General features: G+C 61.2%; 205 protein-coding genes, 12 tRNA genes, 3 rRNA genes and 5 pseudogenes (1 of these 225 only partly in view). 109 read left to right on the top strand and 116 right to left on the bottom strand.

What is annotated here, in order from left to right; all coding sequences use genetic code 11:
* Positions 1–1,046 carry the 3' portion of a serine/threonine transporter SstT gene (gene sstT / locus BLR69_RS01115; protein WP_071495108.1) on the top strand. The gene continues 175 nt to the left of window position 1, outside the view, so 1,046 of the gene's 1,221 nt are visible here — the last part of the coding sequence; the start codon falls outside the window, past its left edge; it ends in the stop codon at positions 1,044–1,046.
* A 63-nt stretch (positions 1,047–1,109) separates the two neighbouring features.
* Here the strand turns inward: sstT and BLR69_RS01110 are convergent, their stop codons facing one another.
* Positions 1,110–1,619, bottom strand: coding sequence for a DUF1993 domain-containing protein (locus tag BLR69_RS01110; protein ID WP_071495109.1), 510 nt, complete (start codon positions 1,617–1,619; stop codon positions 1,110–1,112).
* A gap of 116 nt (positions 1,620–1,735) precedes the next feature.
* Between BLR69_RS01110 and BLR69_RS01105 the strand changes: the two genes are divergently transcribed.
* Positions 1,736–2,389, top strand: a complete 654-nt coding sequence (locus BLR69_RS01105) for a YceH family protein (protein ID WP_071495110.1) — start codon at positions 1,736–1,738, stop codon at positions 2,387–2,389.
* Between the two features lie 118 nt (positions 2,390–2,507).
* Here BLR69_RS01105 and BLR69_RS01100 read toward each other — a convergent pair whose 3' ends face one another.
* The gene (locus BLR69_RS01100; protein ID WP_071495111.1) at positions 2,508–3,326 is read right to left on the bottom strand and encodes a shikimate 5-dehydrogenase; all 819 of its coding nucleotides are present in this window, start codon (positions 3,324–3,326) and stop codon (positions 2,508–2,510) included.
* A 156-nt stretch (positions 3,327–3,482) separates the two neighbouring features.
* On the opposite strand from BLR69_RS01100, the gene BLR69_RS01095 reads away from it, so the two are divergent.
* The 3 genes from BLR69_RS01095 (at position 3,483) to BLR69_RS01085 (ending at position 4,551) form a co-directional block, all read left to right on the top strand.
* Positions 3,483–3,857, top strand: a complete 375-nt coding sequence (locus tag BLR69_RS01095) for a hypothetical protein (RefSeq protein ID WP_016980060.1) — start codon at positions 3,483–3,485, stop codon at positions 3,855–3,857.
* A gap of 225 nt (positions 3,858–4,082) precedes the next feature.
* On the top strand, positions 4,083–4,277 hold the full coding sequence (locus tag BLR69_RS01090) for a hypothetical protein (protein WP_010211349.1): 195 nt from the start codon (positions 4,083–4,085) through the stop codon (positions 4,275–4,277).
* Between the two features lie 91 nt (positions 4,278–4,368).
* A complete protein-coding gene (locus BLR69_RS01085; RefSeq protein ID WP_071495112.1) occupies positions 4,369–4,551 on the top strand; it encodes a hypothetical protein in 183 nt (60 codons plus the stop codon).
* A 3-nt stretch (positions 4,552–4,554) separates the two neighbouring features.
* Here the strand turns inward: BLR69_RS01085 and BLR69_RS01080 are convergent, their stop codons facing one another.
* A complete protein-coding gene (locus BLR69_RS01080) occupies positions 4,555–5,622 on the bottom strand; it encodes an AI-2E family transporter (RefSeq protein ID WP_071495113.1) in 1,068 nt (355 codons plus the stop codon).
* A 103-nt stretch (positions 5,623–5,725) separates the two neighbouring features.
* Positions 5,726–6,931 carry a cytochrome c biogenesis protein DipZ gene (locus tag BLR69_RS01075; protein ID WP_071495114.1) on the bottom strand — a complete coding sequence of 402 codons (1,206 nt, stop codon included), beginning with the start codon at positions 6,929–6,931 and terminating at the stop codon, positions 5,726–5,728.
* Positions 6,932–7,132: 201 nt separating this feature from the next.
* Here BLR69_RS01075 and trhP point away from each other — a divergent pair, with 201 nt between their 5' ends.
* Together trhP and flgE are read left to right on the top strand one after the other, a co-directional pair.
* Complete coding sequence (trhP, locus tag BLR69_RS01070; protein ID WP_071495115.1) at positions 7,133–8,446, top strand: prephenate-dependent tRNA uridine(34) hydroxylase TrhP; 1,314 nt, start codon at positions 7,133–7,135, stop codon at positions 8,444–8,446.
* A 129-nt stretch (positions 8,447–8,575) separates the two neighbouring features.
* On the top strand, positions 8,576–9,886 hold the full coding sequence (gene flgE, locus BLR69_RS01065) for a flagellar hook protein FlgE (RefSeq protein WP_071495116.1): 1,311 nt from the start codon (positions 8,576–8,578) through the stop codon (positions 9,884–9,886).
* A gap of 7 nt (positions 9,887–9,893) precedes the next feature.
* Here flgE and BLR69_RS01060 read toward each other — a convergent pair whose 3' ends face one another.
* From BLR69_RS01060 to BLR69_RS01040, 6 genes and pseudogenes are all read right to left on the bottom strand, one after another.
* Entirely contained in the window at positions 9,894–11,096 is a 1,203-nt protein-coding gene (locus tag BLR69_RS01060; protein WP_134434937.1) for a pyridoxal phosphate-dependent aminotransferase, read from the bottom strand.
* Entirely contained in the window at positions 11,093–11,752 is a 660-nt protein-coding gene (locus BLR69_RS01055) for an RraA family protein (protein WP_071495118.1), read from the bottom strand. The genes BLR69_RS01060 and BLR69_RS01055 overlap by 4 nt, the downstream gene beginning before the upstream one ends.
* Positions 11,749–12,417 (bottom strand): RraA family protein, encoded by a 669-nt coding sequence (locus BLR69_RS01050; protein WP_071495119.1) that lies wholly within the window; start codon positions 12,415–12,417, stop codon positions 11,749–11,751. Before BLR69_RS01050 ends, BLR69_RS01055 begins: the two co-directional genes overlap by 4 nt.
* A 102-nt stretch (positions 12,418–12,519) precedes the next feature.
* The gene (locus BLR69_RS31430) at positions 12,520–13,275 is read right to left on the bottom strand and encodes a methyl-accepting chemotaxis protein (RefSeq protein ID WP_371322051.1); all 756 of its coding nucleotides are present in this window, start codon (positions 13,273–13,275) and stop codon (positions 12,520–12,522) included.
* Between the two features lie 102 nt (positions 13,276–13,377).
* Positions 13,378–14,199: pseudogene (locus BLR69_RS31425) on the bottom strand (cache domain-containing protein); the annotation flags it as partial.
* A gap of 241 nt (positions 14,200–14,440) precedes the next feature.
* Entirely contained in the window at positions 14,441–15,760 is a 1,320-nt protein-coding gene (locus BLR69_RS01040) for a Na+/H+ antiporter family protein (RefSeq protein WP_166794310.1), read from the bottom strand.
* 239 nt (positions 15,761–15,999) lie between these two features.
* Between BLR69_RS01040 and BLR69_RS31625 the strand changes: the two genes are divergently transcribed.
* Positions 16,000–18,147 (top strand): methyl-accepting chemotaxis protein, encoded by a 2,148-nt coding sequence (locus BLR69_RS31625; RefSeq protein ID WP_071495122.1) that lies wholly within the window; start codon positions 16,000–16,002, stop codon positions 18,145–18,147.
* Positions 18,148–18,198: 51 nt separating this feature from the next.
* Here the strand turns inward: BLR69_RS31625 and BLR69_RS01030 are convergent, their stop codons facing one another.
* The 4 genes from BLR69_RS01030 to BLR69_RS01015 are packed head-to-tail and all read right to left on the bottom strand — an operon-like array spanning position 18,199 to position 20,838.
* The gene (locus BLR69_RS01030) at positions 18,199–19,560 is read right to left on the bottom strand and encodes a sensor histidine kinase (RefSeq protein ID WP_071495123.1); all 1,362 of its coding nucleotides are present in this window, start codon (positions 19,558–19,560) and stop codon (positions 18,199–18,201) included.
* On the bottom strand, positions 19,557–20,225 hold the full coding sequence (locus BLR69_RS01025; protein ID WP_071495124.1) for a response regulator transcription factor: 669 nt from the start codon (positions 20,223–20,225) through the stop codon (positions 19,557–19,559). The genes BLR69_RS01030 and BLR69_RS01025 overlap by 4 nt, the downstream gene beginning before the upstream one ends.
* Entirely contained in the window at positions 20,225–20,536 is a 312-nt protein-coding gene (locus tag BLR69_RS01020) for a PepSY domain-containing protein (protein WP_071489688.1), read from the bottom strand. The genes BLR69_RS01025 and BLR69_RS01020 overlap by 1 nt, the downstream gene beginning before the upstream one ends.
* Positions 20,536–20,838: a PepSY domain-containing protein gene (locus tag BLR69_RS01015; protein WP_071495125.1), complete on the bottom strand. Its 303-nt coding sequence runs from the start codon at positions 20,836–20,838 to the stop codon at positions 20,536–20,538. Before BLR69_RS01015 ends, BLR69_RS01020 begins: the two co-directional genes overlap by 1 nt.
* Before the next feature lie 158 nt (positions 20,839–20,996).
* Between BLR69_RS01015 and BLR69_RS01010 the strand changes: the two genes are divergently transcribed.
* From BLR69_RS01010 to codA, 9 genes are all read left to right on the top strand, one after another.
* The gene (locus tag BLR69_RS01010) at positions 20,997–22,076 is read left to right on the top strand and encodes a patatin-like phospholipase domain-containing protein (RefSeq protein ID WP_071495126.1); all 1,080 of its coding nucleotides are present in this window, start codon (positions 20,997–20,999) and stop codon (positions 22,074–22,076) included.
* 589 nt (positions 22,077–22,665) lie between these two features.
* Positions 22,666–23,022, top strand: coding sequence for a 6-carboxytetrahydropterin synthase QueD (gene queD, locus BLR69_RS01005; protein WP_003190259.1), 357 nt, complete (start codon positions 22,666–22,668; stop codon positions 23,020–23,022).
* A 128-nt stretch (positions 23,023–23,150) separates the two neighbouring features.
* Positions 23,151–23,525, top strand: a complete 375-nt coding sequence (locus BLR69_RS01000) for a hypothetical protein (protein ID WP_071495127.1) — start codon at positions 23,151–23,153, stop codon at positions 23,523–23,525.
* On the top strand, positions 23,522–23,719 hold the full coding sequence (locus BLR69_RS00995; RefSeq protein ID WP_071495128.1) for a helix-turn-helix transcriptional regulator: 198 nt from the start codon (positions 23,522–23,524) through the stop codon (positions 23,717–23,719). The genes BLR69_RS01000 and BLR69_RS00995 overlap by 4 nt, the downstream gene beginning before the upstream one ends.
* A 26-nt stretch (positions 23,720–23,745) precedes the next feature.
* Positions 23,746–24,192: a GNAT family N-acetyltransferase gene (locus BLR69_RS00990; RefSeq protein WP_071495129.1), complete on the top strand. Its 447-nt coding sequence runs from the start codon at positions 23,746–23,748 to the stop codon at positions 24,190–24,192.
* A 3-nt stretch (positions 24,193–24,195) separates the two neighbouring features.
* Positions 24,196–24,819 carry an NUDIX hydrolase gene (locus BLR69_RS00985; protein WP_071489690.1) on the top strand — a complete coding sequence of 208 codons (624 nt, stop codon included), beginning with the start codon at positions 24,196–24,198 and terminating at the stop codon, positions 24,817–24,819.
* Positions 24,820–25,010: 191 nt separating this feature from the next.
* The gene (codB, locus tag BLR69_RS00980) at positions 25,011–26,279 is read left to right on the top strand and encodes a cytosine permease (RefSeq protein ID WP_071495130.1); all 1,269 of its coding nucleotides are present in this window, start codon (positions 25,011–25,013) and stop codon (positions 26,277–26,279) included.
* The gene (locus BLR69_RS00975; RefSeq protein ID WP_071495131.1) at positions 26,276–27,481 is read left to right on the top strand and encodes a PucR family transcriptional regulator; all 1,206 of its coding nucleotides are present in this window, start codon (positions 26,276–26,278) and stop codon (positions 27,479–27,481) included. Before codB ends, BLR69_RS00975 begins: the two co-directional genes overlap by 4 nt.
* A gap of 27 nt (positions 27,482–27,508) precedes the next feature.
* The gene (gene codA / locus BLR69_RS00970; protein WP_071495132.1) at positions 27,509–28,744 is read left to right on the top strand and encodes a cytosine deaminase; all 1,236 of its coding nucleotides are present in this window, start codon (positions 27,509–27,511) and stop codon (positions 28,742–28,744) included.
* 8 nt (positions 28,745–28,752) lie between these two features.
* Here codA and BLR69_RS00965 read toward each other — a convergent pair whose 3' ends face one another.
* From BLR69_RS00965 to BLR69_RS00945, 5 genes are all read right to left on the bottom strand, one after another.
* Positions 28,753–30,903 carry a lipase family protein gene (locus BLR69_RS00965; protein ID WP_071495133.1) on the bottom strand — a complete coding sequence of 717 codons (2,151 nt, stop codon included), beginning with the start codon at positions 30,901–30,903 and terminating at the stop codon, positions 28,753–28,755.
* Between the two features lie 14 nt (positions 30,904–30,917).
* A complete protein-coding gene (locus tag BLR69_RS00960; RefSeq protein ID WP_071495134.1) occupies positions 30,918–31,682 on the bottom strand; it encodes a hypothetical protein in 765 nt (254 codons plus the stop codon).
* A complete protein-coding gene (locus BLR69_RS00955) occupies positions 31,675–32,511 on the bottom strand; it encodes a DUF4123 domain-containing protein (protein ID WP_071495135.1) in 837 nt (278 codons plus the stop codon). The genes BLR69_RS00960 and BLR69_RS00955 overlap by 8 nt, the downstream gene beginning before the upstream one ends.
* Positions 32,511–34,526, bottom strand: coding sequence for a type VI secretion system Vgr family protein (locus BLR69_RS00950; RefSeq protein WP_071495136.1), 2,016 nt, complete (start codon positions 34,524–34,526; stop codon positions 32,511–32,513). The genes BLR69_RS00955 and BLR69_RS00950 overlap by 1 nt, the downstream gene beginning before the upstream one ends.
* Before the next feature lie 306 nt (positions 34,527–34,832).
* The gene (locus BLR69_RS00945; protein WP_071495137.1) at positions 34,833–35,819 is read right to left on the bottom strand and encodes a diaminopimelate epimerase; all 987 of its coding nucleotides are present in this window, start codon (positions 35,817–35,819) and stop codon (positions 34,833–34,835) included.
* A 181-nt stretch (positions 35,820–36,000) separates the two neighbouring features.
* Here BLR69_RS00945 and BLR69_RS00940 point away from each other — a divergent pair, with 181 nt between their 5' ends.
* Positions 36,001–36,663 (top strand): carboxymuconolactone decarboxylase family protein, encoded by a 663-nt coding sequence (locus BLR69_RS00940; protein WP_071495138.1) that lies wholly within the window; start codon positions 36,001–36,003, stop codon positions 36,661–36,663.
* Between the two features lie 268 nt (positions 36,664–36,931).
* Positions 36,932–38,083, top strand: a complete 1,152-nt coding sequence (locus tag BLR69_RS00935) for an MFS transporter (RefSeq protein WP_071495139.1) — start codon at positions 36,932–36,934, stop codon at positions 38,081–38,083.
* A gap of 2 nt (positions 38,084–38,085) precedes the next feature.
* On the opposite strand, the gene BLR69_RS00930 is transcribed toward BLR69_RS00935, so the two are convergent.
* The 7 genes from BLR69_RS00930 to BLR69_RS00900 all read right to left on the bottom strand — a co-directional run bounded on the left by BLR69_RS00930 (position 38,086) and on the right by BLR69_RS00900 (position 44,784).
* Positions 38,086–38,649, bottom strand: coding sequence for a type III secretion effector protein (locus tag BLR69_RS00930; protein WP_232000941.1), 564 nt, complete (start codon positions 38,647–38,649; stop codon positions 38,086–38,088).
* Positions 38,646–38,993: a hypothetical protein gene (locus BLR69_RS00925; RefSeq protein WP_071495140.1), complete on the bottom strand. Its 348-nt coding sequence runs from the start codon at positions 38,991–38,993 to the stop codon at positions 38,646–38,648. The genes BLR69_RS00930 and BLR69_RS00925 overlap by 4 nt, the downstream gene beginning before the upstream one ends.
* A gap of 177 nt (positions 38,994–39,170) precedes the next feature.
* Positions 39,171–39,338, bottom strand: a complete 168-nt coding sequence (locus tag BLR69_RS30860; RefSeq protein WP_166794308.1) for a hypothetical protein — start codon at positions 39,336–39,338, stop codon at positions 39,171–39,173.
* A 333-nt stretch (positions 39,339–39,671) separates the two neighbouring features.
* The gene (locus BLR69_RS30650) at positions 39,672–40,601 is read right to left on the bottom strand and encodes a type III secretion effector protein (RefSeq protein ID WP_134434938.1); all 930 of its coding nucleotides are present in this window, start codon (positions 40,599–40,601) and stop codon (positions 39,672–39,674) included.
* A gap of 199 nt (positions 40,602–40,800) precedes the next feature.
* Positions 40,801–43,206: a TonB-dependent siderophore receptor gene (locus BLR69_RS00910; RefSeq protein ID WP_071495143.1), complete on the bottom strand. Its 2,406-nt coding sequence runs from the start codon at positions 43,204–43,206 to the stop codon at positions 40,801–40,803.
* Between the two features lie 97 nt (positions 43,207–43,303).
* Positions 43,304–44,257, bottom strand: coding sequence for a FecR family protein (locus tag BLR69_RS00905; protein ID WP_071495144.1), 954 nt, complete (start codon positions 44,255–44,257; stop codon positions 43,304–43,306).
* Positions 44,258–44,283: 26 nt separating this feature from the next.
* Complete coding sequence (locus tag BLR69_RS00900; protein WP_071495145.1) at positions 44,284–44,784, bottom strand: sigma-70 family RNA polymerase sigma factor; 501 nt, start codon at positions 44,782–44,784, stop codon at positions 44,284–44,286.
* A 221-nt stretch (positions 44,785–45,005) separates the two neighbouring features.
* Between BLR69_RS00900 and BLR69_RS00895 the strand changes: the two genes are divergently transcribed.
* Positions 45,006–45,986, top strand: coding sequence for a ketopantoate reductase family protein (locus BLR69_RS00895; protein WP_071495146.1), 981 nt, complete (start codon positions 45,006–45,008; stop codon positions 45,984–45,986).
* 110 nt (positions 45,987–46,096) lie between these two features.
* Here BLR69_RS00895 and BLR69_RS00890 read toward each other — a convergent pair whose 3' ends face one another.
* From BLR69_RS00890 to BLR69_RS00850, 9 genes are all read right to left on the bottom strand, one after another.
* Positions 46,097–46,741 carry a CGNR zinc finger domain-containing protein gene (locus BLR69_RS00890; protein ID WP_071495147.1) on the bottom strand — a complete coding sequence of 215 codons (645 nt, stop codon included), beginning with the start codon at positions 46,739–46,741 and terminating at the stop codon, positions 46,097–46,099.
* A 107-nt stretch (positions 46,742–46,848) separates the two neighbouring features.
* Positions 46,849–47,454, bottom strand: a complete 606-nt coding sequence (gene cysC, locus BLR69_RS00885; protein WP_071495148.1) for an adenylyl-sulfate kinase — start codon at positions 47,452–47,454, stop codon at positions 46,849–46,851.
* Entirely contained in the window at positions 47,451–48,680 is a 1,230-nt protein-coding gene (locus tag BLR69_RS00880; RefSeq protein WP_071495149.1) for an MFS transporter, read from the bottom strand. Before BLR69_RS00880 ends, cysC begins: the two co-directional genes overlap by 4 nt.
* A gap of 9 nt (positions 48,681–48,689) precedes the next feature.
* Positions 48,690–49,460: a class I SAM-dependent methyltransferase gene (locus tag BLR69_RS00875; protein ID WP_071495150.1), complete on the bottom strand. Its 771-nt coding sequence runs from the start codon at positions 49,458–49,460 to the stop codon at positions 48,690–48,692.
* A gap of 7 nt (positions 49,461–49,467) precedes the next feature.
* Complete coding sequence (locus BLR69_RS00870; RefSeq protein WP_071495151.1) at positions 49,468–50,604, bottom strand: Rossmann-fold NAD(P)-binding domain-containing protein; 1,137 nt, start codon at positions 50,602–50,604, stop codon at positions 49,468–49,470.
* A complete protein-coding gene (locus BLR69_RS00865) occupies positions 50,601–51,326 on the bottom strand; it encodes an SDR family oxidoreductase (RefSeq protein ID WP_071495152.1) in 726 nt (241 codons plus the stop codon). The genes BLR69_RS00870 and BLR69_RS00865 overlap by 4 nt, the downstream gene beginning before the upstream one ends.
* A gap of 10 nt (positions 51,327–51,336) precedes the next feature.
* On the bottom strand, positions 51,337–52,065 hold the full coding sequence (locus BLR69_RS00860; protein WP_071495153.1) for a sulfotransferase-like domain-containing protein: 729 nt from the start codon (positions 52,063–52,065) through the stop codon (positions 51,337–51,339).
* Positions 52,062–53,285: a transaldolase family protein gene (locus BLR69_RS00855; RefSeq protein WP_071495154.1), complete on the bottom strand. Its 1,224-nt coding sequence runs from the start codon at positions 53,283–53,285 to the stop codon at positions 52,062–52,064. The genes BLR69_RS00860 and BLR69_RS00855 overlap by 4 nt, the downstream gene beginning before the upstream one ends.
* 25 nt (positions 53,286–53,310) lie before the next feature.
* Positions 53,311–54,015, bottom strand: coding sequence for an HAD family hydrolase (locus BLR69_RS00850; protein ID WP_071495155.1), 705 nt, complete (start codon positions 54,013–54,015; stop codon positions 53,311–53,313).
* A 253-nt stretch (positions 54,016–54,268) separates the two neighbouring features.
* Between BLR69_RS00850 and BLR69_RS00845 the strand changes: the two genes are divergently transcribed.
* The 5 genes from BLR69_RS00845 (at position 54,269) to BLR69_RS00825 (ending at position 58,961) form a co-directional block, all read left to right on the top strand.
* On the top strand, positions 54,269–55,069 hold the full coding sequence (locus tag BLR69_RS00845) for a glucose 1-dehydrogenase (protein ID WP_071495156.1): 801 nt from the start codon (positions 54,269–54,271) through the stop codon (positions 55,067–55,069).
* On the top strand, positions 55,062–56,888 hold the full coding sequence (locus tag BLR69_RS00840) for a glycoside hydrolase family 15 protein (protein WP_071495157.1): 1,827 nt from the start codon (positions 55,062–55,064) through the stop codon (positions 56,886–56,888). Before BLR69_RS00845 ends, BLR69_RS00840 begins: the two co-directional genes overlap by 8 nt.
* Before the next feature lie 49 nt (positions 56,889–56,937).
* The gene (locus BLR69_RS00835) at positions 56,938–57,411 is read left to right on the top strand and encodes a cysteine hydrolase family protein (RefSeq protein WP_071495158.1); all 474 of its coding nucleotides are present in this window, start codon (positions 56,938–56,940) and stop codon (positions 57,409–57,411) included.
* A complete protein-coding gene (locus BLR69_RS00830) occupies positions 57,408–57,968 on the top strand; it encodes a GNAT family N-acetyltransferase (protein WP_071495159.1) in 561 nt (186 codons plus the stop codon). Before BLR69_RS00835 ends, BLR69_RS00830 begins: the two co-directional genes overlap by 4 nt.
* Positions 57,969–58,046: 78 nt before the next feature.
* Positions 58,047–58,961, top strand: a complete 915-nt coding sequence (locus tag BLR69_RS00825) for an alpha/beta fold hydrolase (RefSeq protein ID WP_071495160.1) — start codon at positions 58,047–58,049, stop codon at positions 58,959–58,961.
* Here BLR69_RS00825 and BLR69_RS00820 read toward each other — a convergent pair.
* Positions 58,895–59,899 (bottom strand): GlxA family transcriptional regulator, encoded by a 1,005-nt coding sequence (locus BLR69_RS00820; protein WP_071495161.1) that lies wholly within the window; start codon positions 59,897–59,899, stop codon positions 58,895–58,897. The two genes, BLR69_RS00825 and BLR69_RS00820, sit on opposite strands and share 67 nt — an antisense overlap.
* A gap of 90 nt (positions 59,900–59,989) precedes the next feature.
* Between BLR69_RS00820 and inhA the strand changes: the two genes are divergently transcribed.
* Positions 59,990–60,670: an isonitrile hydratase gene (inhA, locus tag BLR69_RS00815; protein ID WP_071495162.1), complete on the top strand. Its 681-nt coding sequence runs from the start codon at positions 59,990–59,992 to the stop codon at positions 60,668–60,670.
* A gap of 168 nt (positions 60,671–60,838) precedes the next feature.
* Here inhA and BLR69_RS00810 read toward each other — a convergent pair whose 3' ends face one another.
* Positions 60,839–61,468: a LysE family translocator gene (locus BLR69_RS00810; protein WP_071495163.1), complete on the bottom strand. Its 630-nt coding sequence runs from the start codon at positions 61,466–61,468 to the stop codon at positions 60,839–60,841.
* A 160-nt stretch (positions 61,469–61,628) separates the two neighbouring features.
* On the opposite strand from BLR69_RS00810, the gene BLR69_RS00805 reads away from it, so the two are divergent.
* The 15 genes from BLR69_RS00805 to BLR69_RS00735 all read left to right on the top strand — a co-directional run bounded on the left by BLR69_RS00805 (position 61,629) and on the right by BLR69_RS00735 (position 81,491).
* Entirely contained in the window at positions 61,629–62,144 is a 516-nt protein-coding gene (locus BLR69_RS00805; protein ID WP_071495164.1) for a sigma-70 family RNA polymerase sigma factor, read from the top strand.
* Positions 62,131–63,081: a FecR domain-containing protein gene (locus BLR69_RS00800; RefSeq protein WP_071495165.1), complete on the top strand. Its 951-nt coding sequence runs from the start codon at positions 62,131–62,133 to the stop codon at positions 63,079–63,081. Before BLR69_RS00805 ends, BLR69_RS00800 begins: the two co-directional genes overlap by 14 nt.
* 106 nt (positions 63,082–63,187) lie before the next feature.
* Positions 63,188–65,671, top strand: a complete 2,484-nt coding sequence (locus tag BLR69_RS00795; protein WP_071495166.1) for a TonB-dependent siderophore receptor — start codon at positions 63,188–63,190, stop codon at positions 65,669–65,671.
* Positions 65,672–66,102: 431 nt separating this feature from the next.
* Entirely contained in the window at positions 66,103–67,542 is a 1,440-nt protein-coding gene (locus BLR69_RS00790) for an undecaprenyl-phosphate glucose phosphotransferase (protein ID WP_071495167.1), read from the top strand.
* Positions 67,542–69,002, top strand: a complete 1,461-nt coding sequence (locus BLR69_RS00785; protein WP_071495168.1) for a mannose-1-phosphate guanylyltransferase/mannose-6-phosphate isomerase — start codon at positions 67,542–67,544, stop codon at positions 69,000–69,002. Before BLR69_RS00790 ends, BLR69_RS00785 begins: the two co-directional genes overlap by 1 nt.
* Before the next feature lies 1 nt (position 69,003).
* Complete coding sequence (locus BLR69_RS00780) at positions 69,004–69,915, top strand: glycosyltransferase family 2 protein (protein ID WP_071495169.1); 912 nt, start codon at positions 69,004–69,006, stop codon at positions 69,913–69,915.
* Between the two features lie 29 nt (positions 69,916–69,944).
* Positions 69,945–70,721 carry a polysaccharide biosynthesis/export family protein gene (locus BLR69_RS00775; protein WP_058426843.1) on the top strand — a complete coding sequence of 259 codons (777 nt, stop codon included), beginning with the start codon at positions 69,945–69,947 and terminating at the stop codon, positions 70,719–70,721.
* Positions 70,722–70,736: 15 nt separating this feature from the next.
* Positions 70,737–72,728 carry a GumC family protein gene (locus BLR69_RS00770; RefSeq protein WP_071495170.1) on the top strand — a complete coding sequence of 664 codons (1,992 nt, stop codon included), beginning with the start codon at positions 70,737–70,739 and terminating at the stop codon, positions 72,726–72,728.
* Positions 72,728–73,918, top strand: a complete 1,191-nt coding sequence (locus tag BLR69_RS00765) for a glycosyltransferase (protein ID WP_071495171.1) — start codon at positions 72,728–72,730, stop codon at positions 73,916–73,918. The genes BLR69_RS00770 and BLR69_RS00765 overlap by 1 nt, the downstream gene beginning before the upstream one ends.
* Positions 73,908–75,236, top strand: a complete 1,329-nt coding sequence (locus BLR69_RS00760) for a GH39 family glycosyl hydrolase (RefSeq protein WP_071495172.1) — start codon at positions 73,908–73,910, stop codon at positions 75,234–75,236. Before BLR69_RS00765 ends, BLR69_RS00760 begins: the two co-directional genes overlap by 11 nt.
* A gap of 8 nt (positions 75,237–75,244) precedes the next feature.
* Positions 75,245–76,462, top strand: a complete 1,218-nt coding sequence (locus BLR69_RS00755) for a glycosyltransferase family 4 protein (protein ID WP_071495173.1) — start codon at positions 75,245–75,247, stop codon at positions 76,460–76,462.
* Positions 76,453–77,556: a glycosyltransferase family 4 protein gene (locus tag BLR69_RS00750; RefSeq protein WP_071495174.1), complete on the top strand. Its 1,104-nt coding sequence runs from the start codon at positions 76,453–76,455 to the stop codon at positions 77,554–77,556. Before BLR69_RS00755 ends, BLR69_RS00750 begins: the two co-directional genes overlap by 10 nt.
* Positions 77,557–77,558: 2 nt before the next feature.
* Positions 77,559–78,986 (top strand): O-antigen ligase family protein, encoded by a 1,428-nt coding sequence (locus tag BLR69_RS00745; protein ID WP_071495200.1) that lies wholly within the window; start codon positions 77,559–77,561, stop codon positions 78,984–78,986.
* Positions 78,986–80,395, top strand: coding sequence for a lipid II flippase MurJ (locus BLR69_RS00740; RefSeq protein ID WP_071495175.1), 1,410 nt, complete (start codon positions 78,986–78,988; stop codon positions 80,393–80,395). The genes BLR69_RS00745 and BLR69_RS00740 overlap by 1 nt, the downstream gene beginning before the upstream one ends.
* 61 nt (positions 80,396–80,456) lie before the next feature.
* Positions 80,457–81,491 carry an acyltransferase family protein gene (locus BLR69_RS00735; protein ID WP_071495176.1) on the top strand — a complete coding sequence of 345 codons (1,035 nt, stop codon included), beginning with the start codon at positions 80,457–80,459 and terminating at the stop codon, positions 81,489–81,491.
* A 21-nt stretch (positions 81,492–81,512) separates the two neighbouring features.
* On the opposite strand, the gene BLR69_RS00730 is transcribed toward BLR69_RS00735, so the two are convergent.
* From BLR69_RS00730 to BLR69_RS00700, 7 genes are all read right to left on the bottom strand, one after another.
* Complete coding sequence (locus BLR69_RS00730; protein ID WP_071495201.1) at positions 81,513–83,876, bottom strand: TonB-dependent siderophore receptor; 2,364 nt, start codon at positions 83,874–83,876, stop codon at positions 81,513–81,515.
* A gap of 142 nt (positions 83,877–84,018) precedes the next feature.
* Entirely contained in the window at positions 84,019–84,978 is a 960-nt protein-coding gene (locus BLR69_RS00725) for a FecR domain-containing protein (RefSeq protein ID WP_071495177.1), read from the bottom strand.
* A complete protein-coding gene (locus BLR69_RS00720; RefSeq protein WP_071495178.1) occupies positions 84,975–85,490 on the bottom strand; it encodes a sigma-70 family RNA polymerase sigma factor in 516 nt (171 codons plus the stop codon). Before BLR69_RS00720 ends, BLR69_RS00725 begins: the two co-directional genes overlap by 4 nt.
* A gap of 112 nt (positions 85,491–85,602) precedes the next feature.
* Positions 85,603–86,193: a DUF4174 domain-containing protein gene (locus BLR69_RS00715; protein ID WP_071495179.1), complete on the bottom strand. Its 591-nt coding sequence runs from the start codon at positions 86,191–86,193 to the stop codon at positions 85,603–85,605.
* Positions 86,194–86,357: 164 nt separating this feature from the next.
* The gene (locus BLR69_RS00710) at positions 86,358–86,990 is read right to left on the bottom strand and encodes a glutathione S-transferase N-terminal domain-containing protein (protein ID WP_071495180.1); all 633 of its coding nucleotides are present in this window, start codon (positions 86,988–86,990) and stop codon (positions 86,358–86,360) included.
* Positions 86,991–87,002: 12 nt separating this feature from the next.
* Entirely contained in the window at positions 87,003–87,581 is a 579-nt protein-coding gene (locus tag BLR69_RS00705) for a GNAT family N-acetyltransferase (RefSeq protein ID WP_058426854.1), read from the bottom strand.
* Between the two features lie 70 nt (positions 87,582–87,651).
* Complete coding sequence (locus tag BLR69_RS00700) at positions 87,652–90,009, bottom strand: DNA polymerase II (RefSeq protein ID WP_071495181.1); 2,358 nt, start codon at positions 90,007–90,009, stop codon at positions 87,652–87,654.
* Between the two features lie 198 nt (positions 90,010–90,207).
* Here BLR69_RS00700 and BLR69_RS00695 point away from each other — a divergent pair, with 198 nt between their 5' ends.
* Together BLR69_RS00695 and BLR69_RS00690 are read left to right on the top strand one after the other, a co-directional pair.
* The gene (locus tag BLR69_RS00695; protein ID WP_071495182.1) at positions 90,208–92,418 is read left to right on the top strand and encodes a TonB-dependent receptor; all 2,211 of its coding nucleotides are present in this window, start codon (positions 90,208–90,210) and stop codon (positions 92,416–92,418) included.
* Positions 92,419–92,505: 87 nt separating this feature from the next.
* Positions 92,506–93,093 carry a hypothetical protein gene (locus BLR69_RS00690; RefSeq protein WP_071495183.1) on the top strand — a complete coding sequence of 196 codons (588 nt, stop codon included), beginning with the start codon at positions 92,506–92,508 and terminating at the stop codon, positions 93,091–93,093.
* A 45-nt stretch (positions 93,094–93,138) separates the two neighbouring features.
* Here the strand turns inward: BLR69_RS00690 and BLR69_RS00685 are convergent, their stop codons facing one another.
* Positions 93,139–93,606, bottom strand: coding sequence for an SRPBCC family protein (locus tag BLR69_RS00685; RefSeq protein WP_071495184.1), 468 nt, complete (start codon positions 93,604–93,606; stop codon positions 93,139–93,141).
* Between the two features lie 97 nt (positions 93,607–93,703).
* On the opposite strand from BLR69_RS00685, the gene BLR69_RS00680 reads away from it, so the two are divergent.
* Positions 93,704–94,105 carry a GFA family protein gene (locus BLR69_RS00680; protein ID WP_071495185.1) on the top strand — a complete coding sequence of 134 codons (402 nt, stop codon included), beginning with the start codon at positions 93,704–93,706 and terminating at the stop codon, positions 94,103–94,105.
* Between the two features lies 1 nt (position 94,106).
* Here BLR69_RS00680 and mrdA read toward each other — a convergent pair whose 3' ends face one another.
* The 6 genes from mrdA to BLR69_RS00650 all read right to left on the bottom strand — a co-directional run bounded on the left by mrdA (position 94,107) and on the right by BLR69_RS00650 (position 101,508).
* Positions 94,107–95,999, bottom strand: coding sequence for a penicillin-binding protein 2 (mrdA, locus tag BLR69_RS00675; RefSeq protein ID WP_071495186.1), 1,893 nt, complete (start codon positions 95,997–95,999; stop codon positions 94,107–94,109).
* 216 nt (positions 96,000–96,215) lie between these two features.
* Positions 96,216–96,331 (bottom strand): 5S ribosomal RNA (rrf, locus tag BLR69_RS00670).
* Between the two features lie 155 nt (positions 96,332–96,486).
* Positions 96,487–99,378 (bottom strand): 23S ribosomal RNA (locus tag BLR69_RS00665).
* Positions 99,379–99,627: 249 nt separating this feature from the next.
* A tRNA-Ala gene (locus tag BLR69_RS00660) sits at positions 99,628–99,703 on the bottom strand.
* A 30-nt stretch (positions 99,704–99,733) separates the two neighbouring features.
* Positions 99,734–99,810 (bottom strand) — tRNA-Ile (locus BLR69_RS00655).
* Between the two features lie 161 nt (positions 99,811–99,971).
* Positions 99,972–101,508 (bottom strand): 16S ribosomal RNA (locus tag BLR69_RS00650).
* Together the 16S, 23S and 5S rRNA genes with 2 tRNA genes alongside form the textbook arrangement of a ribosomal RNA operon.
* A gap of 697 nt (positions 101,509–102,205) precedes the next feature.
* On the opposite strand from BLR69_RS00650, the gene rhtA reads away from it, so the two are divergent.
* The 4 genes from rhtA to BLR69_RS00625 all read left to right on the top strand — a co-directional run bounded on the left by rhtA (position 102,206) and on the right by BLR69_RS00625 (position 105,007).
* Positions 102,206–103,093, top strand: coding sequence for a threonine/homoserine exporter RhtA (gene rhtA, locus BLR69_RS00640; RefSeq protein ID WP_071496133.1), 888 nt, complete (start codon positions 102,206–102,208; stop codon positions 103,091–103,093).
* A gap of 164 nt (positions 103,094–103,257) precedes the next feature.
* Positions 103,258–103,539: a hypothetical protein gene (locus tag BLR69_RS00635; RefSeq protein ID WP_058426920.1), complete on the top strand. Its 282-nt coding sequence runs from the start codon at positions 103,258–103,260 to the stop codon at positions 103,537–103,539.
* Between the two features lie 109 nt (positions 103,540–103,648).
* Positions 103,649–104,380 carry an SDR family oxidoreductase gene (locus tag BLR69_RS00630; RefSeq protein ID WP_071496134.1) on the top strand — a complete coding sequence of 244 codons (732 nt, stop codon included), beginning with the start codon at positions 103,649–103,651 and terminating at the stop codon, positions 104,378–104,380.
* A gap of 36 nt (positions 104,381–104,416) precedes the next feature.
* Entirely contained in the window at positions 104,417–105,007 is a 591-nt protein-coding gene (locus BLR69_RS00625) for a 2-hydroxychromene-2-carboxylate isomerase (protein WP_071496135.1), read from the top strand.
* Here BLR69_RS00625 and BLR69_RS00620 read toward each other — a convergent pair.
* Complete coding sequence (locus BLR69_RS00620; protein ID WP_071496136.1) at positions 105,004–105,999, bottom strand: zinc-dependent alcohol dehydrogenase family protein; 996 nt, start codon at positions 105,997–105,999, stop codon at positions 105,004–105,006. The genes BLR69_RS00625 and BLR69_RS00620 overlap by 4 nt on opposite strands.
* Positions 106,000–106,105: 106 nt before the next feature.
* On the opposite strand from BLR69_RS00620, the gene BLR69_RS00615 reads away from it, so the two are divergent.
* Complete coding sequence (locus BLR69_RS00615; protein WP_071496137.1) at positions 106,106–107,014, top strand: LysR family transcriptional regulator; 909 nt, start codon at positions 106,106–106,108, stop codon at positions 107,012–107,014.
* Here the strand turns inward: BLR69_RS00615 and BLR69_RS00610 are convergent.
* The 3 genes from BLR69_RS00610 to BLR69_RS00600 all read right to left on the bottom strand — a co-directional run bounded on the left by BLR69_RS00610 (position 107,007) and on the right by BLR69_RS00600 (position 110,528).
* Positions 107,007–108,815, bottom strand: a complete 1,809-nt coding sequence (locus BLR69_RS00610; protein ID WP_071496138.1) for an aminopeptidase P family protein — start codon at positions 108,813–108,815, stop codon at positions 107,007–107,009. The genes BLR69_RS00615 and BLR69_RS00610 overlap by 8 nt on opposite strands.
* 49 nt (positions 108,816–108,864) lie before the next feature.
* Complete coding sequence (locus BLR69_RS00605) at positions 108,865–110,025, bottom strand: cysteine desulfurase family protein (RefSeq protein ID WP_071496139.1); 1,161 nt, start codon at positions 110,023–110,025, stop codon at positions 108,865–108,867.
* A gap of 233 nt (positions 110,026–110,258) precedes the next feature.
* Complete coding sequence (locus BLR69_RS00600) at positions 110,259–110,528, bottom strand: hypothetical protein (RefSeq protein ID WP_071496140.1); 270 nt, start codon at positions 110,526–110,528, stop codon at positions 110,259–110,261.
* 400 nt (positions 110,529–110,928) lie between these two features.
* On the opposite strand from BLR69_RS00600, the gene msuE reads away from it, so the two are divergent.
* From msuE to BLR69_RS00580, 4 genes are all read left to right on the top strand, one after another.
* Positions 110,929–111,492: an FMN reductase gene (msuE, locus tag BLR69_RS00595; RefSeq protein WP_058426944.1), complete on the top strand. Its 564-nt coding sequence runs from the start codon at positions 110,929–110,931 to the stop codon at positions 111,490–111,492.
* Positions 111,493–111,501: 9 nt separating this feature from the next.
* Positions 111,502–112,641: an FMNH2-dependent alkanesulfonate monooxygenase gene (gene ssuD, locus BLR69_RS00590; RefSeq protein ID WP_058426926.1), complete on the top strand. Its 1,140-nt coding sequence runs from the start codon at positions 111,502–111,504 to the stop codon at positions 112,639–112,641.
* A gap of 127 nt (positions 112,642–112,768) precedes the next feature.
* Positions 112,769–113,956, top strand: coding sequence for an acyl-CoA dehydrogenase family protein (locus BLR69_RS00585; protein ID WP_071496141.1), 1,188 nt, complete (start codon positions 112,769–112,771; stop codon positions 113,954–113,956).
* Between the two features lie 11 nt (positions 113,957–113,967).
* On the top strand, positions 113,968–115,071 hold the full coding sequence (locus BLR69_RS00580; protein WP_058426928.1) for a sigma-54 interaction domain-containing protein: 1,104 nt from the start codon (positions 113,968–113,970) through the stop codon (positions 115,069–115,071).
* Here the strand turns inward: BLR69_RS00580 and BLR69_RS00575 are convergent.
* The gene (locus BLR69_RS00575) at positions 115,060–115,425 is read right to left on the bottom strand and encodes an antibiotic biosynthesis monooxygenase (RefSeq protein ID WP_071496142.1); all 366 of its coding nucleotides are present in this window, start codon (positions 115,423–115,425) and stop codon (positions 115,060–115,062) included. The two genes, BLR69_RS00580 and BLR69_RS00575, sit on opposite strands and share 12 nt — an antisense overlap.
* 99 nt (positions 115,426–115,524) lie before the next feature.
* On the opposite strand from BLR69_RS00575, the gene soxR reads away from it, so the two are divergent.
* The 5 genes from soxR (at position 115,525) to BLR69_RS00545 (ending at position 120,007) form a co-directional block, all read left to right on the top strand.
* Entirely contained in the window at positions 115,525–115,974 is a 450-nt protein-coding gene (soxR, locus tag BLR69_RS00570) for a redox-sensitive transcriptional activator SoxR (RefSeq protein WP_071496143.1), read from the top strand.
* Positions 115,975–116,073: 99 nt separating this feature from the next.
* Positions 116,074–116,535 carry a VOC family protein gene (locus tag BLR69_RS00565; RefSeq protein WP_071496144.1) on the top strand — a complete coding sequence of 154 codons (462 nt, stop codon included), beginning with the start codon at positions 116,074–116,076 and terminating at the stop codon, positions 116,533–116,535.
* Positions 116,536–116,733: 198 nt separating this feature from the next.
* The gene (locus tag BLR69_RS00555) at positions 116,734–117,609 is read left to right on the top strand and encodes an alpha/beta fold hydrolase (RefSeq protein ID WP_071496146.1); all 876 of its coding nucleotides are present in this window, start codon (positions 116,734–116,736) and stop codon (positions 117,607–117,609) included.
* 100 nt (positions 117,610–117,709) lie between these two features.
* Positions 117,710–119,014 carry a dicarboxylate/amino acid:cation symporter gene (locus tag BLR69_RS00550; protein ID WP_071496147.1) on the top strand — a complete coding sequence of 435 codons (1,305 nt, stop codon included), beginning with the start codon at positions 117,710–117,712 and terminating at the stop codon, positions 119,012–119,014.
* Between the two features lie 78 nt (positions 119,015–119,092).
* Positions 119,093–120,007, top strand: coding sequence for a LysR substrate-binding domain-containing protein (locus tag BLR69_RS00545; protein WP_197681375.1), 915 nt, complete (start codon positions 119,093–119,095; stop codon positions 120,005–120,007).
* A 156-nt stretch (positions 120,008–120,163) separates the two neighbouring features.
* Here the strand turns inward: BLR69_RS00545 and leuD are convergent, their stop codons facing one another.
* Positions 120,164–120,778, bottom strand: a complete 615-nt coding sequence (gene leuD, locus BLR69_RS00540; protein ID WP_071496149.1) for a 3-isopropylmalate dehydratase small subunit — start codon at positions 120,776–120,778, stop codon at positions 120,164–120,166.
* Positions 120,775–122,193 carry a 3-isopropylmalate dehydratase large subunit gene (gene leuC, locus BLR69_RS00535; RefSeq protein ID WP_071496150.1) on the bottom strand — a complete coding sequence of 473 codons (1,419 nt, stop codon included), beginning with the start codon at positions 122,191–122,193 and terminating at the stop codon, positions 120,775–120,777. Before leuC ends, leuD begins: the two co-directional genes overlap by 4 nt.
* A gap of 288 nt (positions 122,194–122,481) precedes the next feature.
* On the opposite strand from leuC, the gene BLR69_RS00530 reads away from it, so the two are divergent.
* The 8 genes from BLR69_RS00530 to BLR69_RS00495 are packed head-to-tail and all read left to right on the top strand — an operon-like array spanning position 122,482 to position 128,638.
* Complete coding sequence (locus BLR69_RS00530; protein ID WP_071496151.1) at positions 122,482–123,684, top strand: PepSY-associated TM helix domain-containing protein; 1,203 nt, start codon at positions 122,482–122,484, stop codon at positions 123,682–123,684.
* Positions 123,681–124,217, top strand: coding sequence for a thiamine pyrophosphate-binding protein (locus BLR69_RS00525; protein WP_071496152.1), 537 nt, complete (start codon positions 123,681–123,683; stop codon positions 124,215–124,217). The genes BLR69_RS00530 and BLR69_RS00525 overlap by 4 nt, the downstream gene beginning before the upstream one ends.
* The gene (locus tag BLR69_RS00520) at positions 124,214–124,543 is read left to right on the top strand and encodes a hypothetical protein (protein ID WP_071492272.1); all 330 of its coding nucleotides are present in this window, start codon (positions 124,214–124,216) and stop codon (positions 124,541–124,543) included. The genes BLR69_RS00525 and BLR69_RS00520 overlap by 4 nt, the downstream gene beginning before the upstream one ends.
* Positions 124,540–125,100: a DUF6162 family protein gene (locus tag BLR69_RS00515; RefSeq protein ID WP_071496153.1), complete on the top strand. Its 561-nt coding sequence runs from the start codon at positions 124,540–124,542 to the stop codon at positions 125,098–125,100. The genes BLR69_RS00520 and BLR69_RS00515 overlap by 4 nt, the downstream gene beginning before the upstream one ends.
* Before the next feature lie 19 nt (positions 125,101–125,119).
* The gene (locus BLR69_RS00510) at positions 125,120–126,040 is read left to right on the top strand and encodes a metal ABC transporter substrate-binding protein (RefSeq protein WP_071496154.1); all 921 of its coding nucleotides are present in this window, start codon (positions 125,120–125,122) and stop codon (positions 126,038–126,040) included.
* Positions 126,037–126,783, top strand: a complete 747-nt coding sequence (locus BLR69_RS00505; protein ID WP_071496155.1) for a metal ABC transporter ATP-binding protein — start codon at positions 126,037–126,039, stop codon at positions 126,781–126,783. The genes BLR69_RS00510 and BLR69_RS00505 overlap by 4 nt, the downstream gene beginning before the upstream one ends.
* The gene (locus BLR69_RS00500; protein WP_034103083.1) at positions 126,780–127,679 is read left to right on the top strand and encodes a metal ABC transporter permease; all 900 of its coding nucleotides are present in this window, start codon (positions 126,780–126,782) and stop codon (positions 127,677–127,679) included. The genes BLR69_RS00505 and BLR69_RS00500 overlap by 4 nt, the downstream gene beginning before the upstream one ends.
* Positions 127,679–128,638 carry a metal ABC transporter substrate-binding protein gene (locus tag BLR69_RS00495; protein WP_071496156.1) on the top strand — a complete coding sequence of 320 codons (960 nt, stop codon included), beginning with the start codon at positions 127,679–127,681 and terminating at the stop codon, positions 128,636–128,638. The genes BLR69_RS00500 and BLR69_RS00495 overlap by 1 nt, the downstream gene beginning before the upstream one ends.
* On the opposite strand, the gene BLR69_RS00490 is transcribed toward BLR69_RS00495, so the two are convergent.
* Positions 128,619–129,344, bottom strand: coding sequence for a UTRA domain-containing protein (locus BLR69_RS00490; protein WP_071496157.1), 726 nt, complete (start codon positions 129,342–129,344; stop codon positions 128,619–128,621). The genes BLR69_RS00495 and BLR69_RS00490 overlap by 20 nt on opposite strands.
* Before the next feature lie 347 nt (positions 129,345–129,691).
* Here BLR69_RS00490 and BLR69_RS00485 point away from each other — a divergent pair, with 347 nt between their 5' ends.
* The 6 genes from BLR69_RS00485 (at position 129,692) to BLR69_RS00460 (ending at position 135,051) form a co-directional block, all read left to right on the top strand.
* A complete protein-coding gene (locus BLR69_RS00485) occupies positions 129,692–130,768 on the top strand; it encodes an ABC transporter substrate-binding protein (protein WP_071496158.1) in 1,077 nt (358 codons plus the stop codon).
* 185 nt (positions 130,769–130,953) lie between these two features.
* Entirely contained in the window at positions 130,954–131,760 is an 807-nt protein-coding gene (locus tag BLR69_RS00480; RefSeq protein WP_071496159.1) for an alkaline phosphatase family protein, read from the top strand.
* Positions 131,757–132,593: an ABC transporter permease gene (locus tag BLR69_RS00475; RefSeq protein ID WP_071496160.1), complete on the top strand. Its 837-nt coding sequence runs from the start codon at positions 131,757–131,759 to the stop codon at positions 132,591–132,593. Before BLR69_RS00480 ends, BLR69_RS00475 begins: the two co-directional genes overlap by 4 nt.
* The gene (locus BLR69_RS00470; protein WP_071496161.1) at positions 132,580–133,380 is read left to right on the top strand and encodes an ABC transporter permease; all 801 of its coding nucleotides are present in this window, start codon (positions 132,580–132,582) and stop codon (positions 133,378–133,380) included. The genes BLR69_RS00475 and BLR69_RS00470 overlap by 14 nt, the downstream gene beginning before the upstream one ends.
* Positions 133,377–134,366 (top strand): ABC transporter ATP-binding protein, encoded by a 990-nt coding sequence (locus BLR69_RS00465; RefSeq protein WP_071496162.1) that lies wholly within the window; start codon positions 133,377–133,379, stop codon positions 134,364–134,366. The genes BLR69_RS00470 and BLR69_RS00465 overlap by 4 nt, the downstream gene beginning before the upstream one ends.
* A gap of 31 nt (positions 134,367–134,397) precedes the next feature.
* Positions 134,398–135,051, top strand: a complete 654-nt coding sequence (locus BLR69_RS00460; protein ID WP_071496163.1) for an HAD family hydrolase — start codon at positions 134,398–134,400, stop codon at positions 135,049–135,051.
* 55 nt (positions 135,052–135,106) lie between these two features.
* On the opposite strand, the gene BLR69_RS00455 is transcribed toward BLR69_RS00460, so the two are convergent.
* Positions 135,107–136,069 carry a zinc-binding dehydrogenase gene (locus BLR69_RS00455; protein WP_071496164.1) on the bottom strand — a complete coding sequence of 321 codons (963 nt, stop codon included), beginning with the start codon at positions 136,067–136,069 and terminating at the stop codon, positions 135,107–135,109.
* 138 nt (positions 136,070–136,207) lie between these two features.
* On the opposite strand from BLR69_RS00455, the gene BLR69_RS00450 reads away from it, so the two are divergent.
* Together BLR69_RS00450 and BLR69_RS00445 are read left to right on the top strand one after the other, a co-directional pair.
* Positions 136,208–138,289 carry a carboxy terminal-processing peptidase gene (locus BLR69_RS00450; RefSeq protein ID WP_172832123.1) on the top strand — a complete coding sequence of 694 codons (2,082 nt, stop codon included), beginning with the start codon at positions 136,208–136,210 and terminating at the stop codon, positions 138,287–138,289.
* A gap of 118 nt (positions 138,290–138,407) precedes the next feature.
* The gene (locus BLR69_RS00445; protein WP_071496321.1) at positions 138,408–140,177 is read left to right on the top strand and encodes a bifunctional diguanylate cyclase/phosphodiesterase; all 1,770 of its coding nucleotides are present in this window, start codon (positions 138,408–138,410) and stop codon (positions 140,175–140,177) included.
* Here the strand turns inward: BLR69_RS00445 and BLR69_RS00440 are convergent.
* The 4 genes from BLR69_RS00440 to BLR69_RS00425 all read right to left on the bottom strand — a co-directional run bounded on the left by BLR69_RS00440 (position 140,174) and on the right by BLR69_RS00425 (position 142,574).
* Entirely contained in the window at positions 140,174–140,545 is a 372-nt protein-coding gene (locus BLR69_RS00440) for a hypothetical protein (RefSeq protein WP_005786715.1), read from the bottom strand. The genes BLR69_RS00445 and BLR69_RS00440 overlap by 4 nt on opposite strands.
* Positions 140,542–140,883 (bottom strand): helix-turn-helix domain-containing protein, encoded by a 342-nt coding sequence (locus BLR69_RS00435; protein ID WP_071496166.1) that lies wholly within the window; start codon positions 140,881–140,883, stop codon positions 140,542–140,544. Before BLR69_RS00435 ends, BLR69_RS00440 begins: the two co-directional genes overlap by 4 nt.
* Positions 140,884–140,975: 92 nt before the next feature.
* Positions 140,976–141,434 carry a YkvA family protein gene (locus BLR69_RS00430; RefSeq protein WP_071496167.1) on the bottom strand — a complete coding sequence of 153 codons (459 nt, stop codon included), beginning with the start codon at positions 141,432–141,434 and terminating at the stop codon, positions 140,976–140,978.
* Between the two features lie 408 nt (positions 141,435–141,842).
* Complete coding sequence (locus BLR69_RS00425) at positions 141,843–142,574, bottom strand: FKBP-type peptidyl-prolyl cis-trans isomerase (RefSeq protein ID WP_071496168.1); 732 nt, start codon at positions 142,572–142,574, stop codon at positions 141,843–141,845.
* Between the two features lie 247 nt (positions 142,575–142,821).
* Here BLR69_RS00425 and BLR69_RS00420 point away from each other — a divergent pair, with 247 nt between their 5' ends.
* The 3 genes from BLR69_RS00420 to BLR69_RS31290 all read left to right on the top strand — a co-directional run bounded on the left by BLR69_RS00420 (position 142,822) and on the right by BLR69_RS31290 (position 146,026).
* Entirely contained in the window at positions 142,822–144,630 is a 1,809-nt protein-coding gene (locus BLR69_RS00420) for a di-heme-cytochrome C peroxidase (protein ID WP_071496169.1), read from the top strand.
* Positions 144,627–145,793 (top strand): catalase family protein, encoded by a 1,167-nt coding sequence (locus BLR69_RS00415; RefSeq protein ID WP_071496170.1) that lies wholly within the window; start codon positions 144,627–144,629, stop codon positions 145,791–145,793. The genes BLR69_RS00420 and BLR69_RS00415 overlap by 4 nt, the downstream gene beginning before the upstream one ends.
* 110 nt (positions 145,794–145,903) lie before the next feature.
* Entirely contained in the window at positions 145,904–146,026 is a 123-nt protein-coding gene (locus BLR69_RS31290; protein WP_255337134.1) for a hypothetical protein, read from the top strand.
* 12 nt (positions 146,027–146,038) lie between these two features.
* Here the strand turns inward: BLR69_RS31290 and BLR69_RS00410 are convergent, their stop codons facing one another.
* From BLR69_RS00410 to BLR69_RS00390, 5 genes are all read right to left on the bottom strand, one after another.
* Positions 146,039–146,965: a LysR substrate-binding domain-containing protein gene (locus BLR69_RS00410; RefSeq protein WP_071496171.1), complete on the bottom strand. Its 927-nt coding sequence runs from the start codon at positions 146,963–146,965 to the stop codon at positions 146,039–146,041.
* 83 nt (positions 146,966–147,048) lie between these two features.
* Positions 147,049–149,055: a CocE/NonD family hydrolase gene (locus BLR69_RS00405; protein WP_071496172.1), complete on the bottom strand. Its 2,007-nt coding sequence runs from the start codon at positions 149,053–149,055 to the stop codon at positions 147,049–147,051.
* Positions 149,056–149,082: 27 nt separating this feature from the next.
* Complete coding sequence (locus BLR69_RS00400) at positions 149,083–150,666, bottom strand: BCCT family transporter (protein ID WP_071496173.1); 1,584 nt, start codon at positions 150,664–150,666, stop codon at positions 149,083–149,085.
* A gap of 304 nt (positions 150,667–150,970) precedes the next feature.
* Positions 150,971–151,047: transfer RNA gene (locus tag BLR69_RS00395), tRNA-Asp, on the bottom strand.
* A gap of 19 nt (positions 151,048–151,066) precedes the next feature.
* Positions 151,067–151,142, bottom strand: a tRNA-Val gene (locus tag BLR69_RS00390).
* 201 nt (positions 151,143–151,343) lie between these two features.
* Here BLR69_RS00390 and BLR69_RS00385 point away from each other — a divergent pair.
* The 3 genes from BLR69_RS00385 to BLR69_RS00375 all read left to right on the top strand — a co-directional run bounded on the left by BLR69_RS00385 (position 151,344) and on the right by BLR69_RS00375 (position 155,363).
* Positions 151,344–151,862, top strand: coding sequence for a sigma-70 family RNA polymerase sigma factor (locus BLR69_RS00385; protein WP_071496174.1), 519 nt, complete (start codon positions 151,344–151,346; stop codon positions 151,860–151,862).
* 6 nt (positions 151,863–151,868) lie between these two features.
* Positions 151,869–152,852 carry a FecR family protein gene (locus BLR69_RS00380; RefSeq protein ID WP_071496175.1) on the top strand — a complete coding sequence of 328 codons (984 nt, stop codon included), beginning with the start codon at positions 151,869–151,871 and terminating at the stop codon, positions 152,850–152,852.
* A 78-nt stretch (positions 152,853–152,930) separates the two neighbouring features.
* Positions 152,931–155,363 (top strand): TonB-dependent siderophore receptor, encoded by a 2,433-nt coding sequence (locus BLR69_RS00375; protein WP_071496176.1) that lies wholly within the window; start codon positions 152,931–152,933, stop codon positions 155,361–155,363.
* Positions 155,364–155,506: 143 nt separating this feature from the next.
* Here the strand turns inward: BLR69_RS00375 and BLR69_RS00370 are convergent.
* Together BLR69_RS00370 and BLR69_RS00365 are read right to left on the bottom strand one after the other, a co-directional pair.
* A tRNA-Asp gene (locus BLR69_RS00370) sits at positions 155,507–155,583 on the bottom strand.
* A 19-nt stretch (positions 155,584–155,602) separates the two neighbouring features.
* A tRNA-Val gene (locus BLR69_RS00365) sits at positions 155,603–155,678 on the bottom strand.
* A 159-nt stretch (positions 155,679–155,837) separates the two neighbouring features.
* Between BLR69_RS00365 and rdgC the strand changes: the two genes are divergently transcribed.
* From rdgC to sugE, 3 genes are all read left to right on the top strand, one after another.
* Positions 155,838–156,758, top strand: a complete 921-nt coding sequence (rdgC, locus tag BLR69_RS00360; protein WP_034103031.1) for a recombination-associated protein RdgC — start codon at positions 155,838–155,840, stop codon at positions 156,756–156,758.
* A gap of 137 nt (positions 156,759–156,895) precedes the next feature.
* On the top strand, positions 156,896–157,861 hold the full coding sequence (locus tag BLR69_RS00355; RefSeq protein WP_071496177.1) for a bile acid:sodium symporter family protein: 966 nt from the start codon (positions 156,896–156,898) through the stop codon (positions 157,859–157,861).
* A 105-nt stretch (positions 157,862–157,966) separates the two neighbouring features.
* A complete protein-coding gene (gene sugE, locus BLR69_RS00350) occupies positions 157,967–158,281 on the top strand; it encodes a quaternary ammonium compound efflux SMR transporter SugE (RefSeq protein WP_071496178.1) in 315 nt (104 codons plus the stop codon).
* Positions 158,282–158,390: 109 nt separating this feature from the next.
* On the opposite strand, the gene BLR69_RS00345 is transcribed toward sugE, so the two are convergent.
* The 4 genes from BLR69_RS00345 to BLR69_RS00330 form a co-directional block, all read right to left on the bottom strand.
* Positions 158,391–160,259, bottom strand: a complete 1,869-nt coding sequence (locus tag BLR69_RS00345; RefSeq protein ID WP_071496179.1) for an MFS transporter — start codon at positions 160,257–160,259, stop codon at positions 158,391–158,393.
* Between the two features lie 57 nt (positions 160,260–160,316).
* Entirely contained in the window at positions 160,317–161,465 is a 1,149-nt protein-coding gene (locus BLR69_RS00340; protein ID WP_071496180.1) for a TDT family transporter, read from the bottom strand.
* A 107-nt stretch (positions 161,466–161,572) separates the two neighbouring features.
* On the bottom strand, positions 161,573–161,884 hold the full coding sequence (locus tag BLR69_RS00335; protein ID WP_071496181.1) for a cupin domain-containing protein: 312 nt from the start codon (positions 161,882–161,884) through the stop codon (positions 161,573–161,575).
* Positions 161,885–161,928: 44 nt separating this feature from the next.
* A complete protein-coding gene (locus BLR69_RS00330; RefSeq protein WP_071496182.1) occupies positions 161,929–163,122 on the bottom strand; it encodes an MFS transporter in 1,194 nt (397 codons plus the stop codon).
* Positions 163,123–163,213: 91 nt separating this feature from the next.
* Between BLR69_RS00330 and BLR69_RS00325 the strand changes: the two genes are divergently transcribed.
* Positions 163,214–163,753: a TetR/AcrR family transcriptional regulator gene (locus BLR69_RS00325; RefSeq protein WP_071496183.1), complete on the top strand. Its 540-nt coding sequence runs from the start codon at positions 163,214–163,216 to the stop codon at positions 163,751–163,753.
* A gap of 162 nt (positions 163,754–163,915) precedes the next feature.
* Here the strand turns inward: BLR69_RS00325 and BLR69_RS00320 are convergent, their stop codons facing one another.
* The 4 genes from BLR69_RS00320 to BLR69_RS00305 form a co-directional block, all read right to left on the bottom strand.
* Positions 163,916–164,695 carry an ABC transporter permease gene (locus BLR69_RS00320; RefSeq protein WP_025858807.1) on the bottom strand — a complete coding sequence of 260 codons (780 nt, stop codon included), beginning with the start codon at positions 164,693–164,695 and terminating at the stop codon, positions 163,916–163,918.
* Positions 164,692–165,624: an ABC transporter ATP-binding protein gene (locus BLR69_RS00315; protein WP_071496184.1), complete on the bottom strand. Its 933-nt coding sequence runs from the start codon at positions 165,622–165,624 to the stop codon at positions 164,692–164,694. The genes BLR69_RS00320 and BLR69_RS00315 overlap by 4 nt, the downstream gene beginning before the upstream one ends.
* Positions 165,625–165,758: 134 nt before the next feature.
* A complete protein-coding gene (locus BLR69_RS00310; protein WP_071496322.1) occupies positions 165,759–166,376 on the bottom strand; it encodes a glutathione S-transferase family protein in 618 nt (205 codons plus the stop codon).
* Positions 166,377–166,433: 57 nt separating this feature from the next.
* Positions 166,434–167,093, bottom strand: coding sequence for a transglutaminase-like domain-containing protein (locus BLR69_RS00305; RefSeq protein ID WP_071496185.1), 660 nt, complete (start codon positions 167,091–167,093; stop codon positions 166,434–166,436).
* A 158-nt stretch (positions 167,094–167,251) separates the two neighbouring features.
* On the opposite strand from BLR69_RS00305, the gene BLR69_RS00300 reads away from it, so the two are divergent.
* Positions 167,252–169,699 (top strand): acyl-CoA dehydrogenase, encoded by a 2,448-nt coding sequence (locus BLR69_RS00300; protein WP_071496186.1) that lies wholly within the window; start codon positions 167,252–167,254, stop codon positions 169,697–169,699.
* A gap of 75 nt (positions 169,700–169,774) precedes the next feature.
* Positions 169,775–170,182: a PA2817 family protein gene (locus BLR69_RS00295; RefSeq protein WP_025858812.1), complete on the top strand. Its 408-nt coding sequence runs from the start codon at positions 169,775–169,777 to the stop codon at positions 170,180–170,182.
* On the opposite strand, the gene BLR69_RS00290 is transcribed toward BLR69_RS00295, so the two are convergent.
* Complete coding sequence (locus BLR69_RS00290; RefSeq protein WP_071496323.1) at positions 170,183–171,127, bottom strand: LysR family transcriptional regulator; 945 nt, start codon at positions 171,125–171,127, stop codon at positions 170,183–170,185.
* Positions 171,128–171,216: 89 nt separating this feature from the next.
* Here BLR69_RS00290 and BLR69_RS00285 point away from each other — a divergent pair, with 89 nt between their 5' ends.
* Positions 171,217–171,843, top strand: coding sequence for an alanyl-tRNA editing protein (locus tag BLR69_RS00285; RefSeq protein WP_071496187.1), 627 nt, complete (start codon positions 171,217–171,219; stop codon positions 171,841–171,843).
* A gap of 238 nt (positions 171,844–172,081) precedes the next feature.
* On the opposite strand, the gene BLR69_RS00280 is transcribed toward BLR69_RS00285, so the two are convergent.
* A complete protein-coding gene (locus BLR69_RS00280) occupies positions 172,082–173,656 on the bottom strand; it encodes an alkaline phosphatase D family protein (protein ID WP_071496188.1) in 1,575 nt (524 codons plus the stop codon).
* Positions 173,653–174,207, bottom strand: a complete 555-nt coding sequence (locus BLR69_RS00275; protein WP_071496189.1) for a GNAT family N-acetyltransferase — start codon at positions 174,205–174,207, stop codon at positions 173,653–173,655. Before BLR69_RS00275 ends, BLR69_RS00280 begins: the two co-directional genes overlap by 4 nt.
* A 190-nt stretch (positions 174,208–174,397) precedes the next feature.
* Here BLR69_RS00275 and BLR69_RS00270 point away from each other — a divergent pair, with 190 nt between their 5' ends.
* The 7 genes from BLR69_RS00270 to BLR69_RS00240 all read left to right on the top strand — a co-directional run bounded on the left by BLR69_RS00270 (position 174,398) and on the right by BLR69_RS00240 (position 182,370).
* Entirely contained in the window at positions 174,398–174,805 is a 408-nt protein-coding gene (locus BLR69_RS00270) for an ExbD/TolR family protein (RefSeq protein ID WP_005786670.1), read from the top strand.
* Positions 174,806–174,807: 2 nt separating this feature from the next.
* Positions 174,808–175,536 carry an energy transducer TonB family protein gene (locus BLR69_RS00265; protein ID WP_071496190.1) on the top strand — a complete coding sequence of 243 codons (729 nt, stop codon included), beginning with the start codon at positions 174,808–174,810 and terminating at the stop codon, positions 175,534–175,536.
* Between the two features lie 24 nt (positions 175,537–175,560).
* The gene (locus BLR69_RS00260; RefSeq protein WP_071496191.1) at positions 175,561–177,843 is read left to right on the top strand and encodes a TonB-dependent receptor; all 2,283 of its coding nucleotides are present in this window, start codon (positions 175,561–175,563) and stop codon (positions 177,841–177,843) included.
* Positions 177,844–177,860: 17 nt separating this feature from the next.
* Positions 177,861–178,508 carry a MotA/TolQ/ExbB proton channel family protein gene (locus BLR69_RS00255; RefSeq protein WP_071496192.1) on the top strand — a complete coding sequence of 216 codons (648 nt, stop codon included), beginning with the start codon at positions 177,861–177,863 and terminating at the stop codon, positions 178,506–178,508.
* Positions 178,509–178,662: 154 nt separating this feature from the next.
* A complete protein-coding gene (locus BLR69_RS00250; RefSeq protein ID WP_071496193.1) occupies positions 178,663–179,880 on the top strand; it encodes a phospholipase D-like domain-containing protein in 1,218 nt (405 codons plus the stop codon).
* A gap of 113 nt (positions 179,881–179,993) precedes the next feature.
* The gene (locus BLR69_RS00245; RefSeq protein ID WP_071496194.1) at positions 179,994–180,461 is read left to right on the top strand and encodes a hypothetical protein; all 468 of its coding nucleotides are present in this window, start codon (positions 179,994–179,996) and stop codon (positions 180,459–180,461) included.
* 169 nt (positions 180,462–180,630) lie between these two features.
* Entirely contained in the window at positions 180,631–182,370 is a 1,740-nt protein-coding gene (locus BLR69_RS00240) for a dipeptidase (RefSeq protein ID WP_071496195.1), read from the top strand.
* A 31-nt stretch (positions 182,371–182,401) separates the two neighbouring features.
* Here BLR69_RS00240 and BLR69_RS00235 read toward each other — a convergent pair whose 3' ends face one another.
* Positions 182,402–184,063: a M24 family metallopeptidase gene (locus BLR69_RS00235; protein WP_071496196.1), complete on the bottom strand. Its 1,662-nt coding sequence runs from the start codon at positions 184,061–184,063 to the stop codon at positions 182,402–182,404.
* Positions 184,064–184,141: 78 nt separating this feature from the next.
* On the opposite strand from BLR69_RS00235, the gene pdxR reads away from it, so the two are divergent.
* Entirely contained in the window at positions 184,142–185,647 is a 1,506-nt protein-coding gene (gene pdxR, locus BLR69_RS00230) for a MocR-like pyridoxine biosynthesis transcription factor PdxR (RefSeq protein ID WP_071496197.1), read from the top strand.
* An 11-nt stretch (positions 185,648–185,658) separates the two neighbouring features.
* Here the strand turns inward: pdxR and BLR69_RS00225 are convergent, their stop codons facing one another.
* Positions 185,659–185,910 carry a hypothetical protein gene (locus BLR69_RS00225; RefSeq protein WP_071496198.1) on the bottom strand — a complete coding sequence of 84 codons (252 nt, stop codon included), beginning with the start codon at positions 185,908–185,910 and terminating at the stop codon, positions 185,659–185,661.
* Positions 185,911–185,969: 59 nt separating this feature from the next.
* On the bottom strand, positions 185,970–187,073 hold the full coding sequence (locus tag BLR69_RS00220; RefSeq protein WP_071496199.1) for a polyamine ABC transporter substrate-binding protein: 1,104 nt from the start codon (positions 187,071–187,073) through the stop codon (positions 185,970–185,972).
* A gap of 139 nt (positions 187,074–187,212) precedes the next feature.
* Here BLR69_RS00220 and BLR69_RS00215 point away from each other — a divergent pair, with 139 nt between their 5' ends.
* Positions 187,213–188,004, top strand: a complete 792-nt coding sequence (locus BLR69_RS00215; protein WP_071496200.1) for a response regulator transcription factor — start codon at positions 187,213–187,215, stop codon at positions 188,002–188,004.
* Between the two features lie 89 nt (positions 188,005–188,093).
* On the opposite strand, the gene BLR69_RS00210 is transcribed toward BLR69_RS00215, so the two are convergent.
* The 6 genes from BLR69_RS00210 to BLR69_RS00185 form a co-directional block, all read right to left on the bottom strand.
* Positions 188,094–188,169 (bottom strand) — tRNA-Gly (locus BLR69_RS00210).
* A 3-nt stretch (positions 188,170–188,172) separates the two neighbouring features.
* Positions 188,173–188,248: transfer RNA gene (locus BLR69_RS00205), tRNA-Glu, on the bottom strand.
* Between the two features lie 103 nt (positions 188,249–188,351).
* Positions 188,352–188,427 (bottom strand) — tRNA-Gly (locus BLR69_RS00200).
* A gap of 4 nt (positions 188,428–188,431) precedes the next feature.
* A tRNA-Glu gene (locus BLR69_RS00195) sits at positions 188,432–188,507 on the bottom strand.
* Positions 188,508–188,611: 104 nt separating this feature from the next.
* Positions 188,612–188,687 (bottom strand) — tRNA-Gly (locus tag BLR69_RS00190).
* 3 nt (positions 188,688–188,690) lie between these two features.
* Positions 188,691–188,766 (bottom strand) — tRNA-Glu (locus BLR69_RS00185).
* A gap of 360 nt (positions 188,767–189,126) precedes the next feature.
* Between BLR69_RS00185 and BLR69_RS00180 the strand changes: the two genes are divergently transcribed.
* Entirely contained in the window at positions 189,127–189,897 is a 771-nt protein-coding gene (locus tag BLR69_RS00180; protein ID WP_071489554.1) for a hypothetical protein, read from the top strand.
* 268 nt (positions 189,898–190,165) lie between these two features.
* Positions 190,166–190,978 carry an alpha/beta fold hydrolase gene (locus BLR69_RS00175; protein WP_071496201.1) on the top strand — a complete coding sequence of 271 codons (813 nt, stop codon included), beginning with the start codon at positions 190,166–190,168 and terminating at the stop codon, positions 190,976–190,978.
* A 36-nt stretch (positions 190,979–191,014) separates the two neighbouring features.
* Here the strand turns inward: BLR69_RS00175 and BLR69_RS31410 are convergent, their stop codons facing one another.
* The 4 genes and pseudogenes from BLR69_RS31410 to BLR69_RS00160 form a co-directional block, all read right to left on the bottom strand.
* The gene (locus BLR69_RS31410; protein WP_371858633.1) at positions 191,015–191,857 is read right to left on the bottom strand and encodes a methyl-accepting chemotaxis protein; all 843 of its coding nucleotides are present in this window, start codon (positions 191,855–191,857) and stop codon (positions 191,015–191,017) included.
* Positions 191,858–191,872: 15 nt separating this feature from the next.
* Positions 191,873–192,073 (bottom strand): annotated as a pseudogene (locus tag BLR69_RS31405) (HAMP domain-containing protein); the annotation flags it as partial.
* 1,023 nt (positions 192,074–193,096) lie between these two features.
* Entirely contained in the window at positions 193,097–194,509 is a 1,413-nt protein-coding gene (locus tag BLR69_RS00165; RefSeq protein WP_071496203.1) for an aminotransferase-like domain-containing protein, read from the bottom strand.
* A 203-nt stretch (positions 194,510–194,712) separates the two neighbouring features.
* Positions 194,713–195,474, bottom strand: a complete 762-nt coding sequence (locus BLR69_RS00160; protein ID WP_071496204.1) for an SDR family oxidoreductase — start codon at positions 195,472–195,474, stop codon at positions 194,713–194,715.
* A gap of 227 nt (positions 195,475–195,701) precedes the next feature.
* Between BLR69_RS00160 and BLR69_RS00155 the strand changes: the two genes are divergently transcribed.
* On the top strand, positions 195,702–196,709 hold the full coding sequence (locus BLR69_RS00155; RefSeq protein ID WP_071496205.1) for an NADP-dependent oxidoreductase: 1,008 nt from the start codon (positions 195,702–195,704) through the stop codon (positions 196,707–196,709).
* 132 nt (positions 196,710–196,841) lie between these two features.
* On the opposite strand, the gene pyrF is transcribed toward BLR69_RS00155, so the two are convergent.
* Positions 196,842–197,540, bottom strand: a complete 699-nt coding sequence (pyrF, locus tag BLR69_RS00150; RefSeq protein WP_010211681.1) for an orotidine-5'-phosphate decarboxylase — start codon at positions 197,538–197,540, stop codon at positions 196,842–196,844.
* 259 nt (positions 197,541–197,799) lie between these two features.
* Between pyrF and BLR69_RS00145 the strand changes: the two genes are divergently transcribed.
* Both BLR69_RS00145 and BLR69_RS00140 read left to right on the top strand, forming a co-directional pair.
* Positions 197,800–198,564 carry a response regulator gene (locus BLR69_RS00145; protein ID WP_058427191.1) on the top strand — a complete coding sequence of 255 codons (765 nt, stop codon included), beginning with the start codon at positions 197,800–197,802 and terminating at the stop codon, positions 198,562–198,564.
* Positions 198,564–199,598 (top strand): sensor histidine kinase, encoded by a 1,035-nt coding sequence (locus BLR69_RS00140; RefSeq protein ID WP_071496206.1) that lies wholly within the window; start codon positions 198,564–198,566, stop codon positions 199,596–199,598. The genes BLR69_RS00145 and BLR69_RS00140 overlap by 1 nt, the downstream gene beginning before the upstream one ends.
* On the opposite strand, the gene BLR69_RS00135 is transcribed toward BLR69_RS00140, so the two are convergent.
* The 9 genes from BLR69_RS00135 to BLR69_RS00095 form a co-directional block, all read right to left on the bottom strand.
* The gene (locus BLR69_RS00135) at positions 199,595–200,656 is read right to left on the bottom strand and encodes an AI-2E family transporter (protein WP_071496207.1); all 1,062 of its coding nucleotides are present in this window, start codon (positions 200,654–200,656) and stop codon (positions 199,595–199,597) included. The two genes, BLR69_RS00140 and BLR69_RS00135, sit on opposite strands and share 4 nt — an antisense overlap.
* A gap of 72 nt (positions 200,657–200,728) precedes the next feature.
* Positions 200,729–201,547 carry a DUF4892 domain-containing protein gene (locus BLR69_RS00130; protein ID WP_071496208.1) on the bottom strand — a complete coding sequence of 273 codons (819 nt, stop codon included), beginning with the start codon at positions 201,545–201,547 and terminating at the stop codon, positions 200,729–200,731.
* A gap of 102 nt (positions 201,548–201,649) precedes the next feature.
* Complete coding sequence (locus tag BLR69_RS00125; RefSeq protein WP_071496209.1) at positions 201,650–202,504, bottom strand: alpha/beta hydrolase; 855 nt, start codon at positions 202,502–202,504, stop codon at positions 201,650–201,652.
* A complete protein-coding gene (locus BLR69_RS00120; protein WP_071496210.1) occupies positions 202,501–203,304 on the bottom strand; it encodes an alpha/beta fold hydrolase in 804 nt (267 codons plus the stop codon). The genes BLR69_RS00125 and BLR69_RS00120 overlap by 4 nt, the downstream gene beginning before the upstream one ends.
* Positions 203,305–203,401: 97 nt before the next feature.
* A complete protein-coding gene (locus BLR69_RS00115) occupies positions 203,402–203,845 on the bottom strand; it encodes a hotdog fold thioesterase (RefSeq protein WP_071496211.1) in 444 nt (147 codons plus the stop codon).
* Between the two features lie 30 nt (positions 203,846–203,875).
* The gene (locus BLR69_RS00110) at positions 203,876–205,525 is read right to left on the bottom strand and encodes an AMP-binding protein (protein ID WP_071496212.1); all 1,650 of its coding nucleotides are present in this window, start codon (positions 205,523–205,525) and stop codon (positions 203,876–203,878) included.
* 85 nt (positions 205,526–205,610) lie between these two features.
* On the bottom strand, positions 205,611–206,060 hold the full coding sequence (sixA, locus tag BLR69_RS00105; protein WP_071496213.1) for a phosphohistidine phosphatase SixA: 450 nt from the start codon (positions 206,058–206,060) through the stop codon (positions 205,611–205,613).
* On the bottom strand, positions 206,057–206,404 hold the full coding sequence (locus tag BLR69_RS00100) for a DUF4389 domain-containing protein (protein WP_071496214.1): 348 nt from the start codon (positions 206,402–206,404) through the stop codon (positions 206,057–206,059). Before BLR69_RS00100 ends, sixA begins: the two co-directional genes overlap by 4 nt.
* 10 nt (positions 206,405–206,414) lie before the next feature.
* Positions 206,415–207,440, bottom strand: coding sequence for an NAD(P)H-dependent glycerol-3-phosphate dehydrogenase (locus BLR69_RS00095; protein WP_071496215.1), 1,026 nt, complete (start codon positions 207,438–207,440; stop codon positions 206,415–206,417).
* Positions 207,441–207,635: 195 nt separating this feature from the next.
* On the opposite strand from BLR69_RS00095, the gene BLR69_RS00090 reads away from it, so the two are divergent.
* The 5 genes from BLR69_RS00090 (at position 207,636) to fabB (ending at position 214,582) form a co-directional block, all read left to right on the top strand.
* Positions 207,636–209,756 carry a TonB-dependent receptor plug domain-containing protein gene (locus tag BLR69_RS00090; RefSeq protein WP_331716262.1) on the top strand — a complete coding sequence of 707 codons (2,121 nt, stop codon included), beginning with the start codon at positions 207,636–207,638 and terminating at the stop codon, positions 209,754–209,756.
* Position 209,757: 1 nt separating this feature from the next.
* Complete coding sequence (locus BLR69_RS00085; protein WP_071496217.1) at positions 209,758–210,687, top strand: ABC transporter substrate-binding protein; 930 nt, start codon at positions 209,758–209,760, stop codon at positions 210,685–210,687.
* On the top strand, positions 210,684–212,585 hold the full coding sequence (locus tag BLR69_RS00080) for an ATP-binding protein (RefSeq protein ID WP_071496218.1): 1,902 nt from the start codon (positions 210,684–210,686) through the stop codon (positions 212,583–212,585). Before BLR69_RS00085 ends, BLR69_RS00080 begins: the two co-directional genes overlap by 4 nt.
* 249 nt (positions 212,586–212,834) lie before the next feature.
* A complete protein-coding gene (gene fabA / locus BLR69_RS00075; protein WP_025858548.1) occupies positions 212,835–213,350 on the top strand; it encodes a 3-hydroxyacyl-[acyl-carrier-protein] dehydratase FabA in 516 nt (171 codons plus the stop codon).
* Positions 213,351–213,361: 11 nt separating this feature from the next.
* Positions 213,362–214,582, top strand: coding sequence for a beta-ketoacyl-ACP synthase I (fabB, locus tag BLR69_RS00070; protein WP_017134470.1), 1,221 nt, complete (start codon positions 213,362–213,364; stop codon positions 214,580–214,582).
* A 179-nt stretch (positions 214,583–214,761) separates the two neighbouring features.
* On the opposite strand, the gene BLR69_RS31400 is transcribed toward fabB, so the two are convergent.
* The 3 genes and pseudogenes from BLR69_RS31400 to BLR69_RS00060 all read right to left on the bottom strand — a co-directional run bounded on the left by BLR69_RS31400 (position 214,762) and on the right by BLR69_RS00060 (position 217,506).
* Positions 214,762–215,625, bottom strand: coding sequence for a methyl-accepting chemotaxis protein (locus BLR69_RS31400; RefSeq protein ID WP_371858632.1), 864 nt, complete (start codon positions 215,623–215,625; stop codon positions 214,762–214,764).
* Positions 215,617–216,387 (bottom strand): annotated as a pseudogene (locus BLR69_RS31395) (MCP four helix bundle domain-containing protein); the annotation flags it as partial. The gene BLR69_RS31400 and the pseudogene BLR69_RS31395, both read right to left, overlap by 9 nt.
* Positions 216,388–216,483: 96 nt before the next feature.
* Positions 216,484–217,506 (bottom strand): amidohydrolase family protein, encoded by a 1,023-nt coding sequence (locus BLR69_RS00060; RefSeq protein ID WP_071496220.1) that lies wholly within the window; start codon positions 217,504–217,506, stop codon positions 216,484–216,486.
* Positions 217,507–217,646: 140 nt separating this feature from the next.
* Here BLR69_RS00060 and BLR69_RS00055 point away from each other — a divergent pair, with 140 nt between their 5' ends.
* Positions 217,647–218,063, top strand: a complete 417-nt coding sequence (locus BLR69_RS00055; RefSeq protein WP_058427880.1) for an OsmC family protein — start codon at positions 217,647–217,649, stop codon at positions 218,061–218,063.
* 64 nt (positions 218,064–218,127) lie between these two features.
* Complete coding sequence (locus BLR69_RS00050) at positions 218,128–218,994, top strand: pirin family protein (RefSeq protein WP_071496221.1); 867 nt, start codon at positions 218,128–218,130, stop codon at positions 218,992–218,994.
* Positions 218,995–219,091: 97 nt separating this feature from the next.
* Here BLR69_RS00050 and BLR69_RS00045 read toward each other — a convergent pair whose 3' ends face one another.
* The 4 genes from BLR69_RS00045 to BLR69_RS00030 all read right to left on the bottom strand — a co-directional run bounded on the left by BLR69_RS00045 (position 219,092) and on the right by BLR69_RS00030 (position 222,934).
* Positions 219,092–219,814: a dienelactone hydrolase family protein gene (locus BLR69_RS00045; RefSeq protein ID WP_071496222.1), complete on the bottom strand. Its 723-nt coding sequence runs from the start codon at positions 219,812–219,814 to the stop codon at positions 219,092–219,094.
* 200 nt (positions 219,815–220,014) lie between these two features.
* Positions 220,015–221,919, bottom strand: coding sequence for a molecular chaperone HtpG (gene htpG, locus BLR69_RS00040; RefSeq protein ID WP_071496324.1), 1,905 nt, complete (start codon positions 221,917–221,919; stop codon positions 220,015–220,017).
* An 89-nt stretch (positions 221,920–222,008) separates the two neighbouring features.
* A complete protein-coding gene (locus tag BLR69_RS00035; protein ID WP_071496223.1) occupies positions 222,009–222,461 on the bottom strand; it encodes a PaaI family thioesterase in 453 nt (150 codons plus the stop codon).
* The gene (locus BLR69_RS00030) at positions 222,458–222,934 is read right to left on the bottom strand and encodes a PaaI family thioesterase (RefSeq protein ID WP_071496224.1); all 477 of its coding nucleotides are present in this window, start codon (positions 222,932–222,934) and stop codon (positions 222,458–222,460) included. Before BLR69_RS00030 ends, BLR69_RS00035 begins: the two co-directional genes overlap by 4 nt.
* A gap of 156 nt (positions 222,935–223,090) precedes the next feature.
* On the opposite strand from BLR69_RS00030, the gene BLR69_RS00025 reads away from it, so the two are divergent.
* Positions 223,091–223,333 (top strand): hypothetical protein, encoded by a 243-nt coding sequence (locus BLR69_RS00025; RefSeq protein WP_058427885.1) that lies wholly within the window; start codon positions 223,091–223,093, stop codon positions 223,331–223,333.
* A 92-nt stretch (positions 223,334–223,425) separates the two neighbouring features.
* Here BLR69_RS00025 and BLR69_RS00020 read toward each other — a convergent pair whose 3' ends face one another.
* From BLR69_RS00020 to sucC, 4 genes and pseudogenes are all read right to left on the bottom strand, one after another.
* Complete coding sequence (locus BLR69_RS00020; protein WP_071496225.1) at positions 223,426–224,163, bottom strand: DUF599 domain-containing protein; 738 nt, start codon at positions 224,161–224,163, stop codon at positions 223,426–223,428.
* 142 nt (positions 224,164–224,305) lie between these two features.
* Positions 224,306–225,619, bottom strand: a complete 1,314-nt coding sequence (brnQ, locus tag BLR69_RS00015) for a branched-chain amino acid transport system II carrier protein (RefSeq protein ID WP_071496226.1) — start codon at positions 225,617–225,619, stop codon at positions 224,306–224,308.
* A 418-nt stretch (positions 225,620–226,037) separates the two neighbouring features.
* Positions 226,038–226,920: pseudogene (sucD, locus tag BLR69_RS00010) on the bottom strand (succinate--CoA ligase subunit alpha).
* Positions 226,920–228,085: pseudogene (gene sucC, locus BLR69_RS00005) on the bottom strand (ADP-forming succinate--CoA ligase subunit beta). Before sucC ends, sucD begins: the two co-directional pseudogenes overlap by 1 nt.
* Positions 228,086–228,354: the final 269 nt, after the last annotated feature.

Genomic DNA, 228,354 nt, shown 5'->3' with positions numbered 1-228,354 from the left:
TGGTGTTTGTGCTGGTGATGGCATCCATTGCCAACCATAAACATGGCCAGGAAACCCATATCAAGCCGATCCTGTTCCTGTATTTGCTGGGCACCTTTGCCGCCGCGGTGGTGGCAGTGGTTGCCAGCATGTGGTTCCCCTCTTCGCTGGTGCTGGCGACCCATGACGCAGCGGTGACCGCGCCCGGCGGCATCGGCGAAGTGTTGCAGAGCCTGTTGCTGAGCGTGGTGGATAACCCGGTCAGCGCGCTGATGAATGCCAACTTCATTGGCATCCTGGCGTGGGCCATCGGCATGGGCATTGCCATTCGCCACGCCGCGCCGACCACGCGGGTGGTGCTGGAAGACCTGTCCAACGGCGTGACCCTGATCGTGCGCGTGGTGATCCGCTTTGCGCCACTGGGCATTTTCGGCCTGGTCGCCTCCACACTGGCCACCTCCGGTTTCGGCGCCCTGCTCGGCTACGCCCACCTGCTGGTGGTGCTGATCGGCTGCATGCTGTTCGTGGCGCTGGTGATCAACCCGGCCATCGTGTTCTGGAAACTGCGCCGCAATCCGTACCCGCTGGTGCTGATGTGCCTGCGCGAGAGCGGCATCACCGCGTTCTTCACCCGCAGTTCAGCAGCGAATATCCCGGTAAACCTGGCGTTAAGTAAACGCCTGGGCCTGCATGAAGACACCTACTCGGTGTCGATCCCGCTCGGCGCCACCATCAACATGGCCGGCGCGGCGATCACCATCACCGTACTGACCCTGGCCGCCGTGCATACCCTGGGCATCGCCGTCGACCTGCCCACTGCGGTGCTGCTCAGTGTGGTTGCGGCCATCTGTGCGTGCGGTGCTTCCGGCGTGGCAGGCGGTTCGTTGTTGCTGATTCCGCTGGCGTGCAGCCTGTTCGGCATCCCCAGCGAGATTGCCATGCAGGTGGTGGCCGTCGGTTTCATCATCGGTGTGCTGCAGGATTCGGCGGAAACCGCACTGAATTCGTCCACCGATGTGTTGTTCACCGCCGCCGCTTGCCTGGGCAAGGAAGAACAGCCGGCTTAACCGTCGCGCATAAAAAAACCGGGGCGGTTCTTGCAGGAACCGTCCCGGTTTTTTTATGCGTGCTTAGAAAGCGCCCATGTAATCGCGCTTGCCCACTTCCACGCCGTTGTGGCGCAGCAGCGCGTAGGCGGTGGTGACGTGGAAGAAGAACTGCGGCAGGCCGTAGGTCAGCAGGTAGGACTGGCCGCTGAAGCGCTTCTCTTTCGGCGTGCCAGGGCGAGTGACGATCTCGATGCCTTCCTTGCCGTCGATCTGCTCAGGGGTGATGGTGTCGACAAAGGCCAGGACCTTGGCGATCAGCGCTTGCAGGTCGGCGAAGGTCACTTCGCTGTCTTCGTACTTAGGCACTTCGATCTCGGCCAGGCGCGCGGAAACACCCTTGGCGAAGTCGACGGCGATCTGCACCTGGCGCACCAGTTGGAACATGTCCGGGAACAGACGCGTTTGCAGCAAGGCGTTCGGCTCGATGTTCTTGGCGGTGGCGTGGGCTTCGGCCTTGGTCAACACACCGCTCAGGGCGGTGAGCATTTGCTTGAAGACCGGGATGGAGGCGGCGTACAGGGAAATAGTCATGGCAGTCTCATGGTTATGGCACGGTTTGAACCAGCGGCGATTATAGACATGCCGGGCGCTTGTCTTTTATTTTTTCCGGCTTAGGCTAAGGACCTCCACTGCATAGGGAACGCGCGATGACCGCCGAGCACGACACCGACACCCCTGAGCCGCGCCTGAACAGCACGGAAATCCGCATCCTGGGCTGCCTCATCGAAAAACAGGCGACCAACCCGGAAACCTACCCCCTGACCCTAAACGCCCTGGTGCTGGCCTGCAACCAGAAGACCAGCCGCGAGCCGGTGATGAACCTGAGTCCGGGCCAGGTCGGCCAGAGCCTGCGCGTGCTCGAAGGCCAGGGTTTCACGCGCCTGGTGATGGGCAGCCGTGCCGACCGCTGGGAACACCGTGTGGACAAGGCGCTGGAACTGGTGCCGGCCCAGGTGATCCTGACCGGGCTGCTGTTTCTACGCGGGCCGCAGACCGTCAATGAACTGCTGACGCGCAGCGGGCGCATGCACGACTTTGAAGACGCCGAGCAGGTCGTGCATCAGCTGGAACGCCTGATTGCTCGGGGGCTGGCCTTGCTGGTGCCGCGCCAGGCGGGGCAGCGCGAAGATCGTTATACCCATGCATTGGGCGATCCGCAGGATATCGAGGCGATCATCGCGGCGCGGGGCAATCCGGTGGAGCGCGGCGGTGTCAGTGGCGTGTCTGTCGAACGCATCGAAGAACTCGAAGCGCGGATTGCACTGTTGGAAGAACGGCTGACCAAATTGGAACCGCTGTAACGCGGAAAAAATGTGGGAGGGGGCTTGCCCCCGATGACGGTGTGCCAGTCAATAATTTCATTGTTGAGCTACCGCTATCGGGGGCAAGCCCCCTCCCACATATGATATTCAGGGTTCTTCAGGTTCGGGCGAACGCCACGGCTTTGGCGAACTGCTCCGGCGTCGGTCGCACCCCGGTATAGAGCACAAACTGCTCCAACGCCTGGATCGCAATCACTTCAAGCCCGGTAATCACGCGTTTACCTTGGGCACGTCCACGCACGATCAATGGGGTTTCGGCGGGGATCGCCACCACGTCGAACACCGTCTCGGCAGAATCCACTGCATCGGCGTCGAATGCCAATGCATCCGCCTCGGGCCCGCCCGTCATGCCGATGGGCGTCACGTTGATCAGCATCTGCGGGCGCAGGTCGCCCAGTTCCGCCAGCCATTCGTAACCCAGGTTCTGCGCCAGCGCCCGGCCCGCAGTCTCGTTGCGCGCGACGATCACGCCATTGGCGTAGCCACCATCGCGCAAGGCACTGGCCACGGCCTTGGCCATGCCGCCGCTGCCACGCAAGGCGAAGGTCGAGTCCTGTGGCACCGCATGCTTCTTGAGTAACTGCTCAATGGCGATGTAGTCGGTGTTGTAGGCCTTGAGGTGCCCATCGGTGTTGACGATGGTGTTCAGGGAGTCGATGGCTTGAACCGAATCGTCGAGCTCATCCACCAAGGCAATGGCGGCTTCCTTGAACGGCATGGAAACCCCGCAACCGCGTACGCCCAACGCCCGGATACCACTAATCGCGCCGGGCAAATCCCGGCTGCTGAAGGCTTTATAGTAGAAGTTCAGGCCCAACTGTTCGTACAGATGGTTATGAAAACGCAGGCCGAAATTCCCGGGGCGCGCCGACAGCGACATGCACAATTGGGTGTCCTTGTTGGGGTGCATCTGCATGGGTAACTCCTTTGAGTAAGCAAATCGGTACAGACCTTACACAACCTTTACCTAGCGGCCGTGCTGTTTTTCAGAAATACGTTGTCTTAAAAGTATCCCCGCGACATTACTTGAGTCTATTGATTGCAGACCACAAGCGCTGGGGCTAACCGAGGAATGACCATGATTCGTACAATCCCCAAGATCGCCTTGCTGGTTGGCGCACTCGCGATGGCAGGCCAAGCCTCCGCCCACGGTGGTGGTTGGGGTGGCCCGGCCGTATTGGGTGCTTTAGTCGGCGCCGCTGTCGTGGGCTCCGTGGTTGCCAGCCAGCCGCGTGAGGTCTATGTGCAGCAGCCGGTGTATGTGCAACCGCAACCGGTCTATGCCGCTCCGCCGCCGGTTTATTACGCACCGCCACCGCCGGTGTATGTGCAGCAACAGGTTTACTACCGCCCGGCGCCGGTCTATTACGGCCCACCGCGTGGCTATTACGGTCCGCCCCGCGGGTACTACGGCCCTCCTCACGGTTACTACGGCCGCGGTTGGTAACCGGATCGTTCGAAACAGGCCTCGCAGGATTGCGGGGCCTTTTTTTGCCTGGAAAGTCCGGATTCAGGGCGTCAAGGTCGCTCTGGGGACAATGCCCGGCGCGTAATCGCACATTATCAACACCAATGTCTACTTGCCCGAACAGGCCTCGCGCTGTCATGTTTGTGTCACGAAACACTCCCACTATCGAGATTGTCCACCCAATAACAACAAGGACGACTGACCATGCCCACGCAAAACCCGCACCGCACCGCCGGCCTCTGTACGTCCAGCAAGGTCTACAGTGCCCTCACGGAACTCAAGCACCTGGAAGGCCACCGCAGCGCCAAATTCCTCGCGTTGCTCGCGGAAAACCTGGTACGCAAGGGGCTGCTCAGTGAGCAGGAAGTGGTGAACATGCTCGATCAGGTCGTGGACTGACGCCTCGCGTCGATGTCGACTATCGAGACAGTTGATTTTTCCTACGCCAGCCTGCCCCGTAAAGTGCCCCCAACAGCGATTGGAGGTCTTTATGCCCACTGTACAAATCATGTCCGTCATCGGCAGCGCCGTCCCCGCCCCGCTTCGAAAGTCGGGTCTGCTCGCCTGCTGGTACCTGGTACGCGATGGTGAAGCCATCAGCGGCCCACTGACCTCCCTGTCAGATGCCGAAAAACAACTGCAACACGCCTCGACGTTCAAGCTCCACGCCTGATAGTCACGGTAATGGCAGTTTGACTCGCGGCTTGCTCTCCACAAACAGCGCCCAGCTGGACATGAACAGCGCCGCCACCAGCGGCCCGATGACAAAGCCGTTCAGGCCAAACACCGACAGGCCGCCCAGGGTCGAGATCAGGATCAGGTAGTCCGGCATCTTGGTGTCCTTGCCCACCAGGATCGGGCGCAGCACGTTGTCCACCAAGCCAATCACAAACACGCCAAACAGCCCCAGCACCACGCCCTGCCAGATCGCACCGCTCAGCAGGAAGTACACGGCCACCGGGCCCCACACAATTCCGGCGCCCACGGCCGGCAGCAACGACAGAAACGCCATCAGCACCGCCCAGAGCAGCGCGCTGGGAATGTCCAGGAACCAGAAGATCAGCCCGCCCAGCGCCCCCTGGGTCACCGCTACCAGCACGTTGCCCTTGACTGTGGCGCGCACCACCCGGTTGAACTTGAGCTGCAATCGCCGCTTCTGCGGCTCCGCCAGCGGCACCGCCGTGCGCACCTTGCGTACCAGCTCCGGGCCGTCACGCAGCAGGAAGAACAGCAAGTACAGCATGATGAAAAAGCTCACCAGGAAATCAAACGTGCCCTGGCCGAAGCTGAACGCCTGGGTCGCAAAGAATTGGCTGCCCTGCATCGCGCTCTTGACGATTTTCTCGCGCAGGCCCTCCAGGTTGCCCATGCCGAAGCGGTCCAGCAGGTGCTGGAAGTAAGGCGGCAACACGTTCTTGAACTGCTCGATATACCCGGCCACGTCCAGCTTGCCGCTCTCGATGTTCTTGTAGAGCGTCGCGCCCTCTTGCACCAGCAAGGCACTGGTGATGATCACCGGCAGGATCGCGATGACCAGGCAGGCGCTCAAAGTCGCCAGGGAAGTGAAGTTGCGGTTCCAGCCAAAGCGCTGCTGCAGGCGGCGCTGCATCGGGGCAAAGATGATGCCGAGGATTACCGCCCAGAACACCGCGCCGTAGAACGGCAGCAATATCCAGATAAACGCGATGGTCACCAGGCCCAGCAGCAACAGCAGGGTCTTGAATTGCAGGTTGGTTTGATTCATGTCCGGTCCATGTCAGAAAAGCACAGGGCCGGTATCGGCCCTGTTGCTTAGTCCGCAGCGATTCCTGGGAGTGCCGTTGGTTATCGAACAAGCGTAGACCCTATCACTGGGTGGCCTTGGCCTCATTCAACAGCGTCTGGATCATCTGCTCCTGGGCCTCGTACCGGCCTTCACCAAAATGCGTGTAGCGCACCTGCCCCTTGGCGTCGATCAGGTAATGGGCGGGCCAGTACTGGTTATCGAAGCTGCGCCAGATCGCGTAGTTGTTATCGATCGCCACCGGGTAGGTGATACCCAACTTGCGCACCTGGTCCTTGACGTTGCCGATGATGCGCTCGTAGCCGTATTCCGGGGTGTGCACGCCGATCACTACCAGGCCGTCCTTCTCGTACTGCTTGGCCCATTGCTTCACATACGGCAGGGTGTGCTGGCAATTGATGCAGTCATAGGTCCAGAAATCCACCAGCACCACCTTGCCTTTCAAGAATTCGCGGGTCAGTTCAGGTGAATTGAGCCACTCGACCGCGCCGCCCAGCGACGGCATGGCGCCCTGTGCACTGTCCTGCGGATCGGCCTTGACCTTGCTCACCAGGTAATCCAACACCTTCGGCACGTTTTCCAACAGCCCCTTTTCCAGGCTGCTGACGCCTTCGGACGAAGTGCCGGCGAGCAGGATCTTGTCAGCACCGGTAGAAATCACCACTGCCGCTGCCAGTACCGCCACCCCTGCCCCACGGCGCAGCCAACCGGTCAGCGCAATGGAGGCCTTGAGGCGATTGACCAGGCCGCGCCCGGCAACGATCAGGGCGCCCAGGGACAAGGCGCTGCCCAGGCCGTAGGCCACCAGTAACAGGCTGGTCTGTGCATTGGCGCCTTGCAGCATCGCGCCGGTCAGGATCACCCCCAGGATCGGCCCCGCGCATGGCGCCCACAGCAGGCCCGTGGCAACACCGATCATGAGCGACTTGAGCGGACCCGACAGCGCACGACTGTCAGGGTCGATACGGTTGCCCAACAATACGAAGGGCCGTGCCAACCAGCCACCGACCCGCGCCGAGATCAGCGACAGTGCAAACAACCCCATCACGATCAGCGCCACATGACGGCCGGTGTTATTGGCCTGTATCACCCATTCGCTGCTGACCACCGCCAGGCTGGAAATCAGCGCGAAGGTCAGCACCATGCCGCCGAGGGTCAACAGGATCGAACGGCGACTGCGGTCGACACCGGCGAACAGAAACGGCACCACCGGCAGGATACAAGGGCTGAGGACGGTCAGGATGCCGCCCAGGAATGCGACGAAGAGCATGGTGATCACCTTATTGATACGAGGCGCCCATTAAGACCGGGCGAGGTATCGCGCCTGTGTCGGAAAACCGCGCGGATAAATCGATACGTATCCACAGCCCCCGCCGATACACAGCGATACAAAAATGCGCAAAGCACGACTTGGATCAATGAACCGCCCTCGCCGCTCGGCTACCTTCGCGACCTTTTGCGACCCGTGCCCATGCCTTCCATCCTCGCCCCCGAACTGCTCGCCCCTGCCGGCACCCTGAAAAACATGCGCTACGCCTTCGCCTATGGCGCCGATGCGGTGTACGCCGGCCAACCGCGCTACAGCCTGCGGGTACGCAACAACGAGTTCGACCACGCCAACCTGGCCCTCGGCATCCAGGAAGCCCATGCCCTGGGCAAGCGTTTCTACGTGGTGGTGAACATTGCGCCGCACAACGCCAAGTTGAAGACCTTCCTCAAGGACCTGGCCCCGGTGATCGCCATGGGTCCGGATGCGCTGATCATGTCCGACCCCGGGCTGATCATGCTGGTACGCCGGCACTTCCCGCAGATGCCGATCCACTTGTCGGTGCAGGCCAATACGGTGAACTGGGCCAGCGTCGAGTTCTGGCAGCAGCAAGGGATCTGCCGGGTGATCCTGTCGCGGGAATTGTCCCTGGAAGAAATCGACGAAATCCGCCAACAGGTGCCGGCCATGGAGCTGGAGGTGTTTGTGCACGGAGCCCTGTGCATGGCCTATTCCGGGCGCTGCCTGCTCTCGGGCTACCTGAACAAGCGCGATGCCAACCAGGGCACCTGCACCAATGCGTGTCGCTGGAAATACCAGGCCGCCCCGGCGGTGGAAAACGCCACGGGGGATATCGTCCCGCACTGCGAGCCGACCCTGGGCATTGGCGCGCCGACCGACCAGGTGTTTCTGTTGCAGGAAGCCAACCGCCCCGATGAACAGATGCCGGCCTTCGAAGACGAGCACGGCACCTACATCATGAACGCCAAGGACCTGCGCGCCGTGCAGCACGTGGAGCGCCTGACCCACATGGGCGTGCACTCGCTGAAGATCGAAGGCCGCACCAAGTCGCACTTCTACTGCGCACGCACCACCCAGGTGTATCGCCAGGCCATCGACGATGCGGTGGCCGGCCGCGCCTTCGACCGCCGCCTGATGACAGACCTCGAATCCCTGGCCCAACGCGGCTACACCGAAGGGTTCCTGCGCCGGCATGTGCACGATGAGTACCAGAACTACCAGCACGGCAGCTCGGTGTCGGAGCGCCAGCAGTTCGTCGGCGAACTGACCGGCGAGCGCCGGGGCGAGCTGGCCGAGGTCAAGGTGAAGAATCGCTTCGCCGTGGGCAATCACCTGGAATTGATGACTCCCGCCGGCAACTTCCACTTCGACCTGGCCACCTTGCACAACGCCAAGGGCGACGCCATCGAGGTCGCGCCGGGGGATGGGCACACGGTGTACCTGCCACTTCCGGCCGAAACGGACCTGCGTTTCGGCCTATTGATGCGCGATCTCTGAGGGAGCGCCGGGTAAATAAATCCCGGCCTCCATGCTTTCTCCACACAGCCTCCCCCGAACGTCCATGCGCGGTGCGCACACTCAGCCCTTCCCCAGCCTCGACCAGAAACGGCACCAGAAGGAGTTGATATGTCTTTCAATATTGGCCTTAGCGGTCTCCACGCCGCCAATAAGCAGATGGACGTCACGGGCAACAACATCGCCAACGTCGCGACCAGCGGTTTCAAGGCATCCCGTGCGGAATTCGCGGACATCTACGCCGCCACCCGACTGGGCACCGGCCAGAACAGCATCGGCAACGGTGTGAACCTGGCGGCGGTGTCCCAACGGTTTACCCAGGGCGACGTCAACACCACCGGCGGTACGTTGGACATGGGTATCCAGGGCGGCGGTTTCTTCGTCCAGAAAAGAAGCGACGGTTCGCTGGAGTACACCCGCAGCGGCGCCTTCCGGGCCTACAAGGACGGCTACATCACCAACAACACCGGCACCTCGCGCCTGCAAGGCTACGGGGCAGACGCCAACGGCAAGATCGCCAAGGGCGGCCTGGTCGACCTGCAATTGAACCTGGCCAGCCTGCCGCCCAAGGCGTCGACCAAAGTCGATTCGACCAGCAACCTGAATGCGTCGATGCCCGTGATCGACCAGGTGGCCAAGCCGTTCAACCCGAACGACACCAGCACCTTCAGCACCCAGTACAGCACCACCCTGTATGACTCCCAGGGCAACGCCCACCCGATGGTGCAATACCTGGTGAAAACCGACGGCAACAAGTGGAACGCCTACACCCTGATCGACGGGCGCAACCCCAACGGTTCAGCGCCAACCGGTACACCGTCCACGCCACCGGTGCCGTCCGCATTGACCTTTGACGGCGCGGGCAAGCTCACCAGCGTCGTAACCGCAGGCGTATCCGACAAGACCCTGACCCTCACCGGCTGGGTCCCTGGCACTGTGACCAACGGCGTGTGGAAGGCCAACGGTGCGGATGCCAACCCAACCGGCATCGCCGTCAACCTGGCCAACATCACCCAGTACAACTCGGCCAGCTACCGTAACCCACCGGTCACCGATGGCTATGCCACCGGCCAGATCACCGGCCTGAAAATCGACGGCAACGGCGTGCTGTTCGCCACCTTCAGCAACCAGCAGAGCAAGGCCGTCGGCCAGGTTTCCCTGGCCAGCTTCAACAACGAACAAGGCCTGCAACCGGCCGGCGGCACCGCCTGGACGGAGACGTTCGCCTCCGGCCAGCCGGGTTATGACGCCCCCCAAGCCGGCACCCTCGGCGCGATCAAGGCCAATGCCCTGGAGAACTCCAACGTCAACCTGACCAACGAACTGGTCGACTTGATCAAGGCCCAGAGCAACTACCAGGCGAACGCGAAAACCATCTCGACCGAAAGCACGATCATGAAGACCTTGATCCAGATGACCTAGTGCGCGGCTAACGCGTGGCCGCGCAGAACCGGTGGATCGCCGCACACGCCTGGCGCAGCGATTCCTCGTCCAGCGCATAGGCGATGCGCAGGTACGGCGCCAGGCCGAACGCGCTGCCGTGCACCACGGCCACATTGGCTTCGTCGAGCAGGGCGTGGGCCACGTCTTCGTCAGTCTCAAGCAGTGTGCCGGCGGCCGTCGTGCGTCCGAGCAAACCGGCACAGGAGGCAAAGGCGTAGAACGCGCCGCTCGGAGTGGTGCATGCCAACCCAGGCGCAGCGTTGAGCAAGGACACGACCAGGTCACGGCGCTTTTCGAACACAGCACGCGATTGCTGGATAAAGTCCTGCGGGCCATTCAAGGCGGCGATGGCGGCGTGCTGGGAAATCGCGCTGGCGCCTGAGGTCTGCTGGCCCTGGAGTTTTTCCATGGCCTCCAGCAACCAGCGCGGGCCGGTGGCGAAACCGATGCGCCAGCCGGTCATGGCGTAGGCCTTGGATACGCCGTTCATGGTCAGCACGCGGGGCGCCAGTCGCGGTTCGACCTGGGCCAAGGTATGGAAAACCTGGCCGTCGAACAACAGGTGTTCGTAGATATCATCCGCCAGCACCAGCACCCGGGGATGGCTCAGCAGCACCTGCGCCAGGGCCTGCAATTCCTGCCGGCTATACACGGCGCCGGTGGGGTTGGATGGCGAGTTGAGGATCAGCCAGCGGGTGTTGGCGTTGATCGCCAACTCCAACGCTGCCGGCGTCAGCTTGAACCCGTCCTCGGCGCCGCATGCCAAGAACTGCGCGGTGCCACCGCACAGTTCGACCATTTCCGGGTAGCTGACCCAGTACGGCGCGGGCACGATCACTTGATCGCCTTCATTGAGGGTGGCGGCCAGTGCGTTGTAGATCACATGTTTGCCGCCATTGCTGACGAGAGTGTCCTGCCAGGTCACGTCCAGGCCGTTTTCACGACAGAACTTCGCCGCCACCGCTTCACGCAGGGCCCGCACACCGGCCACCTGGGTGTAGCGCGTATGGCCATTGCGGATCGCCGCGATGCCGGCCTGGCGGATGTGCTCCGGGGTGTCGAAATCCGGCTCCCCGGCGCACAATGAGATAATGCTTACCCCCTCGGCCCGGCGCGCGGCAACGCGGTCGATGATGCGGTAGGTGGCGGACGGTTGCGCCTGGGCCAGGCGCTGGTTCAACCGATTCACAATGGTTTCCTCTGCAGCGTGTGATACCCCAGGGACTCACGGGCTTGCTTGAGTGTCTTGCCGGCCTCGATCTGTGCGCGGATCTGCGCCTCCACGGCTTCAATCTGCCGCGCTGCCTGTGCCACTTCGGCGGCTCGGGCGCGGGGTACCACCAGTACGCCATTGGCGTCGGCGACCACAATGTCCCTGGCACACACGCGGGTTTGGCTGATGGCCACCGGCTGGTTCACCGACAGCACTTCGACGCGATCCTTGCCGGTGCGCATGTAGCGGCCCCGGGTGAACAGCGGGTAGCCATCGCCCAGGGCCTTGCTGACGTCGCGGCACACGCCGTCGATCACTGTGGCGGCGATCCCACGGGCCCCGGCGTACTGGGTCATGATGTCGCCCCACACGGTGCAATCGCAGCGCCCGGCATTGGCGATCACCACCACGTCGCCTGGCTGCACGTCTTCAATAAAGTCGCCCACCGAACCCGGCGGACTGTTCGCCGGTACGTATTGCACGGTAAACGCCGGGCCGACCACGGTGCCGCGATAGTTATCCAGCGGGGCGATGCCCAGGCATTGGCCGGGGATGCCCAGCTTGTCCATGGCGTCCGACACGCCCGGCGTATCCAACCCTTCGAACAGGGCCACCAACTGTTGGTCGTTCATCGGGCAGGCTCCACGCGGATGGCTTCGAATTGGCGGTCGTGCATGACATCGGCGACAGAGCGGCCACTGCGCACGGCGTCGATCATGCCGGCTTCACGGGCGGCGATGCGCTCGCCCAGGTCGAGCACCTGCTCGATCACCGCAGCGGGAATGAAGACCGTGCCGCAGCGGTCGGCGATCACGAAGTCGTCTTGCGCTACGTCGACACCGCCTACGCGGATCGTCACGCCGGCCTCGACCTGCACCACGCGGTTACGCGCACTGACCATGGTCACGCCACGACCGAAGACCGGGTAGCCAATGGTAGCGCTGCCGTCGATGTCGCGGCTGAAACCGTCGATCACCGAGCCACGGATGTGCTTGGCGACGGCGGCGTTGGCGATGATGTCGCCCCAGCAGGACACGCCATCGATGCCGCCGGCAATCACCAGCACGCGGTCATGGGTGTTGATTGCGTCGATCACCGGGGAAATCAGGTGCACCGTCGGCGCGGCGCCGGTCTTCGGCGCCAGCTGGACCGTACTGGCTTGGCCCACCACTTTCGGGCAGTCCCACAACGGCCGGATGCCCACCACCGCGCCAGGCAGTTGCAGGAAATCCAGTGCGTCGGAAACCGTGTTGGTATCGAGTTCAGCCAGGCGCTGAAGCGGGTCGACCAGTGACATGAGATGAGCCCCTGTTGTGAATGGGGCTCAAGTCTCACCGAGGGGCTGTGATCGGTATATTCGTATTAACGTTAGGCAAACATACGCCCAGGCTATGGCTGATCAGATCCTGAACTGACCGACCAACTGCCCCAGGCGCTGGCCCAGATCGGCCAGGCTGCGGGAGGTCTGGGCGCCCAGTTGGGTCTCGTCGGCCACGCTGTCCACCGCCACGGCAATCTGATGCACGCTGCGGTTGATCTCTTCGGCCACGGCGGTCTGCTCTTCGGCGGCGCTGGCGATCTGGGCGTTCATCGAATTGATGGTGCCGATCAACTGCGCCATGGTGTCCAGGGACGCCCCGGCTTGGTTGGCCTGGGCCGAGGTACCGTCGCCGGCATCGCTGGAACGGCGCATCGCGTCCACGGCGGCTTCGGTGCCTTTTTGCAGGCGGTCGATCATGCCCTGGATTTCCTGGGTGCTGGTCTGGGTGCGGCTGGCCAGGGCGCGCACTTCGTCGGCGACCACCGCAAACCCACGGCCGGCCTCCCCGGCCCGCGCGGCTTCAATTGCGGCGTTGAGCGCGAGCAGGTTGGTCTGTTCGGCGATGGAGCGGATCACGCTGAGCACGCTGACGATGGAGGCCACGTCCTGCTGCAGGCTGTCGAGGGACACGCCGCTGCTGCGGATGTCGTTCACCAGCGCATGGATCTGCGCGATGCTGCCGTCCACCACGCGCTTGGCGGCCTGGCCTTCAGCGTCGGTCTGCTGGGCGGCGACCGAGGCGCCCTGGGCACTGCGCGCCACTTCCTGGGCGGCGGAGGACATCTGGTTGATCGCTGTGGCGACCTGGTCGGTCTCGTGGCGCTGGCGCTCCATGGCCAGCTCGGAGCGCTGGGCCTGCTCGGAGACCTGGCTGACCAGGCCGGTGAGTTGGCCTGTCATCTCGGTGATCTGGCGCACCAGGCCATGGATCTTGTCGACAAACCGGTTGAACGCGCCCGCGAGATCGCCCAACTCGTCCTGGCTGGTGATGGCCAGGCGGCGGGTCAAGTCGCCCTCGCCGGCCGCGATGTCGTCGAGGTTGGCTTTCATCAGGTGCAACGGACGCAAAATGGTATTGGCCAGCAGCATACCGACGGCGGCAATCACCAACAGCACCACCACGGCCACGCCGAGGATGCTCAGCAACACGCCCTCCATACGTTTCTCGACCTTGGCCTCGACCACCGCCACCTGGGCTTCGATGCCGTCCAGGTTCACCGAGGTACCGATGACCATGTCCCATTTGGGCAGGTATTCGGTGTAGCCCATCTTGGGCACCAGTTCGGTCTGGCCCGGCTGGGTCGAGCTGTATTGCAGGTAATGGGTGCCGTCCTTGCCGACCTTGACCAGGTCACGATTGACGTACACGCCGTTGGGGTCGCGGTTGTCCTTGAAGCTCTTGCCCACGCCGTCGGGGCTGTTGCCCTTGAACAGGCGGATGGTCTCGGAGTCGTAGCCGAAGAAGTAGCCGTCCTTGCCGTAGCTGGTGTTGGACAGCAGCTTGACCACCTCGGCGCGCGCCGCGGTATCACCGGGGGCCGCCGCGTCGTAGAGCGGCTTGATGGTGGTCATGGCCACTTCGACGTAGCTTTGCAGGGTGGCCTTGGCGTCGTTGAGCAGGCGCTGGCGGGTTTCTTCCACTTCGTTGCGCGCCTGGCCCTGCAGGATCCACACGGTGGTCAGGCTGATGACCACGGCAAACAGCAATACCGGCACTACGGCGAGGGACAGGACTTTGGCCTTGAGGCTCAGACGCATGGCTTTTCTCTCTTATTAGTGGCGACTAGAGAGGTTAACGGCCGCGTAGGAGGTTTCTGTAGTGAGCGGGCTTGCCCCGCGCTGGGTGGCGCAGCCGCCCCAAATCCAGGCACCTCGTTTTTTCTGATACATCACGGTGACTGGATTAGGGCGGCTTCGCCGCCCAACGCGGGGCAAGCCCGCTCACCACAACGGCCCATTTACCACAGCAAGCCCGCTCACCACAGCAAGCGCGCTGCGCTCAGAGGGTCATCGCGGCCAGCCAGCCGAATGCCAGCAGCGGAAGGTTGTAGTGCAGGAAGGTCGGCACCACGGTGTCCCAGATATGGTGGTGCTGGCCGTCGATGTTCAAGCCGGAAGTCGGCCCCAGGGTCGAGTCCGAGGCCGGCGAACCGGCGTCACCCAAGGCACCGGCCGTGCCGACGATGCACACGATGGCCATGGGGCTGAACCCCAGTTGCACGCACAGCGGCACAAAGATCGCCGCGAGGATCGGCACGGTGGAAAACGACGAGCCGATGCCCATGGTCACCAGCAGTCCCACCAACAACATCAGCAACGCCCCTACCCCACGGCTATGGCCGATGAAGGCCGCCGAGGTTTCCACCAGCGAGCGCACATCACCGGTGGCCTTGAGCACTTCGGCAAAGCCCGAGGCGGCGATCATGATGAAGCCGATCATCGCCATCATCTTCATGCCTTCGGTGAACAGGTCGTCGGTGTCGCGCCAGCGCACGATGCCCGAGACCGAGAAGATCAGGAACCCGGCCAGCGCGCCGATGATCATCGAGTCCAGCCACAGCTGAATGATGAACGCCGAGGCAATCGCCAGGCCGGCCACCAGCAGGGTCAGTGGGTTGTACTGCACCGCCACCTGCTCGACCTGCTCGATTTTCTCCAGGTCGTACACGCGCTTCTTGCGGTAGCTGATGAACACCGCAACCAGCAGGCCGACGACCATGCCCAGCGCCGGCAGGCTCATGGCGTGGGTGACGTTGACCTGGCTGATGTCCACGCCGCTCTTGGCCACGTTGGCCAGCAGGATCTGGTTGAGGAAGATATTGCCGAAACCCACCGGCAGGAACATGTACGGCGTGATCAAGCCGAAGGTCATCACACAGGCGATCACGCGTCGGTCCAGTTGCAGCTTGGTCAGCACGTACAGCAATGGCGGCACCAGCAATGGAATGAACGCGATGTGGATCGGCAAGATGTTCTGCGAGGCAATCGCCACCACCCAGAGCAGGCCGATCAGCAGCCATTTCACATGATTGCCACCGCTGGCTTGCTGGCGGTCCACCAGCAGCAGGGCCTTGTCGGCCAACGCGTGGGCCAGGCCGGACTTGGCAATCGCCACGGCGAAAGCGCCGAGCAAGGCGTAGGACAACGCCACCGTCGCCCCGCCGCCCAAGCCGCCATTGAAGGCCTTGAGCGTGGCTTCGATCCCCAGGCCACCGGTCAGGCCGCCCACCAGGGCGCCGACGATGATGGCGATGACCACATGCACGCGGGACAGGCTGAGCACCAGCATGGTGCCGACCGCGGCAATGACTGCGTTAATCATGGTTACCTCAAGCAAAAAACATAAACAACAGACATGCCCGCGCCCGGGCGGCCATTGGGTGGCAACCGGCGTGCAGGCTTGGAGGAGGTCTTATTAGAGGGCGCGCACTTTGCAGCAGGCGGGCGCGCATGTCAAAAACCGGCGCCGCTTTCAGGTTTAAATCGATCGTTTGAATAAAGAAAAACCTGAACCCGCCGATACAGGTTCTCTCTGTGTTTTCAGGTAAGGATGTACCGATGTCGCTCAGGCAGCTCTCCATTCAATGGAAAATCACCCTGCTCGCTGGCTTGTGCCTGCTGGGAATCGTGACCCTGCTGGTGGGTTTGTCGTTGTATCGCATGGAGCAGAGCTCGCAGCAGGTCAAGGCCTCCAGCATGCAGATGCTGGATGAAGCCGCCCAGGCGCGCATCGAAGCCCAGGGTGAGGTGCAGGCGCTCGGCATCCGTCGCCAGTTCATGGACGCCTATCAGTACGGCCATGGCTTTTCGCGCCAGGTGCTGTTCCTGCGCGAGCAGGCCGAGAAGCGCTTTCTCGACGCCTTCGACACCCGCGAAGACCTGACCCGCCAGGTCAGGGCCGCGTTGCAGGCCAACCCGGATTTGCTCGGTCTATCCCTGGTGTTCGAAGCCAATGCGCTGGACGGCAAGGATGAGCTGTTCGCCGGCCAGGCGGAGTTGGGCAGTAACGACAAGGGGCGTTTCGCCCTCTACTGGTCGCAACCGACGCCTGGCCAGTTGACCTCCATGTCGCTGCCGGAAAGCGACATGTCCGACACCAGCATCGGCCCCAGCGGCGAAAAGGCCAACGCCTGGTTCACCTGCCCACGCACCACCCTCAAGCCGTGCGTGATCGAACCGTACTTTTACAAGATCAACGGACAAAACGTGCTGATGACCAGCATTGTCTTTCCGTTGATGGCCAACGGCAAAGTCATCGCCTCGCTGTCGGTGGACATCAACCTCAACAGCCTGCAGGCCGTGAGCCAGCAGGCCAGCCACAAGCTGTATGACGGCCAGACCCAGGTCAGCATCCTTAGCCCGACCGGTTTGCTCGCCGGCTACAGCCCCGACGCGAGCAAGCTCAGCCAGCGCCTGGACCAGGTCGACACCGCCAGCGGCGCGCAGTTGATCCGCGCCTTGGCCGGCAGTGCGCAGATCCGCAGCCTGCGCACCGACCACCAGCTCAAGGTGCTCGCGCCGTTCGCGCCGATTCCGGACGGCAAGCCGTGGGGTGTGCTGCTGGATGTGCCGGAGCACGTCCTGGTGGCCCCCGCCGAAGCGCTGAAAACCCAACTGGATGCCGACAATGCCAAGGGTACCCTGCTGGAACTGGGCCTGGGCCTGATGGCCGCCGTGGTCGGCTTGATCCTGGTGTGGTTGATGGCACGCAGCGTAACGCGGCCGATCCTCGGCGTGGCGCACATGCTCGAAGACATCGCCAGCGGCGAAGGCGACCTGACCCGGCGCCTGGCCTACGACAAACAGGACGAGCTGGGCCAACTGGCCGGCTGGTTCAACCGTTTCCTCGACAAGCTGCAACCGATCATCGCCGAGGTCAAACGCTCGGTGCAGGACGCCCGTGGCACTGCCGACCAGTCCGCCGCCATTGCCACTGAAACCAGCGCCGGCATGGAGCAGCAGTACCGCCAGGTCGACCAGGTGGCCACCGCCTCCCACGAAATGAGCGCCACCGCCCAGGACGTGGCTCGCAGTGCGGCGCAAGCAGCCCAGGCCGCACGCGATGCCGACCGGGCCACCCGCGACGGCCTCACGGTGATCGACCGTACCACCACCAACATTGGGGAACTGGCGGCGGACATGAGCACGGCCATGACCCAAGTCGAAGGCCTGGCCGCCAACAGTGAGAAGATCGGCTCGGTGCTGGAGGTGATCCGTGGCATCGCCGAGCAGACCAACCTGCTGGCACTCAACGCCGCCATCGAAGCGGCCCGCGCCGGTGAAGCCGGGCGTGGCTTTGCGGTGGTGGCCGATGAAGTGCGCAACCTGGCGCGCCGTACCCAGGAGTCGGTGGAAGAAACCCGCCTGGTGATCGAGCAGTTGCAGAGCGGCACCGAAGAAGTGGTCGGCTCCATGGGCAACAGCTATCGCCAGGCCCAGGGCAGCGTCGAACAGGTGGGACAGGCGGTGACCGCCCTGCGCCAGATCGGCGATGCGGTGACGGTGATCAGCGACATGAACCTGCAGATCGCCAGCGCCGCCGAAGAGCAAAGCGCGGTGGCCGAGGAGATCAACAGCAACGTGGCGACCATTCGCGATGTGACCGAGTCACTGTCCGAGCAAGCGAATGAATCGGCGCGGGTAAGCCAGGCATTGAACAGCCTGGCGAATCAGCAGCAGGGGTTGATGGATCAGTTCCGCGTCTGAAAATGCAAGGCGATCCAATGTGGGAGGGGGCTTGCCCCCGATTGCGGTGTATCAGCCAATCTGTTTTTTGACTGGAATACCGCCATCAGGGGCAAGCCCCCTCCCACAGGGCAGTTCGATCAGCACTTTCAGGCCGCCCAGCTCAGACGCCTGCAACTGCAACGTCCCGCCCCACACCTCGACAATATCCCGCACGATCCCCAGCCCCAGGCCATGGCCATCGATCTGCTCATCCAGCCGTGCGCCACGGCTGAAGACCTGGGCGCGCTGGCTTTCAGGAATGCCGGGACCGTCATCCTCCACCGCCAGCAGGTAATGGTGCGCGGTCTCGGTGACGCTCAGGCGCACGTCGGCATCCGCCCATTTGCAGGCGTTATCCAACAGGTTGCCGAGCAGTTCCAATAGATCTTCGCGGTCCCAGGGCAGTTGCAGGCCCGGCGCGGCGCGGTAGCTCAGGTCCAGGTGCTCGCCGTGGATCATGGTCAGGGTGGCGAGCAGGCCGGGCAGTTCTTTATCACAGTCGAACAGCGCGCCGGGCAAGGTTTCCCCGGCCAGGCGGGCGCGATTGAGTTCGCGGTTGAGGCGTTGCTGTACCTGCTCCAACTGATCACGCAGCAGTTTGCTCAGTTCGGGATGTTGCTTGAGCGTCTCGCTCGATGCCGCGCTCAAGAGCACCGCCAAGGGCGTCTTGAGCGCGTGGCCGAGGTTGCCCAGGGCATTGCGCGAACGCTTGAGGCTGTCCTCGGTGTGAGCCAGCAGGTGGTTGATCTGCGCCACCAGCGGCTCCAGTTCCAGGGGCACCTGGGTATCAAGTTGCGAGCGTTGCCCCTGTTGCAACTGGGCGATCTGGTTGCGCGCGGTTTCTAGCGGGCGCAAGGCACGGCGCACAGTCACCCGTTGCAGGATCAGCACCAGCAGCAGCGCTGCCAGCCCCAGCACCAGGCCGATCTGGCGCATCAGCCGGAAGCTTTCGCGCACCGGCGTGTAGTCCTGGGCCACGCTGATGGAAATCGATTGGCCAAACCGCTTGTAGTCCGCACGCAGCACCAGCAGTTGCTGGCCTTCCGGGCCGAGTTGCAGGTTGCCCTTCAGCCCCGCCTCGGGCAGGCGCGGCAGTTCCTGGTCCCACAATGAGCGGGAACGCCAGTGGACGTCGGCAAAATCGATGCGGAAGTAATGCCCGGAAAACGGCCGTTGATACGCTGGCGACAGGCGTTGCTCATCCAGCTGCACGCCGTTCGGCCCACGCACCAGGGCCACCAGCAGGTTTTCGGCGTCGTTGCGCAAACCGGCTTCCAGGTAGCGTTGCAAGCCGGCCTCGAACAACCACAGGCTGGTCTGGGCCAACACCACGCCGACGATCACCATCACGCTGATCAGCCCCAGGCTCAGGCGCCGCTGGATCGACCTCATGCAGGGCTGGCGCCAAACCGGTAACCCTGGCCGCGCCGGGTCTCGATCACGCTGCGGCCCAACTTGCGGCGCAGATGGTTGACGTGCACTTCCAGCACATTGGAGTCGCGTTCAGTCTCGCCGTCGTAGAGGTGCTCGGCCAAGTGGCTTTTCGACAGGATCTGTTCGGGGTGCAGCATGAAATAGCGCAACAGGCGAAATTCGGCGGCGGTCAGTTGGATCTCATCGCCGTCACGCAGCACGCATTGGCGCCCTTCGTCCAGGTGCAGGCCGGCCGCTTGCAACGTCGGTTGGTTGGCCCGGCCGTGGGAGCGGCGCAACAACGCCTGGATGCGCAAGTGCAGCTCTTCGGGGTGAAAGGGTTTAGCCAGGTAATCGTCGGCGCCAGCCTTGAGCCCTTCGATGCGCTCGGCCCAGGAATCGCGGGCGGTGAGGATCAGTACCGGAACGGCCAACGCAGCCGCTCGCCATTGCGCCAGCACCTCAAGCCCGGGCAGACCAGGGAGGCCGAGGTCGAGGATGATCAGGTCGTAGGGCTCGCTGCGGCCCTGATACACGGCATCGCGCCCATCGGCCAGCCAATCGACGGCATAGCCCTGGCGCTGCAGGCCAGCCACCAGTTCATCGGCCAAGGGTACGTTGTCTTCCACCAGCAGCAGGCGCATCAGTCTTCCTCGTCTTTGATCAACACACCGGTGCGCGCGTCCAGCTTGATCTCGCGCACCACGCCTTCGGTGGTAACCAGTTCCACTTCATAGGCATATTGGCCGTGCTTCTTCTCCAGCTCGGCCTCCAGCAGGCGCGAGCCGGGGTAACGCGCCATGGCCTGCTGCAACAGTTGCTCCAGCGGCAGGATCACCCCCTGCTGGCGCAGCGCCAAGGCTTCATCCTGATTGAGGTCGCGGGCCGCCAGGCTGGAGCAGAATGCCAAGAGCACCAGCGCCACTCGACTGCCGACGCGTAAATTTACCTTCATTACGTATCCTGATGATTCTTGAGGACCTGCCCGGTGAGCGCGTCCAATTCAACGTCCCATTCGATGCCGTGGGCATCTTCCAACTCGACTTCATACACGTACTTGCCGTAGGCCTCGTCCAGGTCGGTGTCCAACAATGTCGAACCGGGATGCAGGGCCAGGGCCGTGGCTTGCAGTTGATCGAAAGCGACAATAGTAACAGTGGCCGGCACTTTCAGTGGTTTGTCGGGGTCCACGGCTCGGGCCTGGGTCGCCGTGAGGGCGATGATACCGGCGGCGGCCAGCGCGGTAAGGCGCTTCATGATCAGTCTCCGTTACAGGATGTTTTCCTACGCCGACCACCGTACGCCCTGCAACTTAACTGAAACTGAATTGCCACCATGGCAATTCCGACCAAGGCCTTTGCCCTACATTCCATGAGATTTTCTATAATGCCCCGCTCGCTCGGACAGAGACCGGTATGACAGCCATCCACATCAAGTTTCCCGCCCTGACCCTCAAGGCCGGCAAACGCGCCTTTGCGCGCATTCGTGAACAAGGCCTCACGCCTGCCGAGGTGGGCATCCTGCCCGGCGCAGCCGGCGGCCCGAAGGCACTCGGCATCCAGGGCCTGGACCTGGCGCTGTTCGGCGACTGGCTGCCTCGTGCGCCACGGGAACGCGCACTGATCGGTGCCTCCATCGGCTCCTGGCGGTTCGCCAGCGCGTGCCTGCCCGACCCGGTGCAAGGCCTGCTGGACCTCGGCCGCCTGTACAACGAACAGCGCTTTGCCAAAGGCGTGACCATGGCCGAAGTCAGCCAGAGCTGCCAACGCATGCTCGACGACTTGCTCGCCGGCCGCGATGCACGGGTGCTGGACAACCCGGATTACCGCCTCAACATCATGGTGGTCAAGAGCCACGGCCTGCTGGCCGACGACCATCGCGGACGGCTCGGGCTGGGCCTGTCCTCGGTGATTGCCGATAACCTGCGCAGCCGCGCGCGGCTGTCGCGGCACTTCGAACGGCTGATCATCCACGACCCGCGCCAGGCGCCACCGGTGCATGCGCTGAAGGACTTCCCCTCGCGCTTCCTGCCCCTGGAGCTGGGCAACCTGCGCCAGGCCCTGCTGGCGTCGGGGTCGATCCCCATGGTGATGCAAGGCGTGCGCGACCTGCCGGGCGCCGGCGCCGGCACCTACCGCGACGGCGGCCTGCTGGACTACCACCTCGACCTGCCCTACCACGGCGATGACATCGTGCTGTACCCGCACTTCACCGACCGGGTCATCCCCGGCTGGTTCGACAAAGGCCTGCCGTGGCGACGCAGCAACCAGCAAGGCTTGCAGGATGTATTGCTGCTGGCCCCCTCCAGGGACTACCTGGCCCGCCTGCCCCACGGCAAATTGCCAGACCGCAGCGACTTCAAGCGCTTCATGGGCGACGACGCGGGCCGCAACAAGTACTGGCAGACCGCGATGAGTGAAAGCCGAAGGCTGGGCGATGAGTTTCTGGAGCTGGCGGATAACGGCAGATTGGGCGAGAGACTACAGGTCCTGTAGACGCGGCCCTCCCACGCTAACCACGATGCGAAGCGAGCCGCTCTTGATCTTGCTTTTGATCTTAGGCGCCCCGTCAAACACGCTGGCCGGAATTCGGCAGGGATTTGGGGGGTAAACCGGCAGGGATGCCGGTTTAGCCGCCCCGCGCCATGGAGGGCGCGTGGCGGCGGCCCCCCAAATCACTGTCGAATTACGGGCACACCGAGCCTAGGCGAGGTGCCGAGTGTTGGGGCAAGAGCGTTTTGCTTACTTTTGACTGGGCCGGCATTCCGGCTTTTCAAAAGTGAGCCGCCGTAAGGGCGGAACCAATAGCAGCCGTTACTTAAACAACGGATATGTACTCGGTCTGATCCAACATCCTGGTAGGCTGTCAGGCCGCCTTCGCGGGCAAGCCCCCTCCCACATTTGAATCGCGGAGTAACAGTCAGATAGCTGTCGGCTGTCAGGCCGCTGACGGGAGCAAGCGCCCTCGCCATATGCAATCCATATTTCGCCAACAAGCCAACGTCGACAGAGGGACGGTATGCGCGGCGAGGGATCAAGCTGTTAAACTCGCCGCCTGCCAGACACCGACCGAGCTGAAAACACTGTGGAAATCTTCAAGGAATTTACATTCGAATCCGCCCACCGCCTGCCCCACGTACCGGAAGGCCACAAATGCGGGCGCCTGCATGGGCATTCGTTCAAGGTGGCGATCCACCTCAGCGGCGACCTGGATCCCCATACCGGCTGGATTCGCGACTTCTCGGAGATCAAGGCGATTTTCAAGCCACTCTACGAACGCCTCGACCACAACTACCTCAATGACATCCCCGGCCTGGAAAACCCCACCAGCGAAGTACTGGCCAAGTGGATCTGGAATGAGCTGAAACCCCTGCTGCCTGAGCTCAGTGCGATTCGTATCCACGAGACCTGCACCAGCGGTTGCATCTATCGCGGCGAGTAAGCCGGTGCGATGAATAAAACCACCCTCGCGGTGGTTTTTTTGTGCCTGCCCTTCATCTATGTAAAGCACCCTTGACACCGCAACAGCCTGTGCCTAATGTAAAGCACCCTTTACTCACGGAGATGGTTATGTCGGTCAAACGCTTCCTGGTGGAATTCGCGGTGACAATGCTGGCGTATTTTGTGTGCGTCGTGGTTTCCAGCACCTACGTGTCGTCCATGCCCGACGGCGCCGCCAAAATTGCCCTGGTTTTGCTGCCCGTCATTCCGATGATCGCGATGGCGATTACGATCATCCGTCGGCTGAACGCCATGGATGAAATGGGTCGCAAGATTCAGTTGGACGCACTGGCCGTGGCCTTCGTGTGCACGGCGCTGACGACCTTCAGCTACGGCTTCCTTGAAACTGCTGGCTTTCCGCGTCTGTCGGCCTTTATGGTGTGGCCGATCATGGGCGGCGTCTGGTGTGTAGCCACGATCATCGGCACAAGGCGCTACCAATGAATAACCTGATGCGCCAGTTGCGTTCGGAACTGGGATGGTCCCAGGCCGACCTCGCCGAGCGCCTGGGTGTGTCGCGCCAGACCGTCAACGCCATCGAGACCGGCCGCTACGATCCGAGCTTGCCCTTGGCGTTCAAGATCGCCAAGGTGTTCGGGCGGCCTATAGAAGGCATCTTCGAAGCGCCAGCAGAGTGATCGATTTTCCAGAGGAGTTCGCTGCAATGATGCGCCCCGCTACCAGTCATGATGTTGCTGCCATCGAGGCCATCGTCCAGGCAGCCTACTCGCCGTATATCGCGCGGATCGGCCGCAAGCCCGGGCCGATGCTGGAGGACTATCCCCAGTTGGTGCAAGCCGGTGGCGTGCATGTGCTGGAGAATGCCGGCCAGGTTCAGGGGTTCATTATCCTGCTGCCTACCGACGGCGCGATATTGCTGGACAACCTGGCCGTCGCCCCGGAGGCCCAGGGCCTGGGTTTCGGACGATTGCTGATGGACTTCGCCGAACAACAGGCGCTCGACGCAGGCTTCGCCGCCATCCGCCTGTACACCAACGAAGCCATGACCGAGAACATCACGCTGTACACCCGGCGTGGCTATGTCGAGACCCACCGCGCCGAAGCACACGGCCTGCGTCGGGTGTACATGACCAAGCATTTGCAGGAGTAACCCATGGAAAACACCTGGCTTGCCCAGGCCAAACGCTTGCAGGCATTGGCCTCCACGGGCCTGCACTTCTGCACCGATGATTTCGAGCGTGAACGCCTGGAGGAAATTGCCGAGATTGCCCACAGCATGCTTGCGCAACTGGGCAATGTGCCCCTGGAACGTATCACCGGGTTGGTCAGCGACTTTGCTCAGCGGTACTCGACGCCGATGATCGACGTGCGCGGCGCGGTCATCGAAGGTGACCGGATTCTGCTGGTGCGTGAGTTGACCGATGGCTGCTGGGCGTTGCCGGGCGGTTATGCCGACATCGGTTTGTCGGCGGCGGAAAACATCGTCAAGGAAATTCGCGAGGAAGCCGGGCTGACGGTGACGGCGCGGGCGTTGTACAGCGTCACGCACAAGGCCAAGGGCTTGTATCGGCCGGACGTGCGGGACTTCTACAAGCTGTACTTCCTGTGCGAGCCAGTGGATCAGTCGGCACCGATGGCAGGCTTCGAGACCACCGAAGTGGGGTTTTTCCGCCTGGATGAGCTGCCACCGCTGTCCCGCGGGCGCACCATCGAAAGTGATCTGGAGGCGGCCTTTGCCTTCCATCGCGGCGAGACCACCCACACGCTGTTCGACTGATCCAATTTGTATCACTGTTGCACCGCTTTCGTGCCCGATTGGGCACGGCGACCACTCCTTGCGGCATTCCCCCCCTGTTTGGCTATAAATACTGTGCACGGTGCACAGCGCCCATCGTGCGCTCGCCACTGCTGCCGGCTTGGCACGCACGGTGCAATAGGCCTGCGTCACTCATTCAGGGAGCAAGGCACATGACGCAGCAAGAACCGGGCAACGATTACCCCCTTAGCGAAGTCCCGATGCATGCACGCAAAGGCCTGGCGTCGACCGCCATGGTGCTGTTGGGCTTTACGTTTTTTACCGCGACCATGTTTGCCGGCGGCAAGCTGGGGGTGGCGTTCAGTTTCACCGACATGCTCGGCGTCGTGGCCCTGGGTAACCTGCTGTTGGGTATCTACGCCGCAGGCCTGGGTTACATCGCCTTCAAGAGCGGGCTGAACTCGGTGTTGATGGGGCGTTTTTGCTTTGGCGAAGTGGGCAGCAAGCTCAGTGATTTAATCCTCGGCTTCACCCAGATCGGCTGGTACGCCTGGGGCACAGCCACCGCCGCAGTGGTGCTGGGCAAGTATTTCGAACTCAGCCAGGGCAGCGTGCTGGCGTTGATGGTGGTATTTGGCCTGGTGTTCTGTGCCACGGCGTACATTGGTTATCGCGGGCTGGAGATTCTGTCCTACATCGCGGTTCCGGCCATGGGCATCCTGCTGTTTCTGTCGATGTGGGTGGCCACGGTGAAAGTCGGCGGCCTGGATGGGCTGCTCGCGGTGGTGCCCACCGGTGAGTTGGACTTGTCCACGGCAATCACCCTGGTGTTCGGCACCTTTGTCAGCGGCGCGACCCAGGCCACCAACTGGACACGCTTTTCGCGCTCGGCCAGGGTGGCGGTGCTGGCTAGCCTGATCGGTTTTTTTGTCGGCAATGGCTTGATGGTGCTGATCGGCGCCTACGGCGCCATCGTCTATCAACAACCGGACGTGGTCGAAGTGTTGCTGCTGCAAGGTTTTGCCATGGCGGCGATGGCCATGTTGCTGCTCAATATCTGGAGCACCCAGGACAACACCATCTACAACTTCGCCGTGGCCGGCTGCAACCTGCTGCGCACCCAACGCCGCAAGACCGTGACCCTGGCCGGTGCGGTGATCGGCACCCTGCTGGCGTTGCTGGGTATGTACGACATGCTGGTGCCATACCTGATTCTGCTGGGCACGGTGATCCCGCCGATTGGCGGGGTGATCATGGCGGACTTCTTCTACCGCTATCGCGGCCACTATCCACGCCTGGCCGATACACGCCTGCCAGCATTCAACTGGCCAGGGCTGCTGGCCTATGCGGTGGGCACCGTGCTGGCGTTCAACTCGCCGTGGGTCGCGCCGTTGGTGGGTATCGTTGCTGCGTCGTTGACCTACATCGCGCTCACCGCCGTGCTACGCGTGCGGTCACCCTTGGCTGACGCCCAGGCATGAGCCTGACCATCGCCGATGTGCTGGCCCTGCCGGGCCTGGAATCCATGTGCCTGCGCGCCGGCGCGGCCGGCCTGGAGAACGCCGTACGCTGGCCCTACGTGGCGGAAAACAGCGGGATTGCCGAGTGGGTGTTGGGCGGCGAACTGGTATTCGTCACCGGGATCAATCACCCGCGCGACGCAAACAACTTGATGCAACTGCTGGAGGAAGCCTGCGAGCGTCAGGTGGCAGGGTTGGTGATCCTCACGGGGCCGGCGTATATCCAGGCGATTCCCCAACGCTTGCTGGAGGCCGCCGAAGCCGCCGGCATGCCGCTGATCGAACAGCCCTACTCGCTGAAAATGGTGCTGGTGACCCAGGCCATTGGCTCGGCGCTGATCCAGTCCGAGCAGTTGGGTCGCTCGCGGCACGATGTGCTGGAGCGTTTGCTGACTGGCGATTACCAGTCCCTGGACCTGCTGCTGCACCGTGGCGGACAGTTGGGCCTGTCGTTGGCCGGGCATTGGCAGGTGGTGCAACTGCAGTTGGAAGGCAGTGAGTTGCTGTTTGCCCAAGGCAACGCGGCGTCGGTCGAGGCGCAACTGGCCCGGCAACATGACGCTATCAACCGGCGCTTGCGTCAGGTGTCGGCGGGGTTGCCGGTACTTGGACGGGCCGGCCAATGGACGCTGCTGCTGCCGGCCCCGGATGCTGTCGCCGCCTTGGCCAACCGCCAGCAACTGGTCAACTGGCTCAACCCGCTGAACCTGCGCCTGGCGCCGCTCAAATTGTTTATCGGCCTCAGCGCCGCCGCGCACCCACCGGCGCGCCTGGCCCAGGCGCAGGATGAAGCACGCCAGGCACTGGCGGCCGCGCGGCGTTTCAGCGAGCGCGCCGGGCTGTGCGTGTACGACGAATTGGGCGTACTCAAGCTGCTCAGTGGCGTGCGTGATCGCGCCCTGCTCGATCAATTCCTCAATGAACGCCTCGGCCCCTTGCTGCGCCACGACGCGCAGCATGGCCCCAACCTGATGCCGAGCCTGGAAGCCTGGTTTCACGAGAATGGTAACCTGGTGGCCGCCGCCCAGCGGCTGGCCGTGCACCGCAACACCCTGACGCACCGCGTCCAGCGCATCGAAGCCCTGTGCGGGCTGACGCTGGATAATTCATATGATCGCCTGGACATCGGCATTGCGCTGATGATCTGGCGACTGTCCGCCTGATTGTTTTTAGCCAAGAGGAACTTGCCCATGCACATCATCAACGCCCGCCTGCGCAACCGTGAAGGCCTGCATGATCTGCACCTGGAACATGGCCGGATCGCCAGTATCACCGCGCAATCAACAGTACCGGCCTTGGGCACGGGAGACCTGGATGCCGCCGGCAACCTGGTAATCCCGCCCTTCGTCGAACCGCATATCCACCTCGACGCTACGCTGACCGCTGGCGAACCGCGCTGGAACATGAGCGGCACCCTGTTCGAAGGCATCGAGTGCTGGGGCGAGCGCAAGGCCACCATCACCCAGGAAGACACCAAGACCCGTGCCAAGAAGACGATACAGGCCCTGGCTGCCCACGGTATCCAGCATGTGCGCACCCACGTTGACGTCACCGACCCGGACCTCACCGCGCTCAAGGCCATGCTGGAAGTCCGCGAGGAAAGCGCGTACCTGATCGACCTGCAGATCGTCGCGTTCCCCCAGGAAGGCATCGAGTCGTACCGCAACGGCCGCGAACTGATGGAAGAAGCCATCCGCCTGGGCGCCGATGTGATCGGCGGCATCCCCCACTTTGAATACACCCGCGACCAGGGCGTGAGTTCGGTGAAGTTCCTGATGGACCTGGCCGAACGTACCGGCTGCCTGGTGGACGTGCACTGCGACGAAACCGACGACCCGCACTCGCGCTTCCTCGAAGTGCTGGCCGAAGAAGCCCGCAGCCGCGACATGGGCGCCCGCGTCACCGCCAGCCACACCACCGCCATGGGCTCCTACGACAATGCCTACTGCGCCAAGCTGTTTCGCCTGTTAGGGCATTCCGGTATCAGCTTTGTCTCCTGCCCCACCGAGAGCATTCACCTGCAAGGTCGCTTTGACAGTTTCCCGAAACGCCGTGGTGTCACTCGGGTCAATGAGCTGCTCGAAGCCGGCATGAATGTATGCTTCGGTCAGGACTCCATCGTCGATCCCTGGTACCCCTTGGGCAACGGCAACATCCTGCGGGTGCTCGAAGCCGGTTTGCACATCTGCCACATGCTCGGCTACCGCAACCTGCAAAGCGCCCTCGACCTGGTCACCGACAACAGCGCCAAGGCCATGGCCCTGGGTGACCGATACGGCCTGGAACCGGGACGCCCGGCCAACCTGTTGATCCTCTCGGCGGACAGTGACTACGAGGTCATCCGCAGCCAGGGCCTGCCGCTGTACTCGATCCGTAACGGCAAGGTGTTGATGACGCGCCGGCCAGCCCAGGTGGAGTTTGCGTAGAAGCTCGGTCAGACGATCGAGTCGATGTCCAGCGTATGCACCCTCCCCCTGTCGTTATCCAGAGCGGGAGGGATACGGGCGACCTGCGACAACTCGCGATTTTCACGGTGGCTGAACCAGCGCTTGAGGCTCGATGCCAAGTGGGCGCCGTGGGCGTGACTGCCATAGACATCACGGGCTTCCAGACGGCGCCAACGCAGGGTTGCAAGGCGCTCGCGACTGGTGTGCAAACGGTCGATTTCGGCGTTCAAGGCTTCGTTGTGCTCATAACCCCGGTCGTTGGCGGCCCTTAGACGGGCCAGTTCCCGACGCTTATTGCGCAACTGCTGGCGCATGGCCTCGAGCGCGTGGTCGAGCAGTTCGAACTCCCTCGGCGTTACCAAGGGCCCGTTGCTTTCCTGGGTTTGTTGCCAGCGCCGGAGTGTTGCCCAGGCGGCCGGGATGTAGCTGGCGGTCATAAAGTGCTGGCTGGCCTGGAACAGCTGTTTGAGCAGGTTGTCACGTTCAGGCATGTCACCGTGGAGTTGCAGCGCCCGGTTGCAACCGGCCTCCTGGATGGACTCGCAGCCGGGTTGCCACAACACTGAAGAATGGGTGCCATCCGGGAGTGTGATCGGCATGAAATGGTGTTGTTCACCATGGTGCTCGTAGGGATTGCCACCGAAACGTACCAGGCCGGCAGCGAACAGCAATCCACCCGGCGCGGGAGCGCTGAACAGCGTGACGGCGCCTGGGACCCAGAGCTTGGCGGTGGTGTTCATCCATGGGGCCGGGACGCTGGGGACAGGGTCGTTGTGGTTGACGATACGGTGGTGGACCAGGGTGGAGGCGCCCGCGGTGAACTCGGAATCGGCGGCGCGGGGGGCGCCGTAGGTGTAGAGGAGGATGTTGTAGTTGCCCTCCGGCGACCGACGCAGGCCTTCTGCCAAGAGCAAGGCAATTGCACCGCCCAGGCTGTGGCCGCAGATGATTATTCGTTGGTTGGTGTGAAATTGTCTGAGGTAACTGAGTATGAAGTTGCGCATTGCCTGATAGGCTTGATAGAAACCTTCGTGCGCCTTGCCAACGCCCTCCAAAAAAGCCACTTGATGAGCATTAGCGTCCCGTAGCCCGTCAGCAGCGCTGGCTGTTCCGCGCACCGCAATCAGAATCACCTCTTCGTGATGAGTGATGAACGCCTGGGTATCAGTGCCAAATTTTTCGTCGTCGAAAAAATGCAACCGCGCAGGATGTTCTTGTTCTTCTGCCCGCTCAGGATGGTTCTGAGGGTACAACTCAGGATCGAAGGGCAGGATCTCGAATCGCCGGGAGTAAGGGACGTCTTCATAGACGGGATAGAAGCGTTGCTGCTGCTCGGCATCAACCCGCCATGCCTCGTGGAAACCCGAGAGTTTTTCAGCGAATAGATGGCCGACACTCGGATCGAAAGGAAATCGAACCTCCTCAGTCGGTGCTTGAGCGGGTTCTTGCCCGAAATTGCAGTAGCTCAAGGTTGCCATCAATGCCAATTGATAGAGGTTCAAGGCACAAAAGCTGTCTTCGCTGGAAAACAACGGGCGCAAGGCTCGCAGCGGCCGAACCTCCAGCGCGGTATGGTGGTTGGGAAACAACACGATCCCCACCAGCATCGATTGGGGCGGCCCAAATCCTAGGTCGGCCAGCATTTTCAATGCGTGTCGTCGAGGTTGATGAGTGCGCTGGGCAATCGGAGGCAAGTGGGCGACATGGCGAACCAGATCACGGACTTCAACCTGATAAAAACGGTCAGCTTTCAACTGGGCGGGGTTGCTTTCAGTCCGCAGACCATCCGAGGCAGAAAATCGGGTTTGCTCAGCACGAATCTGAAGCTCGGTGATTGGAAGTTTATAAGTCTGGCGCGACATCAGCCTCTGATACAACAGTTCTGTTCCTGAATACGGATCGTCAAAAACGAGGATTACAGGACCGCAGTAAATATTGGCTAACTTGGCAAAGCCCTCTCCATTCAGCCTGCCCTTGTACTGTTGCCCTGCACTGTCATGGACTGTGTAAGGCAATCCACCGTACGCCGTCCCAAAGCCGAGTTCATCGACCAGACAAAAACTCACCCAATGCCCTCGCCATGAGCAAGCCGGCTTGCTGTCACTGAAAAAAGCCTGCTTCCGTGCATTCATCTTCATGAACTTCTCCTTGCTTACTTGCAGGATGGGTAGACATCACAAATGCGACCGTCCGGCATTTTTATTGGTTTGAAGTCAGTGGTATTGCCGTTGCAAAACGCATCCAGATCTTCAAAATTTTTGCCTCTACAACGCTTCCATCCACCGGGAACAACGACCCAGTTGTTATCAAAATAGGGTTCTTCCTCATCGGTCATCGTCAGCACCATCCTGAGCGTTTTCCCTGGTAGCTGATCCCGTTGCACAGGTCTGGATAACGGGACTGCTGCGCCTGATGAACTGCATTTAAGAACCTTGACGATCACGTGCTGCGGCCCCGCAGTACGGAACAACCACCGACATTGCTTATGTAGCTCCTGAACACCCGTTACTGGCATGCCTCGTATATCAGCGTCCGAGGGGTCGCGAATGGAAATAGCGGCAAAACTCCCACCCACGTCCGTATCACGTTTGCCCCACTTCGCATAAAACTCAAACTCCAGGCTTCTCAGTACCGAAGGGCAGTTCTCGATTTTTTCACTCAGCGGCAGCTCATAGCTCACCCTGCTCGCCGCAGCTTTGAAATCCGTAAAAAAGACTTTCCGCTCCGGTCGCTTACCGCGACGTCGCGGCAACGTGCAGGTCTCACCGGTAGCGGGCAGATAATTCGCGGCAGTTTTAAGTTCAAATTCCGCCGGCAAATCCACCTCCAACGTAAATCGATCCACTGGTTTCCCCCCACACCCGGTCAGTCCGAGTACCCCCAGCACCATCAACACCCCCCACCTTCGCCTACTCATGCTTTCCCCCCATCAATCGCCACTGTTCCACTACCCGCTCAAAGTGCTGCCCAGGCGCTTCCCCGACCCTCGGCTGCCACTGCAAAACACTGTTCCGAGTTGCCTCCTCCAGCCTTCGCACCACCAGAAACTCCAGCTGTTCCGGCCCCTGCCACTGCCAGGCACGCGCCTGCTCCAGTACCTGTGCCAGCCAGATTCGCGGGTCCTGGAATTCCACCAGTGTCGCCAGGTCTTCACTGTGCTCAGTCAACAGGTAACGCAGGATATTGGCGTGCAGGATCGCCGCTGCGTTTGGGTTGGGCGTATCCAGCCAGGGCGCGGGATCCGGCACCGGATACTCGCCGGGAGCCCGGCTGTCAGCCGTGTGCCAGTGGTTTTCGTGCCAATAGCACACGCTGATCAATGGCCCGAGAAATACCGGCCAGCGATCCTGGCCCAGATGAGCCAAGGCACGCGCCAGGGTACGGTTGTCGTGGAAGCGGTACAGCGATTGCTCGCCTTCAGGGCCCACCAGCAGCCTGTCACGCCAGTGTCGGGTCACTGCCGTCAGGTCTTCGCTGGGCAAACTGCCCAGCCAGCCCCAGTTCGTCTCGGGTTGTTGCAAGAGGTCAAGCAAGACGGGTTCGCTCAGTTGGTCCAGCAGTACGATCACCGGGCCTTCGGCAGCCAACTCCGCCACGGCGGTCTGGGCATAGACGCTGCGGTACGCCGGCAAGTCGCGAACCTCCAGCAGCGGCGTGCGCGCGTCGTTCTGCCCTTCAAGGATCAAACACAGGCACCGCCCCCTCTGTTGCTGCTGGTCCATCCACTGGCCTGGCATGCCTGGCATCAAGCGGCCCTCCCTGACAGGTCACAATGACCTTCGCGGCAGCGCTCGCACACTGGGCAGTAATCCGCCCCCAATTGCCTGGCCAAGTTCATGAGGCTGCCTTGCACCACGGAGATCCTGGGCGTATCGACCGCTGCCGATGCATTCGCCGCCAGGGTGACGGGCGGTGCCCCGCCCAGGGTAATGGGGCGACTGCTGAAGATGCCGCCGGCCTGGATGACCAGATGCTCGCCACCCGCCTTGAGGCTCAGTTGCGCCCCGGCGTCGATCACCAGGCTGGCACCGGACTTGAGATGAAACTGCTGCCCGGCCTCCAGGATCAGGGTTTGCCCCACATGGGTCCGGCTGTCGTGTTGTACATCGAGGTAGTCGTTCGCCTTGAGCTCGATCTTGCGATCGCCGGTGATATGACGATGTTCTTCGCTTTCCAGATGAGCAGTGCTCAATCCGCGAATGACCTCTCGTCGCTCCCCCGCCACTTCCAACCGACTGTCATGGCCGACCTGCTGCTCCAGGTCCCGTTGCGCACGAAGATAAATGAGTTCCTTGCCACGACGATCCTCCAGGTACAACTCGTTGGCGCCCTCGCCCCCTAGCGTACTGCGGGTGCGCAAGACACTGCGGGTCTTGTGCTGCGGCAACGGGTAGGCCGGCAGGTGCGACGCATTGGGCAGACAACCGTTGATCAACGGCTGGTCCGGGTCGCCTTCAAGGAAGGTCACCAGCACTTCCATGCCCACGCGCGGGATCATCGTTGCACCGAACCCGTCACCGGCCCATCCGGACGCAACCCGAACCCAGCAACTGCTTTTATCATCCGCCTTGTCCAGGCGGTCCCAGTGGAAGCGCACCTTCACCCGGCCATAGGCGTCACAATGCACGTCTTCACCCGGCGGCCCGGTCACGGTTGCGGTCTGGCTGCCATTGATGGTCGGCTTGGGATGTTTGAGGGGCGGTCGATGCACCGCTTGCCAAGGCGTCGCGGTGAAGCGATTACGATACCCCTCGAATGCATCGGTGGTGGGCGTCACCTCCTCCAGCACCTGCGGTTGATGACCTTCATGGCGCACCGAGGTGATCAGCCACAAATCATTGCAGGACGGATCGGGGTGATCGCGTAATTCAAGGAAATGCCCACTGCGCAGCGCCGGTTGATCACTGCGGCCCGATGCTCTAAGACGGTCGCGCTGGTGACGCTCCAACCCCCGCCGCGCTAACCGCTTGCCCCGGGCATGGCCGGTGAATCCTGCTGGGTAGTGATAGTCCTCGAGAGGGTGTGCCGGAACCGAGCCGGCGCAGTCCTGCAGCTGCAATGAAGGATGTTCGAAGTCATGATCGCGGCGCACCGTCTTCTGGGTGCGAGTGGCCAGGCGTACATCAAAACGCTGGACCACCTGCGTAGCGGCTTGCGGCCCGCCAGTTGGGCAATAGCGTTGCCGGGGCAAACGGCGAAACACCGTCTGGTCATCACCGAACACCAGCAGATGAGCATCCGCGCTGTGGCGAAAATGATAATGGATGCCCTCCTCTTCACACAGCCGCTGGATGAAGTGCAGGTCGCTCTCCGCATACTGCACACAGAACGTGCGTGGCGGATACACCACGGGACCAAGCTCGAATGCATAGGCGTCCGCCAGGATCCCATGCCGCTCAAGCACCGCCGCGACAATCTGCGGCACGCTGCGTTGCTGGAAGATCCGCTGGTCGCGCCGGTGTGCAAGGTAGGCCAGGCGGGGGGCCAGGGTCAGGTGGTAGAGCGTGATGCGTCGGCCAGGGTCGTCCCGACCAATTGCGTAAACCTGGCCATGCAGCCCTTCGCCCATTCCGAAATCCAGGTAGGCGGGTTGATGGAGCAACCTCTCAAGGTCAAGGGAAGGATTTTCACTCACCACCTGCACCTGGATGAAAAAGGGCTGGTCAAGGCGTTCGCGGCCGTTGAATGCCAGCACCTGAAAGTCGGTATCCATGCAGGGAAGAATCAGTTTGAAACGTGACGAAACAAACGCGTTAACCATCCGTTGTTACCCGCCGTAAATGAATGAGCACGCAGGAATGCCTTGCCTCGTTAAGTGTGCAAACAAGCTGCCGAGAAAAAGCCCCTGAACGCCTCAAAGCTTAGCGATTACGGGCCAAAATCGGCTGTTTTAAAATAAAAAAGAAGATTCGTACAACGAAGTTGGAAGTGTCTTTTACAAAACACTAAAACGAGTCAATGTGCCACTTCTTAACAATAAGAAATGCCCTACATCAAACTTCTTAATAACAACTAACTGACAAAGAAACAGCCGACACTGAATCACAGCGTCAGCCGTTAAAAAACCTCAGGCCTGCAGCCGTGCGGTCCCGAATAGACTGACGCCGAGCAGCATTTCGCCCTGGGAGTGCAAGCGTACCGGCGCAACGCCACCCGGCATCACCACTGCGACTTCACCGCTCTCGACCCAGCCCGCACGCCATGCCGCGCAGGCGACGGCGCTGGCACTGGTGCCGGAAGACGCGGTCGGCCCCTCACCGCGTTCGAACACCCGCGCTATGACCTGGTTGCCAGGCTGGCGCGCCGCCCATTGCAAGTTGACCCCCGCCTTACAAGGCAGGCCACCGCCCGCAGGGGGCGCGAAGGCGATCGCCTTCAAGGGCTGGAACAGGTTTGGCAGCAGCATCTGAGCGTTATCCGGCAACGCCGAGAGCCGTAGGACCAGCGTCACACAATGGGGGTTGCCCACCCGCACGAATTGACTGGCAGCCCACTGTGGGCTGATCGCCGCCAGCTCGGTGACATGGCTCAGTTCAGTCCCCTCCAGAAACACCTGACCACCCCCCTGCGCGCCCACCGCCTCAGGCCCGAAGGCAGGCACCCCCAGCTCAAGCCAGAACCCTGCAACATCGTCACGAACGGCGGGTTCCACCCGAGTGGCGACTGGCGATGGCGCATCCGATTTGTCGTGATGGACCCGCAGCTCACAAGCCTCGGTCATCAGGCCCTGGTCGGTGAGGGCCTGGGCAAAAATCGTCAAGCCATTACCGCTGCGCTCGGCCAGGGAACCGTCGGTGTTTACGATCAGCAGATCGAACGGCGGCGCGTCCTGGAACGGCCCCACCAGCAAGCCATCACAACGATGGGACTTGCCATTGGCCGGACGTGGTGCCGAGCCCCAACTGCATTCGGAGGCGATGGCCGATTCTGCCCAGGCAGCACGAGTGCGCGCGGCACGCTCAGCGCTCTGCGGTACATCAATGCCCTTGCTGCTTAATGAGGCCGGGCTGACCACGCCATAGATATTGCCGCGAGCGTCGTAGAACAGGGTCATGAGGTCATCCACCGGAGCATGCGTTGATCACAGAGAGAAGCGGCTCGATTGTGTGGGATCCCAGCGTTGCACACCAGCCACAAGGCCTACACTACCAATTCCCCTGGATGGACGTTTTCATCAGGCCGAAGTCCGTGCGCAGTCGAGCAAACGCCGTCCTCTCTTGTCGGAGGATACAAGCATGAAGACCATCGCCCCACAAAGCCCTGTTGAAACGCTGTACCAAGAAGGCCGCAAGACATTCATCGAATTGGTACCCAATGGCGGCGCACGCCTGGATGCACTGTTCTGCACCGCACCGGCCCTCGGCGAGTTGGCGGTAGGCGTGGTGTACGGATACCTGCATGGCCGTTCCGGCCTTGACCATCGCCTGCAAGAGGCCGCGATCTTTGCCGCCATTGTGGCGGCGGGCATGGTCGGGCCGCCCTTGAGCGTGCACTTCAACACCAGCCTCGCCGAAGGCCTGGCGCCAGGTGAGTTGACCGAGCTGCTACTGCTTGTATCTGCCTTCACCGGGTTTCCCCGTGCGGTGGCGACGGCCGAGCAACTCAACCAGTTGTTCGCCAGCGCCGGCCTGCCCTCCCCCCCACCACCGACGCCTCGCGCCGTGGTCATGGCATTTTGCGACAGCGTCCGTCGGGACCAGCCCTCTTTTCCGGTGAGCGCCCAGGTTCGCAAACTCCTGCGCAAACCCCACCGGCTGTCGCTGCAGGCCACAGCAGCGGATCGAGTGGTGATCGAGAGTTACAAGGGCACAGAAACCAACCCCCGAGGGATGCTGCTGGTACGGGTGGCAAACACCCAAGTCGTTGAGGTCACCGCCTATAGTCCGATGCCTGACTGACGCGTTTTCAGAAGCAGCCTGGAAGGTGGTAATCCACCGCGAGAACCCTGGGGTTCAAACGCTCTCGCTGGGATTACGCACCTTCCAGACCGCCTCCTACAAACTTGGTACTGCTTATGTGGCCGCAAGTCGCCCTGGCGTTCCACGTTGTAAAAATAAAATTCAGGGCAGCCGGAATCCCAAGGGAACCCGGCTCGCACGCCAAGGCCTGATGTGCAAGGATGTCGCGCCGGACATCGTTCGTTGAACGCAAAACCAAGGATTTTTCATGACTGCCATCCCCACCTCAGCGCCCGTGGTTCCCGGGCGGCTGGAGCAAATGTCGACCCGTATCGCTTTCTTCATTGCCGGCTTCGGCATCGCGGCCTGGGCGCCGCTGGTGCCGTATGCCAAGGCTCGCGCCGGACTGAGCGAAGGCACTCTGGGCCTGTTGCTGCTGTGCCTGGGTGTCGGTTCGATCATCGCCATGCCCGCAGCGGGTGCATTGGCCTCACGTTTCGGCTGCCGACGCGTATTGAGCGCCGGGACGATCATGATCTGCCTGGCATTGCCGATGCTGGCGACGGTGAGTTCGATTCCGCTGCTGATGGCTGGGTTGTTCCTGTTTGGTGCCGGGCTGGGCACGGTGGATTCCACAGTCAACTTGCAGGCGGTGATCGTTGAGCGCGCCAGCGGAAAAACCATGATGTCGGGCTTTCATGGGCTGTTCAGCCTGGGCGGGATCGTCGGTGCGGCGGGTGTCTCGGGTTTGCTGGGACTGGGCCTGTCGCCATTGCAGGCGACCCTGGTGGTGATCGTCATTACGCTGGCGGCGCTGCTCAAGGCTGCGCCGCACCTGCTGCCCTATGGCAGTGAAAGTTCCGGCCCGGCGTTTGCCGTGCCCCACGGTGTGGTGCTGTTTATCGGCTGCCTGTGCTTTATCGTTTTTCTGGCCGAAGGCGCGGTGCTCGACTGGAGCGCCGTGTTTCTCAGTGCCGAACGCGGCCTGGACGAAGCCTATGCAGGCCTGGGTTATGCAGCATTCGCCTTGACCATGACTGCAGGACGCCTGACCGGCGATGCCATTGTGCGGCGCCTGGGCGCCACGCGCGTTATCGTGATAGGCGGCGCATTGGCCACCGCAGGCATGTTGCTGGCCACCTTGTTTCCGGCATGGGAAACCGCACTGCTGGGCTATGCGCTGGTCGGTGCCGGCTGTTCGAATATTGTGCCGGTGCTGTACACCGCCGTCGGCAAGCAAAAGGTCATGCCGGAACACATCGCGGTGCCGGCCATTACCACCTTGGGTTACGCCGGTATTCTTGCCGGCCCCGCCGTGATCGGCTTTATCGCCCATGGCAGCAGCCTGAGTACCGCCTTTTTGCTGATCGCCCTACTGCTGGCCGCGGTGGCCATCAGTGGCAAAATCCTCAAGGTCTAACGTCAGCGTGCTTTGCGCTCCTTGTACCGCTCCCGCCAGAGATCAAGGCTCTTGTTACTGAGATAGCCTGCATGATGAGGCGGGCCGAACAGTCGCGGGCTGTTGACACGTTCCAGTGAGAGCAGCAGCCCCGGGCGCTCGATAATGTTCTTCGCGGTATAGACACAGAGTTCGCTGTACCTGGGCTTGGGCATGCCGGTAGAAGATTCCAGCATGGGGACACCGTCATGATCAACGTCGTAGGGGTCCTGCATGACCTTCATGAGCGTTTCAATCGCGAGGTACTGATACGGTTCAAAAAGGAACGTGCGGTCCTTGGTCGGGTCCCTCAGTTGCTCGAACAGGTTCTTCAAGGCCTGTACTACGCAGTCATTGTCTTGGGCATGGAACGGGTCCTGGCTGAACTCACTGGGCGAGCTGTTACCCGGTAAAGCAGCGGCTGCCATGAGACTGTCTCGCGTGATGTAACCGTCGCGGTTCATGATCGCGTCAATCAGTGATGGACGCTTGAGCAGTTCGCGGACGACGTTGATGACCCTGTTCAGCTCCTCGCTTTGCCCCATCATTCAGCGGCCACCCGGCACAACGCAGAGTACGTCAATCGCCCCTCTTTCAGAAACAGGTGCAGCAAACCGAAGCCTTTTTCCAACGCTTGCGCCAGTTGCCTGTCGGTCCAGGTTGCGTCGGGTTCGCTGACCTGTGCGCGTGCGGTGGGCGCATTCTGCAGCGCCCGGTGACTGAGCCCGAGTTGCGCTGTGCGGAACAGCCTTGGCCTGTGCGCCCCATCCGGCTGCGCAGCACAAACCGTATTCCAGGTGTAAGGCTGGGCGGCCGGTTGTGACAGGGTTGATCGCTCACTTGCGACATTCGGGGCCGGCCGGCAGAGTCTTGATACACCCTCGATACTCATGCGTTTTCTCCAACTTTTTCAGATCCTCACCGGTTTGGTGAGCGCGACCGTGATCACCGAAATCATTGAAGGGACTCCAGGCAGACGGGCACCTGATGTGTGGCCGAATACATACGGCAGTTCCGTCAGATCGGTAACTACCAATGACAGCATGTAAAAAGATGCTGACACCGGGCATCAATTGCCCCTCTGTCTGCGCAACCAGGCCTTCAAGCCATCGAAGACCCCGACGCTTCCTGGCCCCTTGGCATCATCCACCGAGTGCAGTCCAGACTCGGGCAAGCCGCGGAAAAAGTCATCGGCGACCGGCGCCTGGAACTTGCCCTGACCATCGAAGGCCTTCATACGGCGGGTCTCGGCAGCGTGTGAATACGGCGTGCCCAGAGGATCCTCTGAAGCGATGCCTCTACCTGCTGCGGGGAGGTCCGGCTCATGGCCAGAGCCAGTAAACCCCTGGCAGCCCACGGGCGGGCGGTTGAAGGAGGTTGAAGTCATTGGTTAGCTCTCACGTGTTAGCTGAAGAGTGACCGTTTTTAACAAAGCCGTTGGATAGGAGGTCAGTGGCATTGAGCGCAAACAGTTCACGCACGATGGATGACCGCGCCGCAACCGTTGTGGCGGCGCATGAACGCTAATTAGCGAAACGTCAGTAACCTCGCCACAGGACTGGTTTAGAAGTCATTTTTTGAACAGCTTTGCCACCAAATCGCGGTGATGGAAAAGGAGTTCCTTCGCCAGTTGGGTCTGATGGTCCTTCTCAGAATCACCCGTCAGCGGTCTGTTTGCCCACCACAGGAGGACTTCGATCGGTGGATTCCGGCCCCAATGCTCACGCACTTCTTGGCGCAACTGCTTGTCGCTGTAGTAGGTGAAGTAGTCTTCCCTTTTGGCAAGCATGTCCAGCCTTTGTGGGCTGGCCAAAGGCTCCCGTGCGCCTGTGACTGGGTTTCGGAAGATGGCATCCATCAGGTTCGGATCTTTCAAGACTTGCCTGGCCAGGCGAGTTTCCTGGTTCCTTTTTTTGTTCTCTTCTTTGTTCGGTCCGTATTCAGGGAGCAATGGCCGATTCGCCTTCGCTTTAATGCTGTCAACGCTCATGTAACCCAGGTACCTGGGGTCCTCGAAGGCTGGAAATTTGTCACGCATTAGCCGCAACAACTGTTCACGGCTCATCAGGCTATAGTCAGCATCAGATTCGCACGGTCGTGTCGGACATGGCTTGCCAACAGTAGGATTCGGTCGTGGCGGCGGGTTGCTCCAGCCAGGATTCGGCCTTGGCGGCGGATTACTGCAGCCTGGATGCATCGGTGGTCGGTGACCAGCAAACCAACTGGCCATCAATTCTCTGAACCTATGCAGCAAACTGAACGGCATGAACGCGCTGTGCTGACCCGGAAAGTGACGCTCCATGGCTGGCTGAGCGTTACCAAACACAGGCCCGGACTTGTGCTCATTGGAGTGAAAACTGACGCTGGCAGCGCCATGGTCATTGAAAGCAGGCGCTTTAGGCGCCGGGCCAGCGGGTTTGGCCTGAGGCTTGGCGTCTGCCGGCGCCCGGTTGGACGTCGTTGAAGCAGATGTGGATACATCGAGGGTCGGTACCGACATGAGTTTCTCCAATACAGTGAGCGTGACCTTCAGGCTGCCGCTTCAACGTAGCGTCGAGACCCATCAGGTATGTCCATGTGTGGAGTTTGCGTCGGAATCAGTTCCGCGACAGACAGCCAAATGCGCTGTGCACACGTAGGAAACAGGCAAAAAAAATCGCAGCCCTAAATGGAGCTGCGACTTTTCCTTTCAGAATGAATCAGAACCCGACACTGGCCTGTACGAAGAACGTACGTGGTTCGCCCAGGTACAACCCGGCGTTGTTGTCACTGGAACGGGTGTAGTGCTGTTGGTCGAAGACGTTCTTCACGCCCACACCCAACTTCAGGTTGGACAACTGCTCGCCAAAGTCATAACCACTGCGCACGTTGACCGAGACGTAGCCCGGAATATCACCGTACTGGCCGTCAGCCGTGCCCTGGGTGACATAGGTGCTGGTCGTACCGGGTGCACGCTGGCCGGACTGGGCGTACACATCCAGGTTGTGGGTCCAGCGGTTGACGTCGTAGCGCAGGCCCAAGGTGGCCACCTCACGGGAGTACAGCGGCAAGTCACGGCCCTTGAACGGTACGTCACCTTCGGAGGTAGCCTTGGTGTAGGTGAAGCCGGCATTGGCGGTCAGGCCATCCAGGCGCGGGTCCAGGTTCGACAGGTCATAGTGCGCCGAGGCTTCGATACCGGTGTGCTTGGTGGCGCCGAGGTTGGTCCAGCCTACATCGTTGCTGACGTATTGCAGTTCATCCGAGAAGTCGATGTAGAAGAACGTCAGCTCACCGCCCCAGACATTGTCGTTGTAGCGTGTGCCGACCTCGTAGGTCTTGGCCTTTTCCGGGTTCAGGCCGTTGGCGGTCTGGTCGCCGGTGCCGCCCTGGCCCAGTTGGAAGTACTGCAGGCTGCCAAACGAAGTCTCGTAGTTGGCGAACAGTTTCCAGGCGTCGGAGACGTGGTACATCACGCTCAATGCCGGCAGCGGTTCGTTGTTGTGGACTTCGCGGCGTTTTTCCTGGGTTCGGGTGCCGTTCAACGCGATCACCGGGCGGTCGTGCCATTCGGTGCGAATATCTTCGAAACGGATCCCCGGAGTCACCGTCCACTTGCCGATATCGATCTTGTTATCGATGTAGAACGCGTTGGCCTCGGTGCCCCCGGTGCGATCCTGATAGACATGGCCGTCGCTCTGCCCGCCCGGCGTCGGTACATTGTTGACCAGATTCAGGCTGGTCGCCTGCTCGTGCATGCCTTCCTTGAGGTAGCGATAACCCAGGCTGACTTCCTGGGTGCTCGGGCCTACATCGAACACATGGGAGACGCGTGGCTCGATGCCGAAGGTGTAGTAGGTGCGCGGGTAGGAACCGAGGGTCTTCAGGTCGCGGTTGGCGATGTTGCTGCCGCGGAAGCTGTCGGAGTAATAGGTCAGCACTTCGGCCTGGGTACGGTCGTCGATCTGGCGGATGTATTTGAAGGATACGTCCTTGCGGCGGCCGCTGAAGTTGTCCCAGTCGCGTACCGATTGGTACGGGTTGGCATCGAACTGCTTCTGCGTCAGGCCGCCGGGCATGTCGGCGCTGGCGTCGTAGTAGTGGAAGTTCAGCGAGAAGTCGTCTTGATCGGTCGGCGCCCAGTGGGTCTTGAAGATCACGTCGTCGATGTCGTTGGAGTTGTTGCTGTTGCGGTAACCGTTGCCATTGACCCCGGAATACAGCAAGGCGGCGCCGATGCCGTTGTCGGCGGTGCCGCCGATAAATGCATTGTCGACGTGCTTCCAGCCACCATGGGCAGAGGTTTGCAGGGTGGTGCCGACTTCACCGGAGAATTTCTCGGGGATGGCGCGGGTCACGAAGTTGATTACGCCGCCGACGTTTTGTGGCCCGTAACGCACGGAGCCGGCACCGCGTACCACGTCGATGCTGTCCAGGTTACCCGCGGAAATCGGCGCCATCGACAGTTGTGGCTGACCGTACGGCGCAAACGCTGCCGGTACACCGTCGATCAACACGGTGGAGCGTGGCGACAGGCGCGACGTCAGACCACGTACGCCAACGTTGAGGGAAATATCGCTGCCGCCGGTGCCGTTGGATTCCTGCACCTGCACACCCGGCACACGGCGCAGTACGTCACCGACGTTCATCGCACCCTGCTCCACCATGGCTTCGCGGCGGATCACGGTGCGCGCGCCGGGGTGGTTCTGCACCACTTCGGCATTGGCGTCGCCGAGCCAGTCGCCCACCACCTTGATATCGGTGGCGCCCAGTTCCAGTGGCGAGCCGGCTTCACCGGTGCCGCTGTTCAATGGGCGCAGAGTCACGGAGCCGGCATCGATCTGGTAGTCCAGGCCGCTGCCTTGCAGCAACTGGCGCAGGGCTTGTTCGGGGGAGAGGTTGCCGTCGACCGCCGGCGCTTGCTTGCCTGCAACCAGCTCAGGGCTGAAGAACACTTGCAGGGACGTCTGCTGGCCCAACTGGCTCAGCGCCGCACCCAGGGGCTGGGCCTTGATATGGATAGCCTCGGCGGCGTAGGCCGCAGGCAGCGCGGCACTGACCGCAAGCGCCAGGGCCAGCGGCGCCCAGCGGGAGATTTTATTGTTGTTCACGGCGAGTTTTTTCACGTCGAACCTAGTCCTGTGATCGCAAGAGTGTGCGGCTGTTAATGCAAACCAGTTGCAGTTGCAGGAGAAGACGAAGAACTCGAAAAAAACCTGAATGTCAGCGTGAAATAATTTCCTGGCTGCCGTCCGGCAAGGTGCGCAGCGCCACCGGCAGAATGTGCGGCAAGGCCTTGAGCAAGGCGTCGGTGTCATTGGCCTTGAACACGCTGGTCAGGCGCAGGTTGCCCACCGCCGGTGTGCTGACCCGCAGCGGTTGCTCGCGATAACGCGAGACTTCCCGGGCTACTTCGCCCAACGAAGCATTGTTGAAGACCAGCTTACCGGTACGCCAGGCGGTCAATTCTTCGGTATTCACCGCGTAGGCCGCGGCCACCCGCCCATGATTGTCGACATGGCTGCCCAGGCCCGCCGTCAGCGTCAGCTCCTTGTCCGGCGAGCGGCCTTGTACCTTTACGGTGCCGGCTTCGACCATGACGCGGGTCTGGTCGTCATCGCGGCGCACATCGAATCGCGTGCCGGTCACGGTCACTCGCCCTGCGCCGGCCACCACGACAAAAGGCCTGCTGGTGTCATGTTCGACGCTGAACATCGCTTCGCCCTGCTTGATCTCGACGCCACGCCGACCTTTTTCGTAACGCACCGTGACGATGCTGCGGCTGTTGAGGTCCATCACCGAACCGTCGGGCAAGGCCACCTGGCGATGTTCACCCAGGCGTGTGCTGAACTCGGCGCTGTAGGGCTTCGGATAATCCAGCCCACTGAACAGGCCCAACCCCAGCGCAACGGCGATCACGCTCGCAGCTACCGCATAACGCAGGACGGCACGGCGTTTTGGACGCTCCACGGGAGCTTCGCACAGCGCCTGCAGGCGGGCTTTGGGCAGTAAGTCAGCGGCGCTCCACACGCCCTGCAATACATCGAATTCGTACTGGTGATCGGGATGTTCAGTGCGCCATGCGTCGAAACGCTGGCGTTCGGCAGCACTCAACTGGGCGTCTTGCAGGCGCACAAACCATTGCGCGGCTTCGTCTCGGGCACGGTTATCCATCATGGATGATCCTGTTTCAGAGCGGGCGATCATGGCGCCATCGCGTCCAGGCGGTCGCGCAGATGCCGCAGGGTGCGGATCATATACTTTTCCACCATGTTTTTAGACAGCCCCAGGCGGTCGGCAATTTCCTGTTGGGTGAGGCCCTCGATTTTCTGCCAGATGAAAATCCTGCGGCAATTGAGCGGCAGTTCGGCCAAGGCCCGCTCGATAGAGTCCGCCAACTGGATCGCGTGCATGAAATGCTCCGGGTCGCCCGTGTGCGGCGAGCGCTGATCAAAGGCTTCCAGGGTCATGGCCTCGCGACGGTCTTCGCGTCGAAAGGCGTCAACGGCAATATTGCGCGCCGTTTGATGCAGATAGGCCCGGGGTTGCTCAACCTCGGAGGATTTTGCCTCAAGCACCCGCACAAAGGTGTCATGGGCCAGGTCTTCGGCCTGCTGGCGGTTTCTCAGGCGGCGCGTCCAGGTCCCGATCAACTCTTCGTAGTGTTCGAAAAAGCCTGTTCTGCGGGGCGGCTGAGGGATCATCGCGGGAGCACTGGGGAGGCGGGACGTGAATAGTAATGCTTCCTATTAAGTGGAGCAATTGCTACCTGTCCTCCCCAAGGCGGAACATGAAAATAAGACACCACGGGTGATTCGGTGTGGTCAACCGGCCTGAAACTATGCAGGATTATGTGTGTTCGTTTGGCCGGCTCAAGACTGCTTTTCCCAACCCTGTTATGCCACTTCTCTTTTGAGGTATGTCCATGCGCATCACTGTTATCGGTGCTGGAGCCATCGGTGGTTTCCTAGCGTGCAAACTGTTTGCCGCCGGCCATGAGGTGAACGTGATCGCTCGCGGTGCATCGCTCGCAGCCATTGGCGAACAGGGGCTCATGCTGCACACGGGGGATGAACTTTTAACTGCCCGCGTGTGCGCAACCTGCATACCCGAAGAACTGGGTATCCAAGACCTGGTTATTTTTGCGGTCAAGGCGCCTGCGCTGCCGACGGCGGTGGCAAGTGCCAAGGCGTTGATCGGCCCGCAGACCGTGGTCATCTCCGCGCTCAACGGTTTGCCCTGGTGGTTCTTCCTGAAGTCGACACAGGCACTTTCGGGCCTGCGCCTGGAAACGGTCGACCCGCACGGCGTGATAGAGCAGGCCATCCCCATTGATACCGTGGTCGGCTGCGTCGTATTCCCGTCCTGTACCGTGCTCAGTCCGGGCGTGATCAAGCATATGTCCGGAAGCCGAATCGTGTTTGGCGAACCGGCTGGCGGCGACAGCGAGCGCGTTGAAACCCTCACCAAGGTGTTTCGTGAGGCCGGTTTCGATGCACACGCTCACGCCAATGTGCGCGAAGAAATATGGCTGAAACTCTTGGGAAACGCGTGCTTCAACCCCGTCAGCCTGCTGGTCGGCCGTGCGACCGACGAGATGATTGATGACCCCTTTCTCCATACCGTGTTCATCAACATGATGGACGAGTTGCTCGACCTGGGAAGACAACTGGGTCTTGCCCCCGAGATAGATCCCAAGCAAAGGATCGCAATCACGCGCAAGCTCGGAAAGGTGAAAACGTCCATGCTGCAAGACGTGGAAGGGCGTAAACCTGTCGAGCTCGAGGCCATCCTGGGTTCCGTTGTAGCGGCGGCTGATCGAGTAGGAGCACCCATTCCGTGTACGCGGACCACCTATGCCTTGGCGCGTATGCAGGCAATGACCCTGGGGCTTTTGCCCGGCTGAAGGGCTGGCACGCCGCTCAACGAAACACCGCTCGCAGCGTCAGACCGGGTCCATCCAGTTTTGCTGCGCTAGCACTGAGTTTTTTCGCGAGCAAGCTCGCTCCTACAGGTCTAAGGTGGGCTCGCCACCTGTTTGAGCCGGCTGAGTTTCTCCCGGCTGCCGCACACGCTCATCTGGCACCACTTGCGCTGTTTGTTCTTGGAGATATCGAGGAACACCCAGTCGCAGTCAGTAGCGCTGCAACTGCGCAATGTGTGCAGATCACCGGAGACCAGCAATTGGGTGGCCTCGATGGCCAACCGCCCCAGCACCATGGCCGTGAGCTCCTGCGCCGTGGTGCAGGCCATCCACGCCCAGGCAGGCTTGCCCTCGACAGAACGCAGCATCCGTCGTGCAGCGCCTTGCTGGAAGGTCTCGTTGATCTGCTGCAAGGCGTCGTCGGGCGCGGCAGCTTGCAAGGACAACGGGTAGAACACTGCGTACAGGCATTCCCTGAACGCAATGATCGCGTCGAGGTTGGGTTGATAGGCAATCGATGACTCAAACACCATCGGCTTGTAGTCATCGAACTCCTGGGCCGAAATCAACGACGCATGCAGCGCCCATTCAAAGAAGAACTGAAAACTGGTCAGCCGTTCTTCAATGACCTTGAGCGACGTGCCGGGGCGCCGCCCATTGGTGGTATTGATAAAGTCCAGGACCCGGGCCCCACCAATCAGACGGATCGATTTTGCAGTGCCCGTAAAATGTGTCATGCCCACTCCTGAAAAAACGCGTTCTCCCTGCGATGACGCAGATTACCTTGTTTTTTCAAGTTGCAGACATTGTCCTCCCGGCGCAAAGCCGACGCAAAGACAGACGGCTAACCGCGACTGTCGTTGTGCCCCACCCAATCAAGAATCGCCTCGACCGACTGCTGCACTGACAGCGCCTGGGTATTCAAATGCACTTCCGGAAACACCGGCACGTCGTACTGGGAATCGATCCCGGTAAAGTGCTTGATCAACCCCGCGCGGGCTTTTTTATACAGGCCCTTCGGGTCACGTTGTTCGGCGATTTCCAACGGCGCATCCACATGCACTTCGACAAAAAACTCATTGCCGATGATCGAACGGGCGTAATGCCGACTGGCCGACGAGGGTGAAATCAGCGCCACGATCACCATCAGCCCCGCCTCCATCATCAAGCGGGCCACTTCGGCGACCCGCCGGATATTTTCATCGCGGTCGCTGTCGGTAAAACCCAGGTCCCGGCACAGCCCACCACGCACTGAGTCGCCGTCAATGATGGCGGTCATCCGTCCTTGCTCCTGCAGCGCACTATCGAGCGCATCGGCGATAGTCGATTTGCCGGACGCCGAGATCCCCGTCATCCAGATGACCGCAGGCATGTGCGCGTTTCCGGTGCGCCGATGGCTGTACGCAAACGCGTGCAGGTTCTGGCTTGGACTGTCTGGAAAATAACTCATGGCCGCTCGCCCTCCTTCGCCGCAACCGGCGGTTTACCCAACATGAACACCATCACGCACTGCACGAACAGCAGCAGCGCAACCACCCAGTAGACCGTCGAAAACGACCCGGTAAGGTCTTTGGAAAAGCCACCCAGGAAGTTGCCGCACACCCCGCCCAAGCCGATCAGCACATTGGCGATGCCAAAGGCCTGGGTCAGCCGGCTGACCGGCACGATCTGCCCGATGTAACTGGGGACCAGCCCGAAAATGGGGTAGAACGCCAGCGCAAACAGGAACGCAGCGAGGTAGAACAGCGGGAGGCTGTTGAAACTGAACACCAGGGTGGCGGCCAGTCCTGCGCTGAGGAAACACATCGCCAGCGACGCCCGCACCCCGACCTTGTCGGCAATCCACCCCACCAGAAAGCCCGAGGCCATGCCCACCGCACCGATGGTGGTCCAGATAAACCCGGCGTCTTGTACCGAAACGCCCAATTCATCGCGCAGAAATGGCGCCAGGTACGTCTGGAACGGCAGCAATGCCATGCCATTGAGAAACGCGATGGCCCAGGTCAGGTACAGCGAGCGGCTGAGCCAGGGTTGCTGGCTGTCCGACGCACTGGCGCGCTCACCGGCGAACCCGGTGTCCTGGCTTGCCGACAGGTTGCGCAACAGAAACCAGGCCACCACGCACAGGGCCACCGAGATCAGGCCGGCGGTGAGCCAGATCGAGCGCCAGCCACCATTCAAGGTCAGGAACGACACCAGCAAGCCATTGATGAACACGCCATAGCTGGTACCACTGGAGATCAGCCCCATGACCCGCGAGCGATTGCCCGGGCTGAAGCCCTTGGTGACGATTTCCGCCAGCGGGATATACACCGAGGCGGAGCAGCCACCGAGCAGGATCAACAAGGCACCCGACAACCAGATGCTGTCGCTGACGCTCAGGCCCAGCAGCGCCAGGGACGTCATCACGGTGGACACCAGGCTGATTTTCCAGCCTTCGAAGAAACGGCTGATGTAACTGGTCACCGATGAAAACAGTAGGAAGCCAATCTGCGCGCCGCCGGTGATCAGGCCCACCGTGGTGTAGTCAAAGCCGATATCGCGGCGCATGTCCACCACCAGGTTGGCGAACAGGTAAACCCCGAAACCATAGGTGCTGGCCACAAAGCCGGTGAGGACCACCGCCAGCACGACACTGTCCAGTGGGCGGGCATTGCTCTGTACGAGTGTGCTCATCAAGCCTCCCTATTCGGCGCGCGCAGTGTGGATGACGAAATCACAGGCCATCATGTCGTAGTCACGCTCGAAATCACCGTAGCTTTGATGGTCGGTAAACCCGGACTTGAGCACTTCCCCCTTCAATTCCCCCGGCAACAGTGGGTAAACCTGCAGCCGGTACTGCTGCGCGTCATCGAAGGAATAGATGAACTCACACAGGTGCTCATCGACCTGACCCAAGCTCACCGAAGCGTTTGTACCGCAGTAATAGTAATGACCGCTGGCTTTGAATTTACCGGCACGGATGGCGAAGAAGTTGCGCTGGTCCACAATCAGCAACCCGCCCGGCTTGAGCAAGGCCCTGAATTTCGCCAGCACCCTCAATCGATCATGGGCTTCAAACACATGGCACAGCGAACTGCCCAGGCACACCACGGCGTCGAATTGCCCGAGCTCCTGCGAGTCCAGTGAATGCCAGTCGCGGTAATGGGACTGGATATCCAGGCCATGTTTACGAAAGTTCGCCCGCGCCTTGGTCAACATGGTGCTGCTGCCATCGGTGGCGACCACATCAAAGCCCGCCTGCTTGAGCTGGACGGCATGAAAACCACTGCCCGTCGAGACGTCGATCACCGACTGCACGCCGTGGCTTCGCAACAGGTTTTCAAAGAACCCGCCCTCCCCCGCCTTGCGTTTCTCCCAATCGATCAACTCATCCCACCGTTCGACAAATGCCGTCGAGTACTGCGTGGAGTAACTGGCCACGTCGTTGTGCTTGTTTCTGGTCATCTGATTCATGACGCACCTACCAGGTTGAATTCTTGAAGGACAGGTACTTGCTCGCCAACTCATGGGCAAACTCGGCGGACTGTTCGATGGACATGCTGTGCTTGGAGTACCCCAGCATCGACTGCATGACGGCCATGCACTGCGGGTTGTAGGTGACGGAACCATCACAATGGATTTCGTCGATGCCGTCCTGGCTCTGGCAGATGCTGTTGATGCGCACCGCCTCATCCTGCGGGCAGGCCTCGGAGAACTGCACCTGGATCCGCCCCTCGTGCAGTTGCACGGGATAACCGCCCGGAAGCCCAAGTGGGCCAGGCGCATGCACCCACACCGGCGTGGCTGAAAACAGCCCTTCGATCACCGTGACGGCGGAGCACGCCGTGAGGAACTGCCCGTCCACCCCACCCAGGCGACGGAACTCGGATTTCACCGTAGAAAAAATCGCCTCGGCCGGCAGGCGGGGCGCCTGTGGGCGGTCGCGCACTTCATACAACAGGCGGTAGCTGGCATGCGGTGGCAGACCACAGCGCGGCACGTAGTGGCTGAAGTAGTGCTGGGCGTACAACTGCACCTGTACATCGGCCGGCGCACATTCGAGTAACCGGGCGATGGAAAAGCGTACCGCCGGAATCAGGTTGGCCACATTGCCCACGCCGATATCGGGAGCCAGGCCGACACGCGCCAGGATCGGGTTGACCGCATCGGGGAACGCCGCGTTGACGGTTTTGGCCGAGATGCCGGAGGCCTTCACCGCCTGCATCAGGCAGTGCATCAACGTCAGGTGCATGGGCAGCCACGGCCCGAACTGGGCCTGGTCGAGCTTTTCGAACGACAGCTTGGGCAAGCCGGTAATCACCCGCCACGACTGCAGCGACGCGCAGTTCACCAGCAGGTCCGGGGCTTCCTCGCGCAGCAGCTGGGTCACCTTGCCGATGTCCCTAAGATCAGCAATCACCGGCTTGATCGCAATGAATTGCGCCAGTTGCGCACACGACAGTGCCACCAGGTTGCACAGCCGGATCGTCGCCTCTTCATTGCGGCCCAACACCACAAACTCGAACGCGTTTTTCGGCCCGAGAATCTTGAGGATTTGCAGGCACAGGTTGCCGGCGCCCACCAGCAGCAGTTTTTTCTTGCGCATCGAATGGCTCACCGTGGGTAGGCTCCGTTGTCGACCGAAATCACCCTGCCGGTGCTGTGACGCATGGCGTCGCCGACCAGCAGCATGATGACCTCAGCCACACCGCCGGGCCGGATCGGATCCTTGAGAACTTCCTGGCGTGCGTACTCGGCGCGGCGGTATTCGGGGATTGTGTCGTAGATGGCGGTGTCATGGATCAGCGCCGGAGACACCACGTTTACCCGCACGAACGGCGCAAAGTTCCAGGCGTTGGCCTTGGTCAGGCCGATCACCGCCGCCTTGGTGGCGCCGTAGAGGGCATCGCAGCTGCCCACTTCACCGGCCACCGAAGCAATGTTGACGATGCTGCGCGGGGCTTCGTGGGTCATTTCCCGTTCGGCGAAGTCCTTGGACAGATAGACCAGTGCCTTGAGATTGACGGTGAGGATTTCGTCGATCTGCTCATCGGAATAGGCGTAGACGCTTTTACCGTGATAAAGCCCGGCGTTATTGACCAGGCCATAAATAGTTGCATGGCGCTCATACAGTTTAGGAATAAAACCCTTGATAACCGCCATATCGGAAAAATCGGCAATCTGCGCTTCGAATACTTCAGCGCCGTAGAGTCGCTGTAAAACATCGAGGCCTTCGGCATCCTTGTCGGCGCCAATAACGAAGTAACCCTGTTGAATCGCCATGTCCACAGTGGCCCGACCAATGCCGTTAGCCGCTCCGGTAACAATCAACTTCTTCATACAACCATCCTTATTGGCAAAATTCATTCATGCGCGCGTAGAAAGTTCGATGGTATTCATACATCGCTTTTAACTTCGGGTATTGCTCAAAGGCTTTCATATCAATGTATGGTTTATCCGGCGTCACAATACGTTCACTGTTTTCCGCCGCAGCATGCCAACGACGCCAGGTTTTCCATTGTTGCGGGCACTCTCGCTTCCACGTCATGGCGTGCGGCAGAAACTCAATACCCAGGTAATCGCACAACTTACGAATCACCCGCTCGGGTGCAGCGGCCAAATCATCGGCGTTAATCACATAGGGCACTTTGCCCGTGAGTTTTGTAACCACGCAAAAGATGTCGTACAGGGCTTTATGCCCAATGGCCTGCAGCGGCATATCCGGATGCACCCGATGATGGGAAATAATGCTGCTGGCCGGTTCACGAATAAGAAAGATATTGTCCTGTTGCGCAAGAAACCCACGGTCGACTTTCAAATCATCCAGGCAGTGGTAGCACATGTCTTTATGAAATACGTTGGTGCGCTCACGCGCGGTCAACAGATGCTGTTTTATACCCTGGTACGTCGTGGGCAAACTGTGATCCCACTCATCCGAAGGGATCGCCGAGTCCTCGGAAAACGCCATGTGCGCAAACGGCTCGTGGAAGACCTCAAAATCGCCCCGCTCGATAAACACACGTTCCAGCACGGTGGAGCGCGAACGTGGGTGTGCCCATAACCCGATCATCCGGTTCATGCGATCACCCCGAATTCGGCGGCCAGCAACGCGTTGAGCGCGCGCTTGAAGGGCTTGGTCACCGGGCAGAGTCGAACGCAGTAATCGGCCAGGCGCCGGTGCGCGCTGTTGGCCTCATTGCAGGCGTTGATAAACGCCTCGTGGTTGCCAAAGTCATACGGCTCGATGCTGTCGACAAAGTAGGCTTCGTAGAAGTACGGGATACGGATCAGCTTGGCGAAGGTCGACGCGGGCGGTTTCTGTGGTCCGACGGCGGGCACCACCGGTTTGCCGTGGCTTTCGCGCTCGATGAGAAACTCCACCACATCCGGCGTCAGCGTGTAGCAGGTTGCCGCATGCCCGGTCTTTTCGAGGTGCCAGCAATGCTTGTTGCCTCGCTCGTCCACATCGACTTTGATGCTGGACAGCAGGGTTTGGACCGGCACGCTAGCGGCCGCCACCAACGCCTGGACCTGCTCGTAGATCATCAGCTCGGCCCAGCGCAGCTCCTCGGCGCTGAATGCCAGGCCACGCTCCGCGGCCTGCAGCGTGAGTTCGGGCTGACAGGCGAAACGCCCGATCATGAAGGTGATCACGTACTTGCAGTGGGCAGTATCGATCCCATTGCTGCGCGCGGTCGCCATGCCGCGCTCGATGGCCTGGATGCCGGCCTGGAACTGCGCAACCGTGAAGCAGAAGGTGATATTGATCGACGCGCCCTGGGCGGCCAGTTGCTCGACGGTCACCAACCCCTCCAGACTGCCGGGCACCTTGACCATCACATTCGGTGCGAGGCGATGCAGTTCCAGCCCCCTGACGGTCATGCGCTCTGTGCAACGCACATCCACCGGGTCGACCTGCGCTGAGATCCAGCCTTCGACCTGCGCGGATTGGACCCACAGCGGCTGGAGTGCCGCCGCCCCTTCGACGATGACCTCGTTGTACAGCTGTTTGTGCAACTGGCTGGGAGACAGGCTCGCCAGGTTGAAGCGCGATGACCAGTATTCGCGCTTTTCAAGGATAACGGCGGTCACCAACCGGGGATTGGTGGTCACACTGCACAAGCCCCGGGGCTCGGAGAAATCGTCCGGCATCAACGCATCAATATAAGATGCGGCGGCCGGGTACTTATCCAGCAGGTGCTGTTTGTAAGGCAGGTAAACGGCAGGCGATGAATCCCACCATACCTGTGAAGATTGATCGTTGCGTTTAAGTCTTTCCAGGTAACCCAGTGTGTTCACAACGCCTCCTCCCTGAGTAATAAGATCAATTGAAAATCGCCAGTACTTCACGCATGTCGGCGATCGGTAATGCGCCGGCAGCCGCCAACTGTGCATGCCGGTGCGGTGGACCAAAACCCAAAACTTTTATATTGGCTGCGACGGCCGCCTGAATACCCGTGACACTGTCTTCAATCACCAACGCATCATTTACGTCAACGCGATAAGTTTCACAGGCCGTTAGAAACACCAGGGGGTCTGGCTTCCACCTACCCACTTCATAACAACTGAATACTCGCCCTTCGAAGTAGGAAAACAGCCCCGTAATACGCAAGCAGTGTTCTATCTTGTTGCGTGGCGCACTGGAGGCAACGCAATAAGGAACTTGCAAACCCTGCAGCACTTCCACAATGCCATCCGTCGCTTTCAAACCCTGTGTCAATGCCTCCAGCGCTCGCTTGCGAAAGTGCTGTTCAAACTCACGGTCCAGGCAGACATTTAAAATCTGTTCAGCCTCACGCAAACAGTCCGCGATCTTGCGTCCACGAAAGTGTTCGATAAAACGTGCCACATCAAGTGTGGCATTACCCTGCGCAAGCGCATTAAGCATGGAGATCAACACAGACAGGGTGATTTCTTCACTTTGGACGAGTACACCGTCGCAATCAAAGATCACTAACTTCGGCATGCCAACTAAGGCAGCGGTTTTTGCCTGAACTGGTAGTTCCCCTATATCGGCCGAAAGGCACATAGATACCTCTTGCAAGTGGCCCCGCGATGACATCCGAACTACCAACGGAGCGGGTTGAGGTGTGCCTATAAGACACGCGGACAAAAAGCCTGTCAAACGCTTTTAAGCGGTTTTTTAGTATCTTATGGTTATTTTTTATAGTTCTGTTATTCCATTTTCCACCATGGTTGTAGTCGCTAAATTCACACGGCTGAACTTCCCTTGCGCAGCGTCAGTCAGCTACTTGAACTCACGAAATAAAGGTCGGTGAGCAATGCGTATCTCGTTGGAGCAACAAGTGGCGCTGGTAACCGGCGCCAGTTCCGGAATCGGTGCCGGCGCGGCCAAGGCTCTGGCACAAGCCGGAGCGGCCGTGGTGCTGAATTACAACAGCCAGGCCGCCCCCGCCGAGGCATTGGCCAAGCAGATCAACGCCGAGGGTGGCCGGGCGATTGCCATCGGCGCCAACGTCTCAATAGAAGAAGACGTAGAACGGCTGTTTGCCCAGGCCTTGGACGCCTTCGGCCACCTGGACATCCTCGTGGCCAACTCCGGCCTGCAGAAGGACGCCAACCTGGTGGACATGAGCCTCGACGACTGGAACACGGTGATCGGCGTCAACCTCACCGGCCAGTTCCTGTGTGCCCGTGCCGCCGTGCGTATCTTCAACCGCCAGGGCGTACGCGATGGCGTATCGCGGGCGGCCGGCAAGATCATCCACATGAGCTCGGTGCACCAATTGATCCCCTGGGCCGGGCATGTGAACTACGCGGCGTCCAAGGGCGGCGTGGAGATGTTGATGCGCACCCTCGCGCAGGAAGTCAGCGAACAGCGCATCCGCATCAATGGCATTGCGCCGGGAGCGATCCGCACCGCCATCAACCGTGCCGCCACCGAAGGCGCAGCGGAAAAGGAACTGCTGAAGCTGATTCCCTATGGACGGGTTGGCGATGTGGAAGACGTGGCCAACGCCGTGGTGTGGCTGGCCAGTGATGCGTCCGACTACGTCGTGGGCAGCACACTCTTTATTGATGGCGGCATGAGCCTGTATCCGGAGTTCCGTGGCAATGGTTGATTTGAAGAGCGAACAACAAAGCCCCATCGATGCCCACGGCATCATCGGTGATATGCGCAGCGCGGCACTGGTGAACGACAAAGGCAGCATCGACTTCTTCTGCTGGCCGGAATTCGACAGCCCGTCGGTCTTCTGTTCGCTGCTGGACAGCCCCGATGCTGGCATCTTCCAACTCACCCCGGAGCTGCCCAACGCGCGTCGCGAGCAGATTTACCTGCCCGACACCAACGTCCTGCAAACCCGCTGGCTCAGCGACGACGCCGTGGTGGAGATCACTGACCTGCTGGCCATCAGCGAAGAAATCGACGACCTGCCGCTGCTGATCCGCCGCGTGCGGGTGGTCAGCGGCACGGCCGAGATTCATCTGCGCTGCGCCGTGCGGCACGACTATGCGCGCACGCCCACACACGCCAGCCTCGACAACGGCACCGTATGCTTCAGCGCCGATGGCCAGCCCGGCCTGCGCCTGTCCGGCAGCCATCCGCTGCTGATCGAGGACTGCGCTGCCGTGGCGCGCTTTACTCTGGACCAGGACGAAGGTGCCGAGTTCGTCCTCGGCGGCCAGGACGACGAACGCGTGGACAGCGGTTGCACCGACCTGGCCCTGGCCCACACCTTGAAATTCTGGCGCGGCTGGATCGCGCAATCGAACTACCGTGGACGCTGGCGCGAAATGGTCAACCGCTCAGCCCTGGCACTCAAGCTGCTGACGTCACGCAAACACGGCGCGATCATCGCCGCCGCCACCTTCGGCCTGCCGGAAAGCCCTGGCGGAGAGCGCAACTGGGACTATCGCTATACCTGGATCCGCGATGCATCGTTCACCGTCTACGCCTTCATGCGCCTGGGCTTTGTCGACGAGGCCAACGCCTATATGCGTTGGCTCAAGGGCCGCGTCAGTGACTGCTGCGGCCAGCCGACCAAGATCAATATCCTGTACGGCATCGACGGTCGCCAGGAACTGCCGGAAGCCGAGTTGGACCACTTCAAAGGCCACGGCGGCGCGAAGCCGGTGCGCATCGGCAATGGGGCATTCGACCAGATCCAGCTGGACATCTACGGTGAACTGATGGACGCGGTGTACCTGGTCAACAAGTACGGCGAAGCCATCTCCCACGAAGGCTGGAAGCACACCGTGGACGTCGCCGACCAGGTCTGCGAAATCTGGAACACCCAGGACGTGGGTATCTGGGAAATGCGCGGCGAGCAGCACCACTTCCTGCACTCACGACTGATGTGCTGGGTAGCGCTGGACCGTGCCATCCGCCTGGCGTCCAAGCGTTCACTGCCGGCGCCATTTGCGCGCTGGGACCAGACCCGCCAGGCGATCTACGCCGACATCTGGAGCAACTTCTGGAACGAGGAGCGCGGGCATTTCGTGCAGCATATCGGCAGCACGGCGCTGGACGGTTCGATGCTGCTGATGCCGCTGGTGCGCTTTGTCGCGGCGACCGATCCGCGCTGGCTCTCTACCCTGGAAGCGATCCAGAAAAGCCTGGTGCGCGACGGCATGGTCTACCGCTACCGCAACGACGACAGCCAGATCGACGGACTGCAAGGTACCGAAGGTGCGTTTGCGGCCTGCTCGTTCTGGTACGTCGAATGCCTGGCCCGCGCCGGCCAGGTGGAAAAAGCCCACCTGGAATTCGAACAACTGCTGCGCTACGCCAACCCCCTGGGTTTGTACGCCGAAGAGTTCGACAACCAGGCCCGACACCTGGGCAATACGCCCCAGGCCCTGAGCCACTTGGCATTGATCAGCGCGGCGACGTTCCTCGACCGCAAGCTCAGTGGGGAGAAAACCACCTGGCAACCCTGAAATAGCCTGTGCACAATGGGCAACCCTCCAGGCCACGGACAGGAACACCATGCGCCAGGTACTGCTGATCATCGATGTGCAACCCTCGTTCAACCCTCCCGCGTGGCTGGTGGACGGCATCAATGCCCTGCTGGGTCGCATGCCGTCAATCGCCACCGTGGAGCGTCACGACGAGCGCATCACCCCCTTCACCCGGCAACTTGGCTGGCAACCGGCACCGGATGACCAAAGCCTGATTGCGGCGGACCGCATCTTCATCAAGCACGGCTACGCGCCGACACCCGAGACCGTCGCCTACCTGAAAAGCCTGGCCCCCGAACGCGTGCTGGTGTGCGGTATCCAGACCGACACCTGCGTGCTGGCGGCGGGGTTTGCGTTGTTTGATGCCGGGTTGCAGCCGACGTTGATCAGCGATCTGACCATGGGCTCGTCGCTGGATCGGTCGGGGCAGTTGGGGGTGGACCTATGGCGGCATCACTTTGGGCACGTGGTTGATCGAGACCAGGTCGCTGCCACCTTATGACCCCCTTTCCTACCCTGCACACTCAACGCCTGCAACTGCGGGAGTTGGTGACCCAAGATGCCCAGGCGCTGTTCGCCATCTACCGCGATACCGACAGTATGCGCTGGTTCGGCGCTGACCCGATGACCGACATTGCCCAGGCAAAGCGCCTGATCGAGACCTTTGCCCAATGGCGTACCCAACCGAATCCGGGAACTCGCTGGGGGCTGGAGTTCGAGGGCCGGTTGATCGGCAGCTGTGGCTTGTTCAAGTGGAACCGTGGATGGAACAGTTGCTCGCTGGCCTGTGAGCTTGCACCGCAATTCCGAGGCGAGGGTCTGATGAGCGAAGCGCTGCGCACCACCCTGGAATGGGGTTTCAGGCAGATGCACTTGCAGCGAGTGGAAGCGCTGGTTCATCCACATAACCACGCGTCCCGCGCTTTGCTGGAGCGTCTTGGCTTCAAAGCCGAAGGAAAACTGCGAGAAGCCGGATTCTGGAACGGCCAGCGACATGACCTTGAAGTGCTGGGGCTGCTGGCGCGGGAATGGCCGTATCAATCCAGACTGGACAAGTAATCCCGCAGTCTCAAAACCCACCCCTTCCCGTCACACCTTTCGACTAGAGTTCCAGCATCTCTGGCCAGTTGATGAACCATGACCATGACACCCCCACTGCTCCACGTACGCACGTCAATGCTCGATGTAGCCTATGAAGCCCATGGCCCCACCGACGGCAAACCGGTGATCCTGCTGCACGGCTTCCCTTACGACCCACGTGCCTATGACGCGATTGCACCGGTATTGGCCGGGCATGGCTACCGGGTGCTGGTGCCCTACCTGCGCGGTTACGGCCCGACACGGTTTATCAACGCGCAGGTGATGCGTTCCGGGCAGCAGGCGGCGCTGGCCCAGGACCTGCTGGATTTCATGGATGCACTGGCGATCCCGCAGGCCACGCTGGCCGGGTACGACTGGGGTGGGCGCGCCGCGTGTATCGTCGCGGCGCTGTGGCCAGAACGGGTGCATGGGTTGGTGACCGGGGATGGCTACAACATCCAGAACATCGCCAAGTCGCTGAAACCCAGGGCGCCGGTGACGGAGCATCGCTTGTGGTACCAGTACTACTTTCATACCCAGCGCGGGGTGGACGGCTTGACCGCCAACCGTGGCGAATTGTGCAAACTGTTGTGGTCGCTGTGGTCGCCGTCCTGGGCCGAGGGGCCGGGGCTGTATGCGCAGACGGCGCCATCGTTCGACAACCCGGATTTTGTCGAGGTGGTGATTCACTCCTACCGCCACCGCTTCATGTACGCACCTGGCGACCCGGCGCTGGAAGCTATCGAGCAGGCCCTGGCGTTGCAGCCGGCGATTTCGGTGCCGAGCATTTCATTGTGCGGTGCCGATGATGGAGTGGGCCCACCGCCCGAAGTGGATGATGACGTGGAGCACTTCAGCGGGTTTTATCGGCGACAAGTGTTGCCCGGAGTGGGTCACAACATCCCTCAGGAAGCACCGCAGGCCACACTGGATGCGGTGTTGGAATTGCTCGGCGAAAAGCGTTCACGGTAAGCCTGGGGCGTCACCGACAAGGCGCGCAGAAAGCTGCGACGCAGGGTTTCTTCGCAACCGAACCCACATTGCACGGCAATGCGTTTGATCGAGGCACTGCTATCAGCCAATTGCCGGCGCGCGGTTTCGACGCGGATGAGTTCGACGGCACGCGCCGGGGTCTGGCCGGTTTCGGCGCGGTAGTGGCGCACAAAGCTGCGCTCGCTCATGCCGGCCTGGGCGGCCAGGGTCGGGATGTTCAAATCCAGGGTGAGATTTTCGGCCATCCAGGCGTGGAGTTCGGCGAAGCGGCTGTCATCTTTTTGCAGGGACAGGGTCACGCTGAATTGCGACTGGCCACCGGGGCGCTTGAGGAACACCACCAGGTGCCGCGCCACTTCCAGGGCCACGGCGCGGCCCAGGTCTGCTTCCACCAGCGCCAGGCACAGGTCGATACCGGCGGTGACGCCAGCGGAGGTCCACACTGCGCCCTGCTGGATGAAGATCGGGTTGGACTCCACCGTCAGCGCAGGGAACTTGCGCGCCAGCTCTTCGCAACGGGTCCAGTGGGTGGCCACGCGGCAGCCGTCGAGCAGGCCGCTGGCGGCCAGCAGGAAAGCGCCGGTGCACACCGATGTCATGCGGCGGGTGTGTCTGGCTTTCTCGCGCACCCAGTCCACCAGCGCCGGGTCTTCAGCTGCGCCATACACGCCCCAGCCGCCTGCGATCACCAGCGTGTCGCACGGCGCATCAACGGCGGGCAGCGCCTCGGCGACCAGCGCCAGGCCGGCGGAGGTCATCACCGGCTGCGCTTGCGCGGCGATCACCGATACCGCGTAAGGCAAAGGTTCGCCGCGCTGGCGCGCCAGGTCATTGGTGGAGGCAAACACCTGCAGCGGCCCGGTGACATCGAGCACCTGGGCGTTATCGAAAGCGAGTACATGGACGATTCGAGGCATGATTGGCGTGATTCGTGGGTTCAATGGCGTATTCGCCAAAGCCTAGGCCTCTAGAGTGGAGCCGTCCACCCCTTTATCGGAGCTTCATTCATGACCTTGCAGATCGGCTTTCTGTTGTTCCCCGGCATCCAGCAACTGGACCTTACCGGCCCTTACGACGTACTGGGTTCCCTGCCGGACGTGAAGTTGCACCTGGTGTGGAAAGACCTGGCTCCGGTCACCTCCAGCACCGGCCTGGTGTTCACCCCGACCATGACCTATGCCGACTGCCCGCGCCTGGATGTGATCTGCGTACCCGGCGGTTCCGGCGTCGGCGCCTTGATGGAAGACCCACAGACCCTGGATTTCCTCAAGGCCCAGGCACAGACCGCACGCTACGTGACCTCGGTGTGCACCGGCTCGCTGGTGCTTGGCGCCGCAGGTTTGCTGCGCGGGCGCAAGGCGACGACCCACTGGGCCTACCACGACCTGCTCGCCCCGCTCGGCGCCATCCCCGTGCAAGAGCGCGTTGTACGCGATGGCAACCTGCTGACCGGTGGCGGCATCACTGCCGGGATCGACTTCGCCCTGACGCTGGCGGCGGAGCTGTACAGCGAAGCGGCGGCGCAGTTGGTGCAATTGCAGATTGAATACGCGCCGGCACCGCCGTTCGATGCCGGCCGCCCCGACACCGCGCCCAAGCATGTGCTGGATGAGGCCAACAAGCGCACGGCTGAATCACGCAGGGTACGCGGGGAGATCGTTGCTCGGGCGGCGGCGCGGTTGGGTTGATACGCTTTCTCTGTGGTGAGCGGGCTTGCCCCGCGTTGGGCTGCGTAGCAGCCCCCTAACGGTGACTGAGTTTCTTCAGACACTCCACAGCGCCAGATTTTGGGGCCGCTTCGCGCCCCAACGCGGGGCAAGCCCGCTCACTACAACAAGCTCGCCAAACACATTTAGTCAGGCCGGACGCGACATCACCGCCAGGCGCACCGCCAGCACTGTCAGCACCGTCGCCAGTCCCCATTTCTGCAACCAGGCGCCTTTCGAGCGCCTGGCGAAGAACCGGCTCAGCGCCCCGCCAAACATGCCCAGCAGCAGATGAAACACGCCCGCAATCACGGTCAGCACGCCCCCCAACACTATCAACTGCACAGCGATGGACCCCGCCTCGGGCCTCACGAACTGCGGCAGGAACACCACAAAAAACAGCAGCGCCTTGGGGTTGAGCAAACTGTTGAGCATGGCTTGCAGAAACACCCGGCCCAGCGGCACGCGGCTGACAGGGTCTGCAGCCAGCCCAGGTTTTTTCTGCAAGGTCTTGAACACCAGCCACAGCAGGTAGATCACCCCGGCATAGCGAATCACATCAAACGACGGCGGCCAACTGGCGACCAGCGCCGTCACCCCGGTGGCGGTCAAGGCGGTCAGCAGCACATCGGCCACGCCAATGCCCAGGGCCGACGCCATCCCGCCACGCCAGCCGTGGGTCACGCCGTGGCTGATCACAAAGGCCATGTTCGGCCCCGGAGACAACAGCAGCAACAGCACAGCACCGGAAAAAACCACCAGGGTCGCCAGGTCGATCATGCTCAAGCCTTCCACCGGGAAAAGCCTGCAGATTAGTCGGTGCATCCGCGGCAAACAAAAAATTGTGCTGGATACAATGCGCGCCGGTAATTGCGAAGGGCCACGAGCAACGTCTAGAATGCGAAACATTATCAATTAAGACAGCTGCGCCAGGATGCCCATGTCGAGCGATCACCCACTGGACCACGCCGCCATCGGCCAGCTTTACCAGGCCCATCATTCCTGGCTGCGCGGCTGGTTGAGCCGGCGCACCGGTTGCCGTGAACACGCTGCCGACCTGGCCCAGGAAACCTTCGTACGCCTGCTCAACGCGCGCAAGCAACAAACCTTGCAGCAGCCGCGCGCCTACCTGAGCAGCATCGCCCGCAGCCTGATGATCGACCAGTACCGCCGCCGCGAACTGGGGCGCGCCTACCTGGAAAGCCTTGCGCATTTTCCGCAACTCGAAGTGCCGTCGGAAGAAACCCGCCTGCTCATTCTCGATAGCCTGGAACGCATCGACCGCTTGCTCGACCAGCTCAAGCCGCGGGTGCGCGAAGCCTTCCTGCTGGCGCAACTGGACGGCCTGACCTGTGCGCAGATCGCCCTGCGCCTGGGTGTGTCCAAGGCCACGGTGGAGCGTGACTTGTCCAAAGCGCTACATGCCTGTTACCGCTTGCGTTATGCCGAAGGCTGACCCGCGCCTGGTGGACCAGGCCATCCAGTGGATGATCACACTGCGCTTCAATGTGGCCGACGACGCCAGCACCGCCGCGTTCGAACGCTGGCTGCACACCAGCGCCGAGCACCAGTTGGTGTGGCAGCGGGTGGCCGCAATGAATGACGATTTCAGCCAACTGCCGCCCCAGGTCGGCCGGCACGCCCTGCGCGGCGCGCGCCGACACATCTCCCGTCGTGAAGGCTTGAAACTGCTCGGCCTGGTTGCGGGTGCGGCCGGTTTGACCTGGCTCGGCCGCGACTACACGCCACTGCCTGCACTGATGGCCGACTACCGCACGGCCACCGGCGAGCGGCGCTGGGTGGCGCTGGACGATGGCAGCCGGATCCAGTTGAACAGCGCCAGCGCCCTCGACACGGCCTTCGATCAGGAGCGGCGCCTGGTGCACTTGCGTCAAGGTGAAATACTGGTCAACACCGGCGCCGACCACCGACCGTTCTGGGTACAGACCCGCGACGGTTATCTGCGCACCCTTGGCACGCGCTTGCTGGTACGCGAAGAAACCCAGGGCACACGGTTGGCGGTGCAACAGGGCACTGTGGCGGTGTTCGCCGACAGTCATGCGGCCAACGCCCGCCAGCTACTCAAGCCCGGCGAGCAGGTACTGTTCAACCGCAGCGGCATTCGCCCGGTGGTCGGCAACGGCCTTGACCCCTGGGCCTGGAGCGACGGCGTGATCAGTGCCCACGCCATGCGGCTGGACGATTTCCTCACCGAACTGGCGCGCTATCGCAACGGCCTGGTGCGTTGCAGCGAAGCAGTGGCCGGGCTGCGGGTGTCGGGGACTTATCAACTGGACGACACCGATCAGGTGCTGAGCCTGGTCGCGCACTCACTCAAGCTTGATATCACGTACCGCAGCCGCTATTGGGTGACGGTTTCTGCGCACGTGTAACCTTTCAAAAAATAAATGAGGTGAATTCTCATTGCCGCTCGACCTGTAAGGAAAGGCCGATCAACAGGCCGGTTCTGTCCACTTCCTTCAGGAGCACCCCGCGGTCATGCAAGCGTTCCCCTCCCAACGTTCACCTCTCAAGCGCGCCGTGCAGGCCGCCTTGCTCGGCGTCTGCCTGAGCAGCGCCCTGCCCCTGGCCGTAATGGCCGAGACACCGGCCAGCGACACCCAGGCCCGTGACTGGAACATCGCCGCCGGCAGCCTGGCCACTGCACTGGATCAGTTCGCGCGCCAGGCCGGCATCAGCCTGTCGTACGATGCCACCAGCGTCGCCGGCAAAACCAGCTCGGGCCTCAATGGCCGCTTTGATCCTCAGCAAGCGCTGGAACAATTGCTGCGCGGTCAAGCCCTGCAAGCCCAGCGCCAGGGCAACAGTACCTGGATGCTGCTGCCGCAAGTGGCCGACACCGGTCCGCTGAACCTCGGAGCCACCCTTATCAACGGCGAACGCCTGGGTGCCACCACCGAGGGCACCGGCTCCTATACCACCGGTGCGGTCACCATCGGCAAGGGCGAACACAGCCTGCGGGAAACCCCGCAATCGGTGAGCGTGATGACCCGCCAATTCATGGACGACCAGAACGTCACCACCATCGACGACGTGATGGAGCGCACGCCCGGCATTACCTCCTACGAGTCGCCCATGGGCGGCAAGTATTTCTACTCCCGTGGTTTCAAGATGCTCGGCCAGTACCAGTACGACGGCGTGCCCCTGGACATGGGCAAGGACTACGTCCAGGCCGACAGCTTCAGTGCAAACATGGCGATTTATGACCGCGTGGAAGTGCTCAAGGGCGCCGCCGGCATGCTCAAGGGAGCCGGCACCGCCAGCGGCGCGGTGAACTTTGTGCGCAAACGGCCACAGGCCAAGCCCACCACCAGCCTGTCGCTGTCGGCCGGCACCTGGGACAACTACCGCGCCGATCTCGACACCGGCGGCCCACTGAATGACAGCGGCACGCTGCGTGGCCGCGCTGCCGTGAGCCAGCAGGATCGCGGGTCCTACATGGACATCGCCAAGCGCAAGGACCAGGCGTTCTACGGTGCGCTGGATTTTGACCTCACACCTGACACGACCCTGGGCGTCGGCGCCAGCTACGAAGATGTCGATGCCTCCCCGTGCTGGGGTGGCCTGCCGCGCTACGCCGACGGCAAAAGCGCCAAACTCAGCCGCTCGACCTGCCTTGGCCAATCCTGGAACGACTGGCAAAGCCGGCGTGCCACGTTCTTTGCCGACGTCACCCACCACTTCAACGATGACTGGAAACTCAAGGTCTCGGCAGTGCACAGCCGCAACCTGCAAGACACCAAATACGCCGCCAGCGAAGGCACCATCAACTATGGCGACCCGGCGCCGACGGCCAACTCCTATGCCGCGCTGATGGACTACGACCACAGGGACTACGGCCTCGATGCCTATATCGACGGCAAGTTCGAAGCCTTCGGCCTGGAACACGAAGTGATCCTCGGCGCCAACGGCAGCCGTGGCACCCAGGACGACGTCTACGCGATCCAGAACCTGCCCAGGCGCCAGAGCATCTACCAGCCCGACCACCACTTCCCGGAACCGGCCAACACCACCTTCTGGCCGAACATGTACCGTGGCGGTACGGTCAAGGAAACCGCCACCCAATACGGCACGTATGCCACCTTGCGCCTGCGCCTGGCCGAGCCGTTGATGTTGATCGTCGGCAGCCGCGTGAGCTGGTACGACAACCGTCGCGAGTCCTATAACCTGGGCTGGGGCGAGTGGTCCCTGCAAGATGCGCACACCAGGGAAACCGGTGAAGTCACGCCGTTCGCCGCACTGATCTACGACCTCAACGAGCACCTCTCGGTGTATGCCAGCTACGCCGATATCTTCCAGCCGCAAAGCTCATACGCCACGGCCGATGGCGCGGCGCTCAAGCCGAAAATCGGCGACAACTACGAGCTGGGTATCAAGGGCGAATGGTTCGATGGGCGCCTCAACAGCTCCCTGGCATTGTTCCGCGCCATCGAGAAAAACGGTGCCGAAACCGACTACAACAGCTTCTGCCCGACCTCTGCCGATGGCTATTGCTACACCGATAAAGGCAAGGTGCGCGCCCAAGGCGTGGAGGCCGAAATCAGCGGCGAAGTGCTCGAGCGCCTGCAACTGTTCGGCGGCTACACCTACACCCAGACCCAATCCCTGAACACCATCGACAGCAGCAAAGAAGGCGGCGTCTCCAACACCTATGTCCCTCGGCACATGCTGCGCGTGTGGGGTGACTACCAACTCGACGGTGCCCTGTCGAAATGGAGCGTGGGCACCGGGGTCAACGCCCAGAGCAGCAACTACCGCGTACAGAACATCAAGCTGGAGCAGGCCGGTTACGCCACCTGGAACGCACGCGTGGCGTACCGCCTCGATGACACCTGGACCGTGGCACTCAACGGCAACAACTTGTTCGATAAAAGTTATTACAACACGGTCGGCACCGCCTCTTGGGGTAACTTCTACGGTGAGCCGCGCAATTTTACCGTGAGTTTGAAAGGTAACTTCTGAGCCGATGAAAGCCCCGGTGGCAGGGCACTTAGTGCGCCCTGCCGCTCCCTCTTTGTCCCCCTTTCCTACCTCGCATAGAAAAAGGTTTCTCCTTTAAGCAGGAAAAATCTGACATTTGTTCCTACACTCAAAAACACACCCAATCACCGAGTGTTCGGACAAGAAATGTCAATAAAATGCCGCAAAAAAGACTGATTAACCTGTCTAGCATGCCGCCTCCGCACCACTGTCAATTCGTTGACTGAATACACATCAAAGGAACACTCCTTTAGTCACTACCCCGCAAAACCCACTCAAATGGATAGCTGCATTTGGAATGGCTAGTTGCGTATTACCCAGCGTAGTCGTTCGACCCTAGTTCTAAAGCAAGCCAGCGCTTATTGAACAAACCGTCGAACCGTCAAGCCTGGAGTGCAATGAGGGATGTTTGTATGCGAGAGAAGTCGTCCGTCGACAGCCTGTTCTTAACGCGCGCCGGTTTTGTTGAGTTCTTTGTTGTTTTCGTCAAGTTGGTCCATGGCCTGACGGCCATTCTGCCCCCCCTGGTCCTGGTGCTTTTCCTCGACCCGATGGCCCCTGAGCTGCGTGCCCACTTCCTGGGCCTGCTGGTATTTTTTGCGGTCCTCACCATTATTCTGTTCCAGGCCCTGGGCATCTATTCCGAGGAACTGTTCAGTAATCGCCTGCGCCTGAAAACCAAGATCAAAGCCTGGACGGCAGCCTTTTGCATCCTGCTGTTCATGTACCAGATCCTGCAGTTCTTCCCGCAATTGACCCCGCGCAACCTGGCGGTCTGGTACGTCGCCAGCCTGGGGCTGTTTTGCCTGGAGCGCCTGCTGATGCTGCGCCTGTATCGCAAGCTGATGCGTGCCGGCAAATTCCTGCAACGCACGGTGATCCTGGGCTTTACCGACACCGCCGTACACGTCGCCGATCACCTGCTGCGCAACGGTGACATCCGTTCCGGCCTGGTCGGGTTCATCGACGACCGCACCGAGCGCATTCCCAAGGAACTGAGCAACCTGCCCCTTCTGGGCAACACCCGCGACCTGGAAAAGCTGATCCGCGCCGAACAGGTCAACCAGGTGATGATCTGCCTGCCCTGGGCCGCCGAACAGCGCATCCATGGTTTGGTCAACCGCCTGCGGCAGCTGTCGGTGAACGTGATGCTGGTGCCGGACATGGCCGCCCTGCGTTACGGCCACAGCAAGATTACCGACGTGGGCGGCATCCTGATGTTCAACACCTCGCAGTTGCCGCTGCGCGGCTGGTCGCCGGTGATCAAGCGCTGCGAGGACTTGCTGCTGGCCAGCCTGGCGCTGGTGTGCCTGTCGCCGGTGATGCTGGCGACGGCGCTTGCGATCAAGCTCGATTCCAAAGGCCCGGTGCTGTTTCGCCAGAACCGCTACGGCTACAACGACAACGAAATCCGCGTGTTCAAGTTCCGCTCGATGTACACCGACCAGAGCGACTTCACCGCCGAACGCCAGACCACCCGCGAAGACCCGCGCATCACTCGCGTCGGGCGCATTATCCGCAAGACCAGCATCGACGAGCTGCCGCAACTGTTCAACGTGCTGCTGGGCAACATGTCCATGGTCGGCCCGCGCCCGCATGCCACCGCGACCAAGGCCGCGGGCATTCCGTTTGAAGTGGCGGTCAGCGAGTACAGTTCGCGGCACCGGGTCAAGCCGGGTATCACCGGCTGGGCGCAGATCAACGGCTACCGGGGTGAGACCGACACCCTGTTCAAGATCCAGAAACGGGTCGAGTACGACCTGGAATACATCTCCAAGTGGTCGGTGTGGTTTGACCTGTACATCGTCTTCATGACGGTCCCGGCCGTCCTTTCCACCAAGGAAGTCTATTGATGAACACACTCAACGGATTAATTCCCTGCATCATTTCCGGTGGTTCGGGCACGCGGCTGTGGCCGGTGTCCCGGCAGAACATGCCCAAGCCGTTCATGCGCATGCGCGACGGCCAGAGCCTGCTGCAGAAAACCTTCCAGCGCGCAGCCAAGCTGCCGGGTGTGGAAAGCGTGTTGACGGTGACCAACCGCGACCTGCTGTTCCGCACCCTGGATGACTACCGCCTGGTCAACCAGGCCCACCTGCCCCTGGACCTGCTGCTGGAGCCGTTCGGCCGCAACACGGCGGCGGCGATTGCCGTGGCGGCGTTGCACGTGCAGGAACATTTCGGCGGCGACGCGCAGTTGCTGGTGATGCCCGCCGACCACCTGATCCTCAATGAAGTGGCGTTCGCCGAGGCCGTGACCCAGGCCCGCGACCTGGCCGAAGCCGGCTACCTGGTGACCTTCGGCATTCAGCCGGATCATCCGGAAACCGGCTTTGGCTACATCGAGCAGGGCGAGGCGCTGGGCACTGGCTACCGGGTCAAGCGCTTCGTGGAAAAGCCCGACCTGGCCACCGCCCAGGGCTACCTCGACGGCGGCAAACACCTGTGGAACGCCGGCATGTTCTGCTTCAAGGCCAGCACCCTGGTGGACGAACTCGCCGCCCATGCACCGGACGTACTGGACGCTGCCCGCGCCGCGCTGGAGCACAGCCAGCACCTGCAGAACAAGACCTCACGCCAGCGCGAACTGGACGCGGACGCCTTCGGCAGTGCGCCGGATGTGTCGATCGACGTGGCGCTGATGGAAAAGTCCAGGCAAGTCGCCGTGGTGCCCTGCGACATTGGCTGGAGCGACATCGGCTCGTGGGAAGCCCTGCGCCAGCTCACCCCCAGCGATGCCCATGGCAACCAGGTCAATGGCGAAGCGATTCTGCATGACGTGCACAACTGCTACATCGACTCGCCCAAGCGTGTGCTCGGCGCTGTGGGCGTGCGCGACCTGATCATCGTCGACACGCCTGACGCCCTGCTGATCGCCGACGCCCACCGCAGCCAGGACGTGCGCTACATCGTCGCCGAGCTCAAGCGCCAGAACCACCCGGCGTACAGCCTGCACCGCACCGTCACCCGGCCGTGGGGCACCTACACCGTGCTGGAGGAAAGCAGCCGCTTCAAGATCAAGCGCATCGTGGTCAAGCCCCAGGCATCGCTGTCGCTACAGATGCATCACCACCGCAGCGAACACTGGGTAGTGGTCAGCGGTGCGGCGCAGATCACCAACGGCGAGCGTGAATTCCTGATCAACGCCAACGAGTCCACCTACATCCCCGCCGGGCACAAACACCGCCTGACCAACCCCGGCATCATCGACCTGGTGATGATCGAGGTGCAGAGCGGCGAGTACCTGGGCGAGGACGACATCGTGCGTTTCGACGACATCTACGGGCGCGCGCCCGCAGAAGTGAAGAAATGACATGCTCACCTCACTGATCATCCCGACCCGTAACGCCTCCAGCCATCTGGGCCGCCTGCTGCCGGCGCTGAAGATGCAAACCCTGCAACCTGACGAGATGCTGGTGGTGGACAGCGCCTCCAACGATGACACCGTGGCGCGCTTTCGCGAATTCGGGGCGCGGGTCGAGGTGATCGACGCACGTGACTTCAACCACGGCGGCACCCGGCGCTGGGCCAGCGAACAGGTGGGCGGCGACGCGCTGATCGTGATGACCCAGGACGCGATCCCCGCTACCCCGGAAACCTTCGCCAACCTGCTCGCCGAATTGCAGCAGGACCCGCTCAACGGCGTGGCCTACGGTCGCCAGTTGCCACACCCCGACGCCGGTGTACTGGGTGCGCAGTCACGGCACTTCAATTACCCGGAACACAGCCGCAGCAAAAGCCTGGCCGATGCGCCGGAGTTGGGGATCAAGACCTGCTTCAGTTCCGACTCGTTTTCCGTGTACCGGCGCAGCGTGCTGGAGGCGGTGGGCGGTTTCCCGGCCGATGTGATCGGCAGCGAGGACGCCTATGTGGCGGCGCGCATGCTGCTCGATGGCTACAAGGTGCGCTACGCCGCCACCGCGCTGGTGCATCACTCCCACGATTACAAACTCATGGATGAGTTTCACCGCTACTTCGACATCGGCGTGTTCTACGGCCGCGAGCCGTGGATCAGGCAGGCCTTTGGCGACGCGGGTGGCGAAGGCAAACGCTACGTGCTGGCTGAACTGGCGGCCTTGCGCAAGGCCGGCGCCCTGCACCGTGTTCCCGAAGTACTGGTGCGCAGTGCGTTCAAACTGCTCGGCTACCGGCTGGGTCAACTGGAGCGCCGCCTCCCCCTCGCCCTCAAGCGGCGCATCAGCATGTTTCCCGGTTATTGGAGGTGAGCATCATGACCTACAGGAAGTCCCCCTTGATGAAACGAACCCTGCTCGTCGTGGCCATGATGGCCCTGGCCGCCTGCAATACGCCGGCACGCATCGTCGCGCCCGACAGTGACACCGTCGAGGCCGGCAAACGCGCCCTCGACCAGCTGGCGCAATTGCCGCCAGCGGTGGAACGCATCCGCATCGGCGACCAGTTGCGCATCGTGCGCGATGCCGGCGAGATGCCGACACTGTCGGCGTTCAACGTCAGCACCATCTATGAGCTGACGCTGTACACGGTGCAGACCGACGGCAAGATCAACTACCCGTTCCTGGGGCCGGTGCAGGTCGCCGGTCGCCAGCCGTCGGAGCTGGCCACGGAGTTGACCGGCAAGCTCGCGCCCATCTACCGCGAACCGCGGGTGACGGTGAACATCAACCAGGCACCGAGCGGCTCGATCATTGTCGGCGGCGCGGTGAACAACCCGACGGCGGTGCAGATCGCCACGGCCAACACCCTGGAACAAGCCATCATCGGGGCCGGCGGGGTCAGCCCGGCGGGCAACGCCAGCATGGTCGCCCTGCTGCGCGAAGACGCCCAGGGTGCCTATCGCGCGTACTTCCTGGACTTCAGCCAGCTGCTCAAGACCGGCCCTAACGGACGCAAACCCGTGCGCCTGCAACGCGGCGACGTGGTGTTCGTGCCCAAGTCCAACGTGGGCGAGCGCATCCAAGGGGTGGATACCTACATGAACCAACTGATCCCGTTCACCAAGTCGATCGGGGTTGGCTACAACTACACCCGAACCAGCGGCGGCAACAACTAAAGGAGCGACATCCCAATGATCGAGATCCGTTCTTTTCGTGATCTTCTGCGCTTGTTCTTCATCTTCCGGCATGAGTTCAAACTGGCGGCGATTGCCGCGCTGGTGATCATCCTGCTGGGGGCGTTCCTGCTGCCGGCCAAGTACGAGTCCACCGCGCGCCTGTTGGTGAAGCCGGGGCGTGACTCAACCTTGCCCATCGAGATCAGCAACCGCCAGGCGCTGGTGATGCCCAGCACCCAGCGCGACCCTATTGTCGACGAAGAGCGCCTGCTCACTGGCCGGCCGATCGTGCGCGCGGTGGCCGAGCATTACCTGGAAGTGATCGAGAACGCGCCGCCGCCGGAAGGTTTCTGGAAGCGCACCAAGTACTACGTCAAGAGCGGCGTGGGCGCTGTGTTCGATGGCCTGCGCGTGGTGCTGGAAACCATCGGTATCGTGGAAAAAACCACGCCGGTGGAACGCCTGGCCGCCAGCCTGGAGAAAAACTTCGAAGTCAGCCACGCCGCCGGTTCCACGGTGATGGACATCAGCTTCAAGTGGGGCGACCCGGAAATCGCCCAGGCGGTGGTCAAGGATTGGGTCGAGACCTACATCAACGAACGCACCGAGGCCCTGGGGCGCAAGAGCCTGTACGCGTTCTATGAAGGCCAGGTGGCCAACAGCGCCACCGAGATCAAGAGCTACAAGGAGCAGATCCTCACGCATCTGAACGAGATCGGCGCAGCGAGCATCACCGACCGCCTGGAAGATTTGTCCGAGCGCATCAACGTGCTGCGCGGCGAGACCTTCAACACCACGCGGCTGATCGCCTCGTCCGACAGCGCCATCCAGAGCACGCGCACCCAGCTCAAGGGCCAGCCCAAGGAAGTCACCACGGTGCGCCAGATCGCCCTGAACCCGCAGCAGCAGGATTTGCGTCGCCTGCTCAACCAGAAGCTGCTGGAAAAGGCCGACATGATGCGCACCTACACCGACAACGCGCCGCCGGTCAAAGCCCTGGACGCGTCGATCCGGGCCATGCAGATGCAGGTCAACAGCGAGAGCAACACGGTGCAAGCCTCGGAGAACCGTGCACCGAACACCCTGGAAATCCACTTGCAGCGCGTGTTGCTGGATGAAACCAGCAACAACGTGGCGCTGCGTACCCAGCTGGTGCAACAGCAGAAACAACTGCTGAACCTGGAAGACCAACGCAAGCAGGCCCTGGAGATCGAGCCGGAGCTGGCCCGCCTTTCCCGCGAGCTGAACACCACCGAGCGCAACTACGCGCTGTACGTGGATAACCTGGAAAAATCGCGCATCGACCGCGAGCTGGACAACAGCCAGATCAGCAACATCGCCGTGATCGAAGAAGCCACCCTGAACCCTGGCCGGATTTTCCCGAAAACCCTGGTGATGCTGGTATTGGCGATCCCGTTTGCCATCGTGGTCGGCCTGCTGGTGATCTACCTGTGCTACCTGCTCGACCAGCGGATTCACGACGGTGGCCTGGTGGAGCGCAAGTTCGGCCTGCCGCTGTGGACCACCCTGCCGGAGCTGGACACCTCTACCGCGCAAAGCACCAACGCGTTCAATGCGAGCATCTACCGGCTGTACAGCCTGCTGCAGCCCGAGCGGATCGCCGAACAGGGCCTGACCCTGGGCCTGACCTCGGCGCGCCATGGCGAAGGGGTGACCTTCGTGGTCGAGCAACTGCGCCAATTGCTGAGTGAAAACGGCATCAACGTGCGCGTCGGCGGGCTGCAAGCTGCTGCGCCAGGTGAAGTGGTGCTGCTGGATGCCTCGGCCCTGCTGGACAACCGCGAGGCGTTCGTCGACCTGCGTCGTGCCGACCTGATCGGGCTGGTGGTGGAAGCGCGCAAAAGTACCGTGCCGGTGGTGGAACATGCGCTGTCGATCCTCAACACCGCGTTCGGCAAGGTGGACGGCATCATCATCAACCGTCGCAAGTTTGAAGTGCCGAGCAAAGTGCTGCGCACCATCGGCAAATACCGGGGAGCGTTCTGATGCGAATCGCCCTGCTCGCACCCTTGCCGCCGGAGAAAAACGGGATCGCCGACTACGCGAACCATTTTCGCACGGCCTTGGAACACCTCGGTGTGACGGTGCTGACACCGTTGGCCGGCGTCGCGGGCAACAGCGAAGCGATCAAGCAGGCCATCGACGCGTTCGACTGGCAAACCGTAGACCTAGTGCACGCCGAACTGGGCGGCGGGCGCCTGGGGGAATTCCTGGCGTTGCGTGAGTTGCGCAAGGCTTACCCCCAGTTGCCGCTGACCGCGACCGTGCATGACCCGGAACGCATCGTGTGGCGCCGTGAGCACCTGCCGTTCCCCTTGAACCTGATGGAACGTTTGCCCAGCCCATTGCCCCAGGCTGCCGTGGTGCTGGCCGACCCGCTGACCCTGCGCGAAGAACGCCAGGTCGCCAAGGGGCTGACCCGGCTGGTGACCCTCACCCGCCTGGGTGCCGACTGCCTGAGCCAGCGCATGCAACTGCCGGCCGGCAAAGTCGCGGTGATCAACCATGCCAACCTGCCGATCCCAGCGGCACCGTTGCCCACCCTCGACACGCTGCGCCTGCTGTATTTCGGGTTTATCTACCGTGGCAAAGGTATCGAAGACCTGGTGCAGGCCCTGGCGGATGTGTTCAAGCAAGCCCCCGAATTGCGCGATCGCGTGCGCCTGACCCTGGCTGGCGGCACCGCCGCGGAAATGGCATTTGGCGCAGGTGGCAATTACCTGGAGCAGTTGAATGCGCAGATCGCTGCGCTGGGCCTGACCGACGCCATCGACTGGCGCCTGAACCTGCCGGCCGATGAAATCGCCCAGACCATCCAGGCGCACCACGTGATGGTGCTGCCCTACCGTGAATCGAAAAAACTCGGCCTGCTGGGACGCCAGCGCGGCACCAGTGGTGCGTTGTCCTGGGCCACCGCCTGCGGGCGCGGCGCGATCACCTCCGATGCGCGTGCATTTGCCGAAGAAGTCGCCAGCGGCAACGGCGCGATTTACCCCGAGGGTGATGTGGCCGCGCTCGGCGAACAACTGCTGCGCCTGGCGCGTACGCCGCTGCTGGCCAGGGATTGGGCCGAACGCGCCGGGGAAATTGGCCGCGAACGGTTGTGGCCGTTGACCGCGCAGAAATTCAAGCAGCTCTTCGAGCAGGCTATCACCGGAGCCCCTTATGGCGCGTAGACGCACCTACCTGGCCACCCTCGCGGTGGTCGCCGCCCTGGGCCTGACCGCATTTTTGTGGGGACGCCAGGCGGATGCCGAAAGCCATGTGCTCAAGGGCAGCAAGGAGGTGGTCTGGAAGGATTTCCTGGGGGTGAATGCGCAGTTCCTGTGGTTCAGCCCCGAGCGCTACCAGAAGCAGATTGACCGCCTCAAGGCCCTGGGCTTGGAGTGGGTGCGCCTGGACCTGCATTGGGATCAGCTGGAAACCGCGCAGAACCAATACAAGCTCGCCACCCTCGATGAGCTGGTGGGCAAGCTGCAGCAGAACCAGATCAAGTCGGTATTTTACCTGGTGGGGTCGGCGCGTTTTATCAGCAGCGCCCCGCCGCTGTCGTTGTACCCGGACCAGTACCCGCCGAAAGACCCCAACGTGTTCGCCAATCGCATGGCCATGCTGGCCCAGCGCTACCCCAGCGTCGAGGCCTGGCAAGTCTGGAACGAACCTAACCTGATCGGCTTCTGGCGCCCGGCGGCAGACCCTGCCGGGTATGCGAATCTGTTGAGCGTCACCACCAACGCCTTGCGCGCAGTGAACCCGAGCAAACCAGTAGTGGCCGCCGGCATGGCGTTCTTCAGCGAAATGCCCAATGGCCAGACCATGTTCGACGCCTTGGGCGCACTCGGCGTGGCCAGCCTCAATACAGTCATCTCCTATCACCCCTATACCCAATTGCCCGAAGGCAACGACCCGGCCAACCTCGACTTCATCGCCAAGACCACCCAACTCAACCAGGCCCTGCGCAATGGCGGCGTGAACACGCTGTGGAGCACCGAGTGGGGCTGGTCAACCTACAAGGGGCCCAAGGACGCCCAGGACATCATCACCCTCCAGGCTCAGGCCGACTACGTGGTCCGCCGCCTGGCGCTGATGAGTGCGATGGATTTCGACAAGATCTTCCTGTTCACCCTGAGCGACCTTGACCAGCGCGCCAGCGTGCGTGACCGCGCCTATGGCTTGCTGGATATCGACACCAACCCCAAGCCCGTCTACACCGCCTTGAAGAACTTCCTCGATGTCAGCGGGCCGACGCTCACGCCGGGCGATCCGCCTGTTGCTGACCAGTTGCCCGACGGCCTGTTCAGCATCGGCTGGACCCGCGCCGACGGGCGCAAGCTGTGGTTCTTCTGGTCGGCCCAGGGCGGCAACGCACACTTGCCGGGCCTGGCCAACGCGACGCTGTACGACCCGCTGCGCGGCACACAAACCCCGGTAAGCGGCACCAGCGGCCTGACCGTGCCGGTCAAGTCGAACCTGCAAATTCTGTTATGGGACTGAGGCCTGCCATGCGTATTTTATGGATCCTGCCCTATTCACCCTGGCCCGCCACCAGCGGCGGCAAGACGCGCCAGTTCCATCTGCTGCGCAACCTCGCCGCACGTGGGCACCGGATCACTCTGCTGCTGCATGACAAACACCCGGTGTCGCTCAGCGACCGCCAAGTGCTGGAGGCGTTTCTCGAACAACTGATCATCCTGCCGCGCCGCCCTCTGCGCAGCGTGACGACCCTGTTGGCCGGGCTGTTTGCGCCCTACCCGCTGTTGGCCAGCGTGAATGGTTTGTCGAGTGATTTGCAGGACACCTTCAATTGGCTGTTGGGTGAGCATTGGGACGTGGTGCAAATCGAACACAGCTACAGCTTCCAACCTTATGAAGAGGTGCTGGCGCGTAAGTCCCAACCCTTTGTGCTGACTGAACACAACGTTGAATCGGCCCTTGGCGCCGCCACTTATGACCGTTTTCCGGGTTGGTCGCTGCCGTTCATTCGCTACGATCAATGGCGCTACGCCCGCTGGGAGCGCCGCGTGATGCGCCAGGCCACCCAGGTGGTGGCGGTGACCGACAGCGATGCGCAGGTACTGGAAAAAATCGCCGGCAAACCGGTGTCGGTGGTGGTCAATGGCGTGGATTGCGATCACTTCGCCGCCGCCCACCCCGACCCATCGACACGCCGCGTGCTGTTCCTCGGCAACTACGAATACGCACCCAATGTGGACGCCATCGAATGGGCCCTGGATGAAATCCTGCCCAAGGTCTGGGAACGCTGCCCCGACGCGCGTATGAGCGTGTGCGGCTTCGGCATGCCCGACAGCTGGCGCGCACGCTGGCCGGACCCGCGTATCGAGTGGCAGGGTTTTGTGCCCAACCTGCTGAACCTGCAATCGAGTTGCTCGGTATTTCTGGCGCCATTGCGCCACGGCGGCGGCTCCAAACTCAAGGTGCTGGAAGCGTTGGCGGCGGGCTTGCCACTGGCGAGTACCGAGCAAGGCGTGTCGGGGTTGGACTTGGTGGAAGGCCTGGATTACCTCGGCGGGCAAACCGCTGCGAGCCTGGCCGATGCCGTGGTGCGCCTGCTGCAATTTCCTGACGCCGCCGCGCCCATGGGGGAAGCCGGCCGCGCCTATGCGCGTCGCGCCCATGACTGGAGCGTGGCCGCCAGCCAGCTGGAAAAGGTCTATACGGACCTTTCGCCTCAGGATCAAAAGGAGCCCGCATGCGTGTAGGCCTGGATTACCGCACCGTCGGCACCTCGCCGCAATCGGGCATCAGCCGCCAGGTGTACGCGCTGGAAAGCGCCCTGCATGGCCTGCCCGGCATCGAGCTTGAGCGGTTTACCGTGGCGCCCCTGGGCGATGAAACCCGCTTGCAGGCCCACTGCCCGGCCTGGGGCTGTGCCAAGACCGCCATGCACCAGCCGCAGAACCGCCTGCGCTTCGAAGCCGGGTTTCTGCCACGCGCGTTGCGTGAGCAACACATCGACCTGTACATCAGTACCTTCAACATGGGTCTGCCGTTGCCGCCCAAGCCCAAGGGCCTGCGCACCGTGGTGCTGTTGCATGACCTGTTCCAGATCACGCTCAACAACTACCACGCCAACCGCCTGAAGGCGCTGGTCTACAAGACCAGCGATCGCCTGTCGATCACCTATGCAGTGCACAGCGCCGACCGGGTATGGACGCCGTCGCAGTACAGCGCCGATGAAACCGCGCGGTTGTTTCCCAAGGCGGCGGGCAAGATTCGCGTGCTGCCCAATCAGGTCGACAGCTTTTCCGAACTGGCGGCGGACCTCGGCCCGCGCCAATTGCCCGAGCGCTATTGGTTGCTGGTGGGCACCCGCGAGCTGCGCAAGAACGTGCCGTTCCTGGTGGAAGCCTGGCAGCAGGCGCGGCGCCAGTCCCCCAGCGTGCCGGAGTTGGTGCTGGTGGGCAGCCTCGATCATTTGCCCGAAGCCCAGCGCAGCCTGCCGGGCATTCGCGCACTCAGTGGCGTGTCGGATGCCGAATTGCATGCGCTGTACCGCCAGGCGTCGCGCCTGTGGCAACCGTCATATGCCGAAGGTTTTGGCCTGCCGGTGATCGAAGCCCTGAGCGTCGGCACCCCGGTGGCGGTGGCCAGCGGCACGTCGCTGGATGAAATCACCCCGCCGTCGGCACCGCGTTTTTCTCCCACCGATGGCCCGGCGCTGACGCAGTTGATGATCAGCCTCGGCGAGCCGGCCGCCGAAGAATCGCCCGAACAATGCCGACAGTGGGCAGAACGCTTTAACCATCGCGCCTATCGCCGGCGCCTGGCCGAACTGATCGAGGAGCTGAAGTGAACGTGAACCTGCCCAGCCTCGTCGCCATTCTCTTCGGCCTGCTATTTGGTGCCGTCGCCCTGCTGTTGTCGCCGGCCAAGGCGTTCCTCGCCGTGATCGGCCTGGCCGGTGCGGTGACCATCCTGCGCTTTCCGTTCTGGGGCCTGGTGCTGTTCGCCCTGGTCGCCACGTTCATGCCGTACTCCACGATTAACCTGGGCATTCGCAGTACCGTCAGCGAAGCGATCCTAGCGCTGACCTGGGGCGCGGTGCTGTGGCACAACTTTCTGGCGCGCCTGCCGGATACGCCAAGCCTCGCCCGCCGCCCCACCGATCAGATGCTGTTGTGGCTGATGCTGTTCAGCGTGTTCCCGTTCATCGTCGGCCAGGTCACCATTCACGCCGACACCAGCGGCGTGGCCAACTGGCTGCGCTGGTTGCTGAGCCTGTCGGCGGTGTTCCTCTGCGCCAAGTTGCTGGTGGACCACAAGCACCGCGAATCCCTGGTGATCGCCCTGCTGCTGGGCAGCCTGGCGATGCTGGTGCTGTCGATTGCGGTGTTCGTGCGCACACGCTCCGGGGCCGGCATTGCACCGGTGCTGGCGCTGTTCAACTACGGCAACTTCGACATGCTCAAATTCGGCCTGGAGGCAATGTCGTCGCGCATGGGCTCGCCGTGGATGCACCCGAATGCCATCGGCGGGATCATGGCGCTGCTGCTGCCCCTGGCGTTCTGCTTCGGTATGACCGAGCAAGGCTGGAAACGCGCGCTGGGCCTGGGCGTGGCGTGCCTGGGCGCCGCCGCCTTGCTGCTGGCCAGTAGCCGTGGCGCGATGGTCAGCCTGGCGTTGGTGCTGCTGTGGATGGCCACGCGCCGAGTGCCGTACACCGGGCGCCTGCTGATGATCGGCGCGGCGCTGACCGTCGCACTGGTGATCGCGTATCCGCCGTTGCAGGAGCGCCTGGCGACGATTTTTTCGTCGAGCAACGCCAGTACCGAAGTGCGTTTCGACGAGTACCGCATGTTTCCGCAGGCGGTGGCCGCGTATCCGTTCGGTATCGGCTTCAAGGTCGACCCGCCCGTACCCGACACGCACTTGCTGGGCATCTCCAACCTGTGGCTGAACTTCATTTACAAGACCGGCATTGTCGGCATGCTGTTCTTCGTGGCGGTGACCGTACGCTGGTGGCGTGAAGCGCGTCCGGAAAACGGCCCGATCCGCCTGACCAAGGACAACGCGCTGTGGCTGGGCACCACCGCCGGGATTCTCTCAGCGCTGGTCAGCGGCCTGTTTGACCACTACTTCAGCTTTGCCGTGGTGATGGTCGCGCTGTTCTGGCTGATGGTGGGCATTAATGTGCTGGAAGCGCGGCGTCTGTTTCCGGCGCGCCTGCCGCAGGTGAAAAGCGTAGTGCAACGCAAATCGCTGCCCGATGGCGTACGGCCCTGATGCTGGGCTCTGCCGCATGGCTGACGCTGGCGACGCTACTCGGTCTGTGCCTGGGTTTCGCCCGCGAATGGTTGCTGGTGGCGGCCTGGGGCGCCGGCGAGCGCAGTGATGCGTTCCTGATCGCGCTATTTTTGCCGGAGGCGCTGCGCATGTCGTTGGCCGGCGGTGTGCTGAGTGCGGCGGCGCTGCCGCTGTACCTGGCCCGCAAGGACGACGAGCGGCTGGGCTGGCTGGCGGTGTTGTTCCCGGCGTTGTTGTTGATCGCGCTGATCACCAGCCTGCTGCTGACCTTATTGGCGCCGTGGCTGGTGCAACTGCTCGGGCCGGGCCTGGCGACCAGTGCCACGGCGCTCGCCAGCAGCAACCTGCAGATTGTCGCCTGGTGCGTGCCGGGGTTGATGCTGCATGCGCTGTTCAGCATTCCATTGCAGGCCAGCGAACGTTTTGTGTTGGCGGGCTTGGGGTCGTTGCTGTTCAACCTGCCGCCGGTGACCTACCTCGCGCTGGCCGGCACCGCCACTCAACCTCACTCATTGGCCCTGGCCTGCCTGGCCGGCAGCCTGTTGATGCCGTTGGCGTTGCTGCCGTCGATGTGGCGCCAGGGCTGGCGGCCGTGGCACTGGCAGCGGTCGTGGGCGCCACTGCGGGAGTTGGGCCAACGCATCGGCCCGCTGCTGTTGAGCAACGGCGCCAGCCAGGGCCTGGCCTTGATCGAACGGCTGGTGGCGTCCCTGCTGGGCGAAGGTGCGGTGACCTGGGTCAACCTGGCCCGCAAGTTGATGAACCTGCCGCTGATTGCGTTGATGAGCCTTAACCAGGTGTTGCTGGGCATGATGAGTCGGCGCCAGGGCGATGAGCGGCTGGCCCTGCTCAAGCGTGGCCTGGAAACCGCCAGCGTGCTGACCCTGCCCGCCGGGGTCGGCCTGGTGGCGGCGGCGCCGAGCCTGGTGGCGTTGCTGCTGCCCAAACAATCGCTGGACTCGCCGTTGCCGCTGCTGCTGGCCTGGTTTGCCGTGCCACTGGTGTTCGGCGCCTGGAACGCGTTGCTCGCACGCTACGCCTACGCTGCGGGCGATACACGCCAGCCATTGCGTTGTGAATTGCTCGGCAGCCTGGTCAATGTGGCGTTGCTGGGCGTGCTGCCGTTTGTGTTCGGCCTGGCCGGGATTCCGCTGGCTGCGCTGGCCGGAGTGCTCTGCACCGCGTTGCTGCTGATGCAGCGCCAGGCATTGCTCGCCGCGCTGCCCTGGGCGCGACATTGGCTGCTCAGCACTGTGCTGATGGGCGCGGCGGCGTTGGCGCTGTTTCGGGTTGAAGGCGTGTGGCTGCAACTGGGGCTGAGCACCCTGGCCGGCGTGGCGGTGTTGCTGGGGATGGGGCTGTGGCTGAGGCCGTGGCGCAAGGCATGAGGTTTTCTGTGGGTGCGGGATTTAGACGGAGGGTGATCAGGTGAAGCATCGTTGGATTCAAATGGACATTGCCAAAGGCATCGGCATCCTGGTGATCGTGTTTGCCCACAGCTGGTTCGTCGCCACTTCGCCGGACTTGCTGTACCCGGTGCTGGCGTCCTTCATCTTGCCGCTGTTCTTCTTTTTGTCCGGGGTGTTCTTCAAGCCTGAGCAGCCGTTCGTGGAGATGGCGATACGCAAGGCCGATGGCCTGCTCAAACCGTTTTTCTTCACCATGCTCACCTATGTGATCGTGCGCAGCATTCTGCGTGGCCAGCCGCTGTTGCCAGATATCGGCGGTGTGCTGTACGCCTCGGTGGATACCATTCCGTGGCAGGCGCTGTGGTTCCTGCCGCACTTCTGGGTGGCGATCCTGTTCAGTTGGGTGATGCTGCGCCTGATCCAGCGCCTGAAGCTGTCACTGTTGCTCAGTTGCGCGCTGGTAACGCTGCAGTTGATTGTGGGCGTCTGGATGCTGCCGTGGTTCTGGCAGTTGCCAGTAGCGTTCGGCGGGCAAACCTGGGTGCTGCCGGGCCTGCCGTTCAGCCTGGATATCACCTTGATCAGCAGCACTTATTTCATTGTCGGCTACCTGCTGCGTGACTGGCTGCGCACCCACGCAGGCTCCTGGCTGACACTGTTGATTTCAATCGCATTGTTCGTGGCCGTGTTCACCTTCACCTGGGACACCATGGACCTGGCGCAGCGACGCTACGACCACTGGTTCTGGACCACCCTGCCGGCCGTGATCGGCGTGTACGCCTGCTGGGCGCTGTCGCGGGTGCTGATGGTGTCGACCTGGATCACGCGGGCCATGACCTACATCGGTCAGAACACCTTGATCCTGCTGATCTTCCACGGCGAGATCCAGCACAAGACCTTCGACCTGATGGAGCGCTTGGGCCTGCACGCGTTTGTCGCGGCCTGCGTGGGGTTTGTGGTGGCGGTGGTGGTGCCGTTGTTGATCGGGGAAGTGATCAAGCGGGTGGCGTTTTTGCGGTTTTTCTACTTTCCGTTTCCGGTGCGCAAGGCGCCTGTCGCAAAAACGGCGCCTTGAGGGCGCCGCTCAATCATTGCGTCAGAAATCGTATTTGACACTGGTCATCAGGTTGCGCGGCGCCCCGTACATGCCGTGGTTGCCGGCGTAGCTGAAGTACTCGCGGTCGAACAGGTTATTGAGGTTCACTGAAGCGCTCAGCTCGGGCGTCAGGTCGTAGCGCACCAGCAGGTTAGTGATGGCATAGCTGCCCTGGCTGAAGGTGTGCAGGTCTTCGCCGACCTTGCTCTGCCAGTTCACTCCGCCGCCCACGGTGAGCTTGTTGAACTCACCGGGCAAGCGATAGGAAGTGAAGGTCTTCAGGCTCTGGCGCGGCAACGTCGTGACGATGCGTTTGTCGTCGGCATCGGTACTCACCGCATAGGCATAGCCGGCGGAAGCTTGCCAGCCTTCAGCCAGCTCGCCGTTGAGCTCCATCTCCACGCCTTCGGTGGTAGTGCCCTGCTCGTTGCGATAGGTGTTGCCGCCCGGGGTGTCGATCCAGATGGCCAGATTGTCCTGCTCCAGCTTGAACAGCGCCAGGCTGGTGTTCAATCGTTCGTCAAAGAAGGTGCCTTTGAGGCCGACCTCATACCCTTTGCCCTCCATCGGCGGCAGCGCCTTGTTATTGATATCGCGGACCCAGCTGGCCTGGGGATTGAAGATCTTGGTGTAGCTGGCGTAGGCCGACCAGTTGTCGGTGATGTCATACACCACACCGGCGTAAGGAATGTAGACGCCGGTTTCCGATTCGTCGGTGCTAGTCGCCGTGCCGCCGTAGGGGCGATCTTCGGTTTCGCGCTTCCAGTCGATCACGCGGCTGCCGAGGATCACGCTCAGGTCGTCGGTGACCCGCAGCCGCGTGCTCAGGTAGGCGGCATATTGGTGCTCTTCCACCGAGGATTTACCGGTCACGTTGAATGCGGGCTTGACCGACTGACCATCCCAGTTGAACAGGTTGTCGATGGCACCGGCCGGCGAGCCGGAATAGTCGTAATGCCAGCCGCCGTAACTCGGCACGCTTTCCTTGTATTTGGACAAGGTGACGCCCGCAATCAGCTCGTGCTCACGCCCGAGCAGGTCAAAGGGGCCGGTGGCGTAGAGGTCGAGGTTGTCCTGGCGCGGCGTACCGGAGAAGCGCACCGGCAACTGGGAGGTACCGCTGCCATCCGAATTGAGGGAACCGTTGACGTAGTTGAAGACTTCGTCGAACTGATTTTCGGTGTGGGTGAATTCGGCCTTGGCGCTCCAGCCGCTGTCGAACTTGTGCTCGATGGCGGTGAAGAAGCTGGTCTGCTCATGGTCGTTGTAGGACCAGGCCGGCGCGGTGTTCAGAGAGCGGCTGAGGTTAGTGCGCGAACCGTCGGTAAAGCGTGTGGGCAAACCGGAACGCGCCGGCGAATCGACGTCGGTGCGCAGGTAGCTGAAGCCCAGGGTAAGCAGCGTGTCTTCGCTGAGGTCGAACTCGGTGATGCCGTAGAGCAGCTGGGTTTCCTGCTTGTAGCGGTCGATCCAGGCGTGTTCGGTCTTGTAGTCCGCGACCAGGCGCCCGCGCACATTGCCGGTTTCGGTCAGCGGGCCGGAGACGTCCAGGCCCGTGCCATAGCGATCCCAAGTACCGCCTTCGGCCGTCACGCTGGCGCGCGCCTCGGCGGTCGGACGCTTGCGGATCAGGTTGATGGTGGCCGCCGGGTTGCCCATGCCGCTGATCAGGCCGGTGGCACCGCGCACGATTTCGACCCGGTCATACATGGCCATGCTCTGGGTGTAGTTGTCCATGCGTGTGGCGGTGGGCACGCCGTCGATTTCGAAGTTCTGGACCTGGAAGCCGCGCGAGAAATAACTATCGCTCTCCGACCCCAGGCCATCGCGCAATACGATGATGCCGGGGGTGGCGTCGAGAGTGTCAGTGAGGTTGGTGAGACGCTGGTCATCCAGGCGCTGGCGGGTCATCACGGTGAGCGACTGCGGGGTTTCCCGGGGCGTCAGGTTCAGGCGCGTCGAACTGCTGGAGGACTGCGTGGTGTAGGAGCCCGTGCCCTCGGTGGTAGAGCCGGGTGCCTTGCCCGAAATGGACACGGTGCCCAGCTGCAATGCGCCATCGCTCGGGCGCGGCTCCAGTGAGTAGGTGTTGCCGCTGCCATGCACGGCTTGCAGATTGCTGGCACTGAGCAGGATAGCCAGGCCGGTATCCAGGTCATGCCGCCCGCGCAGGCCTGGGCTGGTCTGGCCCTCGGTGAGCGCGGCCGGGTAGGACAGCAGGATCTGGCTGGCCTGGCCGAACCGGTTGAGCGCCTCTGCCAGCGGGCCTGGCGGAATGTCGAACGCCACTTGCGGTGCTGCGTGCACCCAGGCCGACGCCAGCAACAGCGGTATGGCCACAGTGACGCTGGCAATGCCCTGCATGACGGCAAGGGCCAATGATGTCTTCAAGCGTATGTTTTTCTTCGGTGTGCGCGGCTGCATGCCCTATTCCCCAGTGAAGGTAGTGTCTGGGGATATAAGTCTCGTGAGATTCGCAAACGGACCACCCAAGCGCGAAATAAATTCACACAAGCTTCTGGCGCGGCTTGAGGGTGACCCAGAAACGGGTGAAATGCTGCACATCCAGCTTCAGGGTTTGCGCCAGCGCGGCGAGAATCCGGTCGGTGTCGGACAGCGGATAGGTGCCGGATACGCGTAGGCCGCGCACGGCGGGATCACAAGCCAGGCGCCCGCGACGGTAGCGGCTCAGCTCTTCGAGGAACGCCTCCAGGCGCATGCCTTGGGCGACGATCATGCCACGGCTCCACGCCAGTTCACCGTCCCGTTGCGGGCGGAGGGCGAGCAAGGTATGGGCATCAAAACTGGCGAGTTCGCCCGCCTGCAGCACCAGGCTGCGCGACGGGATCTGTGCCGACAGCGCGCTCTGGTCTGCGCCCAATTGGGTAAAACCATCGCGCTGGCGCACACTGAAGCGACCACTGATCGCACGGGTCAGGCCTTCGGCGGTTTTCACCCACAGCGGGCGGATATCCGTAGGGTTGGGGTCTACCAGGATCTCACCACGCAGCACATGGATCTGGCGTACATCCGCGGTGTATTTCACGTCGATGGCAGTGTCGGTATTGAGCTGCACTTGGGTGTTGTCCGCCAAGCCTATGCGCCACTGCTCGCCGACGGTGGTGCTGAAGTCGCTGGTCCAGGGTTGCAGCAGCTCCGCGTCCTTGATACTCCAGGCGACGGTACCTGCCGCCAGCAACACGGCGAGGTGCTTGACGACGTGGCGACGAGACAACGCCGGCAACAGCGTCGCGCGGGCCAAGGCTTGATGGGTCGGTGTGCGCACATCCTGCAAACGCTGGAAAAATCGCTGGGAATGCTGCCAGGCCTGTTCATGGGCGGGGTCCTGCTCGCGCCAGCACTGCCATTCGGCGCGGGTTTGTTCGCTGACGTCCGGCGCCTGCAGCTCCAGCTGCCAGTGCATCGCCTGCTCGGCGACCTCGATCGACAACGGCGACGGATTCATGACCGCTGGCTGTCCAGCAGGATGCATTGTGCACCCGCCTTGACGATGTAACGTTTGACCGTGGTGATGCTGGTACCGAGGCGTTCGGCGATCTCGCCGTGGCTCAGGCCATCGAGCTGCGACCACAGGAAGGCCTGACGCACGGGCAAGGCCAGGCGGCTGAGCACTTCATCGAGGGCCATCAGGGTTTCGAGGAGGATCCACTGGGTTTCGGCGCTGGGCACGGCGTCTTCCGGCACCAGGGCCAGGGCCTGCAAGTAGGCTTTTTCCAGTTTCTGCCGACGGAAGTGGTTGGACAGCACGCTTTGCGCCACTTTCGCCAGGAAGCTGCGCGGCGCCTGGATTTCAATGGGCTGGTTCTTCGCCAGCAGCCGCAAGAAGGTGTCCTGGGCCAGGTCGGCGGCGCTCTGCGAGCAGTTCAAACGACGCCACAGCCATCGCTGCAACCAGCGATGTTGCTGGCGGTACAGAGTGGCCAGTTCAGTGGGGCTTACCGCAGGAGTCGAAGACATGGAGGTCGCGCGCGAAGAATAAGGCGTAAATGATAACGGTTATCATATTCTTCGTAGAGCCGTTACTGCAAGTTTCTGCTGCGGGAGCCAGTTGCCCGGCTCCCGCACAGGGTCAGTCATCCAATGGTTGCGGCGCTGCATGCTTGGCGGGCTTGCCAGGTTTGGTGCCAGCCTTGGCACCCTGCTTCTCTGCTGGTGCGGCAGCGGGTTCAGGCTCGGCCGGTGCAGCGGTTTCTTTCTCGGCCATCGGCATCTGGTCGATGGCGCTGAAGAATGCCTTCAGGTCGAGGGTATCCGGCGGTACGGTCTTCTCGAGTTTTTTCTCACCGTCCTTGCCCACCAGGATCACTTTGGTGCCGCTGCCGGCGCCCAGTTTGAGGGCACGGATCAGCGCGTTGGTTTCCGGCGGCGTGAGTTTCTTGCTGTCCTTGGGGTCCTTGGCGAATTTCTCGCCTTCGGCACCGATGCTGCCGAACTTCACGGTGTAGAACACCATGCTGCGTTCTTCAAAGGACTGCTTGGTCGCAGGCTCGTCCAGCTGTTTCTTCAGCTCGGCCAACGTGGCGTTGCCGGAGTCAAGCTCCACCACCACCAGCGGTCGGGCCTTGCCCAAGTCCTGCTTGAGCGGGTTGATATCATCAGCAGCCAACAGCGGCCCCGTAAAAGCCATCAAGGTAGCCAGGGTCAGCGACCGGATGAGCATGCGCACCTCCTTTGAATTCCATGCAGGGTTCTTGAGTTTCATGTCTGCGACAGTCAAATTCAAGGATGATTCCTACATCACTTTAAGAAAGCGTAGGTCAGGACGCCCGCTACGCAAGGGTTTGGTGGCTGCGACTGTCATTGTTTCCACTGATTGCGGAAACATCATGAGACCTTCCACTCCGGCCAATGCCGAGCAAATACAGGCGCGACGATGGGGTCGGCGTCCACCTGCGCCAAACTCTGGGCAAAGCCTGGCGCGAGGCCGTTCAACGCGTCGCGTGCCTCATCCCAGCGCGACACGGCGGCCGCCATCAAGCCCAGTGCATTCGGGGTGTTGTCCGGGCCAAACAACTGCTCGGCAAACTGATCGGCAAACAGCACCCAGGCCTGGTGCAGGTAGCGTCGGGTGCCCGTGACAAGCTGGGCCTGCACGGTTTCGCTGACGTTGCCGAGCCAGCGTTGCGGGTAGTCGATGATGCCGATGGCCGAGTAGCAATTGGCGGCGATGTACACCAGGCCGCGAATGATCTGCGCGCGATTGCCGGCCAACAGGTGGGAGGCAGGAAATTCCAGGCCCAGGTGGATCAGGATCGCTGCGCTTTCCGTCAGCACCTGGCCGTCCGGGGTCACCAGGGTGGGCACCTGTTTGAGCGGGTTGATCCGGGCCAGCTCGTCACTGCCCTCGCCCTCTGCCCAGGAAGCTGCGTCGACCCGGCGCCACGGCACCGCACAGCGCTGCAGGGCGATTTCGATCATGCAGGAGCCGGATTCGTCGATGCCGTAGAGCGTGTACATGGACCTTTCCTCCTAGCGTTGCAGTTTGGCCTGCAGGTTGGCTTTTACCTGCGGCCATTCCGAATCGATGATGCTGAAGCGCACCGAGTTGCGCTTGCGCCCGTCGGGCATGATGCGCTCGTGACGCACGATACCTTCCTGCACGGCGCCAAGACGCAGGATCGCGGCACGGGACTTTTCGTTGAGTTCATCGGTGGTGAATTGCACACGCACGCAGTCGAGCACTTCGAACGCGTAGGTCAGCAGCAACAGCTTGGCTTCGGTGTTGATGGCGCTTTTCTGGGTGGACAGCGCCAGCCAGGTGTGGCCGATTTCCAGTTTGCGATTGACCCGGTCGACCTTCCAGAACCGTGTGCTGCCGACCACCTGGCCGGTGTCGCGGCGCACCAGGGTGAACGGGATCACGCTACCGGCATCGCGCCCGGCCAGGGCGGTGTCGATGTACTGGTCGACCGTGTCCGGACCCGGCACGTTGGTGACCTTGAGGTTCCACAATTCGCCATCGGCGGCGGCCTCGAGCAAGGCGGCCTTGTGTGCCCGTTGCAGGGGCAGGAGTTCGACCGTGGTGCCGGTCAAGGTAAGTTCGGTCATGGGGGCTGCGCCGTCAGGGTGGTCGTCAGTGACCAAGAGTGCAGGCTCGCACACGGACGAATCAAGCGTTTTAAAACAGGCCCATTTGCCCGCCGACCAAGGTGCTGAAATCGTCATTCACGAACGGCAGTATCGCATCGGCCACCGGCTGCAATTGCCGGGTGACGTAGTGATCGTAATCGATGGGCGCTTGTCGCACCTCCAACGGCTCGGGGCCGTTGACGCTGATCACGTAGCTGATCCAGCCGCCGCGCTGGTACTGGCGCGGGCGGTTCAAGCGGTCGTTGTACTCATCGGCCAGGCGCGCGGCGCGCACATGGGGCGGCACGTTGCGTTCGTAGTCGTCCAACCGGCGACGCAGGCGTTTGCGGTAGATCAGCAACTCATCGAACTCGCCGCTCAGGGTGCGGCGCACGTAGTCGCGGATGTAGTCCTGGTGCGGCTGGCGGTGGAAGATGCGCTGGTAAAGTTCCTGCTGGAAACGGCGGGCCAGGGGCGACCAGTCGCTGCGTACGGTTTCCAGGCCTTTGTAGACCATGTCCTCGCTGCCATCGCTGCGCACCACCAGGCCGGCGTAGCGCTTTTTGCTGCCCTCCTCCGCGCCACGGATGGTCGGCATGAGGAAGCGCGTGAAGTGAGTTTCGTATTGCAGTTCCAGGGCGCTTTGCAGGCCGAATTCATTGTGCAGGTGCTCGCGCCACCAGTCGTTGACGTGCTGGACCAACGCCTGGCCGATGCGGCCGGCCTCCGCTTGGCTATGCGTTTTGCCGAGCCAGACGAAGGTGGAGTCGGTGTCACCGTAGATCACCTCGTAGCCTTGGGCTTCGACCAGTTGGCGGGTCTGGCGCATGATCTGGTGCCCACGCATCGTGATCGACGACGCCAGCCGTGTATCGAAGAACCGGCAACCGCTGGAGCCGAGCACACCGTAGAAGGCGTTCATGATGATTTTCAAAGCCTGGGACAGCGGCGCGTTATGTTCGCGCTTGGCCACTTCGCGACCTTCGGAGACCCGTGCGACGATGGACGGCAAGCAATGTCGGGTGCGGGAAAACCGCGCGCCGCGAAAGCCTTCCACCGATGCGCTGTCGTCGGGGTGCTTGAGGCCTTCGATCAGGCCGACCGGGTCGATCAGGAAGCTGCGGATGATCGACGGGTAGAGGCTTTTGTAATCAAGCACCAGCACCGATTCGTAGAGGCCGGGCCGTGAGTCCATGACAAAACCGCCCGGGCTGGCCTGGGGTGGTTTGTCGCCCAGGTTCGGCGCGACGAAGCCCTGGCGGTGCATCAACGGCAGGTACAAATGGGTGAACGCGGCGACGGAACCGCCGTTGCGGTCGGCCGGCAAGCCGGTGACGCTGGCGCGTTCCAGCAGGAACTTGAGCAGTTCGGTCTTGGCGAAAATCCGCGTGACCAGCTCGCAGTCCTTGAGGTTGTAACGCGCCAGGGCGGGCTTGTCCTCGGCGAACATGCGGTTGATTTCGTCCATGCGCTGGTACGGCGTGGAGATGTCCTTGCCTTCGCCAAGCAGGGTTTGCGCGACGTTTTCCAGGCTGAAGGATTCGAAGCTCCACGTAGCTGAGCGCAGGGCTTCGATGCCATCGATGATCAAGCGTCCCGCTGCCGCCGCGAAGTAGTGGTTACGGCTGCCGTGTTCGCGCCAGGCCATCGGCTCGTCGCCACGCCCGAGCATGAGCGGCACGTTGAGGCGCTGGGCATGTTCGTGGAGCACACGCAGGTCGAATTGCACCAGGTTCCAGCCGATGATCGCGTCGGGGTCGTGCTCGGCGAGCCATGCGTTGAGACGTTCGAGCAGTTGGGCGCGGGTGTCGCAGTAGTCGAGCTTGAAGTCCACCGCATCGGCTTTGTTCGGCGGGCCGAGCATGTACACCTGGCGTTCGCCGCAGCCTTCGAGGGCGATGGAGTAGAGGTCGCCCTGGGCGGTGGTCTCGATGTCGAGGGACACCAGTTTCAGCAGTGGGCGGTAGTCGGGCGCGGGTTTCATCTGCGCCTCGCAGAGTACGCCGGTGGCGTCGGGGGTGCCGCCGAACCACACCGGCGCGGTGATGAAGCGCTCCATCATGTAGCGCTCGGGTGGGCGCACGTCGCCCTCGTACACGTCGACGCCCGCAGCGCGCAGGCGTTTTTCCACGTCCATGGCCTGGCGGTGCTGGCGGGTGTACAGGCCCAGGACCGGGCGATGATGGAAATCGCACAACTGCAACGGCCGCAGTTCGATATCGCGCTCGCCCTTGAGCAGCCAATCCAGCGGCTTGCGATGGGCTTCGGGGATGAACATCACCGAGGTCTGCACGGGTAGGCGGATAAACTTCGGGCCCTGGTCGGTGGCCAGCCAGAAACTGACCTCCGTGCCCGCCGGGGTATCGCGCCAATGCCGGGTCAGGACAAAACCCTGCTGTAAATCCACCGTACCGCACCTCAGGAATCGCTTTCAGGGCGTGATTCTACTCGGCATCAATGCGCGCAGACCTTAATCTCACAAAATTGTTGCACGACGTTAATAATAATTACTATCATTTGCACCGGAGTCGTATCGGCGCAGTGAGGAAGCGCAACCATTGTTGCCCTTTCCCTCACCGTTGACGGTTCACCGTCAGGATCGACCATGCCCGCCCGTACCCGATTCGCTGTGCCGTATCGCCCCACCCTGCTCGCCCTGTGCTGTTCCCTGAGCCTCTCGGCTCACGCCAGCCAGGAAACCGGCACGCTGGAACTGGGCGCCACCACTATCAGCGCCGACGCCCCTGCGCCAGGCGCCCTGCCCCCCGTTTACGCCGGCGGCCAAGTGGCACGTGGCGGTCAGCTGGGGGTGCTGGGCAACCAGGACATCATGGACGTGCCGTTCAGCATGTCCTCCTACACCGAGAAATTGATTCGCGACCGGCAGGCCGAAACGATCGGCGATGTACTGCTCAATGACTCGTCGGTGCGCCAGGCGTCTGGCTTCGCCAATCAGTCACAGACCTTCATGATCCGTGGCCTGCCGCTCACCGGCGACGATATGTCCTTTAACGGTCTGTACGGCATCCTGCCGCGTCAGATTATGTCCACCGACGCCCTGGAGCGTGTGGAAGTGTTCAAGGGGCCGAATGCTTTCATCAATGGTGTGACTCCGACCGGCTCGGGGATCGGCGGCGGTGTGAACCTGCAACCCAAGCGCGCCGATGACCTGCCACTGCGTCGATTCAGCACCGATATCAGCAGCAATGGCCGGGTGGGCGAGCACCTGGATATTGGCCAGCGCTTCGGCGAGGACAACCAGTTTGGTGCACGCGTGAACCTGTCCCAGCGCGAAGGCGATACCGGCATCGATGATGAAAATCAGCGCTCGAAGCTGTTCACCGTGGGCCTGGACTACCGCGGTGATGCGTTGCGCCTGTCCAGTGATTTTGTGTATCAGAAGCAGCGCATCAACGGTGGGCGTAACTCGGTATTCCTGGGCACGGCCACCCATGTGCCGGATGCGCCTTCGGCCGACACCAACTACGCGCCGAGCTGGAGCAGCACCAACCTCGAAGACACCCTGGGCATGCTGCGCGCCGAGTATGACCTGAACGAGAACTGGACGGCCTACGCAGCAGGCGGTGCCAAGCACACCCGGGAAATGGGGCGCTACTCGTCGGTCACGCTGACGGACAACAGCGGTAATGCCCTGGCAAGCCGCTCGACCATCGCCCACGAAGAAGACAACCGCAGCTTAATGGGCGGGTTGAACGGCAGGTTCCAGACCGGCCCTGTGAGCCATCGGCTCAACTTCGGCCTGGCCGGTATCTGGACCCAGGCACGCAATGCCTATGTGTTCAACGCCTCGTCGACGGCCACCCGCACCAATATCTACGACCCTGTGACCGGCGCTCCGCCCACCCTGAACAACCCGCGCAATACGCCAGGCACTGACTTCAGTGACCCGACCATTACAGGCAAAACATTCGTGCGCAGCGCAGCAGTGTCCGACACCCTGGGCTTTTTCGATGACCGCCTGTTGGTCACGTTGGGCGCGCGCCGCCAGCAGATGGTGGTACAGGCTTACAACTACATGAGCGGTACGCGCACTTCCAACTATGACGAATCAATTACCACGCCAGTCTACGGCCTGGTGTTCAAACCGTGGCAACATGTGTCTTTCTACGCCAACCGCATCGAAGGCCTGGCGCAAGGCCCGACGTCGCCGGTCAACTCGGGCAACCGGACGATCATCGGCGGCGGCCAGGCGTTTGCGCCTGCTCGCTCCAAACAAATCGAAGCGGGTGTGAAAGTGGACATGGGCACCTATGGCGCGACGCTGGGTGTATACCGTATCGAACAGCCTGGGGCCGGCTACGTTCAGGTCATCGATGCGACTACAGCGCGCTATGTGCGTGAAGGCCTGCAAATCAACAAAGGCGTGGAACTGAACGTCTTCGGCGAACCCCTCAGCGGCCTGCGTTTGCTGGGCGGTGTGACGGTGATGAAGACCGAACTCAAGGACACGCAAAACGGTGCCAACGACGGCAACCGTGCGATCGGCGTGCCTTCGTTCCAGCTCAACGCCGATGTGGATTGGGATGTGCCTGGCCTGCAAGGCGTAACCCTCAATGGCCGCTGGCTGCGCACGGGCGGGCAGTATGCCGACGCCGCCAATAACTTGAGCTTGCCGACGTGGAACCGCTTCGACGTGGGCGCGCGCTACAACTTCAAGGTGGCCCAGCGTGATGTCACCCTCGGCGCCACCGTGGAGAACGTCGCCAACGCGAAGTACTGGGAATCGGCCCAGGGCGGTTTCCTGAGCCAGGGCGACCCGCGTGTTGCCAAGTTGTCGGCGACTGTGGACTTCTAAACGCGTTACACCAAGGTGAGTCAGCGAATTTGCGCATCGCCGGCTCACCACTAGACTCAGGGCTCCTCTCACATGGAAGTCCCTTCAATGAAGCTATCCCGTTCCCTGCGCCAGGCAATTGCACTGGCCACCCTTCTGTCCGCCGGCAACCTGGTCGCTCACGCCGCCGATATCCCGCTGTCCAAATCCCTGGAAGCCGATGAAGTCACTACAAAAGTGTTGGCCGTCGATGCGGCCAAACATCAGGTGGTGCTGGCCGGTGCCGAGGGGCGTGAAGTGCATGTGCAACTTACCGATGCCGCCAAGGACCTAGGCAACCTCAAGGTCGGTGACCAGGTCAAGGTGCTGACCACTCACTCGGTTGCGGCGGTGCTGGACACCGATGTGGACAAGAGCCGACCGGATGCCAGCGAAAAAACCGGCGTGATCCGCGCCACCGCCGACAATCCCAACCCAGGCGGTGCAGCTTTCCGCCAGGTGCAGGTGCAACTGAAGATCACCCATATCGACCTGAAGAAAAACCAGGTCACCCTGGAGAACCCTGCCGGTGCGACGAAGGTGTTGAATGTGGAGAAGCCGGAGATTCGCGCCGGCCTCAAAGACCTGAAAGTCGGGCAGAGTGTCCTGGTAACGTTTACCGACACCTTGGAGATCACCACCGCTCACGAAGGCTGAGTACGGTGCAAAGAGGCGGGCATCACGCATTGATGCCCGCTGGGGTCAAGCCTGTCGGGCCTGGCTCAGGTAGTTTTCGATGTTGCCCATTTGCTCGTCCCACCCGCGTGAGTTCATCTTGAAGGCCTTTTGCCGACGTGCTTCGGGCACCGCGTCAAAGCCGGACTCGACCACCCGCAGCAAAATGCCCGGTGCACGGTCTTCAACGGTGAACTCCACCAGTGTCGGGGTTTCCTGGTCGTAGTCGACGCCCGCCTCGACCGCGAAGGGGTGCCACCAGAAAGAGAACAACGTTTGCGGCAGGATGCGTTCGATCCTGGCCTTCCAGATCACATGTTCATAACCCGGATAGGTGATAGGTGCCTCGATGGTTTGCCCGGCAACAAAGGCTTTGCCTTCGAGGGCGATACCAAACCAATGGCCGAATTGCTCGGCATCGGTGAGGGCGTCCCACACCTGTCTACGTGAAGCGTTGAGCAGGACTTTCCGTTCGATTCGATCCAATACATGCATAAGTCACCTCCTCCATTGACAGTAGGCGACATCGACCAATGCGCAACCTAGGATTGTAAGCAATGATGATGGCCCCTTCCTTACCGGCAATTACGTTATGACTGACCCATTGAATGGAAGTTGCTTCTGCAAGGGCGTGCGGTACCAGGTGAGGCGTCTGGACATGCCGATCAGCCACTGCCACTGCGACAGCTGCCGCAAGGTGCATGCAGCGGCATTTGTCACAACAGCCGGAGTGATGCGCGAACACTTTCGCTGGACCCAGGGCGTGGAGTTGCTGGCATCTTTCGAATCGTCGCCGGGCAAGCTCAGGCATTTCTGCTCGCGTTGCGGCTCACACCTGATGGCCGAACGTGAGCATCAACCCCACGTCATTGTGCGGGTGGCGACGCTGGATGATGATCCGGGCGTCAGGCCCACCACGCACATCTGGACGGCCCATGATGTGCCCTGGCTTGCCTATGAAGGCATAGAGCAATGGGAGGAGTGGAAAGCATGATTTAAACCTTCGGGTCTCCTGGTGCTTTGGCCGGCGTTGCATATTGCGGCTTCAGGTGGCCTTCCTGGTCAAGCAACCAGGCGTCCATGATCTGACGCACCACCGGCCCAGCAACCCGCCCGCCGGCTTCACCGTTTTCGATCATTACCGAAATCACGATTTTCGGGTGTTCGGCCGGCGCGAAACCGACGAACAAGGCGTTGTCGCGGTGGCGCTCCAGGGTCTTTTCACGGTTGTAGCGCTCGCCTTGCTTGATCGCCACCACCTGTGCGGTACCACTCTTGCCGGCGATACGGTACTGCGCGCCTTGTGCGGCAGCGCGGGCAATGCCGCGTGGGTCGTGCATCACCAATTGCATGCCATGGTTAACCTGTTCCCAATCACGTGGGTCTTTGAGGACCACATTGGGCATCGGGTTTTCATCCACCGGTGGCACGCCGTTGATGGTCTTGGCCAAGTGCGGTCGGTTCCACACGCCTTTGTTGGCAATCAGCGCGGTGGCTTGGGCCAGCTGCAGCGGCGTGACCTGCATGTAGCCCTGACCGATACCGAGGATCACCGTCTCACCCGGGAACCAGGGTTGGCGGCGAGTGGCGCGCTTCCAGGCCTGGGATGGCATCAAGCCGGCTGACTCCTCAAACATGTCCAGCGACACTTTCTGACCCAGGCCGAACTCAGCCAGGTAGTCGTGCAGGCGATCGATGCCTAGCTTGTGGGCCAGATCGTAAAAGTAGGTGTCGTTGGAGCGCATGATGGCGGCGTCCATGTCTACCCATCCATCACCGCTGTGGTTCCAGTTGCGGTATTTGTGGTCGAAATCCGGCAGTTGGTAGTAACCAGGATCGAACACACGGGTCTGTGCAGTGACGACACCGCTGTCGAGGCCGGCGATGGCGACTTCCGGCTTGATGGTCGAGCCCGGTGCGTAGAGCCCGCGCAGGACGCGGTTGAACAGCGGCCGGTCGATGGAGTCATGCAGCGCGGCATATTCCTTGAAGCTGATACCGGTGACGAACAGGTTAGGGTCGAAGCTGGGCTTGCTGACCATGGCCAGCACTTCGCCGGTTTGTGGGTCGAGGGCAACCACCGAGCCACGACGATCGCCCAAGGCTTCTTCCGCCGCTTCCTGAAGGTGGACGTCGAGGCTGAGTACGATGTTTTTGCCGGGGATCGGATCGGTGTGCTTGAGCACGCGCAGCACGCGGCCCTGGGCGTTGGTCTCGACTTCTTCGTAGCCCACGTGACCATGCAGCTCGGATTCGTAGAAGCGCTCGATACCGGTCTTGCCGATGGACTGAGTGCCACGGTACTCCACCGAATCGAGGGCTTTGGACTCTTTCTCGTTGATCCGTCCCACATAACCGATGGAATGAGCAAAGTGAGCACCCAGGGGGTAGTGGCGAACAAATTGCGGCTCAACATCAACCCCTGGCAGACGGAATTCGTTCACCGCCAGCAGCGCGATCTGCTCTTCGGTCAGCTCGTAAAACAATGTCACAGGGACAAACGGGTGACGTGCCTGCTTTAGTGCCTTGTCGAACACCGCACGATCTTCGGCGGGCAGGTGCAGCAAACTGACGATGGCGTCCAGCTCGCCCTTGAGGTCGGTGGTGCGCTCACGGGTGATGGTCAGGTTATAGCTGGGGCGGTTGTCGGCCAACACGACGCCATTGCGGTCGTAGATCAGCCCACGCGTCGGCGTGATGGGTAATACGTGGACGCGGTTGTTTTCGGAAATCGTGGAGTGATAGTCGAACTGCACGACCTGCAGGAAGTACATGCGCCCCACCAGGGCGCAGGAAATGCCAATCACCAGCAGCGCACAGGCGAGCAGGCGCTTGTTGACCAGGCGGTTTTCTTTTTCGTGATCTTTGATGGGTATCGGTTCAGGCATTTCTACAGCATCTCGTTGAAGAAGGTCGAGGCCGCGTCCTGCGGGTGAAAGATCAATCCCTGTGAAAATGTGCTGCACCATACCAAAAATGCAGAAACACTTTGCATCGATTTCCCCAACGGTACGGTATTTATCGGGAGCGAGTAGCGCTTGGCTTTTCGACCGCCCAAAACAAAACCCCTGACTGCGTTAGCAATCAGGGGTTCTGGAATTTAATCTTGACGATGACCTACTCTCACATGGGGAAACCCCACACTACCATCGGCGATGCATCGTTTCACTACTGAGTTCGGGATGGGATCAGGTGGTTCCAATGCTCTATGGTCGTCAAGAAATTCGGGTACCGAGTCGTGGCTTATGCCTCGCTTCAGCAAATTGGGTATGTGACAGCTTTCGGTGTTTTGTGAGCGTCGAACTTTCGGTTCATTTCGTCTTCACACACCGCAATCTGATGCTCGTTAGAGTAGTCAAATTGCTTGGGTGTTATATGGTCAAGCCTCACGGGCAATTAGTATTGGTTAGCTCAACGCCTCACAGCGCTTACACACCCAACCTATCAACGTCGTAGTCTTCGACGGCCCTTCAGGGAACTCAAGGTTCCAGTGAGATCTCATCTTGAGGCTAGTTTCCCGCTTAGATGCTTTCAGCGGTTATCTATTCCGAACATAGCTACCCGGCAATGCCACTGGCGTGACAACCGGAACACCAGAGGTTCGTCCACTCCGGTCCTCTCGTACTAGGAGCAGCCCCTCTCAAATCTCAAACGTCCACGGCAGATAGGGACCGAACTGTCTCACGACGTTCTAAACCCAGCTCGCGTACCACTTTAAATGGCGAACAGCCATACCCTTGGGACCGGCTTCAGCCCCAGGATGTGATGAGCCGACATCGAGGTGCCAAACACCGCCGTCGATATGAACTCTTGGGCGGTATCAGCCTGTTATCCCCGGAGTACCTTTTATCCGTTGAGCGATGGCCCTTCCATACAGAACCACCGGATCACTAAGACCTACTTTCGTACCTGCTCGACGTGTCTGTCTCGCAGTCAAGCGCGCTTTTGCCTTTATACTCTACGACCGATTTCCGACCGGTCTGAGCGCACCTTCGTACTCCTCCGTTACTCTTTAGGAGGAGACCGCCCCAGTCAAACTACCCACCATACACTGTCCTCGATCCGGATAACGGACCTGAGTTAGAACCTCAAAGTTGCCAGGGTGGTATTTCAAGGATGGCTCCACGCGAACTGGCGTCCACGCTTCAAAGCCTCCCACCTATCCTACACAAGCAAATTCAAAGTCCAGTGCAAAGCTATAGTAAAGGTTCACGGGGTCTTTCCGTCTAGCCGCGGATACACTGCATCTTCACAGCGATTTCAATTTCACTGAGTCTCGGGTGGAGACAGCGCCGCCATCGTTACGCCATTCGTGCAGGTCGGAACTTACCCGACAAGGAATTTCGCTACCTTAGGACCGTTATAGTTACGGCCGCCGTTTACCGGGGCTTCGATCAAGAGCTTCGCGTTAGCTAACCCCATCAATTAACCTTCCGGCACCGGGCAGGCGTCACACCCTATACGTCCACTTTCGTGTTTGCAGAGTGCTGTGTTTTTAATAAACAGTCGCAGCGGCCTGGTATCTTCGACCGGCATGAGCTTACGGAGCAAGTCCTTCACCCTCACCGGCGCACCTTCTCCCGAAGTTACGGTGCCATTTTGCCTAGTTCCTTCACCCGAGTTCTCTCAAGCGCCTTGGTATTCTCTACCCAACCACCTGTGTCGGTTTGGGGTACGGTTCCTGGTTACCTGAAGCTTAGAAGCTTTTCTTGGAAGCATGGCATCAACCACTTCGTTAACTAAAAGTTAACTCGTCATCAGCTCTCGGCCTTAAGATCCCGGATTTACCTAAGATCTCAGCCTACCACCTTAAACTTGGACAACCAACGCCAAGCTGGCCTAGCCTTCTCCGTCCCTCCATCGCAATAACCAGAAGTACAGGAATATTAACCTGTTTTCCATCGACTACGCTTTTCAGCCTCGCCTTAGGGACCGACTAACCCTGCGTCGATTAACGTTGCGCAGGAAACCTTGGTCTTTCGGCGTGGGTGTTTTTCACACCCATTGTCGTTACTCATGTCAGCATTCGCACTTCTGATACCTCCAGCAAGCTTCTCAACTCACCTTCACAGGCTTACAGAACGCTCCTCTACCGCATCACTTACGTGATACCCGTAGCTTCGGTGTATGGTTTGAGCCCCGTTACATCTTCCGCGCAGGCCGACTCGACTAGTGAGCTATTACGCTTTCTTTAAAGGGTGGCTGCTTCTAAGCCAACCTCCTAGCTGTCTAAGCCTTCCCACATCGTTTCCCACTTAACCATAACTTTGGGACCTTAGCTGACGGTCTGGGTTGTTTCCCTTTTCACGACGGACGTTAGCACCCGCCGTGTGTCTCCCATGCTCGGCACTTGTAGGTATTCGGAGTTTGCATCGGTTTGGTAAGTCGGGATGACCCCCTAGCCGAAACAGTGCTCTACCCCCTACAGTGATACATGAGGCGCTACCTAAATAGCTTTCGAGGAGAACCAGCTATCTCCGAGCTTGATTAGCCTTTCACTCCGATCCACAGGTCATCCGCTAACTTTTCAACGGTAGTCGGTTCGGTCCTCCAGTTAGTGTTACCCAACCTTCAACCTGCCCATGGATAGATCGCCCGGTTTCGGGTCTATTCCCAGCGACTAGACGCCCTATTAAGACTCGCTTTCGCTACGCCTCCCCTATTCGGTTAAGCTCGCCACTGAAAATAAGTCGCTGACCCATTATACAAAAGGTACGCAGTCACCTAACAAAGTAGGCTCCCACTGCTTGTACGCATACGGTTTCAGGATCTATTTCACTCCCCTCTCCGGGGTTCTTTTCGCCTTTCCCTCACGGTACTAGTTCACTATCGGTCAGTCAGTAGTATTTAGCCTTGGAGGATGGTCCCCCCATATTCAGACAAAGTTTCTCGTGCTCCGTCCTACTCGATTTCATGACTAAGAGATTTTCGCGTACAGGGCTATCACCCACTATGGCCGCACTTTCCAGAGCGTTCCGCTAATCTCAAAGCCACTTAAGGGCTAGTCCCCGTTCGCTCGCCACTACTAAGGGAATCTCGGTTGATTTCTTTTCCTCAGGGTACTTAGATGTTTCAGTTCCCCTGGTTCGCCTCTTGCACCTATGTATTCAGTACAAGATAACCATCTTATGATGGCTGGGTTCCCCCATTCAGACATCTCCGGATCAAAGTCTGTTTGCCGACTCCCCGAAGCTTTTCGCAGGCTACCACGTCTTTCATCGCCTCTGACTGCCAAGGCATCCACCGTATGCGCTTCTTCACTTGACCATATAACCCCAAGCAATCTGGTTATACTGTGAAGACGACATTCGCCGAAAATTCGAATTTCTCAATTACGAGAACTCACAAATTTTACCTTAGCCTGATCCGTTACCAGTGAAAGTAACGTTCAGTCTATCTTTCTATCACATACCCAAATTTTTAAAGAACGATCTAATCAAAGACTAGAAATCAACATTCATCACCGTCTTGGTGGAATGCTCATTTCTAAGCTTTCAAAACTTTCAGAAGCAGTAGTGGTGGAGCCAAACGGGATCGAACCGTTGACCTCCTGCGTGCAAGGCAGGCGCTCTCCCAGCTGAGCTATGGCCCCGTATTTCTACAGGCGTTTCCCACACAAAATTGGTGGGTCTGGGCAGATTCGAACTGCCGACCTCACCCTTATCAGGGGTGCGCTCTAACCAACTGAGCTACAGACCCAATTTCGAGCTACAAGGCCGACCTCACCCTGCTCTTTACCACAGAGCATGGGGTGCGCTCTAACCAACTAAGCTACATCCATCTCTGGCTGCTTCTTATCGTCTTCTTCAATGAATCAAGCAATTCGTGTGGGAACTTATGGAGCAGCTGATGTCGTCGATTAAGGAGGTGATCCAGCCGCAGGTTCCCCTACGGCTACCTTGTTACGACTTCACCCCAGTCATGAATCACACCGTGGTAACCGTCCTCCCGAAGGTTAGACTAGCTACTTCTGGTGCAACCCACTCCCATGGTGTGACGGGCGGTGTGTACAAGGCCCGGGAACGTATTCACCGCGACATTCTGATTCGCGATTACTAGCGATTCCGACTTCACGCAGTCGAGTTGCAGACTGCGATCCGGACTACGATCGGTTTTATGGGATTAGCTCCACCTCGCGGCTTGGCAACCCTCTGTACCGACCATTGTAGCACGTGTGTAGCCCAGGCCGTAAGGGCCATGATGACTTGACGTCATCCCCACCTTCCTCCGGTTTGTCACCGGCAGTCTCCTTAGAGTGCCCACCATTACGTGCTGGTAACTAAGGACAAGGGTTGCGCTCGTTACGGGACTTAACCCAACATCTCACGACACGAGCTGACGACAGCCATGCAGCACCTGTCTCAATGTTCCCGAAGGCACCAATCTATCTCTAGAAAGTTCATTGGATGTCAAGGCCTGGTAAGGTTCTTCGCGTTGCTTCGAATTAAACCACATGCTCCACCGCTTGTGCGGGCCCCCGTCAATTCATTTGAGTTTTAACCTTGCGGCCGTACTCCCCAGGCGGTCAACTTAATGCGTTAGCTGCGCCACTAAAAGCTCAAGGCTTCCAACGGCTAGTTGACATCGTTTACGGCGTGGACTACCAGGGTATCTAATCCTGTTTGCTCCCCACGCTTTCGCACCTCAGTGTCAGTATTAGTCCAGGTGGTCGCCTTCGCCACTGGTGTTCCTTCCTATATCTACGCATTTCACCGCTACACAGGAAATTCCACCACCCTCTACCATACTCTAGTCAGTCAGTTTTGAATGCAGTTCCCAGGTTGAGCCCGGGGATTTCACATCCAACTTAACAAACCACCTACGCGCGCTTTACGCCCAGTAATTCCGATTAACGCTTGCACCCTCTGTATTACCGCGGCTGCTGGCACAGAGTTAGCCGGTGCTTATTCTGTCGGTAACGTCAAAATTGCAGAGTATTAATCTACAACCCTTCCTCCCAACTTAAAGTGCTTTACAATCCGAAGACCTTCTTCACACACGCGGCATGGCTGGATCAGGCTTTCGCCCATTGTCCAATATTCCCCACTGCTGCCTCCCGTAGGAGTCTGGACCGTGTCTCAGTTCCAGTGTGACTGATCATCCTCTCAGACCAGTTACGGATCGTCGCCTTGGTGAGCCATTACCCCACCAACTAGCTAATCCGACCTAGGCTCATCTGATAGCGCAAGGCCCGAAGGTCCCCTGCTTTCTCCCGTAGGACGTATGCGGTATTAGCGTCCGTTTCCGAACGTTATCCCCCACTACCAGGCAGATTCCTAGGCATTACTCACCCGTCCGCCGCTCTCAAGAGAAGCAAGCTTCTCTCTACCGCTCGACTTGCATGTGTTAGGCCTGCCGCCAGCGTTCAATCTGAGCCATGATCAAACTCTTCAGTTCAAACATCTTTGGGTTTTTAAGAAACCCTAAACTTGGCTCAGCAATCGTTGGTTACATCTTTGATTTCTCGCGGAGTAACTTGTGATGCTGATAATCTTGTTGACTATCAGTCTGACTCCACAAGCACCCACACGAATTGCTTGATTCAGTTGTTAAAGAGCGGTTGGTTAAGATGTTTCGTCTCAACCGAGGCGCGCATTCTACAGCAGCCTCATTTGCTGTCAAGTGATTATTTTCAGAAGTTTTCGAAGATTTCTTCAACAACTTCAACCACTTGCGCTTCCGATCTCTCGTTAGCGGGAGGCGAATTCTACAGCGTTACACGCTGCTGTCAACACCTCTTTTTCTCCGCTTTCGACCGAGAGGATCGAAACGTTAATAGAGCCACACAACACTGCTCTACCAACTCCTTCTGGGCCTCGATGATCTGAAGCAAGTCGCTGTCGAATTCTGCGTAACTCTTTGTTTACCAAGGAGTTTTCCGTTTCGACTGCGCCGGAAGTGGGGCGAATTATAGACTTCCAGAATCTGCCGTCAACCCTTAATTTGCTTTTTCTATCAAAGAACCTGAAACGCTCCAAATTCGCCCTGTATAACGCATTAAAAAGGATAGTTGAGCAATATATTGCTCATCACCAAACAGTTGAGCATCATAGCGCCCTTGCTTCTCTATATATGACTTCGGACGAATACCCCAATGACCACCTCACCCCGCGGCCCGGCCTCGACACTGTTCCCTGTCGGCCTGCTGTTGATCGCCATGGCCTCCATCCAGTCCGGCGCCTCGCTGGCCAAGAGCATGTTCCCTATCGTTGGCGCACAAGGCACCACGACCCTGCGCCTGATTTTCGCCAGCGTGATCATGCTGCTGCTGTTGCGCCCGTGGCGCGCCAAGCTGACCTCCAAGTCCTTACGCACCGTCATCGTCTACGGGATGGCGTTGGGTGGCATGAACTTTCTCTTCTATATGTCATTGCGCAGCGTGCCCCTGGGGATTGCGGTCGCTCTGGAGTTCACCGGCCCCCTCGCGGTAGCCATCTACGCCTCTCGGCGCGCAGTCGACTTCCTGTGGATTGCCCTCGCCATCATCGGCCTTCTCTTGTTGATCCCGATGGGCGAGGCCAGCAGCGGCATCGACTTGCTGGGGGCAGCCTACGCGCTGGGAGCAGGCGTGTGCTGGGCGCTCTACATTCTATATGGCCAGAAAGCAGGGAATGACAACGGGGTCCAGACCGCCGCCCTTGGGGTGATGATCGCCGCATTGTTTGTTGCACCTATCGGCATCGTCCACGCCGGCAGCGCATTGCTGACTCCCGCACTGATCCCGATCGCCATCGGCGTCGCCATTCTGTCCACCGCCCTGCCCTACACCTTGGAAATGGTTGCACTGACGCGCCTCCCTGCCCGCACCTTCGGCACTCTTATGAGCATCGAGCCTGCTTTTGGCGCGCTCTCCGGTCTGTTATTCCTGCACGAGCACTTGTCATTCGCGCAGTGGCTGGCAATCACTTGCATCATTCTGGCCTCCGTAGGTGCCACGGTGACGATGCGCAGTGAGCCAAAGCCTTTGGTTGCCTCGGATTGAAGTCTGTTTGAATGTAGCTCTGGTATTTGCCGCACATTTAAGCCATGTTTAGGCCGCACACGAATGTCACTCATGGAGAACTTCGACAAGGACAGCGCGAACGCTACACCCGAGAGCGAGTAGAGCCGGCCTCTGGCATTGCAAGGCGGCTATTAAGGATAGGAATGAAGCGAATTTTGATACTGTTAATGGTCATGGCCGTTGCTGGTTGTGCCGCGACCACCAAGACAGAAGTGAAACGTGGCAAAAAAGGGCTGCATATCAACTGTTCCGGCCTGTCCTCTTCCTGGGAGCAGTGCTACACCAGTGCGACCAACTCCTGTGGCGCCAAGGGCTACCGAGTAATCGCAAAGTCCGGTGACAATTCCGAGGAACCTGGGGACTACCCCTTCGGCCTCAACCCTGCCGGCTACACCAGCCGCAGTATGATCGTCATCTGTAAGTAATCGAATGAGCAGTCATCTCTGACTGCTCCTATCAAATCCGGATACAAATCCGGCCCTTCGCGACACGGCGTCTAAACTCCTGCTCGACCATCGAGCCAACGGAGTTGCCATGACACACAATAAAAAAATCGTATTGGTAGTGGGTGCCGGTGATGCAACCGGCGGCGCCATTGCCAGACGCTTCGCCCGCGAAGGCTACGTGGCCTGCGTCACCCGTCGCAGCGCCGATAAGTTGCAGCCGCTGGTGGACAGTATTCACGCAGCTGGCGGCGAAGCCCACGGGTTTGCCTGTGATGCGCGTAAAGAAGAAGACGTTATAGCGCTGATCGAACAGATCGAAACTGAGCTGGGCCCGATTGAAGCCTTTGTGTTCAATATCGGCGCCAATGTGCCGTGCAGTATCCTGGAAGAAACAGCGCGCAAGTATTTCAAGATCTGGGAGATGGCCTGCTTCTCCGGCTTCCTGAACGCACGCGAGGTGGCCAAGCGCATGGTCACGCGCAATCGAGGCACCATCCTGTTCACCGGCGCCACCGCCGGATTGCGCGGCGGCGCAGGTTTCGCTGCATTCGCCGGGGCCAAGCACGGCATTCGGGCGCTCGCGCAAAGCATGGCGCGGGAACTGGGGCCCAGGAACATCCATGTCGCCCATGTCGTGGTCGACGGCGCCATCGACACTGACTTCATTCGCGACAACTTCCCACAAAAATACGCACTCAAGGACCAGGACGGCATCCTCAACCCCGAGCACATCGCCGATAACTACTGGTACCTGCACACCCAGCCACGCGACGCCTGGACCTTTGAACTGGACCTGCGCCCCTGGAATGAACCCTGGTAAGAACGCCCCTATAACAATAAGCAGCGAGCATCGACCATGAGTAAAACCTTGGAATTCTTCTTTGATCTGGGCAGCCCCGCCACCTACCTGGCCTATACCCAACTACCCGCGTTATGCGCAGCAACCGCTACACAGCTGGTTTATAAGCCCATGCTATTGGGCGGCGTGTTCAAAGCGACCGGTAACGCCTCTCCAATCACCATTCCCGCAAAAGGTCGCTACATGTTTGATGACCTGGCACGTTACGCACAACGCTACAACGTACCGCTTCAATTCAACCCGCACTTCCCCATCAATACGCTGATGTTGATGCGAGCGGTCACCGGCATCCAATTGCACCAGCCCAAACGTTTCCAGGACTTCGTTGATTGCCTGTTCCATGCCCTTTGGGTCGAAGGCCGTCACCTCGGAGACCCTGCCGTCGTGGCTGCTGTACTCACTGAAAACGGATTTGACCCCAATGAAATCCTGAATCTGGCCAATGACGAAACCGTAAAGGCCGCCCTGAAGGACACCACCGAGCAAGCCGTGCAACGCGGCGTGTTCGGTGCCCCCAGCATGTTTGTAGGCAACCAGCTGTTCTTCGGTCAGGACCGTCTGGAATTTGTGCGCGAAGCCTTGAGTTAGAACTCGATAGCCAAGCGCCCTTGTGCGCCGCTTGCGAGCAGTTCGTAAGCGGCGTTTGCACTGTGCAAGTCGAATTGACGCCCATCCATGATAGGCCTGAGCTTGCCGGCGTCGATCAACTGCGCCGCCTGCGCCAGTATCTGCCCGTGATGCTCACAGCCTTTACCTGTCAGCAACGGCAACAAGGTAAACACCCCCGAGTAGGTCGCCCCACGAAACGACAACGTTGCCAGGCTATGTTGCCCCCAGCCCAGGCAACTCACGACATGCCCCTGATAGGTCCTGGCGGCCCGAAAGGACGCATCCAGCGTCTCACCACCGACGGTGTCATACACAATGTCAAAGCCTTCGCCGCCGGTGTACTGCGCGACATACGCTTCGACCGTCTGCTGCCGGTAGTCGATGAAGGTCGCACCCAGCCCCTCGATGATCGAGCGATGCCTGGCGGAGCCGGTGGCATACACCTGTGCACCCTGGGCAATCGCCAATTGCACTGCGACGTGTCCTACGCCACCTGCGCCTCCCTGAATCAACACTTTGTGCCCAGAATCTACATGAGCCCGGTCCACCAATCCTTCCCATGCCGTAATCAGCACCAGGGGTAATACCGCCGCTTCACGCATGCTCAGGGTCACAGGCTTCTTCGCCAGCAAGCGCGCATCGACCACTGCGTATTCGGCCAACGAGCCTTGTGCGCCGCCGATACCGGTCGCCAACGCATATACATCATCGCCTACTTGCCAATCACCGGCGTCAACGCCTACCGCTTCAACAGTGCCCGCCAAGTCGACACCGAGAACCGCCGGCAACGGCTGCCGCGCATGGGCGGCCTGGCCCGCACGGATCTTGCCGTCCAATGGGTTTAAGCCACTGGCGCGAATCCGCACCAACACCTGGCCAGCGCCAGCCAAGGGCCTGGGCATTGTCGCCAACCGAAAGGGAGCATCCACGGCGTCCACCAGTAAAGCGTGCATATCAGTCATGTCAGCCATCTCGCGTCATTGAAGAATGAAGCCAATGATCCGCCTGCCACTCCATGCCGATAAGACGCCAAAAAGCTATAGTACCCATGCCTATTCCGCATGAATCGGACAGTTCATGGACAAACTCAACGCAATGGCGATTTTCGTTCGAGTGATCGAACGCGGCAGCTTTTCTGCCGTCGCCCGGGAAATGCAGACCAGCCAACCCACTATCAGCAAGATCCTGCGCGCCCTGGAAACCGAACTGGGTGGCAAGCTGATTGCCCGCAGCACGCGCCAACTATCCCTGACCGATGAAGGTCAGCGGTACTACAGCCATTGTCGTGAAATCCTCGCCGCCGTAGACGCCGCCGAACACAGCTTCCAAACCGGCAAAGAGTCGATCGCCGGTTCTTTGCGCATTGGTTCGTCAGTGAGTTTCGGGCGCCTGCAGATTGCGGCACGCCTGGGCGATTTCCTGCAGCGATACCCTGACGTGCAAGTCGACCTGCAACTCAACGATCACCTGCAGGACATGGTCAGCGAAGGCCTCGACGTGACCCTGCGCATTGGCGAATTAGCCGATAGCAACTTGATCGCAAGGCGCATCGGCACCACCCACCGCGCCACCCTGGCCAGCCCGGCCTACCTGGCCCGGCATGCCGCTCCGAAAACCCCGAAGGACCTCAGCCAGCACAACTGCCTGCTTTTCAACCTGCTCAGCAGCCAGAACCAGTGGGTTTACGAAAAGAAGGGTGAGCGGCACAGCGTGCGCATCGTCGGCAACGCCCAGAGCAACAACTCCGAAGCGGTGCGCGAGATGGTGTTGGCGGGACTCGGCATTGCGCTGTCGCCCCTGTGGCTGTTCTACGACGATTTGAAAGCTGGCCGCGTGGTCGCGCTGTTGCAGGACTACACCCCGCAGTCGCTGCCGATCCATGCAGTGTCGGCATCCAACCGTCGCCAGTCGGCCCGGGTCAAGGCGTTTGTCGACTATATCGCCGACGCCCTGGCCCAGGCTCCTGAACTGCAGGCAATCAGATAGCGGCAGTGCGTACCTGTAACCACTCCAGCGCTGCACCACTGAGCAATGGGCTCAAACGCGTGCGCACCTCAGCGTGGTAAGCGTTGAACCACTGACGCTCGTCGGCCGAGAGCAACGATGGCTCCAGGCAGCGCGTGTCGATCGGGCATAAGGTCAGGGTTTCGAACTTGAGAAACTCACCGAAATCGGTCTTGCCCGCTTCACGGTTCAACACCAGGTTCTCGATACGCACGCCCCAACGCCCCGGACGGTAAGTCCCCGGTTCAATGGAGGTGATCATCCCCGGCTGCATCGCCGTTTGCGGCGCCGTGGCCGCCTGGTAGGCAATCACTTGCGGACCTTCATGCACATTGAGGAAATAACCTACACCGTGGCCAGTACCGTGACCGTAGTCCACGCCTTCCGCCCAGATCGGCGCGCGGGCAATCGCATCCAGCAGCGGCGACAGGATCCCTTTCGGAAAGTGGGCGCGGGATAAGGCAATCACGCCCTTGAGCACCCGGGTACAGTCACGCTTCTGCTCGTCACTCGGCGTGCCAATCGGCACCATCCGCGTGATGTCCGTAGTGCCACCCAGGTACTGACCACCCGAATCGATCAGCAGCAGGCCATCGCCTTCGATCAATGCGTGTTCTTCTTCAGTGGCGTGGTAATGCGGCATCGCGCCATTGGCGTTGTAGGCCGCAATGGTGTTGAAACTCAACGACACATAACCAGGGCGGCGGGTGCGCGCAGCTGTCAGGTGTTCGTCGATGGTCAACTCGGTGATGCGTTCACGGCCCAGCGCGCTGTCCAGCCAGGCGAAGAATTCACACAGCGCTGCGCCATCCTGTTCCATGGCTTGGCGGATATGTTCCGCGTCGGCCAGGCTCTTGCGGGACTTGGCCAATGTGGTCGGGTTGAGGCCTTCGACCAGCTTGACGCCGGCATCGAGATTCTCCAGCAAACCCGCGGTGACGCGCGCCGGGTCGACCTGCAAACTGGCGCCCGCCGGCACCGCGCGCAAAGCATCCGCCACCTCGTTGTAGTCGCGCAGCGTCACGCCATCCTGCTCCAGCACAGCCCGTAGCTCGGCGTCGACTTTGCTCAGCGCCACAAACAGCGTGGCCTGTTGTTGATTGATCAACGTAAAGGACACGAACACCGGGTTGAACGAGACGTCACCACCACGCAGGTTGAACAACCAGGCAATGTCATCCAGGGTCGCGATGAAATGCCAGTCGGCGCCCTTCTCTTGCAAGGCAGCACGCAGCGAAGCGAGTTTTTCAGTACGGCTGACAGTCGCCTGCGGTGGCAGGTGTTGATAGATCGGCTGGTTCGGCAATGCCGGACGGTCATGCCAGACTTCATCGAGCAGGTCGATATCGGTACGCAGGCTCGCGCCGCGCTCCGCCAACTTACTGCCCAGGGTACGCGCCGAAGCCACGGCCATGACCGCACCATCCACCGCCACCACGCCACCTTCCGGCGTTTGCTCGGCCAGCCACTCCAGCGGGCCGGGTTGGCCCGGCTGCAGCTTCACCAATTCGATGCCGCTGCCCTTGAGTTCCTTGGTCGCCTGTTCCCAGTAACGGCTATCGGCCCACACACCGGCGAAATCCGCAGTGACAATCAGCGTGCCCACCGAGCCATGAAACCCCGACAGCCACTGCCGCCCCTGCCAGTAACCCGGCAAGTACTCGGACAAGTGCGGGTCAGCCGACGGCACCAGCAGGGCGTGAATGCCCTCGCGGCTCATCAGTTCACGGGTATGCGCCAGGCGCTGGGGAACCGTTCCATGGGTCAAGGGCTGCGTACTCATTGTGTCTCCTGCTAACCACGAATAATTATTATGTGTTGCGATAAATGAATCAGACCGCCCAGAACGCCGGTGCACTGGCGAGGGCCGCCTTGATCAGTTGTACCGCCTGGTCGATATCCTGCTCGGTGGTAAACCGGCCGAGGCTCAAGCGAATGGTGCGGCTGGCGCTGCGTGCATCATGGCCCAGGGCAAGCAGCACATGGGACGGTGCATTGCTGGCCGAATTGCAGGCCGAGGTCGCAGAAAACGCGATCCCCGCACTCAACGCAGCGGCGTTGATTTCGCCTTCACTGAACGTGAGGCTCAGGGTATGTGGGATACGCTGTGTAGCGCTGCCGTTGAGGCGCACACCGGCCACCGAATCCAACTGGTCAAGCAGGCGCTGGCGCAGAGCCACGATCACCGCCTTTTCTTCAGCGAAAGACGCCGCCGCCAAGGCGAACGCGGTGCCCATGCCGGCAATCTGATGGGTCGCCAGGGTGCCGGAACGCAAGCCGCCTTCGTGGCCGCCGCCGTGAATCTGCGCCAGGACTTTCTGCTGCGCCCGTGGCCCGACATACAACGCGCCGATACCTTTGGGGCCATACAGTTTGTGCGCGGAAAACGACATCAGATCCACTGGCCACTGCGCCAGGTCGATCGCCACCTTGCCCGCACCCTGCGCCGCATCCACATGCAACAACGCGCCGTGTTCACGCACGCGGGCACCGATGGCGGGGATATCGTTGAGGGTGCCCAGTTCGTTGTTCACCAGCATCAGCGACACCAGGAAGGTGTCCTCACGCAAGGCTTCGCTGACGGCCTCGGCGCTGATCAAGCCATCAGCGTCCGGCACCAGGTAGGTCACGGCCACACCGGCTTCCTGCAATTGTCGCGCGGTATCCAGGGTGGCCTTGTGTTCGATCTGGCTGGTGATGATATGCCCACCCACCACGCCCCTCGCCTGGGCCACGCCCTTGATCGCAAGGTTGTTGGACTCGGTGGCGCCGGAGGTCCAGACGATCTGTTCAGGGTTGGCACCGACCAGCTCGGCCACCTGGCGACGCGCCTGTTCGACCGTTTGCCGGGCCGCCTGGCCGAACGCGTGGGAACTGGACGCGGGGTTACCGAAATTGGCATTGAAGCCCAGACACTCGATCATCACCTGGATGACCCGCTCATCCACCGGGGTGGTGGCGGCGTAGTCGAAATACAACGGACGTTTATTCATGACGTTAGAAACTCGCAGAGCAGGTTCCCGAGAGCAGCGTCTCAGGGGCGCGGACCGGGACAGAGGTCGTCAGGTTTAACCGATCACATGCCATTAAAGAAGGACCACTTTATGTAAATGTGCGTAGGAACGCTCCTGAAATTCAGCTTAACAGGCTGAAGTCGCTCCATGGCAAACAAAAAGCCCGAGGATCCTTGTGGATAACCTCGGGCTTTTTGCCGCTGGGTACGGATTCAACTGGGACGACCATGCAGGATCACGCTGCGTTCGGCGTTCATCTCGCTCTGGCGATCAAAGCCGAAGGGTTTCTGTGGCTGGCCGGTCAGTGCGGCACGCTGCTGTTGATATTCGTCAAACGACAAACCACGACGGCTCAATGCCTCCAGGGCCAACTGTTTGGTTTCTTCCGCGGTGTAGGGACGCAATTCAGGCGAAGGATGGGTCGCACATCCGGCAAGGACTGAGCTGACAATCAATAAGGAAACAGCGAGGAATCGGTTCATGGCGGTGGCCCTGCAAAGGAGGTTTCGAGTCAATGAACACAGGCTACTCCCGCCCTTTCACGGTGAAAAATCACCTGCCTTGATAGTTGCTATCAACCGCCAAGACACCTCCGATAGCATCCACTGCATATTTCTTTATGCTCTATAAATATGGAAATACGTTCATTTACGGAATAAATACAACCCTCTATAACGGGTCCTACATCGCCTTGGCACTGTTGCCCACGCAACTGTTGCCCTGGCAACAGCCAATCAACAAAACACCAGGCAGCCAACACCGGCATTTTTCAGCAGTGAGCCTGCAACCCACGTCAATCAAGGCCTGCACCCGTTGGTACAGCTCTTGCTCAAGCGATTGCACTCCACCTGCGATGACCCACTGTTGAAGAAGGAACTGTTCATGACCCGTCCCCTGAATGTCGTTGCCCTGTCCGGCGGAACCTGGCGCCCATCCCGTACCCTGGTGTTGACCCAGGCGGTGCTGGCTGAGCTGGCGACCTTGCTGCCGATCCAGGCCACCTTGATCGAGCTGGGGGATATCGCCCGGCCGCTGGGCGGTGCGCTGTCCCGTGATGAACTGCCAGCAGAAGTCGAAGCGCAACTGTTGGCCATCGAACAGGCCGACCTGCTGATCGTCGCCGCACCGGTCTATCGCGGCTCCTACCCAGGCCTGCTCAAGCACCTGTTCGACCTGGTCGGCCTCAATGCGCTGATCAATACACCCGTGCTTCTGGCGGCAACCGGCGGCAGTGAACGCCACGCGCTGGTCCTCGACCACCAGCTGCGCCCGCTGTTCAGCTTCTTCCAGGCACTGACCCTGCCGATCGGTGTGTACGCCACCGAAGCCGACTTCACCGACTACCAGATAACCAGCGAATTGCTGAAAGCCCGTATTCAACTGGCGGCAGAACGCGCAGCGCCCTTGTTTGCAGCGCACTCCCCCTCTCTGCTGAAAATCGCTTAAGGATTGGTCATGGATGTTTTCTGGTTTCTGCCCACACACGGCGACGGTCATTACCTGGGCACCACCCAAGGTGCGCGGCCGGTCACCCTCAATTATCTGAAACAAGTCGCCCAGGCGGCTGACAGCCTTGGCTACCACGGCGTGCTAATTCCTACCGGGCGCTCGTGCGAAGACTCCTGGGTCATCGCCTCGGCCTTGGTGCCACTGACCGAACGCCTGCGTTACCTGGTGGCGATTCGTCCGGGCATCATTTCGCCGACTGTCTCGGCGCGCATGGCGGCGACCCTCGATCGCCTGTCCAATGGCCGTCTGCTGATCAACGTGGTGACCGGCGGCGACCCCGACGAAAACCGTGGCGACGGTAGCTTTCTCGACCACGCCGAACGCTACGAAGTCTCCGACGAATTCCTACGCATCTGGCGTCGCGTGTTGCAGGGCGAATCGGTAGATTTCGAAGGCAAACACCTGCGTGTGCAGAACGCCAAGGCACTTTACCCGCCGGTGCAGAAGCCTTACCCGCCGCTGTACTTCGGTGGCTCTTCCGACGCCGCCCACGACCTCGCCGCCGAGCAGGTCGACGTGTACCTGACCTGGGGCGAACCACCCGCCGCTGTCGCGGAAAAACTCGCGGATGTACGTGAACGCGCTGCCCGCCACGGGCGCACCGTGAAGTTCGGCATCCGCCTGCATGTGATCGTGCGCGAGACCGAAGAAGACGCCTGGAAAGCCGCCGACACGTTGATCGAGCACATCAGCGACGAAACCATCGCCGCCGCGCAAAAATCCTTTTCGCGCTTTGATTCCGAAGGCCAACGCCGCATGGCCGCCCTGCACGACGGGCGCCGTGACAACCTGGAAATCGCCCCCAACCTGTGGGCAGGCGTCGGCCTGGTGCGTGGCGGGGCCGGCACCGCGCTGGTGGGCAACCCGCAACAAGTGGCCGAACGCATCAAGGAATACGCGGACCTGGGGATCGAGAGCTTCATTTTCTCCGGCTACCCGCACCTGGAAGAAGCCTATCGCTTCGCCGAACTGGTGTTCCCGTTGCTGCCGGAGCCCTACGCCAGCCTTGCCGGGCACGGCATCACCAACCTCACGGGCCCGTTTGGCGAAATGATTGCCAACGATGTATTGCCGACAAGAGCTTGAGATCAATGAAGTCCGCCTTGGGTGGGAGGGGCTGCTTCGCAGCCCAACGCAGGACAAGCCTGCTCACCACAGCAAGCCCCCTCCCACATTTAGCCTTCATTGCCAAACAGACATTGAGGAACACCGTGTGACCGCCAAACCCCACAGCGTCCTGCCGTCCCCCTTGCAGACCGCCAGACTGCTAGCCGCCGAATTCGCCCTCACCGCCGTCGAACGCGACGAACGCGGCGGCACGCCCAAGGCTGAACGCGACGCCTTGCGCCAGAGCGGCCTGCTGGCCCTGAGCATTCCCACCCAATACGGTGGCCTCGGCGCACGCTGGAGCGACACCCTGGGTATCGTGCGCGAATTCGCCAAGGTCGACAGTTCCATCGCCCATGTCTTCGGCTTTCACCACCTGATGCTCGCCACCGTGCGCCTGTTTTCGCGCCCGGACCAATGGCAACCCTGGTTCGAACAGACCGCGCGCAAAAACTGGTTCTGGGGCAACGCCCTCAACCCACTGGACACACGCACCGTGGTCAAGGATTTCAGCGGCTGGCGCGAGTTCTCCGGCAAAAAGAGCTTCTGCTCCGGCGCCAGCGACTCGGAAATGCTGATCGCCTCGGCGGTGGACGAAACCGCCGGTGGCAAACTGCTGATCGCCGCGATCCCCAGCGGGCGCAGCGGCATCACCTTGCACAACGACTGGAACAACATCGGCCAGCGCCAGACCGACAGTGGCAGCGCCAGTTTCGAACGGGTGCGCGTCGAAGAATCCGAGCTGCTGCTCGATCCGGGCCCGCTGAGCACGCCCTTCGCCTGCCTGCGCCCGTTGATTGCCCAACTGACCTTCACGCACATGTTTCTCGGCATTGCCGAAGGTGCTTTCGAAGAAGCCCGCAACTACACGCTGACCGAAACCCGCGCCTGGCATAAATCCTCAGCCGAAGACGTGCGCCAGGACCCATACGTGCTGCACCACTACGGCGAATTCTGGGTCGCCCTGGAAGGCGTGCGCCTGCTGGTAGAACGTGCCGCCGACCTGCTCGACCAAGCCTGGGCCAAAGGCCCGAACCTCAGCGAGCACGAGCGCGGCCAACTGGCGATTGCCATCGCCACCGCCAAGGTCGCCGCCACCCAGCAGGGCCTGGAGTTGTGCAGCCGCCTGTTTGAGGTCACTGGTGCGCGCTCCACCCACGCGTCGCTGCGCCTGGACCGTCACTGGCGCAACCTGCGCACGCAAACCCTGCACGACCCGGTGGACTACAAACTCCACGAACTGGGGGACTGGGCGTTGAACCACTCCCTGCCAATTCCGACGTTCTATTCCTAAGAGAGGTGCCCATGCAGCTTTTGACCCTACCGCCCTCGCCTGCTCTCGCGACGTCGATCCGCGCCACGGCCCAGGTCTTCGAAGACCCGAAATCCCAGGCACTGCTCGACCACATCCAGCAAGTGGCGCCCAGCGAAGCCAGCGTGCTGATCATCGGCGAGACCGGGACCGGTAAAGAGCTGGTGGCACGCCACATCCACAACCTCAGCGCACGCCGCAACCGGCCGTTCGTAGCGGTCAACTGCGGGGCGTTCTCCGAGTCCCTGGTGGAGGCCGAACTGTTCGGCCATGAGAAAGGCGCGTTTACCGGTGCCCTCAGCGCCAAGGCCGGTTGGTTCGAGGAGGCCGACGGCGGCACCTTGTTCCTTGATGAGATCGGCGATTTGCCGATGGCGATCCAGGTCAAACTGCTGCGGGTCCTGCAGGAACGCGAAGTCGTACGCCTGGGTTCGCGCAAGAGCATTCCGATTGATGTGCGCGTATTGGCCGCGACCAACGTGCAATTGGAGAAGGCCATCAACGCCGGGCACTTCCGCGAAGACCTCTACTACCGTCTCGATGTGGTCAGCCTGGAACTCAGCCCGCTGCGCGAGCGCCCCGGCGATATCCTGCCGCTGACCCGGCACTTTATCGAAGCCTACAGCCAGCGCCTGGGTTACGGCCCGATCACCATCAGCCGCGAAGCCGAGCACAAGCTTAAAAGCTACAGTTGGCCGGGCAACATCCGCGAGTTGGAAAACGTGATCCACCATACCCTGTTGATCTGCCGTAACGGCGTGATCGAGCGCGACGATCTGCGCCTGTCGAACATGCGCATCGAGCGTCAGGACGACAGCCAGCACGGCACCGACAACAGCGCCGACGCGTTGCTGGCGCGGGCCTTCCAGAAGCTGTTCGAAGAACAGGCCGGCGCCCTGCATGAAAAAGTCGAAGATGCCCTGCTGCGCGCCGCCTACCGTTTCAGCCATTACAACCAGGTGCACACCGCCAACCTGCTGGGCCTGAGCCGCAACGTCACCCGTACGCGCCTGATCAAGATCGGCGAGCTGGCGGTGAACAAACGCCGGCCCGGAGAAAACGTGCAAGGTGAGCGCATGCTGCACCTATCCATTTAGCCGGCAGTGCAACGCGTTGTCGTGGCTGCGCTCGAAACTGCGCAGCACCTGGAACGAACCAAAGGTCACGGCCGTGGCCTGGTGGGCGCGAATCAATGTCCAGAAATCTTCCTCGCCGTGCTCAAAACACTGGAAGGCCGCCTCGCCGTCTTCACGCGAGTGCCATTGCAGGTAATTGAGTACCCGCCGTCCGTCATCGCTGACCTGCACACTGGCATTGATAAAGCCGCCATGGCCTTGGGCCAGGCGTTCGCTCTGAAGGCTCAGGGCTGACACCAGGGCAGATTGTTGCCGGGGCTCGATCTGAAACTCGATCAATTGAGTGAAGCCGCGATTTTTCTCAGATACCTGCATGAACACTCCCCTTTCTCTGTAGGCAGAATCTTGCGATTCGATGCCACGCAGGCTAAAACCTCTAGTTAAGTCAAGGTCAAGCACTTATCTGGAGTTTTTATGCTCAACAAGGCACTCACCGTCGGCCAACTGGCCGCCCGCAGTGGTGTGGCGGTCACCGCGCTGCACTTCTACGAGACCAAGGGGCTGATCAAGAGCAATCGCAATGCCGGTAACCAGCGACGTTACCCACGGGATGTGCTGCGGCGCGTGGTGGTGATCAAGATCGCCCAGCGCCTGGGCATTCCGCTGGCAACCATTGGTGAAGCGCTGCAGACGTTACCGGAAGGGCGCACGCCCGACGCCCAGGATTGGGAGCGTTTGTCCGCGCTGTGGCGGCAAGACCTGGATGAGCGCATCAACAAGCTGATGTTGCTGCGCGACAAGCTCAATGGCTGTATTGGTTGTGGGTGTTTGTCGCTGGAAGCGTGCCCGTTGCGCAATCAGGATGATCAACTGGGTGACCGTGGGCCGGGGGCGCAATTGCTAGAACCGACACCCCATGCATGACCGGCGAACCCGACACCTCGTCGGCGACCCACAGGCCATGCGATACGTGGCCTATAGTGAAAAGGCCGTCCCTCCACAACCACAATCAAGGAGAACGATATGAGCGTTAAATCTGTTCCAGAGGGCTTCCACAACATCACGCCCTACCTGGGCGTCGAAAAAGCCGCCGAAGCCATCGAGTTCTACAAGAAAGCCTTTGGCGCCATCGAAGTCATGCGCCTGGACATGCCCGACGGCAAGGTCGGCCATGCTGAACTGCGCATCGGCGATTCACCGATCATGCTCGGCTCACCCTGCGATGAAAGCGCGTTCGGCAGCCCACGCGATGGGCACACCAGCGTCGGTATACATCTGTACGTAAATGACGTCGACGCCCAGTACAGACAAGCCATTGCCGCTGGGGGGACTGCGATTTCCGAACCGAAGGACCAGTTTTACGGCGACCGCTCCGGCACGCTGAAGGATCCATTCGGGCATGTGTGGTTCGTGGCCACCCACAAGGAAGACCTGACCGAAGCGCAGATCCGCAAACGTGCCGAGGCCCTGTTCCAGCAAGGCTAACCCTCTGTAGGAGCGAGCTTGCTCGCGAAGAATGTCAACGATAACGCCAGCATCCTGAATGCACTCAATGTAGTGGCGTTTTTCGCGAACGAGCTCGCTCCAACATCACACTTCATGAACCCGCCCTCCACGTTTTCGCCCTTGCCCCGAACGCCCCGTGATTCCAGGATGCACGCACTCATCACAAGGAGTCATTCCATGTTCGCCGGATTCCAGAAAGACCAGTGCCACGTCAACGGCGTGGACATCAGCTACCGCAAAGGTGGTACAGGTCCCGGTCTGCTCCTGTTGCACGGGCATCCGCAAACCCACGTCATCTGGCACAAAATCGCCGAGCAACTGGCTGAACACTTCACCGTGGTGGCCGCCGACCTGCGCGGCTATGGCGACAGCAGCAAACCACCGGCCAATGACCACCACACGAACTACTCGAAACGCGAAATGGCCCGGGACGGCGTCGAGCTGATGCAGACGCTGGGCTTCGACACGTTCTCGCTGCTGGCCCACGACCGTGGCGCGCGCGTGGCCCATCGCATGGCCCTGGACCACCCGGCCGCCGTGCAACGCATGGTGCTGCTGGACATCGCCCCGACCCTGTCGATGTACGCGCAGACCGACGAAGCCTTCGCCCGCGCCTACTGGCACTGGTTCTTCCTGATCCGTCCGGCACCGTTGCCGGAAGCCTTGATCGAAAGCAACCCGGAACTGTACCTGCGCAGCGTGATGGGCAGCCGCAGTGCCGGGCTCAAGCCGTTCACCGATGAGGCCTTCGCCGAATACCTGCGTTGCCTGAAACTGCCGGGTGCCGCTACCGGCATCTGCGAGGACTACCGGGCTGCCGCCGGCATCGACCTCGAGCACGACCAGGCGGACATCGACACCGGCAATCACCTGAACCTGCCGTTGCTGGTGATGTGGGGCGCCGAAGGCACTGTCGGGCGCTGTTTCGAGCCGCTCAAGGAGTGGCAGAAAGTCGCCACCGACGTGCGTGGCAAGGCCCTGCCGGCCGGCCATTACATTGCTGAAGAAGCCCCTGAGTTGCTGCTGGGCGAAGTCCTGACCTTCCTTCGCTGAGCAACGCTGTAACCCCGTGACCTGATCCACCCGCCTCGCAGGCTGCCAATGGCCTGCGACGGGTTCGCTTTGCCCAAAACAACGTCTCGAGATAATAACAATGACAATCAGAAAACTGCTGGGAACCCTGTATATCCAGGTGCTGATCGCTATCGCGCTGGGCGTGTTGATCGGCCATCAATGGCCGCAGATCGGCGTCGACCTAAAGCCCCTTGGCGACGGTTTTATCAAGCTGATCAAGATGATCATCGGCCCGATCATCTTCTGCACGGTGGTGTCCGGCATCACCAGCATGCACGACGTGAAACAGGTGGGCCGGGTCGGCGGCAAGGCGCTGCTGTACTTTGAAATAGTCTCGACCATCGCCTTGTTGATCGGCATGCTCGCCGCGCACCTGTTGCATCCGGGCGTGGGCTTCAATATCGATGTGAAGACCCTCGACAGTTCGGCCATCGCCAACTTCGTCGGCCAGGCTGAACATGGCGAAGGCATCACCGGGTTCCTGTTGCACGTGATCCCAGCAACCTTCTTCGATGCGTTCTCCAAGGGCGAAATCCTGCCGGTGCTGTTCGTCTCCGTACTGTTTGGCGTGGGCCTGGTGATGGTCGGTGAAAAGGGCCGGCCACTGGTGGGTGTGGTCAACCAGGCCAGCGAAGTGTTCTTCCGCATCGTCGGCATCATCAGCCGGGTCGCACCGATCGGGGCCTTCGGTGCCATCGCGTTCACCATCGGCAAATACGGGGTGGGTTCGTTGCTGCCGCTGCTGAAGCTCGTGGGCACCTTCTATATCACCGCGTTTTTCTTTGTGGCGGTGGTGCTGGGCAGCATTGCCCGCTACGCCGGGTTCAGCATTTTCAAGTTGATGGGCTACATCAAGTCGGAACTGTTGATCGTGCTGGGCACCAGTTCGTCGGAATCGGCGTTGCCGCAGTTGATCCAGAAACTCGAAAGCCTGGGCGCCTCCAAAGGCGTGGTGGGCATCGTGGTGCCGACCGGCTACACCTTCAACCTGGACGGCACCAACATCTATATGACCCTGGCGGTGCTGTTCCTGGCCCAGGCCACCAACATTGATCTGCCGCTGGAGCAGCAACTGACCTTGCTGGCGGTGGCCATGCTCACGTCCAAGGGCGCGGGCGCGGTGGTTGGCGCAGGGTTCGTGGCACTGGCCGCCAGCCTGGCGGTGGTGCCGACCGTGCCGGTGGCGGCGATGGTGCTGATCCTCGGCATCGACCGTTTCATGGCCGAATGCCGTTCGCTGACCAATATCATCGGCAACGCCGTGGCTGCGCTGGTGGTAGCCGCCTGGGAAGGTGAACTGGACCGCGAAAAAATGGCGCCCATCGCTCTCAAGCGTGGCCGCCATGCTCGGGCGGCGGCTCAAGCCAAGGTCGCCGCCGAATAATCGACAACACCTGGGCGTGCCGGAAGACGCGCCCAACCGGTGCTATTCTGGCGGCTCATGCCGCCAGCCCTGTTTGTGATGACTAACAAGAAAGATACCGTGCCCCTACCCGAAGACCTGCGGGTGTTCCTGACCGTGATCCGCAAGGCCGGCTTCGCTGCGGCCGCCGATGAGCTGGGCTTGTCGCCGGCGTATGTCAGCAAGCGCATCCAGATCCTCGAAACCACCCTGGCCACCCGCCTGTTGCATCGCACCAGCCGGCGCATCGCCCTGACCGAAGACGGTGAACGGGTGCAGCGCTGGGCGGTGCGTATCCTCGAAGACTTCCAGCATCTCTGCGACGAACTCTCCGACGCCCATGACAGCCCGCGTGGCCACCTGCATTTGTGCAGCAGCTTCGGCTTCGGTCGCAACCATGTGGCCCCCGCCCTGTCGTTACTGGCAGAGCACTACCCGGACCTGGAAATCCGCCTGGACCTGTTCGACCGCGTGGTGGATATCGTCAGCGAAGGCTTCGACCTGGAGATCCGCGTAGGCGATGACATCCCCGGCCAGCACATCGGCCGCCGCCTGGTGAGCAACCGCCGCGTACTGTGCGCCGCCCCGGCTTATCTGGAGCGACGCGGCACACCGCAACAGTTGAGCGACCTGGAGCAGCACGACTGCCTGGTGCTCAAAGAGCGTGATAATGCGTTCGGCATCTGGAACCTGGAGCGCGACGGCACCCAGGAAAGCGTGCGCGTGCGTGGGCCGCTGTCATCGAACAATGGCGAGATTGTGTTGCAGTGGGCGTTGGATGGGCGCGGGGTGCTGCTGCGTTCGATGTGGGATGTGAAGCCGCTGCTGGAGCAAGGCAAGCTCGTGCAACTACTGCACGGTTATACCCAGAGTGCCAACGTGTGGGCGGTGTACCCGACACGGTTGGCGTATTCCGGGAAGCTGCGGGCCTGCGTGGAGTTTTTGCAGGAGCACTTCAAGGGGCTCTCAATCTAAGCGGTATGATCCGGATAAAAATGTGGGAGGGGCGGTGCGACGGTTCGACTTGCCCCCGATGGCGATGGGTCAGTCAACTTTTGAGTGACTGACACTCTGCAATCGGGGGCAAGTCGAACCGTCGCACCGCCCCTCCCACATTTGGATTCAAGTGGGTCAGTTGAGCCAGGGGTTGGCTTGCAGGTGCCGGCGTTCGAAAGCCCTGATCTCGTCACTGCGTTGCAAGGTGCTGCCGATGGCATCCAGGCCCAGCAACAACGCAGTCTTGCGCAGGCTATCGATCTGGAACGGGATCACCTGGCCATCCGCCAAATGGATCTGCTGGGCTTCAAGGTCGACACTGATATGCGCCTGGTCCGCCTGGCTGACGGTCTTGCCCAGCTGCTGCAACACCGCCTCGTCCAAGGTGATCAACAACACCCCGTTGCGCTGGCAATTGTCATAGAAAATCCCGGCAAAGCTGCTGCCGATCAGCGCGCGGATGCCCATCTGCTTCAAGCCCCATACCGCGTGCTCCCGGCTGGAACCGCAGCCGAAGTTCGGCCCGACCACCATGAAACTCGCGCCCTGCCAGGCCGGCTGGTTCAACACGAACTCGGGGTTGGGCTCGCCGGACGCCAAGAAACGCAGGTCGAAGAACAGCCCCCGGTCCAGGCCGCTGCGGTCGATGCCCTTGAGAAACTGTTTGGGCATGATCACATCGGTATCGATATTGGCCGCCAGCATCGGCGCGGCCTTGCCGGTGACCAGGGTGAAGGGTTGCAGGCTCATGGGCGCGCTCCAAAGTGGCGGATATCAGTAAGGCGGCCGGTAATCGCAGCGGCGGCGACCATCGCCGGGCTCATCAGGTGGGTGCGTGCGCCAGCGCCCTGGCGGCCTTCGAAGTTGCGGTTGGTGCTGGACGCGCAGCGGTCGCCGGGGGCGAGCACGTCGTCGTTCATCGCCAGGCACATCGAGCAACCCGACTGGCGCCATTCAAAGCCGGCGTCGATAAAGATCGCCGCCAGGCCTTCGGCTTCAGCCTGGTCACGCACCTCGGTGGAGCCCGGCACGATCATCGCCCGCACGTGTTCAGCGACGCGCTTGCCGCGCACCACGCTGGCGGCGTCGCGCAGGTCTTCGATGCGGGCGTTGGTGCAGGAGCCGATGAAGGCATGGCTGATGACGATCTCGCTCAGCGGCATACCGGCTTCCAGGCCCATGTAGTTGAGGGCGCGGCGCATGTCCTGGCGCAGGATCAGGTCGCTGACGTCCTGCGGGTCGGGCACGCGGGCGCCGATGGGCGCGGCCTGGTCGGGGCTGGTGCCCCAGGTGACCATGGGTTCCAGGGTGGTGGCGTCCAGGTGCACTTCCTGGTCGAACACCGCATCGGCGTCCGAGTGCAGTTGGCGCCAGCCCACCAGCGCCTGGTCCCACAGCGAGCCTTTCGGCGCGCGCGGCTTGCCCTTGAGGTAGGCGAAGACTTTTTCGTCCGGCGCCATGAACGCACCCCGCGCGCCCGCCTCCACCGCCATGTTGCAGATGGTCATGCGCGCCTCGACGCTCAGCGCATCAATGGTGGAACCACGAAACTCGATGGCATAGCCGGTGGCACCGGAGGCGCCGATCTTGCCGATCAGCGCCATGATCACGTCCTTGGACGTCAGGCCTGGCGCCAGGTCGCCGTCCACGCTCACGCGCATCGTCTTCAGGCGCTTGTAGACCAGGGTCTGCGAAGCCAGCAGGTGTTCGATCTCCGAGGTGCCGATGCCAAAGCCGAAGGCACCGAGGGCACCGTAGGTGGTGGTGTGGCTGTCACCGGCGGCAATCACCATGCCTGGCAGGATAAAGCCCTGCTCCGGGGCGATCACGTGTTCGATGCCCTGGCGTTTGTCGAGGATGTCCAGCAGCTCGATGCCGAAGTCCCGGCAGTTCTCCGCCAGGTAGGACACCTGCCGCGCCCCGCCTGCGTCGGGCATCGCCGCGATGCGCTTGGGCGTGGTGGGGTTCACATGGTCGACCACGGCCAGCGCCGTGCCTGGGCGCCACACGTTGCGCCCGGCCTCACGCAAGCCGCTGAAGGCCTGGGGGCTGGTGTATTCGTTGATCACCTGGCGGTCGATATAAAGCAGCACATGGCCCTGGTCATCCAGGGGGCACACCGTGTGGGAATCGATGTGTTTGTCGTAGAGGGTTCGGGCAGTCATTTTTCTGGACTCACTTTTGTAGGCGCTCGCTCAACGGTATGCGCCCATCCTACGCAGCCGCCCCACCCCATCAATGGCGCCTGGGTGATGGCTTGGAACATGTTTCGTGTTCGATCAAGGCAATAAAACGCTGTGAATGTGAACCTGAAACATTTTCTTTCATATCCGCCTTAGGGATTTCTCATTCTCATCCGTCTTAACTTAGATACAGCCTGTCGCGTCAGCAAAAGCTACGACTGGCCTTTTCCGGGCCTGCACTGCCCCTCTCCGATCAAGACCCTCATTCACATGTCGAAGAAGTCACGCTCCAAACTCTGGTTTCTCGTACATAGCTGGCTGGCATTGCCTATCTGGTTCTTTGTACTGATCGTCTGCGTCACCGGCACCCTGGCGGTGGTCAGCCAGGAGATCGTCTGGCTGGCCAACCCGGATATCCGTGCGAGCAAGCCCTCGGACGATGCCGAACCGCTGAGCTACGACCAGGTGATCGCCGCCATCAAGCGCGATGAACCCCAGGTGTACGTGCAGTCGATCAGCCGCCCCGACGAATCGCACTTTGCCTTGAGCGTCGACCTCAGCTACCCCGACGGACGCTCGGTGGAGGTCTACGTCAACCCGTACACCGGGGCGATCCAGGGCATCAGCCCGTCCTTCAACTTCCAGCAATTCACTCGCGCCCTGCATGGCTGGTGGCTGGTGCCCTTCACCAATGGCTACAGCTGGGGCTGGTACCTGGTGTCGGCACTCGGCATCCCGCTGCTGGCGTCGCTGGTCACGGGGCTGGTGGTGTACAAGCGGTTCTGGAAGGGCTTCCTGCGCCCGACCCTGCGTATCCGCCACGGCGCGCGGATTTTCTGGGGGGACTTCCACCGCTTGAGCGGTATCTGGTCGATCTGGTTCATTGCGGTGATCTCGGTCACCGGCATCTGGTTCCTGATCCGGGCGATCTTGGGCGACAACCAGATTTCGATTTCCACCGAACCGGTCATCCCCGTGATTGCACGGGAGAAGGTGCCGATGTCGGCGCCCGGCGTGCCGGCCCCCATGATTCCGGTGGACGAGGCGATCAAGATCGCCACCCAGCGCATTCCGGGCCTGGAGGCGAGTTTCATCAGCCTGCCGCTGAATGCCTACAGCCACCTGCAGATCGGCGGGCGCGGCTGGTACCCGTTGATGTTCCAGACCGCACAGATCAACCCCTACGACGGTGAAGTGGCTGCGGCGCACCTGCTGTCCGACCGCTCCAAGCTGGAGTTCGTCACCGAATCCATGCGCCCGCTGCACACCGGCGATTTCGGCGGGATCTGGATCAAGCTGATCTGGGCCTTCTTCGGCCTGATCATGAGCATGATGGTGTTGAGCGGCCTGCTGATCTGGACCAAGCGCACCGCCCTGGCCACCCTCAATGCTTTCAAGCGTGAAGCCAAGGCTCAACACAAACCGGTTTCCCTCCCCGCCCGGCAGGCGCAAACCTCGGAGGCCAACTCATGAGCAAGGTCGCTGCGGCAAAGCCATCGCCTCTGCGGGCGTTCTGGCTGAAATGGCGTTTCCATATCAACGTGCTGCTGTTACTGGTGCCACTGGGCTTCATGCCCAAGTACTTCGCCGACGCAGCGCTGTTTCGCGGCGACACCGGCATCGGTGAACGGGTGGCCGGCGACGTACAGGTCGGCCCCTGGAGCCTGAAGCTTGCCGAGTTTCGCAATGAAGGCCCGCGCCGCGACCCGGCCGGCCCGATGAAGTTCTTCAACGCCGCCCTGTGCGACAGCTGTGCCGACCAGGTCAAGGCCACCTACCTGCGCATCGGCAAGCCGCGCAGCCTGCGGGCTGCCGGGGTGATCTTCTTCGGCACGCCGTACCGCATGGGCGCCGGCCTGCCGATTCCGGAACGCACGCCCGTCGACGCCGAACTGTGGGTGACCATGGAAGGCTGGGACGGCAGCATGCACCAGGGTTCCATCCCGTTGAGCCAGGCCTCGCCTGCCACGATTGCCTGGCTGAACAAGCAAGGAGTTAAACCATGACTTTGATGCGATTGACCCGCGCCTGCGGCGTGCTGTTGATGGGTGCCGGTTTCAGCACCGTCGCCCTCGCCCACAACCCGATGTGCGAGTGCAAGGAAATCCCCGGCGAGCAGATCCAGTGCAAAGGCGGCTTCTCCGACGGCAGTGGTGCACCCGGCGTGACCCTGGACGTGATCGGTTACGACGAAACCATCCTGGTGCCCGGCAAACTCGGCCAGGATTCGACCCTGACCTTCAAGAAGCCGTCCGCCGAGTTCTACGTACTGTTCGACGCTGGCCCCGGCCATGTGGTGGAAATCGACCAAGCGGATATCCAGCCGCAATGAGTACCACACAGGTTGTACGCCCCGCCGGTGCCGGTCACGAAACCCTCTACGTGCTGCTGTTGTGCCTGATCATCCTCGCGGTGGCCGGCTCGGTGGTCGCGCTGCACGGTGAATCCCAGGAGATGGCGGCAATACCGAGCCACCAATTGGACGCACGCCGTGACCTGAGCGCCGCCGAGCAAGGCATTTATGCCGACCTGCGGGTGACCCTGGATGAGATCCAACTGTTGCAGCAGGAGCAAAGCGCGCTGCCCAGCCCGGCGCAACTGGCCGAAGAAGGCTTCGCGCCGTTTGCCCAGGATGCCAGTTCGGTCAGCCGTGGCGATCACCGCTGGCAGTTACTGGAACCCTCTGCCTACCTGGGCGTGAGCCAGGTGCCGGCCACCAGCGGTTCACTGCTGATGCGCGTGCACGGTGCCGAGCCGGACATCTGGCTCAATCGCCAGGCCCACCTCGCCGCTCCCTCCGACCTCTCTGACCAGGCGCTGATCGCAGCCGGCTGGCAGCAGGTGGTCGCGCAATTCGATGCTGGCGTCACCCGCCAGCACCGTCACTGAACGAGAAGACCGATTGCCCATGTCTATTTCATCGCCCCTGTTGCGCCTGTTGCTGGTTGGCCTGTTCAGCCTGATGCTCGCCCCTCTGGCCAATGCCGAAGCCGCCAAACGCCTGCGAATCGGCATCACCCTGCACCCTTATTACAGCTACGTGGCCAATATCGTCGGCGACAAGGCCGAGGTGGTGCCGCTGATTCCGGCCGGCTTCAACCCCCATGCCTACGAGCCACGCGCCGAAGACATCAAGCGCATCGGCACCCTGGACGTGATCGTGCTCAACGGCGTTGGCCATGACGATTTCGCTGACCGCATGATCGCCACCAGCGAGCGTCCGGACATCCCGGTGATCGAAGCCAACGCCAATGTGCCGTTGCTGGCCGCCACCGGCAACGCCGCACGCGGCGCGGGCAAGGTGGTCAACCCGCATACCTTCCTGTCGATCAGCGCATCGATTGCCCAGGTCAACAACATCGCCCGCGAACTGGGCAAGCTCGACCCGGACAACGCCAAGACCTACACCCAGAATGCTCGCGCCTACGGCAAGCGCCTGCGCCAGATGCGCGCCGATGCCCTGTCCAAATTGACCAGCGCACCCAACCCGGACCTGCGCGTGGCCACCGTGCACGCGGCCTACGACTACCTGTTGCGCGAGTTCGGCCTGGAAGTCACCGCCGTGGTCGAACCGGCCCACGGCATCGAGCCCAGCCCCAGCCAGTTGAAGAAGACCATCGATGAACTGCGCGCCCTGGACGTGAAAGTGATCTTCTCGGAGATGGACTTCCCGTCCACCTACGTCGACACCATTCAGCGTGAGTCCGGGGTCAAGCTGTACCCGCTGTCGCATATTTCCTACGGCGAATACAGCGCCGAGAAGTACGAAGTGGAAATGACCGGCAACCTCAATACGGTGGTCCGGGCGATTCAGGAGTCCGGGGCATGACGGCGGCGCAACAGCTGAAGGCGCTCAGCGTCGGCCCGACGCTCGAGTTCGACAAGGTATCGCTGACCCTGGGTCGCACCGTGATCCTCGACACCGTGAGTTTCCAGGTACAGCCGGGCAGCATCCATGCGCTGGTCGGCCCCAACGGCGGCGGCAAAAGCTCGCTGATCAAGACCCTGCTCGGGCAAACGCCCCATCAGGGTCGGCTGAGCCTGCATTGGCCGGCCGCGCCCGGCACCATCGGGTATGTGCCCCAGGCCCTGGAGTTCGACCGGGGCTTGCCGATGACCGTGGATGATTTCATGGCCGCCATGTGTCAGCGGCGCCCAGCGTTCCTGGGCCTGTCCAAGCATTACGCCGGTGCGATTGGCGACGCGCTGGAACGCGTCGGCATGCAGGACAAACGCAAGCGACGCATGGGCGCCCTGTCCGGTGGTGAACGCCAGCGTGTGCTGCTGGCCCAGGGGCTGATCCCGGCGCCGCACCTGCTGGTGCTGGATGAGCCGATGTCGGCCTTAGACGAAGCCGGTATCCAGGTGTTCGAGCGCCTGCTCAATGACTGGCGCCTGGCCGGGATCACCGTGCTGTGGATCGAGCATGACCTGGAGGCCGTGGGCCGCCTGGCCGACCGCGTCACCGGCCTGAACCGCCGCGTGCTGTTCGACGCCACGCCCAAGGAGGCGCTGACCCCGGATCGTCTGCTGACCCTGTTCTCCACCCATCCTCGGAGCCCGGCGCAATGAGTTATGAAGCTTTTCGCTTGATGGTCCAGGGCTGGGCCTCTTCCGGCTATCTGCCGGAGGCGCTGGCCTACGGTTTTGTGGTCAACGCCCTACTTGCAGGCTTGCTGATCGGCCCGGTGCTGGGCGGCCTGGGCACGCTGGTGGTGGTCAAGCGCTTCGCGTTTTTCTCCGAAGCCGTTGGCCACGCTGCGTTGACCGGCGTGGCGGTCGGGATTCTGCTCGGTGAACCCTACACTGGGCCATATGGCGCGCTGTTCGGCTACTGTCTGCTGTTCGGCATCCTGCTCAACTACCTGCGCAACCGTACGGGCCTGGCGCCGGATACCTTGATCGGGGTGTTCCTGTCAGTGTCACTGGCATTGGGGGCGAGCCTGTTGCTGATCCTGGCGGGCAAGATCAACGTGCACATCCTCGAGAACGTGCTGTTTGGCTCGGTATTGACGGTCAACGGCAACGACCTGCTGGTGCTGGCGATTGTCGGTTCGCTGGTGATGGCCCTGGCGCTGCCGCTGTACAACCGCATCATGCTGGCCAGTTTCAATCCGCAACTGGCGGCGGTACGCGGCGTCGCCGTGAAAACCCTGGACTACCTGTTCGTGATCCTGGTGACGCTGATCACCGTTGCGGCGGTCAAGGTCATCGGCGCAATCCTGGTGGGTGCACTGCTGGTGATTCCGGCGGCTGCGGCACGCCTGTTGAGCCAATCGCTCAAGGGCTTCTTCTGGGTCTCGGTCGCCATTGCCACGGTCAGCACCCTGTGCGGGATCCTGCTGCCGATCATTTTCGACCTGCCCGTGCCGTCCGGTGCCGCCATCATCCTGGTCGCCGGTATCGCCTTCGCCCTGGCCGCCATCGCGCGCGGCACGGTGCCCAGCCTCAAAGGGAATCTTGGATAATGCGTCCTGTACTTCGTCCATTGGCTCTGGCCATCATATGTTTCATCAGCACTTCGGCCCTGGCGGTCGACGGGTTAGAGCCCAAGCCTCTCAAGATCCATCAGGGATTGGGCCACGCCGCACTGAGCAAGGCCACTTCGGTAAAACAGGTGAAGATCCTCGCTTCGCTGCCGATTACCTACGGCCTGGCCGAGGTGCTGCTCAAAGGCACCAACGTACAGCTTGAGCGCGCAGCGCCGGCCAACTTGCCGGGTTCACGCCAGGTGTCCTACTTCACCGGGCGTGGCGCGCCAGCCCTGAGCAAGTTGGCGCTGGACGCCGACGCCGCCATCGGCCTGCGCTCACTGTGGGCCGATGACCCGCTGTACCCGGTGGCGCGGCGCAGCAATATCCGCATCGTCGAAGTCGACGCCGCCCGCCCGGTAGATGGTGGCTTGCCCGGCATCGCCGTACAGCCGGGCGTTGCAGACGGTCTGAACAGCCAGCCGTGGCAGTCGAGCAACAATATGGGGCGCATGGCCGATGTACTGGCCGCCGACCTGGGCCGCCTGGCCCCGGATGCCAAGCCGAAAATCGACGCCAACCTTGCCGCCCTCAAGCAGCGCCTGCTCAAACTCACCGCCGACAGCGAAGCGCGTCTGGCCAAGGCGGACAACCTGAGCGTGGTCAGCCTGAGTGATCACTTTGCTTATCTGGTCAGCAGCCTGAACCTGGAAGTGCTCACCACCGACGCACGGCCGGATGCCGACTGGACACCCGAGGCGTTACAGAAGCTCACGGCCGCATTGAAGCACAACGATGTGGCGGTGGTGCTGCATCATCGCCAGCCGAGTGAGGCGGTGACGGCGGCGGTGACATCAGGGGGCGCCAAGCTGCTGGTGCTGAATGTGGACGGTGCGGAACCGGTGGCGGAGCTGGAAACCAATGTGGACCAGGTGATCAAGGCGCTGACCCCATAACATCCACACCAACATGAATCGCATCATGCCGCCAGAATTCCAGGTCGCAGTCGATCAACCGCTGGTGCTGGTCATAGTTGACCCGGGCGATACGCAAGCCCGGGCTGCCCACCGACACGCGCAACGCAGCGGCGGCCTCCACCGGCAGTGACGTCGGCACGATCTCGAAACGCACCCGCCCATAATGCAGGTCGTACTTGCGCGCATACAACTCGGTCATCGACTGATTCAGATCACACCCCAGGATCCCCGGAAAATACTGCGGGTTCAGGTAGTGCTCCACATACAACACCAGGCGCCCATCGATGCGCCGGCCACGGCAGATCTGGATCACGCTCGACAGTGCCGGCAACTGCAACCACGCACACACCGCCGCCGACGCCGGTTGCAGCCGCGCGGAAATGACCTCGGTGGAAGCCACCCGCCCCTGGTCGCTGACCATCGCGTGGAAGTGACTGCGCTGCATCAGGTTGTAGGCCAGCCGTGGCGGCGAGACAAACCAGCCGCGCCGTTCCTCGCGATAAATCTGCCCCTGGGCTTCCAGTTGTAACAAGGCTTCCCGCACCGTAATCCGGGTGGTACCAAACAACTCGCTGAGCTTGCGCTCGGCGGGCAGTTTGCTGGCAGGCGGCAACAGGCCGTGGTCGATCTGCTCTTGCAGCGCCAGGCCGATGGATGTCACCGCCTTGATTGCCTCATCACGCATCAACGTTACCTATCTGGACTAGACCAGCACCGACAAGGTGCACAAACCGCTGCGTAAATGGGCTTGCACGGTTGCGTGCCAGCCTAGGTATTACAGATGACCGACAGATGACAGTCCGTGTGCATCCGTCGCAGCACACCCTGCAATACATCGGCCAAGTCCAGTCCCTACGGGCGCTTGAGCATGGTCTACGCTCACTCTGCGACGAGCGACATTAACGATTTAAAAACGACATCGACATGAAACTGTCATCCATCGAGCCTAGATTGGCTCAGGTATTGCTCTGACCTAGACCAACAACACCGCAGAAACAACCGCCGCGTTGAAAACGCCCAAAGGAGCTTCGGATGAAACAGCTTTTCCTGGCATCACTGTTAGGCTCGACCATTGCCATGTGCACCGCCGCCATGGCCGCTGATACCGATCTAAAAACCCTGGAAGCTGCCGCCAAGGCAGAAGGCGCTGTCAACAGCGTCGGCATGCCCGATGACTGGGCCAACTGGAAAGGCACCTGGGAAGACCTGGCCAAGACCTACGGCCTCAAGCACATTGACACCGACATGAGCTCGGCCCAGGAAATCGCCAAGTTCAAGGCTGAAAAAGACAACGCCAGTGCCGATATAGGCGACGTGGGCGCGGCGTTTGGTCCGATTGCGGTGAAGCAGGACGTCACCCAACCGTACAAACCGTCCACCTGGGCCCAGGTCCCGGATTGGGCCAAGGACAAAGACGGTCACTGGGCCCTGGCCTACACCGGCACCATCGCGTTTATCGTCAACAAGAAACTGCTGCACGGTTCTGAAGTGCCTACCAGTTGGGCTGACCTGCAGAAAGGCAAATACAAGGTTTCCATCGGTGACGTAAGCACTGCGGCGCAAGCGGCCAACGGCGTGCTGGCGGCAGCCATTGCCAATAAAGGTGACGAAAAGAACATCGCCCCTGGCCTGCAATTCTTCACCAAGATCGCCCAGCAAGGCCGTCTCTCGCTGTCCAACCCGACCATCGCCACCATGGAAAAAGGCGAAGTCGAAGTGGGTGTGGTCTGGGACTTCAACGGCCTGAGCTACAAGGCCAAGATGGCCAACCCGGATGACTACGTGGTGCTGATCCCATCGGACGGCTCGGTGAAATCCGGCTACACCACCATCATCAACAAATACGCCAAGCATCCGAACGCCGCCAAGCTGACCCGCGAATACATCTTCAGCGACGCCGGCCAACTCAACCTGGCGAAGGGCAATGCGCGTCCGATCCGCGCTGAAACCGACCTGAAACTGCCGGCCGACATCGCCAAGAACCTGATCCCGGGCGAGCAGTACACCAAGGCCAACCCGCAGCCGATCAAGGATGCCGATGCCTGGGAAGCCACGTCCAAGAAGCTGCCTCAGTTGTGGAACGAGCAAGTCATCGTAGAGATGAAGTAAGCCTGTCATCCACATTGGAACTCCACTGGAGATCCACTGTGGGAGGGGGCTTGCCCCCGATGGCGGTGGATCAGTGACAGGTATTCAAACTGACACGCCGCTATCGGGGGCAAGCCCCCTCCCACAGTTGACCCAGCCCCAAGTTGATACCGAGTCGAACCCTCTGTTGCGGAGCCCCAGCCCCCATGAAGCACAATGTCATCCTTGTCGTGCTCGACGGCCTCAACTTCGAGGTTGCGAGGCACGCCATGGGGCACTTGCAGGCCTATGTCGGCGCAGGACGCGCAGCCCTGTACAAACTGGAATGTGAACTGCCCGCCCTGTCCCGCCCGCTGTATGAATGCATCCTCACCGGCGTGCCACCGATCCAGAGCGGTATCGTCCACAACAACGTCTCGCGCCTGTCCAACCAGCGCAGCATTTTCCATTACGCCACCGACGCCGGCCTGACCACGGCAGCGGCGGCCTATCACTGGGTCAGCGAGTTGTATAACCGCACGCCCTTTCTCGCCGCCCGCGACCGTCATACCGACGACCCGGCGCTGGCGATCCAGCATGGGCATTTCTACTGGAATGACCACTACCCGGACTCCCACCTGTTCGCCGACGCCGAAAGCCTGCGCCTCAAGCACGCGCCGAACTTCCTGGTGGTGCATCCGATGAACATCGACGATGCCGGCCACAAGCACGGCCTCGACACCCCGCAATACCGCAACAGCGCACGCTCGGCCGACATCATCCTGGCCGATTACCTGCAGGGCTGGCTTGATGCCGGCTACCAAGTGTTGGTGACTGCCGACCACGGCATGAACAACGACCGTTCCCACAACGGCCTGTTGCCGGAAGAGCGCGAAGTGCCGTTGTTTGTCCTCGGCGATGCCTTCAGCCTGAACCCCAACGCCATGCCGAAACAGACCGACCTCTGCGGCACCGTCTGTGAGCTGCTGGGCGTACCCCACGACAAACCTGTATGCCGGGAGCTGTTGAAATGACGCGTGGCAAATGGCTGGCGCTGCTGTGCCTGGTGCCTTTCGCGCTGTTCTTTATCGTGTTCGAAATCGCCCCGCTGGTGTGGGTGCTGATCAACAGCCTGCAAACCGAAGAGGCTGGCTGGGGCGTGGACAACTTCACGCGGATCTTCAGCTCGAAGTTCTACCTGCAAGCGATCCAGTTCAGCCTGGAGATCAGCTTCTACTCCAGCGTGTTCGGCATCATCATCGCCACCCTCGGCAGTTACTCCCTGCGCCGGGTGGACTCGCCGCTGCGCAACTTCGTCACCGCCTTTGCCAACATGACCAGCAACTTTGCCGGGGTGCCCCTGGCGTTCGCGTTCATCATTCTGCTGGGCTTCAACGGCAGCATTACGATTATGCTCAAGCAGGCGGGGATCATTCAGGACTTCAACCTGTACTCCAAGACCGGCTTGATCATCCTCTATACCTACTTCCAGATTCCCCTGGGCGTGTTGCTGCTGTACCCGGCCTTCGATGCGCTGCGCGAAGACTGGCGCGAGTCGGCATCGCTGCTGGGCGCGAACGGCTGGCAGTTCTGGCGGCATATCGGCCTGCCGGTGCTCACCCCGGCCCTGCTCGGCACCTTCGTGATCCTGCTGGCCAACGCCCTGGGGGCCTACGCCACGGTGTATGCGCTGACCACCGGCAACTTCAACGTGCTGCCGATCCGCATCGCGGGCCTGGTCTCCGGTGACGTGTCCCTCGACCCGAACCTGGCCAGCGCCCTGGCCGTGGTGCTGGTGGCGCTGATGACCGTGGTCACCGTGGTCCATCAACTGCTGCTCAAGAGGAGCTACCATGTCTCGCGCTGAAGCCGGCCCGGCCTCCCTCTACCACCGCGTGGTGGTGTGGCTGTTATTTGCAATCCTGGTGCTGCCGTTAGTGGGCACCTTCGTCTACTCCATCGCCAGCAGTTGGTCGGCAACAATCCTGCCGGCTGGTTTCACGGTGAAATGGTACGTGCAGCTGTGGAGCGACCCGCGCTTCCTTATGGCCTTCGGGCAATCGTTGCTGGTGTGCGTCGGCGCGCTGGTGCTGTCGGTTGTGCTGATTTTGCCGCTGCTGTTCGTGGTGCATTACCACTTTCCCAAGCTCGACGCGCTGATGAACATCCTGATCCTGCTGCCCTTCGCAGTGCCGCCGGTGGTCTCGTCGGTGGGCCTGCTGCAACTGTATGGCTCCGGGCCCTTTGCGATGGTGGGCACGCCGTGGATTCTGATCGGCTGCTACTTCACCGTCGCGCTGCCGTTCATGTACCGGGCGATCACCAACAACCTGCAAGCGATCAACCTGCGCGACCTGATGGACGCCTCCCAACTGCTTGGCGCCAGCACCTGGCAGGCGGCGATCCTGGTGGTGCTGCCGAACTTGCGCAAAGGCTTGATGGTGGCACTGCTGCTGTCGTTCTCGTTCCTGTTCGGTGAGTTCGTGTTCGCCAACATCCTCGTGGGTACGCGCTACGAAACCCTGCAGGTGTACCTGAACAACATGCGCAACAGCAGCGGTCACTTCACCAGTGCCGTCGTGATTTCCTACTTCTTCTTTGTGCTGGTGCTGACCTGGGCCGCCAATATCTTGAACAAGGACAAAAGCCAATGAGCTTCGTCAGCGTCCAACACCTGCAAAAAGGCTACGCCGGCACCCCGGTGTTCAGCGATATCAACTGCGAAATCGCCAAGGGCGAATTCGTCACCCTGCTCGGCCCGTCCGGGTGCGGCAAGTCCACACTGCTGCGCTGCATCGCCGGGCTGACCTCGGTCGACAGTGGGAAAATTCTGCTGGATGGGCAAGACATCGTCCCGCTGAGCCCGCAGAAACGTCATATCGGCATGGTGTTCCAGAGCTATGCACTGTTCCCCAACATGACCGTGGAACAGAACATCGCCTTTGGCCTGCGCATGCAGAAGGTCAACGCCGACGACAGCCACAAGCGCGTGCAGGACGTGTTGCAACTGGTGGAACTCAAGGACCTCGCCGGCCGCTACCCGCATCAGATGTCCGGCGGCCAGTGCCAGCGCGTGGCCCTCGCCCGCTCCCTGGTCACCCGTCCGCGCCTGCTGTTGCTGGATGAACCGCTGTCGGCGCTGGACGCACGGATTCGCAAGCACCTGCGCGAGCAGATCCGCCAGATCCAGCGCGAGCTGGGGTTGACCACGATCTTCGTGACCCATGACCAGGAAGAAGCCCTGACCATGTCCGACCGGATCTTCCTGATGAACCAGGGCAAGATCGTGCAGAGCGGCGACGCCGAGACTCTCTACACCGCGCCGGTGGACGTGTTCGCCGCCGGGTTCATCGGCAACTACAATCTGTTGGATGCCGATAAGGCCACCCAATTGCTGCAACGCCCGATCAACAGCCGTATAGCCATTCGCCCGGAGGCCATCGAGCTGAGCCGCAACGGCGAGTTGGATGCCCTGGTGCGCAGCCACAGCCTGCTGGGCAACGTGATCCGCTACCGCATCGAAGCGCGTGGCGTGGAACTGGTGGTGGACGTACTCAACCGCTCGGCCGACGACCTGCACCCTGACGGGCAACGCCTGGCACTTTCCATCGACCCAAGCGCCCTGTGTGAAGTAGCCTGAGCAGCGACGATTTATTGAGAGAGCGTGACGGATGGCATTGGTAATTTTTGATCTGGACGACACCCTGATCCACGGCGACTGCGCCACCCTGTGGAGCGAGCAGATGGGCCGCCTGGGCTGGGTCGACCCTGAGTCGTTCATGCGCAGGAACAACGAATTGATGGCCGCCTACAGCCAGGGCCAGCTGAAGATGGAAGACTTCATGGACTTCAGCCTGGAGCCGATGATCGGCCGCACGCCCGAGGAAATCGAGCATCTGGTGGAGCCCTGGGTCGAGGACGTGATCGAGCCGCTGATCTACAGCGACGCCACCAAGACCATCGCCCGCCACCGTGCGAATGGCGACCGGATCCTGGTGATCTCCGCTTCTGGCACGCACTTGGTCACCCCGATTGCGGCGCGGATCGGTATTGATGAAATGCTGGGGATCAACCTTGAAGTGAATCACGGCGTGTACAGCGGCCATACCGAGGGTGTACTGACCTACCGTGAAGGCAAGATCACGCGTTTACTGGAATGGTTGGCGCAGGAAGGTGAAACGCTGGACGGGGCGTACTTCTATTCAGACTCGCGCAATGATTTGCCGTTGTTGCTGAAGGTGGAACATCCACAAGTGGTGAACCCGGACCCGGTATTGCGCGAGCACGCCGAAAAGGCTGGCTGGCCGATCCATCACTGGACCTGAAACAGCCCCTTCAGAAATTGAAATGCTCCCACATTGACTGCATTTCAATCCGGGGTCAGCTCAGGCTTTCGTCAATCACCAACACCAACTTCCCGGAAATCCGGTTGGTCGCAAGCTCGGCAAACGCCGCTTCGGCATCCTTGATCGGGAAGGTCCTGGCCAGTTGCGGGCTCAGCCGCCCTTCAACAAACAGCGGCCACACATGCTGGCTCAAGTCGCTGAACAGGTCGGCCTTGAACTGATCACTGCGGCTGCGCAAGGTCGAGCCCAGCAACTGAATGCGCTTGCCCAGCACCTGGGCCAGGTCCAGTTGTGCGTCACGCCCGCCCATCAAGCCGATCAACACCCACCGACCATCCAGGGCCAGCAGCTTGAGGTCCAGCGCCGCATAGTTGCCGCCGACCGGGTCGAGGATCACATCGAACGGCCCGAAATCGCGCAGCCCTTCGATGCCGTCGGTACGCACCACGCCGCCTTGTGCGCCCAGTGCCTCGCAGTACGCCAGGCGCTCAGCCGAGCCAACGCTGACCCAGCACGGGCTACCAAACGCCTTGCACAGCTGGATCGCCGCCGAGCCCACGCCACTGGCGCCGGCATGCAGCAACACTTTTTCGCCAGGCTTGAGGCCCGCCAACTGGAATAGATTGAGCCACGCCGTGCTGTACACCTCAGGCAGCGCCGCCGCTTCGACCAGCGACAGGCCTTCCGGCACCGGCAGCACATGCCGCGCATCCACCACTACTTCTTCGGCCATGCCGCCACCGGCGAGCAGTGCGCAAACCCGGTCACCGACTTGCCAGGATGAACCGGCGCCCACTTCGCTGATCACTCCGGAACACTCCAGGCCCAGCACGTGGCTGGCACCCGGTGGCGGCGGATAGAGCCCCGCACGCTGTAATAAATCGGCGCGATTGAGGCCCGCTGCCGCCACACGAATACGAACTTGCCCTACATCGCAAGTAGGACTGGGTTCTTCCAACCACTCCACATGACCGTCAACGCCTTGCAATGCTTTCACAGTGCCTCCATAGTGAGTCTGGACTGAGCCCGTAGCTGTATCGCCGGGCTTTTTGCATTATGCGACCGGACCATATGGAACCGGCTCCCTCAAAGACGGCCTAATATGCGTTATCAATTGCCCCCGCGTCGAATCAGCATGAAGCATCTGTTCCCCAGCACCGCCCTCGCTCTATTCATTGGTCTCGGCTTCGCGTCGATGTCGACCAATACGTTCGCAGCCAACAGCTGGGACAATCTTCAACCTGATCGCGATGAGGTGATTGCCAGCCTTAACGTCGTCGAGTTGCTCAAGCGTCATCACTACAGCAAGCCGCCGCTGGACGACGCTCGCTCGGTGATCATCTACGACAGCTACCTCAAGCTGCTGGATCCGTCGCGCAGCTACTTCCTGGCCAGCGATATTGCTGAGTTCGACAAATGGAAGACCCAGTTCGACGACTTCCTCAAGAGCGGCGACCTGCAGCCCGCATTCACCATTTACAAGCGTTACCTGGACCGCGTCAAAGCGCGTCTGGACTTCGCCCTGGGTGAGCTGGGCAAAGGCGTCGACAAGCTCGACTTCACCCAGAAGGAAACCCTTCTGGTGGACCGCAAGGACGCGCCTTGGCTGACCAGCACCGCCGCGCTTGACGACCTGTGGCGCAAACGCGTCAAGGACGAAGTGCTGCGCCTGAAGATCGCCGGCAAAGAGCCCAAGGCCATCCAGGAGCTGTTGACCAAGCGCTACAAGAACCAGTTGGCGCGCCTGGACCAGACCCGTGCCGAAGATATCTTCCAGGCCTACATCAACACCTTCGCGATGTCCTACGACCCGCACACCAATTATCTGTCGCCAGATAACGCGGAAAATTTTGATATCAACATGAGTCTGTCGCTGGAAGGCATCGGTGCCGTCCTGCAAAGCGACAACGATCAGGTCAAGATCGTGCGCCTGGTGCCGGCAGGCCCGGCCGACAAGACCAAGCAGGTCGCTCCGGCGGACAAGATCATCGGCGTGGCCCAGGGCGACAAAGAGATGGTCGACGTGGTCGGCTGGCGCCTGGACGAAGTGGTCAAGCTGATCCGTGGGCCGAAAGGCAGCGTGGTGCGCCTGGAAGTGATTCCGCACACCAATGCACCGAACGACCAGACCAGCAAGATCGTGTCCATCACCCGTGAAGCGGTGAAGCTCGAAGACCAGGCCGTGCAGAAGAAAGTCCTCAACCTCAAGCAGGATGGCAAGGACTACAAGCTGGGTGTGATTGAGATTCCGGCGTTCTACCTCGACTTCAAGGCCTTCCGTGCCGGCGACCCGGACTACAAGTCCACCACCCGCGACGTGAAGAAAATCCTCACCGAACTGCAGAAGGAAAAAGTCGACGGCGTGGTCATCGACCTGCGCAACAACGGCGGCGGCTCCCTGCAGGAAGCTACAGAGCTGACCAGCCTGTTTATCGATAAAGGCCCGACCGTGTTGGTCCGCAACGCTGACGGCCGAGTCGACGTGCTGGAAGACGAGAACCCGGGCGCCTTCTACAAAGGCCCGATGGCCTTGCTGGTCAACCGCCTCTCGGCGTCGGCTTCGGAGATTTTTGCCGGTGCCATGCAGGACTACCACCGCGCCTTGATCATCGGTGGCCAGACCTTCGGCAAGGGCACCGTGCAGACCATCCAGCCGCTGAACCATGGCGAACTGAAGCTGACCCTGGCCAAGTTCTACCGGGTTTCCGGGCAGAGCACCCAGCACCAGGGCGTACTGCCGGACATCGATTTCCCGTCGATCATCGACACCAAGGAAATCGGCGAAAGCGCCCTGCCGGAAGCCATGCCGTGGGACACCATCCGCCCTGCGATCAAGCCGGCGTCGGACCCGTTCAAGCCGTTCCTGGCGCAGTTGAAAGCTGACCACGACACCCGCTCCGCCAAGGATGCCGAGTTCGTGTTCATCCGCGACAAACTGGCCCTGGCCAAGAAGCTGATGGAAGAAAAAACCGTCAGCCTCAACGAAGTGGACCGCCGCGCGCAGCACGCCGACATCGAAAACAAGCAACTCGTACTGGAAAACATCCGCCGCAAGGCCAAGGGTGAGGATCCACTCAAGGAGCTGAAGAAGGAAGACGAAGACGCGCTGCCGGCCGAAGCGGAAAAAACCAAGCCGGAAGACGACGCTTACCTGGCCGAGACCGGTCGGATCCTGCTGGACTACCTGAAGATCAGCAAGCAGGTGGCCAAACAGTAAATGATGGCGATTTAATGTGATCGCTCCCTGGAGTGTCATCATATAGACATCATTCTGTCGTGAAATGAAGGACCGCAGGTTTCAAGCCTGCGGTCCTTTTTTTTCGATCGAGATCGCCATGACCATGACCGAACAGCTGAATGCACTGGGCTCTATCCTGGCTCAAGGCAGTTTGCACAGCCTGTTCCAACCGATCATTTGCCTGTCTGAGAGGCGCATTCTCGGCTACGAAGCCCTCAGTCGCGGCCCGTCCAACAGCCCGCTGCACTCCCCCGTCGCCTTGTTCTCCGTGGCCGGCCAGGCCGGACGCCTCAGCGAACTGGAAATGGCCTGCCGCGAAAGCGCGTGTCGACGCTTCAGCGAGCAGAAGCTGCCGGGCAAGCTGTTCCTCAACGTCTCGCCGCAATCGCTGATGGAAACCGCGCACCAACCGGGGCGCACCCTGCAACTGCTGCATGACTACGGCATCCCACCGAGCCAGGTGGTGATCGAGCTCACCGAACAAACCCCCACCAATGATATCGACCTGTTGCAAACCGCCCTGTACCACTACCGCAACATGGGGTTCTCGATTGCCCTGGATGACCTCGGTGCCGGCTATTCCAGCCTGCGCTTGTGGTCGGAGCTGCGCCCGGATTACGTGAAGATCGACCGACACTTCATCGACGGCATCCATCAGGATGCGCTCAAGCGCGAGTTTGTCGGCTCCATCCTGCAGATCGCCAAGGCGTCACGCGCCCAGGTGATCGCCGAGGGCATCGAGTTGCCCGAAGAGTTGGCGGTGCTGACCGAGATGGGCGTAGACCTGGTCCAGGGCTACCTGCTGTGCCGTCCACAAGAGCAACCGCCGCAGGAAGCGCGCCTCATGCTGCCCAAGCCCGACAGCGCCAACGTGGCGCTGAACGAGGAAGGCAGCGACCTCAGCGCCCTGCTCAGCGAACAGCCGGCGGTGGACCAGGACACCGCCACCGCCCAGGTACTCGAAGCGTTCCGGCGCCAGGCCAACCTCAATTCCCTGGCGGTGCTGGACGGACGTGGGCACCCGGTCGGCATCGTGCACCGGCATTCGCTGTCGGATGCGCTGCTCAAGCCGTTCGCCACCGACCTGTTTGCGCGCAAGCCCATCAGCCGCTTGATGAGCACCGACTTCCTGGCGGTGGAGTTGAGCCAGTCGCTGCAACAGGTCAGCCGCCTGCTCACCAGCCGTGCACGGCAACGCATCGAAGAAGACTTCATCATCACCCTCAATGGCGATTACCTGGGCCTGGGCCGGGTGATCGATGTGCTCAAGCTGATCACCGAGCTGAAGATCCAGCAGGCGCGCTACGCCAATCCACTGACCCTTCTGCCCGGCAACGTGCCGATCCAGCAGTGCCTCACACGCCTGCTGCTACAGCAGCGCGAGTCGGTGATCTGCTACGTGGATATCGACAGCTTCAAGCCGTTCAACGATATCTACGGCTATGGGCGTGGGGATGAGGTGTTGCTGTGCCTGGCGCAGTGCCTGAACGACCGCGTCGATCCCAGCCGCGACTTTGTCGGGCATATCGGCGGCGATGACTTTTTGCTGGTGCTCGGCCCACAGGACTGGCGCAAGCGGCTCAACCAGTTGCTGGATGACTTCCATACCCAATGCCGGCGTTTCTACCGCGCCGAGCATCTTGAGGCCGGCTGTTTCGTGGCATTGAACCGCCAGGGCGTGCGCCAGGAGTTTGCACTGCTGTCGCTGTCCATCGGGGTGGTGCATTTATATCCACAGGCCTGTGGACAACTCGATGCCAGTCAGTTGGCGGAGTTGGCGTCACAAGCCAAACACCATGCCAAGGATATGGCCGGCTACAGCATCCACGTGATCGACAGCATGGACGCACTGCCCCAGGCGCTTTAGGCCTCGGCGGACTCGGGATACTCGTATTCAAACACCCGCACCACTTCCGACGCATGCCAGGAGGCGGCGGCCACGCCATCGGACGGCCCGCTGAAACGCCCCAGGCGCTCCACACATTCAAAAAATCCGGTGCGCGGTAAACGGCTGGCGCCCTGGCTGATCACCAGCGAGCTGCGCAATGGCTGCTCGGCCTTGGCGTCCAGCGCCGCCAGGTGTTCCAGCGCGGCGGCCAAGGTCTGCATGGCCGGGGTGGGAAATTGCAGGCGCTCCAGCAGCGCACGGTAAGTCAGCAAATGGCGCTGGCGGCGCGCCTGGTCCAGTTCGTTGAGTAACCCATCCCAGTGTTGACGGCTGATACGTAGACTCAAGATTCATCCCTCCAACCTGCAACGCCCAATTCCCAGGCCAGGCTGCGGCGGATCGCGGCATCCGGCTGGCGTTCACCACTTTCAATCAATCCAAGATATGAGGGGCTGATGCCCACGGTGCGGGCCAGGCTCTCGATCGCCAGGCCCTTGGCTTCGCGCAAGCCGCACAGGTCGGCGAGCGGGCGCAGGTCCTGTGCAGGGGCGGCTTGGGCAGTCGATGAGGAAGGAGGTAGCGTAGGCTGTTGCTGACCGGCAGCTTTTAGCAGCGCCTGGTACTGATCCCATGGCAACACCGCATATTCGGGTTCGCCATTACGTGAAATTATCTGAATATCCATGACTGCCCCGTAGGATAACTGCACTTACTAAGTAAGCTCTTTCCTTAGGAGTGTAATCCTAACAGCCACAAAGGTCGCAGGGGATAGCCAAGTCATGGGTTTTTTTGCGGGTTTTCCTGGGCCAGCAGCGCGGGTGTCGCAGGCAGGCGCTCAACCACAGCGAGTTTTTCCGGGCGCTGGGCCTCGCGCCAGGCGCGAAACGCGCTCAGTTCGCCGTCCAGGGTCTTCATGACCCATGCCAGCACGGCAATGTCATCCAACATACCGAACATGGGGATAAAGTCCGGGATCGCATCAATCGGGCTGAGGAAATACATCAGCCCCGCCACCACCGAGATCAGCGCCTTGGGGCTGATGGCCCGGTACTCACCGCGCCAGTAAGCCAGGCACAGGGCCTGGAGCAACTTGAGATCATCCTTGAGCTTGCCCAGGCGGTTGCCTTGGCTCGAGCCTTTGCCGGCGACCGCAAACAACAGCGTCGGCAAGCGCCCACGCCCCAGGAGACGTGCGGCCATGGGCAGGAAACGGGTGAAATTGAAGGGTGGTTTCATTCGTCACTCCAGTTCCAGGCGACATAAAAGGTTATCCACACAAATTGTGGATAACCTTGTGAACAGAGCCTATTTTCCGGGCTGAAAGCCACGTAGTACAAGGCTTGCAGTCAGATCGGGCGTTTTTTGCGCACTGAAAAAAAACCCAAGATTTCATTGACTTGGCGTTGATGTGCGGCTACCCGTACTCGAGTCTTATATCAGACTGTTACCGGCTGCAGACGTTCGTTTGAATTCGCCAAGCTCTAATGTGGGAGGGGGCTTGCTCCCGATGGCAATGGTTCAGCCACAGCATAAGTGACTGATCTACCGCAATCGGGGGCAAGCCCCCTCCCACATTCAGGTGCCTGCTGGCCCCAGAAACAACAACGCCCCGTCGAGACGGGGCGTTGTGTGTTCAGGCGCCGATTACTTCTTGGCGGCTGGTGCAGCAGGCGCGTCAGCCTTGGCTGGGTCCTTGATAGCCAGCAGTTCCAGGTCGAATACCAGCACGGAGTTGGCTGGAATCGTCGGGCTCGGGCTCTGTGCGCCGTAGGCCAGGTCGGACGGAATGTACAACTCGACCTTCTCGCCCACGTGCATCAGTTGCAGGCCTTCGACCCAACCCGGGATCACACCGCTGACCGGCAGGTCAATCGGGCTGCCGCGATCCACGGAGCTGTCAAAGGTGGTGCCGTTGGTGAGCTTGCCGGTGTAGTGAACAGTCACCACGTCGGTCGGCTTGGGCTGGGCGCCATCAGCCTTCTTCACGATCTTGTACTGCAGACCGGAAGCGGTGGTGACGACGCCGTCTTTCTTGGCGTTGTCTTCGAGGAATTTCTTGCCGGCGGCTGCCGACTCTTCGCTCATCTTGGTCATGCGTTCTTCAGCACGCTTCTGCAGTGCGGCAAACGCTTCAACCAGTTCGTCGTCTTTGAGCTTCTGCTCTTTTTTACCGACGGCATCTTCGATGCCCTGGGCTACAGCTTTGGAGTCCAGGTCATCCATGCCTTCTTGGGCAAGGCTCTTGCCCATGTTCAGGCCGATACCGTAGGAAGCTTTCTGCGCCGGGGTTTTCAGCTCTACGCTGGTCTGCGAATCACAACCCGCAAGTACCAGGCTAACCAGGGCCACCGCCGCCGCCAACCGATGCTGTTTCATGCTATTTCCTTGTTCATGCGCCAAAAGGGCATTCGAATAAAGTCGCGAGCTTATCAGGCGGCCACGACCAATGGCTACCGGCATGTGAGCAGGAAACTTCCGATAAGTTCACGTGTTTAAAAGCATTTTCATTCATGATGGGGGCCCGCGAAGGATCGTGGGACCGCCTACTACCAGGCTCATGGCCACTTGCCGCACCTGTGGCGTAGTGGCATAACAACGCGACAACTCGACAAGGATAGTTATCTTGCGCATTTTTTCCCGTGTTTTACTCCTGATATTCGCCCTGCTTGGCATCGCCTTGGCGCTGGTGCTCTATTACACCATCAACCCCAAGCTGCCGGACTACGTGCCCGTGGAGCAGGTGCACTACCAGGATCAATGGAGTGCCGCCGACCGCCAGACCTATTACTTCACGCCCCAGGGCACGCAAGTAAAAGGCCTGCACTACGACTGGTTCACCGCCCTGGAGTTGCCGTTTTCCGAGCGACGTTTTGCCACGCCCGACTACCTGGCGCGCTTCGGTTTCCTGGTCGACCCCAAGCAGGTGCCCACCGCGCAAAACCCCGGCAACTTGCCCGTGGGTTTCGCACGGCATAAAAACACCGGCAGCAACGTCGAATACCTGGATATCACCTGCGCTGCCTGCCACACCGGCGAGCTGCATTTCAAAGGCCAGGCCCTGCGCATCGACGGCGGTTCGGCCCAGCATGTACTGCCCTCCAGCGTTCCGACCCTGCGCGGCGGCAGTTTCGGCCAGGCGTTGGTCGCCAGCCTCGCCGCCACCTACTACAACCCGTGGAAGTTCGAGCGTTTTGCCCGCCAAGTGCTCGGCGATCGCTACGACACCGAGCACAAACAACTGCGCCAGGACTTCAAGCAATCGCTGAACCAATTCCTCAAGGTGGCCTGGAACGACACTCATCGCGGCCTCTATCCCACCGAAGAAGGCCCCGGCCGCACCGACGCATTTGGCCGTATCGCCAACGCCAGCTTTGGCGATGCGATTTCCCCAGACAATTATCGCGTCGCCAACGCGCCGGTGGACTACCCGCAGTTGTGGGATATCTGGACCTTCGACTGGGTGCAATGGAACGGCTCGGCCCAGCAACCCATGGCGCGCAATATCGGTGAGGCCCTGGGTGTCGGCGCCACACTGAGCTTTTTCGACGCCGCCGGCCAGCCGCTCCAGGGCGATGCGCGTTACCCGTCCAGCGTCCGCGTGCGTGACCTCAACCTGATCGAAGAAACCCTGCAACGCCTCAAGCCGCCGACCTGGCCCGAGGACCTGTTCGGCGCCATCGACAAGCCCCTCGCCACCCAAGGCCGTGCACTGTTCGCGGAAAACTGCGCCGGCTGCCATGTGCCCAGTGTCACCCAGGAAAACGGCCGCCCGGTGCAACAGTTGAAAATGCTGCCGGTGGACTACATCGGCACCGACCCGGGCACCGCCAGCAACATTGCTGACCAGCGCTACGACCTCAGCGCCCTGCAATGGGACCCGGCGGAACTGGCCAAGCTCAATGTCGAGCTGCACCCGACGCCGACCGAACCGCTGGACCTGAAAAAAATGTCCGTGGCCAAGGGCCTCGCCTACGTCACCGCCTTTGTCGAAGAGCACGCCTACCGTGCCGCCGGCGTGACCCCGGCCGAGCGTCCGCGCCTGGATGGCTACGGCTTGCCCATCGGCGTGCGCGAGCTGCGCGCCTACAAGGCACGGCCGCTGGCCGGCGTGTGGGCTACGCCGCCGTTCCTGCACAACGGCTCGGTGCCGACGATCTATCAGTTGCTCTCGCCCCAGGATGAGCGCAGCACCACCTTCTATAAAGGCACCTTCAACTACGACCCGCGTCATCTGGGCTTCGAGACGGCGGCGTTCAAGAATGCGTTCCTGTTCGATACCAAAATCACCGGCAACCACAACAGCGGCCATGAATTCCGTGCCGGCAGTCGTGGCAATGGCGTGATCGGCCGTGGCCTGCTACCGCAGGAACGCTGGGCGCTGCTGGAATACCTCAAAGTGCTGGGCGGCCCGCTGGAGCAACAACTGCCATGATGATTCGATCCCCCTACGACCGACCTTCCCTGCTCGCCCGCCTGTGGCTGCGCATCGGCGCGTTTCTGGGCAAGACCTTGCTCTGGCTGGTAGGCCTTGGCCTGCTCGGCTGGCTGGCCGCCACCGCCTGGTATGCCTGGCAGCACAGCGGGCCGGTGTCACCGAATGAGCAGGTTCCGCCCGGCGAAGCGGCGATGACCCAAGGCATCATCCAGACGGCGGTGCGCATCGTCGACCAACACCGCGAAGGCACGCGCTACCTGCGCGATGCCCACGCCAAGGCCCACGGCTGCGTGAAAGCCGAAGTCAGCGTAATGGCCGACCTTGATCCGGCGCTGCGCCAGGGCGTGTTCGCCGAACCGGGCAAGACCTGGCAGGCGCTGATGCGGCTGTCCAACGGCAACGCCTACCCGCAATTCGACAGCATCCGCGATGCCCGGGGCATGGCCCTCAAGTTGTTGGACGTGCCGGGCAAGCAACTGTTGGCCGACCAGCAGACCCGCACCGAACAGGACTTCGTGATGTTCAGCCACCCGAACTTCTTTGTCAGTGATGTGGCGGAGTACGCACAGAACATCGGCGCCCAGGCGGATGGCAAGAAAGTCCTGGCGTTCTTCCCCAAGGTCGACCCGCGCACCTGGCAGGTCCGTCACCTGTTCATCGCCCTGGCGACCTTGGCGCCAGCACCGGCGAGCCCGACACAGACCACCTACTTCTCGGTCTCGCCCTACAAGTTCGGCACGGCCAACGCCAAGTTCCGCGTGGCCCCAGACCCGCAGAGTTGCCCGGAGTATGCACTGCCCAAACAGAACCAGGACCTGCCGAATTTCCTGCGCAGCGCCTTGAGCCAGCAGCTGTCCACCGATCGCGTGCCCGCGTGTTTCGTGCTGCAGATCCAGCGGCAGAACCCGCAGAAATTCATGCCGATCGAAGACACCAGCATCGAGTGGAAGGAAAGCGATGCGCCCTACGAAACCGTGGCCAAGGTGCGTATCCCGGCGCAGGACTTCGATACCCCCGAGCAGAACCTGGCGTGCGACAACCAGTCGTTCAACCCCTGGTTCGGTGTAGCGGAACATCGCCCCATCGGCGGCATCAACCGCCTGCGCAAGGCGGTGTATGAAGCGGTCAGCGATTACCGCCACAGCCGCAACGCCCCGTAAAAAGTGCGTAACAATGGACCCGGCGGCGTAAGGATTGCGTCGGGTCTATTGAGCCACTACCTTCCCGCCTCTACCGTGAAAACCTACTCCATCACCCGTAGGAAAACACCGTGGAAAGCTCAACCCTCGGCATGCTCGTACTCACCCTGATTGCGGTGTTCGGCACCGCGTCTTTTTGTTTCGAGCACTTGGCGACGCGCCAGAACCGGAAGAAAAAAACCGGCCAGCGTTGACCTTCAGCCAGGTCACTCGACCTCGGCAGTCTTCGCCAGTAACCATTGGCGAAAACTGCGCGCAGCCGACGGCGGGTTGCGGTGATGGGGTTGCATCAGATGCAGGCGGCCGCGGCTGTGCATGGTATGGGGCAAGGCCATTTGCAGGCGCCCGGACGCCAGGTCGTCCTCCAACAGACTCTTCCAGCCCAGTGCGACGCCGTGCCCCATCACCGCCGCCTGCATCAGCAACTGATAGCTGTTAGTGCGCAGCGCGTGGCGCGGAGAGTAATAATCGGCACCGGCGTCGGTGAACCAGTCGGCCCAGGTCAGCCAATCGTGGTAGTGATCCTCCACGATCAGCAAGGTATGGGCATGCAGCAAATGGTGTACATCGCGAATCGGGCCGTGGTGCTCGAGGTAGGCCGGGCTGCACACGGTGATGACCTGCTCGCTGGCGAACATCGGCGATAGTTCGAGGCCGTGGGGCGCGGCCAGTTCATCCAGGTGATAGAACAGGCCCAGGTCATACTCATTGACGTCCAGATGGCTGGGGCTTTCGCTGCACAGGATGCGGATATCGAGGTCCGGGTGTTCGCGCTGGAATTGCGGCAACAGACCGGCGAGCCAGATCGTGCTGATGGTGGGCGTGCTGGCCAGGGTCAACTGGCGGTCGGCGCCACGCCGGCGCAACTCGGCGGATTCGCGATCCAGTTCGCGCAGCAGGCGCTGGATGGTGCGAAAGTAACGCACCCCGGCGGGTGTCAGGCTCAGGCCCTGGGCCAGCCGATAAAACAACGGGCGGGCCAGGTCCTCTTCAAGGCGCTTGACCTGACGGCTGACCGCGCTCTGGGTCAGGTTCAGTTCATGGGCGGCCTGGGTAAAGCTCAAATGGCGGGCAGCCGCTTCGAACGTCTGCAAGCAGTTGAGCGGTGGAAGATCGACGTTTCGGCGCGACATGAGCAGTTCCATTGGCAATGACGAGCCCGGGTTGCCCCAGGCCCGCAGCGATCACGATGGCAAGTATCCTGCCAGTTGCTCGCTTACAGCGCGACCCTGGCCACGCGCTTGCTCCATTGCCGACGATGTTCCAATTGGCCGTTTTCCCAGGCTGTCTGCTCCGCTTCGATGTAGAACCACTCGGCATCGGCGTGCACGCTCAAATGGCTTTCCACCTCTACGGCCCACTGGTCACGGCTGACGCGGTAGTGCCATTCAATATCCGCCCGCGTCGACAGCGGGTCCCAGGGCAAGGTGCGGTATTGCTCGGTGCAACGCTGGTCGACCGACAAGCCGTGATCGGTAAAACGCACCGCACCCAGGTCGTCTTCGATCTTCACGCAGATTTCACCACTAGCCACATCTTCGATCAGGGTGCGTTTCGGCGCCGCAGCGCGCAGCACGTCCATCGCCACTGGCGTCGCCGATTGCGGCGCCTCGAACGGGCAGTCAACCGCCACACCGGTGAATACCGGCAGTTGCAGGCTTTGCAGGGTCGGCAGCAAGGTCAACGTCGTCAGCTCGCGACTCGGCCACAGCAACGGGAAACTGGCGGTGCCAAGGGCCAGGCGCAGACGGTAGCCGGCCGGCAGGCGCATGCCGATGTGGTCGAGGTTTAACTGCACGTCCATCGGCTGACCCGGGACTACAGGTGTTACGCGGGAGAAGTCTTCACGCAGCGTGAGATTGAGCACGCCATAACTGATCTGCGTCACCTGCCCGTCCGGTGCCACGGCATTCAGCCGGGCGACCAATTGGCCGCAGGCTGTGTCACTCGCCAGGCGCAGCTTGAGGCGGGCGTCGCCCAGCAACGCCAATGGCTCGGTCAGCGGTTGGGAATCGAAGCACAGCGAGTGGGCATCATCACGGCGCTGATCCGTCGGGCCATCGGGGCCAAACCAGATGGCGCAGTATTCGCCCTGGTGCAGCCCAGTGGTCAGCGGCGAGCAAATGCTGCGCGGTGTGACCAAGGGCTGTGTACCAGGATCCAGGCCGTGTTCGCCAAGGCTGAAATCGGTCCATTGCACCTGTGGGTCCGGCCAGCCGGCAGTCTGTACCCAAATGCCCGGCCGTTCGGCATAACTGCCCTTGGGCGGCAGAATATCCTGTAGGTAAAAGGTACACGCTGCGTCATCCATCACGCCGTTATCCACGCCTTTGAGCCAGTGATCCCACCAACGCTTGGCCTCCTGCAGAAAGCCGATGGCTGGATTGGGCACGGCGAAATGCGGATATTTGTGAATCCACGGGCCGATCATGGCCTTCTTCGGCCCTGGCAGGTTTTCCATCAGGCGCGATACGGCATTACGGTAGGCATCGCCCCAGCCGCCAACCGCATACACCGCAGCCTTGATTTGCGCATAGTCCTCGCACACTGAGCCATGGCGCCAATAGTCATCGCGAGTCTGGTGCTGCAGCCAGGTTTCGGCGAGCAACGGCATGGCGTCCAGGCGTTGGTGCCAGAGGCTTTTCCAGTCCTCGACCAACAGCGGATCGGGCACCGCCGCGCTGAAGTTGAGCATGGTGGCGGCCCAACCGAAGTTCTCCATCAGCAGGTTGCCGCCCTTGTAATGGATGTCATCGGCAAAGCGGTCATCGGTGGAGCACAGCGTGATGATCGCCTTCAGCGCCTCGGGCTGGCGTGCCGCGACTTGCAGGCCGTTGAAGCCGCCCCACGAGATACCCATCATGCCGACGTTGCCGTCGCACCACGGCTGCCGGCACAGCCAATCGATCACTTCGAGGGCGTCCTCCTGTTCCTGCAACAGGTATTCATCGGCCATCAGGCCCTGGGATTCACCATTGCCACGCATATCGACGCGCACGCACACATAGCCCTGCCCCGCCATCCACGGGTGGGTCAGCGCATCACGCACAGCCGTGCCATCGCGCTTGCGGTACGGCAGGTATTCCAGGATCGCCGGGAAGGTCTGCGGGTCGGCGACTTGCGGCAGCCAGATGCGGGCGGCCAGTTGGGTGCCATCCTTCAAAGGGATCAGGCAGTGCTCGATCTCGCGCACGGTGTAAGTAAACTCAGTGACGATTTCCATCAGTAACTCCAACAGCAGTTCAATCGATCAGCGGGCGAAATCCGGCAGCGGGCTGGCGCCACGCAGTTCCGTCTCAGGTGTCCGCTGAAGGCGTTTCTCATCCAGCAATGCGGGATTTTTCAACCAGAAGATCAGTGAGGTACTGGCCAGCAACACCAGGATCATGCCCGGCAAACCGCCGAGGTTAGAGAGCATCTTGACCCCGTCCACGCCGACAAACGCGACCATCACCCACGACACCGTCCCGATGATCAGGCCCCAGACAATCTTCAGCAGCGGGTTGCCGTCGAGGTCGGAATCGGCAGTCACGCCCTTGCTGCACAGGTTGGCGATCACGTCGGTGCTGGAGTCTGCAGCGGTGACAAAGGAGATGAACGCCACGAACAGCAGGAACGCGATCATCAGGCCGCTGGCCGGCAATTGCTGGAACATCTGGTACAGCACGTGCTCCACGCCTTGCTCGTTGAGCACACGGTTGAGGCTGCCGTCGCCCAGCGCATCGAAATACAGGCTGGTGCCGGAGAAGATGCAGATCCACACCGCCGTGAACAACGCCGGGTAGAGCATGTTGATGTGGATGAATTCGCGCACGGTATAGCCACGGCCGATCTTGCCGAGGAACAGCGCGCTCACCGGCGCCCAGGCAAACCACACCGACCAGTAGAACACCGTCCAACTGTGCGGCCAGGTGTCACCACTGGCAGCGCCGGTGAACAGGCTGCGGCTGAAGAAGGTGTCGAGGTAGATGCCGAGGGATTCGACGCCAAGGCTGAACATGTACAAGGTCGGCCCGCACAACAGCACGAACAGCCCCAGGGCCAGCATGATCCAGGTGTTGAACGAAGACAGCATCACAATGCCTTTTTGCAGGCCACTGGCGGCCGAGGCGACAAAGGTAATGACGATGATTGCAATGATGATGGCCAGGCGGAACGGCGTGGTTTCACCGCCGATGTATTGGGCCAGGCCACCAGCCAGGGTCAGGGCGCCAGTGCCCAGGGACGAGGCCATACCGGCGACCAGGGCGAACATCGCCAGGGTGTCGATCAGCCCGGCATAGCGCCGGACCCGCGCTTCACCGAGCAACGGTTCAAGCATGGCGCCGATGGAAAAATTGCTGCGACGGTTGTAGAACACCAGCGCAAACACCAGCGAGGGCACCAGGTAGATCGCGTAGGGTGTGATGGTCCAGTGCAGGAACATCGTCGACATGGCGAAGCTCTTCGCCGCTGCGCTGCCGGCTTCAATCGGCAGGCTGGTGGGAGGGCCGTACAAGTGGTAGAGCGGTTCGGCGGTGGTCCAGAACAGCACGCCCACCGCGAGGGTGGTGCACAGTGCCACCATGAACCAGCGCCATTTGCTCAGCAACGGCTGGGCGTCTTCACCGCCGATACGCACCTTGCCCAGCGCGGAGAAGTAGACGATGGCGGTCAGCACGACCATGGCAAACGAGCCGGCGCTGAACAGCCAGGAAAAGTTTTTCAGGATCAGGTTGTTGAGCTGTTTGCTGATCGCCAGGAACGCATTCAGGTCGACGTAGCTGGCGATCACCGCCGCCAGCAGGATCAGGAAAGTTGGCCAGAACACCAACGGACGCAGTGGATATTTCATCTAGAGCCATTCCCCTTGCAGACTATTTTTTGTGTTGGAAAGCGGGCACCGCAGCGTCCTGCTGCCGATGACTCGCCTGGAAGTCTTCGCGTGGCTATAGATAAACGTTTAAGCGGCAAGGGGTGCAATCGACCAATGTGCATGGGGGTATTCCCCCACGTCATGACGCACCAGCACAGTTCAGGGCGAAGAGGCAGTGCACAACGTCAAGGCAAGGGAGGTCAAATCGCGGACGAAAAAAAGCCCGCTCAATGAGCGGGCTTCCTGTGGTGACCTGGCGTTCAGCATTCCAGATTACCGAATATGGCGCAGCGGACGGGACTCGAACCCGCGACCCCCGGCGTGACAGGCCGGTATTCTAACCGACTGAACTACCGCTGCGCGTAACACTTGAAGCGAATGGTGGGTGATGACGGGATCGAACCGCCGACATTCTGCTTGTAAGGCAGACGCTCTCCCAGCTGAGCTAATCACCCTTCACTTTCGGTGTGGGCGGCATCATACACCAAAAATTCGCAATGTCTTGATTTAAATGCACTTTATTTGAAATATTTTCTCGCCAATGACAAAACCCAGCAAAAACGGGGTTCTGTGCCCTCAAACGCGAGTCTATTGCGTTTACCGGCGGCTAGACCGCACAATTAAAAACTATTCTCAATAACGCCTGAGTCACGCCTATGTCTGTGGGTGAACCGCCATTCCAACGGGAAATTACCCAGCTCTACAGCGAGCATCATGGCTGGCTGCTCACCTGGCTGCGACGCAAACTGGGCTGCCGCCAGAATGCCGCCGACCTGGCGCAGGATACCTTTGCGCGGATCCTGAACGCGCGCGAATCGGTGGCCGGCATCCGCGAACCCCGGGCTTACTTGAGCACCACGGCCAGGCGCCTGATCATCGACCAGGCACGGCGCAAGCAGATTGAACAGGCCTACTTGCATGAATTGGCCCTCACCATGGAGGCGCTTGAGGGATTCCAATCACCGGAGCAGATCCACACCACCCTCGAAGCCCTTGAACAGATCGCGTTTATCCTCGAAGGCATGCACGAGTACTCGCGCCAGGCATTCGTACTGTATTACCTCGAAGAACTGACCCAACAGCAAATCGCCCGACAGCTCAAATTGTCGGAACGCACAGTGCGCAAATACCTGATCCAGGCGCTCATGCACTGCAGCCACAGCATGGACACTTGATCAAGCATGTCGCACGTCCACCCACAGATAGAAGAACAAGCCGCCGAATGGCTGCTGCGCCTGCATGACGGCGAACTGGACGAGGCCCAGCGATTGGCGTTCGAGTGCTGGAAACAGCAAAGCCCGCAGCACGCAGCAGCCGCCGCACGTATGGAGGCTGTCATCTGCCGCATGCAGGCCCTGCGCGGCAAAAAAGCCCCGGCTCGGGCAGCGTTGAGCGCCGCGTTTGCGCAGCCCAAAAACCGTCCCGGCAAGCGCGCCGTACGCGCGCTGGTGTTGGCGTGCAGCCTGGCGATACCTGCTGCGGCGCTGCTGCTCAGCCCTTATCCCCGGCAGTGGATGGCCGATGTGCGCAATGGTCCGGGCCAGTGGCAAACCCTGCAACTGGCGGATGGTTCCACACTGCAACTCAATGGTATCAGTGCGGCAAACCTGCATTTCGATGGTAAACAGCGCCGTATCGAATTGCTGCACGGCGAGATTCTGGTGGAGGTCGCCCACGACGCCACGCGACCGTTTGTGGTGCAGACGTCTCAAGGCACATTGCGGGCGCTGGGCACGCGGTTTGTGGTCAAGCGTGAAGGTGATGTCACGGTGCTGAGCATGCTCGAATCCCGCGTGGCCGCACACAGCGCCAACGGCGAGCAGACGCTGGAAGTCGACGCGGGCTCGCAGGCCATCATGCACTCGAACGAGGTACGCCTGACCGGCACTGTCGACCCGAGCAGTATCAACGAGGCCTGGCGCCGCCACCAATTGGTGGTAGAGAACCGGCCCTTGCCCGAGGTACTGGATGAGATCGCCCGGCATCGTTCTGGCCGCGTGCAATTTGATCGCCATGCGCTGCAAGGCTTGCGCGTGTCTGCGGTGATCCCGCTGGACAACAGCGATCAGGCCCTGCAGTTGCTGGCGCAAACATTGCCGATCCAGGTGCAGGCCTACTCCCCTTGGCTGATCGTGGTCAGCCCCCAGGCACAGCCCAATAAATAATTATTCGCATTTGCTTCCGGTTTTTTCGAGACTGCCCGTCAAGGAAGGTAATTCGACACATAAAGGACTGCCTCCACCATGCACACCCCTTCCTACCCACGCGGGCGCTTTCGGCTACTGAAAAGCGCGCCGCTGTCCCTGGCCATGCTCACCGCCACCACGTTGCACATCAGCCTGGCCCAGGCCGATGCCGCCAGCGTCGCCGCCCGCACCTATGACATTCCCGCCGGGCCGCTGGGCAGTTCGCTCAACCGCTTTGCCCAACAGGCCGGCGTGGCCATCGTGTTCCAGTCCCATGAGCTGGAAGGCCTCAAAGGCCCAGGCCTGAAAGGCAACTACGACATCCAGGGCGGCTTTGACCGGTTGTTGCAAGGCAGCGGTTATCGCGCGGTGAAAAGTGCCCAGGGTTACGCGCTGCAGCCCGCCCCCATTGCCGACAGCGGCACCCTGGAACTGAGCCCGACCGCCGTCACCGTCAACCAATTGGGGAACGTCACTGAAGGCACCGGCTCCTACACCCCCGGCACTATCGCGACCTCGACCCGGCTGGTGCTGACGCCGAAGGAAACGCCGCAGTCGGTCAGCGTGGTGACCCGCCAGCACATGGATGATTTCGGCCTGAACAACGTCGATGACGTGATGCGCCATACGCCGGGCATCACCGTTTCCGCCTTCGACTCCGAGCGCTCCAACTACTACGCCCGGGGCTTTTCCATCAACAACTTCCAGTACGACGGCATTCCGTCCACGGCGCGCAACGTCGCCTACTCGGCGGGCAATACCCTGAGCGACATGGCCATCTACGACCGTGTCGAAGTGCTCAAGGGTGCTACCGGCCTGCTCACCGGAGCAGGCTCGCTGGGCGCGACGATCAACCTGGTGCGCAAGAAACCCACCGCCGACTTCCAGGGTCACGCGACCCTCGGCGCCGGTTCGTGGGACAACTACCGCAGCGAGCTGGATGTCAGCGGCCCGATGACCGAAAGCGGCAATGTGCGTGGCCGGGCCGTGGCGGCGTACCAAGACAAGCATTCGTTCATGGATCATTACTCGCGCCAGAGCCCGGTGTACTACGGCATCCTGGAGTTCGATCTGTCACCCGACACCCTGCTGACTGTGGGCGGCGACTACCAGGACACGCTGCCCAAAGGCTCTTCCTGGTCGGGCAGCTTCCCGCTGATCAACTCCAAAGGCGAGCGCAACAGCGTCAAGCGCTCGTTCAACAACGCCGCCGACTGGAGCAGTTGGGAACAGTACACCCGCACCGTGTTTGCCATGCTTGAACACGACCTGGGCAATGGCTGGGTCACCAAGCTGCAACTGGACCATAAGATCAACGGCTACCACGCCTTGATGGGCTCGATCCAGGGCGACCAGCCGCAGCCGGACGGCACCGCGCAACTCACGTCGGGCAAGTACACCGGGGAAACCGTCAGCGATTCCGCCGACCTGTACGTGAGCGGCCCGTTCAGCCTGGGCGGTCGCGAGCATGAACTGGTGCTGGGCGGTTCCATCAGCGCCTCGGAATGGAAAGGCAAAGGTTACTGGAACCTCTCCCCCAATATCGTCGACTTCAATAACTGGCGCGGCCACGCGGCGATACCGGACTGGGGCAAGGCACAATCGCTGACCGACGACACCGTGCGCCAGACCGGCGCCTACGTGACCACGCGCCTGAACCTGGCCGACGACCTCAAACTGCTGCTGGGCGGACGCGTGGTCAATTACCAGGTCACAGGCTATAACCCCAACTACCGCGAATCGGGGCGTTTCGTGCCCTACATCGGCGCCGTCTACGACCTCAATGACACGTACTCGGTCTACGCCAGTTACACCGATATCTTCATGCCGCAGGAAAATTACAACCGCGACCGTGACAACAAACTGCTTGAACCCGATGAAGGCCAGAACTGGGAGCTGGGGGTGAAAGCCGACTTCCTCGACGGTCGGGTGAACGCCAGCGCGGCCTACTTTGAAATCCATGAATCCAACCGCGCACTCTCGGATGACGCATACAACAACCAGACACCGATACCCAACAACTATGCCTACAAGAGCAGCAAGGCGGTGACCAAAGGGTATGAGCTGGAGATGTCCGGCGAAATCGCCCCGGGCTGGCAGTTGCAGGCCGGCTACACCCACAAGGTGGTGCGCGACGACAAGGACGTGAAGATCTCCACCTTTGAACCTGAAGACCAGGTCAAGCTCTACACCACCTACAAACTCAAGGGCGACCTGGACAAAATGACCGTGGGCGGTGGCGTGCGCTGGCAGAGCGTGGGCTGGCAGGACATCTACAACACACCCCATGGTGGGTATGAGGAGTTTTCCCAGGAGGCCTATTGGCTGGTGGACCTGATGACCAAGTATCAGATCAGCAAAAACCTGTCGGCGACGCTGAACGTCAACAACCTGTTCGACAAGCACTACTACACCAACATCGGCTTCTATAACTCTGCCGCTTACGGCGAGCCGCGCAACTTCATGGTCAGCACCCGCTGGGATTTCTGATTACCCAATAAAAAACGCCGCTGATCATCGGAAATGATCGGCGGCGTTTTTGGGGGTTTTACAAACCCCAGACAGCAAAAAGCCCGCTCGATGAGCGGGCTTCCTGTGGTGACCTGGCGTTCAGCATTCCAGATTACCGAATATGGCGCAGCGGACGGGACTCGAACCCGCGACCCCCGGCGTGACAGGCCGGTATTCTAACCGACTGAACTACCGCTGCGCGTAACACATGAAGCGAATGGTGGGTGATGACGGGATCGAACCGCCGACATTCTGCTTGTAAGGCAGACGCTCTCCCAGCTGAGCTAATCACCCTTCGTTTCGGTGTGGCGCGCATTCTACGGAGCGACCTTAAGTCTGGCAAGCACTTTCTTAAATCTTTTTTTTGATAGCTTCCAATGGCTTAGGCAGGGTTGGCCTGGGACGTTATCAAGAGAATAATGCCCCCCTTTGTATAAAGGAGAGACTCACCCCATGTGGTTCAAGAACCTGCTTATCTATCGCCTGACCCAAGATCTGCCTGTTGATGCCGAGGCGTTGGAAGCGGCCATGGCCACCAAACTGGCGCGCCCTTGTGCCAGCCAGGAGTTGACCACTTACGGTTTCGTCGCGCCGTTTGGTAAAGGTGAAGACGCTCCCCTGGTTCACGTCAGCGGTGACTTCCTGCTGATCGCCGCGCGCAAGGAAGAACGCATCCTGCCGGGCAGCGTGGTGCGTGACGCACTTAAAGAGAAAGTCGAAGAGATCGAGGCCGAGCAAATGCGCAAGGTCTACAAGAAGGAACGCGACCAGATCAAGGATGAAATCATCCAGGCGTTCCTGCCCCGCGCCTTTATCCGTCGCTCGTCGACCTTCGCCGCCATCGCACCGAAACAGGGCCTGATCCTGGTCAACTCCGCCAGCCCGAAACGCGCCGAAGACCTGCTGTCGACCCTGCGTGAAGTGATCGGCACCCTGCCGGTGCGCCCGCTCACGGTAAAAACCGCGCCAACCGCGATCATGACCGACTGGGTCACCACCCAGAAGCCGGCCGATGACTTCTTCGTCCTCGACGAATGCGAACTGCGCGACACCCACGAAGACGGCGGCATTGTGCGCTGCAAGCGCCAGGACCTGACCGGCGAAGAGATCCAGCTGCACCTGACCACTGGCAAAGTCGTGACCCAACTGTCCCTGGCCTGGCAGGACAAGTTGTCCTTCATGCTCGACGACAAAATGACCGTCAAGCGCCTGAAGTTCGAAGACCTGCTGCAAGACCAGGCGGAACAGGACGGCGGTGAAGAAGCCCTGGGCCAACTGGACGCGAGCTTCACCCTGATGATGCTGACGTTCGGCGATTTCATCCCGGCGCTGGTTGAAGCACTCGGTGGCGAAGAAACCCCGCAGGGCATCTAAGCCATGTGAAACTCAAAATGTGGGAGGGGGCTTGCCCCCGATAGCGTTCTGTCAGTTAAAACACCTTTGACTGACAGACTGCAATCGGGGGCAAGCCCCCTCCCACATTTGATCGAATCCAACAAAAAGGACATCCCATGCGCGCACTCGCCGCCTTGAGCCGCTTCGTCGGCAACACCTTCGCCTATTGGGTGTTGATTTTCGCCGTCGTCGCCTTCCTGGAACCGGGCTGGTTCATCGGCCTGAAAAGCGCCATCGTGCCCCTGCTGGGCCTGGTGATGTTCGGCATGGGGCTGACCCTCAAACTCGACGACTTCGCCGAGGTCGCCCGCCATCCCTGGCGCGTGGCCCTGGGCGTGGTCGCGCACTTTGTGATCATGCCGGGTGTGGCGTGGCTGCTGTGCCAGGCTTTCCACCTGCCGCCGGAAATTGCCGTCGGCGTGATTCTGGTTGGCTGCTGCCCGAGCGGTACGTCGTCCAACGTGATGACCTGGCTGGCCCGTGGTGACCTGGCGTTGTCGGTGGCCATCGCTGCCGTCACTACCCTCCTCGCCCCACTGCTGACCCCGGCGCTGATCTGGCTGCTGGCCTCGGCCTGGCTGCCGGTGTCGTTCATGGAGTTGTTCTGGTCGATCCTGCAAGTGGTGCTGCTGCCGATCGTGCTCGGCGTACTGGCGCAACGCGTGCTCGGTGATCGTGTCCGCCATGCGGTCGACGTATTGCCACTGGTGTCCGTGGTAAGCATCGTGATCATAGTCGCGGCAGTGGTTGCCGCCAGCCAGGCGAAGATCGCCGAGTCGGGCCTGTTGATCATGGCCGTGGTGATGCTGCACAACAGCTTCGGTTATCTGCTGGGTTACTTCACCGGCCGCGTGTTCAAGTTGCCATTGGCACAACGCAAATCGCTGGCGCTGGAAGTGGGCATGCAGAACTCCGGGCTGGGCGCCGCGCTGGCCAGTGCGCACTTTTCGCCGTTGGCGGCGGTGCCGAGTGCGCTGTTCAGCGTCTGGCACAATATTTCCGGGGCATTGCTGTCGACCTACTTCCGCCGCATAAGCGAGAAGGAAGACCGTCGCGCCCTGGAGAACACGCCACAAACTTGATCAGCCGGGCACTTTTCGGCACTCTACCGAGCTTCGCGGGGACGACCCTGCGACGCTTCAAGCGCCTAATCCGGGGACGACCCCACCTAACGTTAGGAGGTCATCATGTCCTGGGTCATTCTGTTTTTTGCGGGTCTGTTTGAAGTCGGCTGGGCCGTCGGCCTGAAGTACACCGACGGTTTCAGCAAGCCACTGCCTACTGCGCTGACAATCGCCGCCATGGCCATCAGCCTCGGCCTGCTGGGGCTGGCCATGAAGGAACTGCCGCTGGGCACGGCCTACGCCATATGGACCGGCGTGGGCGCCGTGGGCACCGTGATTGCGGGGATCATCCTGTTTGGGGAGTCCATGGCGCTGTTCCGGTTGGCCAGTGTGGCGTTGATCATCTGTGGGCTGATTGGCCTCAAGATCAGCACCTGAGCCACTACCGTCATCGGGGGCAAGCTCCCTCCCACCTTTGATTTGTGAACACAGTCAAAATGTGGGAGGGGGCTTGCCCCCGATAGGGCCGGTACAGCCAAAACCAAAACTACCTGACATTCCCTCGCAACCCGCCTACCACCTCTTGCAACCTCGCAGGCGTCGGCTCCTCCACCGGCCCCCCCGCCACCAACACCACCCGCGACCAGATGCGATGGAAGAAGCCCTTTTTCGGATCGCGGCTGAAGAAACTCCCCCACAACCCCTGCAACGCCATCGGAATCACCGGCACCGCCGTCTCTTCCAGAATACGCGTCACGCCACCGCGGAATTCGTTCATCTCGCCATCGGCGGTCAACTTGCCTTCGGGGAAGATGCACACCAATTCCCCTTCCTTCAGGTACTGCGCAATGCGTGTGAAGGCTTTTTCGTAGATCTGGATATCTTCGTGACGCCCCGCAATCGGAATCGCCCCGGCGGTACGGAAGATAAAGTTGAGCACCGGCAAGCGGTAGATCTTGTAGTACGTGACAAAGCGAATCGGCCGACGCACCGCGCCGCCGATCAACAGCGCGTCGACAAACGACACATGGTTGCACACCAGCAACGCCGCGCCTTCATCCGGAATCGCCTCCAGGTTGCGGTGCTCCACACGGTACATGGAATGGCTGAGCAGCCAGATCATGAAACGCATGGTGAACTCGGGGACGATCTTGAAGATGTAGGCGTTGACCGCGACATTGAGCAACGACACCACCAGGAACAGCTCGGGAATCGACAGCTTGGCCACGCTCAGCAGCAGGATCGACACGATCGCCGAGACCACCATGAACAGCGCATTGAGAATGTTGTTGGCCGCGATGACGCGCGCGCGTTCGTTCTCGGCGGTGCGCGACTGGATCAACGCATACAGCGGCACGATATAGAAGCCGCCGAAAACGCCCAGGCCAAGGATATCGAACAGCACCCACCAGGCCTGGCCGTAGCTGAGCACGGCGAGCCAGTCGTTGGCCTGCACGTTCTGTGGGAAGCCGCCGGAGTGCCACCACAGCAACAGGCCGAACACGGTCAGGCCGAATGAGCCGAACGGCACCAGGCCGATTTCCACCTTGCGCCCGGACAGCTTTTCGCAAAGCATCGAGCCCAGTGCGATGCCGACAGAGAACACCGTCAGGATCAGCGTCACCACGGTCTCGTCGCCGTACAACCATTCCTTGGCGTAGGCCGGGATCTGCGTGAGGTAGATCGCACCGACAAACCAGAACCACGAGTTACCGACAATGGAACGCGACACGGCCGGCGTCTGCCCCAGGCCCAGGCGCAGGGTGGCCCAGGATTCGCTGAAGATGTTCCAGTTCAGGCGCAGCCCCGGGGTCGACGCCGCCGCCCGCGGAATACTGCGACTGGCCAGGTAACCCAACACCGCCACGCCGACAATCGCCACGGCCACCACCGGCGCGTAATGGGTGGACGACATCATGATCCCGGCGCCAATGGTGCCGGCCAGGATCGCCAGGAACGTGCCCATTTCCACCAGGCCGTTGCCGCCCACCAGCTCATCTTCATGCAGAGCCTGGGGCATGATCGAATACTTCACCGGGCCGAACAACGCCGAGTGGGTGCCCATGGCAAACAGCGCCAGCAGCATCAATTCCAGATGGTTGGTCAGGAAGCCGGTGGCACCCACGGCCATGATCACGATCTCGCCGATCTTGATCGCGCGGATCAACGCGTCCTTGTTGAATTTCTCGCCAAACTGCCCGGCCAGCGCCGAGAACAGAAAGAATGGCAGGATAAACAGCAAGGCACAGAGGTTGACCCAGATCGAGCGGTCGCCCTCGATAGTGAGCTTGTAGAGAATGGCGAGGATCAGCGATTGCTTGAAGATGTTGTCGTTGAACGCGCCCAGCAACTGGGTGATGAAAAACGGCAGGAAACGCCGTGTGCGCAGCAAGGTGAATTGCGAGGGGTGGCTCATCGTCCGTGTTCCTGCGTGGCCTAATAGTTATCAGGCCACGACTTTACCTAACTCCGCTTACTTATTCCCTAGTCCCGCAATGCATGGCGAAACAAAAAGCTCACCTTTATAGGCGCCCTGCACCGTGCGCCTGGCAACGATCAGCCACATCAGCGCCAACGCCACCACCAGCACACTGCCGAATACGCTGAAGAAACCCAGGTGCAACAGGCTCGCCAACTTCAACGTGGCCAGCGCATACACCCCCAACGGAAAGGTGAAGCCCCACCAGCCCAGGTTGAACGGGATGCCTGCGCGCAAGTAGCGCAAGGTGATCAACACGGCGATCAGCATCCACCACAGGCCGAAGCCCCACAGCGTGATACCGGCCACCAGCCCCAGGCCGTTGGCCATGTCACCCACGCCCGGCAAGCCATTGGCCGCGAAGATCGCCGGCGCATCGCCGCCCAGCAGCAACATGCCCAATGCACCGGTGCCGATAGGCCCCAGGGCCAGCCAGCTCGACGCGGCCATATTGGCGTGGGGCAGTTTGTGCAACGCCATGCGCAGCATCAGGATGGTCAAGATGCTGAACGCCACCGGCAGGGAAAACGCCCACAGCACGTAGCTGGTCACCAGCATCACCAGTTGCGAATGCGCGTCTGCCAGGTGCGGCGCCAGCAGGCCACCGCTGGCGGCGGCGACTTCGGCGGCGACCACGGGCAACAGCCACACGGCGGTCATCTGGTCGATGCTGTGTTCCTGGCGGGTAAACATCATGAACGGGATGAGCACGCCGCAGGCCAGGGCCATGGCCACGTCCAGCCACCACAAGGCCTCGGCCAGCGGTATCACATCGCTGCCCCAACGCGGCAACCCGAACAGCAGCAAGCCATTGAGAATCGTCGCAAGGCCCATGGGGATGGTGCCGAAGAACATCGACACGGTGGAGTGCCCGAAAATCCGCCGCGCCTCGTGGAAGAACATCACCCAACGGGCCGCATACAGCACGCTGAACAACACAAACAGGCCGATGGTAAAAAACCACAGCGCTTCGGCGATGGCGTGCAAACCTGGCAGGTTGACCGGCAGTTGCGCCAGGGCCAGCGCCAGCACGCCGGTGCCCATGGTCGCGGCGAACCAGTTGGGGGTGAACTGGCGAATCACTTCCCGTGGACGGGCCAGGTGACTGAAGGGTTTGTAGCTGAGGGTATTCGAGCAGGGCATGATGACGCTCCTCTTTCTCGTATGAGGTTGAGGCCATCATAGAACCTGATCGAATATCGATATAACGGGTAATATCTCTAACAGTTATCTGTTTTGCCGATATAGCGTCAAACGCTGCCTTCGCATTCGATCACCAGAATGCGCGCCGGGCCTTGGGGATGGGCCACATGCTCGGTGCCGACACTGGCGTAGAAGATGTCGCCGACTTCCAGCTCCGCCACCTGTTCGAAACCATTGTCGCGGTAGTGCATCTGCACACGACCATCCAGCACCACAAACACTTCTTCACCGTCATTGATGTGCCAGCGGTAAGGCTGGTCGGTCCAGTGCAGGCGCGTGGTGATGCCCTTCATGTTGGCAATATCCAGCGCCTCCCAGGCGCGACTGCCGGTGAAGTCCTTGCTGCGGATGATCTTCATGCTTGAATCTCGATCAGGCGAATTCGGGCATCGATTATTACCCATCAGCCGCCGGTCGTCGCCCTCACCCGCGCCGAATCCTGCAGCAGCAACGCAACCAGCGCACCGAGGGCCAGCAGGATAAGGACCGCACCGTAGCCGTCGGTGGTGGCGATCAGGCCAAAGCTGCGAATCAGGTTGCCCGCCAACAACGAAGGCAAGCAGAACGCCAGGTAGCTCAGCACATAGAACGCCGACATCAGCCCAGCGCGCTCATGGGGCAAGGCCAGTGGCACCACACTGCGCAAGGCGCCGAGAAAGCCCGCACCAAAGCCGCTGCCGGCGATCAGGGTGGCGATGAAGAACAGTGGCAGGCTGGCGCTGTGCACGGCGGTGAGGATCAGCGTCACGCCGATGGCAAGCAAGCCGGCGCCCAGACGCAGCACCTTGTCGGCCGGACGATTGCGCAGGGTAAAGATCATCAGCGCGCCGCTCAGGGTCAGCACGGCCACCAGGCCGCCACCGATCAGGTTGGAGGTGGAGCCGGTGGCTGCGCGCACCAGCGAGGGTGCCAGGGATAAATAGAACCCGCCCATTGCCCAGACGGCGATATCCACCGGCAACGACAGCCACAACGCCCGGCGCGCCTGGGGCGGTACGTGCAACGTCGGGCGCAGCGACGCCAGTGCACCGGGGATGCGGCTCACTGTCTCCGGCAAACGCCATACGTAGAGGGCCTGCAACAGCATCAAGGCCAGCAGCGCCCAGTAGATCAATTGGGTCGGCAATGGCGCGAATTCCACCAGCAGACTGCTGCCCATCGCCCCGCAGGCCATGCCCAAAAGCGGCGCCACGCTGTTGACCAGCGGGCCCTGCTGGCGGTCGGTGTCGAGCAATGCCGCGCCCAGCACGGCGGTGGCCATGCCGGTGGCAAAGCCTTGCAGGGTACGGGCGGCAATCAACCAGGCCACGCTGCCTTCATTGATAAACAGCAACATCGCCAACATATTCAGGAGCAGCGCAGTAAAAATCACCGGCTTGCGCCCCAGGTGGTCCGACAATGAGCCGACGGTCAGCAGCGCCGCCAGCAGGCTCAGGGCGTAGACCCCGAAGATCAGCGTGAGCATGCCTGCCGAAAAATGCAGGCCCTCCTGATACAGGTGGTACAACGGCGTCGGCGCACTCGAAGCGGCCAGGAAGGTCAGCAAGGTGATCGCGAGGAACACCAGGCTGGAACGATGAGAAACAGGACTGGACATACGCACGCTCCGCTAAAGCTAATATTTTGCTTTTGCCGAGTGTGCTACCGACCAGCGCTTAAAGCAAATTCTTTGTGTTAAGGTCACCAGCATGGCGATTAAAGAAGGCCTTCGCCCGGGGGGCCGCAGTGCCCGGGTCCAAGAATCAGTGCACAACGCAGTGCGCGAACTGCTGGAAACCCATGAGCGCTCCAGCGTCACCGTGCCGATGATTGCTGCGCGTGCGGGTGTCACGCCCTCCACCATTTACCGGCGCTGGGGCGACCTCTCCGTGCTGCTCGCGGATGTGGCCCTGGCACGCATGCGCCCTGACAGCGAGCCGGCCAATACCGGCAGCTTGCGCGGCGATTTGCAGGCCTGGGCCGAGCAATACCTGGATGAAATGAGTTCTGAACCGGGGCGCAACATGATGCGCGACCTGCAGTGCATGATCACGCCGGGGTATTGCGTGAGCATTCTGAGCGGGCAGTTTCAGGCGATTGTCGAGCGCTATCCCGACAGCAACCCGCCGAGCGTGGACCACTTGATCAACCTTATCGCAGCGCCGACAGTGTTTCGCATTCTGTTCTCGACCACGCCGCTGACGGTTGAAGAGCTGCACGGGCTGATCGAGCTGGCACTCAATTCCTGACGTTACGCCAATACAAATGTGGGAGGGGCGGTGCGACGACTCGACTTGCCCCCCGATAGCAGTGGATCAGTCAGTGCATGAATGACTGACAGAACGCTATCGGGGGCAAGTCGAGTCGTCGCACCGCCCCTCCCACATTTTTGCCCGCGTACACCCGTTGAGTCAGGTACGCATCCCACGCCCGCTCACCAGCAACCGCGCACAACCGATATACAGCACCACGGTGGCAATCAGCATGAACGTGATCGCCACGCTGATCTTGATATCCGACACACCCAAAATGCCGTAGCGGAAAGCGTTGACCATGTGCAGCACCGGGTTGGCCAGGGACACGGTCTGCCAGAACGGCGGTAGCAAGGTGATGGAGTAGAACACCCCGCCCAGGTAGGTCAGGGGCGTGAGCACGAAGGTCGGGATGATCGAGATATCATCGAAGTTGCGTGCAAACACCGCGTTGATAAAGCCCAGCAGCGAAAAGATCGTCGCCGTCAGTACCACCACCAGGATGGTGACCCCAAGGTGATGCACCTGCAGGTGGGTGAAGAACAGCGACAGCAGGGTCACGATCACGCCGACCATCAGGCCGCGCAGCACACCGCCCAGGGTGTAGCCGATCAGGATGGTATGGGGCGACACCGGCGACACCATCAGTTCCTCGATGGAACGCTGGAACTTGCTGCCGAAGAAACTCGAGACCACGTTGCCGTAGGAGTTGGTGATCACCGACATCATGATCAGGCCCGGGACGATGTACTCCATGTAGGTGAAGCCACCCATGTCGCCGATCTGCCGGCCGATCAGGTTACCGAAGATCACGAAGTACAGGACCATGGTGATCGCCGGCGGCAGCAGGGTCTGCGGCCAGATCCGGGTAAAGCGCTTCACTTCGCGGTAGACGATGGTTTGCAGCGCGACGAGGTTGGGTTGCAGTTCGGAACTCATACCGCCACCTTCGACAGATTTTTCTCAACCAGGGACACGAACAGCTCCTCAAGGCGATTGGTTTTATTGCGAAGGCTCAGCACTTCAATGTTCTGACTCGCCAACTGGGTGAACAGCGCGGTGATGCCCATGGCCTTGTCCACCTGGACTTCCAGGGTATGGCTGTCCACCAGGCGGCTCGGGTAGCCGAGCAACTGCGGCGCCACCGACAGGTTGTTCTTCAAGTCCAGCAGGAAGGTTTCCACATGCAACTGGCCCAGCAGGTTACGCATGCTGGTGTTCTCGACGATGGTGCCGTGGTCGATGATGCCAATGTTGCGGCACAGCTGCTCAGCCTCTTCCAGGTAGTGGGTGGTGAGGATGATGGTGATGCCTTTCTCGTTCAGCTCGGTAAGGAAGGTCCACATCGAGCGGCGCAACTCGATGTCCACGCCAGCGGTAGGCTCATCGAGAATCAACAGGCGCGGTTCGTGCACCAGTGCGCGGGCGATCATCAGGCGACGCTTCATGCCACCGGAGAGTGAACGCGAAGGCACATCGCGCTTGTCCCACAGGCCCAGCTGGGTCAGGTACTGCTCGGCGCGTTCCTTGGCGATTTTCGCCGGGATGCCGTAGTAGCCGGCCTGGGTCACCACGATGTCGAAGGTCTTTTCGAACTGGTTGAAGTTGAATTCCTGGGGCACCACGCCGATGGAACGCTTGAGCGCCGCCGGGGATTTGTCCAAGTCGTGGCCGAAGATATTCACCGAGCCGCTGGTCTTGTTGACCAGGGTGGAGAGGATACCGATGGTGGTGGATTTGCCGGCACCGTTGGGGCCGAGCAAGGCGAAGAAGTCACCTTCGGCAACGTCCAGATCGATACCACTCAGGGCCTGGAAACCGTTGCCGTAGGTTTTGGTTAGCTGCCGGATGGACAGAGCGGAACTCATATCGGAATACGCACCAAAGAAGGGAATAGAAAGAGTAGATGAGGGCGCAGCCCAGGTAGTTCAACGGCGGCGCATGACAAGCATGGTGCTTGCCCGCGCCGCACAAGTACAGTCACCCGTATTAATAGTGGGTATTAAGTCAACGCGGTCATGACCGCTTTGCGGTAGGCCGGGCGCTGCTGCAGGCGCTTATACCAGGCCTCCAGATGGGGCATTGCAGGCCGTTCGATGGGCATTTCAAACCAGGCGTAGATAAAGCTGCCCAAGGGGATATCGCCCATGCCGATCTCGCTGCCCGACAGATACGGCTGGGTGGCCAGGGCTTCATCAACGGTTTTGAGCACATCGATACACGCCTGGCGACCGGCGTGGATGTTGTCCCAGTTCTGTTTTTCCGCCGGGGTGCGCAACACGCCCCAGAACACGATTTTGAACGGTTCGGCGAAGGTGGAGGTGGTCCAGTCCATCCACTTTTCTGCGTTGGCGCGGGCCTTCAGGTCGCTCGGGTACCAGCTGGAGGCCTGCCTGGCGCAGAGGTAGCGCACGATGGTGTTGGACTCCCACAGCACAAAGTCGCCGTCTTCGATCATCGGCACCCGACCGTTGGGGTTCAGCGCCCGATACTGCGGCGTGTCGACCACACCAAAAGCCCCGCCCGCATCAATTGCTTCATAGTCCAGGCCGAGCTCTTCGGCGCACCACAGTGCCTTCCTGACGTTTGATGAATTTTTACGACCCCAGATTTTCAGCATGACCGCGCCTTTATTGTTGATGAACATGGCTTGATGAAGGCAGCAGCATACGCCGGTTCATGCGCGGCTTAAATCGCTCTGCATATCGCCCAGCAGGGGCGGCATGTCCTCGGCAAACAGGTGGGGGTAACACTGCTGGATATGCGCGAAGAAAAACGCCTCGGGCACGTCGGGAAATTGCCCATGGTCGACCACATACTCCATTGAGCGCAGGCCCTGGCGGTTGAACGCATGGAAGACGCTGTCGTGAATGCCATCGAAGTCCAGCGGCGGCACATCGAAGAGATCGCACAGTTGCCGGTTGAACGCGGGCGTGGCCTTGACCCAGCGATCATTCAGGTAAAGCTCGGTGTAACCGTGCATGGCGAACACATCGCTCTTGAGCAAGGCGATCAGGCGCGGCGTCGACAAATGATTGCGTACATCCGCCAGGCCGATGCGCGCCGGGATGCCGCAGTGCCGGACGCAGGCTGCGAGCAAGGTGGCCTTGGGCACGCAATAGCTTTCGCCGGTGCTCAACGCGAAGCTGGCACTCAAGGTGTCGGGATCACGGCTGAAGGTGTAGGGGTTGTAGCGAATCGCCTCACGCACGGCGTAGTAAAGGCTGACTGCCTGGTCACTTGGAGCCGCGTGGGTTCCGCGGTGTTTTTCGGCGAACTCCACCACCGCAGGGTGGTCACTATCGATGAAGCGGCTGGGACTCAGGTACGTATCCATGAGCTTTATCTCCGAAGGAAGCCTGGAGTTTAACGACAGGTCTGCCACGGCGATAACGACGAATCGGCCAAATCTCGTTACACCCTGATCACCCCGCTTGTTCGGATGCCGACTAAGCTCCCTGGTGGTTTCGCCCCTGGTTTCACGGAGGATTGAATATGCTGTTGTTGTGGATACTGGTGCTGGTGGTCGGCATTGCCTACCTCGCACACCGCCGCGTCGCCCCCCTGCCCGCCCTGGGCGTGGTCGCCGTCTACCTGCTGGCGATGGGTGCCTGGAGCCACGCACCGGGTTGGCTGCTGCTGATCTTCTGGGTGTTGATCGCCGTGGTGGCCGCGCCCCTGCTGTTGCCCGACCTGCGCCGCCAATACTTCACCAAGCCACTGTTCAACTGGTTCCAGAAAGTCCTGCCGCCCATGTCCGAAACCGAGCGCGATGCCATTGACGCCGGCACCGTGTGGTGGGACGGCGAGCTGTTCAGCGGTCGCCCCGACTGGGACAAGTTGCTGGCCTACCCCAAGGCCCAACTGACCGAAGAAGAACAGGCCTTTATCGACGGCCCCACCGAAGAACTGTGCGCCATGGTCAGCGACTGGGAAATCGGCCAGGCCATGGACCTGCCGCCCTCCGCCTGGGAGCACATCAAGACCCACGGTTTCTTCGCCCTGATCATTCCCAAGGAATATGGCGGCAAGGGCTTCTCTGCCTATGCCCATTCCCAGGTCGCGATGAAGCTCGCCACCCGCAGCGGCGACCTGGCCTCCACCGTGATGGTGCCCAACTCCCTCGGCCCGGCCGAGCTGCTGCTGCACTACGGCACCGAAGAACAACGCAACCATTACTTGCCGCGCCTGGCGCGTGGCGATGATATCCCCTGCTTCGCATTGACTGGCCCGCTGGCCGGCTCCGATGCTGGCGCCATGCCCGACATCGGCGTGATCTGCAAAGGTGAATGGGAAGGCAAGGAAACCCTCGGCCTGCGCCTGAACTGGGAAAAGCGCTACATCACCCTCGGCCCGGTCGCGACCCTGCTCGGGCTGGCCTTCAAGGCCCATGACCCGGACCACCTGCTGGGTGAAGAAGAAGACCTGGGCATCAGCCTGGCGCTGATCCCCACTGACACCCCCGGAGTGGAAATCGGCCGCCGCCACCTGCCCCTGGGCGCCGCGTTCATGAACGGTCCGAACTCCGGCAAGGACGTGTTCATTCCTCTGGAATTCCTGATCGGCGGCCAGGAGATGCTCGGCAAGGGCTGGATGATGCTGATGAACTGCCTCTCCGTGGGCCGTTCGATTTCCCTGCCGGCGGTCGGCACCGGCGCGGCCAAGTTCACCAGCCTGGTGACCGGCCAGTACGCCCAGGTGCGCGAACAATTCAACGTGCCGCTGTCGGCCTTCGAGGGGATCCAGGAAGCCCTGGCCCGAATCGGCGGCAACGCCTGGCTGATGGACAGCGCTCGCATGCTTACCGCGAATGCCGTGGACCTGGGGGAAAAACCCTCGGTACTGTCGGCGATCCTCAAGTACCACCTCACCGAGCGCGGTCGCGAGTGCATCAGCCACGCCATGGACGTGCACGGCGGCAAGGGCATCATCATGGGCCCGAACAACTACCTGGGGCGCAACTGGCAAGGCGCGCCGATCTTCATCACCGTGGAAGGCGCGAATATCCTGTCGCGCAACCTGATGATCTTCGGCCAGGGCGCGATCCGCTGCCATCCGTTTGTGCTCAAGGAAATGGCCCTGGCCGGTCGCGAAGACCATGACCAGGCGTTGAAGGAATTCGACGGCCTGCTGATGCAACACATCGGTTTTGCCGTGAGCAACGCCGCCAGCACCCTGGTGCTGAACCTCGGTGTCGGGCATTTCGAGAAGGCACCGGGCAATCGTTTGAGCCAGGGTTACTTCCGCGCACTCAACCGCCAGGCGGCCGCGTTCGCACTGCTGGCCGACCTGAGCATGATGCTGCTGGGTGGCGAGTTGAAGCGTCGTGAACGCCTGTCGGCACGCCTGGGTGATGTACTGAGCCATATGTACCTGGCATCGGCCGCACTCAAGCGTTACCACGACCTGGATTCGCCGGACCACCTGCAACCGCTGTTCGCCTGGGCCATGGAAGAAAGCCTGGGTGAATCGGAACGCGCACTGGATGAGCTGCTGAGCAACTTCCCGAACAAGGTGCTGGGTTGCCTGCTGCGGGTGATCGTGTTCCCGTTCGGGCGTCGCCATACCGGACCGTCCGATGCGCTGGATGCTGAAGTGGCAGCGGTGATCGGCCGTGCCAAAGGCGACCCGACCCTGGAAGAATTGCTGGCCGGCTGCTACCGCCCGCAATCGGCGGAAGACCCGGTGGGCGCCCTGCAACACGCCTACGACCTGCTCGGTGCCAGCCATCCGCTGCAGAAGAAACTGCACACCGCGCTCAAGAGCGGCCAGGTCAAACCTGCTGCCGGCGAGCATGTCATTGATGCGGCACTGCACGCCGGCGTGCTGCAACCGGCTGAAGCGCAGGCCCTGCGTGACGCCGAAGCGGCGCGGCGCAAGGTGATTGACGTGGACGACTTCAGCAAGGAAGAGCTGACCCAGGCTGAAGGCAAAGTCCGCTGAGTCGAGCGGTCATATAAAAACGGGCGCGAGAGGCATATACTCTCGCGCCCGTTTTTGCTTTAGAGGACTTATCTCGTGTCCAACGTCGTTGCCGATCATCTCGTCTTGCTCGACCACTTGCGCAGCATCCTGGTTGCCGTCGGCGAAGCCGAACAGGTGCCCGAGGAAAGCCATACGCTGTTCCTGGAGCGTTTCGACGAGTTGCGCGCCCTGCTGCCCATCGACCCGATCGAAAGCCAGTACCTGGGCCAGGACCTGATGAGCCAGGTCATCCTGCGCTACCCGCAGATCGCCCACCTGGTGCCACGCGACCTGCTGTGGTTCTTCGGCGGTGACTGCCTGCACTTCATGCCCGATGAAGAACTGGACCTGTACCAGGCCCTGGAAGAGCGCCGTTTCGAAGCCGAACAGAATGACGAACCGTTCGACTGGAACCAGGAAAAACAGCTGCTGGCCATGCCCGACGACCAGAGCAAGCACTGATCAGCGATCCGGAATGGGCCGTCGCAATGTCGGCTCCTTCGCCATGCACGCCACCAGATAATCAATAAACACCCGCAACTTCGGCGGCAGATAGCGCGTGGGCGAATGCAGCAACCACGCCTCGCCATGGTAGGACGCGATAAAGTCCCACGCCGGCAACACCTGCACCAAACGCCCCTCCTCCAGCGCATGGCGCGCCGTAAAGTACGGCAGGCTGCCAATCCCCACATGCTGCAACACCGCATCCAGCCGTACCCCGGTGTGGTTCGCCGCATACCGTCCGCGCACCGCCACCGTCACCGCCTTGCCCGCCTGGCGAAATTTCCAGCGCGAGTCCCCTGGCGTTTCCCCCAGGTAGATACAACTGTGTTCCAACAGATCATGGGGATGGCCCGGCGTACCCTGCTCCGCCAGGTACTGCGGGGTCGCGCACAACAAATGCTCGATAGGCAATAATTGCCGGCCGACCAACCCCGGCGGCGGGCTGTCGGTGATGCGAATGCTCAGGTCGACATTGTCATCAATCAGGTCCACCTGCCGATCCTCCAGGATCAACTGCACATCGACCTTTGGATAACGCCGCAGGAACTCCGGCATATGCGGGTGCACCACAAACCGCCCCACCGCCTTGGGTACACTGACCCGCACCAGCCCTTCGGCTTCATGGGTGAACTGTCCGCTGATCTCCATTACCGAACGTGCCGCGTTGACCATCTCCTGGCAACGCTTGAACACCTCTTCACCGCCCTCGCTCAGGCGTAACTTGCGTGTAGTGCGTTGCAACAAACGCGTGGCCAGGGCCTTTTCCAGGCGCGAGATGCTGCGGCTCACCGAGGACGGTGAAGCGCCCAGTTGCCGGGCGGCTTCGGAGAAGCTGCCGGTTTCCACCACTTTGACGAAAATCGCCATCTCGCCCAGCAGCGGCAACGGTAGATTGATGCTCATGGTGCACAGGTCCATTGATAATTGAGCGGATTATCACTCATCCACGCACTATTTATACTGCCCGCAGAACCCTGATGCGGATGTAGATCATGACCGAACGCCTGTTTTTCACCCACGACCACCTGACTGCCGAACTGGAGGTGCTGAGTTGCACGCTCCACGAAGACCAGTTCGCGGTGATCCTGCAGTCGACGATTTTTCATCCACAGGGCGGCGGGCAACCCTTCGATACCGGCTGGCTCGGCGAGAGCACTGTGCTGCGCGTTATCCAAGAGGCCGATCGCGTGGTGCACTACGTCGACCGCCCGCTGGAGCCAGGTCCCGTCACCGCACGGGTCGATGAACAGCGCCGTGCGTTACACACCCGGCTGCATTCCGCCGGGCACTTGATCGGTAACGTGGGCGAGAGCCTGGGTTGGATGCCGATCAAGGCCCATCACTGGCCAGGCGAAGGCAAGATCACCTTTATCCGTGGTGAAACGGCGCAGAGCATGGAGGCCGAGACTCTCCAACAACAGGTCAACCAATGGATCGCCGCGGACTACCCGCGCCATATGAACCTGGAAGACGGCACCCGCCAGGTCGGCTTTGGCGAATTGCCTGCGTATGCCTGTGGCGGCACTCATGTGCAAAACCTGGGTGAACTGGGCCAGGTGACCATCCTGGCGTTGTCGGAGAAAAAGGGCGCGTTGTCGGTGCGCTACGAAATCGCTTGAACCAGCCGCATTTACCTTGTGGCGAGCGGGCCTGTTGTGGCGAGCGGGCTTGCCCCGCGTTGGGCTGCGAAGCGGCCCTGATCGGAACACCGCGTTATGTCAGATAAACCTCACGGCAGGTTTTGGGGCTGCTACGCAGCCCAACGCGGGGCAAGCCCGCTCGCCACAACAAGCCCGCTCACCACAATAAGTCCACTGGCCACAACAGCTCATTCGCCACAAAAAGTGCGTCTATCCCTTACACCGCAATCGCCCCCGCCCGCCCCGCCTCCAGCACAAACGACCTCAGCGTCGACACCCTGGCCGCCGGATCACGCGGGTCGGTAATCACGCGCAAGTGCGTGAGCATCCTGCCTTCATCCACCTCCACCGACACATACCCACGCTGACGACTGTCAAAGAATTTCACATGGGGGTTAAGCGGCAGGATCTTGCTGAACGCCTCAAACGGCGGCCCGTCGGACGTCACCGAGGTACCGACGAACTCCGTGGCCACCACGGGCGAATCCGGGTTGTTGCCATCGGCATGCAAGTCCGTCACCCAGAACGAATGGATATCACCGCCCCAGAACACCGGATTGTTGACCCGGTTGCGCTCGAGGGAAGCCAGCATCCGTGAACGATTGGCCATGTAGCCATCCCAACCATCGGTCCAGCGCCCCGGCTTGTGGTTGGTCAGGTCGCGTTGAGTCAACGGCGCCACCAGCAAGTCCTGGGCGATGATGTTCCACTGCGCCCTCGACTGGGCAAAGCCCTGGTCCAGCCAGGCTTCTTGTTGCCACCCGAGCAGGGTGCGGCCGGGGTCGCGCAAGTCATGACAGAGGTTATCGGCGATATGCCCCTGGTGGCTGCCATTGGCCAGAATGCACGGTTGCTCGGAGCGGTACTGTCGGCCGTCCAGCACATGGAAACGCGCCAATCGGCCGTAGTCCATGCGTCGATAAATGCGCATGTCCGGCCCTTTCGGCAAGCTACTGGCACGCAGCGGCATGTGCTCATAAAAGGCCTGGTAGGCCGCCGCCCGTTGCTGCAGAAACTGCCCCACCGGGATCTTCGGGTCTTGGGACCAGCGGTTGGCATAGTCATTCTGTACTTCGTGATCGTCCCAGGTCGCCACGCTCGGTGCGGCAGCGTGCAGGGCCTGTAGATCCGGATCGGTTTTGTACAAGGCATAGCGGTTGCGGTAGTCGCTCAGGCTCACCGCGTTGCCGCTGCCATGGGGGCGAATGATCTTGCCCGAGTCCGCTGCGTAGGAACTGTCGTAGATGTAGTCCCCGAGAAAAAACACCAGGTCGGGTTGCTCCTGCGCCAGGTGGCGATACGCACTGAAATAGCCACGCTCCCAATGGGAGCACGAGACAAACCCCAAGCGTGCCGACACCGTGGCATGCACCGCCGGAGCCGTGCGTGACTGCCCCACCGGGCTTTGCGCGCCGAGCCCTTCGAACTGATACCAGTACGGCCTGCCCGGCTCCAGCCCCGCGACCTCCACATGCACCGAATGCCCCCAGCGCTCGCTGGCCATGACCTCGCCCTGGCGCACCACGCGGGTCATCGCCGCATCGCGGGCGACTCGCCAACGCACCGGCACCGGGCGGCTCAAGCCACCCCGGCCATCGGCGGCATTGAACAGCGGGGCCAGGCGCGTCCAGATCACAAACCCGTCGGGTAGTGGATCGCCTGAGGCCACGCCCAAGGTGAACGGGTAGTCCACCCCGGCACTGCGCGCGAACGGGCTGAGGATCGAAAAAGTGGTGGCAACGGCGAGCCCGGCGAGGACCCGGCGCCGGCCGTGATCAACGTCACCCCTCACAGCCGAAACTCCCAGTCCGCACGCAGGGTGGCGAACACCAGCATGTCTTCATGCACCCCATTCTTGAGAAACGCCCCGCGCATGCAACCTTCGTACTGCAGGCCGATTTTCTCCATGACCCGCGCCGACTCCTTGTTGCGACTGAAACACTGGCTGCCCACACGGTGCAAGCCAAGTTCGCCAAAGCCGTAGTCCATCAGCCCGGTCGCCGCCTCGGTCGCATACCCCAGGTTACGTGCATCCGCCGCCGTCCAGCCACCAAGGTGCCCATAGTGATGAAGCGCATTGATGCGCAAGCTGGCGATACCGATCAATTCGCCGGTGTCACGCAGATGCACGCCCAGGCTCAACAGGTTGGCCGAACGAAATTTCTCCTGCATGCCATCGATGAAATCCAACGCCGTTTGCAAGGTGTAGGGCGACGGAATACTCGCCGTGTTATCGGCAATCTTCGGCCCGTTGGCGAGGCTGCACAACGTCTCGGCCTGGTGCTTTTCCAATGCGCGCATTAACAGTCGCGGCGTGGTTATTTGTGGCAGGTCACGGCTCATTACCAGGGGCCCTCGATGTAAAGTTTTTGAGAATGCCCCCGCTGCATGTCAGTTCTGTTACGTCACAAAAATGTCTTGAAAATCGCCTGAAAGACTTGTCCTAGAGCCCTCAAAACGTCAATTAAAGTTAACCAATCGGTCATTTTTGGTTGTTAGCGTGTCGCCCCTAATTCAATAACGGGGTAGCGGAATGAGAACCTGGGACGAACCGAAAAAACGCAAGGCGCACATCGAACTGATCCCCATGATCGACGTGATGATGTTCCTCCTGGTGTTTTTCGTACTCGTGAGCCTGAACGTGATTCCGGCCCTCGGCATGAAGACCCAACTGCCCAGCGCCAGCAGTTCGCAGCAGCTCAAGCCGCAGAACAAATTCATCCTGACCCTGGGTCTCGAAGGCCAGTTGCAGCTGGATGGCAAGGACCTCACGGTCGATGCGCTGGTGCCGGCGTTGAAGGCCGCCGAAAAGCCTGACACCAAGTCGACCATCATCGTTAACAGCGACAAAGGCGTCGAGGTTTCGCGCCTGGTGGAGGTGATGGACACCCTGCGTCTGGGTGGCTTTACCTCCGTGTCCATTGCCACGCGTAAGTCCTGATCATGTACGTATTGTTTCGTGCGCGTCAGCTGCTGGGCAGCGTCCCGGCCCTGATCGCCCTGGTGCTGATTGCACTGGGTATCCAGTCCCAGACCTTGAAGGTCGAACCGGTGTATGACGAGTCCGCCGTCGAGTTGGCGCTGGTCGAGCCGGAGCCGGAAGTGATCCCGGAACCGGTGGTGGAACAAGAGCCGCCACCGCCGGTAATCGAGGATGAAGAGGCGGAGCCGGCCCCGCCACCGCCACCGCCCAAGCCGCAGCCAAAACCCAAGCCTGAGCCCAAGCCAAAACCTTTGCCCAAGCCCGTGGTGGCCAAGCCAACGCCCGCACCGACGCCGCCACCGGTCGCTGCCAAACCGGCACCGGCGCCTGTGGCCCAGGCCGCGCCGACACCGGCGCCACCCGCCCCTCCCAAGGTCGACGGCCAGGCACTGGAAGTCGGTTACCTCAAGGGGTTGCGCAACGAGTTGGACACCTACAAGCAGTACCCCACCGGACGCCAGGCCTCCCTCGAACGCCCGACCGGCGAAGTGGTGGTCTGGTTGCTGGTCGACCGCCAGGGTCGGGTTCTCGACTCTGGCTTGCAAACCCAGGCCTCGAGCATGTTGCTCAACCGGGCCGCCACCAACAGCTTGCGTCGCATCAAGCAAGTCAAGCCGTTCCCCGAGCAAGCCTTCGGGGGCCGCAATGAGCAGCGCTTCACCGCCACCTTCAACTACAGCGTGCAATAAGCACCCGACACCAGGACGACAGAGATGAGGTTCACACGGATTCATCTGGCACTTGTTGCCGCAAGCATGGGCCATGGAATGGTCATGGCCGACACCAGCGACAGTGACGTCGGGACCATTGGGGTTCAGGGCAAGGCCACGGCAGGTGGCGGCTACATGGTGCAGGAAGAAAGCATCAAGGGCCGCTCCACCGTGACCAAGGAAGCGCTGGATAAACAGACCGCCACCGGCAACGCCGTGGACAAGCTCAAGTACACCCCGGGCTTGAACATTTCCAGCGAAGACAACACCGGCCTGTCGGGCTTTCGCTTCACCATGCGCGGCCTCAACTCCGACCAGGTGGGGATGTCGGTGGACGGCATGCCGATCAACGACTCCGGCAACTACGCGCTGTACTCCAACCTGCTGGGCGATCCGGAAAACATCGAGCAGATCTTCGTCACCCAGGGTTCCTCGGAAGCCGACGGCCCGCACATCGGCTCCAGCGGCGGCAACATAGGCATCGTGACCATTCGCCCGACCAAGGAAACCGGTGCGTTCGTCAAACAGATCATGGGCAGCAACGCCACCCGCAAGACCTTCGCCCGCCTCAACACCGGCGAGATCAATGGCCTGAGCAACTGGTTGTCGGCCTCCCATACCGAAGGCCAGATGTGGCGCGGTTCGGGCGCCGTGCGCGCGGATAAAGTCGAGTGGAACAGCTTCTTCGATGCCGGCGATGGCAACACCGCCAACCTGATCCTCAAGTACCATGAGCAGGACAACAACAGTTACAGCCAACTGACCAAGGCGCAGTTCCAGCAGAACGGCCGCAAGTACGACCCCTACCCGGCCACGCCCACCGTGGGCAGCAACGGCAAGTACAACAGCTACTACGCCCTGGCGCAGAACCCGTTCCAGACGTTCACCGCCGTGCTCAACACCCAGTTCAAACTGGCCGACAACCTCGCGCTGTCGGTGATCCCGTATTACTACTGGGGTAACGGCAGCGGCGTCGGCTCGTCCAGCTATGCCCTCAACCGCGGCTCGAACCAGGGCGGTGTGTTCGACCTGGGCAACCTGCCCACCGGCGCCCAATACAACGCCGACGGCACCCCGAACAGCGGCGTGTACTACCGCCCTTCACGTACCCAGACCTGGCGTCCGGGCATCACCACCAAACTGAACTGGGACCTGGGCGATCACAGCGTGCAAGTGGGCTACTGGTACGAGCGCGCACGCCAGAGCCAGACCCAGCCGTTCATTCCGCTCAAGGCCAGCGGCAAGCCGGTCGACACCTGGCCGGATTCCAACGAGGCGGTGGTAGATGCCAATGGCAACACCATCCAGGGCCGCGACCGCTTCACCATTACCCCGGCGCAGAAGGTCTGGGCCCAGGACACTTGGTACATCAACTCGGACTGGACCCTGATCGGCGGCCTGGCCTACATGAACGTCAAGCGTGACGGCACCAACCATGGCAGCCTCACCGAGCAAGCAGAAAAACGTAACCAGAGCTACAACAAACTGCTGCCCAACGCCGGCCTCAAATACCAGGTGGATGAACGCGACCAGGTGTTCTACAGCCTGTCGCGCAACATGCGCATCCCGCAGAACTACGTGCTGTACGACAAGGGCGCCGGCTCCATCGACGCCAAGCCGGAAACCAGCTGGAACCATGAACTGGGCTGGCGCTACACCGATGAAGACATGACCGTGGCCGCCACCTTGTTCTACATGCAGTTCAAGGATCGCCAGGTGTCGTCGCGCGATATCAACGGCGACTTCGCCGACATCAACGCCGGCTCCGTCAACAACAGCGGCCTGGAACTGGAGTGGAGCGGCCTGTTGCCCAACCACTTCAACTACTACACCTCCTACACCTACACCAAGGCCGAGCAGCAAGACGACCTGACCGTGTACAACGCCGGCAAAGCGATCGTATTGCCCACCAGCGGCAAGCAGTTCGCCAACGTGCCGAAAAACATGCTGGCCGCCAACATCGGCTACGACGACGGGCGCTTCTACGGCACCTTCGGCGGCAAGTACACCAGCAAGCTCTACGGCGACCTGACCAACGACGAAGCCATCTCCGGGCGCACCGTATTCAACGCCGGCGCCGGTATCTACCTGCCGGTGGACAAGAAAGTGGTCAAGGACGCGACCCTGCGCCTGAACGTCGACAACCTGTTCGACAAGAAGTACCTGGACGGCGTGTACACCACCAAGACCAACGCGGCCACCTACGGCGGTTTCCGCGACGGCGACCCGGCCTACATCGTGGGCCTGGAGCGCACCGTGACGGTTTCCCTGGAAGCCAATTTCTAATTGCGAGGTAAGTGAACATGGACATGAACCTGCTCCACGACATCACCTTTTATGTGATGTATGCCGCGATGGCCATCGCGATCTTCATCACCATCGAGCGCGGGATTTACTTCGCGTATGTACGCCGCCAGGCCCGTGCGCTGACCGAAGTGCTCGGCGCCAACGTGCACAGCGAACGCGACCTGCCGGAAAGCCTGACCCGGCGTGACAGCCTGCCGCTGAGCATGATCTTGCCGGTGCTGGCACAGAAAGCCTCGCAAGGCTCGCGCAAGGACCTGGATGACGTCATCGAGACCCAGTACCTGACCACCCGCGCGCCACTGGCCCGCAGCCTGTGGATCATCGAAACCATCACCACCGCCGCGCCTCTGCTGGGTTTGCTGGGCACCATCCTCGGCATCATCGACACCTTCAAGGCGCTGGCGACAGCGGGCGTGTCCGACCCAGGGCAGATCTCCGGTGGTATCGGCACGGCCTTGTTCGCCACCGGCCTGGGGATCGCCATCGCACTGTTCTGCGTGGTGTTCCACAACTTCTTCCAGGACAGCCTGGAGCGCATCAACGACCAGCTGAAAATCCTGCTGATCCGCGCTGCCACCGGTGCCCGCGTGCAGAATGAAGTGCCGCACTTGGTACCGACGCCGCTGCACAGCCGCACCGCATAAACCCGTAGTGAGCGGGCTTGCCCCGCGCCGGGTGGCGCAGCCGCCCCCAATCCAGGCACCTCGGTCTTTCTGAGACAACGCGGTGGACTGTTTGGGGCGGCTGCGCCCCCCAGCGCGGGGCAAGCCCGCTCACTACATCAGTGAAGAGAGTGTTATGTCCGTGTCCTTGAAATTGCGTATCGCCGGCCTTACCGGCTTGCTCCTCAGTCCGCTGGCCCAGGCGGACTTTTCGATTCCGGGGTTTGAGCTGGTGCACACCGTGCCGGTGGACAGCGCCCTCGGCACCGACGACCTGCGCCAGCCCGGCCCGGTCTGGAGCGAGCTGTTTGACGGCGCAAAAAGCCACATCGATATCGGCCAGTTCTACGCCGCCGATCACCCCGGCTCGGTGATGGACCGTGTCATAGAGCGCCTGGAAGCCGCCGGCAAACGCGGTGTGAAGATTCGCTTTTTGCTCGAAGAAAAAGGCATCAAGTTGTCGGAGGCCTCCACCCTGGAACGCCTGCGCGCGATCCCCAACCTGACCTTTCGCGTCTTGCCCTACGCCCGTGTGAGTGGCGGGATCATCCACGCCAAATACCTGGTGGTGGATGGCAAGCAGGCGTTTGTCGGCAGCCAGAATTTCGACTGGCGCTCGCTGGAACACATCCACGAAACCGGGCTGCGCATCACCGATGCAACGGTCGTGGGCCAAGTGCAGGCCATCTTCGACCAGGACTGGAACGCCCAACAGGCCTTGACCGACAACCAGCCGGTGCCGCTGCCCGTCGCGGGTAAGGAACCACCGCGCACCGGCAACTACCTGGTCGCCAGCCCGCAGCGCTACAACCCGCCCGGCGTGGGCGACTCACAGTTGGAACTGCCGCGCCTGTTGAGCGAAGCCAAGCAGGAAGTGCGTGTGCAATTGCTGGACTACGCGCCGTTGTCCTACGGCCCGGATAGAACGCGCCCGTACTACGCGGTGATCGACAACGCCGTGCGCGCTGCAGCGGCACGTGGGGTGTCGATCAAGCTGATGGTGTCCAACTGGAACACCGACAAGCTGGAACTGCCCTACCTCAAGAGCCTGGCGGTGCTGCCCAATGTGCAGATCAAGATCGTGACCCTGCCCGAGGCCAAACAAGGGTTTATCCCGTATGCGCGGGTGATCCACAGCAAGACCATGGAGATCGACGGCCAAGTTGCGTGGGTCGGCACCAGCAACTGGCTGGGTGGCTACCTGGATAATTCGCGCAACCTGGAAGTGGTGATGCACAACGAAGCGATGGCCAAGCGTGTCGGGCAATTGCATGAGCAGTTGTGGGATGGCCCCTATGCCAAGGCACTGGAGGTTACGGCCGACTACGCGGCTCCGCATCCTGGAACGCTGTAGTACAAAGTCGGCTGCGGGCATTTGAATTCTGAAAATTGGCAGCTAGCCTTCTCAGTCTCCGGACGCAGCTTTAGCGGTGCTGTGGCCGGAGCCCACTACAGGAGAGCACAGCCATGAAAACCGCTACCCTTCGCACCTTGTGCACACTGCTTTTGCTTATTCCCCTCGGCGCCTGTGTCAACAATCAGCCAACCGCCACTCTGATCACCTTCGCCGATGGTACCCGGGGCCTCAAGACACCGGTGGATACAGGCGCACCGGGACCTTCCCAGGGCGACCTGTTTGTCTTCGCTCAACCCTTGATGGATCAGGGTCGCCAGGACATCGGCCACAACAATGGCTATTGCGTTACCACACAACCTGGCGTTCACAGCCAATGCCAATGGACATTGATTTTCGTGGATCTTGCTGGACAGACCGTGGGCACCATTGTCGTCGGCGGACAGGAGTACGAAACAGGTTTGTCCACCGTCGCCGTCCTAGGCAGTACCGGCAAGTATGCAGGCTTCACTGGGCATATGACTTCCGAACCAGTGCCCGACGGTACGTTCAAACAAACCTTGTATTTGGCTCCTCGCTGAACCTGCAAAAACGCCGCTCATCCAGGGGCGGCGTTTTCTTATTGAAGTCGGACATTTCCCACAGCCCCATCTCCCCTAGCGCTCCATCACAGTGTTAGTGTGTGAAAATGTTTCTGACAACTTGATCAGAAACCTCCTACTCACTACCTGCAAAGGAATGCGTCTCTCCATGCACTTTCCACTCAAGCAATTGGCGGCTGCCACCCTGTTTGCGGCGAGCCTTTCGGCGGTTACCTGCCCCGCCTTCGCCAACATCACGCCCGAGCAAAGCACAGCGATTCTCAAGAACTTCAACGAAACGTCCGTCACCGATTTTCGCGGCTTCCTCGGCGCGCTGGCTAAAGGCGACCAGGGCAAGACCAGCGACGTCGGCCCGGCAATCAGTGCCTTCCTCGATAACAAAACCCTGAGCGCCGACCAGCAGAACGAAATCAATCGCCTGCTGGGCATCTATACCCGGGTGAAGTACGGCAAAGCCGCCCTCGAAACCCTGCGCGAGCTGGTGGAAATCCCGACCTTCAACGTCGACGGCCTGCCGCAGTACAAGAACCCGGAATTCATCAAGATCGCCGGCAAGCTCCAGGACCTGGCCAAGGCCTTCAACCTGAACTTCCGCAACGTCGACAACCGCGTGTACGAGATTTCCCTGGAAGGCCGTGGCGACGAAGTCGTCGGTATCCACGCCCACGCCGATGTGGTGCCGGTGACGCCGGAAAATTGGGTGCTCAAAGATGGCACTAAACTCGACCCGTTCAAGGTCACGCTGATCGGCGACCGCATGTACGGCCGAGGCACCGAAGATGACAAGAACGGCATCGTCGTGGCGATGTATGCCATGAAGGTGATCAAGGAAGAAAAGCTGCCACTGGCGCGCAATTTCAAGCTGCTGGTGGACACCACCGAAGAGACCTCCGGCGACGCGATCCCCTACTATTTCGAAAAGAACCCGACACCGCAGTACAACCTGGCGCTGGATGGCGGCTATCCGGTGGTGATCGCCGAGAAAGGCTACGGCACCGTGATGGCGACGTTCCCACGGCGCAAGGGTGAAGGCAAAGGCGCGGAAATCATCGCGATGACCGGCGGCATGGCCACCAACCAGATTCCGTCGGCGTCGGTGGCGACCTTCGTCAGCGACAAGCCTGCCGAGTTGGCCGCCAGCCTGCAAAAGGCCGGCAGCGAATACGCCAAGCGCAACGGCGGCGATTTTGCAGTGGCCGCCAAGGTCGACGGCAAAGACGTCAAGCTGACCGTCACCGGCGTGTCCGCTCACTCCTCAGAGCCGGAGTCCGGGGTCAACCCAGTGGCGCGCATGCTGGAGCTGATCCACAGCGTCGACGGCAAGATCGCCCTCAAGCACAACCACATCACTGACGCGGCGCGGTATGCCTCCGACAACTGGGGCCTGGACTACCTGGGCGGCAAGTTGGGCGTGGGCTTCTCCGATGAGTTCATGGGGCCGCTGACCACTTCGCCGACCTTTGTCGGCCTGGATGACAAAGCCTTCAAGCTGGCGGTGAACCTGCGGGTGCCGAAGGGCAAGTCGCCAGAGAAACTCAAGGCCGAGATCGCCGACAAGCTGAGCGCCTGGGACAAGAAAACCAAGGTCAAGGTGGACTTCACCTACTCGGTGGCCGAGCCGATGTATCGCAACCCGGAAGGTGAGTGGGTCAAGGCCTTGCTGGCAGTCGCCACGGAAAACCTCGGCATGGAGCACAAGTTCGGCACCTCCGCCGGCGCAACCTCGGTGCATGAATTGCCCAACGGCGTGCAATTCGGCCTGGCGCGCCCGGAAGTGAAGTACACCGGGCACACCGACGGCGAGTTCAAGACCGTCGACCAGTTCCTGCTCGACCTGCAGATCGTCACCGAGATGATGGGCCGTATCGGCCAACTGCCGAAGCTCTGATGTTAAGGAGCCCGCCGCAATGGCGGGCCCTTCAGGCTTGCAGCCTCAACATATCCTCGAAAAAACCACCGACCGGTTCCGTGGGATGGCACAGCTGGATTTCCAGCACCCAGGCCATTTCACTCGGTGGGATGTCCAGATCCGCCAACTCTTTGCTCTCGAACAACGCGTGGGGGAAGTCTGCCAGGCGATGCCCTGCGAGATTGCGCGCCAGCCTCCAGCCTTTTGACGCGGCGCTCTGCTCGGCGAAGTCATACAGTTCGCGACCGGTGAGGCCTCGCAGCCAGGCGTCACGGGTCTCGTCGAACACTTCGTGCAGCGCGGTCGTGCACGCCAGGTGCAGCGGCGCGTCACCGAACACAAAGGTGTCGCCATAGTCGCCCTCGTAACCGTCCCACACCGGCCCCAGGTCGACCACTACGATATCGCTGGCGCGCAGCCTGCGCTGGCGGTCGATCCCTTCGCGGGGTGGGCGGACCGTGTCGGCGCCAAAGCGAATATAGGTCGGGTGCCAGGTGTGTGACGCGCCCATCGCCAGCAGTTGTGCGGCGGCCATGTCGAGGGCTTCGCCGGTAGTCATGCCCACCCGCAGCCGGCTGGCAATGGCCGCCAGGGCGCGGATGGATTGGTCACGGGCCGCCAGCATGCCGTCGAACGAGTAACGGGGGCCGACCTTTTCCCAGATCGGGTCAAACGCGGGTGAAGGCGTTTGCGCACCTGCGCCTCCACTGGGCACAAAGGCTTCGGCGACAAACCGGTGAGCCGGCACGCCCGCGTCGAGGCATTGCTCGCGGACTTGGCGGATCATTGTGCCATTGCCGCACGCATACACTTGGGCGGCATCCCAGTGATGCCCGTGGCCCAGCGCAACCTCCTGCACCCGCCCCTGCGACGCCAGCACCGGGTGCCAGTGAAAACGCGGATGGTCAATGACAGACTGGTCCAGGAACGCACGGTCGTAAAAGTCCGCCGGCTGCGCGCCGCCCCAGTACAACGTCACCTCGACATTGCGCTTCAAGGCGCTCAGCAGGATCGGCTTGATGCCGGCGTAGCCGGTGCCCGTGGCGAACAGGACCACGGGCGCAGCGTCATGGTCCTGCCAGGTGCAGGCACCAAAAGGCCCTTCCAGTTGCACTAGATCGCCAGCGTCCAAGTCGTCCAGGAGGACCTCGGAAAACAACCCGCCGCTGACCCGGCGAATGTGGAAGACCAGGCGCCCATCGTCGTCGGCCGGCAGGTTGGCGATCGAGAAGCACCGCGAGTCACCGTCGACCAGACGGAACTTGAGGTACTGGCCTGCACGCACCGCCAATGGCAGGTCCGGCATCAGCACCAGCTCCACGATATCGGGGGTCAGTGCACGCTTGCTCAGCACCTGCGCCTCGACCCTCAGTGCCGGCGTGTCCAGCGACCAGCCGGGGATTTCCAGGCGCATGTCGCCGCAGGCGTGGCTCTGGCACAACAACATTTCATTGGCGGCCAATGGATAGCATGGCACCGGTGCGTCCGGCGCAAGGTGTTTGGCGCGGTATTCCCCTTCGGCGACGACCACCTTGCACGACCCACAGGCACCGCGCCGGCAGGAGAACGGCACCGACAGACCGCTGGCGAGCATCGCATCCAGCAACAGTTCGTCACCGGCCGCAAAGGTTTTCCCCGAGGGGGACAGTTCGATGACATGACGTGTGTGCATAACAACCTCGGGGGTGAGTGAGGCTTGATTGTTGCGCTAGACTAGGCCCATTAAAACCTCCAGTTTTGGATACTTCAGATGGTCCAGATGCGTAAATGGCGGCCGCTGCTCAAGCTGGACGAGAGCGCCAGCCAGGCGTCCTACCGCAAGATCACCGAAGGCCTGGTGACAGCAATCGTCGAAGGCCGCTTGCCGCCCGGCACCCTTCTGCCGGGCACGCGGGAAATGGCGCAGTTGCTCGACGTCAACCGCAAGACCGTGATCCTGGCCTACGAAGAAGCCATGACCAAAGGCTGGCTGGTCAGCGAGCCGCGACGCGGGACCTTCGTCAATGCGCAATTGGCGCCCAAGCCGGTGCCGAGTCGCGCGCAACCGTCCTTCGCACCACCCATCCTGGCGCAGGCGAATGCCCCGTACTTCACCCAAAACGCCCAGGTGACGGCGCTGCAACATCGGCATGGCGCACTGTTTTTCGACAACGGTACCAGCGACCACCGCCTGCTGCCCCAAGCCGTGCTGCACCGCTATTACCGCAATGCCCTGCGCAACAGCTTTACCTCCAACACCGTGCGTTATGGCAGTGAAGGCACCGGCTATGAGTTGCGCTGTGCCCTGGCCGAAATGCTGCGCAACAACCGTGGGCTGACGGTCAGCGCCGAGAATATCTGCCTGACCCAAGGCACCCAGATGTCGCTGTACCTGAGCGCCAGCCTGCTGCTCAAGCCTGGCGACGTGGTGCTGGTGGAACGCCTGAGCTACCCGCCGGCGTGGGAGATTTTCCGCAAGCTGGGCGCGCAACTGGTCACGGTGGACGTCGACGACGAAGGCTGCCGCACGGACCAGATCGACCGCCTGTGTCGCGAGCACAAGGTACGGATGATCTATCTGACGCCACACCACCAATTCCCCACCACCGTGAGCCTGCACGCAGCGCGGCGGCAACAGTTGCTGGCATTGGCGGCGCTGCATGACTTCTGCATCATCGAAGAAGATTACGACCACGAATATCACTTCAACGGGCGGCCCTATCTGCCGCTGGCCAGCGACCGTTCACAGCGCCATGTGCTCTATGTCGGCTCGTTGTCCAAAGCGCTCGGCTCGACGTTTCGCTGCAGCTATGTGGTGGCGCCCGTCTCCGTGATTGAAGCCCTGCACGGCAACGCCGCGTTGATGCTGGGCGATGCCGACGCGGTGGCGCAGAAGATGCTCGCGGACCTGATCAACGCGGGTGAATTGAAGAAACACCTGCGCCGCGTATCCAAGGAATACCGCGCCCGCCGCGAAGTCTTGCAGGGCTGCCTGCATGCGGCATTCGGTGATCGGATCAGGGTGCGCGAACCCGAAGGCGGGCTGGCGCTGTGGGTGCGTTTTGACGATCGGATAAACGTCGATCAGTTGGTGGCAACCGCATTGGAGCATGGGCTGGTCGTGCGCAGTGGTCGGCAGTTTTCACCGATGGACCAGCCGGAAAACGCGCTGCGCCTGGGCTTTGCCTCACTCGATCAGGCGGAAATCCGTGAGGCCACGGTGCGCCTGGCCAAAGCGGCAAACCAGCGCACACACAAAAATGCCGATCATCGCTGATCGGCATGCGGTTAGAGCGGCAGCAGGAAGCGGGATTTCTCTTCGGCCCGGGCCAGTTCCGGGAACTCCAGCAACAGCGCCCGGTTGCCCCGGCCAATGTGCTCCATCACCGCCCGCGTAATGTACTCACGCACCATGCCGGTCGAGACGTAATACATGGCCCAGGCTTGTTCGGGCGTACAGTGGCCGATCTGTTCTTCGATTTCCGTGTACGCCTCGTCATCGTCCGACTTCACGTCGCGCTGATATTCGGCTTGGCCCATGATTGATCTCCTTCAACGGCACGCCTGCAACCGCCCGACGTGCCTGGTCATTCAGCCGGTCACGTGCCGCTCTTCACTTTGGTCCACACACGCGTGCGGATTCGCTCCAACTTCAAGGGCAGCGGTTCAAGGGGAACCAATGTGGCAATCGTCTCTTTGGATGGATAAATCCAGGGGTTGTCGCGCAACTTCTGTTCGACCAGCTCGGTGGCATCCTTGTTGGCGTTGGGGTACAGCGTGTGGTTGGAACTCTTGGCAATCACTTGCGGCTCAAGCATGTAGTTGATAAACGCCAGACCTTGCTTGGCATGCGGCGCATCCTTGAGCAGCACAAAGTTCTCCGACCACACCAACCCACCCTCACGCGGCAGGCTGTAGGCAATCTTGCGCCCGGTGTTGTTTTTTTCATTGATGGCCTGTGCCGTCAGCGCCCCGCTCGCCCAGCCCACCACCACGCAGATATTGCCATCGGCAAAGTCGGCATCCGTTCGGGATGAGTCAAAGTAGAGGACGTAAGGGCGGATCTTCAGCAGCAGCGCCTGGGCTTTCTGGTAATCCTCAGGGTTCTGGCTGTTGCTGGGCAGCCCGAGGTAATGCAAGGCGATCGAAATGATTTCACTCGGCGAGTCGAGCATCGCCACGCCACACGACTTGAGCTTGCTGATGTTCTCTTCCTTGAAGATCAGGTCCCAGCTGTCCACCGGGGCATTCTCGCCCAGGGCGGCCTTGACCTTATCCACGTCGTAACCAATGCCGGTGGTGCCCCACAGGTAGGGCACGGCGTAGCGGTTACCCGGGTCATTGGCGGAAAGCAGCGCCAGCATCTCCGGATCGATATGCGAGAAGTTGCTCAGTTGAGAGCGGTCCAGCGGCGCCAGTACGCCGGCCTTGATCAGGCTGGGCAAGACATTCGACGTGGCGACGACCACGTCATACCCGGTACGCCCGGCCATGACCTTGCTCTGCATGATCTCGGCACTGTCGAAGGCATCCATGTGCATGCGGGTGCCGGTTTTCTGCTCGAATTCCTTGGGTGTTTCCGGGGCGATCAGCCCGAACCAGTTGTACAGGTTGACCCGGGGTTCGGCCGCCAAGACCGGCGCGCTCGCGCCCACACAGACCAGCGCCGCCATGAACATGGCGCGCAAAGGGGGTTGACTCATATTGCTATCCTTGTCAAAAACGACAGGCCATCATGGCCTTCATCCGCTGAGGGGTGAATATACTCGGCACGTCCGATTAGTAAATACCTAGAAGTACTTAGCCCCGCCCCATGAATGCCTAACCCTAAAGGGGTAGTACATGTCGCTCGACCTTCACAACCTGGCCTGGCATCGGTCGGCCGGGACGCTGATCATGCAACTGAACCGCCCGGCGTTCTGGAGCTCACTGGTTCGTGTGTTAAAGGAATACGTCCAGATCGACAACTGGGTCGTGCTGATCTTCAGCGACCAGCAGGTACGGGTGGTCAGCGTGACTGAGGTCGCCGATGCGGACGAAGTGGACGCGTTGACCCAGCGCTACGTAAAAGGGCTGTACCTGCTCGACCCGTTCTACATTGCCAACCGCGAAAACCCGCAGAGCGGCTTTTTTCACCTGTCCGACATCGCGCCGGAGCACTTCCTGACCACCGAGTATTACCACCAGTATTTCGCCCAGTACATCAGCGTGGATGAGGTGCAGTACAACGTACAACTCGACGCCGACAGAACGCTGTGCATTTCATTTGGCAGCAACGTGCGCTACAGCCCGCAGCAGATCGCAACCCTGGACATCATCAAGCCGTGGGTGATGGCGTTGATGCATCAGCGCATGTGCTTTGAGACCGATGCGGAAAAAAGCCAGGACGAACCGCCACCCTGGTCAGAGGCCATCGTGCAACTGGGCACACAAATCACGGCGCGCGAAAAAGATGTGCTCAAGTTGCTGTTGAGCGGTTTTTCCAACAAAGAAATCGCCGGCAAGCTGAACCTGTCGGCAGAGACCATCAAAGTTCACCGTCGCAACCTCTACAACAAATTGAACATCAAGTCTCAATCCGAGTTGTTTGCGCGTTTTTTCATGCCGGCGCAAGAGGCCCTGACGGCGCAGTGAACGCTGCCACAGCGGGCCTGCGGCGGCTCAGCACAAATCGCACACACACAAAAACGCCGATCATTGCTGATCGGCGTTTTTGTTGAATATGGAGCGGGAAACGAGACTCGAACTCGCGACCCCGACCTTGGCAAGGTCGTGCTCTACCAACTGAGCTATTCCCGCAAATGGCGTCCCCTAGGGGACTCGAACCCCTGTTACCGCCGTGAAAGGGCGGTGTCCTAGGCCACTAGACGAAGGGGACACACAACTGAAACACATGGTGTGTATTTCAGTGTCCAGGGGTTAGATCCGAAGATCATGCCCTGGTTTCACTCAGTGCCGCCCGAGAGCCACACTGCTTAAATTGGAGCGGGAAACGAGACTCGAACTCGCGACCCCGACCTTGGCAAGGTCGTGCTCTACCAACTGAGCTATTCCCGCAAAATGGCGTCCCCTAGGGGACTCGAACCCCTGTTACCGCCGTGAAAGGGCGGTGTCCTAGGCCACTAGACGAAGGGGACACACAACTGAAACACATGGTGTGTATTTCAGTGTCCAGGGGTTAGATCCGAAGATCATGCCCTGGTTTCACTCAGTGCCGCCCGAGAGCCACACTGCTTAAACTTGGAGCGGGAAACGAGACTCGAACTCGCGACCCCGACCTTGGCAAGGTCGTGCTCTACCAACTGAGCTATTCCCGCAAATGGCGTCCCCTAGGGGACTCGAACCCCTGTTACCGCCGTGAAAGGGCGGTGTCCTAGGCCACTAGACGAAGGGGACACACGTACAACATTCACTACTTAACTGCATTTTGCTGTGTGCTTTACGCGTTAAGTGGCGCGCATTCTATGGACGGATTGAAAGATCGTCAACCCCCAAGGATAAATTTATTAAAATCAATGACTTCCCCCAGCTTTTCGGGCTCAGGGGGCGATTGTGCACGCCCGGGCCTTGACGCCTATATTATGGCGCCCGACAAGACGCTATAGTTCGCTCCGGCAAATGATGGCAATGTGCATCCATGCAGGGAACGCCTATCCATATAGAAGCAAACTACCCGGGCAACTGGTCGATCAGTCCTATCCGCCGGATGGCCCAGTCACTACACTCCACTGTAAACCCTATAAAGAGGTCACACCGGTGACACCACTCATGATCACCCTGCTGGTAATAGCCGGGATCGCAATACTGATCGCCATTGGCTACATGAACCACGTGGTGGAAAACAACAAGCTGGAAAAGAAGCGCACCGAGATCGAGCTTAATGATCGCCTGCGCCGTTGCGGTGAAATCACCGAGACCTTCCCCGGCCAGTTGATGACCCCGGCGCTCAAGTTGCTGCTGACCCGCCTGGAACTCAACGTCAACCAGCGCCTGCTGAACCTGAACAAAGGCAGCGCGCCGCTCAAGGCCCGCATCACCGAGTTGAATACGCTGGTGGCCCAGGGCGAATCGATCCCGGTGAACAACCCGCCCGCGCCGATCCAGACCGAAGCCAAGGCCAAGGATGTGCGTTTCCTGCTCGAAGCCCTGCACGGCCAGGTCACCCGTGCGGCCCAGGATGGTTTCCTGCCGGCCAACGAGGCCAAGCACTGGATCCGCGAGATCCGCCATATCCTGGTGTTGCTGCATATCGAGTTCTTCAACAACCTCGGCCAGCACGCCCTGCAACAGGGCCAGCCGGGCCAGGCGCGACTGGCATTCGAACGTGGCGTGCAGTACCTGCGCAAACAGCCGGAGCCGGTGATTTACAGTGCCCAACTGCAACATTTGGAAGCCCAGCTGGGACGCGCCAACTCCACGGTGCTGACCAACAGCAAGCCGGCTGAAGACGAAGTCAACGAACTGACCGAAGGCCTCAAAGTGGTCGACGCCGACGCCGAGTGGAAGAAGAAAGTCATCTACGACTGATTCGCTGGCCTGTAGTGAGCGGGCTTGCCCGCGCTGGGTTGCGAAGCAGCCCCGAAACCAGACACCGCAATCTGCCTGCCAGAACGCGGTGTTTTTATTGGGGCCGCTGCGCAGCCCAGCGCGGGCAAGCCCGCTCACCACAGTAATAAAAGCCAGGTCAGTACAAACAACCTCGCCGCTTCACAAGATGCCATCACTTTGCATCTATCCCCCCGCCCCCGACTAGCGTAAAAAAGTGCCCCTCACTCCATGAAGTCAGAGGCCCGTTATGCCTGTCGCCGTCATTGATGGACAACCGCTGCACTACGTCGACCAGGGTTCCGGCCCGGTCGTCGTGCTGGGCTCAAGCTACCTGTGGGACCGCGACATGTGGGCACCGCAGATCGACGCCCTGTCGCAACAGTACCGGGTGATCGTGCCCGAGCTATGGGGCCACGGCGAATCCGGCCCGTTGCCCGCGTCAACCCACTCCCTCGATGACCTTGCACGCCAAACCCTGGCACTGCTCGACCAGTTGGATATTCCACAGATCAACCTGGTCGGCCTCTCGGTCGGCGGTATGTGGGGCGCACGTTTGGCGCTGCTGGCTCCCGAGCGGATCAACAGCCTGGTGCTGATGGACACCTACCTGGGTGCCGAGCCCGAGGCCACGCGCCAGTATTACTTCTCGCTATTCAAGATGATCGAAGACGCCGGTGCCATCCCTGAGCCGTTGCTGGACGTGGTCGCGCCGATCTTCTTCCGCCCAGGTATCGACCGCGAATCCGCGCTGTATCAGGATTTCCGCCAGCAATTGCAGGGCTACTCCAAGGAGCGCCTGCTGCAGAGCATCGTGCCCCTGGGTCGCTTGATCTTCAGTCGCGAGGATGTGCTGGAGCAGTTGCCGAAGCTGGACGCCGATACCACCCTGGTGATGTGCGGCGAACAGGACAAACCGCGCCCGCCTGCCGAGTCCGAGGAAATGGCCGGCCTGATCGGCTGCAGCCTGATCCTGATCCCGCAAGCCGGGCATATCAGCGCCAGGGAAAACCCCGACTTCGTCAACGAAGCCCTGCTGACCTTCCTCGCCAACAACGCCTGACCGCCCTCCCCTGTGATCGCCGCATGAACGCTGCGATCACAGGCGGAAGTGCCCGACCATCCCTTTGAGTTCCGCGCCCAACTGCGCCAGCTGAATGCTCGATGCGGCGTTGCCCTGCATGCTCAGCGCCGACTGATCGGCACTGGCGCGGATACTGGTAACGCTGCGGTTGATCTCCTCGGCCACCGAGCTTTGCTCCTCGGCCGCCGCGGCAATCTGCTGGTTCATCTGCTGGATCAGCGACACCGCCACCGCGATGCTGCCCAGGGCACTCTCGGTTTCCAGCGCATCGCTCACCGCCAGCTTCACCAGCTCGCCGCTTTGCTGGATCTGCTGCACCGAGGACTGGGCCGCGTTGCGCAAGGTACTCACCAGCCGCTCGATTTCTTCGGTCGATTGCTGGGTGCGCTTGGCCAACGCCCGTACCTCATCCGCTACCACCGCGAAACCACGGCCCTGCTCGCCGGCGCGGGCGGCTTCGATGGCCGCGTTGAGGGCCAGCAGGTTGGTCTGTTCGGCCACGCTTTTGATCACACTCAACACAGTGCCGATGTTCTGGATCTCGGCGCTCAGGCTCTCGATGCTGGCGCTGGCACTGGTGCTGGAGGTGGCCAGCAATTCAATACGCTGCAAACTCTGGCGCACCACCCGCTGGCCACTGTCGACTTTATCGTCCGCCGTCTGTGCGGCTTGTGCGGCCTCTTCGGCGTTGCGCGCCACGTCTTGCACGGTGGCGGTCATCTGGTTCATCGCCGTGGCGACCTGTTCGGTTTCGTCTTTCTGGCTACTGACTTCGACATTGGTTTGTTCGGTGACACTGGACAACGAATGCGCCGAGCTGGCCAGTTGCTCGATACCGGCCTGCAGGCCGCTGACCATCTGGCTCAGGCCATTGCCCATCTGCTGCATCGCTTGCATCAGTTGGCCGATTTCATCGCGGCGACTGACGTCCATGCGCCCGCTCAAATCACCGGCGGCAATCTGCTGGGCGACCGCAATCACGCTGCGCAGCGGCGCGACGATCAGGCGGGTAATCACCCAGGCCGCAATCAACCCCACCAACAGCGCCAAGGCCGAAGAGCCGATGATCAGCATCGCGCTTTTCCTCAACTGCGCCTGCATCGACAGGTCTTCGGTGTCGTAAGCCTGGTTGACCCGGCTGACCACTTGCTCGGCCCGATCATGCAACTGCTTGTAGACCACCTTCTCCTGGGCCAGCAGGCCGGTGTACTCACCGAGTTTTTCACTGAACGAAGCAATATGCCCGGAGACCTCATTCAACACCGTCTGGTAACCGGGGTCCTTGACCGCGGTTTTCAGTGTTTCAACCTGGGCCAGCGCCTGGTCGGCCTGCTCGATCTTGCCTTGCTCGGCGTCATCGGCGTCCACCTTGCGGCTCTGGTCCAGACGTACGTGGGCTTCGTTCATGGCTTGCAGCATCAGCCGTGAAACCTGGCTGACCTGCCCCGCCTGCTCGATAAACTCGGCGCCCTCCTTGCCCTGGCTTTCCTTGAGGCCATAGGCACCGTCGTCAGCCAGCCCGGCCTGCAACACATCGAGGTTATTGGCCACGCTGGACACTGACCAACTGGCCATTTCCAACGCCAAGTCCTTGGTCTGGGTCAGCTCGACAAACTCATCGAACGCCTTGCGGTAGGCGGCCAGCGCCTGTTCGACATCGGTCATGACCGGCACGTTGGCCGCCGACTGGGCCTTGAGGCTCGCCGCGAGGGCGGCCAAGGCATCAACACTTTCATGCAGGGCGTCGACGGCCTTGGGGTCCGCATGCAACGCGTAGTCCTGCTCGATCAGGCGTACCTTGAGCAAGCCGCTGTTGAGCGACGACATGGCCTTGAGGCCTTCGAAGCGCTGACCAACAGTTTGCAGGGACCACACGCCGATCGCCGCGACCAGGGCGGTCAACAGCAATACCAGGGTGAAGCCCAAGCCCAGTTTTTTTGCCATACCGAGGTTGGCGAAGCGTCGTTGCACGGCCGAAATCATTGCACTTGCATCCTCTTGCAATGGCAGATGCCATCAAGCCCGGTTTACACAAGCGAGATTGGCAACCACAAGGCACCGAACACAAGTCGTTGGCGCCACAATAATGGCAAAAAGCTACACGCTCGTCGTTTTCAGAATGGTCGAGGTCGATCTGGCAGGTCCCATGGCGCGGAACAGCGCCAGTGCCCGTTGATCAGCAGCATAGGCCACATTGATGCGCAGCCACTCACTGGGCTCATCCGTTGGACTGAACAGTGCCCCCGGCGACAACAAAACCCCCAGCCGCCGGGCACACGCCTGCAACCGCGACCGATCCCCAGCCCCCGGCCGTGCCCACACGAACATCCCGCCGGCAGGGTTGGCGAACACCTCCCATTCCTCATCCTCCAGCACCTGCAAGGTCGCAGCCATTTGCGCACTCAGCCGCTTGCGCAGGCGCTGTACCCACTTGCGATAGGTGCCATTTGCCAGCAGTGTCGCCACCACGGCCTCGGCAAACCGCGAAGTGCCGAAGCCGGTCAGGGTCTTGAGGCTGGCCAATTGCGCGATGATCGCCGTGCTGGCGCTGAGATAGCCCACGCGCAAGGCGCTGCTCAGGGTCTTGGAAAAGCTTGCGACGTAGATGACCCGCTCACCGTGAGGTAAAGCCGAAAGTCGCGTGCAACTGGCGTGTTGCAAGTCGCCGAATACATCCTCTTCGATGATCAAAAAGTTCTCGCGGTGCGCCAACTCCAACACACGCTCCGCCACGGTGCGACTCAAGCTGGAACCGGTGGGGTTGTGATACAGGCTGTGGATGAACAGGCACTTGGGCCGATGACGCTGCAGCAAGGCTTCAAGCGCCGGGATATCCGGCCCGCCACGGGTGCGTGGCACCTGCAGCAATTGCACACCATGGAATGCCAGTTGCCGATAAAGGTTGCCGTACCCCGGCGTTTCGACCACCACGCAATCGCCGGCCTTGAGCAAGGTGCGTATCAGCAGGTCCTGTGCATGGTTGGCGCCCGCCGTGGTGAGGATGCCGTCCAGGTGGCTGGGGATGTGCGCCTGGGTCAGGCGCTTGAGCAATTGCTCGCGCAACGCCGGGAGCCCCAATGGGGTGCTGTAGTTGAACAGCGCAGCCGTGTCGCAGCGGGTGACTTCGCGAATCGCGTAGCTGATGTCATCGCTTTCGCGCCAGGCATCCGGCAGCCAGCCGCAGCCCAGTTTCAGCTCGCCCAACGGGTTATCAGCGAACGCTCCCCAATCCCGCTCGGCACCTTCATACCACTGGCTTTCGTGCACCGTCGGTGGCTGGGCCACGCAGAAACCCGACCCCTGTTTCGAAACCAGCAGGCCCTGGGCGACCAACCGCTCGAATGCCTCGATCACACTGGACTGGCTGAGCAGGTTATCGAGAGCCACCTGGCGAACGGAGGGTAAGCGTGTACCAGGGCTCGCCCCACTCGTGCGAATCCATTGCGCCACCGCGCTGATGATTTGCTGCACCACCGGTACAAGGGCTTGTCGATCGATCCCTAAATCCATGCGCCACTCACTTCAACTGTCTGTAATTCAACCCGAGACAGTTAAGCACGGAAGCCCACGTCGGCCGCTCGCCAAGTTTTATTAAAGTATTGATTTTATTAAGTTATTTACCTGCTGATACACATTCTGACAAGGCACCGTGCCAGCTATGGAAAAACCTCACACCCTCCATGACCTTTTCGAATGGAGGGCGACCTGCGGTCCTAGATAGCCGTCGCGCCACCGTCCACTGCCAAGGCGTGACCGGTAGTAAAGGCCGCACCATCGCTGCACAGGTACAGCACTGCACTGGCGATTTCCTCGACCTTGCCGATGCGCCCGACCGGGTGCATGGCGGCGGCAAATTCGGCCTTGCGCGGGTCGGCTTCATAGGCACGCCGGAACATATCGGTGTCGATCACGGCCGGGCAGACCGCATTGACGCGAATGTTCTTCTTCGCATACTCAATGGCCGCCGACTTGGTCAGGCCGATCACCGCATGCTTGGACGCGGCATAAATGCTCATCTTCGGCGCCGCGCCCAACCCCGCGACCGACGCGGTGTTGACGATCGCCCCACCGCCTTGGGCCAACAGCAGTGGCAATTGATGCTTCATGCACAACCACACGCCTTTGACGTTGACGCCCATGATGGCGTCAAACTCGTCCAGGGTCCCATCCGCCAGCTTGCCCTTCTCGATCTCGATCCCGGCATTATTGAAGGCGTAGTCCAGGCGGCCGTAGGCGGCGAGGGTCTGAGCCATCAATTGCTGCACATCCGCTTCCAGCGTGACGTTGCAGCGCACGAACAGCGCTTCGCCGCCGGCCTGGTGGATCAGTGCGACGGTGCCTTCGCCGCCCGCAACGTCCAGGTCAGCGACCACCACCTTCAAACCTTCGGCGGCGAACGCCAGTGCGGTAGCGCGGCCGATACCGGCGGCGGCGCCGGTCACCAGGGCGACCTGGCCGGAAAACGTCATGCTCATGAAAGATGTCCTGTGGGGAGATAACCGTGGGTCGAGTCTAGCCAAGGCTGCGCCAGGCGCGTCAGCACTATCAAAAGGCCGGTTGGGGCTGCATGAGTGCCAGTGATAACAGACGCCACCTGACTATCAGCAACGCCTATCGACCGGCATTCGCACGCCCGGTGGACCTTGCTCCCGGCCCGTTCAAGGTCTATCACTTCAGGTTCATTTCCAGAAGAGTCGCTGCCATGACCGCCCAGACCAACCGCCAATTCCTGCTCGCCAAGCGCCCGGTCGGCGCGGCCACCCGGGACACCTTCACCTATCAGGAAGTCCCGGTGGGCACGCCCCAGGACGGCCAGGTGCTGGTGCGCAATGAATACCTGTCCCTCGACCCGGCCATGCGCGGCTGGATGAATGAAGGCAAGTCCTATATCCCGCCGGTCGGCATCGGTGACGTGATGCGCGCGCTGGGTGTGGGCAAAGTGATTGCCTCGAACAACCCGCAATTCGCGGTCGGGGACTACGTCAACGGCGCCCTGGGCGTGCAGGATTACTTCCTGGGCGAGCCGCGCGGTTTCTACAAGGTCGATCCGAAACTGGCGCCCCTGCCCCGCTACCTGTCTGCACTCGGCATGACCGGCATGACCGCCTACTTCGCACTGCTGGACACCGGTGCGCCGAAGGCTGGCGAAACCGTAGTGATCTCCGGCGCGGCCGGTGCCGTGGGCAGCATTGCCGGGCAGATCGCCAAGCTCAAAGGCTGCCGTGTGGTGGGCATTGCCGGCGGCGCCGACAAGTGCAGGTTCCTGGTGGATGAACTGGGCTTCGATGCTGCTATCGACTACAAAAGCGAAGACGTGCCTGCCGCACTCAAGCGCGAGTGCCCCAAGGGCGTGGATGTGTATTTCGATAACGTCGGCGGCGATATCCTCGACGCCGTGCTCAGCCGCCTGGCGTTGAAAGCGCGCGTAGTGATCTGCGGCGCCATCAGCCAGTACAACAACAAGGAAGCCGTGAAAGGTCCGGCCAACTACTTGTCATTGCTGGTCAATCGTGCGCGCATGGAAGGGTTTGTGGTGATGGATCACGCCGCAGGCTTTGCCGCTGCCGGGCAGGAAATGGCCGGCTGGATGGCCCAGGGCAAGCTCAAGAGCAAGGAAGATATCGTGGAGGGGCTGGAGACGTTCCCTGAAACGCTGATGAAATTGTTCAACGGTGAGAACTTCGGGAAGTTGGTGCTCAAAGTCAGCTGACACACCGCAGAGCAAAATGTGGGAGGGGGCTTGCCCCCGATAGCGGTGGGTCAGCCACTACATTTTTGGCTGAGCAATCGTCATCGGGGGCAAGCCCCCTCCCACATTTTTTACTGTGTTTGCTTTCAAGTGTCAGGCGATTTCGGCGACGACTGCCGCCAATGCCTTGGCCGGATCGGCCGCCTGGCTGATCGGGCGACCGATCACCAGGTAATCGGAACCTGCATCCAACGCCTGGCGCGGGGTCAGGATACGGCGCTGGTCATCCTGGGCACTGCCCGCCGGACGAATGCCCGGGGTCACCAGTTGCAGCGACGGGTGCGCGGTTTTCAGGGCCTGGGCTTCCAGCGCCGAACACACCAGGCCATCCAGGCCGGCTTTTTGCGCCAGGGCGGCCAGGCGCAGTACCTGCTCCTGGGGCTCGATGTCCAGGCCGATACCGGCCAGGTCCTCGCGCTCCATGCTGGTGAGCACAGTCACACCAATCAGCAGAGGTTTAGGGCCGCTGCGCTGTTCCAGCACTTCACGGCAGGCACTCATCATGCGCAGGCCGCCGGAGCAGTGCACGTTGACCATCCACACGCCCATTTCGGCGGCGGCCTTGACCGCCATCGCGGTGGTGTTCGGAATATCGTGGAATTTCAGGTCGAGGAATACTTCGAAACCTTTGTCACGCAGCGTGCCGACGATTTCCGCCGCGCAACTGGTGAACAGTTCCTTGCCGACCTTGACCCGGCAAAGCTTCGGGTCCAACTGGTCAGCCAGCTTCAGTGCGGCGTCACGAGTGGGGTAATCCAGGGCGACGATGATAGGAGTCTGGCAGACGGACATTGGAATAGGCTCTCAGGCAAGTCGAAATCGGCGCGGATTGTAGCGCAAGCGGCGCGGTTGCGGGATCCGATGATCGGTAAATACTGACCAAGCGCCATCGGGTGGGCATTTCAGGTAATTATTTCAAAGCTGATACATTCACGACATGCCCCCAACACGCCCCACGGCTAGCCTCGCTCGCACGACCCACCGACCAGCACTTCCAGCCATGGGGCTGGGCGCCTATGCTGACCGCAACAACCAGGCAGATGATCGCACTATGCATACCCCTTCCGTCTCTATGAACGACGAGCAAAAAGGCGCGGTGATCGCCGACGACAAACGCTGGAACACCCGCGCGCTGATCGTTGACGACGACGTGCCGATCCGTGAACTGCTGATCGACTACCTGGCCCGCTTCGGCATTCTCGCCAGCGGCGTCACCGACGGTACGGCGATGCGCCAAGCGATGCAGGCGGAAACCTTCGACGTGGTGGTGCTCGACCTGATGCTGCCGGGCGAAGACGGCCTGTCGCTGTGCCGCTGGTTGCGTGCGGAATCGGATATCCCGATCCTGATGCTCACCGCTCGCTGCGAACCCACCGACCGCATCATCGGCCTGGAACTGGGCGCCGACGACTATATGTCCAAGCCGTTCGAACCGCGTGAGCTGGTAGCACGCATCCAGACCATCCTGCGCCGTGTGCGTGACGACCGTACCGAACAGCGCGCCAATATCCGCTTCGACAACTGGCGCCTCAACAGTGTGCTGCGCCAATTGGTGGCCGACGATGGCCTGGTGGTGCCGCTGTCCAATGCGGAATTCCGCCTGCTGTGGGTGTTCATCGAGCGTCCGCGCCGGGTGTTGAGCCGCGAACAACTGCTGGATGCCGCCCGTGGCCGCTCCATCGAAGCCTTTGATCGCAGCATCGACTTGCTGGTCTCGCGCCTGCGGCAAAAACTCGGGGATGACCCCAAGGCCCCTCAATTGATCAAGACCGTGCGGGGTGAAGGCTACCTGTTCGACGCCCGGGACATCGGCTGATGCGCAACGCCTTCAACACGCTGTTCGGTCGACTGTTTGGCGTGTTGCTGGTGGCGATTGTGCTGGCTCATGTGCTGGCCATTTCCTGGTTTCGCTATTACGGCCCCCCTCCGCCGCCACCTCAGGAGACCTTTGTCGAACAGCCGGACGGCACGATGAAACACCTGCCCAGGCACAAGCGACCGTGGTTTGGTGGCCCGGTGGTGCCGCTGACGTTCCAGTTCATCTCGTTGATCATCGCCGCCTGGTACGGCGCCAAGCTGCTGAGCCGTCCGATCCAGCGCCTGAGTGAAGCCGCCGAGCGCCTGAGCCTGGACCTCGACAGCCCGCCCCTCGACGAGTCTGGCCCGCGTGAGGCGCAGCAAGCGGCGTCGACCTTTAACCTGATGCAGCGACGCATCCGCGAGCAAGTCAGCCAACGCGCACGCATGCTCGGGGCCGTCTCCCATGACCTGCGCACCCCACTATCGCGCCTTAAGCTGCGCCTGGAACAGATCGAAGACAGCAAATTGCAAGGCCAGATGCGTCAGGACCTGGACGACATGATCGGCATGCTCGACGCTACCCTGAGCTACCTGCACGAACAACGCACCAGCGAAACCCGGCATTGGCTGGACGTACAGGCGCTGGTCGAGTCCATGAGCGAAAACGCCCAGGACCAGGGCGCCGATGTGCAGTTCGGCGGGACCTGCGCACCGCTGCAAGTGCAACCGATGGCCTTGCGATCATGCCTCAACAACCTGATCGACAACGCCCTGCGCTACGCCGGTTCGGCGCGCATCGAGCTGACAGACAGCCGCGAGGCGCTGGTCATCCGTGTGATCGACCATGGCCCTGGGATTGCCGCCGACCAGCGTGAGGCGGTGTTCGAACCGTTCTATCGCCTGGAAGGCTCACGCAACCGCAATTCCGGCGGGGTTGGCCTGGGCATGACGATTTCCAAGGAGGCGGCGGAACGCCTCGGCGGCCGACTGGACCTTGAAGAAACCCCAGGGGGCGGGTTGACCGCCGTCATGTGGCTGCCCAGGGCTTAAAGCGGCTTATCTTCACGGCGCCCCTGGGCCTGGGTTGCACTCCAATCCATCAGCAGGCTGTAGGCCACCGCCAGCAGGGTCGGGCCGATAAACAGGCCGATGAAACCAAACGCAATCAAGCCGCCGAACACTCCGAGCAGCACAATGACCAACGGCAGGTTGCCGCCGCGGCTGATCAGGTAAGGCTTGAGCACGTTGTCCACGCCACTGATGATGAACGTGCCCCACACGCCGAGGAACACCGCGTAGGTGTAATCGCCCTTCCAGGCCAGCCAGGCCGTGGCCGGGATCCACACCAGTGGCGGCCCCATGGGAATCAGGCTGAGCAGGAAGGTGACGATGCCCAGCACCAGCGCACCCGGCACCCCGGCGATCAGGAAGCCGATCAGCGCCAACAGGGCCTGGGCGGCGGCGGTGCCGATCACGCCGTTGACCACTCGCTGCACGGTGCCGGCCACCAGTTCGATGTAGTAGCCGGCACGCTCGCCGATCAAGCGCTCAAGCAGGCGGTGAACGAACATCGCCAGGCGCGGCCCGTCCCGGTAGAAAAAGAACACGAAGACCAGGCTCAGGGTCAGTTCTAGAATCCCACCGCCGATTTGCGCACTGCGCGCCAGCAACCAATTGCCGACCTGCCCCAGGTAGGGCTTGATGCTGACCATCAGGGCTGCGCCCTGCTGGTCGATGCTGTCCCACATCGCCACCAGCCGCTCGCCGACGAAGGGAATCGAAGCCAACCAAGTCGGCGCAGCCGGCAAGCCGTCCACCTGGATATCCTTGATCAGACCTACGGCGTCACGTACATGGTCCGCCAGGTTGAAGCCGAGCCACACCAGCGGCACCGCCACCAGCAACATCCAGCACAGCGTCAGGATGCCGGCCGCCAGGGATTCCCGGCCTCCCAGCCAACGGGTCAGCAGGCGCATCACCGGCCAACTGGCAAATGCCAGCACTGCGCCCCAGAACAGCGCCGACCAGAACGGCGCCATCACCCAGAAACTGGCACCGAACAGCACCAGCAGCAGGATTTGCACCAGTAGGCGATCGTTATTGAGCATGTAGGATCTCGAAAGGAAGACTGTAGGAAGACAGCTTAGGCGAACGGCACGGGTCCGTTCGCCTAGTGATACCTAGCGTATCAGATGCAGGTGCAGGCCTTTGGCATCCCCAGTGCCGGTTTCCATGCGTGCGGCACGTACGCCTTTGTCGACCAGGGCCTGGCGCCAGGCTTCGGCGTTCGGGCCGGTAAGGCTGACGCGCAAGGTGGTATCAAGGTTCAACCCACGGGAAATCAGGGTCAACCAGGTGTCGTCAGGCTCCCCGCCCAGTGCGGGAAAGTCCAGCTCGCCGGTGCTTTTCAACTCACGCAGCAGTGTTGCGGAGGTAGGCAGCAGGTCGGCCAGCGGCGCGTTGGCGTCCAGTTGCTCCACATGCAGATAGGCGCGACGGTTGCCACGGGTGATCCCATACAGCGCCACCAGGGAATTTTCCTGGGGGGCTGCCAGGCGCAGCAGCAGGTATTCCTGCTGGCCGTCGGCACCGACCAACTTGGCGTTGCCGAACACTTCATTGGCCCACAGGCTGCTTTCACCGCAATCCCGGGCCTGGCACCAGAACAGCAACTGCGCGCCCTTCGCCTGCAACGCTTCGCGCGTCGCAGTGAATGCGGCACTGGAGCTGTGTTCGGCAGGTAATTCATAGGTGATGGCAGTGGCTTGGCCCCGCGCGGTGGCCTGGCCTTCATAACGCAACTGGCCGCTGATCTTGCGGATGGCGCCCATGGGGTAGATGCGTTCTTTTTCTTCGGCGGGACGGTAGTCGACGATTTGCGCGTCGACCTGGCGGGCCACGGTGGGCAGGTCCTGGCTACCCGGTACGTCGGCGGCAAATACCAGTGGGCTCAGAAGGCTCAAGCCCAGGATACGGATACATCCGTTACGCACGCTCATAAGATCAACGAGCCCTGGCCATCGGCGGTCACAGCGGTGTTGAAGTAGTTCATGGTTGACTCCCTTTCAATCCGCCCAGCCTCGGCAGTTGACCGCCCCAAGTCAAGGCGCGGAGAAGAACCGATTGAAACAGTCTGCAACAAGGACCGCGCCGGGCTCGTCATTCAGGTGTAAATGATGGCCGCCTGGCAGCGTGGTTACGGTAAAGGGTAGCTGGGAAAGCAATTCGGAATGTTTCGCCAACATGCCGTCTGCGGCCACCACCAACTGTGTAGGACAACCCACACGCCGCACGAAGGCCATCGCCTGCTCATCGGTCAGACGCATCGGCGAAGCCAGGGTCAGGCGGCTGTCGGTGCGCCAGGTGTAACCGCCCGGCACCGGCATCAGACCGCGCTGGGCCAGCAGTTCGGCAGCTTCGCGACTGACCGCCACCACGCCTTTCATGCGCGCCTCGACCGCTCGGTCCAGGGTGGTGTAGACCGGCTTGCGCTTGTCTTGCAGGTTCAATTGCGCCTGCAACGCCATGCCCAGCCGCTCGGCGGCGTTGTCACCGCTGGCGGTCGGCGGGATCACCCCGTCGATCAATCCGAGGTGCGTCACCCGTTCCGGCAGCGCACCGGCCAGTACCAGGGAAACGATAGCGCCGAGGGAGTGGCCAAGTAATGCAAAACGTTTCCAACCCAGCTGTTCGGCGACTTGCAGCACGTCATACACGTAATCCCATAAGGCGTAACCGGCGCCGATAGGACGATGCGCCGAATGCCCGTGCCCGGCCATGTCCAGTGCAACGATGCGCAAGCCCTGAAGTTTCGGCGCCAGCCGCGCAAAACTGTTGGCGTTGTCCAGCCAGCCATGCAGCGCGATCACCGGCAAACCGTCCTCGGGCCCGAACAGATGGGCTGCCAATTCGATATGCGGCAGGCTCAGGCGCACTTCTTCGACCGGTGTGCTCATGCGCAACTGCGCTCGCGGGCTTCCCAGCGGGAGAACAGGTTCTTGATCAAGGTCGCGGTGTCCTGAGGGCGTTCAAGAGGGAACATGTGGCCGCCGGGCATGGTGAGCATTTCGCCCAGGGGCAGGCGACCGACGCCGCTGGCGTGGTGACGCATCACCACCCGGCTCTGGCGGCCGCGCACCACCGCCAACGGCACCTTCATCTGGCGCACCTGGCCGGGACTGGTGTGGGGCACGCCTCGGTAGATGCTGATTTCGGTGGCTGGGTCGAAGCGCAGGCGCAGGCGATCGCCCACTTGCTGCAGGCCATGTTGCAGGTAGGCGTCGAAGCATTCGGGATCAAAGCCACGAAACAGCGTCTTGCCGGCGAAGTAACGACGTGCCGCCTCCAGGTCGCTGAACTCCTCGCGACGGCCCAGGGTGCGGCCGGCAGGGGTCAGGCGGTCGATAAAACCAAAGCGTTTGGCCGCGCGGATCACCCAGCGGTCGGCGCGGGTCAACACCGGCGAATCGAGCATGACCACCCCGCGATACAACTGCGGGCAACGCATGGCCGCGTGCAGATGCAACACGCCACCGAGGGAATGCCCCACGCCCCACACCGGTTCCGGCTGCTGCTCCAAGTGGTGGATCAGCTCATCCACCAGGTTCTGCCAGTTATCGTCCACCGGAAACCTGGGGTCGTGACCGTGCTGCGGCAAGTGCGCCACTGGATATTCCGGGGCCAGGGCGGCAAACAGCTTGCCGTAGGTGGCCGAGGGGAAACCATTGGCGTGGGCGAAAAACACGTGCTGCGACATACCGGATCCATCGACAAAAACAGAAATTGATTGTCACCAGCCCCGACCGCCACAGCAATGACTGTAACTGCCAGGAATGATGACACTCACGCCACGCCTATCGCGCCGGCGGGTTCTCGCCCAGCGGCACCACTGCCATGGTCAGGCGCGACACGCAATTGGCCTTGCCGTCGTCGCTGGTCAGGCGAATGTCCCACACCTGGGTGGTGCGGCCGATATGGATCGCCCTGGCCACCGCCGTCACTCGCCCGCTGCGCACACCGCGTAGGTGGTTCGCATTGATCTCCAGGCCCACGCAATAGAACTTGCTCGCATCGATACACAGGTAGGCGGCCATGGAGCCGACGCTCTCGGCGAGGACCACCGATGCGCCGCCATGCAACAAGCCGTAGGGCTGATGGGTACGATGGTCGACCACCATGCTGGCGGTCAGCGATTCGTCGTCGAAGCGTTCAAAACGGATATCCAGCAATTCACCAATGGTGTTTTTCTGGATCGCATTGAGTTGGTCGATGTTCGGTTGTGTGCGCCACAGGCTCATGGGGTTGTCCTTGTTGGTTTTATGATGGCCCTAATCCTGCCACAGAACGGTTTCGGATCGCTCGCTCCACCTCTGGAAATGTTCACCGTAGGTCGATTCGATCACATTGCGTTTGATCTTGAGCGTCGGGGTCAAAAAGCCGTTCTCCACCGCCCAGTTGTCTTTCACCACCACCAACTGGCGCAGGCGTTCATGTTTGTCCAATGCTTGATTGACCTGCTCCAGCCAGCGTTCAAGGCTGCTGCGCAGCGCATGCGGGTCCTCGCTGATTGCCGACAACACGCACAACCCCATCGGTGCGGTCAGGCCATCGCCCACCACGCACACCTGTTCGATGCGCGCATGTTCGGCCAGGCGGTTCTCAATCGGCGCCGGGGCCACGTACTTGCCTTTGCTGGTCTTGAAGATCTCCTTGAGCCGCCCGGTCAGGCGCAGCCGGCCGTCGGCAGCCTGCTCGCCCTTGTCACCGGTGCGCAGGAAGCCGTCGGCGGTGATCGTCTCGGCGGTTTTCTGCGGGTCCTTGTAGTAGCCGAGCATGGTTGCACCGCTGCGCACCTGCACCTCGCCCGCCGGGTCGATGCGCACTTCAACACCGGGGCACGGCAGGCCGATCCAGCCGAGGGACTGCTGGCCGGGGCGACACACATGGGAGTAACCGCAACTCTCGGTCATGCCATACACCTCAAGCACGTCCAGGCCCAGGCGTCGATACCAGCGCAGCAGCGCCTCGGGCACCGGCGCCGCCCCGGACAGCGCGATACGCAACGCATCCAGGCCCAGGCCGGCGAGCACCTTGCGGCCTACACGCTTGCCGATGAAGGGCAGGCGCAACAGGGTGTCCAGGCGTTTTTCCGGGATTTTAGCGTAGACGCCCATCTGGAATTTGGTCCAGATACGCGGTACGCCAAACAGCGCGGTCGGCCGCGCCCTGCGCAGATCGGTCAGAAATGTCTCCAGGCTTTCGGCGAAAAACACCGTCTGCCCGGTGTAGATCGCCGCCATTTCCACGAACATACGCTCGGCTACATGACATAGCGGGAGGTACGAGAGCAGGCGGTCGCCCTCCCCCAGCCCGAACAATTCGGTGCCACGGGTGGCGGCAAACCCCAGCGCGCCGAAGCTGTGCATCACGCCCTTGGGCAGGCCGGTGGTGCCGGAGGTATAGATAATGGTGGCCAGGTCCGTAGCGGACGGCAGCGGGTCATCCTGGATCGGCGAGCAGGCCTGCAGGTCGGCCCATCTGAAATCGAACGCGCCAGTTGGGCACAGCGGCAAGCTGATGGTCGGGACATTGGACGGCACGCCGGGCGCCATGGCGGGCCAGTCGTCGAGCTTGCCGATAAACGTCAGCGCCGCCTCGGAATGGCTGAGCACATGGGCCACGGAGTCGGCAGTGAGGTTGGGATACAGCGGCACCGAGACATGCCCGGCCATCCAGATCGCCAGGTCGGCAATGATCCAGTGCGCGCAGTTTTTCGAGATCAGGGCAATGTGCGAGCCAGGGGGCAGCTCGCGGGCACGCAGCCAGTGCGCGGCGCAACGGGCCTGATGGCCGGCTTCGCCCCAAGTGAGGCGTTGCACCTCGCCGCCGCCAATGGGCTGCACCAGAAAAGTCTGGCGCGGGTGCCGCGCTTCACGTTCGAAAAACACCTGCAACGGCAATCGAAATGCGACGGGCATGGGACGCGCTCCTTTGTGGTCCGACGATAGCCAACCAAGCACTTGCTTGGTTGACTATATAGCACACACAAAGCCGCGATAACGCCTACGGATTCTTCACGCTGACCAGGCTCATCAGCCCCGCCAGCGGGAAATCCCCCTCCAGTTCCGCCAGGCTGGCGGTGTGCATCGGCTGCGGCAGGCGCTGGTGGCCGTGCTGCAGAAAGCTGATCAGGCTGCCCACCAGGGGCTGATGGCTGACCAGCAGCACATTGTCGTCGGTGTCGAGCTTTTCCAGCACCTGCAACGGGTTGCCATCGGGTGTCAGCCACGGCACCGTACGGATCTCCGGCTCGAAGCCCAACGCATCACGCACCAGGTGCGCGGTCTGCTGCGCCCGTACGTAAGGGCTGGCGATGATCGCGCTGAGGGGCTGACCGATCAGGTGCGCAGCACTGCGCAACACTTCGCCACGGCCATGCTCGGTGAGGTTGCGTTCGGCATCGGTGCGCGCATGCCCTTCGGCCTCGCCGTGGCGCAGTATCCACAACTTCACAGTTTCGGCTCTTCATCACGCGCCGGGTGCGGTGCCGGCGGCACGCTGTGGGCGGCTTCGCCCTCGGGCGCGCGCGGGGTCGGCCAGTCGGCGAACGGCCACGGCTTTTGCTCAGTGTGGAAGCTGCCGAAACGGCCGATCTGCGCAAGGAACTGGCTGAGGCTGTCGCCGAAGTTCATCAGGCCCAGGTTCGGGGCGCCGTAGACCAGGCGGTAGATCAGTTGCACCACCACCAGCGCGCCGAGCAGGAACTGCGCCACTTGCCACACCAGGGCAAACACCAGCATCCACAGGATGCGCAGGGCAATGGATTCGTACTTGGGGGCTGCTTTCGGATCGTTCATGACGCGTTCCTCAGTTGAAACCACTGGTGGAAATAAAGTCGACATCGGTCTTGGGCTCGGCGCGCATCAGCAACTCGATGACCTGATTCAAGGTGCGCCCTTCAAACAGGATCGCATGCAGCCCGGCGACCAACGGCATATATACGCCAACTTCCTGGGCCTTGGCCTTGAGCACCTTGAGCGTATTGACGCCCTCGGCCACTTCGCCCAGGCGCGTAACTGCATCTTCCAGGCTCAGGCCCTGGCCCAGGGCGAACCCGACTTGATAGTTGCGACTTTTCGGCGAGGAGCACGTGACGATCAGGTCGCCCACGCCCGCCAGCCCGAGGAACGTCATCGGGTTGGCGCCCTGGTTCACCGCAAAGCGGGTCATCTCGGCCAGGGCGCGGGTGATCAACATGCTTTTGGTGTTTTCGCCCATGCCCAGCGCCACGGCCATGCCGGCGATGATCGCGTAGACGTTTTTCAGCGCACCGCCCAGCTCGACGCCAAAGCGGTCGCTGCTGGCGTAGACCCGGAAAGTACGGCCATGCAACACGGCCTGGACCTGTTCGCAGAGCTCTTCGTCTTCACTGGCGACTACGGTGGCGGTCAGCGCATGCTCGGCCACTTCCCGCGCCAGGTTCGGCCCGGACAGCACGCCAATACGCGCCTGGGGGGCGATCTCTTCGAGGATTTCACTCATCAGCTTGAAGGTCTGCGCCTCGATGCCCTTGGTCAGGCTGACCAGCAGCTTGCCCGCCAGGCGTTCGGCGTGGGGCGCCAGCACCGAGCGCAAGGCGCTGGACGGCAGCGCGACGAAGCACAGGTCACAGGCCGTGAGGGTTTCCAGCAGGTCGGTGACAGGCTCGACCGCCGGATGAATCTTGATGCCTTTAAGGTAACGCGGATTTTCCCGGTGCACCCGAATGGCCTCGGCCTGTTCGGGATCGCGCATCCACTGGCGCACAGCGTGACCGTTCTCGGCCAGCAGGTTAGCCACGGCGGTACCAAAACTTCCGCCTCCCAGGACCGCGATAGGGCGCTGTTCAGTCATATGCAATCCGTTAATCCATACCAGTGGCGATGGCGGCATTATACGGGCCGACCCGCCGGCGGCCAGCCCCCGTATCAATTCGTGCGCTTGTCGGAAAATGCCACACTCACATGAAGTAATTGCAAGTCCTGCGACTGGCAAATGGCCCCACCTCAGTTAACATGGGCGGCTATCCGTAATTATCAAGGCCGTGCCGTGTATTTGGGCCCTCCTCCCCGTTCATCTCTGTGGTTGATGCTGCTGTGCAGTGCGCCTGTCGTGGCTGACGACCTGTTCCTCGACAGCCAGCCGCTGCCCCAGGTATTGACCGCCACGCGCCTCAAGCAATCGGCCGCCGCCGTGCCCGGCAGCATGACCGTGATCGACAGCGAGTTGATCAAGGCCAGCGGCGCACGGGATATCAGCGAGTTGCTGCGCCTGGTGCCGGGGATGATGGTCGGCTACACCACCGGCAACCAGGCGGCGGTGAACTACCACGGCACCAGCGCCAGCGATGCCAGGCGCATGCAGGTGTTGATCGATGGCCGCTCGGTGTACCGCGCGGGCCTGGCCACCGTGGACTGGAGCGACATTCCGGTAGCGATGGAAGATATCGAACGCATCGAAGTGTTCCGCGGCCCCAACACCGTCAGCTATGGCGCCAATGCCTTGATGGCGGTGGTCAACATCCTTACGCGCTCGCCGGCCAACAGCCACGGCACGCGGGTCAAGGTGGTGCGTGGCGAACGTGGCATCAACGACTTCTATGCCAGCCAGGGCGTGGGCTGGGAAACCGGCGATTTGCGCCTGTCGCTGTCCGGCCAGCAGGATGATGGATTCGACAGCGACGCCGCTGGCGCCGACCGCCGCGACGGGCGCCGCCTCAACCGCTTCAGCCTGGCAGTTAGCCAGACGTTGAACGCGCAGCAGAGCATCGACTGGCAACTGGATGCGAAGGAAGGCACCAACCAACGTCCCTATACCTACAGCCCGGTATTCGCCGGGATTACCGAAGGTGGCGACAACTCCGACGTCACGGCCAAGGACTACGCCGGCTCGCTGCGCTGGAATTTCGATTTCAACCCCGAGCACAGCCTCTACATCCAGGGCTCGGCCCAGCAGTGGGACCGCCGCCAAATCTGGAAGGCCTGCGACGCCAAAGTGTCGTTCAGCCCGGAATTGACCCAACTGTGGCAGATGAACCCCAACTACGCCGAACTGCTGGCCCGGCACATGGACACCTACAGCCAAGGCACCGCGCCACCGGGCAGCGCCGCCGAGCAAGCGCTGGCCAACCAAGTGCTGGACCAATGGCGTAACGGCGCCAACCAGAGCGTGTGCGGAGACATCGACCAGAGCACCCGCGAAAGCCGCTACGATCTGGAAATCCAGGACACCCTCAGCCTCTCCGACAGCCTGCGCCTGGTCAGCGGCATGAATTACCGCTACGACCGCGCCGACTCCGACACCTACTTCAACGGCACCCTGGACGACACCACTTGGCGCCTGTTCGGCCAGTTGGAATGGCGCGCCAGCGAACATTGGCTGCTGCAAGGCGGCGCCATGTATGAGGACACGCACCTGAGCGGCAACTCGCTGACGCCACGGGTGGCGGTCAACTACCTGATCAACCCCCGCCATGGCTTGCGCGCGGTGTACTCCGAAGCGATCCGCTCGCCGGACATGTTCGAGAACAACGTCAACTGGAGTTATCGCGTCACCAACCTCAGCTCCCCGGCCTACGGTCAGACCAGCGGGCAATACTTCGTAAAGACGCGGGGGCCGGGCAACCTCGATAAAGAGATGATGAAGTCGCGGGAATTGGGGTACAACGGCTTCTTTGCCGACATCGGGCTGAACATGGACGTGAAACTGTTCTACGACGAAATCACCGACATGATCAGTTCGCCGCTGCGCAATAACCAATACATTGCCAGCAACGCCAACAGTTCGCGGTTCACCGGCGCCGAATCCCAGTTCGACTGGCGCGTTAGCAACGCCGACCGCCTGCGGCTGACCTATGCTTATGTCGATGCCAGCACCAGCAATCCGCTGGACAAGGCACAGACCGCGCGCAACAGTGGCTCTGCCGGTTGGTTGCGTGAATGGGGCCAGGGCTGGTCAAGCGCGCTGTTCTACTACGGCGATGACGCACTCAACCAATATCGCTTCGAACGGGTCGACCTGCGGGTGGCCAAGCGCATTGCCCTGGGCAAAGCCAACGTGGAGCTGGCCGGCATGTTGCAACAACGCCTCGATAACCAGCCAACCACCTGGGCCGATAACAACTATGACCATCGCCACGTGCTCTACTTCAGTGCGGAGTTAGAGTTCTGACATGGGCGACTCGTCACGGATGACCTGCTTCTTTATCACCACGCTCTGGCGACGCGTTGTGCTGCTCGCTTGCCTGCTGTTCGCCGCGCCGGCCTGGAGTGCCGAGATCCTGCTGACCGCCGCCGAAGACAGCGCCGGCGTGCAGGCCTTCGCCCAGGCCCTGGCCCAGCAACGCCCTGAAGACCGCGTCACCTTCACCCCGCTCAAAAACCTGCCAGCCCCTGGTCGACTGCCGACCAACACACGCCTGATCCTGCTCGACCTGCCCGGCCTCGACTGGCGCTTGCAGGAAACCCAGGGCCCGCCGACCCTGGTGCTGCGTATCAGTCGGTTACAGGCCCATCAACGCCTGGGCAGCACACCTCACCCGCACATCAGCCTACTGTGGAGCGACCCGCCGCTGGAGCGCCAACTGCACCTGATCGCCGCCATCCTGCCCCAGGCGCGGCGCATCGGCGTGCTGTACGGCGCCGACAGTGAATTCCTGCTGCCCGAACTGCGCCAGCACGCCACACCGCTCGGCCTGGAAATCGTGCCGCAGCTCTGGGACAACATTAATGACAGCCGCCCGCTGCAAAACCTGTTCAGGAACAGTGACGTGCTGCTCGGCCTCGATGACCCGCAGTTGTACAACTCGAAAACCGCGAAGAACCTGTTGCTGAGCAGCTATGCCCAGCAATTGCCGCTGGTGGGCCCGAATGCAGGCTTTGTGCGGGCCGGCAGCCTGGCCAGTACCTACAGCGACCAGGCCGACTGGCTGGCCGTGCTTGACCATTTGCTCGACCACCCGCCGGCCAACTGGCCGCGCTCGCTGTACCCGGAACACTTCAAAGTCGTGGGCAACCCGCAAGTCGCGCGCTCACTGGGGATCGAACAGGTGGACGAAGCCGGCGTGGCGATCCGCTTGGCCGAAGGAGAAAAACGCCCATGACCTTGCGCCGTCGTTGGGACATCAACACCCGCACCCAGCTCATCACCCTGGGCCCGGCGCTGTTGCTGACGTTGCTGTTGATCAGCTTTTTCACCTTCGTGCGGATCCAGGACCTGCGCCAGGAACTGGACCACACCGGCCAGTTGATCGCCAACCAACTGGCGCCCGCCACCGAGTACGGGGTGATCTCCGGCAACAACGAAGTGCTCGACAGCCTGCTGCGCGCCACGCTCGCTACGCCCCATGTGCGTTTCCTGGAGATCCAGGACAGCAGCGAGAACATCCTGGTGTATGTCGAGCAACCGTCGGAAAAACACGACCGTTCGCTGTCGGTCAAAGTGTTCCAGGCACCGATTCGCCTGCAACACATCCAGTTGGGCAATGATTTTTTCCAGGACAACCTCAACGAACCCAAGGCACCACGGGCCGACTACCTGGGCCGGGTGATCGTCGGCATGTCCAACGACGCATTCAGCCAGCGCCAGCAGGAAATCCTGTTCAAGGCCGGCATCCTGGCGCTGTTCGCCCTGCTGTTTACCTTCCTGCTCGCGCGGCGCCTGGCTGCCAGCCTGTCGCAGCCGATCAGCGCCATGGGCAATGCGGTGAAGGCCATCCAGCAAGGCGACTACAAGACGCCGTTGCCGATCGTGGACGACTCGGAACTGGGCGACCTGTCGCGACACATCAATAACCTGGCCGAAGGCCTCAACCAGGCCAGCCGCGAACAGCAACAGGCCATGGCCCAGTTGATCCAGACCCGCGAAGAGGCCGAGCGCGCCAACAACGCCAAGTCGGATTTCCTGGCGATGATGAGCCATGAGCTGCGCACGCCCATGAACGGCGTCCTGGGCATGTTGCAATTGCTGGAAACCACCGAGATGACCGAGGAGCAGACCGAATACGCGGCGCTGGCCTCCGAATCCACCGAGCACTTGCTCAAGGTCATCAACGACATCCTCGACTTCTCGCGCATCGAACGCGCGGCCCTGGAGCTGGAGCATATTCCGTTCAACCTGGCAGACCTGATCAACAGCTGCGCCCAGGCGTTCCAGCACAGCGCCCAGCAGCGCGGGTTGGCGTTGAAACTGTCGATGCCCCCAGGGTTGGACGCTTTGCGCGTGCAGGGCGATCCGACGCGAATCCGCCAGATCCTGGTGAACCTGATCGGCAACGCGCTGAAGTTCACCGAGCAGGGCAGCGTCAGCGTCGAACCCCATTGGCAGACCCTCGACCATGAACTGGTGTGGTTCACCTGTACCGTGCGCGACAGCGGCATCGGGATTTCCGCCGAACGCCTGGAGCTGATGTTCGATGCGTTCCAGCAAGCCGACAGTTCCATTTCAAGACGTTACGGCGGCACCGGCCTGGGCCTGCCCATCGCCCGTACCCTGGCCGAACGCATGGGCGGCACCCTGCGCGCGCAAAGTGAAGAAGGCCGCGGCTCGGTATTTACCCTGGAAATTCCCCTGGCCATCGACCAGCAGAGCGTGCCGGCCATCGCGCAAGGCGCCGACGGCAAAGCCAACGCCGGCGATGGCCGCCATGTATTGCTGGTAGAGGACAACCCGGTCAACCGCACCGTGGTCGAAGCCATGTTGCGCAGCCTGGGCTTTGAAGTGAGCATGGCCACCGACGGTGCCGAGGCGATCCGCAGTGCCGAGAGCCTGATTTTCACCGCGATCCTGATGGATTGCCGGCTGCCGTTGATCGACGGCTACGAGGCCACCCGGCAGATCCGCCAACTGCCGGGCTGCGCCGACCTGCCGATCATCGCCCTGACTGCCAACGCGTTGCAGGGCGACCGTGAAGCCTGCCTGGCAGCCGGAATGAACGATTACCTGGCCAAGCCGTTCAAACGCACGGATTTGCAGCAAATCCTGCAGCGCTGGGTGCAATAGCGCCGCGCCATCAGCCAACTCCGACTGGCGTGAAAGACGAAAGTGCGGCAGTCTTAGGCACCCGAACGGGCCTATAAACAGGCCCGGTTTAAAATTTCAGTGAACAAGTGTACATTCAGTGCCTTGCCGCTGTGACTTTCACTACAACGCAATAGTCTACGTGTAGGCTGCCGACATGAGGCATGAACGCTTCATTCGGTTCGGGAAGATTTGCCCTACCCTGCCGCATGGGATTATTGAGGAGCTCGCATGACCAAACAAAACGCCTTTACTCGGGAAGACCTGCTGCGCTGCAGTCGCGGTGAGCTGTTCGGCCCAGGTAACGCGCAACTGCCCGCCCCGAACATGCTGATGGTGGATCGCATCACCCATATCAGCGAAGAGGGTGGCAAGTACGGCAAAGGTGAATTGGTCGCCGAGCTGGATATCACCGAGGACCTGTGGTTCTTCGCCTGCCATTTCGAAGGCGACCCGGTGATGCCGGGCTGCCTGGGCCTTGACGCCATGTGGCAGCTGGTCGGTTTCTTCCTGGGCTGGCAAGGCCTGCCGGGCCGCGGTCGCGCCCTGGGTTCGGGCGAAGTGAAGTTCTTTGGCCAGGTCCTGCCGACCGCCAAGAAAGTCACCTACAACATTCAGATCAAGCGCGTCCTCAAGGGCAAGCTGAACCTGGCCATCGCCGATGGTTCGGTGAGCGTCGACGGTCGCGAGATCTATACTGCCGAAGGCCTTCGGGTCGGCGTATTCACTTCCACTGACAACTTTTAAGGGTTATCCGCATGCGCCGCGTCGTTATCACTGGTCTGGGCATTGTTTCTTGCCTGGGCAATGACAAAGAGACCGTCACCGCTAACCTGCGTGCAAGTCGCCCTGGCATCCGCTTCAACCCGGAATATGCCGAAATGGGTCTGCGTAGCCAGGTTTCCGGCTCCATCGACCTGCCCCTCGAAGAACTGATCGATCGCAAGATCTATCGCTTCGTCGGCCACGCTGCCGCCTACGCCTACCTGGCGATGAAAGACGCGATCGCCGACTCCGGCCTGAGCGAAGACCAGGTATCGAACGTGCGCACCGGCCTGATCGCCGGCTCCGGCGGCGCATCGACCCTCAACCAGATGGAAGCGCTGGACATCCTGCGCGAAAAAGGCGTGAAGCGTGTTGGCCCGTACCGTGTCACACGGACCATGGGCAGCACCGTTTCGGCCTGCCTGGCCACGCCGTTCCAGATCAAGGGCGTGAACTACTCGATCTCCTCCGCATGCGCCACCAGTGCTCACTGCATCGGTACTGCCGTGGAGCAGATCCAGCTGGGCAAGCAGGACATCGTGTTCGCCGGCGGCGGTGAAGAAGAGCATTGGAGCCAGTCGTTCCTGTTCGACGCCATGGGTGCACTGTCCACCCAGTACAACGAAACCCCGGAAAAGGCCTCCCGCGCCTACGACGCCAAGCGTGACGGTTTCGTCATTGCCGGCGGTGGCGGCATGGTGGTGGTCGAGGAGCTGGAGCACGCTCTGGCCCGTGGCGCCAAGATCTACGCGGAAATCGTCGGCTACGGCGCGACCTCCGACGGCTACGACATGGTTGCCCCAAGCGGTGAAGGCGCCATCCGTTGCATGCAGATGGCCATGTCCACCGTGGACACCCCAATCGACTACCTGAATACCCACGGCACCTCGACTCCGGTCGGCGATGCCAAGGAAATGGAAGGCGTGCGTGCGGTATTCGGCGACAAGGCCCCGGCCATCAGCTCTACCAAGAGCCTGTCCGGTCACTCCCTGGGCGCCGCCGGCGTTCACGAAGCGATCTACTGCCTGCTGATGATGGAAGGCAACTTCATGGCCGGCTCCGCCAACATCGACGAGATTGATCCGGTTGTGGCTGATATGCCGATCCTGACCAAGACCGTTGAAAATGCAAAAATCGACACCGTGATGAGCAACAGCTTCGGCTTCGGTGGCACCAACGCCACCCTGGTGCTGAAACGCTGGCAGGGTAAGTAAGACCTGTAGCTTGACCGCATGAAAAAGCCCCGACTGGTTCGGGGCTTTTTCATGGGCTGGATTTTTTAGTGGCTGGGAGGGCCTCATCGGGGGCAAGCCCCCTCCCACCTTTGATTGGTGAATGCATTCAAAATGTGGGAGGGGGCTTGCCCCCGATAGCGCCGCCTCGGCGCCCGGCCCTACACCGAAAACCGCGCCACCATGGTGTTCAGGTCCACCGCCAACCGCGACAGCTCCTGGCTCGCCGCACTGGTCTGGTTCGCCCCCGTGGACGTCTGGTGCGCCAGATCGCGAATGTTCATCAAGTTGCGATCCACCTCCCGCGCCACCGCCGCCTGTTGCTCCGATGCGCTGGCAATCACCAGGTTGCGCTCGTTGATCAGCGTGAACGCCGAGGCAATTTCCTCCAGCGCCGTACCCGCCGACTTGGCGATATCCAGGGTCGAGCGTGCGCGGGTGTTGCTTTGCTGCATCGAACTGACCGCCTGGTCGGTGCCTTGCTGAATCCCACTGATCATCTGCTCGATTTCCTGGGTCGACTGCTGGGTGCGATGGGCCAGGGCGCGCACTTCATCGGCCACCACCGCAAAACCGCGCCCGGCATCCCCGGCGCGTGCCGCCTCGATCGCCGCGTTCAGCGCCAGCAGGTTGGTCTGCTCGGCAATCGCGCGGATCACGTCCAGCACTTTGCTGATGCCATAGACCTTCTGCGCCAGGTCCTCGACCTGCGTCACGTTGTCGGTCACATCGGTGGCCAGCGCTTCAATCGACACCACGGTCTGGTGCACCTGCTGGCGACCATGCTGGGCAATGCGGTCGGACTCGCGGGACGCCTGGGACGTGGCCACCGCATTGCTCGCTACCTCTTCCACCGCCGCCGTCATTTGGTTGACCGCCGTGGCGGCCTGCTCGATTTCCTGATTCTGCTGGTGCAGACCACGGGTGGCGTCTTCGGTCACACAGCTGAGCTCCTCCGAAGCGGACGCCAGTTGGTTGGAAGATTCGGCGATACGCCGGATGGTATCGCGCAAGTTCTCCTGCATACCCTTGAGCGCCTGCTGCAAGCGCGCCGGCTCATCGTTGCCACTCACGCTGATCTCGCCGGTCAGATCGCCACTGGCTACGCCCTGGGCCACTTTCAACGACTGCGCCAGCGGCAATACGATGCTGCGCGTCAGCCACACCGCCAGGCCGATGGTGATCAGCGCCGTGAACACGATCATGCCGATCACCCAGGTACGCGACTGGCTGAACACACGCTGCGCCAGGCTGGCGGCCTGGTTGGCGTTGGTTTTGTTGAGGCTGACAAGGTCGTGCAGGGTGGCGGCCATCTCATCGGCGATTTGATTCATCTCACCGTTGACGACTTTGATGGCGCCTTCCAATTGATTGACCTTGGAGAAGCCCATGACTTGCTCTTGGCGCTGAAGGTATTGCTGCTCCTGGGCCTTGAAGCGGTCAAACAGCGTGCGCTCCTCGGGCAGCACGATCAACGCCTCGTAGAGGCTCTGCGCGCGATGCAGACCACTCTTGAGGTCGCCCAGCTTCTGTTCGTTCTGTGCCAGCGCCTGGGGGTCACGATTGACCAGCAGGCGCAAGGTCAGCGCCCGAATACGCAGCAAATCCTGACTCATTTCCCCCACCGCCATCACGCTGGGCAGCCAGTTGTTCTCCACCTGGTCCGACTGCTGGCGCATATTGGCCATCTGCAACAGGGCAAAGCCGCCCAAGGCAAACACCATCAGCGCCAACACGCCAAACCCCAGCCCTGCACGCGGGGCGATATTCAGACTTCTGATACTCATGCCTCTGGCTCCTTCCAATTGCGCTGCATCCATTTGCAGCTGGCTCTTGAAAGGTATCGGCGCATTCTCGGGTTTGCGTAAGATCAAAACGCGATATCAGCGTGACACCCCATCGCGATGGGCTTTAGGCAAGATGGCCAAGAAATTGTCGCGTGCCACTTTGTGCGCAACGTCCTCAGGCAGTGCATCGAGGAAAGGCTCGAAGCGACGCATTTCCTTACCCAGCTTGTTGAAGCGCCCGACGACGTCAGAGCCCAGCATGAACCGCTCCGGGAAACGCTCCACCAGCGTTACCCACTCCGGACGAGGATGGCCTCTGTCATCCAGCAAATACGGCGTAAGCATGCTCCAGGACAGGTCGATGTACAGGTTGGGATACGCCTCCAGCATGCGGCTCAAGGTGGGCAGCAAAAAGTCCATCTGCACCTGGTGACGGTGGATTTCCTTGCTGGTGCCAGCATGGGCCCAGATAAAGCGGGTGTGCGGATGGTTGCGCAGTGGCTCTTCGACTTCAGCCAGGTACAGCGGGTTGCGCTCGCGTTTGGAGGTGATATTGGAGTGCAGCATCACCGGCAGGTCATTTTCTGCCGCCAGGTGATAAATGCGGGTCATGGCTTCGTTATTGGCCCGTGGTGTGTCGCCGGCGGTGATGGCCGTGAGGTCGTCATGACGGGTAAAGACCTCGCCGATGCCCTGCCACAGCCCTGGGTTGAGATCGAGCATACGTTGGATATGGGCGTCCGAGTTCTTGTCGTTGGGGTTGAAGCCGGACAGGAACGGATGAAAATGCTCGCGTTGCTCAGGGGTCAGTTTGTTGACCGCTGCGGCCACGATCACATCGGTCGCGCTGTACCAATAGGCATCGGCGTCATCACCGGCGTAATAGCGCGGGCGCTTGGGTTCATCCTCGTGCCATTTCTTCGCGACCGGAATGCCGGAAATCATTACATGCTCGATGCGGTTGTCGGCCATGGCCTTGAGCAGCTTGTCCATGCCCGCCGTTTCCTGGAAGAAATCCACGTAATGCAGGTGCGCATCGCTGTAGGCATAGTCGCGGGCCTGCGCGGCAAGGCTGCCGGCGGCGAACAACAGGGCAAGGGTCAGGCGAGTCCAGGGCACGTTAACACCTCGATAGGGGCTGATACGGGTAGACCTTGAACGCCTTGCCAGGGTTCATCCGGCAAAAAACGCGGAACATCGAAGTGCCAGCATGCTCTATAACTGCATGACCTTCATCCTGCCACCCTGTGAGGTTTGCCATGCCTGTTACCGTAAACACCCTGAACCAGGACAACTTTCGCCACAGCCTCAACATCAACAACCATGAGTTGTTCACCGACCTGCCCAAGAGCCTCGGCGGCGACGATTCAGCGCCCTCCCCCCATGACTACTTCGACGCCGCCCTGGCCTCGTGCAAAGCCCTGACCCTCAAGCTCTACGCCCAGAAAAAAGGTATCCCCCTCACCGGCGTGACCGTGGAGGTCACCCATGACGCCGCCGAAGAGCAAAAGGGCAAATACACACTCAACGTCAAGCTCACCCTCAAGGGCGTGCTCACCGACGAACAGCGCGATGAGCTGCACCGCGTGGCGGATCGCTGCCCGGTGCACAAGCTGATGACCACCGCCGAGATCAGCATCGACACCAAACTGTCGGAAGGCGCCTTCAGCCAATAGCGGCAACCTCCCGTGGAGCGGGTTATGCTCAGCAGCATCCAACCCGCTCAGACTGGGACGCACCATGACCACCCTCACCGTGATCCGCCCTCGCCCCGAAGACGTCGAAGGCCAACCGATCCTGCGCCCGCTGCCGTCGCGGGAATGCCGCAGCGTCGGGCCTTTTGTATTTTTCGACCATATGCTGCTGACCCGCTACGCGCCGGGTCACGGCATGAATATCCGTCAACACCCGCATATCGGGCTGTCGACCCTCACGTACCTGTTTGAGGGCGCGCTGCAGCACAAGGACAGCCTGGGCTCGGACCAGGTTGTGCAGGCGGGTGATGTGAGCTGGATGACCGCCGGCAGCGCGATTGCCCACGTCGAACGCACACCCGAGGCGCTCAAGGCCAGTGGTTTCAGCCTGCATGGGCTGCAAGTATGGTTGGCATCACCCAAAGACCACGAGACGGGGCCGGGGCATTACAGCCATCACCCGGCGGCGAGTCTGCCGGTGAGTGACAACCTGGGCGTGCAGATACGCCTGATCGCGGGCAACGGGTTCTGCCTCAAGTCACCGGTGCCGGTGCTGTCGCCCACCTTGTATGCCGAGGTGCAGATGCAAACGGCCACAACCCTGCTGATTCCGGATGAGCATGAGGAACGCGCGGTGTATGTGCTGGCGGGTGACGCCCAGTTGGACGGCGAGGCGCTTGAAGTGCACAGCCTGGTGGTATTGCCGGCCGGGCAGGAGATGACGTTGTTTTCGGACAGTGATTGCCACTTGGTGGTATTTGGCGGCGCGCCGCTGGATGGGCCACGGCGGATCAACTGGAATTTTGTCGCGAGTGACCCGGCGGTGATCGAGCAGGCCAGGCAGCGCTGGGCGGCCGGGGATTGGCCGACGGTGCCGGGGGAGTCTGAAAGGATTGAGTTGCCAGTGAGATAGCCATCGGGGGCAAGCCCCCTCCCACATTTGATCAGTGATTGCATCCAAGTGTGGGAGGGGGCTTGCCCCCGATTAGGCCCGGACAGGCGCTGAAGAATCAGCCCTTGAACACTTCATCCAGCAAGTTGTGCATCGACTGGAACGCGCGCGTGGCGGTCTTGGCGTCGTACATCATCTTGCCCGGCACATTCGCATGGGGGTCGGTGAAGGAATGCACCGCGCCGCCATAGCTCAGCAATTGCCAATCCACGCCGGCCGCGTTCATTTCATCTTCGAATGCCGGCAGTTGCGCCTTCGGCACCAATGGGTCGGAAGCACCGTGCAGGACCAATACTGAACCCTTGATGTGCTTGGCGCCGTCCGGGTTCTGGGTGTCGATGGTGCCGTGGAACGAGACGGCTGCCTTCAACGGTGCACCGGTCCGCGCCAGTTCCAGCGAGCAGAAGCCGCCAAAACAGAAGCCGAAGGTCGCAAGCTTCGAGGTATCCACCTCGGCCTGGCCCTGCAGTTGCTCAAACGCCGCTTGCATGAGTTTGAGCAGCTTCGGGTTGTCATTCTTCAACGGCATCATCGCAGCGCCGGCTTCATCACCATTCGACGGACGCACGGTCTGCCCGTACAAGTCGGCGATCAGCACCACGTAGCCTTTGCCGGCCACGCTTTTGGCGATCTCTTCGGCACCCGCACTCACGCCCATCCAGTTCGGCGCCATCAACAACCCCGGCAACGGGCCCTTGTGGCTGGCATCGAACGCCAGGCGGCTTTCGTAGGACTGGCCATCAATCTGATAGACCACGGAACGTACAGTGACTTGGCTCATCATTTACTCCAGTTGAGGTGCACTATCAATTCGTCGCAACCTGCCCCCTGTAGGAGCGAGCTTGCTCGCGAAAAACTCAAGGGCACCGCATGTATCCAGGATCGGCGCGTTATCGTTGACGTTCTTCGCGAGCAAGCTCGCTCCTACAGTGAAGCGTTAGAACGAAAAAACCCGCCGAAGCGGGTTTTTCTACAGCAGGGTCAAACCGACAGTTCAACCAACAGCTTGTTCAGGCGGCGCACATAAGCGGCCGGGTCCTTCAGGCTGTCGCCGGCGGCCAGGGCTGCCTGGTCGAAGAGGATGTGCGACAGGTCGCCAAAACGCTCTTCGCTCTGCTCACCGTCGAGTTTCTCGATCAGCGGGTGAGCCGGGTTGAATTCGAAGATCGGCTTGGAATCCGGAACCTTCTGCCCGCTGGCTTCGAGGATCTGGCGCATCTGCATGCCCAGGTCCTGCTCGCCGATGGCCAGGATCGCCGGGGAGTCGGTCAGGCGGTGCGACACGCGCACTTCGCTGACTGCATCGCCCAGGGACGCCTTGATCCGCTCGACCAGGCCTTCTTTGGACTTGGCGACTTCCTCGGCTTCTTTCTTCTCTTCTTCGGAGTCCAGGTTACCCAGGTCCAGGTCACCACGGGCCACGTCGACGAAGGATTTGCCGTCGAACTCGTTGAGGTAGCTCATCAGCCACTCATCGATACGGTCGGTCAGCAGCAGCACTTCGATGCCTTTCTTGCGGAAGACTTCCAGGTGCGGGCTGTTCTTGACCTGCGCGTAGGTTTCGCCGGTGAGGTAGTAGATCTTGTCCTGACCCTCCTTGGCGCGGGCCAGGTACTCGGCCAAAGAGACCACCTGCTCGCCGCCCTCTTCGTGCGTCGAGGCAAAACGCAGCAGGCCGGCGATTTTTTCCTTGTTGGCGAAATCTTCCGCCGGGCCTTCTTTCATGACCTGGCCGAAGTTTTTCCAGAAGCCCTTGTATTGCTCGGGCTCGTTCTTCGCCAGCTTTTCCAGCATGTCGAGCACGCGCTTGGTCAGCGCCGACTTCATGGAATCGATGATCGGGTCTTTCTGCAGGATTTCCCGCGACACGTTCAGCGACAGATCGTTGGAGTCGACCACACCCTTGATGAAGCGCAGGTACAGCGGCAGGAACGATTCCGCCTGGTCCATCACGAACACGCGCTGTACGTAGAGCTTCAGGCCTTTCGGCGCTTCACGCTGGTACAGGTCAAACGGAGCACGGGCCGGTACGTAGAGCAGCGAGCTGTACTCCAGCTTGCCTTCGACCTTGTTGTGGCTCCAGCTCAGCGGGTTTTCGTAGTCGTGACCGATGTGCTTGTAGAACTCCTGGTATTCCTCGTCCTTGATCTCGGTACGCGGACGGGTCCACAGCGCGCTGGCGCGGTTGACCACTTCCCATTCCTGGGCAGGCGCGTCTTCGCCTTCGGCTGCCGCTTGCTCTTTCGGCAGTTCGATCGGCAGAGCGATGTGGTCGGAGTATTTCTTGACGATGTTGCGCAGGCGCCAGCCATCGGCGAATTCGTCTTCACCGGACTTCAGGTGCAGGACGATACGGGTACCACGGTCAGCCTTGTCGACGGTGGCGATCTCGAATTCGCCCTCGCCTTTGGAGGACCAGTGCACGCCTTCGCTGGCATCGAGGCCGGCACGGCGGCTGAACACTTCAACCTGGTCGGCAACGATAAAGGCCGAATAGAAGCCCACGCCGAATTGACCGATCAGGTGCGAATCTTTCTTCTGGTCGCCCGAGAGGTTTTTCATGAAATCGGCGGTGCCGGACTTGGCGATGGTGCCCAGGTGGGCGATCGCATCGTCACGGCTCATACCGATACCGTTGTCTTCGATCGTGACGGTCTTGGCGTCCTTGTCGAAGCTCACGCGGATCTTCAGTTCGGCGCCACCTTCCAGCAACTCAGGCTTGGACAGGGCTTCGAAACGTAATTTGTCGACAGCGTCAGAGGCGTTCGAGATCAATTCGCGAAGGAAGATTTCCTTGTTGGAATACAGCGAATGGATCATGAGGTGCAGCAGTTGCTTCACCTCGGTCTGGAAGCCCAGGGTTTCCTTTTGAGTTTCCACACTCATGGTCATCAAACTCCAATTGGATGGCAGTGGCCGCGCCCTAGAGGGTTAGCGGCGGGTTGTCATCAAAGTTGGGGGCTAAGACCAGGATTTCAAGGGTGGCCTGGTTCCTCGATCTTAAAATGCGCGCGGGCCGTGGCGATGGGCTCTGCCGCCGTGCTCTGCCAGGCGGTGATCGCTACGTTCGCCACCCGCCGGCCCTGGCGCCATACTTGGCATTTGGCGTAGGTGTCGCGAAATTGACCGGTGCGCAGGTAATCCAGGGAAAAGTCGATGATTTTCGGGATGCCCGGCGAACCCGTGAACACCAGCAGGTGCAGCGCCGCCGACAGCTCCATGAAGCCTGCGATCACCCCGCCGTGCAGCGCCGGCAATATCGGGTTACCAATATTGTCCTTGTTGGCCGGCAGGCGAAACAGCAGCTCATCCCCCAGCCGGGTGCATTCGATGCCGATCAGCTTGGCGTAGGGGATCAGGTTGAGCAGCGCTGCGTAATCGCCGCGCCCGTGGGCCTGCTCCAGGCGGGTCTTGAATCGGTGCGTCATGCCTGCTCTCCCTTGATCGTGCTGCCCAGTCCTTGTGTGCCCTTGAGGCGTTTGCCCATGCGCATGAATGTACCGACGACATGGGCGATGGGTTGCTGCGGGTCATCCTGGTAGGCGAAGCCACGGGTGAAGATCACGTCGGTGGTCACCCGGTAGCATTGGGCGAAGCCGTACACCGGTTTGTGTGGGGTAGCGGGATGCATGTAGTCGACGCGCAGGTCGAGGGTCGGGCACACCTCAAATTCCGGCAATACGCACAGGGTGGCCATGCCGCAGGCGGTGTCCATCAGGGAGGTCAGCGCGCCACCGTGAATCACCCCCGATTGGGGATCGCCGACCAGATGGGGCGCATACGGCATGATCAGCGTGATGCCCTCCTCGCTGGCCTGATGAGCGGTAATGCCCAGCACCTGACAGTGGCGCAAGGCCGAAACAAAGCGTGTCGCACGCTCTAACAGGGGATTTTCGGTCATTCGTTCCAGACTCTTATTAGTGTTGATCCGCAGAATGGTCGACAGGGCAAAAGTTCCTGTTAGTCAGCGATTTATATATCTACCGAATAAAAGGAACTAATGCCGAACCGCCATGCTCGAAAGGCCAGTAGATATCTTCAATAAGGAGAAACACCCATGCGCAAGACTTTAGCTATTTCCATGATGCTGGCCGCTGCCCTCGGCCTGGCTGCCTGCGACAAGAAATCCGAAGACAAAGCCCAAGACGCTGCAGCCCATTCTGAGCAAGCTCAGAAAGATATGGCCAAGGCTCAGGATAAAGTGAACGACGCGGCGAAAGAAAACGCCGAAGCTGCCAAAGCTCAGGCTGAATCGAACCAGGCCGCCGCAAAAGAAGCAGCACCTGCTACCGGTTCTTGAGACCGCGGTTTGAAGTAGCTTCGCCGCAAAAAGAAAGCCCGCTTAGATAGCGGGCTTTACTTTGTCTGGTGTTTTTTTACCTGAGGGTTTGATCAAACCGCGTCTTTAACCGGTTCCGACAGCGGCGTATCCGTCTGGGTAAACACCATCACTTGCAGCACGTCGGAATGAAACTCCCGCCGATACAGCACCAACACCACCCCAGCACTCATCAACATGAATAGCCAGGGGCTGACAAACCACGCCAGCATGGTCATGCCGAAATAATAAGAACGCAGGCCTAAGTTGAACTGGTTGGCGGCCATGGAGATGACTCGCGCCGCACGTAGAGCAAATGCCTTGCGCTCCTGCTCCGACACGTCCCGCTCGCCGATCATCGGCGCCGAGCCGACCAGCACCGCCGCGAAGTTGTACTGGCGCATGCACCAACTGAACGTGAAAAACGCATAGACGAACACCAGTGCCAGGCACAGCAGCTTGATCTCCGACATGCCTTGGGACGCCTGTTGCACCATCGGTATGTCCGCCAGCAACGACACCGCCCGCTCTGAAGCACCCAACACTGTGAGAATGCCGGCGAGGATGATCAGCGTGCTGGAGGCGAAGAACGAAGCGTTGCGCTCAAGGTTGCCGATCACACTGGCGTCGGCGATGCGGTTGTCGCGCAGCAGCATGCGGCGCATCCAGTCTTCGCGGTACAGGTGCAGCACGCTGGCGAGGCAGGCCGTGTCACGGGCCTTCCAAATGGCGTATCGGGTATAGCCGCCCCAGCAAAGGGCGAACCACAGGGCGGCAAGCAGGTGGATCTGATTGGTTTCGATGAACGACATGCGGGTCCTTTGCAGAAAGAGGGCTGAAACGCTTTTGCGTCAGTTCGACGTTAGTGCACAGAAAAAGACACTGCCGTTCACCCATAAAAAAAGCCCCATATCGATTGATACGGGGCATTTCAGTACAGCGGGAAACAGGGGTTTATGCGATAGCTTCGCTGCGCTTGCCGAGCATCCGATCAACCCCGAACGCCACGACCAGCGTCATCACTGACGGCACCAGCCACGCCAGACCCTGCTCGCTCAATGGCAGGTTCGCCAGTGGCGAAGGCATCCAGCCCGCCAAGCCAGCGCCCTTGAGCGCATCGATGCAGCCAAAGATGAACGACACCAGCATCACCGGGCCAACGATACGCCCCTGCTCCTGCCAGAAGTCTTTGCAGAAACTCAGCGCCACCAGCACGATGCACGGCGGGTAGATCGCGGTCAGCACCGGGATCGAGAAGGCAATCAGCTTGGTCAGGCCCAGGTTCGACACGAACAACGAGAACAGCGCCAGGATCACCACCAGGGTCTTGTAGGACAGCGGCAGGATTTTGCTGAAGTACTCGGCGCAGGCACAGGTCAGGCCCACCGCGGTCACCAGGCACGCCAGGGAAATCAGCACAGCCAGGAAGCCGCTGCCCAGGGAGCCAAAGGTGTGTTGCACATAGGCGTGCAGCACCGCAGCACCGTTAGTGGCACCGGCAGCCACGGCATGGCTGCCCGAACCCAGGCGGAACAGGCTGAAGTACACCAGGGCCAGGCCGACGCCCGCGATCAATCCAGCGATGATTGCGTAACGGGTGATCAGCTTGGGCGATTCGACGCCACGGGAGCGAATCGCGTTGACGATCACGATACCGAACACCAGCGCGCCCAGGGTATCCATGGTCAGGTAACCCTGGATAAAGCCTTGGGAAAACGGTGCGGCTACGTATTCCGGGGTAGCGACGCCCACGTCACCGGCCGGCAAGGCAAACGCGGCAATACCGAGGATGGCCAGGGCGATGATCTTCAACGGTGCGAGGAAACGCCCCACCGTGTCCAGCAGCCGACCTGGGTACAGGGAGACAAAGAACACCACCAGGAAGTACACCGAGCTGTAGAGGAACAGCGCCAGCGGGCTTTCGCCGGTCAGCGGCGCCAGGCCCACTTCGAAGGACACGGTCGCGGTACGCGGGGTAGCGAACAGCGGCCCTACCGCCAGATACGCCGCCGCCGCCAGCAGGCCACCGGCGATCTTGCCGATCGGGCTGCTCAACGCGTCCATGCCACCACCGACCTTGGCCAGGGCGATCACGGTGACCACCGGCAAACCCACGGCGGTGATCAGGAAGCCCAACGCTGCCATCCAGACATGAGGCCCGGACTGCAAACCAACGATAGGCGGGAAGATGATGTTGCCGGCACCCACGAACAGGGCAAAAGTCATAAAGCCCAGCGCCAGGATGTCCTGGCTTTTCAACACTTTCATTTGAGGAAATACCACACTACTGAATCGGAATTTAGAGAGGGATTCCCTATGGATGAGGGAAATGCTGCCGGCCCTTATGGCGGCCGACCGGTCTAGCGCGAGGCTTCCTTTTGGGATGCACACGCATAAAGAGGCGGCTAGGTTACAGAAATTGGCTGACGAACGCACTGTTGCGGGGCGTACTGTCCGATAAGCGACATTCAAATGTCGCGTTTTCATATCTAAATATTGAAATGCAATCGAATGTGGGAGCGGGCTTGCTCGCGAATGCGGTGGGTCAGCACTGAATGCATCAACTGATACACCGCATTCGCGAGCAAGCCCGCTCCCACATTTTGATCTTCAGCAACCTGCAGAACGCACAAAGGCCACCCGAAGGTGGCCTTTGTGTTGGTACGGCGTCAACTAAGCATGGAGCTTACTTGACAGCCCAACCGGTCAGCTCGGCCAGGGCCTTGCCGATGTCTGCCAGCGAACGCACGGTTTTAACGCCTGCGTCTTGCAGCGCAGCGAATTTCTCGTCTGCAGTGCCTTTGCCGCCAGAGATGATTGCGCCAGCATGGCCCATGCGCTTGCCCGCAGGGGCAGTCACACCAGCGATGTAGGAAACAACCGGCTTGGTTACGTGGGCCTTGATGTAGGCAGCCGCTTCTTCTTCAGCCGAACCGCCGATCTCACCGATCATCACGATCGCTTCGGTCTTCGGGTCTTCCTGGAACAGCTTCAGGATGTCGATGAAGTTGGAGCCTGGGATCGGGTCACCGCCGATGCCGACGCAAGTCGACTGACCGAAACCGGCGTCAGTGGTCTGCTTCACAGCTTCGTAGGTCAGGGTGCCGGAACGGGAAACGATACCGACTTTGCCTGGCAAGTGAATGTGACCTGGCATGATGCCGATCTTGCATTCGCCTGGAGTGATCACGCCTGGGCAGTTAGGGCCGATCAGGGTAACACCCAGTTCGTCGCACTTAACTTTAGCGTCCAGCATGTCCAGGGTAGGAATGCCTTCGGTGATGCAGACGATCAGCTTGATGCCGCCGAATGCCGCTTCCAGGATGGAGTCCTTGCAGAAAGGAGCTGGAACGTAGATCACGCTGGCGGTGGCGCCAGTGGCAGCTACAGCGTCTTTCACGGTGTTGAACACTGGCAGGCCCAGGTGCTCGGTGCCGCCTTTGCCTGGCGTTACGCCGCCAACCATCTTGGTGCCGTATTCGATGGCTTGCTGGGTGTGGGAAACTACCTTGCGAACCGGTAATACCCTGGCAGATAACTTTGGTGTCTTTATTGATCAGGACGCTCATTATTTGCCCTCCGCAGCTTTGACAACTTGTTGAGCAGCGTCGGTCAGGCTGGTAGCCGCGATGATGTTCAAACCGCTTTCTGCCAGTACTTTAGCGCCCAGTTCAGCGTTGTTACCTTCAAGGCGAACAACAACCGGGATTTTAACGCCGACTTCTTTCACTGCACCGATGATGCCTTCGGCAATCATGTCGCAACGAACGATGCCGCCGAAGATGTTGACCAGTACTGCAGCGACGTTGGAGTCGGACAGGATGATCTTGAACGCTTCGGTCACGCGTTCTTTGGTAGCACCACCGCCCACGTCGAGGAAGTTGGCTGGTTTGCCGCCATGCAGGTTGACGATGTCCATGGTACCCATGGCCAGGCCGGCACCGTTGACCATGCAGCCGATGTTGCCTTCCAGGGCTACGTAGTTCAGTTCGAACTTGGCAGCGTGCGCTTCCCGCGGATCGTCTTGCGACGGATCGTGGAAAGTCTTCAGCTTAGGCTGACGGTACATGGCGTTGGCGTCGATGTTGATCTTGGCGTCCAGGCAGTGCAGATCGCCGTCAGCCTTGATCACCAGCGGGTTCACTTCCAGCAGGGCCAGATCGTGATCCTGGAACAGTTTGGCCAGACCGACGAAGATCTTGGCGAACTGGGCAACTTGCTTGCCTTCCAGGCCCAGCTGGAAAGCCAGCTCACGACCCTGGAACGGCTGAGCGCCAACCAGTGGATCGATAGTGGCTTTCAGAATTTTTTCTGGGGTTTCGTGAGCGATCTTCTCGATGTCCACGCCACCTTCGGTGGAAGCCATGAACACGATGCGACGGCTCGAACGGTCAACGACAGCGCCCAGGTACAGCTCTTTAGCGATATCAGTGCACGATTCAACCAGGATCTTGGTGACTGGCTGGCCATTGGCATCAGTCTGGTAAGTCACCAGACGCTTGCCCAGCCACTGCTGTGCGAAGGCCTTGGCGTCTTCTTTGCTGCGAACCAGCTTAACGCCGCCCGCTTTACCGCGACCACCGGCGTGGACCTGGGCTTTGACAACCCACTCGCTGCCGCCGATTTTGTCGCAAGCTTCTGCTGCTGCTTCCGGGTGTCTACTGCGTAGCCCTTGGAAACTGGCAGGCCGTATTCAGCGAACAGCTGCTTACCCTGATACTCGTGAAGATTCATGCTTTTTACCGTCTTCGTTAGGTACTGCGCATTCGGCGCTGCGCTCATTATGAGTGCCGCGCCACCTGTGACTGCTGCTTGCGCAACTTGCGGGGCTCAAGGCCCGTAAAGCTGCGCAAGGCTGCGTCCAGCGGATATTCCGCGGTGAGTCTTGCGCGCAAGGCTCACGACGGGCAACTCCGCCGTGGTTTCTTATTATCTCGCTTAGCGCTTCTTGCGGTTGGCGATGTGGATGGCGCCGCCATTCACTGCCAACGCTGCTTCGTGCA

This window comes from Pseudomonas azotoformans (genome assembly GCF_900103345.1).
Taxonomy (GTDB): Bacteria; Pseudomonadota; Gammaproteobacteria; order Pseudomonadales; family Pseudomonadaceae; genus Aquipseudomonas; species Aquipseudomonas azotoformans.
The sequence above is the reverse complement of the archived record's forward strand: the minus strand, read 5'-3'. Positions and strand labels throughout refer to the sequence as shown.

What these genes read in the sequence shown, in the direction of transcription:
- BLR69_RS01110 (WP_071495109.1), bottom strand. Translation starts at nt 1,619, where the DNA reads ATGACTATTTCCCTGTACGCCGCCTCCATCCCGGTCTTCAAGCAAATG.
- BLR69_RS01105 (WP_071495110.1), top strand. Translation starts at nt 1,736, where the DNA reads ATGACCGCCGAGCACGACACCGACACCCCTGAGCCGCGCCTGAACAGC.
- BLR69_RS01100 (WP_071495111.1), bottom strand. Translation starts at nt 3,326, where the DNA reads ATGCAGATGCACCCCAACAAGGACACCCAATTGTGCATGTCGCTGTCG.
- BLR69_RS01095 (WP_016980060.1), top strand. Translation starts at nt 3,483, where the DNA reads ATGACCATGATTCGTACAATCCCCAAGATCGCCTTGCTGGTTGGCGCA.
- BLR69_RS01090 (WP_010211349.1), top strand. Translation starts at nt 4,083, where the DNA reads ATGCCCACGCAAAACCCGCACCGCACCGCCGGCCTCTGTACGTCCAGC.
- BLR69_RS01085 (WP_071495112.1), top strand. Translation starts at nt 4,369, where the DNA reads ATGCCCACTGTACAAATCATGTCCGTCATCGGCAGCGCCGTCCCCGCC.
- BLR69_RS01080 (WP_071495113.1), bottom strand. Translation starts at nt 5,622, where the DNA reads ATGAATCAAACCAACCTGCAATTCAAGACCCTGCTGTTGCTGCTGGGC.
- BLR69_RS01075 (WP_071495114.1), bottom strand. Translation starts at nt 6,931, where the DNA reads ATGCTCTTCGTCGCATTCCTGGGCGGCATCCTGACCGTCCTCAGCCCT.
- trhP (WP_071495115.1), top strand. Translation starts at nt 7,133, where the DNA reads ATGCCTTCCATCCTCGCCCCCGAACTGCTCGCCCCTGCCGGCACCCTG.
- flgE (WP_071495116.1), top strand. Translation starts at nt 8,576, where the DNA reads ATGTCTTTCAATATTGGCCTTAGCGGTCTCCACGCCGCCAATAAGCAG.
- BLR69_RS01055 (WP_071495118.1), bottom strand. Translation starts at nt 11,752, where the DNA reads ATGAACGACCAACAGTTGGTGGCCCTGTTCGAAGGGTTGGATACGCCG.
- BLR69_RS01050 (WP_071495119.1), bottom strand. Translation starts at nt 12,417, where the DNA reads ATGTCACTGGTCGACCCGCTTCAGCGCCTGGCTGAACTCGATACCAAC.
- BLR69_RS31430 (WP_371322051.1), bottom strand. Translation starts at nt 13,275, where the DNA reads ATGGAGCGCCAGCGCCACGAGACCGACCAGGTCGCCACAGCGATCAAC.
- BLR69_RS31625 (WP_071495122.1), top strand. Translation starts at nt 16,000, where the DNA reads ATGTCGCTCAGGCAGCTCTCCATTCAATGGAAAATCACCCTGCTCGCT.
- BLR69_RS01030 (WP_071495123.1), bottom strand. Translation starts at nt 19,560, where the DNA reads ATGAGGTCGATCCAGCGGCGCCTGAGCCTGGGGCTGATCAGCGTGATG.
- BLR69_RS01025 (WP_071495124.1), bottom strand. Translation starts at nt 20,225, where the DNA reads ATGCGCCTGCTGCTGGTGGAAGACAACGTACCCTTGGCCGATGAACTG.
- BLR69_RS01020 (WP_071489688.1), bottom strand. Translation starts at nt 20,536, where the DNA reads ATGAAGGTAAATTTACGCGTCGGCAGTCGAGTGGCGCTGGTGCTCTTG.
- BLR69_RS01015 (WP_071495125.1), bottom strand. Translation starts at nt 20,838, where the DNA reads ATGAAGCGCCTTACCGCGCTGGCCGCCGCCGGTATCATCGCCCTCACG.
- BLR69_RS01010 (WP_071495126.1), top strand. Translation starts at nt 20,997, where the DNA reads ATGACAGCCATCCACATCAAGTTTCCCGCCCTGACCCTCAAGGCCGGC.
- BLR69_RS01000 (WP_071495127.1), top strand. Translation starts at nt 23,151, where the DNA reads ATGTCGGTCAAACGCTTCCTGGTGGAATTCGCGGTGACAATGCTGGCG.
- BLR69_RS00995 (WP_071495128.1), top strand. Translation starts at nt 23,522, where the DNA reads ATGAATAACCTGATGCGCCAGTTGCGTTCGGAACTGGGATGGTCCCAG.
- BLR69_RS00990 (WP_071495129.1), top strand. Translation starts at nt 23,746, where the DNA reads ATGATGCGCCCCGCTACCAGTCATGATGTTGCTGCCATCGAGGCCATC.
- BLR69_RS00985 (WP_071489690.1), top strand. Translation starts at nt 24,196, where the DNA reads ATGGAAAACACCTGGCTTGCCCAGGCCAAACGCTTGCAGGCATTGGCC.
- codB (WP_071495130.1), top strand. Translation starts at nt 25,011, where the DNA reads ATGACGCAGCAAGAACCGGGCAACGATTACCCCCTTAGCGAAGTCCCG.
- BLR69_RS00975 (WP_071495131.1), top strand. Translation starts at nt 26,276, where the DNA reads ATGAGCCTGACCATCGCCGATGTGCTGGCCCTGCCGGGCCTGGAATCC.
- codA (WP_071495132.1), top strand. Translation starts at nt 27,509, where the DNA reads ATGCACATCATCAACGCCCGCCTGCGCAACCGTGAAGGCCTGCATGAT.
- BLR69_RS00965 (WP_071495133.1), bottom strand. Translation starts at nt 30,903, where the DNA reads ATGAAGATGAATGCACGGAAGCAGGCTTTTTTCAGTGACAGCAAGCCG.
- BLR69_RS00960 (WP_071495134.1), bottom strand. Translation starts at nt 31,682, where the DNA reads ATGAGTAGGCGAAGGTGGGGGGTGTTGATGGTGCTGGGGGTACTCGGA.
- BLR69_RS00955 (WP_071495135.1), bottom strand. Translation starts at nt 32,511, where the DNA reads ATGCCAGGCATGCCAGGCCAGTGGATGGACCAGCAGCAACAGAGGGGG.
- BLR69_RS00950 (WP_071495136.1), bottom strand. Translation starts at nt 34,526, where the DNA reads ATGGTTAACGCGTTTGTTTCGTCACGTTTCAAACTGATTCTTCCCTGC.
- BLR69_RS00945 (WP_071495137.1), bottom strand. Translation starts at nt 35,819, where the DNA reads ATGACCCTGTTCTACGACGCTCGCGGCAATATCTATGGCGTGGTCAGC.
- BLR69_RS00940 (WP_071495138.1), top strand. Translation starts at nt 36,001, where the DNA reads ATGAAGACCATCGCCCCACAAAGCCCTGTTGAAACGCTGTACCAAGAA.
- BLR69_RS00935 (WP_071495139.1), top strand. Translation starts at nt 36,932, where the DNA reads ATGACTGCCATCCCCACCTCAGCGCCCGTGGTTCCCGGGCGGCTGGAG.
- BLR69_RS00930 (WP_232000941.1), bottom strand. Translation starts at nt 38,649, where the DNA reads ATGATGGGGCAAAGCGAGGAGCTGAACAGGGTCATCAACGTCGTCCGC.
- BLR69_RS00925 (WP_071495140.1), bottom strand. Translation starts at nt 38,993, where the DNA reads ATGAGTATCGAGGGTGTATCAAGACTCTGCCGGCCGGCCCCGAATGTC.
- BLR69_RS30860 (WP_166794308.1), bottom strand. Translation starts at nt 39,338, where the DNA reads ATGAAGGCCTTCGATGGTCAGGGCAAGTTCCAGGCGCCGGTCGCCGAT.
- BLR69_RS30650 (WP_134434938.1), bottom strand. Translation starts at nt 40,601, where the DNA reads ATGTCGGTACCGACCCTCGATGTATCCACATCTGCTTCAACGACGTCC.
- BLR69_RS00905 (WP_071495144.1), bottom strand. Translation starts at nt 44,257, where the DNA reads ATGATGGATAACCGTGCCCGAGACGAAGCCGCGCAATGGTTTGTGCGC.
- BLR69_RS00900 (WP_071495145.1), bottom strand. Translation starts at nt 44,784, where the DNA reads ATGATCCCTCAGCCGCCCCGCAGAACAGGCTTTTTCGAACACTACGAA.
- BLR69_RS00895 (WP_071495146.1), top strand. Translation starts at nt 45,006, where the DNA reads ATGCGCATCACTGTTATCGGTGCTGGAGCCATCGGTGGTTTCCTAGCG.
- BLR69_RS00890 (WP_071495147.1), bottom strand. Translation starts at nt 46,741, where the DNA reads ATGACACATTTTACGGGCACTGCAAAATCGATCCGTCTGATTGGTGGG.
- cysC (WP_071495148.1), bottom strand. Translation starts at nt 47,454, where the DNA reads ATGAGTTATTTTCCAGACAGTCCAAGCCAGAACCTGCACGCGTTTGCG.
- BLR69_RS00880 (WP_071495149.1), bottom strand. Translation starts at nt 48,680, where the DNA reads ATGAGCACACTCGTACAGAGCAATGCCCGCCCACTGGACAGTGTCGTG.
- BLR69_RS00875 (WP_071495150.1), bottom strand. Translation starts at nt 49,460, where the DNA reads ATGAATCAGATGACCAGAAACAAGCACAACGACGTGGCCAGTTACTCC.
- BLR69_RS00865 (WP_071495152.1), bottom strand. Translation starts at nt 51,326, where the DNA reads ATGAAGAAGTTGATTGTTACCGGAGCGGCTAACGGCATTGGTCGGGCC.
- BLR69_RS00860 (WP_071495153.1), bottom strand. Translation starts at nt 52,065, where the DNA reads ATGAACCGGATGATCGGGTTATGGGCACACCCACGTTCGCGCTCCACC.
- BLR69_RS00850 (WP_071495155.1), bottom strand. Translation starts at nt 54,015, where the DNA reads ATGTGCCTTTCGGCCGATATAGGGGAACTACCAGTTCAGGCAAAAACC.
- BLR69_RS00845 (WP_071495156.1), top strand. Translation starts at nt 54,269, where the DNA reads ATGCGTATCTCGTTGGAGCAACAAGTGGCGCTGGTAACCGGCGCCAGT.
- BLR69_RS00840 (WP_071495157.1), top strand. Translation starts at nt 55,062, where the DNA reads ATGGTTGATTTGAAGAGCGAACAACAAAGCCCCATCGATGCCCACGGC.
- BLR69_RS00835 (WP_071495158.1), top strand. Translation starts at nt 56,938, where the DNA reads ATGCGCCAGGTACTGCTGATCATCGATGTGCAACCCTCGTTCAACCCT.
- BLR69_RS00830 (WP_071495159.1), top strand. Translation starts at nt 57,408, where the DNA reads ATGACCCCCTTTCCTACCCTGCACACTCAACGCCTGCAACTGCGGGAG.
- BLR69_RS00825 (WP_071495160.1), top strand. Translation starts at nt 58,047, where the DNA reads ATGACCATGACACCCCCACTGCTCCACGTACGCACGTCAATGCTCGAT.
- BLR69_RS00820 (WP_071495161.1), bottom strand. Translation starts at nt 59,899, where the DNA reads ATGCCTCGAATCGTCCATGTACTCGCTTTCGATAACGCCCAGGTGCTC.
- inhA (WP_071495162.1), top strand. Translation starts at nt 59,990, where the DNA reads ATGACCTTGCAGATCGGCTTTCTGTTGTTCCCCGGCATCCAGCAACTG.
- BLR69_RS00810 (WP_071495163.1), bottom strand. Translation starts at nt 61,468, where the DNA reads ATGATCGACCTGGCGACCCTGGTGGTTTTTTCCGGTGCTGTGCTGTTG.
- BLR69_RS00805 (WP_071495164.1), top strand. Translation starts at nt 61,629, where the DNA reads ATGTCGAGCGATCACCCACTGGACCACGCCGCCATCGGCCAGCTTTAC.
- BLR69_RS00800 (WP_071495165.1), top strand. Translation starts at nt 62,131, where the DNA reads ATGCCGAAGGCTGACCCGCGCCTGGTGGACCAGGCCATCCAGTGGATG.
- BLR69_RS00795 (WP_071495166.1), top strand. Translation starts at nt 63,188, where the DNA reads ATGCAAGCGTTCCCCTCCCAACGTTCACCTCTCAAGCGCGCCGTGCAG.
- BLR69_RS00790 (WP_071495167.1), top strand. Translation starts at nt 66,103, where the DNA reads ATGCGAGAGAAGTCGTCCGTCGACAGCCTGTTCTTAACGCGCGCCGGT.
- BLR69_RS00785 (WP_071495168.1), top strand. Translation starts at nt 67,542, where the DNA reads ATGAACACACTCAACGGATTAATTCCCTGCATCATTTCCGGTGGTTCG.
- BLR69_RS00780 (WP_071495169.1), top strand. Translation starts at nt 69,004, where the DNA reads ATGCTCACCTCACTGATCATCCCGACCCGTAACGCCTCCAGCCATCTG.
- BLR69_RS00775 (WP_058426843.1), top strand. Translation starts at nt 69,945, where the DNA reads ATGAAACGAACCCTGCTCGTCGTGGCCATGATGGCCCTGGCCGCCTGC.
- BLR69_RS00770 (WP_071495170.1), top strand. Translation starts at nt 70,737, where the DNA reads ATGATCGAGATCCGTTCTTTTCGTGATCTTCTGCGCTTGTTCTTCATC.
- BLR69_RS00765 (WP_071495171.1), top strand. Translation starts at nt 72,728, where the DNA reads ATGCGAATCGCCCTGCTCGCACCCTTGCCGCCGGAGAAAAACGGGATC.
- BLR69_RS00760 (WP_071495172.1), top strand. Translation starts at nt 73,908, where the DNA reads ATGGCGCGTAGACGCACCTACCTGGCCACCCTCGCGGTGGTCGCCGCC.
- BLR69_RS00755 (WP_071495173.1), top strand. Translation starts at nt 75,245, where the DNA reads ATGCGTATTTTATGGATCCTGCCCTATTCACCCTGGCCCGCCACCAGC.
- BLR69_RS00750 (WP_071495174.1), top strand. Translation starts at nt 76,453, where the DNA reads ATGCGTGTAGGCCTGGATTACCGCACCGTCGGCACCTCGCCGCAATCG.
- BLR69_RS00740 (WP_071495175.1), top strand. Translation starts at nt 78,986, where the DNA reads ATGCTGGGCTCTGCCGCATGGCTGACGCTGGCGACGCTACTCGGTCTG.
- BLR69_RS00735 (WP_071495176.1), top strand. Translation starts at nt 80,457, where the DNA reads ATGGACATTGCCAAAGGCATCGGCATCCTGGTGATCGTGTTTGCCCAC.
- BLR69_RS00730 (WP_071495201.1), bottom strand. Translation starts at nt 83,876, where the DNA reads ATGCAGGGCATTGCCAGCGTCACTGTGGCCATACCGCTGTTGCTGGCG.
- BLR69_RS00725 (WP_071495177.1), bottom strand. Translation starts at nt 84,978, where the DNA reads ATGAATCCGTCGCCGTTGTCGATCGAGGTCGCCGAGCAGGCGATGCAC.
- BLR69_RS00720 (WP_071495178.1), bottom strand. Translation starts at nt 85,490, where the DNA reads ATGTCTTCGACTCCTGCGGTAAGCCCCACTGAACTGGCCACTCTGTAC.
- BLR69_RS00715 (WP_071495179.1), bottom strand. Translation starts at nt 86,193, where the DNA reads ATGCTCATCCGGTCGCTGACCCTGGCTACCTTGATGGCTTTTACGGGG.
- BLR69_RS00710 (WP_071495180.1), bottom strand. Translation starts at nt 86,990, where the DNA reads ATGTACACGCTCTACGGCATCGACGAATCCGGCTCCTGCATGATCGAA.
- BLR69_RS00705 (WP_058426854.1), bottom strand. Translation starts at nt 87,581, where the DNA reads ATGACCGAACTTACCTTGACCGGCACCACGGTCGAACTCCTGCCCCTG.
- BLR69_RS00695 (WP_071495182.1), top strand. Translation starts at nt 90,208, where the DNA reads ATGCCCGCCCGTACCCGATTCGCTGTGCCGTATCGCCCCACCCTGCTC.
- BLR69_RS00690 (WP_071495183.1), top strand. Translation starts at nt 92,506, where the DNA reads ATGAAGCTATCCCGTTCCCTGCGCCAGGCAATTGCACTGGCCACCCTT.
- BLR69_RS00685 (WP_071495184.1), bottom strand. Translation starts at nt 93,606, where the DNA reads ATGCATGTATTGGATCGAATCGAACGGAAAGTCCTGCTCAACGCTTCA.
- BLR69_RS00680 (WP_071495185.1), top strand. Translation starts at nt 93,704, where the DNA reads ATGACTGACCCATTGAATGGAAGTTGCTTCTGCAAGGGCGTGCGGTAC.
- mrdA (WP_071495186.1), bottom strand. Translation starts at nt 95,999, where the DNA reads ATGCCTGAACCGATACCCATCAAAGATCACGAAAAAGAAAACCGCCTG.
- rhtA (WP_071496133.1), top strand. Translation starts at nt 102,206, where the DNA reads ATGACCACCTCACCCCGCGGCCCGGCCTCGACACTGTTCCCTGTCGGC.
- BLR69_RS00635 (WP_058426920.1), top strand. Translation starts at nt 103,258, where the DNA reads ATGAAGCGAATTTTGATACTGTTAATGGTCATGGCCGTTGCTGGTTGT.
- BLR69_RS00630 (WP_071496134.1), top strand. Translation starts at nt 103,649, where the DNA reads ATGACACACAATAAAAAAATCGTATTGGTAGTGGGTGCCGGTGATGCA.
- BLR69_RS00625 (WP_071496135.1), top strand. Translation starts at nt 104,417, where the DNA reads ATGAGTAAAACCTTGGAATTCTTCTTTGATCTGGGCAGCCCCGCCACC.
- BLR69_RS00620 (WP_071496136.1), bottom strand. Translation starts at nt 105,999, where the DNA reads ATGGCTGACATGACTGATATGCACGCTTTACTGGTGGACGCCGTGGAT.
- BLR69_RS00615 (WP_071496137.1), top strand. Translation starts at nt 106,106, where the DNA reads ATGGACAAACTCAACGCAATGGCGATTTTCGTTCGAGTGATCGAACGC.
- BLR69_RS00610 (WP_071496138.1), bottom strand. Translation starts at nt 108,815, where the DNA reads ATGAGTACGCAGCCCTTGACCCATGGAACGGTTCCCCAGCGCCTGGCG.
- BLR69_RS00605 (WP_071496139.1), bottom strand. Translation starts at nt 110,025, where the DNA reads ATGAATAAACGTCCGTTGTATTTCGACTACGCCGCCACCACCCCGGTG.
- BLR69_RS00600 (WP_071496140.1), bottom strand. Translation starts at nt 110,528, where the DNA reads ATGAACCGATTCCTCGCTGTTTCCTTATTGATTGTCAGCTCAGTCCTT.
- msuE (WP_058426944.1), top strand. Translation starts at nt 110,929, where the DNA reads ATGACCCGTCCCCTGAATGTCGTTGCCCTGTCCGGCGGAACCTGGCGC.
- ssuD (WP_058426926.1), top strand. Translation starts at nt 111,502, where the DNA reads ATGGATGTTTTCTGGTTTCTGCCCACACACGGCGACGGTCATTACCTG.
- BLR69_RS00580 (WP_058426928.1), top strand. Translation starts at nt 113,968, where the DNA reads ATGCAGCTTTTGACCCTACCGCCCTCGCCTGCTCTCGCGACGTCGATC.
- BLR69_RS00575 (WP_071496142.1), bottom strand. Translation starts at nt 115,425, where the DNA reads ATGCAGGTATCTGAGAAAAATCGCGGCTTCACTCAATTGATCGAGTTT.
- soxR (WP_071496143.1), top strand. Translation starts at nt 115,525, where the DNA reads ATGCTCAACAAGGCACTCACCGTCGGCCAACTGGCCGCCCGCAGTGGT.
- BLR69_RS00565 (WP_071496144.1), top strand. Translation starts at nt 116,074, where the DNA reads ATGAGCGTTAAATCTGTTCCAGAGGGCTTCCACAACATCACGCCCTAC.
- BLR69_RS00555 (WP_071496146.1), top strand. Translation starts at nt 116,734, where the DNA reads ATGTTCGCCGGATTCCAGAAAGACCAGTGCCACGTCAACGGCGTGGAC.
- BLR69_RS00550 (WP_071496147.1), top strand. Translation starts at nt 117,710, where the DNA reads ATGACAATCAGAAAACTGCTGGGAACCCTGTATATCCAGGTGCTGATC.
- BLR69_RS00545 (WP_197681375.1), top strand. Translation starts at nt 119,093, where the DNA reads ATGACTAACAAGAAAGATACCGTGCCCCTACCCGAAGACCTGCGGGTG.
- leuD (WP_071496149.1), bottom strand. Translation starts at nt 120,778, where the DNA reads ATGAGCCTGCAACCCTTCACCCTGGTCACCGGCAAGGCCGCGCCGATG.
- leuC (WP_071496150.1), bottom strand. Translation starts at nt 122,193, where the DNA reads ATGACTGCCCGAACCCTCTACGACAAACACATCGATTCCCACACGGTG.
- BLR69_RS00530 (WP_071496151.1), top strand. Translation starts at nt 122,482, where the DNA reads ATGTCGAAGAAGTCACGCTCCAAACTCTGGTTTCTCGTACATAGCTGG.
- BLR69_RS00525 (WP_071496152.1), top strand. Translation starts at nt 123,681, where the DNA reads ATGAGCAAGGTCGCTGCGGCAAAGCCATCGCCTCTGCGGGCGTTCTGG.
- BLR69_RS00520 (WP_071492272.1), top strand. Translation starts at nt 124,214, where the DNA reads ATGACTTTGATGCGATTGACCCGCGCCTGCGGCGTGCTGTTGATGGGT.
- BLR69_RS00515 (WP_071496153.1), top strand. Translation starts at nt 124,540, where the DNA reads ATGAGTACCACACAGGTTGTACGCCCCGCCGGTGCCGGTCACGAAACC.
- BLR69_RS00510 (WP_071496154.1), top strand. Translation starts at nt 125,120, where the DNA reads ATGTCTATTTCATCGCCCCTGTTGCGCCTGTTGCTGGTTGGCCTGTTC.
- BLR69_RS00505 (WP_071496155.1), top strand. Translation starts at nt 126,037, where the DNA reads ATGACGGCGGCGCAACAGCTGAAGGCGCTCAGCGTCGGCCCGACGCTC.
- BLR69_RS00500 (WP_034103083.1), top strand. Translation starts at nt 126,780, where the DNA reads ATGAGTTATGAAGCTTTTCGCTTGATGGTCCAGGGCTGGGCCTCTTCC.
- BLR69_RS00495 (WP_071496156.1), top strand. Translation starts at nt 127,679, where the DNA reads ATGCGTCCTGTACTTCGTCCATTGGCTCTGGCCATCATATGTTTCATC.
- BLR69_RS00490 (WP_071496157.1), bottom strand. Translation starts at nt 129,344, where the DNA reads ATGCGTGATGAGGCAATCAAGGCGGTGACATCCATCGGCCTGGCGCTG.
- BLR69_RS00485 (WP_071496158.1), top strand. Translation starts at nt 129,692, where the DNA reads ATGAAACAGCTTTTCCTGGCATCACTGTTAGGCTCGACCATTGCCATG.
- BLR69_RS00480 (WP_071496159.1), top strand. Translation starts at nt 130,954, where the DNA reads ATGAAGCACAATGTCATCCTTGTCGTGCTCGACGGCCTCAACTTCGAG.
- BLR69_RS00475 (WP_071496160.1), top strand. Translation starts at nt 131,757, where the DNA reads ATGACGCGTGGCAAATGGCTGGCGCTGCTGTGCCTGGTGCCTTTCGCG.
- BLR69_RS00470 (WP_071496161.1), top strand. Translation starts at nt 132,580, where the DNA reads ATGTCTCGCGCTGAAGCCGGCCCGGCCTCCCTCTACCACCGCGTGGTG.
- BLR69_RS00465 (WP_071496162.1), top strand. Translation starts at nt 133,377, where the DNA reads ATGAGCTTCGTCAGCGTCCAACACCTGCAAAAAGGCTACGCCGGCACC.
- BLR69_RS00460 (WP_071496163.1), top strand. Translation starts at nt 134,398, where the DNA reads ATGGCATTGGTAATTTTTGATCTGGACGACACCCTGATCCACGGCGAC.
- BLR69_RS00450 (WP_172832123.1), top strand. Translation starts at nt 136,208, where the DNA reads ATGAAGCATCTGTTCCCCAGCACCGCCCTCGCTCTATTCATTGGTCTC.
- BLR69_RS00445 (WP_071496321.1), top strand. Translation starts at nt 138,408, where the DNA reads ATGACCATGACCGAACAGCTGAATGCACTGGGCTCTATCCTGGCTCAA.
- BLR69_RS00435 (WP_071496166.1), bottom strand. Translation starts at nt 140,883, where the DNA reads ATGGATATTCAGATAATTTCACGTAATGGCGAACCCGAATATGCGGTG.
- BLR69_RS00430 (WP_071496167.1), bottom strand. Translation starts at nt 141,434, where the DNA reads ATGAAACCACCCTTCAATTTCACCCGTTTCCTGCCCATGGCCGCACGT.
- BLR69_RS00425 (WP_071496168.1), bottom strand. Translation starts at nt 142,574, where the DNA reads ATGAAACAGCATCGGTTGGCGGCGGCGGTGGCCCTGGTTAGCCTGGTA.
- BLR69_RS00415 (WP_071496170.1), top strand. Translation starts at nt 144,627, where the DNA reads ATGATGATTCGATCCCCCTACGACCGACCTTCCCTGCTCGCCCGCCTG.
- BLR69_RS00410 (WP_071496171.1), bottom strand. Translation starts at nt 146,965, where the DNA reads ATGTCGCGCCGAAACGTCGATCTTCCACCGCTCAACTGCTTGCAGACG.
- BLR69_RS00405 (WP_071496172.1), bottom strand. Translation starts at nt 149,055, where the DNA reads ATGGAAATCGTCACTGAGTTTACTTACACCGTGCGCGAGATCGAGCAC.
- BLR69_RS00400 (WP_071496173.1), bottom strand. Translation starts at nt 150,666, where the DNA reads ATGAAATATCCACTGCGTCCGTTGGTGTTCTGGCCAACTTTCCTGATC.
- BLR69_RS00385 (WP_071496174.1), top strand. Translation starts at nt 151,344, where the DNA reads ATGTCTGTGGGTGAACCGCCATTCCAACGGGAAATTACCCAGCTCTAC.
- BLR69_RS00380 (WP_071496175.1), top strand. Translation starts at nt 151,869, where the DNA reads ATGTCGCACGTCCACCCACAGATAGAAGAACAAGCCGCCGAATGGCTG.
- BLR69_RS00375 (WP_071496176.1), top strand. Translation starts at nt 152,931, where the DNA reads ATGCACACCCCTTCCTACCCACGCGGGCGCTTTCGGCTACTGAAAAGC.
- rdgC (WP_034103031.1), top strand. Translation starts at nt 155,838, where the DNA reads ATGTGGTTCAAGAACCTGCTTATCTATCGCCTGACCCAAGATCTGCCT.
- BLR69_RS00355 (WP_071496177.1), top strand. Translation starts at nt 156,896, where the DNA reads ATGCGCGCACTCGCCGCCTTGAGCCGCTTCGTCGGCAACACCTTCGCC.
- sugE (WP_071496178.1), top strand. Translation starts at nt 157,967, where the DNA reads ATGTCCTGGGTCATTCTGTTTTTTGCGGGTCTGTTTGAAGTCGGCTGG.
- BLR69_RS00345 (WP_071496179.1), bottom strand. Translation starts at nt 160,259, where the DNA reads ATGAGCCACCCCTCGCAATTCACCTTGCTGCGCACACGGCGTTTCCTG.
- BLR69_RS00340 (WP_071496180.1), bottom strand. Translation starts at nt 161,465, where the DNA reads ATGCCCTGCTCGAATACCCTCAGCTACAAACCCTTCAGTCACCTGGCC.
- BLR69_RS00335 (WP_071496181.1), bottom strand. Translation starts at nt 161,884, where the DNA reads ATGAAGATCATCCGCAGCAAGGACTTCACCGGCAGTCGCGCCTGGGAG.
- BLR69_RS00330 (WP_071496182.1), bottom strand. Translation starts at nt 163,122, where the DNA reads ATGTCCAGTCCTGTTTCTCATCGTTCCAGCCTGGTGTTCCTCGCGATC.
- BLR69_RS00325 (WP_071496183.1), top strand. Translation starts at nt 163,214, where the DNA reads ATGGCGATTAAAGAAGGCCTTCGCCCGGGGGGCCGCAGTGCCCGGGTC.
- BLR69_RS00320 (WP_025858807.1), bottom strand. Translation starts at nt 164,695, where the DNA reads ATGAGTTCCGAACTGCAACCCAACCTCGTCGCGCTGCAAACCATCGTC.
- BLR69_RS00315 (WP_071496184.1), bottom strand. Translation starts at nt 165,624, where the DNA reads ATGAGTTCCGCTCTGTCCATCCGGCAGCTAACCAAAACCTACGGCAAC.
- BLR69_RS00310 (WP_071496322.1), bottom strand. Translation starts at nt 166,376, where the DNA reads ATGCTGAAAATCTGGGGTCGTAAAAATTCATCAAACGTCAGGAAGGCA.
- BLR69_RS00305 (WP_071496185.1), bottom strand. Translation starts at nt 167,093, where the DNA reads ATGGATACGTACCTGAGTCCCAGCCGCTTCATCGATAGTGACCACCCT.
- BLR69_RS00300 (WP_071496186.1), top strand. Translation starts at nt 167,252, where the DNA reads ATGCTGTTGTTGTGGATACTGGTGCTGGTGGTCGGCATTGCCTACCTC.
- BLR69_RS00290 (WP_071496323.1), bottom strand. Translation starts at nt 171,127, where the DNA reads ATGAGCATCAATCTACCGTTGCCGCTGCTGGGCGAGATGGCGATTTTC.
- BLR69_RS00285 (WP_071496187.1), top strand. Translation starts at nt 171,217, where the DNA reads ATGACCGAACGCCTGTTTTTCACCCACGACCACCTGACTGCCGAACTG.
- BLR69_RS00275 (WP_071496189.1), bottom strand. Translation starts at nt 174,207, where the DNA reads ATGAGCCGTGACCTGCCACAAATAACCACGCCGCGACTGTTAATGCGC.
- BLR69_RS00270 (WP_005786670.1), top strand. Translation starts at nt 174,398, where the DNA reads ATGAGAACCTGGGACGAACCGAAAAAACGCAAGGCGCACATCGAACTG.
- BLR69_RS00265 (WP_071496190.1), top strand. Translation starts at nt 174,808, where the DNA reads ATGTACGTATTGTTTCGTGCGCGTCAGCTGCTGGGCAGCGTCCCGGCC.
- BLR69_RS00260 (WP_071496191.1), top strand. Translation starts at nt 175,561, where the DNA reads ATGAGGTTCACACGGATTCATCTGGCACTTGTTGCCGCAAGCATGGGC.
- BLR69_RS00255 (WP_071496192.1), top strand. Translation starts at nt 177,861, where the DNA reads ATGGACATGAACCTGCTCCACGACATCACCTTTTATGTGATGTATGCC.
- BLR69_RS00250 (WP_071496193.1), top strand. Translation starts at nt 178,663, where the DNA reads ATGTCCGTGTCCTTGAAATTGCGTATCGCCGGCCTTACCGGCTTGCTC.
- BLR69_RS00245 (WP_071496194.1), top strand. Translation starts at nt 179,994, where the DNA reads ATGAAAACCGCTACCCTTCGCACCTTGTGCACACTGCTTTTGCTTATT.
- BLR69_RS00240 (WP_071496195.1), top strand. Translation starts at nt 180,631, where the DNA reads ATGCACTTTCCACTCAAGCAATTGGCGGCTGCCACCCTGTTTGCGGCG.
- BLR69_RS00235 (WP_071496196.1), bottom strand. Translation starts at nt 184,063, where the DNA reads ATGCACACACGTCATGTCATCGAACTGTCCCCCTCGGGGAAAACCTTT.
- pdxR (WP_071496197.1), top strand. Translation starts at nt 184,142, where the DNA reads ATGGTCCAGATGCGTAAATGGCGGCCGCTGCTCAAGCTGGACGAGAGC.
- BLR69_RS00225 (WP_071496198.1), bottom strand. Translation starts at nt 185,910, where the DNA reads ATGGGCCAAGCCGAATATCAGCGCGACGTGAAGTCGGACGATGACGAG.
- BLR69_RS00220 (WP_071496199.1), bottom strand. Translation starts at nt 187,073, where the DNA reads ATGAGTCAACCCCCTTTGCGCGCCATGTTCATGGCGGCGCTGGTCTGT.
- BLR69_RS00215 (WP_071496200.1), top strand. Translation starts at nt 187,213, where the DNA reads ATGTCGCTCGACCTTCACAACCTGGCCTGGCATCGGTCGGCCGGGACG.
- BLR69_RS00175 (WP_071496201.1), top strand. Translation starts at nt 190,166, where the DNA reads ATGCCTGTCGCCGTCATTGATGGACAACCGCTGCACTACGTCGACCAG.
- BLR69_RS31410 (WP_371858633.1), bottom strand. Translation starts at nt 191,857, where the DNA reads ATGGTCAGCGGCCTGCAGGCCGGTATCGAGCAACTGGCCAGCTCGGCG.
- BLR69_RS00165 (WP_071496203.1), bottom strand. Translation starts at nt 194,509, where the DNA reads ATGGATTTAGGGATCGATCGACAAGCCCTTGTACCGGTGGTGCAGCAA.
- BLR69_RS00160 (WP_071496204.1), bottom strand. Translation starts at nt 195,474, where the DNA reads ATGAGCATGACGTTTTCCGGCCAGGTCGCCCTGGTGACCGGCGCCGCC.
- BLR69_RS00155 (WP_071496205.1), top strand. Translation starts at nt 195,702, where the DNA reads ATGACCGCCCAGACCAACCGCCAATTCCTGCTCGCCAAGCGCCCGGTC.
- pyrF (WP_010211681.1), bottom strand. Translation starts at nt 197,540, where the DNA reads ATGTCCGTCTGCCAGACTCCTATCATCGTCGCCCTGGATTACCCCACT.
- BLR69_RS00145 (WP_058427191.1), top strand. Translation starts at nt 197,800, where the DNA reads ATGCATACCCCTTCCGTCTCTATGAACGACGAGCAAAAAGGCGCGGTG.
- BLR69_RS00140 (WP_071496206.1), top strand. Translation starts at nt 198,564, where the DNA reads ATGCGCAACGCCTTCAACACGCTGTTCGGTCGACTGTTTGGCGTGTTG.
- BLR69_RS00135 (WP_071496207.1), bottom strand. Translation starts at nt 200,656, where the DNA reads ATGCTCAATAACGATCGCCTACTGGTGCAAATCCTGCTGCTGGTGCTG.
- BLR69_RS00130 (WP_071496208.1), bottom strand. Translation starts at nt 201,547, where the DNA reads ATGAGCGTGCGTAACGGATGTATCCGTATCCTGGGCTTGAGCCTTCTG.
- BLR69_RS00125 (WP_071496209.1), bottom strand. Translation starts at nt 202,504, where the DNA reads ATGAGCACACCGGTCGAAGAAGTGCGCCTGAGCCTGCCGCATATCGAA.
- BLR69_RS00120 (WP_071496210.1), bottom strand. Translation starts at nt 203,304, where the DNA reads ATGTCGCAGCACGTGTTTTTCGCCCACGCCAATGGTTTCCCCTCGGCC.
- BLR69_RS00115 (WP_071496211.1), bottom strand. Translation starts at nt 203,845, where the DNA reads ATGAGCCTGTGGCGCACACAACCGAACATCGACCAACTCAATGCGATC.
- BLR69_RS00110 (WP_071496212.1), bottom strand. Translation starts at nt 205,525, where the DNA reads ATGCCCGTCGCATTTCGATTGCCGTTGCAGGTGTTTTTCGAACGTGAA.
- BLR69_RS00100 (WP_071496214.1), bottom strand. Translation starts at nt 206,404, where the DNA reads ATGAACGATCCGAAAGCAGCCCCCAAGTACGAATCCATTGCCCTGCGC.
- BLR69_RS00095 (WP_071496215.1), bottom strand. Translation starts at nt 207,440, where the DNA reads ATGACTGAACAGCGCCCTATCGCGGTCCTGGGAGGCGGAAGTTTTGGT.
- BLR69_RS00085 (WP_071496217.1), top strand. Translation starts at nt 209,758, where the DNA reads ATGGGCGACTCGTCACGGATGACCTGCTTCTTTATCACCACGCTCTGG.
- BLR69_RS00080 (WP_071496218.1), top strand. Translation starts at nt 210,684, where the DNA reads ATGACCTTGCGCCGTCGTTGGGACATCAACACCCGCACCCAGCTCATC.
- fabA (WP_025858548.1), top strand. Translation starts at nt 212,835, where the DNA reads ATGACCAAACAAAACGCCTTTACTCGGGAAGACCTGCTGCGCTGCAGT.
- fabB (WP_017134470.1), top strand. Translation starts at nt 213,362, where the DNA reads ATGCGCCGCGTCGTTATCACTGGTCTGGGCATTGTTTCTTGCCTGGGC.
- BLR69_RS31400 (WP_371858632.1), bottom strand. Translation starts at nt 215,625, where the DNA reads ATGCAGGAGAACTTGCGCGATACCATCCGGCGTATCGCCGAATCTTCC.
- BLR69_RS00055 (WP_058427880.1), top strand. Translation starts at nt 217,647, where the DNA reads ATGCCTGTTACCGTAAACACCCTGAACCAGGACAACTTTCGCCACAGC.
- BLR69_RS00050 (WP_071496221.1), top strand. Translation starts at nt 218,128, where the DNA reads ATGACCACCCTCACCGTGATCCGCCCTCGCCCCGAAGACGTCGAAGGC.
- BLR69_RS00045 (WP_071496222.1), bottom strand. Translation starts at nt 219,814, where the DNA reads ATGAGCCAAGTCACTGTACGTTCCGTGGTCTATCAGATTGATGGCCAG.
- htpG (WP_071496324.1), bottom strand. Translation starts at nt 221,919, where the DNA reads ATGAGTGTGGAAACTCAAAAGGAAACCCTGGGCTTCCAGACCGAGGTG.
- BLR69_RS00035 (WP_071496223.1), bottom strand. Translation starts at nt 222,461, where the DNA reads ATGACGCACCGATTCAAGACCCGCCTGGAGCAGGCCCACGGGCGCGGC.
- BLR69_RS00030 (WP_071496224.1), bottom strand. Translation starts at nt 222,934, where the DNA reads ATGACCGAAAATCCCCTGTTAGAGCGTGCGACACGCTTTGTTTCGGCC.
- BLR69_RS00025 (WP_058427885.1), top strand. Translation starts at nt 223,091, where the DNA reads ATGCGCAAGACTTTAGCTATTTCCATGATGCTGGCCGCTGCCCTCGGC.
- BLR69_RS00020 (WP_071496225.1), bottom strand. Translation starts at nt 224,163, where the DNA reads ATGTCGTTCATCGAAACCAATCAGATCCACCTGCTTGCCGCCCTGTGG.
- brnQ (WP_071496226.1), bottom strand. Translation starts at nt 225,619, where the DNA reads ATGAAAGTGTTGAAAAGCCAGGACATCCTGGCGCTGGGCTTTATGACT.